This is a genomic window from Pseudomonas sp. GW821-FHT07F05 (assembly GCF_059418765.1).
Map to the genome: position 1 here is coordinate 205,119 of NZ_JBWKQL010000002.1, position 230,686 is coordinate 435,804.

General features: G+C 61.5%; 195 protein-coding genes and 4 pseudogenes (2 of these 199 only partly in view). 115 read left to right on the forward strand and 84 right to left on the reverse strand.

The window, feature by feature from the left end:
• Positions 1–367 carry the start of a molybdate ABC transporter substrate-binding protein gene (modA, locus tag AC07RO_RS05160; RefSeq protein ID WP_495085439.1) on the reverse strand. Its footprint begins 401 nt before the window's first position, so only the first 367 of its 768 coding nucleotides appear in the window; it begins with the start codon at positions 365–367; its stop codon lies off the left edge, out of view.
• A 165-nt stretch (positions 368–532) separates the two neighbouring features.
• Positions 533–1,609: an NAD(P)H-dependent flavin oxidoreductase gene (locus tag AC07RO_RS05165; protein WP_495085440.1), complete on the reverse strand. Its 1,077-nt coding sequence runs from the start codon at positions 1,607–1,609 to the stop codon at positions 533–535.
• A gap of 91 nt (positions 1,610–1,700) precedes the next feature.
• Between AC07RO_RS05165 and acuR the strand changes: the two genes are divergently transcribed.
• Positions 1,701–2,339, forward strand: coding sequence for an acrylate utilization transcriptional regulator AcuR (gene acuR, locus AC07RO_RS05170; protein WP_495085441.1), 639 nt, complete (start codon positions 1,701–1,703; stop codon positions 2,337–2,339).
• Positions 2,340–2,387: 48 nt separating this feature from the next.
• A complete protein-coding gene (acuI, locus tag AC07RO_RS05175; protein ID WP_495085442.1) occupies positions 2,388–3,371 on the forward strand; it encodes an acrylyl-CoA reductase (NADPH) in 984 nt (327 codons plus the stop codon).
• Here acuI and AC07RO_RS05180 read toward each other — a convergent pair whose 3' ends face one another.
• Both AC07RO_RS05180 and AC07RO_RS05185 read right to left on the reverse strand, forming a co-directional pair.
• Positions 3,372–3,815 (reverse strand): RES family NAD+ phosphorylase, encoded by a 444-nt coding sequence (locus AC07RO_RS05180; protein WP_495085443.1) that lies wholly within the window; start codon positions 3,813–3,815, stop codon positions 3,372–3,374. It lies immediately after the preceding gene.
• The gene (locus tag AC07RO_RS05185; protein WP_282372338.1) at positions 3,815–4,264 is read right to left on the reverse strand and encodes an Xre family toxin-antitoxin system antitoxin; all 450 of its coding nucleotides are present in this window, start codon (positions 4,262–4,264) and stop codon (positions 3,815–3,817) included. Before AC07RO_RS05185 ends, AC07RO_RS05180 begins: the two co-directional genes overlap by 1 nt.
• Before the next feature lie 234 nt (positions 4,265–4,498).
• On the opposite strand from AC07RO_RS05185, the gene AC07RO_RS05190 reads away from it, so the two are divergent.
• Together AC07RO_RS05190 and AC07RO_RS05195 are read left to right on the forward strand one after the other, a co-directional pair.
• Positions 4,499–4,771, forward strand: a complete 273-nt coding sequence (locus tag AC07RO_RS05190) for a CopG family ribbon-helix-helix protein (protein ID WP_192173946.1) — start codon at positions 4,499–4,501, stop codon at positions 4,769–4,771.
• Positions 4,771–5,046, forward strand: a complete 276-nt coding sequence (locus tag AC07RO_RS05195; RefSeq protein WP_495085444.1) for a type II toxin-antitoxin system RelE/ParE family toxin — start codon at positions 4,771–4,773, stop codon at positions 5,044–5,046. Before AC07RO_RS05190 ends, AC07RO_RS05195 begins: the two co-directional genes overlap by 1 nt.
• A gap of 56 nt (positions 5,047–5,102) precedes the next feature.
• Here the strand turns inward: AC07RO_RS05195 and ada are convergent, their stop codons facing one another.
• The 5 genes and pseudogenes from ada to AC07RO_RS05220 form a co-directional block, all read right to left on the reverse strand.
• Positions 5,103–6,200: a bifunctional DNA-binding transcriptional regulator/O6-methylguanine-DNA methyltransferase Ada gene (gene ada / locus AC07RO_RS05200; RefSeq protein WP_495085445.1), complete on the reverse strand. Its 1,098-nt coding sequence runs from the start codon at positions 6,198–6,200 to the stop codon at positions 5,103–5,105.
• 96 nt (positions 6,201–6,296) lie between these two features.
• The gene (gene copD / locus AC07RO_RS05205; protein ID WP_495085446.1) at positions 6,297–7,160 is read right to left on the reverse strand and encodes a copper homeostasis membrane protein CopD; all 864 of its coding nucleotides are present in this window, start codon (positions 7,158–7,160) and stop codon (positions 6,297–6,299) included.
• Between the two features lie 4 nt (positions 7,161–7,164).
• The gene (gene copC, locus AC07RO_RS05210) at positions 7,165–7,551 is read right to left on the reverse strand and encodes a copper homeostasis periplasmic binding protein CopC (protein ID WP_192173942.1); all 387 of its coding nucleotides are present in this window, start codon (positions 7,549–7,551) and stop codon (positions 7,165–7,167) included.
• Between the two features lie 222 nt (positions 7,552–7,773).
• On the reverse strand, positions 7,774–8,829 hold the full coding sequence (locus tag AC07RO_RS05215) for a methyl-accepting chemotaxis protein (RefSeq protein ID WP_495085742.1): 1,056 nt from the start codon (positions 8,827–8,829) through the stop codon (positions 7,774–7,776).
• Positions 8,830–8,901: 72 nt separating this feature from the next.
• Positions 8,902–9,411, reverse strand: a pseudogene (locus AC07RO_RS05220) (MCP four helix bundle domain-containing protein); the annotation flags it as partial.
• Between the two features lie 637 nt (positions 9,412–10,048).
• On the opposite strand from AC07RO_RS05220, the gene AC07RO_RS05225 reads away from it, so the two are divergent.
• Positions 10,049–11,371, forward strand: a complete 1,323-nt coding sequence (locus tag AC07RO_RS05225) for an OprD family porin (RefSeq protein ID WP_495085447.1) — start codon at positions 10,049–10,051, stop codon at positions 11,369–11,371.
• Between the two features lie 219 nt (positions 11,372–11,590).
• Here the strand turns inward: AC07RO_RS05225 and AC07RO_RS05230 are convergent, their stop codons facing one another.
• From AC07RO_RS05230 to gcl, 3 genes are all read right to left on the reverse strand, one after another.
• Positions 11,591–12,493, reverse strand: a complete 903-nt coding sequence (locus AC07RO_RS05230; RefSeq protein ID WP_495085448.1) for a 2-hydroxy-3-oxopropionate reductase — start codon at positions 12,491–12,493, stop codon at positions 11,591–11,593.
• A gap of 159 nt (positions 12,494–12,652) precedes the next feature.
• Positions 12,653–13,435, reverse strand: coding sequence for a hydroxypyruvate isomerase (hyi, locus tag AC07RO_RS05235; RefSeq protein ID WP_495085449.1), 783 nt, complete (start codon positions 13,433–13,435; stop codon positions 12,653–12,655).
• A 45-nt stretch (positions 13,436–13,480) separates the two neighbouring features.
• Positions 13,481–15,256 (reverse strand): glyoxylate carboligase, encoded by a 1,776-nt coding sequence (gene gcl / locus AC07RO_RS05240; RefSeq protein ID WP_495085450.1) that lies wholly within the window; start codon positions 15,254–15,256, stop codon positions 13,481–13,483.
• A 108-nt stretch (positions 15,257–15,364) separates the two neighbouring features.
• Here gcl and AC07RO_RS05245 point away from each other — a divergent pair, with 108 nt between their 5' ends.
• Entirely contained in the window at positions 15,365–16,273 is a 909-nt protein-coding gene (locus AC07RO_RS05245) for a LysR family transcriptional regulator (RefSeq protein ID WP_282373192.1), read from the forward strand.
• Positions 16,274–16,502: 229 nt separating this feature from the next.
• Here AC07RO_RS05245 and AC07RO_RS05250 read toward each other — a convergent pair whose 3' ends face one another.
• Both AC07RO_RS05250 and AC07RO_RS05255 read right to left on the reverse strand, forming a co-directional pair.
• Entirely contained in the window at positions 16,503–17,267 is a 765-nt protein-coding gene (locus tag AC07RO_RS05250; protein WP_495085451.1) for a 2-keto-4-pentenoate hydratase, read from the reverse strand.
• A gap of 293 nt (positions 17,268–17,560) precedes the next feature.
• Complete coding sequence (locus tag AC07RO_RS05255; RefSeq protein ID WP_495085452.1) at positions 17,561–18,472, reverse strand: LysR family transcriptional regulator; 912 nt, start codon at positions 18,470–18,472, stop codon at positions 17,561–17,563.
• 223 nt (positions 18,473–18,695) lie between these two features.
• Here AC07RO_RS05255 and AC07RO_RS05260 point away from each other — a divergent pair, with 223 nt between their 5' ends.
• Positions 18,696–19,583, forward strand: a complete 888-nt coding sequence (locus AC07RO_RS05260) for a DMT family transporter (protein ID WP_192173934.1) — start codon at positions 18,696–18,698, stop codon at positions 19,581–19,583.
• 11 nt (positions 19,584–19,594) lie between these two features.
• On the opposite strand, the gene AC07RO_RS05265 is transcribed toward AC07RO_RS05260, so the two are convergent.
• A complete protein-coding gene (locus AC07RO_RS05265; protein ID WP_495085453.1) occupies positions 19,595–20,935 on the reverse strand; it encodes an MFS transporter in 1,341 nt (446 codons plus the stop codon).
• A 202-nt stretch (positions 20,936–21,137) separates the two neighbouring features.
• Here AC07RO_RS05265 and AC07RO_RS05270 point away from each other — a divergent pair, with 202 nt between their 5' ends.
• The 7 genes from AC07RO_RS05270 (at position 21,138) to AC07RO_RS05300 (ending at position 29,144) form a co-directional block, all read left to right on the forward strand.
• On the forward strand, positions 21,138–23,066 hold the full coding sequence (locus AC07RO_RS05270; protein ID WP_495085454.1) for a bifunctional sugar phosphate isomerase/epimerase/4-hydroxyphenylpyruvate dioxygenase family protein: 1,929 nt from the start codon (positions 21,138–21,140) through the stop codon (positions 23,064–23,066).
• Between the two features lie 88 nt (positions 23,067–23,154).
• Complete coding sequence (locus tag AC07RO_RS05275) at positions 23,155–23,826, forward strand: TetR/AcrR family transcriptional regulator (RefSeq protein ID WP_495085455.1); 672 nt, start codon at positions 23,155–23,157, stop codon at positions 23,824–23,826.
• Positions 23,827–23,866: 40 nt separating this feature from the next.
• Complete coding sequence (locus tag AC07RO_RS05280) at positions 23,867–25,261, forward strand: DHA2 family efflux MFS transporter permease subunit (protein WP_346630409.1); 1,395 nt, start codon at positions 23,867–23,869, stop codon at positions 25,259–25,261.
• Positions 25,262–25,392: 131 nt separating this feature from the next.
• Positions 25,393–26,160 (forward strand): 3-hydroxyacyl-CoA dehydrogenase, encoded by a 768-nt coding sequence (locus AC07RO_RS05285; protein ID WP_495010047.1) that lies wholly within the window; start codon positions 25,393–25,395, stop codon positions 26,158–26,160.
• A 37-nt stretch (positions 26,161–26,197) separates the two neighbouring features.
• On the forward strand, positions 26,198–27,388 hold the full coding sequence (locus AC07RO_RS05290) for an acetyl-CoA C-acyltransferase (RefSeq protein ID WP_495085743.1): 1,191 nt from the start codon (positions 26,198–26,200) through the stop codon (positions 27,386–27,388).
• Between the two features lie 85 nt (positions 27,389–27,473).
• Positions 27,474–28,247 carry an enoyl-CoA hydratase gene (locus AC07RO_RS05295; RefSeq protein WP_495085456.1) on the forward strand — a complete coding sequence of 258 codons (774 nt, stop codon included), beginning with the start codon at positions 27,474–27,476 and terminating at the stop codon, positions 28,245–28,247.
• A 192-nt stretch (positions 28,248–28,439) separates the two neighbouring features.
• Entirely contained in the window at positions 28,440–29,144 is a 705-nt protein-coding gene (locus tag AC07RO_RS05300; protein WP_192173927.1) for a YebC/PmpR family DNA-binding transcriptional regulator, read from the forward strand.
• Between the two features lie 155 nt (positions 29,145–29,299).
• Here AC07RO_RS05300 and AC07RO_RS05305 read toward each other — a convergent pair whose 3' ends face one another.
• Entirely contained in the window at positions 29,300–30,589 is a 1,290-nt protein-coding gene (locus AC07RO_RS05305; protein WP_495085457.1) for a leucine-rich repeat-containing protein kinase family protein, read from the reverse strand.
• A gap of 90 nt (positions 30,590–30,679) precedes the next feature.
• A complete protein-coding gene (locus AC07RO_RS05310; RefSeq protein ID WP_192173925.1) occupies positions 30,680–31,228 on the reverse strand; it encodes a TetR/AcrR family transcriptional regulator in 549 nt (182 codons plus the stop codon).
• 105 nt (positions 31,229–31,333) lie between these two features.
• Here AC07RO_RS05310 and AC07RO_RS05315 point away from each other — a divergent pair, with 105 nt between their 5' ends.
• Complete coding sequence (locus AC07RO_RS05315) at positions 31,334–32,539, forward strand: MFS transporter (protein ID WP_495085458.1); 1,206 nt, start codon at positions 31,334–31,336, stop codon at positions 32,537–32,539.
• 6 nt (positions 32,540–32,545) lie between these two features.
• Here AC07RO_RS05315 and tspO read toward each other — a convergent pair whose 3' ends face one another.
• The 5 genes from tspO to AC07RO_RS05340 all read right to left on the reverse strand — a co-directional run bounded on the left by tspO (position 32,546) and on the right by AC07RO_RS05340 (position 36,549).
• Positions 32,546–32,986, reverse strand: coding sequence for a tryptophan-rich sensory protein TspO (tspO, locus tag AC07RO_RS05320; protein WP_495085459.1), 441 nt, complete (start codon positions 32,984–32,986; stop codon positions 32,546–32,548).
• A 273-nt stretch (positions 32,987–33,259) separates the two neighbouring features.
• Positions 33,260–33,508 carry a hypothetical protein gene (locus tag AC07RO_RS05325; RefSeq protein WP_282373476.1) on the reverse strand — a complete coding sequence of 83 codons (249 nt, stop codon included), beginning with the start codon at positions 33,506–33,508 and terminating at the stop codon, positions 33,260–33,262.
• Positions 33,509–33,594: 86 nt separating this feature from the next.
• The gene (locus AC07RO_RS05330) at positions 33,595–34,623 is read right to left on the reverse strand and encodes a sensor histidine kinase (protein WP_495085460.1); all 1,029 of its coding nucleotides are present in this window, start codon (positions 34,621–34,623) and stop codon (positions 33,595–33,597) included.
• A 10-nt stretch (positions 34,624–34,633) separates the two neighbouring features.
• Positions 34,634–36,118 carry a DUF7125 family protein gene (locus AC07RO_RS05335; protein ID WP_495085461.1) on the reverse strand — a complete coding sequence of 495 codons (1,485 nt, stop codon included), beginning with the start codon at positions 36,116–36,118 and terminating at the stop codon, positions 34,634–34,636.
• Complete coding sequence (locus tag AC07RO_RS05340; RefSeq protein ID WP_244656005.1) at positions 36,115–36,549, reverse strand: hypothetical protein; 435 nt, start codon at positions 36,547–36,549, stop codon at positions 36,115–36,117. Before AC07RO_RS05340 ends, AC07RO_RS05335 begins: the two co-directional genes overlap by 4 nt.
• Positions 36,550–37,130: 581 nt before the next feature.
• On the opposite strand from AC07RO_RS05340, the gene AC07RO_RS05345 reads away from it, so the two are divergent.
• From AC07RO_RS05345 to AC07RO_RS05355, 3 genes are all read left to right on the forward strand, one after another.
• Positions 37,131–38,726 carry a lactate dehydrogenase gene (locus AC07RO_RS05345; protein WP_495085462.1) on the forward strand — a complete coding sequence of 532 codons (1,596 nt, stop codon included), beginning with the start codon at positions 37,131–37,133 and terminating at the stop codon, positions 38,724–38,726.
• Positions 38,727–39,028: 302 nt separating this feature from the next.
• Positions 39,029–40,114 carry a catalase family peroxidase gene (locus AC07RO_RS05350; protein WP_192173919.1) on the forward strand — a complete coding sequence of 362 codons (1,086 nt, stop codon included), beginning with the start codon at positions 39,029–39,031 and terminating at the stop codon, positions 40,112–40,114.
• The gene (locus tag AC07RO_RS05355) at positions 40,111–40,656 is read left to right on the forward strand and encodes a cytochrome b (RefSeq protein ID WP_192173918.1); all 546 of its coding nucleotides are present in this window, start codon (positions 40,111–40,113) and stop codon (positions 40,654–40,656) included. The genes AC07RO_RS05350 and AC07RO_RS05355 overlap by 4 nt, the downstream gene beginning before the upstream one ends.
• Before the next feature lie 112 nt (positions 40,657–40,768).
• Here the strand turns inward: AC07RO_RS05355 and AC07RO_RS05360 are convergent, their stop codons facing one another.
• From AC07RO_RS05360 to AC07RO_RS05370, 3 genes are all read right to left on the reverse strand, one after another.
• On the reverse strand, positions 40,769–41,911 hold the full coding sequence (locus AC07RO_RS05360) for a M14 family metallopeptidase (protein WP_495085463.1): 1,143 nt from the start codon (positions 41,909–41,911) through the stop codon (positions 40,769–40,771).
• 156 nt (positions 41,912–42,067) lie between these two features.
• Positions 42,068–42,607, reverse strand: coding sequence for a FecR/PupR family sigma factor regulator (locus tag AC07RO_RS05365; protein WP_495085464.1), 540 nt, complete (start codon positions 42,605–42,607; stop codon positions 42,068–42,070).
• Positions 42,608–43,045: 438 nt separating this feature from the next.
• A complete protein-coding gene (locus AC07RO_RS05370) occupies positions 43,046–43,513 on the reverse strand; it encodes an Lrp/AsnC family transcriptional regulator (protein WP_065990584.1) in 468 nt (155 codons plus the stop codon).
• 211 nt (positions 43,514–43,724) lie between these two features.
• On the opposite strand from AC07RO_RS05370, the gene AC07RO_RS05375 reads away from it, so the two are divergent.
• Positions 43,725–47,210 (forward strand): indolepyruvate ferredoxin oxidoreductase family protein, encoded by a 3,486-nt coding sequence (locus AC07RO_RS05375; protein WP_495085465.1) that lies wholly within the window; start codon positions 43,725–43,727, stop codon positions 47,208–47,210.
• Positions 47,211–47,529: 319 nt separating this feature from the next.
• On the opposite strand, the gene AC07RO_RS05380 is transcribed toward AC07RO_RS05375, so the two are convergent.
• From AC07RO_RS05380 to AC07RO_RS05410, 7 genes are all read right to left on the reverse strand, one after another.
• On the reverse strand, positions 47,530–49,494 hold the full coding sequence (locus AC07RO_RS05380; RefSeq protein ID WP_495085466.1) for an acetyl/propionyl/methylcrotonyl-CoA carboxylase subunit alpha: 1,965 nt from the start codon (positions 49,492–49,494) through the stop codon (positions 47,530–47,532).
• Positions 49,494–50,345, reverse strand: coding sequence for a gamma-carboxygeranoyl-CoA hydratase (locus AC07RO_RS05385; RefSeq protein WP_463581731.1), 852 nt, complete (start codon positions 50,343–50,345; stop codon positions 49,494–49,496). The genes AC07RO_RS05380 and AC07RO_RS05385 overlap by 1 nt, the downstream gene beginning before the upstream one ends.
• A 17-nt stretch (positions 50,346–50,362) precedes the next feature.
• Complete coding sequence (locus AC07RO_RS05390) at positions 50,363–51,970, reverse strand: carboxyl transferase domain-containing protein (protein ID WP_495085467.1); 1,608 nt, start codon at positions 51,968–51,970, stop codon at positions 50,363–50,365.
• A gap of 16 nt (positions 51,971–51,986) precedes the next feature.
• The gene (locus AC07RO_RS05395) at positions 51,987–53,150 is read right to left on the reverse strand and encodes an isovaleryl-CoA dehydrogenase (RefSeq protein WP_065990591.1); all 1,164 of its coding nucleotides are present in this window, start codon (positions 53,148–53,150) and stop codon (positions 51,987–51,989) included.
• Between the two features lie 691 nt (positions 53,151–53,841).
• Positions 53,842–54,741 carry a hydroxymethylglutaryl-CoA lyase gene (locus AC07RO_RS05400; RefSeq protein ID WP_495085468.1) on the reverse strand — a complete coding sequence of 300 codons (900 nt, stop codon included), beginning with the start codon at positions 54,739–54,741 and terminating at the stop codon, positions 53,842–53,844.
• A gap of 54 nt (positions 54,742–54,795) precedes the next feature.
• Positions 54,796–55,176 carry a MerR family transcriptional regulator gene (locus AC07RO_RS05405; RefSeq protein WP_192173909.1) on the reverse strand — a complete coding sequence of 127 codons (381 nt, stop codon included), beginning with the start codon at positions 55,174–55,176 and terminating at the stop codon, positions 54,796–54,798.
• A gap of 203 nt (positions 55,177–55,379) precedes the next feature.
• Positions 55,380–56,327, reverse strand: a complete 948-nt coding sequence (locus AC07RO_RS05410) for a LysR family transcriptional regulator (RefSeq protein WP_133775085.1) — start codon at positions 56,325–56,327, stop codon at positions 55,380–55,382.
• Between the two features lie 157 nt (positions 56,328–56,484).
• Between AC07RO_RS05410 and AC07RO_RS05415 the strand changes: the two genes are divergently transcribed.
• Positions 56,485–57,717: an acyl-CoA dehydrogenase gene (locus AC07RO_RS05415; protein ID WP_495085469.1), complete on the forward strand. Its 1,233-nt coding sequence runs from the start codon at positions 56,485–56,487 to the stop codon at positions 57,715–57,717.
• 254 nt (positions 57,718–57,971) lie between these two features.
• Here the strand turns inward: AC07RO_RS05415 and AC07RO_RS05420 are convergent, their stop codons facing one another.
• Together AC07RO_RS05420 and xthA are read right to left on the reverse strand one after the other, a co-directional pair.
• Positions 57,972–59,324, reverse strand: coding sequence for a substrate-binding domain-containing protein (locus AC07RO_RS05420; protein ID WP_495085470.1), 1,353 nt, complete (start codon positions 59,322–59,324; stop codon positions 57,972–57,974).
• A gap of 140 nt (positions 59,325–59,464) precedes the next feature.
• Positions 59,465–60,277 carry an exodeoxyribonuclease III gene (xthA, locus tag AC07RO_RS05425; protein ID WP_495085471.1) on the reverse strand — a complete coding sequence of 271 codons (813 nt, stop codon included), beginning with the start codon at positions 60,275–60,277 and terminating at the stop codon, positions 59,465–59,467.
• A gap of 221 nt (positions 60,278–60,498) precedes the next feature.
• Here xthA and AC07RO_RS05430 point away from each other — a divergent pair, with 221 nt between their 5' ends.
• The 3 genes from AC07RO_RS05430 to AC07RO_RS05440 all read left to right on the forward strand — a co-directional run bounded on the left by AC07RO_RS05430 (position 60,499) and on the right by AC07RO_RS05440 (position 66,635).
• Positions 60,499–61,149, forward strand: a complete 651-nt coding sequence (locus AC07RO_RS05430) for a GNAT family N-acetyltransferase (protein WP_423571333.1) — start codon at positions 60,499–60,501, stop codon at positions 61,147–61,149.
• Positions 61,150–61,215: 66 nt separating this feature from the next.
• Positions 61,216–62,946, forward strand: a complete 1,731-nt coding sequence (locus AC07RO_RS05435) for an autotransporter assembly complex protein TamA (protein WP_346625989.1) — start codon at positions 61,216–61,218, stop codon at positions 62,944–62,946.
• A 71-nt stretch (positions 62,947–63,017) separates the two neighbouring features.
• Entirely contained in the window at positions 63,018–66,635 is a 3,618-nt protein-coding gene (locus tag AC07RO_RS05440; RefSeq protein ID WP_495085472.1) for a translocation/assembly module TamB domain-containing protein, read from the forward strand.
• Positions 66,636–66,748: 113 nt separating this feature from the next.
• Here AC07RO_RS05440 and AC07RO_RS05445 read toward each other — a convergent pair whose 3' ends face one another.
• Positions 66,749–67,744 carry an aldo/keto reductase gene (locus AC07RO_RS05445; protein WP_495085473.1) on the reverse strand — a complete coding sequence of 332 codons (996 nt, stop codon included), beginning with the start codon at positions 67,742–67,744 and terminating at the stop codon, positions 66,749–66,751.
• Positions 67,745–67,870: 126 nt separating this feature from the next.
• On the opposite strand from AC07RO_RS05445, the gene AC07RO_RS05450 reads away from it, so the two are divergent.
• The 8 genes from AC07RO_RS05450 (at position 67,871) to AC07RO_RS05485 (ending at position 81,730) form a co-directional block, all read left to right on the forward strand.
• On the forward strand, positions 67,871–68,800 hold the full coding sequence (locus tag AC07RO_RS05450; RefSeq protein WP_495085474.1) for a LysR family transcriptional regulator: 930 nt from the start codon (positions 67,871–67,873) through the stop codon (positions 68,798–68,800).
• Positions 68,801–68,887: 87 nt separating this feature from the next.
• On the forward strand, positions 68,888–69,388 hold the full coding sequence (gene tpx / locus AC07RO_RS05455) for a thiol peroxidase (protein WP_192173901.1): 501 nt from the start codon (positions 68,888–68,890) through the stop codon (positions 69,386–69,388).
• A 198-nt stretch (positions 69,389–69,586) separates the two neighbouring features.
• Positions 69,587–70,918, forward strand: a complete 1,332-nt coding sequence (locus tag AC07RO_RS05460; protein WP_495085744.1) for an MdtA/MuxA family multidrug efflux RND transporter periplasmic adaptor subunit — start codon at positions 69,587–69,589, stop codon at positions 70,916–70,918.
• Complete coding sequence (locus AC07RO_RS05465; protein WP_495085475.1) at positions 70,915–74,010, forward strand: MdtB/MuxB family multidrug efflux RND transporter permease subunit; 3,096 nt, start codon at positions 70,915–70,917, stop codon at positions 74,008–74,010. Before AC07RO_RS05460 ends, AC07RO_RS05465 begins: the two co-directional genes overlap by 4 nt.
• Before the next feature lie 112 nt (positions 74,011–74,122).
• Complete coding sequence (locus AC07RO_RS05470; RefSeq protein ID WP_495085476.1) at positions 74,123–77,230, forward strand: efflux RND transporter permease subunit; 3,108 nt, start codon at positions 74,123–74,125, stop codon at positions 77,228–77,230.
• Positions 77,231–77,238: 8 nt separating this feature from the next.
• Complete coding sequence (locus AC07RO_RS05475) at positions 77,239–78,717, forward strand: efflux transporter outer membrane subunit (protein ID WP_495085745.1); 1,479 nt, start codon at positions 77,239–77,241, stop codon at positions 78,715–78,717.
• A 127-nt stretch (positions 78,718–78,844) separates the two neighbouring features.
• Positions 78,845–80,935 carry a putative bifunctional diguanylate cyclase/phosphodiesterase gene (locus tag AC07RO_RS05480; RefSeq protein ID WP_495085477.1) on the forward strand — a complete coding sequence of 697 codons (2,091 nt, stop codon included), beginning with the start codon at positions 78,845–78,847 and terminating at the stop codon, positions 80,933–80,935.
• 48 nt (positions 80,936–80,983) lie between these two features.
• Complete coding sequence (locus AC07RO_RS05485; protein WP_192173896.1) at positions 80,984–81,730, forward strand: SDR family oxidoreductase; 747 nt, start codon at positions 80,984–80,986, stop codon at positions 81,728–81,730.
• Between the two features lie 26 nt (positions 81,731–81,756).
• Here the strand turns inward: AC07RO_RS05485 and mapR are convergent, their stop codons facing one another.
• Positions 81,757–83,193 (reverse strand): GntR family transcriptional regulator MpaR, encoded by a 1,437-nt coding sequence (gene mapR, locus AC07RO_RS05490; protein WP_495085478.1) that lies wholly within the window; start codon positions 83,191–83,193, stop codon positions 81,757–81,759.
• Positions 83,194–83,425: 232 nt separating this feature from the next.
• Here mapR and AC07RO_RS05495 point away from each other — a divergent pair, with 232 nt between their 5' ends.
• A complete protein-coding gene (locus AC07RO_RS05495; protein ID WP_192173894.1) occupies positions 83,426–83,971 on the forward strand; it encodes an MgtC/SapB family protein in 546 nt (181 codons plus the stop codon).
• 161 nt (positions 83,972–84,132) lie between these two features.
• Here the strand turns inward: AC07RO_RS05495 and AC07RO_RS05500 are convergent, their stop codons facing one another.
• Positions 84,133–84,309 (reverse strand): hypothetical protein, encoded by a 177-nt coding sequence (locus AC07RO_RS05500; RefSeq protein WP_163022162.1) that lies wholly within the window; start codon positions 84,307–84,309, stop codon positions 84,133–84,135.
• Positions 84,310–84,648: 339 nt separating this feature from the next.
• On the opposite strand from AC07RO_RS05500, the gene AC07RO_RS05505 reads away from it, so the two are divergent.
• The 6 genes from AC07RO_RS05505 (at position 84,649) to AC07RO_RS05530 (ending at position 96,605) form a co-directional block, all read left to right on the forward strand.
• A complete protein-coding gene (locus AC07RO_RS05505; RefSeq protein ID WP_346630383.1) occupies positions 84,649–86,685 on the forward strand; it encodes an alpha-1,4-glucan--maltose-1-phosphate maltosyltransferase in 2,037 nt (678 codons plus the stop codon).
• 16 nt (positions 86,686–86,701) lie between these two features.
• Complete coding sequence (gene treS / locus AC07RO_RS05510; protein WP_346625997.1) at positions 86,702–90,022, forward strand: maltose alpha-D-glucosyltransferase; 3,321 nt, start codon at positions 86,702–86,704, stop codon at positions 90,020–90,022.
• A 2-nt stretch (positions 90,023–90,024) separates the two neighbouring features.
• Positions 90,025–92,274 carry a 1,4-alpha-glucan branching protein GlgB gene (gene glgB / locus AC07RO_RS05515; protein ID WP_495085479.1) on the forward strand — a complete coding sequence of 750 codons (2,250 nt, stop codon included), beginning with the start codon at positions 90,025–90,027 and terminating at the stop codon, positions 92,272–92,274.
• Positions 92,275–92,655: 381 nt separating this feature from the next.
• Positions 92,656–93,339, forward strand: a complete 684-nt coding sequence (locus tag AC07RO_RS05520; RefSeq protein ID WP_423571351.1) for a TIGR04211 family SH3 domain-containing protein — start codon at positions 92,656–92,658, stop codon at positions 93,337–93,339.
• 160 nt (positions 93,340–93,499) lie between these two features.
• Positions 93,500–95,227, forward strand: a complete 1,728-nt coding sequence (ggt, locus tag AC07RO_RS05525) for a gamma-glutamyltransferase (RefSeq protein ID WP_495085480.1) — start codon at positions 93,500–93,502, stop codon at positions 95,225–95,227.
• 193 nt (positions 95,228–95,420) lie between these two features.
• Positions 95,421–96,605, forward strand: coding sequence for an acetyltransferase domain-containing protein (locus AC07RO_RS05530; RefSeq protein WP_495085481.1), 1,185 nt, complete (start codon positions 95,421–95,423; stop codon positions 96,603–96,605).
• 37 nt (positions 96,606–96,642) lie between these two features.
• Here AC07RO_RS05530 and AC07RO_RS05535 read toward each other — a convergent pair whose 3' ends face one another.
• On the reverse strand, positions 96,643–97,785 hold the full coding sequence (locus AC07RO_RS05535; RefSeq protein WP_495085482.1) for a MalY/PatB family protein: 1,143 nt from the start codon (positions 97,783–97,785) through the stop codon (positions 96,643–96,645).
• A gap of 250 nt (positions 97,786–98,035) precedes the next feature.
• On the opposite strand from AC07RO_RS05535, the pseudogene AC07RO_RS05540 reads away from it, so the two are divergent.
• The 11 genes and pseudogenes from AC07RO_RS05540 to AC07RO_RS05590 all read left to right on the forward strand — a co-directional run.
• Positions 98,036–100,378, forward strand: a pseudogene (locus AC07RO_RS05540) (type VI secretion system Vgr family protein); the annotation flags it as partial.
• Positions 100,379–101,149: 771 nt separating this feature from the next.
• Positions 101,150–101,965, forward strand: a pseudogene (locus AC07RO_RS05545) (phospholipase effector Tle1 domain-containing protein); the annotation flags it as partial.
• Complete coding sequence (locus AC07RO_RS05550) at positions 101,962–102,600, forward strand: DUF2931 family protein (RefSeq protein ID WP_495085483.1); 639 nt, start codon at positions 101,962–101,964, stop codon at positions 102,598–102,600. The pseudogene AC07RO_RS05545 and the gene AC07RO_RS05550, both read left to right, overlap by 4 nt.
• A 97-nt stretch (positions 102,601–102,697) precedes the next feature.
• Complete coding sequence (locus tag AC07RO_RS05555) at positions 102,698–103,333, forward strand: DUF2931 family protein (RefSeq protein WP_495085484.1); 636 nt, start codon at positions 102,698–102,700, stop codon at positions 103,331–103,333.
• 220 nt (positions 103,334–103,553) lie between these two features.
• Positions 103,554–103,817, forward strand: coding sequence for a PAAR domain-containing protein (locus AC07RO_RS05560; protein ID WP_495085485.1), 264 nt, complete (start codon positions 103,554–103,556; stop codon positions 103,815–103,817).
• Positions 103,818–104,168: 351 nt separating this feature from the next.
• A complete protein-coding gene (locus AC07RO_RS05565) occupies positions 104,169–105,053 on the forward strand; it encodes a manganese catalase family protein (RefSeq protein ID WP_346626006.1) in 885 nt (294 codons plus the stop codon).
• Between the two features lie 76 nt (positions 105,054–105,129).
• Entirely contained in the window at positions 105,130–105,336 is a 207-nt protein-coding gene (locus AC07RO_RS05570; protein WP_423571361.1) for a hypothetical protein, read from the forward strand.
• A gap of 272 nt (positions 105,337–105,608) precedes the next feature.
• On the forward strand, positions 105,609–106,997 hold the full coding sequence (locus tag AC07RO_RS05575; protein ID WP_495085486.1) for an ATPase domain-containing protein: 1,389 nt from the start codon (positions 105,609–105,611) through the stop codon (positions 106,995–106,997).
• A 101-nt stretch (positions 106,998–107,098) separates the two neighbouring features.
• On the forward strand, positions 107,099–107,464 hold the full coding sequence (locus AC07RO_RS05580; RefSeq protein ID WP_423571365.1) for a response regulator: 366 nt from the start codon (positions 107,099–107,101) through the stop codon (positions 107,462–107,464).
• A gap of 100 nt (positions 107,465–107,564) precedes the next feature.
• The gene (locus AC07RO_RS05585) at positions 107,565–107,906 is read left to right on the forward strand and encodes a hypothetical protein (RefSeq protein WP_495085487.1); all 342 of its coding nucleotides are present in this window, start codon (positions 107,565–107,567) and stop codon (positions 107,904–107,906) included.
• 99 nt (positions 107,907–108,005) lie between these two features.
• Positions 108,006–108,179 (forward strand): hypothetical protein, encoded by a 174-nt coding sequence (locus tag AC07RO_RS05590; RefSeq protein ID WP_192173879.1) that lies wholly within the window; start codon positions 108,006–108,008, stop codon positions 108,177–108,179.
• Positions 108,180–108,208: 29 nt separating this feature from the next.
• Here the strand turns inward: AC07RO_RS05590 and AC07RO_RS05595 are convergent, their stop codons facing one another.
• From AC07RO_RS05595 to AC07RO_RS05605, 3 genes are all read right to left on the reverse strand, one after another.
• Positions 108,209–109,054, reverse strand: coding sequence for an alpha/beta fold hydrolase (locus AC07RO_RS05595; protein ID WP_423571596.1), 846 nt, complete (start codon positions 109,052–109,054; stop codon positions 108,209–108,211).
• 259 nt (positions 109,055–109,313) lie between these two features.
• Complete coding sequence (locus tag AC07RO_RS05600; RefSeq protein ID WP_192173877.1) at positions 109,314–109,682, reverse strand: histone-like nucleoid-structuring protein, MvaT/MvaU family; 369 nt, start codon at positions 109,680–109,682, stop codon at positions 109,314–109,316.
• A gap of 216 nt (positions 109,683–109,898) precedes the next feature.
• Positions 109,899–110,864, reverse strand: coding sequence for a tyrosine-type recombinase/integrase (locus AC07RO_RS05605; RefSeq protein WP_495085488.1), 966 nt, complete (start codon positions 110,862–110,864; stop codon positions 109,899–109,901).
• A 180-nt stretch (positions 110,865–111,044) separates the two neighbouring features.
• Here AC07RO_RS05605 and AC07RO_RS05610 point away from each other — a divergent pair, with 180 nt between their 5' ends.
• The 4 genes from AC07RO_RS05610 to AC07RO_RS05625 all read left to right on the forward strand — a co-directional run bounded on the left by AC07RO_RS05610 (position 111,045) and on the right by AC07RO_RS05625 (position 116,810).
• Positions 111,045–112,052, forward strand: a complete 1,008-nt coding sequence (locus AC07RO_RS05610; protein WP_495085489.1) for a DNA-binding protein — start codon at positions 111,045–111,047, stop codon at positions 112,050–112,052.
• 32 nt (positions 112,053–112,084) lie between these two features.
• Entirely contained in the window at positions 112,085–114,670 is a 2,586-nt protein-coding gene (locus AC07RO_RS05615; protein WP_495085490.1) for a bifunctional diguanylate cyclase/phosphodiesterase, read from the forward strand.
• Positions 114,671–114,748: 78 nt separating this feature from the next.
• Complete coding sequence (locus AC07RO_RS05620) at positions 114,749–116,104, forward strand: MATE family efflux transporter (protein WP_495085491.1); 1,356 nt, start codon at positions 114,749–114,751, stop codon at positions 116,102–116,104.
• 55 nt (positions 116,105–116,159) lie between these two features.
• Positions 116,160–116,810, forward strand: coding sequence for a TetR/AcrR family transcriptional regulator (locus AC07RO_RS05625; protein WP_495085492.1), 651 nt, complete (start codon positions 116,160–116,162; stop codon positions 116,808–116,810).
• 51 nt (positions 116,811–116,861) lie between these two features.
• Here AC07RO_RS05625 and AC07RO_RS05630 read toward each other — a convergent pair whose 3' ends face one another.
• Positions 116,862–119,555 (reverse strand): beta-glucosidase, encoded by a 2,694-nt coding sequence (locus AC07RO_RS05630; protein WP_346626153.1) that lies wholly within the window; start codon positions 119,553–119,555, stop codon positions 116,862–116,864.
• Between the two features lie 56 nt (positions 119,556–119,611).
• Positions 119,612–119,851, reverse strand: coding sequence for a hypothetical protein (locus AC07RO_RS05635; protein WP_192173871.1), 240 nt, complete (start codon positions 119,849–119,851; stop codon positions 119,612–119,614).
• Positions 119,852–120,449: 598 nt separating this feature from the next.
• Here AC07RO_RS05635 and gspE point away from each other — a divergent pair.
• The 12 genes from gspE (at position 120,450) to AC07RO_RS05695 (ending at position 133,077) form a co-directional block, all read left to right on the forward strand.
• Positions 120,450–122,168, forward strand: a complete 1,719-nt coding sequence (gspE, locus tag AC07RO_RS05640) for a type II secretion system ATPase GspE (protein WP_495085493.1) — start codon at positions 120,450–120,452, stop codon at positions 122,166–122,168.
• A 1-nt stretch (position 122,169) separates the two neighbouring features.
• Positions 122,170–123,384, forward strand: coding sequence for a type II secretion system inner membrane protein GspF (gene gspF / locus AC07RO_RS05645; protein WP_495085494.1), 1,215 nt, complete (start codon positions 122,170–122,172; stop codon positions 123,382–123,384).
• Between the two features lie 33 nt (positions 123,385–123,417).
• Positions 123,418–123,846: a type II secretion system major pseudopilin GspG gene (gene gspG / locus AC07RO_RS05650; RefSeq protein WP_205483376.1), complete on the forward strand. Its 429-nt coding sequence runs from the start codon at positions 123,418–123,420 to the stop codon at positions 123,844–123,846.
• Positions 123,847–123,855: 9 nt separating this feature from the next.
• Complete coding sequence (locus AC07RO_RS05655) at positions 123,856–124,293, forward strand: GspH/FimT family pseudopilin (RefSeq protein WP_495085495.1); 438 nt, start codon at positions 123,856–123,858, stop codon at positions 124,291–124,293.
• The gene (locus AC07RO_RS05660; protein WP_495085496.1) at positions 124,290–124,670 is read left to right on the forward strand and encodes a type II secretion system protein; all 381 of its coding nucleotides are present in this window, start codon (positions 124,290–124,292) and stop codon (positions 124,668–124,670) included. Before AC07RO_RS05655 ends, AC07RO_RS05660 begins: the two co-directional genes overlap by 4 nt.
• Complete coding sequence (locus AC07RO_RS05665; RefSeq protein WP_495085497.1) at positions 124,667–125,311, forward strand: type II secretion system protein GspJ; 645 nt, start codon at positions 124,667–124,669, stop codon at positions 125,309–125,311. Before AC07RO_RS05660 ends, AC07RO_RS05665 begins: the two co-directional genes overlap by 4 nt.
• Positions 125,308–126,030 (forward strand): type II secretion system minor pseudopilin, encoded by a 723-nt coding sequence (locus AC07RO_RS05670; RefSeq protein ID WP_495085498.1) that lies wholly within the window; start codon positions 125,308–125,310, stop codon positions 126,028–126,030. Before AC07RO_RS05665 ends, AC07RO_RS05670 begins: the two co-directional genes overlap by 4 nt.
• The gene (locus AC07RO_RS05675) at positions 126,027–127,082 is read left to right on the forward strand and encodes a PilN domain-containing protein (RefSeq protein ID WP_495085499.1); all 1,056 of its coding nucleotides are present in this window, start codon (positions 126,027–126,029) and stop codon (positions 127,080–127,082) included. Before AC07RO_RS05670 ends, AC07RO_RS05675 begins: the two co-directional genes overlap by 4 nt.
• A complete protein-coding gene (gene gspM, locus AC07RO_RS05680) occupies positions 127,057–127,695 on the forward strand; it encodes a type II secretion system protein GspM (RefSeq protein ID WP_495085500.1) in 639 nt (212 codons plus the stop codon). The genes AC07RO_RS05675 and gspM overlap by 26 nt, the downstream gene beginning before the upstream one ends.
• A complete protein-coding gene (locus AC07RO_RS05685) occupies positions 127,692–128,228 on the forward strand; it encodes a hypothetical protein (protein ID WP_495085501.1) in 537 nt (178 codons plus the stop codon). Before gspM ends, AC07RO_RS05685 begins: the two co-directional genes overlap by 4 nt.
• Positions 128,212–130,554, forward strand: a complete 2,343-nt coding sequence (gspD, locus tag AC07RO_RS05690) for a type II secretion system secretin GspD (protein ID WP_495085502.1) — start codon at positions 128,212–128,214, stop codon at positions 130,552–130,554. The genes AC07RO_RS05685 and gspD overlap by 17 nt, the downstream gene beginning before the upstream one ends.
• A gap of 150 nt (positions 130,555–130,704) precedes the next feature.
• A complete protein-coding gene (locus AC07RO_RS05695) occupies positions 130,705–133,077 on the forward strand; it encodes a membrane-bound PQQ-dependent dehydrogenase, glucose/quinate/shikimate family (RefSeq protein ID WP_495085503.1) in 2,373 nt (790 codons plus the stop codon).
• Between the two features lie 198 nt (positions 133,078–133,275).
• On the opposite strand, the gene AC07RO_RS05700 is transcribed toward AC07RO_RS05695, so the two are convergent.
• Positions 133,276–134,166: a LysR substrate-binding domain-containing protein gene (locus tag AC07RO_RS05700; RefSeq protein WP_495085504.1), complete on the reverse strand. Its 891-nt coding sequence runs from the start codon at positions 134,164–134,166 to the stop codon at positions 133,276–133,278.
• 221 nt (positions 134,167–134,387) lie between these two features.
• Here AC07RO_RS05700 and AC07RO_RS05705 point away from each other — a divergent pair, with 221 nt between their 5' ends.
• The 9 genes from AC07RO_RS05705 to AC07RO_RS05745 all read left to right on the forward strand — a co-directional run bounded on the left by AC07RO_RS05705 (position 134,388) and on the right by AC07RO_RS05745 (position 142,759).
• A complete protein-coding gene (locus AC07RO_RS05705; protein ID WP_495085505.1) occupies positions 134,388–135,464 on the forward strand; it encodes an ABC transporter substrate-binding protein in 1,077 nt (358 codons plus the stop codon).
• A 108-nt stretch (positions 135,465–135,572) separates the two neighbouring features.
• Complete coding sequence (locus tag AC07RO_RS05710) at positions 135,573–136,646, forward strand: ABC transporter ATP-binding protein (RefSeq protein ID WP_495085506.1); 1,074 nt, start codon at positions 135,573–135,575, stop codon at positions 136,644–136,646.
• Positions 136,633–137,505 carry an ABC transporter permease gene (locus tag AC07RO_RS05715; protein WP_065990802.1) on the forward strand — a complete coding sequence of 291 codons (873 nt, stop codon included), beginning with the start codon at positions 136,633–136,635 and terminating at the stop codon, positions 137,503–137,505. Before AC07RO_RS05710 ends, AC07RO_RS05715 begins: the two co-directional genes overlap by 14 nt.
• Positions 137,506–137,511: 6 nt before the next feature.
• Positions 137,512–138,309, forward strand: a complete 798-nt coding sequence (locus AC07RO_RS05720; RefSeq protein ID WP_192173856.1) for an ABC transporter permease — start codon at positions 137,512–137,514, stop codon at positions 138,307–138,309.
• A complete protein-coding gene (locus tag AC07RO_RS05725) occupies positions 138,306–139,448 on the forward strand; it encodes an NAD(P)/FAD-dependent oxidoreductase (RefSeq protein ID WP_495085507.1) in 1,143 nt (380 codons plus the stop codon). The genes AC07RO_RS05720 and AC07RO_RS05725 overlap by 4 nt, the downstream gene beginning before the upstream one ends.
• Positions 139,438–139,806, forward strand: a complete 369-nt coding sequence (locus tag AC07RO_RS05730) for a (2Fe-2S)-binding protein (protein ID WP_495085508.1) — start codon at positions 139,438–139,440, stop codon at positions 139,804–139,806. Before AC07RO_RS05725 ends, AC07RO_RS05730 begins: the two co-directional genes overlap by 11 nt.
• Positions 139,803–141,197, forward strand: coding sequence for an FAD-dependent oxidoreductase (locus AC07RO_RS05735; protein ID WP_495085509.1), 1,395 nt, complete (start codon positions 139,803–139,805; stop codon positions 141,195–141,197). Before AC07RO_RS05730 ends, AC07RO_RS05735 begins: the two co-directional genes overlap by 4 nt.
• A gap of 22 nt (positions 141,198–141,219) precedes the next feature.
• A complete protein-coding gene (locus AC07RO_RS05740) occupies positions 141,220–142,371 on the forward strand; it encodes an NAD(P)/FAD-dependent oxidoreductase (protein WP_495085510.1) in 1,152 nt (383 codons plus the stop codon).
• A gap of 37 nt (positions 142,372–142,408) precedes the next feature.
• The gene (locus AC07RO_RS05745) at positions 142,409–142,759 is read left to right on the forward strand and encodes a RidA family protein (protein WP_407073248.1); all 351 of its coding nucleotides are present in this window, start codon (positions 142,409–142,411) and stop codon (positions 142,757–142,759) included.
• Positions 142,760–142,821: 62 nt separating this feature from the next.
• Here AC07RO_RS05745 and AC07RO_RS05750 read toward each other — a convergent pair whose 3' ends face one another.
• The 3 genes from AC07RO_RS05750 to AC07RO_RS05760 form a co-directional block, all read right to left on the reverse strand.
• Positions 142,822–143,064 (reverse strand): hypothetical protein, encoded by a 243-nt coding sequence (locus AC07RO_RS05750; RefSeq protein ID WP_192173851.1) that lies wholly within the window; start codon positions 143,062–143,064, stop codon positions 142,822–142,824.
• A 245-nt stretch (positions 143,065–143,309) separates the two neighbouring features.
• Complete coding sequence (locus AC07RO_RS05755; RefSeq protein ID WP_495085511.1) at positions 143,310–143,888, reverse strand: nucleotidyltransferase family protein; 579 nt, start codon at positions 143,886–143,888, stop codon at positions 143,310–143,312.
• Positions 143,889–143,944: 56 nt separating this feature from the next.
• Positions 143,945–144,679 (reverse strand): HAD family hydrolase, encoded by a 735-nt coding sequence (locus AC07RO_RS05760; protein WP_495085512.1) that lies wholly within the window; start codon positions 144,677–144,679, stop codon positions 143,945–143,947.
• A 675-nt stretch (positions 144,680–145,354) separates the two neighbouring features.
• On the opposite strand from AC07RO_RS05760, the gene AC07RO_RS05765 reads away from it, so the two are divergent.
• The 9 genes from AC07RO_RS05765 to AC07RO_RS05805 all read left to right on the forward strand — a co-directional run bounded on the left by AC07RO_RS05765 (position 145,355) and on the right by AC07RO_RS05805 (position 153,726).
• Complete coding sequence (locus tag AC07RO_RS05765; protein ID WP_495085746.1) at positions 145,355–146,266, forward strand: methyl-accepting chemotaxis protein; 912 nt, start codon at positions 145,355–145,357, stop codon at positions 146,264–146,266.
• A gap of 9 nt (positions 146,267–146,275) precedes the next feature.
• Positions 146,276–146,644 carry a response regulator gene (locus AC07RO_RS05770; RefSeq protein ID WP_065990830.1) on the forward strand — a complete coding sequence of 123 codons (369 nt, stop codon included), beginning with the start codon at positions 146,276–146,278 and terminating at the stop codon, positions 146,642–146,644.
• A gap of 23 nt (positions 146,645–146,667) precedes the next feature.
• Complete coding sequence (locus AC07RO_RS05775) at positions 146,668–146,955, forward strand: STAS domain-containing protein (protein ID WP_495085513.1); 288 nt, start codon at positions 146,668–146,670, stop codon at positions 146,953–146,955.
• Positions 146,956–147,022: 67 nt separating this feature from the next.
• Positions 147,023–149,068, forward strand: coding sequence for a chemotaxis protein CheA (locus AC07RO_RS05780; RefSeq protein ID WP_495085514.1), 2,046 nt, complete (start codon positions 147,023–147,025; stop codon positions 149,066–149,068).
• A gap of 29 nt (positions 149,069–149,097) precedes the next feature.
• Positions 149,098–150,756, forward strand: coding sequence for a methyl-accepting chemotaxis protein (locus AC07RO_RS05785; RefSeq protein WP_495085515.1), 1,659 nt, complete (start codon positions 149,098–149,100; stop codon positions 150,754–150,756).
• A 36-nt stretch (positions 150,757–150,792) separates the two neighbouring features.
• Positions 150,793–151,332, forward strand: coding sequence for a chemotaxis protein CheW (locus AC07RO_RS05790; protein ID WP_495085516.1), 540 nt, complete (start codon positions 150,793–150,795; stop codon positions 151,330–151,332).
• 9 nt (positions 151,333–151,341) lie between these two features.
• The gene (locus AC07RO_RS05795) at positions 151,342–152,151 is read left to right on the forward strand and encodes a CheR family methyltransferase (protein WP_495085517.1); all 810 of its coding nucleotides are present in this window, start codon (positions 151,342–151,344) and stop codon (positions 152,149–152,151) included.
• Positions 152,148–152,681, forward strand: coding sequence for a chemoreceptor glutamine deamidase CheD (gene cheD / locus AC07RO_RS05800; protein ID WP_192173841.1), 534 nt, complete (start codon positions 152,148–152,150; stop codon positions 152,679–152,681). The genes AC07RO_RS05795 and cheD overlap by 4 nt, the downstream gene beginning before the upstream one ends.
• Positions 152,644–153,726 carry a protein-glutamate methylesterase/protein-glutamine glutaminase gene (locus AC07RO_RS05805; protein WP_495085518.1) on the forward strand — a complete coding sequence of 361 codons (1,083 nt, stop codon included), beginning with the start codon at positions 152,644–152,646 and terminating at the stop codon, positions 153,724–153,726. The genes cheD and AC07RO_RS05805 overlap by 38 nt, the downstream gene beginning before the upstream one ends.
• Positions 153,727–153,767: 41 nt before the next feature.
• Here the strand turns inward: AC07RO_RS05805 and AC07RO_RS05810 are convergent, their stop codons facing one another.
• A complete protein-coding gene (locus AC07RO_RS05810; protein WP_495085519.1) occupies positions 153,768–155,072 on the reverse strand; it encodes a tyrosine-type recombinase/integrase in 1,305 nt (434 codons plus the stop codon).
• Positions 155,073–156,212: 1,140 nt separating this feature from the next.
• On the opposite strand from AC07RO_RS05810, the gene AC07RO_RS05815 reads away from it, so the two are divergent.
• Positions 156,213–156,755 (forward strand): NMCC_0638 family (lipo)protein, encoded by a 543-nt coding sequence (locus AC07RO_RS05815; RefSeq protein WP_495085520.1) that lies wholly within the window; start codon positions 156,213–156,215, stop codon positions 156,753–156,755.
• Positions 156,756–156,963: 208 nt separating this feature from the next.
• On the opposite strand, the gene AC07RO_RS05820 is transcribed toward AC07RO_RS05815, so the two are convergent.
• Positions 156,964–157,749: an NAD(P)H-dependent oxidoreductase gene (locus AC07RO_RS05820; protein ID WP_495085521.1), complete on the reverse strand. Its 786-nt coding sequence runs from the start codon at positions 157,747–157,749 to the stop codon at positions 156,964–156,966.
• Positions 157,750–157,834: 85 nt separating this feature from the next.
• Here AC07RO_RS05820 and AC07RO_RS05825 point away from each other — a divergent pair, with 85 nt between their 5' ends.
• Complete coding sequence (locus AC07RO_RS05825; protein WP_495085522.1) at positions 157,835–158,755, forward strand: LysR family transcriptional regulator; 921 nt, start codon at positions 157,835–157,837, stop codon at positions 158,753–158,755.
• Between the two features lie 572 nt (positions 158,756–159,327).
• Entirely contained in the window at positions 159,328–160,044 is a 717-nt protein-coding gene (locus tag AC07RO_RS05830) for an SDR family oxidoreductase (protein ID WP_495085523.1), read from the forward strand.
• A 281-nt stretch (positions 160,045–160,325) separates the two neighbouring features.
• Here the strand turns inward: AC07RO_RS05830 and AC07RO_RS05835 are convergent, their stop codons facing one another.
• Complete coding sequence (locus AC07RO_RS05835) at positions 160,326–160,574, reverse strand: CsbD family protein (protein WP_495085524.1); 249 nt, start codon at positions 160,572–160,574, stop codon at positions 160,326–160,328.
• 269 nt (positions 160,575–160,843) lie between these two features.
• Between AC07RO_RS05835 and AC07RO_RS05840 the strand changes: the two genes are divergently transcribed.
• Positions 160,844–161,470, forward strand: a complete 627-nt coding sequence (locus AC07RO_RS05840; protein ID WP_192174710.1) for a glutathione S-transferase family protein — start codon at positions 160,844–160,846, stop codon at positions 161,468–161,470.
• Positions 161,471–161,596: 126 nt separating this feature from the next.
• Here AC07RO_RS05840 and AC07RO_RS05845 read toward each other — a convergent pair whose 3' ends face one another.
• Both AC07RO_RS05845 and AC07RO_RS05850 read right to left on the reverse strand, forming a co-directional pair.
• Positions 161,597–161,965: a histone-like nucleoid-structuring protein, MvaT/MvaU family gene (locus AC07RO_RS05845; RefSeq protein ID WP_192174709.1), complete on the reverse strand. Its 369-nt coding sequence runs from the start codon at positions 161,963–161,965 to the stop codon at positions 161,597–161,599.
• 138 nt (positions 161,966–162,103) lie between these two features.
• Entirely contained in the window at positions 162,104–163,201 is a 1,098-nt protein-coding gene (locus tag AC07RO_RS05850; protein WP_495085525.1) for an ankyrin repeat domain-containing protein, read from the reverse strand.
• Positions 163,202–163,575: 374 nt separating this feature from the next.
• Here AC07RO_RS05850 and AC07RO_RS05855 point away from each other — a divergent pair, with 374 nt between their 5' ends.
• The 3 genes from AC07RO_RS05855 (at position 163,576) to AC07RO_RS05865 (ending at position 165,628) form a co-directional block, all read left to right on the forward strand.
• Entirely contained in the window at positions 163,576–164,034 is a 459-nt protein-coding gene (locus AC07RO_RS05855) for a GNAT family N-acetyltransferase (RefSeq protein WP_495085526.1), read from the forward strand.
• Between the two features lie 238 nt (positions 164,035–164,272).
• Positions 164,273–164,608 (forward strand): hypothetical protein, encoded by a 336-nt coding sequence (locus AC07RO_RS05860; protein WP_423571604.1) that lies wholly within the window; start codon positions 164,273–164,275, stop codon positions 164,606–164,608.
• 372 nt (positions 164,609–164,980) lie between these two features.
• A complete protein-coding gene (locus tag AC07RO_RS05865) occupies positions 164,981–165,628 on the forward strand; it encodes a DUF3841 domain-containing protein (RefSeq protein ID WP_244656059.1) in 648 nt (215 codons plus the stop codon).
• Between the two features lie 171 nt (positions 165,629–165,799).
• Here the strand turns inward: AC07RO_RS05865 and AC07RO_RS05870 are convergent, their stop codons facing one another.
• On the reverse strand, positions 165,800–166,240 hold the full coding sequence (locus tag AC07RO_RS05870; RefSeq protein ID WP_192174706.1) for an Lrp/AsnC family transcriptional regulator: 441 nt from the start codon (positions 166,238–166,240) through the stop codon (positions 165,800–165,802).
• 129 nt (positions 166,241–166,369) lie between these two features.
• On the opposite strand from AC07RO_RS05870, the gene AC07RO_RS05875 reads away from it, so the two are divergent.
• Entirely contained in the window at positions 166,370–167,272 is a 903-nt protein-coding gene (locus AC07RO_RS05875; RefSeq protein ID WP_192174705.1) for a DMT family transporter, read from the forward strand.
• Positions 167,273–167,476: 204 nt separating this feature from the next.
• Here the strand turns inward: AC07RO_RS05875 and AC07RO_RS05880 are convergent, their stop codons facing one another.
• Positions 167,477–168,424 (reverse strand): LysR family transcriptional regulator, encoded by a 948-nt coding sequence (locus AC07RO_RS05880; protein ID WP_346626064.1) that lies wholly within the window; start codon positions 168,422–168,424, stop codon positions 167,477–167,479.
• A gap of 103 nt (positions 168,425–168,527) precedes the next feature.
• On the opposite strand from AC07RO_RS05880, the gene araD1 reads away from it, so the two are divergent.
• The 3 genes from araD1 (at position 168,528) to AC07RO_RS05895 (ending at position 172,528) form a co-directional block, all read left to right on the forward strand.
• Positions 168,528–169,526 (forward strand): AraD1 family protein, encoded by a 999-nt coding sequence (gene araD1 / locus AC07RO_RS05885; protein WP_495085527.1) that lies wholly within the window; start codon positions 168,528–168,530, stop codon positions 169,524–169,526.
• Positions 169,527–169,595: 69 nt separating this feature from the next.
• Positions 169,596–170,915 (forward strand): MFS transporter, encoded by a 1,320-nt coding sequence (locus tag AC07RO_RS05890; protein ID WP_192174702.1) that lies wholly within the window; start codon positions 169,596–169,598, stop codon positions 170,913–170,915.
• Between the two features lie 56 nt (positions 170,916–170,971).
• A complete protein-coding gene (locus AC07RO_RS05895) occupies positions 170,972–172,528 on the forward strand; it encodes a UxaA family hydrolase (RefSeq protein WP_495085528.1) in 1,557 nt (518 codons plus the stop codon).
• Positions 172,529–172,722: 194 nt separating this feature from the next.
• Here the strand turns inward: AC07RO_RS05895 and sfnG are convergent, their stop codons facing one another.
• Entirely contained in the window at positions 172,723–173,823 is a 1,101-nt protein-coding gene (gene sfnG / locus AC07RO_RS05900; protein WP_495085529.1) for a dimethylsulfone monooxygenase SfnG, read from the reverse strand.
• A gap of 397 nt (positions 173,824–174,220) precedes the next feature.
• Between sfnG and AC07RO_RS05905 the strand changes: the two genes are divergently transcribed.
• Entirely contained in the window at positions 174,221–175,459 is a 1,239-nt protein-coding gene (locus AC07RO_RS05905; protein WP_495085747.1) for an acyl-CoA dehydrogenase family protein, read from the forward strand.
• Positions 175,460–175,590: 131 nt separating this feature from the next.
• Here AC07RO_RS05905 and AC07RO_RS05910 read toward each other — a convergent pair whose 3' ends face one another.
• From AC07RO_RS05910 to AC07RO_RS05925, 4 genes are all read right to left on the reverse strand, one after another.
• Complete coding sequence (locus AC07RO_RS05910) at positions 175,591–176,292, reverse strand: MlaA family lipoprotein (protein WP_495085530.1); 702 nt, start codon at positions 176,290–176,292, stop codon at positions 175,591–175,593.
• Between the two features lie 104 nt (positions 176,293–176,396).
• Positions 176,397–177,791 carry an efflux transporter outer membrane subunit gene (locus tag AC07RO_RS05915; protein WP_495085531.1) on the reverse strand — a complete coding sequence of 465 codons (1,395 nt, stop codon included), beginning with the start codon at positions 177,789–177,791 and terminating at the stop codon, positions 176,397–176,399.
• Positions 177,788–180,922 carry an efflux RND transporter permease subunit gene (locus AC07RO_RS05920; RefSeq protein ID WP_495085532.1) on the reverse strand — a complete coding sequence of 1,045 codons (3,135 nt, stop codon included), beginning with the start codon at positions 180,920–180,922 and terminating at the stop codon, positions 177,788–177,790. The genes AC07RO_RS05915 and AC07RO_RS05920 overlap by 4 nt, the downstream gene beginning before the upstream one ends.
• Before the next feature lie 2 nt (positions 180,923–180,924).
• The gene (locus tag AC07RO_RS05925) at positions 180,925–182,109 is read right to left on the reverse strand and encodes an efflux RND transporter periplasmic adaptor subunit (protein WP_282367832.1); all 1,185 of its coding nucleotides are present in this window, start codon (positions 182,107–182,109) and stop codon (positions 180,925–180,927) included.
• Positions 182,110–182,252: 143 nt separating this feature from the next.
• On the opposite strand from AC07RO_RS05925, the gene baeS reads away from it, so the two are divergent.
• Positions 182,253–183,638, forward strand: a complete 1,386-nt coding sequence (baeS, locus tag AC07RO_RS05930) for a sensor histidine kinase efflux regulator BaeS (RefSeq protein WP_495085533.1) — start codon at positions 182,253–182,255, stop codon at positions 183,636–183,638.
• A 3-nt stretch (positions 183,639–183,641) separates the two neighbouring features.
• Positions 183,642–184,325, forward strand: a complete 684-nt coding sequence (locus AC07RO_RS05935; RefSeq protein WP_495085534.1) for a response regulator — start codon at positions 183,642–183,644, stop codon at positions 184,323–184,325.
• A gap of 27 nt (positions 184,326–184,352) precedes the next feature.
• Here the strand turns inward: AC07RO_RS05935 and AC07RO_RS05940 are convergent, their stop codons facing one another.
• Positions 184,353–185,843: a chemotaxis protein CheW gene (locus AC07RO_RS05940; protein ID WP_495085535.1), complete on the reverse strand. Its 1,491-nt coding sequence runs from the start codon at positions 185,841–185,843 to the stop codon at positions 184,353–184,355.
• Positions 185,840–187,606, reverse strand: coding sequence for a PAS domain S-box protein (locus AC07RO_RS05945; protein ID WP_495085536.1), 1,767 nt, complete (start codon positions 187,604–187,606; stop codon positions 185,840–185,842). The genes AC07RO_RS05940 and AC07RO_RS05945 overlap by 4 nt, the downstream gene beginning before the upstream one ends.
• Positions 187,607–188,158: 552 nt before the next feature.
• On the opposite strand from AC07RO_RS05945, the gene AC07RO_RS05950 reads away from it, so the two are divergent.
• A complete protein-coding gene (locus AC07RO_RS05950) occupies positions 188,159–189,646 on the forward strand; it encodes a SulP family inorganic anion transporter (protein WP_495085537.1) in 1,488 nt (495 codons plus the stop codon).
• A 271-nt stretch (positions 189,647–189,917) separates the two neighbouring features.
• The gene (locus AC07RO_RS05955; protein WP_495085538.1) at positions 189,918–192,176 is read left to right on the forward strand and encodes a putative bifunctional diguanylate cyclase/phosphodiesterase; all 2,259 of its coding nucleotides are present in this window, start codon (positions 189,918–189,920) and stop codon (positions 192,174–192,176) included.
• A gap of 68 nt (positions 192,177–192,244) precedes the next feature.
• Here the strand turns inward: AC07RO_RS05955 and AC07RO_RS05960 are convergent.
• Positions 192,245–193,038: pseudogene (locus AC07RO_RS05960) on the reverse strand (SDR family NAD(P)-dependent oxidoreductase).
• Between the two features lie 247 nt (positions 193,039–193,285).
• Between AC07RO_RS05960 and AC07RO_RS05965 the strand changes: the two are divergent.
• Positions 193,286–194,425, forward strand: coding sequence for a glutathione-independent formaldehyde dehydrogenase (locus AC07RO_RS05965; protein WP_192174678.1), 1,140 nt, complete (start codon positions 193,286–193,288; stop codon positions 194,423–194,425).
• 157 nt (positions 194,426–194,582) lie between these two features.
• Positions 194,583–196,145 (forward strand): sensor domain-containing diguanylate cyclase, encoded by a 1,563-nt coding sequence (locus AC07RO_RS05970; protein ID WP_495085539.1) that lies wholly within the window; start codon positions 194,583–194,585, stop codon positions 196,143–196,145.
• Positions 196,146–196,238: 93 nt separating this feature from the next.
• Here AC07RO_RS05970 and nac read toward each other — a convergent pair whose 3' ends face one another.
• Positions 196,239–197,153 (reverse strand): nitrogen assimilation transcriptional regulator NAC, encoded by a 915-nt coding sequence (nac, locus tag AC07RO_RS05975; protein ID WP_423571483.1) that lies wholly within the window; start codon positions 197,151–197,153, stop codon positions 196,239–196,241.
• A gap of 316 nt (positions 197,154–197,469) precedes the next feature.
• Between nac and AC07RO_RS05980 the strand changes: the two genes are divergently transcribed.
• From AC07RO_RS05980 to AC07RO_RS05990, 3 genes are read left to right on the forward strand one after another with little or no spacing between them, the layout of a single operon-like run.
• A complete protein-coding gene (locus tag AC07RO_RS05980; RefSeq protein ID WP_495085540.1) occupies positions 197,470–199,008 on the forward strand; it encodes an MFS transporter in 1,539 nt (512 codons plus the stop codon).
• 43 nt (positions 199,009–199,051) lie between these two features.
• Positions 199,052–199,762 (forward strand): 5-oxoprolinase subunit PxpB, encoded by a 711-nt coding sequence (gene pxpB, locus AC07RO_RS05985; RefSeq protein ID WP_495085541.1) that lies wholly within the window; start codon positions 199,052–199,054, stop codon positions 199,760–199,762.
• Positions 199,759–200,736, forward strand: a complete 978-nt coding sequence (locus tag AC07RO_RS05990) for a 5-oxoprolinase subunit C family protein (protein WP_495085542.1) — start codon at positions 199,759–199,761, stop codon at positions 200,734–200,736. The genes pxpB and AC07RO_RS05990 overlap by 4 nt, the downstream gene beginning before the upstream one ends.
• A 72-nt stretch (positions 200,737–200,808) precedes the next feature.
• Here the strand turns inward: AC07RO_RS05990 and AC07RO_RS05995 are convergent, their stop codons facing one another.
• The 11 genes from AC07RO_RS05995 to accB form a co-directional block, all read right to left on the reverse strand.
• On the reverse strand, positions 200,809–202,017 hold the full coding sequence (locus AC07RO_RS05995) for a pyridoxal phosphate-dependent aminotransferase (protein ID WP_495085543.1): 1,209 nt from the start codon (positions 202,015–202,017) through the stop codon (positions 200,809–200,811).
• Between the two features lie 181 nt (positions 202,018–202,198).
• Positions 202,199–202,468 (reverse strand): PA2433 domain-containing protein, encoded by a 270-nt coding sequence (locus AC07RO_RS06000; RefSeq protein ID WP_495085544.1) that lies wholly within the window; start codon positions 202,466–202,468, stop codon positions 202,199–202,201.
• A 49-nt stretch (positions 202,469–202,517) separates the two neighbouring features.
• The gene (locus AC07RO_RS06005; RefSeq protein ID WP_423571488.1) at positions 202,518–203,351 is read right to left on the reverse strand and encodes an ABC transporter substrate-binding protein; all 834 of its coding nucleotides are present in this window, start codon (positions 203,349–203,351) and stop codon (positions 202,518–202,520) included.
• Between the two features lie 90 nt (positions 203,352–203,441).
• On the reverse strand, positions 203,442–204,170 hold the full coding sequence (locus tag AC07RO_RS06010) for an amino acid ABC transporter ATP-binding protein (RefSeq protein WP_495085748.1): 729 nt from the start codon (positions 204,168–204,170) through the stop codon (positions 203,442–203,444).
• Positions 204,171–204,184: 14 nt separating this feature from the next.
• Positions 204,185–204,943, reverse strand: coding sequence for an amino acid ABC transporter permease (locus AC07RO_RS06015; RefSeq protein WP_192174672.1), 759 nt, complete (start codon positions 204,941–204,943; stop codon positions 204,185–204,187).
• Between the two features lie 6 nt (positions 204,944–204,949).
• Positions 204,950–205,651 carry an amino acid ABC transporter permease gene (locus AC07RO_RS06020; RefSeq protein ID WP_192174671.1) on the reverse strand — a complete coding sequence of 234 codons (702 nt, stop codon included), beginning with the start codon at positions 205,649–205,651 and terminating at the stop codon, positions 204,950–204,952.
• Positions 205,652–205,747: 96 nt separating this feature from the next.
• The gene (locus tag AC07RO_RS06025) at positions 205,748–206,494 is read right to left on the reverse strand and encodes an SDR family oxidoreductase (protein ID WP_346630310.1); all 747 of its coding nucleotides are present in this window, start codon (positions 206,492–206,494) and stop codon (positions 205,748–205,750) included.
• Positions 206,495–206,656: 162 nt separating this feature from the next.
• Entirely contained in the window at positions 206,657–207,424 is a 768-nt protein-coding gene (locus tag AC07RO_RS06030) for a LamB/YcsF family protein (RefSeq protein ID WP_346626097.1), read from the reverse strand.
• A 24-nt stretch (positions 207,425–207,448) separates the two neighbouring features.
• The gene (locus tag AC07RO_RS06035) at positions 207,449–207,859 is read right to left on the reverse strand and encodes an acetyl-CoA carboxylase biotin carboxyl carrier protein (protein ID WP_495085545.1); all 411 of its coding nucleotides are present in this window, start codon (positions 207,857–207,859) and stop codon (positions 207,449–207,451) included.
• Between the two features lie 5 nt (positions 207,860–207,864).
• On the reverse strand, positions 207,865–209,220 hold the full coding sequence (gene accC, locus AC07RO_RS06040; protein WP_495085546.1) for an acetyl-CoA carboxylase biotin carboxylase subunit: 1,356 nt from the start codon (positions 209,218–209,220) through the stop codon (positions 207,865–207,867).
• 17 nt (positions 209,221–209,237) lie between these two features.
• Positions 209,238–209,702, reverse strand: coding sequence for an acetyl-CoA carboxylase biotin carboxyl carrier protein (gene accB / locus AC07RO_RS06045; RefSeq protein ID WP_495085547.1), 465 nt, complete (start codon positions 209,700–209,702; stop codon positions 209,238–209,240).
• Positions 209,703–210,143: 441 nt separating this feature from the next.
• On the opposite strand from accB, the gene AC07RO_RS06050 reads away from it, so the two are divergent.
• The gene (locus tag AC07RO_RS06050) at positions 210,144–211,487 is read left to right on the forward strand and encodes an OprD family porin (RefSeq protein WP_495085548.1); all 1,344 of its coding nucleotides are present in this window, start codon (positions 210,144–210,146) and stop codon (positions 211,485–211,487) included.
• A gap of 102 nt (positions 211,488–211,589) precedes the next feature.
• On the opposite strand, the gene AC07RO_RS06055 is transcribed toward AC07RO_RS06050, so the two are convergent.
• A complete protein-coding gene (locus AC07RO_RS06055) occupies positions 211,590–212,234 on the reverse strand; it encodes a dTMP kinase (protein ID WP_495085549.1) in 645 nt (214 codons plus the stop codon).
• A gap of 3 nt (positions 212,235–212,237) precedes the next feature.
• Entirely contained in the window at positions 212,238–212,783 is a 546-nt protein-coding gene (locus AC07RO_RS06060) for a glutathione peroxidase (protein WP_495085550.1), read from the reverse strand.
• 282 nt (positions 212,784–213,065) lie between these two features.
• On the opposite strand from AC07RO_RS06060, the gene AC07RO_RS06065 reads away from it, so the two are divergent.
• From AC07RO_RS06065 to AC07RO_RS06075, 3 genes are all read left to right on the forward strand, one after another.
• On the forward strand, positions 213,066–214,649 hold the full coding sequence (locus AC07RO_RS06065; RefSeq protein ID WP_495085551.1) for a putative bifunctional diguanylate cyclase/phosphodiesterase: 1,584 nt from the start codon (positions 213,066–213,068) through the stop codon (positions 214,647–214,649).
• Positions 214,650–214,846: 197 nt separating this feature from the next.
• Entirely contained in the window at positions 214,847–215,008 is a 162-nt protein-coding gene (locus AC07RO_RS06070; protein WP_192174662.1) for a hypothetical protein, read from the forward strand.
• 253 nt (positions 215,009–215,261) lie between these two features.
• Positions 215,262–215,558 carry a phosphate-starvation-inducible PsiE family protein gene (locus tag AC07RO_RS06075; RefSeq protein WP_495085552.1) on the forward strand — a complete coding sequence of 99 codons (297 nt, stop codon included), beginning with the start codon at positions 215,262–215,264 and terminating at the stop codon, positions 215,556–215,558.
• A gap of 144 nt (positions 215,559–215,702) precedes the next feature.
• On the opposite strand, the gene AC07RO_RS06080 is transcribed toward AC07RO_RS06075, so the two are convergent.
• From AC07RO_RS06080 to AC07RO_RS06090, 3 genes are all read right to left on the reverse strand, one after another.
• Positions 215,703–216,788: a Gfo/Idh/MocA family protein gene (locus AC07RO_RS06080; RefSeq protein WP_495085553.1), complete on the reverse strand. Its 1,086-nt coding sequence runs from the start codon at positions 216,786–216,788 to the stop codon at positions 215,703–215,705.
• Positions 216,789–216,984: 196 nt separating this feature from the next.
• Positions 216,985–217,896 carry a LysR family transcriptional regulator gene (locus tag AC07RO_RS06085; RefSeq protein ID WP_495085554.1) on the reverse strand — a complete coding sequence of 304 codons (912 nt, stop codon included), beginning with the start codon at positions 217,894–217,896 and terminating at the stop codon, positions 216,985–216,987.
• 55 nt (positions 217,897–217,951) lie between these two features.
• The gene (locus AC07RO_RS06090; RefSeq protein ID WP_495085555.1) at positions 217,952–218,881 is read right to left on the reverse strand and encodes a helix-turn-helix domain-containing protein; all 930 of its coding nucleotides are present in this window, start codon (positions 218,879–218,881) and stop codon (positions 217,952–217,954) included.
• Positions 218,882–219,172: 291 nt separating this feature from the next.
• Here AC07RO_RS06090 and AC07RO_RS06095 point away from each other — a divergent pair, with 291 nt between their 5' ends.
• The 3 genes from AC07RO_RS06095 to AC07RO_RS06105 all read left to right on the forward strand — a co-directional run bounded on the left by AC07RO_RS06095 (position 219,173) and on the right by AC07RO_RS06105 (position 222,269).
• Positions 219,173–220,486: an ABC transporter substrate-binding protein gene (locus tag AC07RO_RS06095; RefSeq protein WP_495085556.1), complete on the forward strand. Its 1,314-nt coding sequence runs from the start codon at positions 219,173–219,175 to the stop codon at positions 220,484–220,486.
• Between the two features lie 55 nt (positions 220,487–220,541).
• Positions 220,542–221,315 carry an L-iditol 2-dehydrogenase gene (locus tag AC07RO_RS06100; RefSeq protein ID WP_495085557.1) on the forward strand — a complete coding sequence of 258 codons (774 nt, stop codon included), beginning with the start codon at positions 220,542–220,544 and terminating at the stop codon, positions 221,313–221,315.
• Between the two features lie 171 nt (positions 221,316–221,486).
• Positions 221,487–222,269 (forward strand): YkgJ family cysteine cluster protein, encoded by a 783-nt coding sequence (locus tag AC07RO_RS06105; protein ID WP_495085558.1) that lies wholly within the window; start codon positions 221,487–221,489, stop codon positions 222,267–222,269.
• Between the two features lie 34 nt (positions 222,270–222,303).
• Here AC07RO_RS06105 and AC07RO_RS06110 read toward each other — a convergent pair whose 3' ends face one another.
• Entirely contained in the window at positions 222,304–223,260 is a 957-nt protein-coding gene (locus AC07RO_RS06110; RefSeq protein ID WP_495085559.1) for a threonine dehydratase, read from the reverse strand.
• A 106-nt stretch (positions 223,261–223,366) separates the two neighbouring features.
• On the opposite strand from AC07RO_RS06110, the gene AC07RO_RS06115 reads away from it, so the two are divergent.
• Complete coding sequence (locus AC07RO_RS06115) at positions 223,367–224,176, forward strand: helix-turn-helix transcriptional regulator (RefSeq protein WP_495085560.1); 810 nt, start codon at positions 223,367–223,369, stop codon at positions 224,174–224,176.
• Positions 224,177–224,198: 22 nt separating this feature from the next.
• On the opposite strand, the gene AC07RO_RS06120 is transcribed toward AC07RO_RS06115, so the two are convergent.
• Entirely contained in the window at positions 224,199–224,825 is a 627-nt protein-coding gene (locus AC07RO_RS06120; RefSeq protein WP_495085561.1) for a glutathione S-transferase family protein, read from the reverse strand.
• A gap of 17 nt (positions 224,826–224,842) precedes the next feature.
• Positions 224,843–225,058, reverse strand: coding sequence for a DUF6434 domain-containing protein (locus AC07RO_RS06125; protein ID WP_192174652.1), 216 nt, complete (start codon positions 225,056–225,058; stop codon positions 224,843–224,845).
• Between the two features lie 188 nt (positions 225,059–225,246).
• Here AC07RO_RS06125 and AC07RO_RS06130 point away from each other — a divergent pair, with 188 nt between their 5' ends.
• The 3 genes from AC07RO_RS06130 (at position 225,247) to moaA (ending at position 228,815) form a co-directional block, all read left to right on the forward strand.
• Positions 225,247–226,596, forward strand: coding sequence for a cation:proton antiporter (locus AC07RO_RS06130; protein ID WP_192174651.1), 1,350 nt, complete (start codon positions 225,247–225,249; stop codon positions 226,594–226,596).
• A 318-nt stretch (positions 226,597–226,914) separates the two neighbouring features.
• Positions 226,915–227,742, forward strand: coding sequence for a formate/nitrite transporter family protein (locus tag AC07RO_RS06135; protein WP_192174650.1), 828 nt, complete (start codon positions 226,915–226,917; stop codon positions 227,740–227,742).
• Positions 227,743–227,816: 74 nt separating this feature from the next.
• Positions 227,817–228,815 carry a GTP 3',8-cyclase MoaA gene (gene moaA / locus AC07RO_RS06140; protein WP_192174649.1) on the forward strand — a complete coding sequence of 333 codons (999 nt, stop codon included), beginning with the start codon at positions 227,817–227,819 and terminating at the stop codon, positions 228,813–228,815.
• Between the two features lie 88 nt (positions 228,816–228,903).
• On the opposite strand, the gene AC07RO_RS06145 is transcribed toward moaA, so the two are convergent.
• Together AC07RO_RS06145 and AC07RO_RS06150 are read right to left on the reverse strand one after the other, a co-directional pair.
• Complete coding sequence (locus tag AC07RO_RS06145; protein ID WP_495085562.1) at positions 228,904–229,725, reverse strand: alpha/beta fold hydrolase; 822 nt, start codon at positions 229,723–229,725, stop codon at positions 228,904–228,906.
• An 814-nt stretch (positions 229,726–230,539) separates the two neighbouring features.
• Positions 230,540–230,686: the final stretch of a methyl-accepting chemotaxis protein gene (locus tag AC07RO_RS06150; RefSeq protein WP_495085749.1), read on the reverse strand. The gene runs 993 nt beyond the window's last position; 147 of the gene's 1,140 nt are visible here — the last part of the coding sequence; its start codon lies off the right edge, out of view; it ends in the stop codon at positions 230,540–230,542.

Sequence of the window (230,686 nt, forward strand, 5' to 3'; positions counted from 1 at the left end):
TGTCGTCGACGTAGTCGTCTTTGGCCGACCACAGCGCCAGGGTGCCAACGGCATAGGTGAAGCGCGAGCCTTTCACCGTCTCGTTTTCGCTTTCAAGTTTCGCCGGGGTGGTGTCATCGGCGGCGAGGAAGACTTCGAACGGCGCGCCATTTTTGATCTGGGTGTAGAACTGTCCGGTCGCGCCGAACGAGGCCACGAGTTTATGGCCCGTATCCTTTTCAAAATCCGTGGCGATGGCCTGGATCGGCGCGGTGAAATTGGCCGCGACGGCCACCTGGACTTCATCGGCAAACGCTGTGCCCGAGGACAGCGCGACAAAGGCGACGGCCAGTGAGGTGAGGGTCAAGCGGTGTGAAACTGCGCGCATGGAACGGCTCCGGGGTGGGGAACGGGGTGTGGCAAACGGGGGTGAGGAAGAACGCCAACCGGACGCCGGTCAAACGCTATGCAGCGAAATATATAGCGACTCTTCCCTGCGCGGAAGCCGGATCTTGCCGCGCTGCGTTTTAAATCGGCGGCTTAAGTCACCGGCTCAGCGCCCGGCCAGCCGTTCCAGGGCGCCGATGGCCAGCGTCCGGGTGAGTTCTTCCGCCGACAGCGAGTGCTTGATGCCCACTGCCTGACCCGCCCAGAGGTTCATGAAACCGTCGTCGCCCCGGGCTTCGGCCTTGCTGCGCAGCGGCATCAACGCGCCGCCCGCTGTGGGGAAGGCCGGCGCGGCATCGGCCATGGGTCCGATGTCAGCCATGATGCGGTTGACGATGCCCCGGGCCGGGCGGCCGGTGAAAATGTTGGTGATAGCGGTCTGGCTATCCTGCGCTCGGCTCAGTGCCGACTGATGCAGCGCGGAAGTCTTGGCTTCCGGGGTAAACAGATACGCGGTGCCGATCTGAACCGCTGACGCGCCGAGCATGAACGCAGCGGCAATCCCGCGACTGTCGGCAATGCCACCGGCCGCGATGACCGGAATCCTCACGGCATCGACAATCTGCGGCACCAGCGCCATGGTCCCGACCTGGGTGTGAAGCTGATCGCTGAGGAACATGCCGCGATGCCCACCGGCCTCGTAGCCCATGGCGATGATCGCATCGCAACCCCGTGCTTCGAGCCAAATCGCTTCTTCAACCGTGGTTGCAGAAGACAACACCTTCGCGCCAGTCGCCTTCACCCGCGCCAGCAGCGCAGCCTCGGGGAGACCGAAATGGAAGCTGACCACTTCAGGCTTCAGTTCTTCGATCAAGGCGCAGGCCGCTTCGTCAAACGGTGCGCGGTTGGACGTGGGCGTCGGCGCGTCGAAGTCTGCACCCAGTTCGTCGTAATAGGGCTTGAGCAGGTTTTTCCAATCGGCATCCGCCTGCGGATCGGCGGGCGGAGTCGAGTGGCAGAAGAAATTCAGGTTAAGCGGCGCGTGAGTGCTCGCGCGTATTCGCGCCACTTCTTCGCGAATCTGCGCGCGGGTGAGCATGGCGCAGGGCAGCGAGGGCAGGCCACCGGCTTTGCCGACCGCGACGGCCATTGCCGAGCCGGACGCACCGGCCATGGGTGCTTGCAGAATGGGCAGTTCGATGTCCAGCAGTTTGAGCAGGCGGGTGTCGGGCCAGGCGATCATCGGCAGAGTCTCCATAGCGAAAAGGCTGTTAAAAAGCAGCATTTGAAAGTTGCGGTTGATTTAATAGACGCTCGGTCTAATATGCAACCCCATGAACGACATCATTGCAAAACCACGACGCCCCGGCCGCCCGCCTAAAGTGGCGCGCCCCGATGACTTCGACACCCGCGAGGCGCTGATCCGTTGCGGCGTCGAGGTGCTGACCGAGCAGGGCTTCATGGCCACAGGCATTGACGGCATCCTCAAGCGCGTCGGCGTGCCCAAAGGCTCTTTCTACCATTACTTCGCCAGCAAAGAGGTGTTCGGCCTCGCGGTGCTCGACAGCTACGCCGGCTACTTTGCCCGGCGCCTTGATCGCTGGCTGCTGGATGAAACCCTGTCGCCACTGGAGCGGCTGGCCGCGTTCGTTCAGGAATCAAAGGTCAACATCGCCCGCCATGAGTTCCGCCGCGGCTGTCTGGTCGGCAACATGGGCCAGGAAGTGAGCGTCCTGCCAACGGGTTTCCGCGAGGCCCTGGAGAAGGTTTTCCTCGATTGGCAGGCGCGCCTGACGGTCTGCTTCAAGGCGGCGATTGCCGCAGGGGAACTGCCAGCGCGCACGGATTGTTCAGAACTGGCGGCGTATTTCTGGATCGGCTGGGAGGGCGCCGTGCTGCGGGCTCGACTGGTGCAGAACGAGCAGCCGCTCAACACCTTCATCATCGGATTTCTGCGCGGCTTGCCGCGCTGATGTTTTCAGGTCTGGTTATAGACGAGCGGTCTAAATAGGAGAGGGGCAATGTTCAAAGGCATCCTGATCAACAAAGACGACAACGGCTACCGTGCCGAGCTGGCGGACATCAATGACGGTCAGTTGCCCGAGGGCGACGTCACGGTGCGCGTCAGCCACAGCACGCTGAATTACAAGGACGGCCTGGCGATCACCGGCAAAGGGCCGATCGTGCGGCAGTTCCCAATGGTGCCCGGCGTGGATCTGGCCGGCACCGTCGAGGACAGCCGCGACCCGGACTTCAAACCTGGCGATCAGGTGTTACTGAACGGCTGGGGCGTGGGGGAAGGTCATTGGGGTGGCTTGGCACAGAAGGCGCGGCTGCAAGGCAGATGGCTGATCCCGCTGCCCAGCGCCTTTACACCGGCGCAGGCTATGGCCATCGGCACGGCGGGATACACCGCGATGCTGGCAATCATGGCACTGGAGAGAAACGGCGTGACGCCGGACAAGGGCGAGGTGCTGGTGACCGGGGCCAACGGCGGTGTCGGCAGTTTCGCCATTGCGTTGCTGGCCAAGCTCGGTTATCGCGTCGTGGCCTCCACCGGCCGCGTGAGCGAGAGCGAATACCTGACGTCCCTCGGCGCCGCTGACATCATCGACCGCGCGACCCTTGCCGAGCCCGGCCGCCCGTTGGCCAAAGAGCGCTGGGCCGGGGCGATTGATTCGGTGGGCAGTCACACGCTCGCCAATATCTGCGCCAGCACACGGTACTGGGGCACGGTGGCGACCTGCGGCCTGGCCCAGGGGATGGACTTTCCGGCATCGGTGGCGCCGTTCATTCTGCGAGGTGTAACGCTGGCCGGCATCGACAGCGTCATGCGCCCGCGCCAGGACCGCATCGACGCCTGGGCGCGTCTGGCCCGGGATCTCGATGTCTCGCTGCTGCCATTGATCAGCCGGGAGATCGGCTTGAGTGAGGTGATTGAAACCGCACACCAGCTCATGGACGGGCAGGTGCGCGGCAGAATCGTGGTCGACACCCAGCGCTGATCAGCCGCAGGTCAAAGGGCGCACGTCCAGCACCCTGACCTGCGCCATGGCGGGGTGACGGGGGTTGAGCAGCAGGTTGCGCGTGTGGGTGATGATTGCGGAGGGCACGATCAAACCCAGTTGCTCACGCCGTTCCAGCCAGGCGCTGCCGAAATCCATGCTGGGTCTGTCCGCCGGCGTGACGTCCCAGCCGGGCGGCAGTTGGGCGAGGGCAGGCTGCCAATACAGTGCCGGGTCATCCGGCAACTGCAGGTGAACCAGCTGGAAACCCGGCTGCGGCAGGCTCGCGCACTGGACGAGGGTGTCCAGCGCGCAGCCTGACGCGCTCAGCGCCAGGTAGACCGCAGGCTGGTCGGCATGATTCCAGCGCCCGCCGAACTGCGCGGCGCCGGTGCCGGACAGATCGTTCGCGGCATTTGCCTTGCTGATCCTCCAGGCCTGCATCAGACGACCCCGCCGTGCTGCAAGGCGCTGAGCACCCGACGTGCCTGGCGTGCGCCGATTTCGGTTTCGCACAGGGCAATGGGCGTCTGCCCGTTGAGCGCGCGGTTGGACGCAATCATCCAGCGGCGGGCGGTGTTCTGGTCTTCGAAGAGTTCGGCGGCGTGGGTGGCGAGGGCGGCGACCCGGTCGAGGCGTTCGGAGCCGACGATGTCCAGCGGTCGTTGCTGACGCTGGCGGCGCTCCAGCGTGGAGACCGAAGTTGCCAATAAGGCTTCGAGCTGGCTGTTGCTGAGGCGGAAGGCATTGCGCAGCACCTTGACCCAGCCGGGCGGGAAGCCCGAGCGGATGTAGTCCAGCCGCTCGGTTTCGTTGCGTGCGTTGAGCTGGTCGGCGATCAACCAGAATGAGGGGGCGGTGTCGGTTATCGCTGCTTGAAGAGTCGAAGGCACGTCCATGCTCCTTGTGAGATCCGGTGCAGGGACCTTACGCCGCTGTCAGGGTTTCTCAAGCGCGAAGCTGTTACCGGCGTTTGCATGCTTTGCTTCCCTAGTGGAGCCGGCTTTAGCCGGAAACGCCTAACGGATGGCGTACAGCGCAATCCGACAGCTGACCCTTTTCTTGACGATTTTTAATGACTCACTATGATTAACTTTAAATCACTCTCTAATCAGGACCGTCCTATCATGGCAACTTCCGCAAAGACCCGATCGGTGACGGCTCACGTTCCTGAGGCGTTGGCACAAAAAGTCGATTTGATGGCGGAGCGGCTGGAACGCTCCAAAAACTGGATCGTCAAACAGGCCCTGTCCGCCTGGATAGATCAGGAAGAAGAGCGCAGTCGCCTGACTCGCGAGGCATTGGCTGATGTCGATGCTGGTCACGTAATTGACCACCAGACCGTTCAGGCCTGGGCTGATAGCCTTAGCACCGACACGCCGTTGCCGGTTCCACACTGATGGAACTGAAGTGGACGAGCAAGGCGCTTTCCGACATTGCCCGGCTCTATGAGTTTCTGGCAGCGGCCAATCAGCCTGCCGCCGCACGAACCGTGCAGCAACTCACGGCAGCACCGACTACGCTGCTCGTTAATCCACGCATCGGCGAACGCCTTGAAGAATTTGAACCGAGGGATGTGCGCAGAATCCAGATCGGCCATTACGAGATGCGCTACGAGATAGCCAATTCCATAATCTATCTGCTGCGTCTGTGGCACACCCGCGAGGATCGATAGGATCGTGGAAGCAGCGGAACTGAAGTTTGAGCTGGGCTGAAACCAATCAAAATAGCTCAGCGTGAATGCTGTGGTTCCGTTCCTTGACCTTCACGAGTGAGCAACGCGCGCTTGCGCTCCACCCCCCAACGATAACCCGACAACGCGCCATCGCTGCGCACCACCCGGTGACAGGGAATTGCCACGGCAATCCGGTTTACCCCGCAGGCGAGGGCGACCGCACGACTGGCGGTCGGCGCACCGATTTGCCGGGCGATTTGTGCGTAACTGGCGGTCGTGCCCGGCGGTATCTGCGCCAGGGCCTGCCACACCCGCTGCTGAAACGCCGTGCCCTGCAAATCCAGTGGCAGGTTCAGGCCCAGCTTCGGCGCCTCGATAAACCCGACCACCTCAGCCATGAGCCGCTCGAAGTCGGCATCGCCGCCGATCAGCGTGGCGCTGTGAAACTGATCCTGGAGGTCTTGCACCAATCGATTGGGGTCATCGCCCAGCAGAATGGCGCACACGCCGCGCGGACTCCGGGCCACCAGAATCGCACCGAGAAAGCACTCGCCGACGGCAAACCGAATCTCCAGCGCGGCGCCGCCCTTGCGGTAGTCGGTGGGGCTCATGCCCAGCAATCCGGCACTGGCTTCGTAAAAGCGGCTGTTGGAATTGAAACCGGCGTCGTACAGGGCGTCGGTGATGCGCCCGCTGTCCGTCAGTTTGCTGCGCACCTTGTCGGCGCGGTGGGCATTGGCGTAGCCCTTGGGTGTCAGGCCGGTGACGGCTTTGAACACGCGGTGGAAATGCCAGGGGCTCATGCCGGCGTGGACGGCCAGCTCGGCGAGGGTCGGCAGCAACTCCGCTTCGGCGATCAGTCGACAGGCGCCAGCGACCACGGCAGCACGCTGCTCAGCCAGACCGGTGCGGTCGGCGGCGGCGCGTTTGCTCGGGCGAAACCCGGCGGCTTCGGCCTCGGTGGCACTGTCAAAGAACACCACGTTTTCCGGGCGAGGCAAGCGCGCGCTGCTGCTCGGACGGCAGTAGACGCCGGTGGTGCGTACCCCGTAGACAAACAGCCCGTCGGCGCTGGCGTCCCGGGACAACACGGCGCTCCAGCGCGGGTCGAGCTCGACGCTTTCGGGTGACGGATTACGCGGCTGGCGGCTCATTTGCGGCGGCTCTCTGACGGTTCGGTGGTCTGTACGTTAGCCGCATCGAGGGAGGCCGACACCCCGACTCTTGCGTTCAAACTCTCATGCTCAGATTCAGCCCAGCATCGGCGGCAAGGTGCCGAGCAACGACACCGCGGCCAGCGCACCGGCGCCACACAGGCATTCCAGAAACACGCTCAACTTCAGGCGCTGAACCGGCAGATCAGCCGCCCGCGCCAATTGTCGGTTCAGCGCCGCCAGCGCCAGCATACCCAGCACCATCACGACTTTGACGGCCAGCACCAGGCCAAACCCGGCAAACGCAGGTTCAGGCCAGAACCCGCCGCTGAGCGCACGAACGTTGATCAGGCCCGTGGCGATGATCACCGCCACCAGCCCGTAACCGATGCCACTGAAACGCCGCAATGCCGCCGCGAGATCGACGCCATGATCAGCCCTCAGCAGCCAGGCCAGCATCCATAACCCGCCGAGCCAGGTGCCGACGCCGAGCAGGTGCAGCATCTGATTGAGGATCAACAACTGGCCTTTCAGCCCGTCAAACATCGCGCCGTGACCGACCGGCGCCAGGGTCATCAGCAACAGGGCATTGAGGACCAGCATGACCCTCGGCTTCGCCCGGCGATGGAGGATGACAACCAGCGCGTTCAACAACAGATGGACAATCCACACGTGCCCGAACCAGGTATTGCCGAGTACCCGCCCGACCGTGGACGGATCGATTGCGCTGCTCCAGTCACTGCTCAGGTAAGCAGCCGTCAGCATCAGCCAGGCCACTGCGCTCGCCAAGGCCACAACGGCAAGCCAGCCGAGCAGTCGACTCAGCGGACCTCCCGCGGGGCTGGCCTCAAAAGGGCGCAGGTGCGGGACAAACAACAGGCTGCGGAACGCACCGATCCCGAACAGCGACAGCACTGCGCCGAAGTGGATGAACCGGCACAGGATCAGTCCTTCGTGCATGGGGTTATGGCGTCACCTGAAAGCGATAGGTGCCTTCGCTCTTGTGGGTGTCCACTGACACGGCGTGCCATTCCACCTTGTATTTGCCCGGGACCATCGGCACGGCCGGGGTCACGATCAGGACTTTTTTGTCGTTGGGGTCGGTTTCGACGTTGCGCGTCTGGATGATTTCAGTCGGCGTATCGGGTGCGTCCAGGCTGATCACGACTTTGGTGAAGGTGTCCTCGACGCCTTCGGAGAAGATCAGGCGCAGCTCTTTGGGTGCGCTCACTTCACTGTCGGCAGCCGGCTGCTGGCTTTCAAGATGGGCGTGGGCGAAGGCGGCAGTGGAGGTCAGACAGGCCAGCAGGGACAGGCAGGAGAGGGCGTGCTTGAAACGGTGGGCAGACATCGGCGGGACCTTTGCTAGGGCGGCAGTTGCAGCGAATGGATGATGGAATCGACGGCAGTCGACTCGCGATGATCGGATCGCTACTAGACCAGAAAGTGCAGAAGGACTCCAGCGATTAAGCCGGGGGCAGCGTCGGAATCAAGACGTCTTTAACGAGGAAACTTGGGCGGCGGGGTGATGGCGTAAATGGCTGCGTCGCCTGAACGACGCAGCCTTGCAGGCTCAGACCTTGAAGAAGCTCACGCGGTCGGTGAGCACGTCGGCCAGGGTCGACAGCTCGCGGCTGGAGCGTGCGACCTGATTGGAGCCGACCGCAGTTTCCAGTGCGGAATCGTGGATGCGGTTGATGTTGACGCTGACGTCATCGGCCACCGCCCGTTGCTGCGCGGCGGCGCTGGCGATCTGCGCGTTCATGTCGTTGAGCGCGCCGACTTCGTGGCGAATCTTCACCAGCGCGGTTTGCGCTTCGTGGGTCTGCTCGACGGTGCGCTGGGCCATTTCGCGGCTTTCGCGCATCAGGTCGGCGGTCTTCACCGCACCCGTTTGCAACTGGCCGACCATGTCGCGTATTTCCTGGGTTGATTCCTGAGTGCGATTGGCCAGAGAACGAACCTCGTCGGCCACTACGGCGAAACCGCGGCCCGCTTCACCGGCGCGGGCGGCCTCGATGGCAGCGTTGAGGGCCAACAGGTTGGTGCGTTCGGCGATGGAGTTGATCACCGCCACCACGTTTTCGATGGCGCGGCTGTCGCTGGACACCTGGCCCACCGAGTCAGCGGCGCTTTCCAGCTTGCGCGCCAGTTGGTCCATTGCCTGGGCAGTGCCTTCGACCACGCGCTTGCCGTTTTCGACTTCATGGTCAGCCGTCTGGGTGGCATTGGCGGCCTGGTCGGCGTAGCCCGCGACTTCTTTTACGGTGGTGGCCATCTGATTGATCGCCGTCGCCATCTGCTGGGTTTCACTGGCTTGCAGGCGCATCTGCTCGCTGTTGCTGTCGGAACTGGACAGCAATTGGGCGGAGGAGTGGGTCAACGCTGATGCGGCAGAGCGTACTTCGGTGATGGTGGCCGACAGGTGCAGGTTGGTCGCCTTGAGCGCACCCATGACGCTGTCGGGATAGGACGTTTCAATCTTGTCGGTCAGCTCGCCGGCCGCCAGACGACGGATTGAAGCCGCGACCTGGTGGGGTTCGGCGCCGAGGGTCGACTTGAGGCTGCGGATGATCAGCAGCGAGGCAATGATGCCCAACACCACGGCGATGCCGGTAGCCAGCAGCATCAGCGAAGCGAATTGCGAGGCCGTGGCTCGTACCGAAGTGATGTGCCCGCCAATGGACGCTTCTTCGAGGTCAATCAGTGCGTTGATACGGGCGAGCCAGTCTTTGTAGGCGCCGGACACTTGCTCCATCAGCAATGTCTGGGCCTGGTCGATCTCGCCTTGCTGACGCAGCTTCAGCAGTTTCTCGGTGGCGCTCAGTGCCGTGCGTTCGGCGGTCTTGATGTTGGCCAGCAGCTCCTGCTCACGGGGCGACGCACCCTTGGTCTGGTAGATGCGGTCCATGGGCGCGGCCGAGGCCTGATAAAGGCCGTCCAGGCGCTCAATGTCACGCAAGTGCGTGGCAAGGCCTGCGTCGTTGCGCACCAGCACGGCATCGCGCAGGGCAATGGCGCGGTCATGCACGCTGCCGCGGAAGTTGATCGCGTAGCGCTGTTTGACGGTGGCGTCCTCACTGACGTCGGTCAGGGCGGATTCCATCAGATGAACCCTGTTAACGCCCACCAGGGTGACGAGAATCATCAGCGCGAGGACAAGCCCGAAGCCCAGTCCCAGGCGCTTGGCGATTGAAAGATCTTTGAACATAGGGGCACCTGAAATGATGGCGTTCGTGATATTAGAACGCTATTACTTGGTGCGCTTTATATCGGAGTTTCCAGCGCGGTGTCGAAATATTTTCGCTATTAAAGCAATAGAGTCCGTTGGTCCTTTTACAAGGAATTTTTCCGTCGTTGGGTGTTCGGGGACATGTCGCGAACGTCCGGTAGAACGCGGGCATAAAAAAAGCCACCGCACTGACGTGAGGTGGCTAAAAGTCTTACCAAAGGAATGATGAAGCGGAGCATGATTCGATTGCCTGATGCTGCGGAGTCATCCGGCAATTGAGTCGTGTTCTTCATCGCCGATGACGGTAACACTGGCTTAAAGTTTTCGACTATTACGAAGATTGATAGTGACTATCAAGACTCGTTGGGAATCCCGCCGGTCGGATAGTGCTACAAGATTTTCGGCCTTCAAGTGCGTGGTATAACCTGGCCAGAACGTGCATCAACAATAATCAATGTGCTCCATTGGCTGGAACAGCCGTCCAGTCACTGGCATGTGTGTTTCGCTTCCATCTGCCGCAACGCCCGCTTCAGCGCTGAATCGTCGTGTCAACTTGAAACAGTGCCCCGCATTCGGGGGCGCACGCGCTGGGCCTTAATCGAGACAGGGGATAACAATGACTTTCGTGAAATGGAATCTGATGACGCTGGCGGTATCGCTGGGCGTCAGTCAACTGGCAACGGCAGCAGTTGTCAGTGATCAATCGGAGGCCAAGGGCTTCGTCGACGACAGCAGTCTGACCGTTCACCTGAAGAACTATTATTTCAACCGGGACAACAAAAACGGCAAGGACGACAGCAAGGACTGGACCCAGGGCGTGCTGGGTAACTTCAGCTCCGGCTTCACCCAGGGCACCGTGGGTTTTGGCGTTGATGCCTACGGTTACTGGGGCCTGAAACTGGATGGCGGTGGCGGGACCACCGGCACTGGCAACCTGCCAGTGGACAGCCATGGCAATGCCCAGGATGAATACGGCACAGCCGGCGGGGCGCTGAAGATGCGCATCTCGAAGACTGAATTGCGCTACGGCAATCTGCAGCCCCAGGCGCCAGTGTTTGCCGCGGGCGGCTCACGCCTGTTCCCGCAAACCGCCACTGGCTTTAACCTGCTGAGCAGCGACATCGCCAACCTGGAACTCGACGGCGGCCACTTCACCGGCAGCAACGGCCCGATCACCACCAACAATGATCACGGTATCTGGGCGGCGTATGCCAACGTCGAAGCCAGCAGCATTGACTACGCCGGCGGCAAATATGCGCTCACCGATAATCTGTCGGTCAGCCTTTACGGCTCGGACCTCAAGGATGTCTGGCATCAGTACTACGGCAATGCCAACTACACCTTGCCGATCTCTGATCAGCAGTCGTTGAACTTCGATTTCAATATCTATCGCACCAACGACAGCGGTGCCGCCAAGGCGGGCGATATCAGCAACACGACCTGGTCGCTGGCGGCGGCCTATTCATTCCTGACCGCACATACCGTGACCCTGGCCTACCAGAAAGTGCATGGCGACACGCCGTTCGATTATGTGGCCTTTGGTAATAACGGCGCGGGCGACACCGGCGATTCCATACTGCTGGCCAACTCGGTTCAGTACTCCGACTTCAACGGCCCGGGGGAAAAGTCCTGGCAGGCGCGGTATGACCTGAACATGGCGAGTTACGGCGCGCCGGGGCTAAGTTTCATGGTTCGTTATATCCACGGTGACGACATCGATGGGTCCCATATTCCATCGAACAGCACTTACACCGGTTATGGCGATGACGGCGACCACCACGAAACCAACCTTGAAGCGAAGTATGTCGTGCAGTCCGGCCCGGCGAAGGATTTGTCCCTGCGCATGCGTCAGGCCTGGCACACCGCCAACGGCGATCAGCCTGACGGCGACGTGAAGGAATTTCGTTTGATTGCCGATTATCCGATCAATATTTTCTGATCGGGAGGCGGGGTGATTTGAATCCCCGCTGCCCAAGAAAGCCAGGCTGTCCGAAAGGAGGCCTGGCTTTTTTGCTTCCGTCACTGGCCGGTATATGTATCAGCAGGGCGGGCCTCTTCCCGGCTAAAGCCGGTCCCACACAGTGCACGCCGCTGCTTTTAGTGGGACCGGCTTCAGCCGGGAAGGGGCCGGTATGGACGACACACCTCTCAATGCCAGTCAGTCAGGCCTGTGATCCCCACGAATCGAAAAATTCGCCATGTGTTCCAGCCCCTTGATCAGCCCCGAGTGATCCCAGCCACTCCCGCCCAACGCCGCGCAGGTGCTGAACACTTGCTGGGCGTTGGCCGTATTGGGCAGGTTCAGGCCCAACTCCCGCGCACCTTCAAGGGCCAGGTTCAGATCCTTTTGATGCAGCGCGATCCTGAAGCCCGGGTTGAACGTGCCTTTGATCATCCGTTCGCCATGCACTTCAAGAATCTTCGACGAGGCAAAACCGCCCATCAACGCTTCCCGCACCTTGGCCGGGTCAGCGCCGTTTTTCGAGGCAAACAGCAAGGCTTCGGCCACGGCCTGGATGTTCAGCGCGACGATGATCTGGTTGGCGACCTTGGCGGTCTGGCCGTCACCGTTGCCGCCGACCAGGGTGATGTTCTTGCCCATGGTCTGAAACAGGGGCAGGGCGCGCTCGAATGTCGCCTGCTTGCCGCCGACCATGATGCTCAGCGTGGCCGCCCTGGCGCCGACTTCACCGCCCGACACCGGTGCGTCGAGGTACTGCGCGCCGGTGGCGTTGATTTTCTCGGCGAAGGCTTTCGTCGCCGAGGGGGAAATCGAGCTCATGTCGATGACCACGTTGCGGCTATCGACGCCCTCGCTCAGACCGTTTTCGCCGAACAGCACGTCGTTGACCTGCGGGGTGTCCGGCAGCATGACGATGATGAATTCCGCTTCCTGCGCCACTTCCCGCGGGTTGGCCAGCACCGTCGCGCCGCCCTCCACCAGGGACGCGGGCGGGGCAATGAAGTGCCGGGAGAGAATCAATTGATGACCTGCTTTCTGCAGGTTTTCTGCCATGGGCAGGCCCATGATGCCGGTGCCGATGAATCCGATGTTAGCCATGAGATTTTTTCCCTTGTTTGTAGGAGGCAGACGGGGTGCGTACATGCCTCAATATTTCTCCCTGTAGGAGTGAGCTTGCTCGCGATGCGATTTATCAGCCACCGCATCGTCAACAGCCCACCGCAATCGCGAGCAAGCTCACTCCTACAAGAATCGGTATCAGATCAAATTATGGGTTTTCAGCCACCCAAGCCCGGCTTCGGTGGTGGTCAGCGGCTTGTATTCACAGCCGATCCAGCCGCGATAACCCAGCCGGTCCAGGTGCTTGAACAAAAAGCCGTAGTTGATCTCGCCGGTGCCCGGTTCGTGGCGCCCCGGGTTGTCCGCCAGTTGCACGTGACGGATCGCCGGCAGGTGGTTTTCGAGGGTGCGGGCCAGGTCGCCTTCCATGATTTGCATGTGGTAGATGTCGTATTGCAGCGACAGATTGCGGCTGCCGACCTTCTCGCGAATCGCCAGCGCCTGGGCGGTGGTGTTCAGGTAGAACCCCGGAATGTCCAGGGTGTTGATCATTTCCATCACCAGATCGATGCCTTGGGCTTGCAGGCGGTCGGCGGCGTATTTGAGGTTGTCGACGAAGGTCTTCTCGATCAGCCCGTCGTCGAATCCCTGGGGTTTGATCCCCGCCAGGCAATTGATCTGGGTGTTGCCCAGGACCTTGGCGTACGCAATGGCCAGGTCAACGCCGGCATAGAACTCCTCGACCCGGTCGGGGTGACAGGCGATGCCGCGCTCGCCCTTGGCCCAGTCGCCCGCTGGCAGATTGAACAGCACTTGAGTGAGCCGGTTGCGGTCCAGCTCGGCCTTGATCTGGGCGGAGCTGAAGTCATAGGGGAACAGGTACTCGACGCCGCTGAACCCGGCGTCGGCGGCGGCTTCGAAACGTTGCAGAAATACCAGCTCGGTGAACAACATCGACAGGTTGGCGCATAAACGGGGCATGACGTACTCCTTGTTCGTGTTCGTGTTGAGCGCAACCAGGCGCGATCAGTCCAGCAGGCTGATGGCGGTGGGGGCGTCGGCGCGGCTCTCGGCCAGGGACTCGAATTCATTGATGGCGTTGATCTCGGTGCCCATCGCAATGTTTGTGACGCGTTCGAGAATGATCTCCACCACCACCGGCACGCGGTACTGCTGCATCAGGCTCGACGCTTCGGCGAAGGCGGCCTGCAGGTGCGCCGGGTCAAGGACGCGGATTGCCTTGCAGCCGAGGCCTTCGGCAACCGCGACGTGATCGACGCCATAGCCCTCCAGCTCAGGCGCATTGATGTTGTCGAACGCCAGCTGCACGCAGTAATCGATGTCGAAATTGCGCTGGGCCTGACGGATGAGGCCCAGGTACGAGTTGTTCACCACCACGTGGATGTACGGCAGCTTGAACTGCGCACCGACGGCGAGCTCTTCGATCATGAACTGGAAATCGTAATCCCCTGACAGCGCGACCACCTGGCGGCTCGGGTCGGCCTTGACCACGCCCAGCGCCGCCGGAATAGTCCAGCCCAGCGGCCCGGCCTGTCCGCAGTTGATCCAGTGACGCGGTTTGTAGACGTGGAGGAATTGCGCGCCGGCAATCTGCGACAGGCCGATGGTGCTGATGTAGCAGGTGTCCTTGCCGAAATACTGATTCATCTCCTCGTACACCCGCTGCGGCTTGACCGGGATGTTCTCGTAATGGGTCTTGCGCTGCAGCGTGCGCTTGCGTTCCTGGCAACTGGCGAGCCACTGGCTGCGGTCCTTCAGCTTGCCGGCGGTGTGCCACTCGCGCGCCACTTCGATGAACATCGCCAGGGCTGCGCCGGCGTCGGAAACGATGCCCAGATCCGGCGTCAGCACACGGCCGATCTGCGTCGGTTCGATGTCGACGTGGATGAACGTGCGCCCTTCGCTGTACACCGACACGGTGCCGGTGTGGCGGTTGGCCCAGCGGTTGCCGATGCCGAGGACCAGATCGGACGCCAGCATCGTCGCGTTGCCGTAGCGGTGAGAGGTCTGCAGCCCGACCATGCCGGCCATCTGCGGATGATCGTCGGGGATCGTGCCCCAGCCCATCAGCGTCGGGATCACCGGAATGCCGGTCAGCTCGGCGAACTCCACCAGCGCGTCCGAGGCATCGGCGTTGATGATGCCGCCGCCGGCCACGATCAGCGGACGTTCGGAGGCGTTGAGCATCGCCAGGGCTTTTTCGATCTGCTTGCGGCTGGCCTGGGGCTTGACCACCGGCAGCGGTTCGTAGGCGTCGATGTCAAATTCGATCTCGGCCATCTGCACGTCGAAGGGCAGGTCGATCAACACCGGACCGGGTCGGCCGCTGCGCATCAACTGAAAGGCTTTCTGGAACACATAGGGCACCTGGCCCGGCTCCATGACCGTGGTCGCCCACTTGGCCACCGGCGCGGCGATGCTGGCGATGTCCACGGCCTGGAAGTCTTCCTTGTGCATCCGTGCGCGCGGCGCCTGGCCGGTGATGCACAGAATCGGAATCGAGTCGGCGGAGGCTGAATACAGACCGGTGATCATGTCGGTGCCGGCCGGGCCCGAGGTGCCGATGCACACGCCGATATTGCCGGCGATGGCGCGGGTGTAACCCTCGGCCATGTGCGAAGCGCCTTCGACGTGGCGCGCCAGCACGTGGTCAATGCCGCCGAGTTTCTTGAAGGCGGCGTACAGCGGGTTGATCGCAGCGCCCGGAATACCGAAGGCGGTGTCGACGCCTTCGCGACGCATCACCAGAACGGCGGCTTCGATGGCTCTCATGACGGTCATTTGTTAGTCTCCTGAACTCGATAGTTTTTGTACGTAAACAGCCTGATTTGAATCCGATGTTTTGTGAATGGCTGTTTTTATCCGTTCTATCGGTATCTGGAGTATCGAATGGATCGCTACACGGAATTGCGCAGCTACGTCCTGGTGGCCACCCGTGGCAGTTTTGCCGCCGCGGCGCTGGTGGAGGGGGTGACGCCGGTGATTATGGGCCGGCGACTGAGCGCGCTGGAGGATCGCCTGGGCGTAAAGCTGATTCATCGCTCGACGCGGGGCTTGACCCTGACCGATGCCGGCGAGTCGTATCTTGAGAACGCCAAGCTGGTGTTGCAGTCGTTCGAGGAACTGGACGCCAGCATCAGCGAGAACGAAAGCAGCGTGCGGGGCCATCTGGTGGTCTCGGCGCCCGCCGGGTTTGGTCGTCAGCACGTCGCGCCCCATGCGCCGGAATTCCAGGCGCGGTTTCCGGATTTGCAGCTGTCATTCAACCTCACTGACAACGTGGTGGATCTGGTGCGTGAGGGTTATGACATGAGCATCCGCATCGGCGAGGTGCTGGACCCGAACTACGTCGCCATCAAGCTGTACGCCAATAAACGCGTGGTCTGTGGCTCTCCGGCGTATTTCGCCGAGCATGGGTTTCCCCAGGTGCTTGAGGACCTGGCGCAGCACAATTGCCTGTCGTTCAACCTGCAGGGCGGGCAGCATCGCGGCTGGACGTTTCAGCGCGAGGGCAAGCCGGTGGCGATCAAGGTTGCGGGCAACCTGTACTGCAACGATGGCGAGCTGTTGTATGACTGGGCCAAGCGCGGGCTGGGCCTGAGCTGGCGCTCGACGTGGGAGATTCAGAACGAGGTTGAAAGTGGCGCGCTGGTCACCGTGCTGGACGAATTCGCCCTGCCCAGCTACGACATCCAGGGCGTGTACCCGCAGCAGCATTACCTGCCGGCGAAAGTGCGGTTTTTTATCGCGTTTCTGAAAGAGGTGTACAACCGGCCGGGGTATTGGCGGCAGGGATGAGCCATAACCCCAGTGGCAGTTAATTCAAAAGCTTCCCGGCTAAAGCCGGTCCCACAGGTCGTGCGCGGTCGGCAGGACCAGCTTCAGTCGGGAACAGCCCAGAAAGCGCGCGCTGCTTTTAGTGGGACCGGCTTTAGCCGGGAAGGGGCTGTAACTGGCGCTGAAGATATATTGGATACGCCGACGTCTTCCCGGCTAAAGCCGGTCCCACCAATGGCGACCGAGGAACCTAAATCAACTCCACCGAGACCACCGGCAGCCCGCGAATCTCGCCAACCGCCAGACCCGGTCCGGTGGTCTTGTACATCCCGGTATAGGAACCGGTCGTAATCACCATCTCCGGCGTCACGCTCAACCCATTCTGCGTGTGGTGATTGACCAGCCACGGCAGCAACCGCCGAGGGTCACCGGCCGGATTCGCACCATCGCCCGGCACAATGTCTTCATCGCCATAAGTGAAGCTCAGCGCAGGCTCGACAAACGGAAAGCTGGCGTCGTAGTCGACAAACTCACCGATGACCAACGCCCCATGGTTGAGCAGGTCGCCCAGGGCCAGCAATGGCTCGATCTTCGGCCAGGCCGCGAACCGGCTAGACACCACTTCAATGGTCGCGCCCATCGTCGCGATGCTGCTCAGCACGTCTTCATCCGAATACGCCTCGTCGCGAGGGGTGAATTCGCGGCCAAGACGAAACGCGATCTCCAGCTCCAGAATCGGCGACGGATAGTCGACGCACTCAACCTGACTGCCGCTGGCGAAAATACCGTCGTCCGGCAACAGCGCGCCATTGATTGGCCCGGTCGGCGACTTGGCGCCGACCTTCCAGCCGCCCACGGTGGTGTCGCGCAGACGCAGAATCTCGCGCTGCAGCGCGTAGGCACTGGCCGCATCGGCTGGCACGTATTCAGGACGGATTTCGGTGATTTTCTGACCGTCGCCCATGGCGGCGACGATCAATTCGGCAATGTTCGCTGGGTGAGACGATGGATTCACGCGGGTCTTCCTTCAGGCAATTGATGGAAAGCGCCCCGTTCCTTTTGTTGCTGTGTCGAAGGATGACGGAGCCAGCGCGACCACTCTAACCCTATTTCAGTAGGTAGGGAGAGACTGGGGTGTCCGGTGCGAGTGACCGGGGTGGCGCTCCACCTTGCTCGCGAAGAAGTCGATGCATTCAGCCACTTTTCTGGGGACTGAAAGTAAGCCTTCGCGAGCAAGCTCGACTCCCACGGGGTGGTGTTCGGCTCGGGATTTTCGGTGGGTGCAGGACTTGTGGGAGTGTCCCGCCATCAACCCGGCCCGGCGCTGTAATGCAGGTCCGCGCGCAAACGCTGCACGCAGAAATCAACGAACGAGCGCACCTTGGATGACCCCCGTCGCCCCTCGACGTAGACCACGTAAACCGGCATCGGCGTGACCTCGAAGTCTTCGAGCACGGCGCACAAGGTGCCCGCCTGCAGGTGTCGGCGAATCTGATAGGACGGCACCTGGGTCAGCCCCCAGCCATCAATGGCGGCATGAATGGACGCAGTGAACGATGTCATCGACAGTCGCGACTGCACCTTTACTTCCTGGTGCTGGCCTTCGATGCGGAAGGTCCACGCGGGGCTCCGACCGGTGATCATCACGGACACGGTTTCGCGCTCGATGAGTTCGTGGGGATGCTGAGGCGTGCCGTGGGCAGCGAGATAAGCGGGGGAAGCGCAGACCATCCGCCGGACGGTACCGACCTGAATGGCCGTCATCGACGAGTCGGGCATCTCGCCGATGCGCACCGACACGTCGATGCCTTCTTCCAGTTGACCGGCAATCCGGTCCATCAACAGGCCCCGAACCTGCACCTCCGGGTGCTGACTCAGGTAGTCGGTCATGACCGGCGTGACGTGCAAATCGCCGAACACCTGCGGCGCGGTAATGGTCAGCAACCCGCGGGGCGTGGCATGGATGCCGGCAGCGGCGCTTTCGGCTTCGTGCAGATCGGCCAGCAGGCGCCGGCAGTCGTCGGCGAAGCGCACGCCGGCTTCGGTCAGGCGCAACTGCCGGGTGGTGCGCACGATCAGCAAGGTGCCGAGCCGCGCTTCCAGTTGCGCGACGGCGCGGGTCACGGTGGCCGTGGAGACGTTCAGGTTGCGCGACACCGCCGCGAAGCTGGGGCCTTCGGCGACGGCGGCAAAAAGGGTCATTTCCTGAATGCGGTCCACTGAGCGTCCGTTTTCGAGCCAACGAGAGCGGCAGTCTGCGGCAAATCCGGGTGAGCGGAAAGGTCTGATCCAGACAGTCAGAAAAACGCCCGGGCGGTCATGTTTGCTTGGTGCTCCGGCGACGCCTTCTATATTCTTGCTGACACTGGATTCCTCGACGAAAGGCCGGCGCTCGACACGGCAAGGGACAGACCCGCATTCACGCAAGGCCAAAGGAACGCAGATGAGCACCACCAGCACGCCACTCTCCGGCGTCAACCAGCCATTGAAAGGCATCGCACTGATCCTGTTTGCGACCTTTCTGTTTTCCAGTCATGACACGCTGTCCAAATACCTCTCCGGCATCTACCCGATCATGATGGTGGTCTGGGTGCGCTATGTGGTGCACACCGGGCTGATGGCGTGCATTTTCATGCCGTCGTCGGGCCTGCGCGTATTGCGCACCAAGCGCCCGGGCTTGCAGGCGTTGCGCGCGGTGTGCCTGCTGGGCACCAGTCTGTTGTTCACCAGTGGCCTGATGTTCATCCCGATTGCCGAAGCGACCGCGGTCAACTTCCTCGCGCCGCTGTTGGTCACGGCGCTGTCGGTGCCGCTGCTCAAGGAGACGGTCAGCCGCGGTCAGTGGATCGCCGTGCTGGTGGGCTTCAGCGGGGTACTGGTCATCGTGCATCCCGGTGGCGAGCTGTTTCGGCCGGCGGTATTACTGCCGCTGGGCTCGGCGTTCTGTTTCGCCTGCTATCAGCTGCTGACCCGTCTGGTCGCGGCCCACGACAGCCCGACCACAAGCAACTTTTTTGCCGGGCTGTTCAACAGCCTGTTGATGAGCGCCATCGTGCCGTTCTTCTGGCAGTCGCCGGAGTGGAAACACATCCCCTTCATGCTGGCGCTGGGCACCTGCGGCATGGTCGCGCACCTGATGCTGACCCAAGCCTTCCGCTTCGCCGCCCCGGCCATGCTGGCGCCGTTCGGTTACTGCCAGATCGTCTTCGCCGGGCTGTGGGGCTACATCGTCTTCAACCACTCACCATCCCTTGTCGCCCAGGCCGGCATTGCGATCATCTGCCTCAGCGGCCTGGCGGCGGCGTGGCAACAGCGCAAAAAGGGTGGCTGACGACAGCGGCTTCATGATTTGCGCGGCGCCATGAAATACATCCAGATCAGCGCAACGAAGTACATCACCGGGATCAGGGTGAACAGCACGCTGTAGTTGTTCTGGGTCGCGGTCAGGACGGCGCCGACGATCTGCGTCATGAACATGCCGCCGATGGCCGCGCACATGCCGCCGAAGCCGAACACGGTGCTGATCATGTGCCGGGGCGTGTAATCCATGACCAGGCTCCAGATGTTCGCCGTCCAGGCCTGATGCGCACCCACCGCCAGGGCGATCGCCAGCACGGCCACCCAGAGACCGCTGGCGTTGGCGGCGAACACCACGCCAATGATCGTCACGGCGAATACCAGCATCGACAGCAAGCGGGCGGTCATCGGGCGCATGCCCCGGCCGATCAGCCACGAGGAGAGAATGCCGCCGCCGATGCTGCCGAAATCGGCGGTCAGCCAGATCAGCATCAGCGGGATGCCCATCTGCGTCACGCTGATGCCCAGGTTGTATTGCTGATTCAGAAACGGCGGCAGCCAGTAGAGGTAGAACCAGAACACCGGCGCGGTCACGGCGTAGGCGAGGGCGAAGGCCCAGGTGCCGCGCATCTTCAGGATCCGCGAGAGCGGTACTTTTTCCGCTTCAGCCTCGGTCTCAGGCTCGGCCTCGCTGTTGATGTAGGCCCGCTCACTGGCGCGCACGGTGGGATGTTCCTGCGGATTGAAATAGGTCAGCCGCCAGGTGATGACCCAGACCAGCCCCAGCGCACCCATGCAGATGAACGCCGCCTGCCAGCCCCACACCGTGAGGATCAGCGGCAACAGGGCGGGCGTGACCATCGCACCGACGTTGGTGCCGGCGTTGAATATGCCGGTGGCCACGGCGCGTTCGCCGGCCGGGAACCACACCCGGGTGACCTTGACGCAGGCCGGGTAATTTGCCGCTTCGGTCAGGCCGAGAATGAACCGGCAGACCATGAAGCCCGCTGCCGATGTGGCCAGGCCATGGGCGCCCGTCGCAACACTCCACAGCAGCACCGCCAGAAAGAATGCGCGCTTGACGCCGACCCGATCGATGAAACGCCCCTGCAGCAGAAAACCGATGGCGTAACCGACCTGAAACCAGAAGTTGATGTTGGCGTAATCCATCGCCGTCCAGCTCATTTGCTTCGCCAGGATCGGTTGCATCACGCCGAGTGCGGCGCGGTCGATGTAGTTCAGGGTGGTGGCGAAGAACACCAGTGCCAGCATGCCCCAACGGGTTTTGCCGACGGCCAGGGCGCCGCGAATTTTTTCGCTCACACTGGCGTGGGGAGGCGCAGGGTGGGAGGCGACCGGGGCAGGCGAAGCAGAAGGGGACCGCATAAGCATCAAGCCTGTTTTGAAATTGTTATGGTGGTGTCCGCGCGGCCAGGGCCTTGGCCCCGCATAGCGTCTTAAAACTAACCGTATGGTTCATTTCAGTTGATGTCCCATGCAGCGGCGCGAATAATCCCATGAACGCCCGCCCGGTTCGAGCCCCATCGTCGTGCCGGGCGCCATGTGATTATTCAGGAGCCACCCCCGCATGCAGCGATCGATCGCCACCGTTTCCTTGAGCGGCACCCTGCCGGAAAAGCTGGAAGCCATTGCCGCCGCAGGGTTTGACGGTGTTGAAATCTTCGAAAACGACCTGCTCTGCTACGACGGCAGTCCGCGTCAGGTGCGGCAGTTATGCGCGGATCTGGGCATTGCCATTACCCTGTTTCAGCCTTTCAGCGACTTCGAGGGCTGTCGCCGCGAGCACCTGCAGCGCAACCTCGACCGTGCCGAGCGCAAATTCGACCTGATGCACGAACTTGGCACCGACCTGATGCTGGTGTGCAGCAATACCGCCAGCGATTCCCTGGGCGAGCGAGACATACTTCTCAGTGACCTTGGGTCGATCGCCGAGCGGGCTGGGGCGCGTCAACTGCGCGTGGGTTATGAAGGGCTGGCATGGGGACGTCACGTCAACACCTGGCAGCACGTCTGGGATCTCGTCCGGCAGGTCGACCATCCGGCCCTCGGCGTGCTGCTCGACAGTTTCCACACGCTGTCGCTCAAGGGCGATCCGAGCGGGATTGCGCAGATTCCTGGCGACAAGATCTTCTTCGTGCAGATGGCCGACGCGCCGCTGCTGAACATGGGCGTGCTGGAGTGGAGCCGGCATTTCCGGTGTTTTCCGGGGCAGGGCGAGTTCGATTGCCCCGGCTTTCTCGCGGCAATTTTGCGCAGCGGCTACACCGGCCCGCTGTCGCTGGAGATTTTCAACGACGTGTTTCGCGCCGCGCCCACTCGGGCCAACGCCGCCGACGGCCTGCGTTCGTTGCTGTATCTGGAGGAGCAAACCCGCGCGCTGCTGGAGCAGCCATCTCAACCCGTCGCGCCGTTAGTGTTGTTCCATCCGCCGGCACCCAGCGCCTGCAACGGCGTCGAGTTTCTCGAGTTTGCCGTGGAGGATGCCCAGGGTGCGCGATTGGTCAGCTGGCTGCATGGCCTGGGCTTCGGCACCCTGGGTCAGCACCGCAGCAAAGCCGTGACCATGCTGGGGCAGGGCGATATCAATATCGTGTTGAACGCCGAGCGCTTGTCCTTACCTCAGATGCCTTTCGCTGCCGCTTCCTTCGCTGACTCAGCCCTTGAAGCCCCCGGCCCGTCGCTGCGCGCCATGGGGTTGCGGGTGGACAACAGCGCTGACGCGCTGGAGCGGGCGTGTCAGTTCAATGCCGAAATCTGTAGGGGGCCGGTGGGGCCTGATGATCGGGAGCTCCCGGCGGTGCGTGCGCCGGACGGCAGCCTTATTTACCTGGTCGAGCCTGCCGCGCCAGGACAATCCAGCTGGGACAGCGACTTCATCCTGAGCCCGCAGTCTCCGACGCAAAGCGGTTTGCAGTGCATCGATCATGTGGCCATGGCGTTGCCCGCCGACAGCCTGGACAGCCGGGTGCTGTTCTACAAAAGCGTGCTGGATTTTGTGGCCGATGCCGACCAGCTGCTGCCTGACCCTCACGGTCTGGTGAGGAGCCGGGCGTTACGCAGCCGTTGCGGCACCGTGCGCCTGCCGCTGAACACGCCGGATCGCGGCAACACGGCAGTCTCCCACGCACTGTCGAGCTACGGTGGCTCTGGCGTTCATCACATCGCCTTTGCCTGTGACGACATCTTCGCCCAGGTTGCCCGCGCCAAAGCGGCAGGCGTGCCGTGGCTGGCCATTCCCCAGAACTATTACGATGACCTGGGGGCGCGGTTCGGTTTCGACGACGCATTCCTTGGCGAACTGGCGCGCCACAACGTGCTGTATGACCGCGATGCCGACGGTGGCGAGCTGTTTCACGCCTGCACCGAGGCGTTCGAGGGACGTTTCTGTTTTGAAATCCTCCAGCGCAGGAAGGGTTACGCTGGGTATGGCGAGGCGAATGCGGCGGTGCGCCTGGCGGCAATGGCCAGGGCCCGCAGCGGCTCCGCACGGTTCTGATGACGTGTAGCGCATCGGCACGCACCACTTCCGTAACGCACAGGCGCAGCCCATAATCCCGCGATTCCACCGTGGTCGTGAGCCCCGCATGAAAACCGTTGACGACAGCCTCGCCGAAGCGCCCGTAGACGCCCCGCGCAAGTCCCGCAAGAACAATCCGGAGAAAACCCGCGACGGTATCCTTCAGGCGGCCGTCGCCGAGTTCGTCGCCCAAGGGCTCTCCGGCGCCCGGGTTGATGCGATCGCCGAACGCACGCAAACCTCCAAGCGCATGATCTATTACTACTTCAACAGCAAGGAGCAGCTGTACACCGAAGTGCTGGAGAAGCTCTACGGCGACATTCGCACCACCGAAAGCAGCCTTGACCTCGGCGTGCTCGCGCCGGAAGAAGCGGTCAGGCGGCTGGTGGAATTCACCTTCGATCACCACGACCGCAACGTCGATTTCGTGCGCATCGTGTGCATCGAAAACATTCACAACGGCGCCAACGTCAAACAGTCCCCGACCATCCGCGAGCTGAGCCGGAACGTCTTGCAGGCGCTGGACGACACCTTGCGGCGCGGCGAGCAGGACGGCGTGTTCCGGCCAGGCGTACAGGCCGTTGACCTGCACATGCTGATGAGTTCGTTCTGTTTCTATCGGGTGTCGAACTGCCATACCTTTTCCGAGATTTTCCAGATCGACCTGGAAGACGAAGCGGTCAAGGCGCGGCAAAAAGCGATGATCTGTGATGCGGTGATGCGCTACCTGCTGCCGTGACCCGGCACGTTCAACGCCACGCTCGCCTGAGGACCCGACGATGTCGCAACGCCAATCCACGCTGATCGCCTTGTTGGTGGCCGTCACTTTTTTCATGGAAAACCTCGACGCCACGGTGATCGCCACGGCCATGCCGGAAATGGCCCGGACCTTCGGCGTCGCGGCGGTGGATCTGAATATCGGCATGAGCGCCTACATGCTGGCGATCGCCGCGTTCATTCCCCTCAGCGGCTGGTTGGCCGACCGACTCGGTTCACGCCGGGTGTTCGGCGGCGCCATCGTGCTGTTCACGGTGGCTTCGATGCTGTGCGGCATCAGCGACAGTCTTGAGACGTTCGTCGCCGCCCGGGTCCTGCAAGGCATGAGCGGCGCAATGATGGTCCCGGTCGGGCGCCTCGCTGTCATGCGCGCCACTGAAAAGAAAGACCTGGTGCGGGCCATTTCGCTGATCACCTGGCCCGGGCTGGTGGCGCCGATACTCGGGCCGCCCCTGGGCGGGTTCATCGTTACCCACGCGTCGTGGCCGTGGATTTTCTACCTTAATCTGCCCCTCGGCGTCATGGCGCTGATTGCCACCCTCATCCTCATCCCCAAGCGCAATGAAGTCAGCACTCGGCCGTTCGACCTGAAAGGTTTCCTACTGCTGGGCGTGGCCTGCACGGCGCTGTTGTTCGGGATGGAACGGCTGGGGCAGGGCCATGGCAGTCAGTGGCCGGGCCTTGCGGTAACGGCGCTCGGCGTGGTCTGCGGCGCGCTGGCCTGGCGCCACATGCGTCGGCATCCGCAGCCGCTGATGAACGTCGCGGTGGTGCACATCCGCACCTTCAGCGTCAGTCTGCTGGGCGGTTCGGTGTTCCGGATCGCCATCAGCACGCTGCCGTTCCTGCTGCCGCTGATGTTTCAGCTGGGTTTCGGCCTGTCCGCGTTCGACGCCGGGCTGCTGGTGCTGGGGGTGTTTGCGGGCAACCTGGCGATGAAACCCTTTACCAGCGCAATCATGCAGCGCTGGGGCTTTCGTCAGGTGCTGTTGGTCAATGGCTGCATCGGTGTGGCGGCGATTGCCGCCTGCGCGCTGCTCGATCAGGCCATGGGCTGGCCGATGATCCTGCTGATCCTGTTCATCGGCGGGCTGTCGCGCTCGATGCAGTTCACCGCGTTCAACACGCTGGGTTTCGCCGACGTGCCCAAAACGCAGATGAGCGATGCGTCGACAATGTTCAGCATGTGCTTCCAGTTGAGTATGGGCCTGGGCGTCGCGATCGCTGCACTGTTGTTGCGTGGCGCGATGGCCCTGCATGGCAACGACGGGCAGGCGATGACCGCTGATTTCCAGCTGACGTTTATTGGCGTCGCGGTGATCGCGGCCTTGGCGCTGCTGGATAACCGCCGGGTGTCGGCCCAAGCCGGTGCAGCGCTGCTGCAACCCAAGGCCTGACCTGCTGGCAAACACGAAGCGCCACTGGCCAAAACCACCAGACGTTCTGCGCGCTTTGACCATTGCCCATCGGCGCGGCAGAGCGGAGTATTTCGCCACTCCAACAATAAAAGTGTAAGGACGACACAATCATGCAGATCCAAGGCAAGGTATTTCTGGTCAGTGGCGGCGCGTCCGGGCTGGGTGCGGCCACCGCGCAGATGCTCATCGACGCAGGGGCCAGCGTGATGCTGGTGGACGTCAACGCCGAGGCGCTCGCGGCCCAGGTGGAAAAACTGGGCGACAAGGCCCGCGCCAGCGTCAGCGACATCACCCAGGAGAGCGCTGTTCAGGCCGCGGTGGATGCGGCGCTGAGCGCGTTTGGCCAGATCAACGGCGTCATCAACTGCGCCGGCATCGTCGGCGCAGAGAAAATCCTCGGCAAAGAAGGTCCACACGGCCTCGACAGTTTCAGCCGGGTGATCAACGTCAACCTCATCGGCAGCTTCAACCTGCTACGCCTCGCCGCTGTAGCCATCGCCGAAAGCACGGGCGATGCCGGCGGTGAGCGTGGCGTCATCATCAACACGGCGTCGGTTGCCGCCTACGACGGCCAGATCGGCCAGGCGGCGTACGCGGCCTCGAAGGGTGCCATCGTCAGCCTGACCCTGCCCGCCGCCCGTGAACTGGCCCGCTACGGCATCCGCGTCATGACCATCGCTCCGGGCATTTTCGAAACCCCCATGATGGCCGGCATGACCCCGCAAGTGCGCGAAAGCCTGTCCGCCGGCGTGCCATTCCCGCCACGCCTGGGCAAGCCCGAGGAATACGCGGCACTGGCCCGCCACATCATCGAAAACAGCATGCTCAACGGCGAAGTGATCCGCCTGGACGGCGCCTTGCGCATGGCCGCTCGCTAATCGAGGAAACCCCATCATGTCTTTGAACAAACGCCAGATGTTGAACGACGACCCCGTGGTGATCGTGAGCGCCGTGCGCACGCCCATGGGCGCCTTTCAGGGCGATCTCCAGAGCCTGACCGCGCCGCAACTGGGCGCCGCTGCCATCCACGCCGCCGTCGAGCGCGCGGGCATCGATGGCGCGCAGGTCGACGAGGTGCTGTTCGGTTGTGTATTGCCAGCCGGGCTGGGACAAGCGCCGGCCCGTCAGGCGGCATTGGGCGCCGGGCTCAGCGAGGCCACGACGTGCACCACCCTGAACAAGATGTGCGGGTCGGGGATGCAGGCGGCCATTCTTGGCCACGACATGTTGCTGGCTGGCAGCGCCGACGTGGTGATCGCCGGTGGCATGGAAAGCATGTCCAACGCGCCGTATCTGCTGGAGAAGGCCCGCAGCGGTTACCGCATGGGCCACGGCCGGATCATCGATCACATGTTCCTCGACGGCCTCGAAGACGCCTACGATCGAGGCCGCTTGATGGGCACGTTTGCCGAGACGTGCGCCGGGCTTGAAAATTTCAGTCGGGAAGCCCAGGACGGTTTTGCAGTCGCCTCGCTGACCCGGGCGCAGGAGGCCATGACGCGCGGCTGGTTCGACGCTGAAATCGTCCCGGTGGAGGTCACCGTCGGCAAGGAGCGCAAGACCATTCGCCAGGACGAACAGCCGCCCAAAGCGAAGTTGGATAAGATCCCGTTGCTGAAACCGGCGTTCCGCGAGGGCGGCACCGTGACAGCCGCCAACTCAAGCTCGATCTCCGACGGCGCCGCGGCCTTGACCCTGATGCGCCAGTCCGAAGCACAACGTCGTGGCCTCACGCCGCTGGCGGTCATCCATGGCCACGCCGCTTACGCCAATGAGCCGGGGCTGTTTCCGACCGCACCGGTGGGCGCGATCGATAAGCTGATGAGCAAGACCGGCTGGTCCCTGACCGAGGTCGATCTGTTCGAGATCAACGAAGCCTTCGCCGTCGTCGCGCTGGTGACCATGGCCCGCCTGGAACTGCCCCATCACAAGGTTAACGTGCACGGCGGCGCCTGCGCGTTGGGCCATCCCATTGGCGCATCGGGGGCAAGGATTCTGGTGACCTTGCTGTCAGCGTTGAAGCAGCGCGGACTGAAGCGAGGTGTCGCGGCCATTTGCATCGGCGGCGGCGAGGCGACGGCAATGGCGGTCGAGCTTGTCGTTTGATATCAATGGCTTGCGCCATGTTTCGCAGGTTAGATCTGTGATAACCGCTGACGGGCGTTCTAAATAGTAAAAGGTCTATAAAACAATGAATTACACGACAATCCTCAAAGAGGTCAGAGGTCGCGTTGCACTCCTGACCCTCAATCGTCTAGAGGCGCTTAACGCCCTGAATGCGCAGCTTATTAGCGAACTCAACCATGCCCTCGATGAGCTGGAACGCGATCATGGCATCGGTTGCATCGTGCTGACCGGCTCGGCAAAAGCGTTCGCTGCCGGGGCTGACATCAAGGAAATGGCCGAGCTGAAATACCCGCAGATCTATCTGGACGACCTGTTCAGTGACAGCGATCGGGTGGCCAACCGCCGCAAGCCGATCATTGCTGCCGTCTCGGGCTTTGCCTTGGGCGGGGGCTGCGAGTTGGCGCTGATGTGCGACTTCATCCTGGCGGCCGACAACGCGCGCTTTGGCCAGCCGGAAATCAAGCTGGGCGTGCTGCCGGGCATGGGCGGGACCCAGCGCCTGACCCACGCGGTCGGCAAGGCCAAGGCCATGGAAATGTGCCTGACCGGGCGCCTGATCGACGCCGTCGAAGCGGAGCGTGCCGGGCTGGTCGCGCGCATCGTGCCCCAGGACCAGTTGCTGGAGGAGGCGCTCAACGTCGCGGCCGGCATTGCGGCGAAGTCGTTGCCGGCGGCCATGATGGTCAAGGAAAGCGTGAACCGCGCCTTTGAAGTCAGCCTGGCCGAAGGGATTCGTTTCGAACGCCGGGTGTTTCATGCAGCGTTTGCCAGCGAGGACCAGAAGGAAGGCATGGCGGCGTTCATCGAGAAGCGCGAGCCGGCGTTCAAGCATCGCTGATTCAGGTCAGGGCGGTGGCGCGTCTCAGGGGTGTCTTCTGGCGCCAGCGTGTATAAAATGCGCCGGTCGCCGAGGTTCACCCCCGGCTTGTCATCTTCGATCACCCTATTTTCAGCGTTTATCGCCATCGGCCCGACGCGCAAGACGCGTCGGATCCGAGCGATTTATCGCCACCGGAACAAGAGAGCAATCATGGGCGCACAGTGGAAGGTCAAACACAAAGAAGCGGCAGCCAACGCCAAGGGGCGTATTTTCGGCAAGCTGTCCAAAGAGATCATGATTGCCGCACGCTCCGGCGCTGACCCCGACATGAACGCGCGCCTGCGTCTGGTGGTCGAGCAGGCCAAGAAAGCCTCGATGCCGCGCGAAACGCTGGAGCGTGCCATCAAGAAAGGCGCCGGTTTGCTCGGCGAGCACGTGCACTTCGAGAAACTCACCTACGAAGGCTTCGCGCCGCACAAAGTGCCGGTCATCGTTGAATGCCTGACTGACAACATCAACCGCACCGTCTCGGAAATCCGCGTGCTGTTCCGCAAGGGCCAGCTGGGTGCCGAGGGTTCGATCACCTGGGATTTTGATCACTTGGGGATGATCGATGCGGTTGCTGCATCACCCGAAGCGGACGCCGAGGAAGCCGCCATCGAAGCGGGCGCTCAGGACGTTGAGCAAGGCGAAGAGGGCGTTGCGACGTTTTACACCGACACCACCGACCTCGACGCCGTGTGCAAGGCGCTGCCCGAGTTCGGCTTCACCGTTGAATCCGCCAAGATCGGCTACCGCCCGAAAAACCCGGTTGAAGGCCTGAGCGACGAGCAGATGGCCGAAGTGGAAGCCTTCCTCGAAGCGATCGACAGCCACGATGACGTGCAAAACGTGTACGTCGGCTTGGCGGGGTAAGGCTGACCGGGCCAACTGACTGAATCGGTCGTTGTAGGACCGGCTTCAGCCGGGAAGGCGTCGATGGGCACACTGCGAAATCGAGGGTGTCCACGCTGGCCTCTTCCCGGCTGAAGCCGGTCCCACAGGTTATGCGGCGTGCTGTGGATTGGGGCCTACTGACTAAACTGCTGCTCGATCTCCGCAAACCCGGGCCGCTGCATGACATCCGCCTGCACGGAACGCCGCTCCAGCTCCCGCAACCCGGCAACCTGCGAATCGCTATCCCCGCAGCAGTCCAGCAATTCCCCCAGCAATAGCCCGAACGCGCGCACTTCAACGCGCTCCAGCCTGCGTCCCGTTTCTTCATCCGGGTAAAACGCCGCTGCGCCGAAATCCCCCAGCAGGCTGTCCCCACTTTCGTTCCAGAGGATGTTGTGGCCGTACAGGTCACCGTGGTTGATCCCATGCCCGTGCAAATGTGCGCACGCCCCTGCGATCCCGGCGGCCATACGCTTCACGATCGACAGAGTCAGCCGGGTGTCGACGTAATTGTCCCGCGTGCAGGATTCAAGGGTCGGCGGACGCGCAAGGGTCACGAAAGAAGGCGAAATCAGCTCCATCACCAGACCGCGAGCGCCCTGCGGGTGGTCCTGGATCTGCCCGAGCACCGGAATCAGATGAGCATGACGACCCGCCGCAATGCACGCCTGCATCTCGTTCAACGGCGAGCCGTCGCTGGTGACATCGCCCTTGTACAGCTTCACCGCGACGTCCAGCGCCGCCGCGTCCTTGTCCGCGCGCCACTGGGCCTGTTGAATCACCCCGGACGCGCCTTCGCCCAGCACCTGTTGCAGCGTCAGTTGCGGCCACGGGATCTGCCGGATCGGCGCTTCGGTGTGGATGTCGTTCAACGGATTGCCGGCAAACGCCAGCCAGGCCAGCGCGGGCATCTCCAGCAACCAGCGCGGCAGTTCATGGAAATCGTTGACCGCGATCCGCACCAGTTCCAGGCGCTGACAGCGGGCCAGTGATTCCGGCAATTGCCGCAGCCGGTTGCCTGCGAGCATCAGCTTCTGCAGGTGCGCACAGTCGCCGATGGCTTCAGGCAGGGTTTCGATACGGTTGTCGGTCAGCACCAGAGAGCGCAGCGAAGGCGGCAGCGCGTTAGCGGGGACATCGGCGATCTCGCAGGCCTTGAAGCCGACGAAGAACAGCTGCTCGCACAGGCCCAGGCATTCCGGCAGGCGGGTAAAGGGATTATTAGAACAGAACAGGATTTTCAGGCGCTTGAGCCGGTGCAGGTCGGCGGGCAGGTCAGTCAGCCGATTGCCGCTGAGGTCCAGCACCTCCAGCGAATCGGCGAGGCTGAAAATCTCCTCGGGAAATTCACTGAGGTCGGCACTGAGATTGAGCCGCGTGATGCCTGCCAGTTTGCCGGCACGCAGGTCTGCAAGGGTGTGCATGGGGGGAAGGGCGCCTGTGATCAATGGGCGGCCATGATAACCAGTCAACCCGGTCGTTGCTCGTTTGCTACGAGCGCGACGGGTGAGGGATTAATTCAGGCAGCGGTCCAGCAATTGATGCATGCGCTCAAGGGACGGCGCCGATTCGGCGTACAAGATGCGGTAGACCATGGGTGCGACGACGGCATCGACCAGATCATCCGCCGAAGGACTCTGTTCACCGCGCTCCCGGGCGCGGTCGATGATGATCTGCAGTTGATCGCGAACCATGTTCAGGCACTTGCCCGAGCACAGGGTCGCGCTGCTGGCGACCACGTCGCGCATCATTTCGCGGCCCGGCGCCGAGTTGGTTTCTTCGAGATAGACCTCGACCCACGTGCGCAGGTCATCGCGCAGATTGCCGCAATCCACTGGTTCGTCGGGGCGCAGACGCTCGACGGCGGCGTCGGCCAGCAGTGAAGTCAGGTCGCCCCAGCGCCGGTAAATGGTGGACGGTGTGACACCTGCGCGGGCCGCAATCATGGGTACGCTGAGGGCCGAACGCTCCTGCTCCTGGAGCAGATCGCGGACCGCCGCGTGAATCGATGTCTGCACCCGGGCACTGCGGCCGCCGGTGCGAATGCCTTCTTTGATAGCCATGGTGCGGACCCTAACACAAAGTATTTGCTTTAAGCAGACGCTGCTCGCACACTGCTAAAGCTAACTAATAGCTTTAGTGGCGTGCTTTTTCGGGAGAGTGTACTCGTGTCTGATTCTTTGCAGAACCCGCAAGTCGATGGTCGGGGGCGGAGCCACCTGGTATTTCTGGCCTTCGTGCTGCTGTGTTTCTTCGCCGCGTCCAGTGCGCCGACGCCGCTTTACCACCTCTATCAACAGGCGTGGGGCTTTTCCTCGGCGCTGTTGACGGTGATTTTCGCCGTCTACGCCTTGAGCCTGTTGGCGACGCTGCTGGTGTTCGGCTCGCTGTCGGATTACCTCGGTCGCCGTCCGGTGCTCTTCATCGGGCTGCTGCTGGAGATCGTCTCGATGCTGCTGTTCATCGCTGCCACCGACGTCAGCTGGCTGATCGTTGCCCGGGTGCTGCAAGGCGTGGCGACGGGCATCTCCACCAGCGCGTTGGGTGCCGCGATGCTCGACAGTGACGCGCAGCAGGGTCCGCTGCTCAACAGCATCACGCCGATGTTCGGCATGGCACTGGGCGCCCTTGGCACCAGTGCGCTGGTGGAATACGCGCCGCTGCCCATGGGCCTCGCCTATGGTTTGCTTCTGGCGGCGTTCGTCGGTCAGGCGGTGTATCTGTTGTGGGTCGCTGAAACGGTGATGCCGCAACCGGGCGTGCTGAAAACCCTGCGGCCGCGGCTCGCCGTACCGGCCCAGGCGAGGGGGACGTTGTTGCTGGTGCTGCCCGCGGACATCGCCGCCTGGGCCCTGGGCGGGTTTTTCCTGTCGCTCGCGCCGTCGCTGCTGACTGCCGCGACCGGTTCGACCTCGGTACTCAACGGCGGTTTTGCCGTGGCAGCGCTGACCATCAGTGGCGCGATTTCGATCCATAACCTGCGCCTGCGGGCGCCCAGGCTGGCATTGCTGGTGGGCTGCAGTTTTCTGGCGATCGGGGTTTCAGTGATTCTGGCGGCGGTGAATCTGGGCTGGCTGTGGCTGTTCTTCACCGGCGCCGTGGTAGCGGGGATTGGTTTCGGGGCCAGCTTCCTCGGCGCCCTGCGGCTGTTGCTGCCATTGGCCCACGCCCACGAGCGGGGTGCGTTGATGGCAGCGTTTCTGGCCTTGAGTTATCTGGCGTTTTGCATACCGGCGTTGCTGGCCGGCGTGTCGATCAAAACGGCGGGGCTGGTGACCACCACCAATGTCTACGGCGGGGTGGTGGTCTTGCTGGCGGTGTCGGCGCTGGCCGGTCTGCTGATTCAGCGAGCCGGCCGCGCCAGGGCTGCCTGAGCCGCGTTATCGGTTATGACGCAGAATCGAAAAATTCAGCGCCGACGCCACGGTCAGCCACACCAGATAGGGGAACAGGATCAGCCCGGTGATGAGGTCCAGCTGGATCCCCAGCACAACCATCGCGGTAACCACCAGCCACAGCAGCAAGATAATGATCATGCCCGCCATGATTCGGTGGGCGCCGAAGAACACCGGCGTCCACAGCGTGTTCAAGGCAATCTGCGCGGCCCACAACGCCAGCACGGTCTCACTGCCGGGGATCAGGGTCAGGCGATAACCGGCCCAGGCCAGCAGCAGATAAATGGTCGTCCAGGCCACCGGAAACAGCCAGTTGGGCGGGGTGAAACGTGGTTTTTGCAGCGATTCATACCAGCTGCCGGGTTTGAAAATGATGCCGGTGCTGGCCGCCGCGCAGCAGGCAATGAGGTAAATGTAAAAAGTCATGTGGGGTCCTTTGCTGAAACCATTTGAAGTGCAGGCCGTGGGGCCGTCTCGGCATTGGATGCGTCTGCGCCGGAAAAATCCGTATCTGCTCAGAGAGATTAATCGCGAGCCCGCCCGTGGAGATGATCACCCATCCAGTCCTGGACTGAGCGCGCAACAGGTCGCGCACATCCAGTTGCTCGTCGAACAGGCGGAGGGGTTTACGGCGGCGCGGCGGCGGTATGACACAGCAGCGGTGTGACGTGCCAGCGAGGGAGGCGGCAAGCCGTCCGGTCAGGACTGATCCGCCAGTTGGCTGAGCCGTTCCTGTACTGCGTCGTCGAAGATCATGTACAGCGTTTCTACGTCTGCCGGGCGAAGACGTCTGCTGGTCTCCAGGCTGAGGATGAAACTGATTTCCATGGCGGCCTCGCGTTCGAGGTCTTCCTTGGTGGTGGCGGCGTTCAACGCGCGCACCAGATCGTCGATCGCACCCTGAATGGGTTTGGGAAGCCGAAGTGCAGCGATTCGCTCTTGAGGCATTGCTCAGTCCTGGGGGGTTGGGTTTGGCGGCGAACCGAAAGGCGTGAAGCCCTGGAGCCTGGGATCGGGGGCGTATTGTGGCCGAGTTACAGCGCAGATCCCACCAGTGGAAACAAAATAGTGAAATGACAGCCCTTGCCTTCGCCCTCGCTGTGGGCGGTAACGCTGCCGCCATGGGCTTCCACCAGCTGCCGGACCACCGTCAGCCCGATGCCTAGGCCCGAGCCATTGAAGCCGATGGCCTGGGTGTCCTGCACATAAGGATCGAAGATCACCGGCAATGCCTGGGCGGAAATGCCGATGCCGTTGTCGGAGACGACGATCTTCAAGCCTTCCGGAACGGTCTCGGCACGCAGTTCGATGTTGCCGCCGCACGGCGTGTATTTGGCCGAGTTGGTCAGCACGTTGGTGAAGATCTGCACGATCCTGATGTGATCACCGTTGACCCGTACCGGCGCGTCGGGAAGGCTGACGTCCATGTGCAGGTTTTTCTTGTGCATCAGCGGCGCGCAGGCGTCCACCGCTTCCTTAATGATCTGCACGATGTCGAGGTGGGCGTAGCTCAGGCGCAGCTTTCCGGTGCTTGCGCGGGAGACGTCGAGCAAGTCTTCCACCATGCGCGACAGATGCTGCACCTGACCTTCGATCAGGTTGCGCATTTCCGGCAGTCTGTCGCTGGACGTGCGCACCATGCGTTCGGCAATCATGCTGATGGGCGTCAGCGGGTTGCGCATTTCATGGGCTACCGAGGCCATGGCCGTGCGCTGCTGGGCCAGCGCCTGTTCAGCCTGGGCTTGCAACGTCTGCGCGTGGAGCGCAGAAATCACCAGATGCTCGTTGGCCTCGCGCAGATCCTGATAGACATCAGCGTGCGCACTGGCAGCGGGCGCTTGTGCCTGCGCCTGCGCCGCCAACGCCGCCAGCACCAGTTTCTGATTGGCTTCCACCAGCAATTCGATATGCAGCCCGGCGCCGGCAGAGGCTTCGGCCTCGTGCAGCTCTCGGCGCAGGAACGCCAGGTGCGCCAAGGCCCGTTCCTTTTTGTGCGCGAGTCGCTCGAATTCTCGGCCGGCGTCTGTGCCTCCGGTTGCGTCCTTGTTGTCGAATTCGCTCATGGCAATGCGCTCATCGAATGGTGTCTCCCGCTTCAGCAACCCCTGGCGACAGCCGCGTCGGGCGTCCGCCCAGCAGCCCTTCCTGATTATGCAGCCGGGTGCCGATCTGCAAGCCGTTATCGTCGATGCGGTACAGCCGGAGTTCATCCGAGTGAGCGCTGGCCCGGACCTTGACCACCGCCATGATGCGCTGCAAGCGGCTGTCGATCTCGATGTAGCGCTGGACGATGATGGCATCCGTAAGAAAGGCCGTGCCGTAAGGACTGAAGCGCAGATCCGTGTAGCGGTCTTCCAGTTCCGAGGTCATCAATACACTGACCCCGGTGCTGGTCAACGCATTGACCATGCGCGACAGGGATTCGCGGAAGTCTTCGCGGAAGGCGGGCGCCACGGCCAGCTCGAACCCGGACAGCGAGTCGATGACCACACGCGTTGCGTCCAGCCGGCGGATTTCGCTGAGCAGCTGCTGCACAATCTCGTCGATGCACAGGTCCGGCACCCGTCGGTCGACGACGCCTACTTTGTCCATGTGCACCAGACGCGTGAGTTCGGCGTTATGCAGGTGGTTGGGTCGCTGTTCGAAAACGGCGATCACGCCTGTTTCGCCGTTGCGCGCACCCTCTTCGAGAAAGGCCGCCGCCAGCAGGCTTTTGCCAGAGCCGGAAGGGCCGGCAACCAGCAACGAATAGCCCTTGGGCAGGCCGCCGCCAAGCATATCGTCCAGATGCGGCACGCCCATCTTCAGCCGCTGCTGAGGGCTGCCATGGTTGAGCGCGGCGCGGTCCTGAAGCGTGACCGCGGCCGGTGGAAACACCGTAATGCCCGAATCGGCGATGCGGAAGGTATGCAGCCCGGGCAGCGTCGGCTGGCCGCGCATCTTCATGATCTCCATCTTGCGCACCATGGAGTTGCGCTGAACGCTCTGGCGCAGCCAGATCAGCCCATCGGCAACGGTGAAGATCGGGTTGCTGTCGAGCTCGTTGAAATACTCCCCCAGCAGGAAGGTCGTCGCCTGCCAGGTGGTCATCAGCATGCCCAGCTGCTGCACGAACTGCGGCAGGTTGTTTTTGGGATTGCAGTCGGTTTCGCTGGCCAGCACGACGGAGCGGAACGAGTCCACAAACACCAGGGCAGGGCTGTGGGCCTCGACTTCGGCGACGATGCGCCGCAGCACTTCGTCCAGATCGCCAGCCAGGGTGTCATCCGCCAGATTGACGTAGCGGATCGAGCGGTTCACCGCTTCTTCGTCGAAAAAGCCGAACTGCTGTTGGTAGCGCAGCATTTTCAGCGGCGGCTCTCCGAGCACCGTGAAGAAGATCGCCGGGCGTTCGGGCGTGGCCAGGGCGAACATCATCTGATGGGCCAGCGTGGTCTTGCCACAGCCGGGCGGACCGGCGATCAGGTTGAAGGAAAACTCCGGCAGGCCGCCACCCAGAATCTCGTCGAATCCCGGTACGCCCGTTGCCAGACGGTTGATCGTGACTTTACTACTCATCGTGAAATGTCCTGGGCAGGCGGGCCGCTGAAAGAGTGTTCCCACACGTCAAGGAGCAGCCGTGCAGCGAGTGATGGTCCGATCAGCGTGGCAAGTAATGCGTGAAAAGTGTTCAGAACTTCCTGGCCGAACAAGAGCGCGTCGGCTATCGATTCTTCGGCCAGTAACGCCTTCAATTGTTGAAGATCCATGCCCACGGCCAGCATCTTGTAGTTGTCTCCAGCCAGCGGGTGCTTTGATATGTAGAGATGAAGGCTGCGGCGATGCAGGGCGGCAACACCTTTCGGCCCTATGATTGGGGTCAGGGAGGTATTAATGTCCTCGAACATCGAAGTAATTGCTTCAGCGACCTCGGAAAGTTCCGCGCTGCCATTGACCCGATGGGTCAGGCATGTGGCAATTCGTTGGCCTGCTTCGCTATCGGCAAACATGGGATTAAGTTCTGGTAGGTGTCAGTGGATAGTACACGTTCTTGCCCGAACGGACAGACGCATGAAGCGTGCGGCGCTCTGCCGCGCAGGCCCTCAGGCTTCACCGGGCCCGTTCCGCCGATCAAAGGTGGGGGAGACTCAATTGGAGGCGAGTTCCACGGCGAGCGGTTTGGTCAACGCCCGGCGTCGTCTTAATTCTATCCATCGGGATGAATATAAATGCGTCGGTGGCTCTCGGGGCAGGTTGGATAATGCGGACGGTTATTCATTTGGAGGGCGTGAAGTTTAAGCACGCCATAACTATTCAATCAAACGAGTGATTGCGTAAGTTGCAGGACGGCGAATAAGTGCTCGCTGTTTATTTATGATCGATAACGTAAAAGTGTTCGACTGAATTGTTTGCATGGGTCAGTTGAATGGAAAATCCCCACGCATCATCTTCTCGGCGTACCCCTCATTGGCCGAGCGTGCCGCGTTCACTGTGTAGCGGGAATGCCCCGGGTTTGTATCGCTCAAGTTACAAAGGCGTCCGCCGACACCCTGTTCAGGAAGTCTATTACTCACTTGAACAGGGAAGTGCCATGTCAGCGATTTCTTCGGTCACCTCATCCGCGGCATTGATGCCGGTGGTCAAACCGGCGGCCACCGTCGCGGTGAATGACGGCGCCGTTGCTGGCACCACCAGCGCCTCGCCGTCGTCCGTCGTCATGCTGGGCCAGGACGCCAAGGTCAGCGAGCCGCTGACCTACAACGTCCGCGGGCTGATGGGGGATGGCAACGTCCCGACGGCCTGGGAGTACACCCGCCAGGACAAAGTCTCGCTGGCGATGGCGGGCAACTTCAGCACCTCCGCCACGGCGGGGCGTTTCCAGGGCCTGGGCGCAACGTTGCTCAGTCAGTTGGCCCAGACCGGCCAGAACATTTCCCAATCGGTGCTGCGCTCGACGACCGGCAAAGCGCTGGAGCCGGCGGAACTCGCTGCCGCCCAGGACCGCCTGCACAGTAATCCGGCCAACAGCATCAGCCTGACCCTGAAAACCGCCAGCGGCAAAACCATCGAGCTCAGCCTTGCCAGTCAGGACGATGGCCTCGCGGTGCAGGCCCAGGTGAGCGGCGGCGAACTCAGCGACGACGAGCTGAACGCACTGAACGCCATGGCGGACGGCTTTCAGTCGGCGATCGACGGCCTGACGGCCAAGCCGCCGACCCTGAAACTCGACGCCCTGACCCATTTCGACGCCAAGGCCTTCGCCTCCGTAGAGTTGAAAACCAGCCTCAAGCTGGAAGACGGCAGCGCCCAGACCCTTGATCTGCATGCCGACGCCGACCAGCGTTCGGTGCGCATGAGTGGCGCGCTGGGCAATCTCGACCTTTCGGTTGACCTGAAAAACGCGGCCATTCGTGGTGACAGCGCTCAGCAGGTCAAGGCGCTGGACGGCTATGTCAGCCAGATCGAGGCGGCGCGCAAGCGTGGCGACGGCGATGCACAGTTGCTGTCGATGTTTGAGGACGCCTTCAAAACCCTGCACAGCCAGTACCCGGACACCCGCGTTTCCTCGGCGCCGCAGACCGTCAACTCGATTGAGCTGACCGACACTGACCACGGCCTGTTGACCGGCCTCGGCGACTTCAGCGCGTCGGTCAGCGAGAAGAGCGTCGAGGGCAACCCGGGCCGCCCCGGTGAGCTCGATTCCTTTGCTTACACCTTGTCGCAGACCACCCAGTCCAAGGGACGCGATCAGATGAACCGGACCATCGTTCAGAACCAGCAATCGCAGCTGACCGCCAGTTACCACAAGCCCCTGCCAGGCGGGCAAAAGCTGGCGTTGAGCACCGATCCGACAACACAGAATTACCTGTATTACCAGGTCAGCGACCAGGCCAGCAGCAAGACCAGCATCGGCTATAAAAAAGGTGAGTTGGTCGATGCGACGCTGAGTCAGTCCGCCAGCCAGTCGACGCGCATTGCCAAGTACGTAATGGGCCGCCTGGAGAAAGACACCCACACGCCGACCTCCACCTCCAAAACCCAGAACTTCCTCAGCGTGCTGCAGCAGGCCTTGCAACAGGACAAAGAGGCGAAGCAGGGCCGTGGCGCGTCGACGCTGAAAGGCACCCTGGCCGGGATTCACGCCAAGGTGCTGCTGCAGAGCGATCCGTCGAAGCTGGATGGCTGATAGCGGTATAGCCTTGGTTTTCCGGCGCGCCGTCCGACGCATTCCCGGCCAAAGCCGGTCCCACTAAGTGCGCGTCGTTCCTCATATCGAGACACTGCCAGAACCATTGGCCGCGCACGATGCTTTTTGTGGGACTCGCTTCAGCCGGGAAGGCGCCAGTGGGATCAGCCTCAGATTCCGGCCTTGCTCCAGCCGCCAGGCGCTCGATGTCCTCAACCTGACAAACCTCAAGCATCCGGCTATAAACAAAGCGTGCCAAGCACCTTGATGTCCCCAGAGGCTAAAAGCCCGGAGTGTGATCGATGATTGACCGTGAGCCACCGTATCCCCGCAAACCGCCGCTCAGTAATTCCCAAAAACTCGCACGCCTGGCCGGCATTGGCCTGATCGTTCTGGTCGTCGCGGGCGCCTTCGCCTACGTCAATGGCAGCCTCGCCCCCCAGCGACTGACCCCCGCGCGGGTCGTTGACGTGTTCGAACGCAACAACGGTGTGCATCCCGGTTACCGTCGCAACCACCCGAAAGGCATCTGCGTGGCCGGCTACTTCGAGAGCAACGGGGCCGCGGCCAGCCTGTCCAAGGCCGAAGTCTTCGCCAGCGGGCGCACGCCGGTGATCGGGCGTCTGGCCGTGCCCACCGGCAACCCGTATTCCCCTGACAGCGCCGCGCCCCTGCGCAGTTTCGCCGTGCAGTTCACCCAGCCCAACGGCCAGCAATGGCGCACGGGCATGAACAGCATGCCGGTGTTTCCGGTCGCGACGCCTGAAGCGTTCATTGACCTGCAGATCGCCACCGGGCCTGACCCCAAGACCGGCAAACCCGACCCGGCGAAGCCCCCTGCGTTCTTCGCCGCACACCCGGAAGCCCAGCCTTTTCTGGCGTGGGTCAAGACGGCCAAGCCTTCGGCCAGTTTCGTCACCGAGACCTACAACAGCGTCAACGCCTTCGTGCTGGTGGACGCCAGCGGCAAGCGCCAGCCTGTGCGCTGGAGTCTGGTGCCGGAAGCCACCGATGCAGCGCCGGCGCCTGACGCCAAGGAATATCTGGACAAGGACCTCAGCGACAGACTGGCCAGCGGCCCACAACGCTGGAAGCTGATGCTGACGCTGGCCAACCCCCAAGACCCGACCAACGACGCGTCCAAAGCCTGGACCGGCGAGCACAAGACCGTGGATGCCGGGACCCTGGTGGTCAATTCCGACAGCCCGCAACTGGATGGCGACTGCCGCGACATCAATTACGATCCGCTGATTTTGCCCAGCGGCATCGAAGGCTCGGATGACCCGCTGCTCGCCGCGCGCTCGGCGGCCTACGCTGCGTCCTACATGCGCCGCACCAGTGAAGTCGATCAGCTGAAAGCCGAGCCCGCCCAGGAGAAACAGCCATGAGTACGCCCGTCAAGCATTTCGCCCCACTGGCGCGCCTGCTGCACTGGCTGATGGCGCTGATGGTCATCGCCATGCTGTTCATCGGCGCCGGCATGGTGGCTTCGGTGTCCGAGCGCCACGAGTGGCTGCTGAACCTGCACAAGCCCCTCGGCATCGCGATTCTGTTGCTGGTCATCGTCAGGATTGTCGTCCGGGTCACTACTCAAACGCCGCCGTTGCCAGCTGACTTGCCGGCCGTGCAGGCGCTGGCCGCCAAGCTGTCCCATTACGTGCTGTATGGCTTGATGCTGGCGATGCCGCTGATTGGCTGGGCGATGATTTCAGCCGCCGGGGATCCGGTCATGCTCGGCAGTTCGGTGCGCCTGCCGTCCATCGTCGCGGCAAACCCGGAGACCTTCGCGCTGCTGCGCAAGGCCCACGCCTATCTGGCGTACCTGTTCTTCCTGACAATTCTGGCGCATCTGGCTGCCGCGCTGTTTCACGGCTGGGTGAGGCGGGATGAGGTGCTGGACAGCATGCTGCGGGGTAAATCGCGGGGTTGATGTTGCCGTGATTGACCGCTGCGAATAAGGCAGACGACATCGCCAGTGGGCTTAACCCCGCTGGGGATGTCGTTTATGGACGCCGGTCAATCTGTCGACATCAGGCGGCGGTTCAGCGCAACACGGACACCATCTGCCCCAGGGTCGTCAGCACATCGCGGGCCAGCTGTTTCGAGCGTTGGCCTGACCAGCCGGTGACGACATCGGGGGCGTCGTCGTTGTCCTTGAACGGCATTTCCAGCGTCAGCGACAGGCATTTGTAGCGCTCGCCGACGCTGTTGCACGCCAGGTTCATGTTGGCTTGGCCCGGCGCCGATTTCGGATAGCCGTATTTGCTCTGGAAGTCCCGGGTCAAGCCGCTCAACCGCGCGCGGAAGTCAGCTTCCAGTTGCGCTTGCTGGGCGGTGTACCCTGGATTGCCTTCGCAGGCGGCGGTGAAGACGTAGGGGATTTCCTCATCGCCGTGGACGTCGAGGAACATGTCCACGCCGTATTTTTCCATCTGCTCTTTGACGAAGAACACTTCCGGGCTGAGCTCGGGGGTCGTGTCCTGCCAGGCGCGGTTCAGGTCCTTGCCTTGGGCGTTGGTGCGCAGATGCCCGTGGAACGAACCGTCCGGGTTCATGTGCGGCACCAGATACAGGTCCGCCGAGGCCAGCAAAGCCTCTAACTCAGGGTCGTTTTCCTGGAGCCGCTCGATAATGCCTTCCATGAACCACTCGGCCATGTGCTCGCCGGGGTGCTGTTGCGCGATGATCCAGATGTTGCGCTTGCCCGCCGCGCCGTCGCCCTTTCGCAGCAGCGGAATATCACGGCCTTCGACGCTCTTGCCGGTGGCGATCAACTGGGTGCCGGCCTGGTTCAGCGCCTGACCCACCAGCCAGTCGTGGCGCTCGCGGCTGTAGGGTTCGAAGTAGGCGAACCACACCTGGGATTCGCCGGGCGTCAGCTCGAAGTTCAGCGCTTTGCCGTCGAACTGGCTAGGCACGCGGAACCAGGTGTTCTGATCGTAGGAGGCCACTGCGTTGTAGCCGGTCCAGGCGCGGTTGTAGCTCGACTCGCCGGCGTTGGTCAGGCTGAAGCCGTGGGGCTCACCGATCTGCAGGCCGTCAACCTTGAAATGGAACCATTGGAAATGCGCGCTGCGGGTGTCGGGGCGAATCGCCAGTTGCACGGCTTTGGGATCACTGGCGTCGAGCACGACGATGTTGCCGCTGTCAAAATCGGCGGAAATGGAAAGGGCGGTTTGAGTCACGGGAGCGTCCTGGTTGCATGATCTGCCATTACGAAGCCATCGGGGAGGCAAGCAGGCCAGACCTGATTGCCTCGCTGGGCTGTTATGACAATTACTTTACACGCAACCGACAGGGGGACGGCGACAGAATAGTTCGCCAAAGAGTCAGGGGCGGCTTCAGCTATAGGCTTCGGCGGTGACCAGCAGGCCGCACAGCAACATCGTCACCAGCAACCAGCCGAAATAGACCCGCGGTTTGTGCCGATGCCAGCCACTGGCGCCGAGGACCGCGGCGGGTGCATGCAACGTGCGCCAGAACTGCTCGCTGTTCTGAAACGCCGCCAGGTGCCGGGGATCGGCGTCGAGCCAGTGACGAAACTCGATGCGCTGACTCGCCGTGGCCTGGGGGCTTTGCAGGTGCACGTACCAGCCCAGGGCCTGAAGCAGAATCGCACGGGACGGGTCATGTTCGGCGGGCTCGCTGACGCAATGCTCAAGCGCAACCGTCATGCAGCGTTCGACGGTGCGAGCGTCCACGTCAAGCAGGCGGGCGATATCAGTGTAGGAAAGGGCGTCGAGACGGCTCAGCAGGAAAACCTGCAGCACCCTGCGCGGCAGCCGCTGAAGGCGGCGTCGGTAAAGATCAGTTTCAGCGCTCGCGCCCGGGGAGGGCGACACGGGGGAGGCGGTCATCAACGAGTCGAGGAGCTGAGTCATGGCGTCTTGCTCACTGTTTGAATAGCGGCGGTCGCGGAAAACAACGTCGTGAATGTGGAGGTTTTTACTGAATGTGTCAGTTTTTGACAGCTGCAACGGCCCATCGCTCGATCCATTTGCTATGATGCGCGCCATCGAAAAGGCAGATCACTGTCGAACCCTCTTCATTAGCCTGAAGACGCAACACCCGACCGAACCCAGACCCGAAAAGGGCATAAAAAAAAGACCCGGCCATAAGCCGGGTCAAAAACCGTGATTAGCCTGATGAGGAGATAATCCGGAAGCCGACCTAAGGCTTCTGGGTTACCAACCAGTCTCGCGACCGGTTGCGCTCAATAATAATCATTCCCATTTGAGAGTCAATGCTTTTTTCGCCCGCCGGTGAAAAGAGTTTTTCTGCGTGGGCGATCTTTGCCTGCGCCTCAGTCACTTGGCACCTCAGTCAATCGGCAATTCTGTCGTGCGCTTCACCACACTCATCGCGATGTTCGAATGCGCCTCCTGCACATGGGGGCTTTGCAGCAGGTGGTCGCGCAGAAAACGCTCGTAGCTGGCGATGTCCTGCACGACGACTTTGAGCAAGAAATCCATGTCCCCGGCCATGGTGTAGCACTCCAGCACTTCGCGAAATCCGGTGATCGCCTCCTCGAACTCCGTCAGGTACTTGCGCCCGTGCCCGGACAGCTTGACGTCGACGAACACGGTCATGGTCAGCCCGAGCTTGGCCGGGTTGAGCAAGGCGACCTTGCGCTCGATGATGCCTTCTTCTTCCAGGCGATTGATGCGCCGCCAACAGGGCGATTGCGAGAGTTCGACACGCTCGGCGATCTCGGCGGCGGAGAGATTGGCGTCGTGTTGCAACAGACGGAGGATCTTGCGATCGATGGGGCTGAGCTTGACCTGCATGAATTGACCCTTTTTTATTCTTGAACGGGAACGGGCATGCACGATATGAGCAGATTCGCGCCGATTTAGGAAGAAAAAGCCTGTATCGGGCAGGCAATATTTTGTCTGTGACCGTTGGGCTGAACCGTCCTGACGGCGAGGCGCTCGTAAGGCTGCAAACGCCGCTGGCGCCGCATTCAAAACGCACTAATAAAAATAAAGGAGTGCCTGAATGTCCCTGGCTGATATTCGTCTGGACGATAAGTACCGACTCGCAACCGGCAATCTGTACCTGACCGGAACCCAGGCGCTGACCCGCCTGCCGATGCTGCAGAAGCAGCGCGACGAAGCCCGCGGGCTCAACACCGCCGGGTTCATCTCGGGCTATCGCGGCTCGCCGTTGGGCAACCTCGACAAGAGCCTGTGGGACGCCAAGGAATATCTCCAGCAGAACGCCATTCATTTCCAGCCCGGCGTCAACGAAGAGCTCGCCGCGACGGCGGTCTGGGGCAGTCAGCAAGTCAATCTGTTCCCCCACGGCAAATATGACGGCGTCTTCGCCCTTTGGTACGGTAAAGGCCCGGGCGTTGACCGCTGCGGCGACGTGTTCAAGCACGGTAATTCGGCCGGCGTCGCTGAAAAGGGCGGCGTGCTGATCCTCGCCGGCGACGACCATGGCTGCAAATCCTCGACCATCGCGCACCAGAGCGAACACGCCTTCATCGCTTCGATGATTCCGGTGCTGAACCCCAGCAACGTCCAGGAAATCCTCGATTACGGCATCATCGGCTGGGAGCTTTCGCGCTACAGCGGGTGCTGGGTGGCGATGAAGACCATCGCCGAAAACGTCGATTCCTCGGCCGTGGTCGAAGTCGATCCGCTGCGCATCCAGACGCAGATCCCCGAAGACTTCCAGATCCCCGAAGGCGGCCTGCACATTCGCTGGCCCGACCCGCCCCTCGCTCAAGAGGCGCGTCTTAATACCTACAAGATCTACGCCGCCCGCGCGTTTGCCCGGGCCAACAATCTCAACAAAGTGGTGATCGATTCGCCGCAGCCGCGTCTGGGCATCATCACCACCGGCAAGTCTTACCTCGATGTGCGTCAGGCCCTGGAAGAACTGGGTATCGACGAGGACCTGTGCGCGTCGGTGGGCATTCGCGTGCTCAAGGTCGGCATGAGCTGGCCGCTGGAGCCGGTGTCGGTGCACGGCTTCGCGGAAGGGCTGGATGAAATCCTGGTGGTCGAGGAAAAACGCAGCGTGATCGAGGACCAGCTGACCGGCCAGCTGTACAACTGGCCGGTGGATCAGCGTCCTCGCGTGGTCGGTGAATTCGATGAAGAAGGCCGTTCGCTGCTGCCGAACCTGGCTGAACTGACCCCGGCAATGATCGCCCGGGTCATCGCCAAACGCCTTGCGCCGATTTACAGCAGCCCGAAAATCGACGCGCGCCTGCAATTTCTGGCCGACAAGGAAAAGGCCCTTGCCGCGCCGCTGTTCAACACCCAGCGCACCCCGCATTTCTGCTCGGGCTGCCCCCACAACACCTCGACCCGTGTGCCGGAGGGCAGTCGCGCCCTGGCCGGGATCGGCTGCCATTACATGACCATCTGGATGGACCGGGAAACCGAGACGTTCACCCAGATGGGCGGCGAGGGCGTGACCTGGATCGGACAGGCGCCGTTCACCGAAACCCCCCACGTGTTCCAGAACCTGGGTGACGGCACCTATTTTCACTCCGGGCATCTGGCGCTGCGGGCGGCGGTCGCTTCGAAGGTCAACATCACCTACAAGATCCTCTACAACGACGCCGTCGCGATGACCGGAGGCCAGCCCATCGATGGCGTGCTGCGGGTGGATCAACTGAGCCGCCAGGTGTTCAACGAAGGCGTGCAGCGCATTGCGCTGGTGTCGGATGAACCGGAGAAATACCCGAGCCGCGAGCAGTTCGCGCCGATTACTACCTTCCACCACCGTAGCGACCTCGACGCCGTGCAGCGCGAGTTGCGTGAGTTCAAAGGCGTGTCGGTGATCATCTACGACCAGACCTGCGCCACTGAGAAACGCCGTCGCCGCAAACGCGGGACGATGGTGGATCTGGACAAGCGCGCCATCATCAACCCGGCCGTGTGCGAGGGCTGCGGCGATTGTGGCGTCAAATCGGGCTGTCTGTCGGTGCTGCCGAAGGAAACCCCGGAAGGCCGCAAGCGCGAAATCGACCAGAGCGCGTGCAACAAGGACTTCAGCTGCGTCGAAGGCTTCTGCCCGAGCTTCGTCACGGTGCATGGCGGCAAGCTGCGCAAGCCACAGTTGCCCAAGCAGGCTCAGGCGTTCGCTGAACTGCCGCAACCGACACTGCCGAGCCTTGCTGAGCCGTACAACATTTTGCTGCCGGGTGTGGGTGGCACGGGCGTGACCACCGTTGGCGCGATGCTGGGTTATGCGGCCAATCTGGAAGGCAAGGGCTGCAGCGTGCTAGACCAGGCCGGTCTGGCTCAGAAGTTCGGCCCGGTGGTCAGCCACATCCGTATCGCCGCGCGGCAGGAAGACCTGTTCGCCGTGCGCATCGCCGCCGGTGAGGCGCATCTGCTGCTGGGTTGCGACCTGCTGGTGGCGTCGGGGCCCGATGCGATCGCCAAGCTCAACAGCGCGAAAACCCATGCGGTGATCAACAGTCAGCAGACTCCGACCGCTGAATTCACTCGCAATCCCGACGCCGAGTTCCCGGCTGAAGCGATGATGCAGACCATCCGCGAAGCCGTCGGCGCCGAGAAAACGCACTTTGTGCAGGCGACGGACCTGGCGACCAAATTGATGGGCGACAGCATTGCCAGCAACCTCTTTATGCTGGGTTATGCCTTTCAGCTGGGGCTGATTCCGTTGACCTCTGCCGCCATTGAAAAAGCCATCGAGCTGAATGGCGTGGCGGTCAATCTGAACCAGCAAGCGTTTCTATGGGGGCGTCGTGCGGCGTTTGACCTGACGGCAGTGCAAGCGGCGGCCAATCCGCAGACCCAGCCAACGCCGGACCCAGAGCACTTGACCCTGGAAGAGCGAGTGACCCGCAACGTCCACGGCTTGATCGCCTACCAGAATGGCGCGCTGAGCGAGCGTTACCTGACGCTGGTGAATCGGGTGCGGGATGCCGAAGCGCGGCTGTTCCCCGGCCAGCCGCCTGCGTTGACCGAGGCGGTGGCGTTTAATTACTTCAAGCTCCTGGCCTACAAGGACGAGTACGAAGTGGCGCGGCTGTACAGCAATGGCGACTTCACCCGTCAGCTTGAAGCGCAGTTCGAAGGCGATTACCGCATCGAGTTTCACCTGGCGCCGTCCTGGCTGGCCAAGCGCGACCCGAACAACGGCACCCCGCGCAAACGCAGTTTCGGGCCGTGGATGTTGAAGGCCTTCGACGTCCTGGCACGGTTCAAATTCCTGCGCGGCACAGTGCTCGATCCGTTCGGCCGCAGCGTCGAGCGTCGACAGGAGCGTGAGTTGATTGATGCCTATGTTGGCGACATCGAGCTGATCCTTGGCCACCTCAGTGCGAGCAACCGCCATACCGCGCTGAGTCTGGCGCGGCTTCCGGAACGCATTCGCGGTTATGGTCACGTCAAGGAAAGCGCGATGAAAGCAGCGGCATTGCAGGCGGCGCGTATGCGCCAGAGCCTGGTCAGTGGCGAGGTTGAAGTGCTGAAGTTGTATGAAGTAGCGGCGTAACGAATGGGAGGAGGTCGTTCAGGCCTTCTCTGATCGAACTGGATGCATCGCTTAGTAGGACCGGCTTCAGCCGGGAAGAGGCCAGTGTGCGCACCCTCAATGTTGCGGTGTGCCGACTGCCGCTTTCCCGGCTAAAGCCGGTCCTACATTTGCGTTCGCACACAATCTCATTGGACACACGAATCGTTGTAGGACCGGCTTTAGCCGGGAAGGGGCCATTGTGAACGCCATCGATTTTGCGGTGCGCCACCTGACGTCTTCCCGGCTAAAGCCGGTCCTACATTCGCGTTCACGCCCGATCCCACCGGGGTTTTGACATTTATTCAGCGGCCAACTCCACCAGCACTGTCCCTTCCTTGACCATCTCGCCTTCGGCGCAACAGAGCGCTGCGACGGTCCCCGCCGTGTTCGCGCGGATGCTGTGTTCCATTTTCATCGCTTCCAGGACCACCAGCGGTGTACCGACTTGCACCTGTTCGCCCACGCTGACCAACACCCGAACGATGCTGCCATTCATGGGCGCGGTGAGGCCGCCCTGGTGCCCGTGGCTGGAATCCACTTCGGCAATCGGGTCAACCTGTTGAATGGCGTGTATGTCGCCCTGCCATTGCAGGTAAAGCGTGTCGGCCCGACGAATTGCAATCGTCTGGTGACGCACCCCGTCCCGCTCGATCAACAGGCGCTCGCCGTTCAGCCGAACGCCTTGCTGCGAGTCACCACGCAGCACGATGCTCCGGGTTTCGGCGCCACACGCCAGGTGCAACGTCATTTCGCCAGGACCGCCGAGGCGCAGGCCGTTGGTGGTTGACCAGGGTGAATGGGCGTCGTCGGTTCTGACCGCCACTGGCGCGGTGCTCAGGTAAGCCCGCGCCGCCAGTTGCCAGAACGCCTCCGTCAAACCCTCAGCCGCTGGCAGCAGCTCCTCCTGATAGCGAGGGATAAACCCGGTGTCCAGTTCCGCTTCAGCGAAAGCCGGGTGCGCGATGATCCGGCGCAGAAACGCAAGATTGGTGCGCAGGCCGCCGATGGCGAATTCCTCCAACATCGCCAGCAGCCGCAGACGCGCTTGTTCGCGGGTCTCCCCCCAGGCGATCAGTTTGCCGAGCATCGGGTCGTAGAACGGCGAAACCTCGTCACCTTCCGCCACACCGCTGTCCACGCGACGTCCCGGCCCCTCAGTTGATTCGCGATACAGCGACAGCGTTCCGGTCGCAGGGAGAAAGTCGTTGGCCGGGTCTTCGGCATACAGTCGCACTTCAATCGCGTGGCCGTTGAGGGGGACCTCGGCCTGAGTGATCGGCAGCGGCTCGCCCTGGGCCACTCGAATCTGCCAGGCCACCAGGTCCAGCCCGGTGATCGCCTCGGTCACCGGGTGCTCGACTTGCAGGCGCGTGTTCATTTCCATGAAGAAGAAATCCCCACGGGCGTCCAGCAGAAACTCCACCGTGCCCGCGCCGACGTAGCCGATCGCCTGGGCCGCGCGCACAGCCGCTTCGCCCATGGCCTGACGCATCTGCGGTGTCAAGCCCGGTGCGGGGGCTTCTTCGACGACTTTCTGGTGACGGCGTTGGATCGAGCAGTCGCGCTCGTTGAGGTACAGGCAGTGGCCGTGCTGGTCAGCGAATACTTGAATCTCCACGTGGCGCGGCTTGAGCACGTACTTTTCGACGAGCATGCGCGAATCGCCGAACGACGACTGCGCCTCACGTTGTGCCGAGGCCAGCGCTTCGGCCAGGTCCTCGTCGCGCTCAACCACCTTCATGCCCTTGCCGCCACCGCCAGCCGTGGCTTTGAGCAGCACCGGGTAGCCGATGCGGGCGGACGCTTCGCGGAAGGTTGCGGCGTCTTGCGCATCGCCGTGATAGCCGGGCACCAGCGGCACGCCAGCGGTTTCCATCAGCGATTTGGCCGCCGATTTGCTGCCCATGGCGTCAATGGCCGACGCAGGGGGGCCGAGGAAGATCAGGCCTGCCTGCTCGACCGCGCGGGCAAAGCCTGCGTTTTCCGAGAGAAACCCATAACCGGGGTGGATGGCCTGGGCGCCACTGGCCTTGGCGGCTGCAATCAGCTTGTCGCTCTGCAGATAGCTCTCGCTGGCCTTGCTGCCGCCGAGGTTCACCGCGATGTCAGCCTCACGGACGTGCCGCGCGTTGCTGTCCGTGGCGCTGTGCACGGCAACGGTGGTCAGGCCCATGGCCTTGGCCGTGCGCATGACTCGGCAGGCGATTTCGCCCCGGTTCGCGATCAGCACCGAATTAAGCGGTTGTGTGTGGGGGACGCTCATCAGTGCGACTCTCCTTGTGGGGCTCGCAGGGCTTGTGGTGTTTGAGACAGCGTGCCGGGTTCGCCGCGCCAGGCCGGTTCGCGCTTTTGCAGAAACGCGCGCAGACCCTCCTGGCCTTCGGCGCTGACGCGAATGCGCGCAATGGCGTTCTCGCAATAACGGCGCAGGGCAGGGGTCAGCTCACCGTCGGCAACTTCACGCAGCAGGTCTTTGCTGACGCGCATGGCCTGGGGGCTGTTGAGCAGCAGGTTGGCGATCCAGTGTTCCAGGTGCTGCTCAAGCTCGGCGGCGGGGTAACACTCGGCCAGCAGGCCGATTTCCCGCGCCCGGGTGCCGTCGAAGCGTTCGGCGGTCAGGGCATAGCGTCGCGCGTGACGTTCGCCGATGGCTTGCACCACGAACGGGCTGATCACCGCCGGGGCGAGCCCGATCTTCACTTCCGAGAGGCAGAACTGCGCGTCTTCAGCGCCGATGGCCATGTCGCAACAACTGATCAGGCCCAGTGCGCCGCCATAAGCAGCGCCTTGCACCACGGCGAGGGTCGGCGCCTTGAACTTGGCGAGGTTGTACATCAACTCGCCCAGCTCCCGGGCGTCGCCCAGGTTGGTGTTGTAATCGAGGTTGGCCGACTCCTGCATCCAGGCCAAGTCGGCGCCGGCGCTGAAGTGCCGGCCGCGTCCGCGCAACAGCAGAAAACGCAGGCTGTCGTCCCGCTGCAACTGGTCGAGGGCGATGATCAGCTCGCGAATCATCTGCGCGTTGAAGGCGTTGTTTTTCTCCGGCCGGTTGAGCCAGAGCGTGGCGAACCCTCGTGGGTCGAGGGCGATGTCGAGGGTGGCGAAATCATTCATGGGGCGATTCTCTCGGGTCACATCCGGAACACGCCGAAGCGGGTCGGTTCGATGGCGGCGTTGAGCGAGGCGCTGATGGCCAGGCCGAGAATGTCGCGGGTCTGCGCGGGGTCGATGACACCGTCGTCCCACAGCCGGGCGCTGGAATACCAGGGGTGCCCCTGATGCTCGTACTGATCGAGGATCGGCTGGCGCAACGCGGCTTCCTCCTCGACGCTGAAGGTCTGGCCGCTGCGTTCGGCCTGCTCGCGCTTGACCTGCACCAGCACGCCGGCGGCCTGTTCGCCGCCCATGACGCCGATCCGCGCGTTGGGCCACATCCACAGAAAGCGCGGGTCGTAGGCGCGGCCGCACATGCCGTAGTTCCCCGCGCCAAAGCTGCCGCCGATGATCACCGTGAACTTTGGCACCTTCGCGCAGGCGACGGCGGTGACCAGCTTGGCGCCGTGCTTGGCGATGCCGCCGGCCTCGTACTTCTGGCCAACCATGAAGCCGGTGATGTTCTGCAGAAACAACAGCGGAATGCCGCGCTGGCAGGCCAGTTCGATGAAGTGCGCGCCTTTCTGCGCGGCTTCGGCGAAGAGGATGCCGTTGTTGGCGAGGATGGCGATCGGGTAACCGTGCAGGTGGGCGAAGCCGCAGACCAGCGTGGTCCCGAACAGCGCCTTGAATTCATCGAACACCGAACCGTCCACCAGACGCGCGATGACTTCGCGCACGTCGAACGGCTGCTTGGCGTCTGCCGGGATCACGCCGTACAGCTCGTCATCGGCATACAGCGGCGCCTGGGGTGGGCGGGTCTGCAACTGGCCGAGCTTGCGCCAGTTCAGGTTGGCCACGCAGCGTCGTGCCAGCGCCAACGCATGGTCGTCGCTGTCGGCGTAGTGATCGGCCACCCCCGAAACCTTGCAGTGCACGTCGGCGCCGCCGAGGTCTTCGGCGCTGACCACTTCGCCCGTGGCGGCTTTCACCAGCGGCGGCCCGGCGAGAAAGATCGTCGCCTGCTCGCGGACCATGATGGTTTCGTCGGCCATGGCCGGCACATAGGCGCCGCCGGCAGTGCAGGAGCCCATGACCACCGCGATCTGGGCGATGCCCTCGGCGCTCATGTTGGCCTGGTTGAAAAAGATCCTGCCGAAGTGCTCGCGGTCCGGGAACACCTCGTCCTGGCGCGGCAGGTTGGCGCCGCCGGAGTCCACCAGGTAGATGCACGGCAGGCGGTTCTGCTGGGCGATGGTCTGGGCGCGCAGGTGTTTTTTCACCGTCAGCGGGTAATACGTGCCGCCTTTCACCGTCGCGTCGTTGGCGATGATCATGCATTCGACGCCTTCGACCCGGCCAATGCCGGCGATCAGCCCTGCAGCCGGGACGTCTTCGCCGTACACGTCATGGGCGGCGAGCTGGCTGAGTTCGAGGAAGGGCGAACCGAGGTCGAGCAGGCGATTGATTCGCTCCCGGGGCAACAATTTGCCCCGGGAGGTATGGCGTTCCTGAGCTTTGGCACCGCCGCCGCGCTGAACGTGGTCGAGCAGGCTGTGCAGCGCGTCGAGCTGCGTGCGCATGGCGTCGCTGTTGGCAGCGAATTCCGGCGAACGCGGGTTGATCTGGGTGTGCAGAGTGGTCATGGGGCCTCCGGAGCGGTCAGCGGGTTTCGTTGAACAGCTCACGCCCGATCAGCATGCGGCGGATCTCGCTGGTGCCGGCGCCGATCTCGTAGAGCTTGGCGTCGCGCAGCAGTCGTCCGGCCGGGAATTCGTTGATGTAGCCGTTGCCGCCGAGAATCTGGATGGTGTCGAGGGCAAACTGTGTCGCCCGTTCGGCGGCGTAGAGGATCACCCCGGCGGCGTCCTTGCGCGTGGTCTCGCCGCGCTCGCAGGCCTGGGCCACGGCGTACAGGTAGGCGCGGCTGGCGTTGAGCTGGGTGTACATGTCGGCGACCTTGCCCTGGATCAGCTGGAACTCGCCGATGCTCTGGCCGAACTGTTTGCGGTCGTGAATGTAGGGCAGCACCACGTCCATGCAGGCTTGCATGATCCCGACCGGCCCGCCGGAGAGCACGACACGCTCGTAATCCAGGCCGCTCATCAGCACCTTCACGCCACCGTTCAGCGCACCGAGCAGGTTTTCTTCCGGCACCTCGACGTCATCGAAGAACAGCTCGCAGGTGTTGGAGCCGCGCATGCCGAGCTTGTCGAACTTGTTGCCCCGCGAGAAGCCGTGCCAGTCGCGCTCGACGATGAACGCGCTGATGCCGTGGGCACCTTTCTCCAGGTCGGTCTTGGCGTAGATCACGTAGGTATTGGCGTCAGGGCCGTTGGTGATCCAGGTCTTGCTGCCGTTGAGGACGAAGCGGTCGCCCCGTCGGTCGGCGCGCAGCTTCATCGACACCACGTCGGAACCGGCGTTGGGTTCGCTCATCGCCAAAGCGCCGACGTGCTCGCCGCTGATCAGTTTGGGCAGGTAGCGGGCTTTCTGTTCGGGCGTGCCGTTGCGATTGATCTGGTTGACGCAGAGATTGGAATGGGCGCCGTAGGACAACGCTGCGGAGGCGGAGCCCCGGCTGATTTCTTCCATGGCGATGACATGGGCCAGATAGCCAAGGCCCGCGCCGCCGTATTGCTCATCGACGGTGATGCCCAGCAGACCCATGTCGCCGAATTTGCGCCACATGTCGGCGGGGAAGAGGTTGTCTTTGTCGATCTGTGCAGCGCGCGGGGCGAGCTCGGCAGCGACGAAGGCGCGCACCTGGTCGCGCAGCATGTCGAGGGTTTCGCCGAGGCCGAAGTTGAGCGTGGGGTAATTCATGAACTGCATCCCGTGTTGTTATTGGAGGGCTGTCAGGGGGGGGAAGATGATGTGCACCTTTACGTTAACGTAAGCCTGCGGTCATGCTGATGTCAACGGGAACGAGGCATTGGCCCGGGGGATAACGGAAGGGGGAGAGGTTTACAAATGCCGGATAGCACGAAGGGGAGCCTGGGCTCCCCTTCAAGTTCGATTGCATGCTCGTTTTTATTGTCAGGTGGCCTGTTGTTGTTTTTGTCAGCCAGCCTCTTTTGCTTTTCTGAGCGACCCCCAAACGGGGCCAAGAGCAAACGTATTTTTTTGAGCGCTGATCCGCTTCGATCTTTCGATCCGACTCGTCTGGTAGCTGCCTGAACGCAGTTTTATTGTTCTCAGTCCGGTCATGAGGCCAGGGCCTCAAGTAGAGCGATCCACTCCAAAAAAATCAGTTAGCTGCGTCTCTGTCCGTGTTGTTCTTGTTATGTCAGAGCCGATACGTCTTGTTTTTATTGGGTTATTGCATTTGTTATTTTTGTTGTACGTAAGACATAGCAGAAGCCATGCCAACTTTAGGAAAGTCCCGGTTTTCGGGGTTTTGCGGACTCCACCGGCCTGGATTCACTGTTGAATCTGTCGCCAGGTGTTTCCGTGTTACCCGTTTCCCTGAACGCGATTGCGGGCAGGGTAACACTGTGTGACAACTTGTCGCACATCAGGCCGACAGACGTGCTCTTGCCACCCGCGAGCCGTTCGCCCGTCCGAGGGTCTCGCTGATGCGCTGGCCTGCTGCGATGAGCTTGTCCAGATCGATACCGGTCTCGATGCCGAGGCCGTTCAGCAGGTAAACCACGTCCTCGCTGGCCACGTTGCCGGTTGCGCCTTTGGCGTAAGGGCAGCCGCCGAGGCCGGCCACGGAACTGTCGAACACCTGAATGCCTTCCAGCAGGCTGGCGTAAATATTGGCCAGCGCCTGGCCATAGGTGTCGTGGAAATGCCCGGCCAGTTTGCCGCGGGGGATCTGCCCGGCGACCACGTCGAACAGCGTGCGGGTGGCCCCCGGCGTGCCGGTGCCGATGGTGTCGCCAAGGGACACCTCGTAGCAGCCCATGGCGAACAGCTCGTTGGCGACTGCCGCCACTTGCTTCGGCGCAATGTCCCCTTCATAGGGGCAACCGAGCACGCAGGACACGTAGCCGCGAACGCTGATGCCGTGCAGGCGCGCGGCTTCCATGATCGGCAGGAAGCGGTCCAGGCTTTCGCTGATCGAGCAGTTGATGTTGCGTTGGGAGAACGATTCCGATGCGGCGGCGAATACGGCCACTTCTTTCACGCCAGCAGCAAGGGCGTCTTCGAACCCCCGCAAGTTAGGCGCCAGTGCGGCGTAGGTCACGCCGTCCCTGCGCTGGATGCCGGCGAACAGTTCGGCGGAGCCGGCCATCTGGGGCACCCATTTCGGCGAAACGAAACTGCCCGCTTCGATATAGCTGACACCGGCGTCGGCCAAGTCATGCACCAGCTGCAGTTTGTCGCTGACGCTAACGGGGCGGGATTCGTTCTGCAGACCATCCCGAGGGCCGACTTCGACCAGACGCACACGCTGAGGGAGAGACATATCGGCATCGTTCCTGAGAGGTTTTACTTGAGGTTATTGGGTTATCTGGTTGAATCAGCTGGACATTTCCAGCGCGGCTTTGCAGCGTTCTTCAGCGGTGTCGAGCTCCAGCTGCATTTGCTGAATGTCCAGGAGCTGCTGATCCAGTTGAGCGCGACGCTCGGCGATTTTCTCGAGCATGGTGCTCAACTGTTTGTGATTGCCCCCAGTGGGATCGTACAGACCGATGAGGTCGCGGCACTCGGCCAGGGAAAAACCGATGCGTTTGCCGCGAAGGATGAGTTTGAGGGTGACCTTGTCACGGGGGGAGTAAATACGCTCCTGCCCGCGGCGTTCGGGGCTGAGCATGCCTTGTTCTTCGTAGAAACGGATGGTGCGGGTGGTGATGTCCAGCTCGCGGGCAAGGTCGGAGATGCTGTAGGTGGTAGCGGTCATGGCAGTGCTCGATACGGAAGGCATGGGCGTAACGTAAGTTGGGCTTTACGTTAACGTCAAGCGGCGTCATCAAACACTGGACAGCTTTTGCCAATCGTAGGACCGCGTTTTGAATGTAGGACCGCGTGCACCCGTTGCTACTGGCTGGAACACCAAATTGTAAGACCGCGTGCATCCGTTGCTACTGGCCGGAACCCAAAGGTCTACTTCACCGCTGCTTCAAGGGTTTTGCCCAGCTTGCGCTCCTGCGCGGTCACCAACTGGCAAAGCTCGATAATCTGCTCGCGCATCCAGCGGTTCGCCGGGTCCTGGTCGGTGCTTTCGTGCCAGTACAGGTGCGTCTCCACGGTTGGCACGTCGTTCACCGGCAGATACACAAAATGCAGGTCGTTGCGCCGGGCGAAGCGCTCGGGAACGGTCATGACCATGTCGGTCTGCTGTAGCACTTGCGAGGCCATCAGGTAATGCTGCGAACGCAACGCGACCTTGCGCTGAATGCCCATTTTCCCCAGTGCCAGATCCACGTAACCCAAGCCACTGCGTCGGCTGGAAATATGAATGTGCGCAACGCCAAGGTAGTCATCCAGGCTGATGGCGTCCTTGTTCGCCAGCGGATGGCCGCGGCGCATGGCGCACACATAGTGGTCTTCCATCAGCTTGACGTGGCGCACCTGCGGGTCGGTGTTCAACGGCGCGTCCACCGCGAAATCCAGCCGGCCGGCCGCGAGTTCCTTCGTCGTCTCCCGGCGTTTGGACAGAAAGCTTTCAATGGTCACGGCCGGCGCCAGACGCCGCAGCCGCTGGAACAGCGCGGGCAGGATCACCGCCTCGGTGAGGTCGGTCATGCTGATGCGGTAGTTCTTGTTGGCCTGCAGCGGATTGAAGATCCGGCTCTCCTGCACCGACACCCGCAGCAACGAGAGGGCATTGCGCACCGGGCCGATGATGTTCTGCGCCATGGGCGTGGGCACCATGCCCTGGGCGGTGCGCACGAACAGCGGGTCGTTGAAGGTTTCGCGAAGGCGCGACAGGGCGTTGGACACGGCAGGCTGGGTAATGCCGACGATCTGGCCGGCGCGGGTCAGGTTGGCTTCCGTGTAGATGGCGTCAAACACAATAAAGAGATTGAGATCGACCTTGCTCAGGTTCATTGCTGTGCGCCTCGTGCAGTTCTTGTTGTTTGGAATGCGCCGAATCATATATCGGTTATGAATGTTTATACACGCCGAGAATAGGTTAGATAAATGGGGGGCGCTGTTCTAGCATCGGATCACGACCTGACAACACCTCATAGAAGGCAGCAGCCCCATGGATTTCGCTTATTCCCCCAAGGTTCAGGAACTGCGCGAGCGCGTGACCGCCTTCATGGACACCTACGTGTACCCGGCCGAGCCGGTGTTCGAGCGTCAAGTGGCCGAAGGCGATCGCTGGCAGCCCACGGCGATCATGGAGGAGCTCAAGGTGAAGGCGAAGGCCGAGGGGTTGTGGAACCTGTTCCTGCCGGAATCCGAACTCGGGGCAGGGCTGTCGAACCTCGAGTACGCGCCGCTGGCGGAGATCATGGGCCGCTCGCTGCTGGGCCCGGAGCCGTTCAACTGTTCCGCGCCGGACACCGGCAATATGGAAGTGCTGGTGCGCTATGCCAATGACGCGCAAAAGGAGCGGTGGCTGGAACCCTTGCTGCGCGGCGAGATTCGCTCGGCGTTTGCGATGACCGAACCCGACGTGGCGTCCTCGGATGCCACCAACATGGCTGCGACCGCCGTACGCGATGGCGATGAGTGGGTCATCAACGGACGCAAGTGGTGGACCTCCGGCGCCTGTGACCCGCGCTGCAAGATCATGGTCTTCATGGGCCTGAGCAACCCGGACGGCCCCCGTCACCAGCAGCATTCGATGATTCTGGTACCGACCGACGCGGCGGGGGTGAAGATCGTCCGTCCGCTGCCGGTGTTCGGCTACGACGATGCACCCCACGGTCACGCCGAAGTGCTGTTTGAAAATGTACGCGTGCCGTACGAAAACGTCCTGCTGGGTGAAGGGCGCGGGTTCGAAATCGCCCAGGGTCGTCTGGGCCCGGGCAGGATTCACCACTGCATGCGTTCGGTCGGCATGGCGGAACGCGCGCTGGAATTGATGTGCAAACGCTCGGTTCAGCGCACCGCGTTTGGACGGCCATTGGCGCGACTGGGGGGCAACATCGACAAGATCGCCGACTCGCGCATGGAAATCGACATGGCGCGCCTGCTGACCCTGAAGGCCGCCTACATGATGGACACCGTGGGCAACAAGGTGGCAAAAAGCGAGATCGCGCAAATCAAGGTGGTTGCACCGAACGTTGCGTTGCGGGTAATCGACCGGGCGATCCAGATGCACGGCGGTGCGGGGGTGTCCGGCGATTTCCCGTTGGCCTATATGTACGCCATGCAGCGCACCCTGCGCCTGGCCGATGGTCCGGACGAAGTGCACCGCGCGGCCATTGGGAAGTTTGAGATCGGCAAGTATGTGCCGAAGGAGTTGATGCGCGGCGAGCATCGGTGATCGATGGGCGGAGTCGCCAGCGAGCAGGGTTTTATCCAGCGCGGCGGCACCGCAAATTCTTCTGATGATAAGCAATTTGTGGGAGCGAGCTTGCTCGCGAAGAAGTCGGTGAATCTTTCAAATTTTCAGCGCCTGAAATGCCTTCTTCGTGAGCAAGCTCACTCCCACATAGACCCCGTTCGCAGCGCGATTGCGGAGCTATCCCACGACAGGATAGTGAATGGTTTGCACAGTAGCTGCGTGCCTCAACCGCCTCACTCCACCCAAACCTCGACCCGGCGGTTCTTGATTCGGCCTTCATCGCCATCATTGGCCGCCACCGGCATTTCGTCGCCAAACCCGCGCACGTCACGCAGCACCACCTGATGTTTCAGCAGCTCCCGGCGCACCGCCATGGCGCGCAGTTTTGACAGCAATTGCGCCCGCGCGGGATCGCTCTTGGCATCGCCAAATCCCGCCAGCGTCACCTTCTGATCCAGCTTGTCATGGGCCTTCAGGTACTCGACCACGCGCTTGAGATCGAGCATCGCCTTGGTGTCCAGCGTCGCGCTGCCCTGGGCGAAACGGAAATTCACCGACAGCCGCTCGGCCTCCCGCGCCAGATTCTGATACTCCAGCGGCATCTGTGCCGTCGCCCTCACTTTCACCGCCTGAACCGTCTGCGCCACAAACCCGTTCTGCGCGACGATAGACTGGCCGTGGGGACTCTGGGCGAACCGCACCAGCGCCTTGGCCCAGCGCTGCCTCGAGTCGGGCGGCAGGTAGAAATACAGACGGCGCGACAGCGGATAGTCTTCGGTAGCAATCAGGCTGACCGTGGGCAGCATCGGTTTTGACTCACCGTCGATGATCGCCACGGCGTTTGCCTGGCGAATATAGGGCAGGCCGATGAAGCCGATGCCCTGACGGTCCTGACTGACCTGGTCGGACAGTTCCTCACTGGACTCGAAGCGCCTGACCTCCTTCGACAGTGTCTTGGCGGACTTGGCCAGCACCAACTCGTTGAAGGTGTCGAACGTGCCGGACTGTTGATCCCGTGCGTATAAATGGATAGCCCCGGCCGGGCCACCCAGTTGCTCCCAGTCGCGGATCTCGCCGGAAAAGATTTTCGCCAGTTCCGCCGTACTCAGCTCCCGCAGCGGGTTGCCGGGGTGAAGAATCACTGCCACGCCGTCGATGGCGATCACCTGCTCGGCCTCATGACTGCGCAGATCGCCCAGGGCCGCCAGCTCGATAGCCTCGTTGTTCTTGATCGGTCGTGAGGATGCCGCCACATCGGCCAACCCGTCCTTCAGCGCCGCAAACCCGGTGCTCGATCCATGGGCAGCGATGTCGATGCTAACGTTCTGGCCCGAGGGCAATTGGGCGGTAATGCGCAGTTCGTTGGGGTGCGGGCCCGGTTGTTCCTGTATCGATTGCGCACCTTGCTGCGCGAGCAAGCCTTTGACCAGCGCCGGCCCTAGCTGCGCGCCAATCGTGTTCGAGCCCTGAATGCGCAAGGCGGGCGAGCCGTCAGTCGGCGCCGGAAGCGTAGCCGCGCCTGCGTTTACCGAGAGGGCGGCGGCAAGGAGTGAAGAGAGGACAAGAAAAACGCGAGTGCGCAGCATGTGCGGCATCTTTATATGAGCTGAGGTGGCCGGAGAATAAGACAGGCGGATGACGGCCAGATGACAGATCGCGGGTTCGTGCGCGTTGGAGGAGCAAGCCGCATGCAGGGCGCCATGCGGCTCATCATTCAATGATTCGGTTATTCCAGCTCAAGCCAGATCGGCGCGTGGTCGGACGGCTTGTCCATGGAGCGCAGGTGATAATCCACGCCGGCTCCCTTGATGCGCGGTTGCAGGCCGTGGGACGCGAGGATCAGGTCGATGCGCAGGCCGCGCTTGGGCTCGTCTTCAAAACCGCGACTGCGGTAATCGAACCAGCTGAATTGATCGACCACTTCCGGGTACAGGTGGCGGAAGCTGTCCACCAGGCCCCAGTTCTTGAGTTTGGCGAGCCACTCGCGCTCCTCCGGCAGGAAGCTGCACTTGCCGGTTTTAAGCCAGCGCTTGGCGTTGTCGGCGCCAATGCCGATGTCGCTGTCTTCCGGAGAGATGTTGACGTCGCCCATCACCACCAGCGGCTGGTCATTGCTGAATTTCGTTTCCAGCAGGTTCTGCAGATCTGCATAGAAGCGCAGCTTCGCCGGGAATTTGGTCGGGTGATCACGGCTTTCGCCCTGTGGGAAATAGCCGTTCATGACTGTCACCGGATTACCGTTGCGATCGGCGAATGTGCCCCAGATGAAGCGGCGCTGGGCGTCTCCGTCGTCGTTGTCGAAGCCCTTGTGAATTGACAGCGGCGGCTGACGGGAGAGCAGGGCGACGCCGTAATGACCCTTCTGGCCGTGGAAATGCACGTGGTAGCCCAGCGCTTCGATATCGGCCTGGGGGAATTGCTCGTCGGAGACCTTGGTTTCCTGCAAGCCAATGACGTCGGGCTGATGTTTCTCGATCAACGCCGCCAGTTGGTGCGGTCGGGCGCGAAGGCCGTTGATATTAAAAGACACAAGTTTCATGGGCGGCGCTCCTGGCAGCTCCTTGCAAATACAAACGGCGATGCTAGCCGACCTGCCCGGTGACGGCCAGCGCCCGGTTCGCTCGGCTGCATTGGAACCGGGGGGCGTGCATTTCTGATCGACGGCCAAGTCGTGGGAACTGCGCTTGCGGGCGGCGACTCGAAGCCTTGAAGACAGCCACCCGAGCGACCGCCCCGGGGCTCATCAAAAGGACGAACACCATGCCTGAACTGCCTGGCGAAACGGCGCAGATCCGTCAGCTCGACAGCGGCTATTCCCGCGAAACCCGCACGTTGCTGTACCTCGCCTACCGTCAGGAGCCGAGTTTCGCGTACCTGTTCGAATCCGGCCGCTCCGGCTATGACCACCGGGTCAAGGCGACCATCCGTGCGTTGGTCAAACAGCACTTTCTTCAGGACTTGCCGGCGTTGGGACTGTTCGTGGCGGACCGTCTGGTGGGCGTTGCGCTGATTGCGCCTCCCCAACGGCGGCTGGGCATTACCGAAAGCTGGGCCTGGCGGATTCGCATGTTGATAAGCACCGGCCTGCGCGGGACCCAGCGCTACCTGGAGTATTACCATGACGTGCTGGCCTGTGCGCCGTCGGAAGCGGTTCATGTGCTGCCGCTGCTCGGCGTCCATCCTGATTTTCAGGGCAAGCATTATGGTGAGCAGTTGCTTCTGGCGTTGCATGACTGGTGTGGGCAGGACAAAAACTCGGAAGGCATCGTCCTCGACACGGGAAATGGCCATTATCTGGATTTTTACGATCGACACGGTTATCAAGAAATCGGCGAAGTGGAAGTAGGACCCGTCCGAGAACGCATATTTTTCCGCCCAAATCCCCAGGTTTCATTGGGCTCTGTGGCTTGAGCTACGCAAGCTTCCCCATTTGAGCGGGTTCCAGCAGCCCGCGTCGCTCGTGTAGCATTCGCGCCTATGAAGTTTCCCCATCGATATACCAGTGGCTTTCTCTTGATGTTGTCCAGCTGCGCGGCATTCGCCGATGCGCAGCTGGAGGTCCGGATCAAGCCGTCCAATGCCGCGCTCAAATCCAACATCGAAGGGTATGTAGGCAGCCTCGGCGAGCGCGACGAGCCAGCCCTCGAACGTTTCAGCGTGGGGGCCGTCGAGCAGGCGCAGAAGGCCGCTCAGGCCCTTGGCTATTATCAGGCGCAGATTGACAGCGAAGTCCGCCATGTCGACAACAACCTGCAACTGCTGCTGAAGGTCGAGGCGGGTGAGCCCGTCCACCTGCGCAATGTGTCCATCCGCGTGACCGGGCAGGCCACCCAGCTGAAAAGCTTCCGGGTGCCCAAAGGCGACGCCCTGAAACCCGGCGCTGTGCTCAACCATGGTGTCTACGAGGACGCCAAACACCTGATCGAAACCCAGGCCGCGCGCTATGGCTTCTTCAATGGCCGGTTCGTGACCCAGCGCCTGTCCGTTGACCCCCGTGCCGGTGTCGCTGACATTGAACTGGTCTACGACAGCGGGCCGCGTTTCTCCCTTGGCAAGGTGACCTTCAGCGGCGACGCGCCGTTCGATGAAGACCTGCTGCGGCGCATGGTGCCGTTCAAACAAGACACGCCTTACGACTCCGAACTGATCGCCGAACTCAATCAGGCGATGCAATCGAGCGGCTATTTCGAAGGCGTGCGGGTCAACGCATCGCCCACCGACGCCCAGGCTCAGGTCATTCCGGTGGACGTCCAGCTGCAAACCCGCAAGCCGCGGACCATGGGACTGGGCGTCGGCTATTCGACCGACGTTGGCCCTCGGGTAAAAGCCAACTGGACGCGCCACTGGGTCAATCCCCAGGGTCACAGTTATGGCGCTGAAGCCGAAATCTCTGCGCCACGGCAGAATGTCGGCCTGTTCTACGACATCCCGCTGGACCCGCCCCTGACCGACAAACTGCGTTTCGCCGGCGGCTACCAATATGAAGAAATCGCCGACACCGACAGCCTCAGCAAGCTCCTGACCGTCGGCCCCGAGTGGCATAGCAAATTGCCCAGCGGCTGGGAACGGGTGATCTCGCTGAAATGGCAGCGCGAAGAATACCGGCTGGGCAACGATGAAGGCCTCAGCACCTTGCTCATGCCCGGCGTCAGCTATTCATACCTGCGCAGCGATAACCGCATCGACCCGCACAATGGCTACCGGCTGCAGTTCGATACTCAGGTCGCCAAGGAAGGACTGGGCTCGGACGCCAACCTCTTGCACGGCACGGTCATGCTCAAAGGGCTGACCACCGTGGCGCAGAACCACCGCTTTCTCGGGCGGGTGCAGGTCGGCGGCAGTGCCACCAATGGCTACAAATCGATCCCGCCTTCGCTGCGTTTCTTTGCCGGTGGCGACCAGAGCGTGCGCGGTTATGACTACCAATCGCTGTCCCCGGAAAACTCCGACGGCGACAAGATCGGCGGCCGCTACATGATTGCCGGCAGCGCCGAGTACCAGTACTCCATCGCCGAAAAGTGGCGCGTGGCGGCGTTCGTCGATCAGGGCAACTCGTTTAATACCCTGGACCTGCCGAGCCTCAAGACCGGCGTCGGCATTGGTGTGCGCTGGGTGTCTCCGGTCGGGCCGCTGCGCCTGGACCTCGCCCACGCATTGGATGAAGACGGCGGTATTCGTCTGCACTTCTCGATGGGACCTGAATTGTGACGAATAGGGATTTGTTGAAACGCACCGTTGCGATAACGGCGCTTACGCTGCTTTCGTTGGTCATCCTTGTGATGCTGACATTGACGCTCGTCCTCGGTACGCAGAGCGGCAGTCGTTGGGCGCTCGGTCTGGTGCCGGGCCTGTCGGTCGACGGGTTTTCCGGTCGGCTGGGCGGCGCATGGCAGGCGGATCACCTGATCTGGCAGCAAGGCCAGAGCACAGTCGACATTGACGCGCCGGTGTTCGACTGGTCACCGGCGTGCCTGGCGCGCATGACGCTGTGCATCGACAACCTGCAGACGGGCGACATCAGGCTGCAATTTCCGCCTTCGACCGACGAAGCCAGCAGCGGCCCCATCAAACTGCCGGATCTCAAGCTGCCGCTGGCCCTGCAGCTGGGTAGCGTGCAGATCGGCAGTCTGCACCTGGACGGCACCGAACAGGTTCGCGACGTGCAACTGGCGGCGCACTGGACTGCCGAAGGGTTGAAGATCGATTCGCTGCACGCCGGTCGTGATGACATCGCGCTGGACTTGTCGGGCCTGCTTAAACCCGAGGGCGACTGGCCGCTGACCGCCGAAGGGCAATTGAAGCTGCCGGATGTCAGCGGTCAGCCGTTGTCACTGGCGCTGAACATTCAGGGCGATCTGCTCAAGACGTTGACGCTGAATGCGCAGAGCAAGGGGTATATCGACGCTCATCTGATCGGTGAGCTGCAGCCGTTGGTGGAAAACCTGCCGGCAACCATTGCCATCACCAGCGACACGTTCAAACCCGCTGCCGATTTGCCGGACACGTTGCAGCTCAATCAGTTGGTTCTCAACGCCAAGGGCGACCTTGCCCAGGGCTACGCCATCACCGGCAACGCCAGCCTTCCCGCTGAAAAAGGTCCGGTGGCACTGGCGCTACAAGGGCGTGTCGACGCCAAGGGCGCGGACATTGCGGCGCTGGACCTGACCGCCAGTGACAATCAGCGGCTCAAGGCCAGCGGCACGCTGGATTGGCAACAGGGCCTGCGCGCCGACGCGAAAATCGACTGGCTCGATTTCCCCTGGCATCGCCTGTACCCACTGATCGAAGAGCCGCAGGTCAGCGTTCATACGTTCACCGGCGAAGTGTCCTACACCGACGGCAAATATCTCGGCCATTTCGCTGGGGACTTCAAAGGGCCGGCCGGTCCCTTCACTCTGGAAAGCCCGTTCAGCGGCGATCTGCAGCAGATCTTTCTGCCCCAGCTTGAACTGGCAGCCGGGCAGGGCAAGGCCAGCGGTCACCTGAACCTGCAATTTGCCGACGGCATCGCCTGGGACACGGCGCTGGATCTCAGCGCCATCGATCCCGCTTATTGGGTCGCGGAGTTGCCGGGCTCCCTGGCAGGTCCGCTGCGCAGCAAAGGGTCGCTGCGTAACGAGCAATTGAACCTGAATGCCGACCTGGATCTGAAAGGGCGTCTGCGCGGTCAGCCTGCGGTGCTGCAAGCCAAGGCCGATGGGGCCGACAATAAATGGAATCTCAACGCCCTGGACATCCGCCTGGGCGACAACCGGATTCAGGGCACGGGCAGCCTCCAGCAGAAGATCGCAGCACAGCTGGACATCAACCTCCCGCGGCTGGGTCAACTGTGGCCCGGGCTACAAGGGCAGATGAAAGGCCGCCTTGATGTCGCCGGCACCGTGCAGGCGCCCCAGGGGCAATTGGCGTTGCAGGGCACTCAACTGGCCTTTGAGGCGAACAAGCTGCAAGCCCTTACGTTGGCGGCCAAGCTCGACAACGCCCAGCGCGGGACCCTTGATCTGAAGACCTCCGGCATTCAAGCCGGCGATACCGCATTGGGCGCTTTGACTGTCAACGGTCAGGGCGACATCAAGCGTCAGCAGGTGAAACTCGACCTGCAGGGACCGTTGCTCAAACTGGCCCTCGCGCTGGACGGCAACCTGGACAAAGGCAACTGGCGCGGGCGTCTGGCCAGCGGTGACATCCAGAGCGGCGGGCAGGACTGGAAGCTGCAGCAGCCGGCCAAACTGGAGCGTCTGGCCGACGGCAAGGTCAACTTCGGTGCCCATTGCTGGGTCTCGGGGCCTGCGAGTCTGTGCGGCGAAGATCAGCGTCTGATGCCGGAACCGCGCCTGCGCTATCACCTCAAGCGCTTCCCGCTGGAAAGCCTGGCCCAGTGGCTGCCCAAGGATTTTGCCTGGAAGGGCGCGCTCAATGCCGACATCCAGCTGGACGTTCCCGCTGCCGGCCCCAATGGCCAGGTGGTCATCGACGCCAGCGGCGGGACGCTGCGGGTCGAGGACAAGAACCAATGGCTGGACTTCCCCTACGACACGCTGAAGCTGACCAGCAGCCTGACCCCGAAGAAAGTCGACACTAGCCTCGATTTTCGTGGCGGCAAGCTCGGCGAACTGCTGGCCCGACTGAGCATCGATCCAATCGCCAAAAACAAACCCGTCACCGGCGATTTCACCCTTAGCGGCCTGGATATTTCGGTCGGCCGGCCTTTCGTCCCGATGATTGAGAAGCTCAACGGCAAGCTCAATGGCAGCGGCCGGATTTCGGGCAGCCTGATGGCGCCGCAGATCAACGGCAATGTGGCGCTCACCGACGGTGAGGTGTCGGGTCCGGAAGTGCCCGTGAACTTTGAAAAACTCAACGTTCAAGCCCTGATTGCCGGCGAACGCGTCGATTTGACCGGCAAATGGAGCAGCGGCGCGGCGGGTCAGGGCAGTGTCGGCGGGCATGTGGCCTGGGCCGATGCGCTGGATGTCGACGTTGCGGTGAAAGGCACCCACCTGCCGATTACTGTTGAGCCCTACGCCAAGCTGGAAGCGGCGCCGGACCTGAAGATCACCTTGCAGGGGGACCGGCTGGCGGTGTCGGGCAAAGTCCTCATCCCGAAAGGCGAGATCACGGTGCGTCAGCTACCGCCCTCGACCGTTAAAGTGTCCGATGACACGGTGATCGTCGGCCAGCAGACCAAACAGGGCAAAACCCCGCTGGCCATCGCTATGGACGTGAACGTCGAAGTGGGGCAGGAAACCCTGAGTTTCACCGGCTTCGGCCTGACCGCCAATCTCGTCGGGCACGTGCACATCGGCGACAACATGGACACCCGCGGCGAGTTGAACCTCAACGATGGCCGCTACCGGGCCTACGGCCAGCGCCTGACCATTCGCAAGGCACGCCTGTTGTTCGCAGGGCCGGTGGATCAGCCGTATCTGGACATCGAAGCCATCCGCCAGACCGACGACGTGATTGCCGGCATTCGACTGAGCGGCAGCGCCGAGCAACCGACCACCACCGTGTTCTCCGAACCGGCCATGAGTCAGGAGCAGGCGCTGTCTTATCTGGTGTTGGGCCGTCCGCTGAGCACCAACGGTGAGGACAGCAACATGGTCGCCCAGGCGGCGCTGGCATTGGGCCTGGCCGGCGGTTCCTCGACGGCGGGCAAGCTGGCGTCCGGGCTGGGGATTCAGGATTTCGACCTGGACACCTCCGGCAGCGGCGACAAGACGGCGGTGGTCGCCAGCGGCAAGATCACCGACAAGCTCAGCCTGCGTTATGGCGTGGGGGTGTTTGAACCGGCCAATACGCTGACCTTGCGCTATCTGTTGAGCAAGAAGGTGTATCTGGAGGTCGCGGGTGGCGTTGCGAGTTCGCTGGATATTTTCTATAAGCGAGATTTTTGATCGGACGAGGCGGATGGGGAGGGAACCGGCTTGCCAGCAGCGGAGTGCAGCCGCCAACAAGCCGGTCTAACGCATTACACCGCAAAGGATGAGCGGCCGCCGAACAACCCGCCTCAGCCGTTGACGAGTTTCATCGCCGCGTCCGGATAACGGCCGCCTGCGACCGCGTTCACAGGGAACAGATCCTTCAGCGCCTGTAATTCCGCCGCACTGAGTGTCACGTCCAGCGCAGCGACGTTCTCCTCCAGGTATTTGCGCTGCTTGGTGCCGGGAATCGGAATCACGTCATTGCCCTGGGCGAGCACCCAGGCCAACGCCAGCTGGCCGGCGGTGATGCCTTTTTCTGCCGCCAATTGCTCGACCTTCTGCACCAGCAGCAGGTTTTTGGCGAAGTTTTCGCCCTGAAACCTCGGGCTGCTGCGGCGGTAGTCATCGGCGGCGAAGTCGTCCGGACTTTTCAGGGCGCCGGTCAGAAAGCCTCGGCCCAACGGGCTGTACGGGACAAACGCGATACCCAGACGGCGGCAAGTGTCCAGCACGCCGTTTTCTTCCGGATCGCGGCTCCACAGGGAGTATTCGGTCTGCAAGGCGGCAATGGGGTGAACCTTGTGCGCGCGTTCGAGGGTGCTGGCCGACGCTTCGCTCAAGCCGAGAAAGCGGACCTTGCCGGCTTTGACCAGCTCAGCCATGGCGCCAACGGACTCTTCGATTGCCACGCCCGGATCGATGCGGTGCTGGTAATACAGATCCAGGGTGTCGATTTTCAGCCGCTGCAACGTGCCATCGATCGCGGCGCGGATGTACTCGGGGCTGCCATTGACCCCGCGCGCGCCGGCGTCGCCCGGCGTACGCACAATGCCGAACTTGCTGGCGATGAACGCCTGATCACGCTTGCCGGCCAGCGCCTTGCCCAACAGTTCTTCGTTGGTGTGGGGGCCGCACATGTCAGCGGTGTCGAGCAGGGTGACGCCCAGCTCAAGCGCCCGGTGTAGGGTGGCGATCGCTTCATCGGGATTGCCGCCGGTGGTGTAAAAGTCGGTCATGCCCATGCAGCCCAGGCCCAGGGCCGAGACCTGTGGTCCGTTTTTGCCAAGTTGACGCGTTTGCATGATGAATGCCTTGTCAATCAAGAGGACCGCCATTCTTGCGCCTCGACAGCGTCGGGATAAACCGGCTAAAAGTGCTTTCACTATTGGTTATATCTAAACAATCCCTCAGCGGACCTGTGATGAGCCATGGATAAATTCAATGCGATGCGAGCTTTCACGCGCATCGTCGAGCTGGGCGGTTTCGCCAAAGCCGCCGACAGCCTGCACATGCCGCGCGCCTCGGTGACCATTCTGATCAAGCAACTGGAGGCGGAACTGGGCGTGCAATTGTTGATGCGCACCACGCGGCAGGTGACGCCAACGCCGGACGGTCAGGCCTATTACCACCGCTGCGTGAATGTGCTGAACGAGCTGGAAGCCGCCGAATCGGTGTTCTCCTCGGTGGCCAAAGACCCGGAAGGGGTGCTGCGCGTCGACATGCCGTCTGGCATCGGTCGGCTGATCATCATGCCGCTGTTGCCGGAGCTCACCGAACGTTACCCCCGGCTGGAAATGGAAGTGGGCATGAACGACCGCCCGGTGGACCTGATTCGGGAGGGCTACGATTGCGTGATTCGCGGTGGCCAGCCCCTCGATCATTCACTGGTGGCCCGGCCGCTCGCTCAGATGCGCCAAGTGGTGTGCGCCAGTCCGGGCTATCTGCAGCGAAGGGGCACACCGCAATCACTGGCCGATCTGCAGCATCACCAGATCATCGAATACTTTTCTTCGACCACCAACAAGCGCTACGGGCTGGAGTTCGTCATCGACGGCCGGACCCTGGCTCCGGACCTGCCCAAAGCCCTGGCGACCAACAGCGCCGATGGCTACCTCGCCGCGTGCAGCGCGGGTTACGGTCTGGTGCAGACGCCGTATTACCATGTTGCCGAATTATTGCGTCGTGGCGAGCTGATCGAAGTGCTGGGCGATGTCGAACAACCACTATTGCCTTTGACCGCGCTGTACCCGGCACACCGACAGACCTCACGGCGGGTGAGGGTATTCGTCGACTGGGTGGTGGACGTGTGCTCGCGTCCGGGGCTGATGGACAAACCGGTAATGCACCGCGTTTCCTGACAACAAAATCGTTTCTGGCGGTAGGTTGCCGCGGTTTTTCATGGTTAACTTCCGCCTTCGCATGCCACTCAAACAAGGACTCAGCTCATGCCACAAGTGACTCGTAGAGGCTCCCCGGTACAGATCAGCGGCGAACTGCCGAAAGTCGGCAGCAAGGCGCCGGCCTTCAAACTGGTAGCGGGCGATCTGTCCGACGCCACGCTGGAAACCTTCGCCGGCAAGCGCAAGGTGCTGAACATTTTCCCGAGCGTCGACACCCCGACCTGCGCCACCTCCATCCGCAAATTCAACGCCCAGGCCAACGAGCTGAACAACGCCGTCGTGCTGTGCATCTCCGCCGACCTGCCGTTCGCCCAGGCACGTTTCTGCGGCGCCGAAGGTCTGGAAAACGTGAAGAACCTGTCGACCATGCGCGGCGCGCAGTTCATGCAGGACTACGGCGTTGCCATCGCCGACGGGCCGATGGTGGGGCTGACTACCCGTGCCGTGGTCGTGCTGGACGAAAACGACGTTGTGTTGCACAGCGAGCTGGTACCGGAGATCGGTCAGGAGCCGAACTACGACGCAGCACTGGCGGTATTGAAGTAAGCTCGCAAGCGGCTTATTGCCATCAGCGGGCGCGGTAACATCCCGCAACATACAAGCGGCCTGACTCCATCAGGCCGTTTTTATTGGTACATCAGCACCTTATCCAAAGTAAGCACCAGGTAAATTGCCGGTTAAGGCCCTTTGCCTGTCCGCTGTCTGTGCTTATTGTTCAGCCTCCCGAAGACGCTCACGCGCACACTGGTTGATTTATTCATGCAATCGTCTGCCCCCCGTAATTCCCGTCGCTGGCTGATAAGCCTGCTGGTTCTGTTGATCGTCGCTGGCCTGTGCTGGCGCTTCTGGCCGGGATCCGCGTCGCAACCGAACGCCACGGCGCAGAAAGGCGAGCAGGCCCAGGCCAGCGCAACCCGCGGCGGCAAGGCGGTGGCCAAACGGCCCGGGTTCGGCGGCTCGACCGTTCCGGTACCGGTGCGGGTGGCAGCAGCGACCACCGGTGATTTCCCCATCTATTACAAAGCCCTCGGCACCGTGACGGCGCTGAACACGATCAACGTGCGCAGCCGTGTCGCTGGGGAATTGATGAAGATCAATTTTCAGGAAGGCCAACAGGTCAAGGCAGGTGATCTGCTGGCGGTGATCGACCCGCGCAGCTATCAGATCGCCCTGCAGCAGGCCGAAGGCACGCTGATGCAGAATCAGGCGCTGCTCAAGAATGCTCAGCTCGACGTGCAGCGTTATCGGGGCCTGTACAAAGAAGACAGCATCGCCAAGCAAACCCTGGACACTGCCGAATCCCTGGTGGGCCAGTATCAGGGCACGATCAAGACCAATCAGGCGGCGGTGGGCGACGCCAAACTCAACCTGGAGTTCTCGCAGATTCGTGCGCCGATCTCGGGCCGCATCGGCCTGCGCCAGCTGGACGTCGGCAATCTGGTGGCGGCCAATGACACCAACCCGTTGGTGGTGATCACCCAGACCAAGCCGATCACAGTCAACTTCACGCTGCCGGAAAAAGACCTCGCCGAAGTACTCAGCCGTTATCGCAGCGGGGGCAAGCTGCCGGTGGAAGCGTGGGATCGCGGGGACCTTAAGCTGCAGGCCACGGGCGTGCTCGCCAGCATCGACAACCAGATCGACATCACCACCGGCACACTGAAATTCAAGGCGCGCTTCGATAACGACAACGAAGCGCTGTTTCCCAATCAGTTCGTCAACGCGCGCCTGCTGGCCAACACGCTGAAAAACGTGGTGCTGGTGCCTTCGGCGGCGGTCCAGTTCGGGGTTAACGGCACCTTCGTGTACGTGATGGACGGCGACAAGACCGTGCGCATCCGCTCGCTTAAAACCGGTGCCAGCGACGAGACCTCCACAGTCATCACCGAAGGTCTGGTGGCCGGTGACCGCGTGGTACTTGAGGGCACCGACCGCCTGAAAGACGGCAGCGCCGTGGACGTGGTCAACGACAGCAAGGACGTGCCGGCCACGCCGGGGCAGCAGTTACAGGGCAAGCCGTCCAAGGAGCCCGGTGAGTCTGCGGGTACCGAGCCGGCGAAGAAAGGCGACGTATGAACCTGTCACGGCTGTTCATCCTCCGGCCGGTCGCCACCACGCTGAGCATGCTCGCCATCGTGCTGACCGGTCTGATCGCGTACACGCTGCTGCCGGTGTCGGCATTGCCGCAGGTGGATTACCCGACCATTCGGGTGATGACGCTGTACCCGGGCGCCAGTCCGCAGGTGATGACCAGTGCCGTGACCGCGCCCCTTGAACGGCAGTTCGGGCAGATGCCGGGCCTGACGCAAATGGCCTCGACCAGCTCGGGCGGCGCCTCGGTCATCACCCTGCGTTTCAGCCTCGAGATCAACATGGACGTGGCCGAGCAGGAAGTTCAGGCGGCGATCAACGGTGCGACCAACCTGCTGCCGAACGACCTGCCGGCGCCGCCGACGTACAACAAGGTCAACCCGGCCGACACGCCGGTGCTGACCCTGGCAATCACCTCGAAAACCATGCTGCTGCCCAAACTCAACGATCTGGTCGATACGCGCATGGCGCAGAAGATCGCGCAGATCAGCGGGGTGGGCATGGTCACCATTGCCGGCGGTCAGCGTCAGGCCGTGCGGATCAAGGTCAACGCCGACGCGCTGGCGGCCAACGGCCTGAATCTGGCGGACGTGCGCACGCTGGTCAGCGCCTCCAACGTCAACACGCCCAAGGGTAACTTCGACGGCCCGACGCGGGTGTCGATGCTCGACGCCAATGACCAGCTCAAGTCCCCCGAGGAGTACGCCAACCTGATTCTGGCGTACAACAACGGCGGCCCGTTGCGACTCAAGGACGTCGCCGAGATCGTCGACGGCGCTGAAAACGATCGCCTCGCCGCCTGGGCCAATGAGAACCAGGCCGTGTTGCTGAACATCCAGCGTCAACCGGGCGCCAACGTCATCGACGTGGTCGATCGGATCAAGGCGCTGCTGCCCAGCATCACCGAGAACCTGCCCGCCGGACTGGAAGTCACCGTGCTCACCGACCGCACGCAGACCATCCGTGCCTCGGTCAGCGACGTGCAGCACGAGTTGCTGATTTCCATCGTGCTGGTGGTGCTGGTCACCTTTCTATTCCTGCGGCGGTTCAGCGCGACGATCATTCCCTCGGTGGCCGTGCCGCTGTCGCTGATCGGTACGTTTGGCGTGATGTACCTGGCCGGCTTCTCGGTCAACAACCTCACGCTGATGGCGATGACCATTGCCACCGGTTTCGTGGTGGACGATGCCATCGTCATGCTGGAGAACATTTCCCGGCACCTGGAGGAGGGCGAGACGCCGTTGCAGGCCGCGCTCAAGGGCGCGCGGCAGATCGGTTTCACCCTGATCTCGCTGACCATCTCGCTGATTGCCGTGCTCATTCCGCTGTTGTTCATGGCCGATGTGGTCGGGCGGCTGTTCCGTGAATTCGCCATCACCCTGGCGGTGGCGATCCTGATTTCCCTGGTGGTGTCACTCACCCTGACGCCGATGATGTGCGCGCGCTTGCTCAAGCGTGAGCCGAAGGAAGAAGAGCAGGGCCGTTTTTACCGGGCCAGCGGCGCCTGGATCGACTGGCTGGTCGCCGCCTACGGGCGAAAGTTGCAGTGGGTGCTCAAGCATCAGCCGCTGACCCTGCTGGTTGCCGTCGCTACCCTCGGGATTACGGTGTTGCTGTATCTGGCGGTGCCCAAAGGCTTTTTTCCGGTGCAGGACACCGGCGTCATTCAGGGCATTTCCGAAGCGCCGCAATCGGTGTCGTTCGCTTCCATGAGTCAGCGCCAACAGGCCCTGGCGAAAATCATCCTCAAGGACCCTGCAGTCGCCAGCCTGTCGTCCTACATCGGCGTCGACGGCGACAACGCGACCCTCAACAGCGGCCGCATGCTGATCAACCTCAAGTCCCACGGCGAGCGGGATGTCACCGCGTCCGAGGTGATCCAGCGCTTGCAGCCCGAGGTTGATCAGCTGTCCGACATTCGCCTGTTCATGCAGCCGGTGCAGGACCTGACCATCGAAGACCGGGTCAGTCGCACCCAGTACCAGTTCAGCATGTCCTCGCCGGACGCCGACCTGCTCAATCTGTGGAGCGGCAAACTGGTGGAGGCGCTGGTGCAGCGCCCGGAACTGACAGATGTCGCCAGCGACTTGCAGGACAAGGGTTTGCAGGTCTTCCTCAACATCGATCGCGATGCCGCCAGTCGGCTGGGCGTGACCGTCGCCAACATCACCGACGCGCTGTATGACGCGTTCGGCCAGCGGCAGATTTCCACCATCTACACCCAGGCCAGCCAGTACCGCGTGGTGCTGCAGGCGGACTCGCGCAGTGAACTGGGACCCGAAGCGTTGGAGCAGATTCACGTCAAGACCACCGACGGCGGGCAGGTCAAGCTGTCCAGTCTGGCCCGGGTCGAACAACGGCAGGCGCAGCTGGCGATTGCCCATATCGGCCAGTTTCCGGCGGTGATGATGTCGTTCAACCTGGCGCCCGGTGTCGCGCTGGGCAAGGCCGTGGAAGTCATCGAGCAGGTGCAGAAAGACATCGGTATGCCGATCGGCGTGCAGACGGAATTCCAGGGCGCGGCCGAAGCGTTTCAGGCGTCGCTGTCCAGCACATTGCTGCTGGTGCTGGCGGCGGTGATCACCATGTACATCGTGCTGGGCGTGCTCTATGAGAGCTACATCCACCCGATCACCATTCTGTCGACCCTGCCGTCGGCGGCCATCGGTGCGCTGTTGGCGCTGCTCATCAGCGGCAATGACTTAGGCATGATCGCCATCATCGGCATCATCCTGCTGATCGGCATCGTCAAGAAAAACGCGATCATGATGATCGACTTCGCCCTCGACGCCGAACGCAACCGCGGAATCGACCCGCAGACCGCCATCTACGAAGCGGCACTCCTGCGCTTCCGCCCCATTCTCATGACCACCCTGGCCGCGCTGTTCGGCGCCATCCCGCTGATGTTTGCCTCGGGCTCCGGCGCCGAGCTGCGCCAGCCCCTGGGCCTGGTGATGGTCGGCGGGCTGCTGGTCAGCCAGGTCCTGACGCTGTTTACCACGCCGGTCATCTATTTGTATTTTGATCGGTTGGGGCGCCGGTTCCAGCGCAACGAGAAAACCGAGGTGGCGGTATGACCGGCCAGCTGCAAGCTTCAAGCTTTAAGCCTCAAGCCAGAAGCAGCACCGCGCAGGCCGGGGCTGGTGCGTTCACTTGCCGCTTGAAGCTTGCCGCCTGGAGCTCCCCCCCATGAACCTCTCCGGGCCCTTCATCAAACGCCCCGTAGCGACCATGCTCCTGAGCCTGGCGATCATGCTGCTGGGCGGGATGAGCTTCGGTCTGCTGCCGGTGTCGCCGCTGCCGAACATGGATTTTCCTGTGATCGTGGTCAGCGCCTCGCTGCCCGGCGCCAGTCCGGAAATCATGGCGTCCAGCGTGGCGACGCCGCTGGAGCGCTCCCTCGGGGTGATTGCCGGGGTTAACACCATGAGCAGCCGTTCGAGTCAGGGCTCGACGCGGATCATTCTGCAGTTCGACATGGACCGCGACATCAACGGTGCTGCGCGGGAAGTGCAGGCGGCCATCAACGCCGCACGCAACCTGCTGCCCAGCGGGATGCGCAGCATGCCGACCTACAAGAAGGTCAACCCGTCCCAGGCGCCGATCATGGTGCTGTCGCTGACCTCCGACGTGCTGGAGAAGGGCGAGCTGTACGACATGGCGTCGACGATCCTGTCCCAGAGCCTGTCCCAGGTGAACGGCGTCGGCGAGGTGCAGATCGGCGGCAGTTCGCTGCCTGCCGTGCGCGTTGAGCTGGAGCCAAAATTGCTGTCCCAGTACGGCGTGTCGCTGGATGAAGTGCGCACGACCATCTCCAATTCCAACGTGCGCCGGCCAAAAGGCTCGGTGGAGAGCAGCGAGCACAACTGGCAGGTGCAGGCCAACGACCAGCTGGAGAAGGCCAAGGATTACGAATCGCTGATCATCCATTACGCCAACGGCGCGGCGTTGCGTCTCAAGGATGTGGCCAAGGTCAAGGATTCGGTGGAAGACCGCTACAACAGCGGCTTCTTCAATGACAAAGCCGCGGTGCTGCTGGTGATCAACCGCCAGGCCGGCGCCAACATCATCGAAACCGTGGCGGCGATCAAGGCCCAATTGCCGGCGTTGCAGGCGGTGCTCCCGGCCAGCGTCAAGCTTGACCTGGCCATGGACCGCTCGCCGGTGATCAAGGCCACGCTGCACGAAGCGGAAATGACGCTGCTGATTGCCGTGGTGCTGGTGATTCTGGTGGTGTTCCTGTTCCTGGGGAATTTCCGCGCGTCGCTGATCCCGACTCTCGCGGTGCCGGTGTCGCTGGTCGGCACCTTCGCGATCATGTACCTGTACGGTTTCTCGCTGAACAACCTGTCGCTGATGGCGTTGATTCTCGCCACCGGGCTGGTGGTCGACGATGCCATCGTGGTGCTGGAAAACATCTCCCGGCACATCGACGAAGGTGTGCCGCCCATGGAAGCGGCCTACCTGGGCGCCAAGGAGGTGGGCTTCACCCTGCTGTCGATGAACGTCTCGCTGGTGGCGGTGTTTGTCTCGATCCTGTTTATGGGCGGGCTGGTGGAGAGCCTGTTCCGCGAGTTTTCCATCACGTTGTCGGTGTCCATCGTCGTCTCGCTGGTGGTCTCGCTGACCCTGACGCCGATGCTCTGCGCGCGCTGGCTCAAGCCCCACGTGCCGGGCACGGAAAATCGCTTGCAGCGCTGGAGCCAGCGGGTCAACGACCGCATGGTCGCCAGCTACGACCGCAGCCTGCGCTGGGTGCTGCGTCATCGGCGCCTGACCCTGCTGACGCTGCTGTTGACCATCGTCGGCAACATCGCGTTGTACGTCGTGGTGCCAAAGACCTTTCTGCCGCAGCAGGACACCGGTCAGCTGATGGGTTTTGTGCGCGGCGACGACGGCCTGTCCTTCTCGGTGATGCAGCCGAAGATGGACACGTTCCGCTCGGCGATCCTCAAGGACCCGGCCGTGGAAAGCGTCGCGGGCTTCATCGGCGGCAATGGCGGCACCGGCAACGCGTTCATCATCGTGCGCCTGAAGCCGATCAAGGAGCGCAATATCGGCGCCATGGAAGTGGTCGAGCGACTGCGCAAGGAAATGCCGCTGGTGCCGGGCGGGCGCCTGTTCCTGCAACCCGATCAGGACCTGCAACTGGGCGGCGGCCGCGAGCAGACCACTTCGCAATACCAGTACATCCTGCAAAGCGGCGACCTGGAAACCCTGCGCCTGTGGTACCCGAAGATCGTCGCCGCCCTCAAGTCGCTCAAGGAGCTGACCGCCATCGACGCCAACGACGGCGGCGGCACCCAGCAGGTGACATTGATCGTCGACCGCGATGCGGCCAAGCGTTTGGGCATCGACATGAACATGGTCACCACGGTGCTGAACAACGCCTACAGCCAGCGTCAGGTGTCGACCATCTATGACCCGCTGAACCAGTATCAGGTGGTCATGGAGGTCAACCCGAAATACGCCCTCGACCCGACCACCCTGGAGCAGGTCCAGGTGATCACGGCCAATGGTGCACGGGTGCCGCTGTCGACCATCGCCCGTTACGAGCGCAGTCTGGAAGACGACCGGGTCAGCCACGACAGCCAGTTCGCCTCGGAAAACATCTCCTTCGACCTGGCCGATGGCGTCACCCTCGATCAGGCAAATGCGGCCATCGAGCGCGCCGTCGCCGCGGTGGGCCTGCCCGAGGACGTGATCGCCAAGATGGCCGGGACGTCCGACGCCTTTGCCGCCACCCAGAAGAGCCAGCCGTGGATGATTCTCGGCGCGCTGGTGGCGGTGTACCTGGTGCTGGGCATCCTTTACGAAAGCTATATTCACCCGCTGACCATCCTCTCGACGCTGCCCTCCGCAGGCGTCGGCGCGCTGCTGAGCATCTACCTCACCGGCGGGCAATTCAGCCTGATCTCGTTGTTGGGGCTGTTCCTGCTGATCGGCGTGGTGAAGAAGAACGCGATCCTGATGATCGACCTCGCCTTGCAGCTCGAACGCCAAGGCGGCATGACCCCGGTGGAATCGATTCGCAATGCCTGCCTGCAGCGTCTGCGGCCGATTCTGATGACCACGCTGGCGGCGATCCTCGGCGCCGTGCCGTTATTGCTGAGCAGTGCCGAAGGCGCGGAAATGCGCCGGCCGCTGGGCCTGACCATCATCGGCGGCCTGATCCTCAGTCAGATCCTCACGCTGTACACCACGCCCGTGGTTTACCTTTATCTCGACCGTCTGCGCCATCGTTTCAACACGTGGCGCGGGGTGCAGACGGATGCTGCCCTGGACACTCCGCTATGAACGACTCGATGAAAGCCCCTGGCCCACAGCGGACGTTGCCGTTTCCCAGGACGTTCGGCGTCGCCCTTTGTGCGCTGCTGCTCAGTGCCTGTGCCGTCGGCCCGGATTACAAAACGCCGGACATGCCGACCCCGGCGCACTTCAAGCAGGCCGTAGGCTGGACCCAGGCCAACCCGAGCGATGCGATGGCCCGCGGCGCATGGTGGGAAATCTACGGCGACGCCCAGCTCAACGCGCTGGTGGAAAAACTCAACACGTCCAACCAGACCGTGGCGCAATACGAGGCCCAATACCGGCAGGCCGCCGCTCTGGTGCGCAGTGCGCGGGGCGCGTTCTTCCCGACGCTGGACCTGACCACCAGCAAGAACCGCTCGAGCCAGGGCACCGGCAGCAGCAGTTCGAGCCTGAGCAGTTCCAGCAGTGGCATTCGTGACACCTACAACGCGCAGCTGGGCGTCAGTTGGGAAGCCGACGTGTGGGGCAAACTGCGCCGCGGCCTGGAGGCCGACAAGGCCAGCGCCCAGGCGAGCCTCGCCGATCTGGCGTCGATGCGCCTGAGCCTGCAATCGCAACTGGTGCAGAGCTATCTGCAACTGCGGGTGATCGACGAGCAGAAGCGCTTGCTCGAAGCGACCGTTGACGCCTATCAGCGCTCGCTGACCATGACCCAGAACCAGTACCGCGCCGGGATTTCCGGCCGCGACGCCACCGCCCAGGCACAGACGCAGCTCAAGAGCACCCAGGCCGACCTGATCGACCTGCAATGGCAGCGTGCCCAGTTCGAGAACGCGATCGCCGTGCTGATGGGCCAGGCGCCAGCGGATTTCAGCCTCGCGGCGACCACCTCGATTCCGGCGGTACCGCAGATCCCGGCGCAGCTGCCGTCACAGTTGCTTGAACGCCGCCCTGATATTGCCGCCGCCGAGCGTTCGGTCATGACCGCCAACGCCAATATCGGCGTGGCCAAGGCCGCCTATTACCCGGACCTGACCCTGAGCATGAGCGGCGGTTACAGCAGCAGCACCGTCAGCAACTGGATTTCCCTGCCCAATCGTTTCTGGTCGGTGGGCCCGCAACTGGCGATGACCCTGTTCGACGGCGGTCAGCGCGCTGCCGAAGTAGACCGCACCGAAGCGGTCTACGACCAGACCGTCGCCCAGTACCGCCAGACCGTGCTCGACGGCTTCAAGGAAGTCGAGGACTACATGGCCCAGCTGCGCGTCTATGAGGAGGAAGCCGGGGTGCGCGACGAGGCGCTGCAATCGGCGCGTGATTCTCTGCGTCTGACCAACAACCAGTACAAGGCCGGGCTGATTGGCTACCTGGACGTGGTCAACGTGCAGACCACCGCGCTGAGCAACGAACGCAGCGTGCTGAACGTGCTGGAAAGCCGGTTGGTCGCCAGCGCCCAGTTGATTGCGGCATTGGGTGGCGGCTGGGACGCCGCGAGTGGACTGAGACCGGGCGCGGAAGTTTCCGATCGTTGATTACAGCTAAATAGCGATGTGCCATCTTTGCGACGGAGTGACGGGACTTTTACGGGAATTTCGGTACAATCGCCGCCGAATTGATCAGGGCTGAAAGGCCGCACTCCGTTGAGCTAAGGGCCAGCCCATGTTGATCGGCCATTACACCTATTCGCTGGTTCTGATTTCAGTTCTGGTTGCGATTCTCGCGTCTTATACGACCCTTGATCTGGCCGGGCGCATTGCTTCGGCCAGCGGTCGGGCAAGGATGTTGTGGGTGTGCGGCGGCGCGCTGTCCATGGGTGTCGGCGTTTGGTCCATGCATTTCATCGGCATGCTGGCGTTCATGCTGCCGATCCCGCTGGCGTACGACATCCCGCTGACACTCCTCTCGCTGCTGATCACCATCTTTTCTTCGGGTTTCGCGCTGTGGCTGGTCAGTCACGACCGCGTACCGCTGTCGAACATCGTGCTTGGGGCCTTCGTCATGGGCCTGGGCAGCAGCGCCATGCATTACACCGGCATGGCGGCGATGCGCATGCAGCCGGGCATCGACTACGACCCCGGCTTGTTCGGCCTGTCGTTGGTGATTGCCGTCACTGCATCCGCCGCCGCGCTGAGCATCGCCGTGCGGCTGCGCAAGGAAACCCCCTATGTGCGCCTGGCCCGGGGCGGCGCTGCGGTGGTCATGGGCTTTGCCATCCTCGGTATGCACTACACCGCAATGACCGCCGCCAACTTCCCGGTCGGCAGTTTCTGTGGTGCGCTGCCCACCGGCTTGCACACCGACGGTCTGGACAAGCTGGTATTGATCACCAGTCTGACGGTGCTGGGCATTACCTTGCTGACGTCGGTGCTTGATGCGCGCATGGCGGCGCGCACCGCCCAATTGTCGGCGTCGCTCAAGGAAGCCAACCGCGAGCTGACCCAACTGGCCCTGCACGACAACCTCACCGGACTGCCCAACCGCATCCTGCTGGCGGATCGCATCGATCAGGCCATGCGCAAGGTCGACGCCCAGGGCGGCATGTTCGCCCTGATGTTTCTGGATCTGGACGGCTTCAAACCGGTGAACGACGCGTTCGGTCACCACGTCGGCGATCAACTGTTGCGCGCGGTGGCTGTGCGCATGCGGGAAAACTTCCATCGCCACGACACCCTGGCGCGCATCGGCGGCGACGAGTTCGTGCTGCTGGTCGAGCTCGACGATGGCGAAGAGGCGGTCAGCGTGGCCTCGCGTCAGGTTTCCCTGGTGAGCCAGCCGTTCAGCGTGCAGGAACATGATCTGCAGGTGACGGTGAGCATCGGCATCAGCCTGTACCCTGGCAACGGCCGCACCCAGCAGGAACTGCTGATGAACGCCGACGCCGCCATGTACCACGCCAAGAATGCCGGCAAGAACGGCTACAGCTTTTTCGATGCGTCGATGAACACCAACGCGCGCAATCAGCTGCAGCTGTTGCAGGACCTGCGCCTTGCGCTGCGTAAAGGGCAGTTCTGCCTGCATTACCAGCCGAAATTCTCCGCCGGTACCCAGGAGCCCATCGGCGCCGAAGCGCTGGTGCGCTGGAATCACCCGCAGCTCGGGTTGCTGATGCCGGACAAATTCATTGGCCTTGCCGAAAAAACCGGCCTGATCATCCCCATTGGCGAGTGGGTGCTGCACGAGGCCTGCCGGCAGATGAAGCGCTGGTACGACAGCGGCTTTACCCACTGGCGCATTGCGGTGAACCTGTCGGCGTTGCAGTTCAGCCATGTCGGGCTGGTCGAGACCGTCGCGCACGCGCTGGCCACCCACGGTCTGCCGGCCAACTGCCTGACCCTGGAAATCACCGAAACCACTGCCATGAGCGACGCCGATGCGAGCATGACCGTGCTGCAGAAGCTCTCGGACATGCACGTCGACCTGTCCATCGACGACTTCGGCACCGGCTATTCCAGCCTGATGTACCTCAAACGCCTGCCGGCCAACGAATTGAAGATCGACCGCGGTTTCGTCCGCGATCTGGAGCACGACAGCGACGACGCGGCCATTGTGTCGGCCATCGTCGCGCTGGGCCAGGCGCTGAACCTGCGCATCGTCGCCGAGGGTGTCGAGACCGCCAGCCAGCAGAAATTCCTCACGCGCCTTGGTTGCGACTCGCTGCAGGGTTACCTGCTGGGTTATCCGCTGCCGGCCGAGCGGTTCATGGCAGACATCGAAGCCGCGCGGCGTCGTGTCAGCGAAATCACGGATTGAGTGTTAATGCCCACCCCACCTCCACGCATTGATCGAACGGGAACATTTATGGATAAAAATCTCCTCATCACCGGCGGCTCCCGGGGTATCGGCGCCGCCACGGCGGTTCTGGCAGCAGCGCAGGGTTATCGCGTGTGCATCAACTATCTGTCCGATCACGCCTCCGCCGAGCGGCTGTGCGGGCAGATTCGCGAGACGGGCGGTCATGCCATCGCGGTGCAGGCCGATGTCAGCAACGAAGACGAGATCATTCGTCTGTTTGCGCGGATCGATTCGGAGATGGGGCGCATCACCGCGCTGGTCAACAACGCCGGCACGGTGGGCGAGGCGTCGCGGCTGGACACCATGTCGGAGTTTCGGCTGCTGAAGATCATGATGAGCAACGTGGTCGGGCCGATGCTGTGCAGCAAGCACGCACTGCTGCGCATGTTGCCCCGCCACGGCGGGCGCGGCGGCAGCATCGTCAATGTGTCGTCCGTCGCCGCACGGCTCGGATCACCCGGTGAGTACGTCGACTACGCGGCATCCAAAGGCGCGCTGGACACCTTCACCGTCGGGCTGGCCAAGGAAGTGGCGGGCGAGGGCGTGCGGGTCAATGCCGTGCGCCCCGGTTACATCTTCACCGAATTCCACGCCCTGAGCGGTGACCCCCATCGCGTCAGTAAGCTGGAACCGACCATCCCCATGGGCCGTGGCGGACTGGCCGATGAAGTGGCGGAAGCGATCCTGTGGCTACTGTCCGACAAGGCCTCGTATTCGACGGGCTCGTTCATTGATCTGGGCGGCGGGCGCTGACGGCTCTGCGGCATATCCAAAGCCGGCTAACCCATCATCGAGCGAATGATCTTTCCCAGCGTCTCCATCGCCCTTTCAGCCGTCTCACCCCACGGGCTGCCGTAGTTCAGGCGGATGAAATGCTTGAACCGCCGCGTTGGCGAGAACATCGGGCCGGGGGCGATGCTGATGCCCTGGGCGAGGGCGGCCTGAAACACTTTCAGTGAATCGATCTGTTCCGGCAGCTCAACCCACAGGAAGTACCCGCCGGTGGGCTGGCTGACGCGGGTCTGCGCCGGAAAGTACCGGGCGATGGCGCCGAGCATCGCGCGCTGCTGATCTTCCAGGCTGTGGCGCAGCTTGCGCAGGTGGCGGTCGTAACCGCCATGTTGCAGGTAATCGGCGATGGCGGCCTGGGCCGGCATCGAGGCGCACAGTGAGGTCATGATCTTCAGCCGCTCGACCTTTTGCGCATAACGTCCCGCAGCGACCCAGCCCACCCGATAACCGGGCGCCAGGCTCTTGGCGAAGGAGCCGCAATGCAGCACCAGCCCTTCAGTGTCAAATGCCTTCGCCGGTTTCGGCGCGTGCTGGCCGTAATACAACTCGGCGTAGACGTCATCCTCGATCAGCGGCACTTCATGCGTGCGCAGCAATTCCACCAGTTCCCGTTTGCGCGCTTCAGGCACCGTCGCGCCGGTGGGATTTTGAAAACTGGTCATGCTCCAGCAGGCCCGGATCGGGTAGCGCTCGAGCGCCTGTTCAAGCACCGCCAGGTCAATGCCCTGTTGCGGGTGCACCGGAATTTCCACCGCCTTGAGCTTCAGCCGTTCGAGCACCTGCAGGCAGGCGTAGAACGCCGGCGCCTCGATGGCCACCAGATCGCCGGGCTCGGTCACCGCTTGCAGGCACAGATTCAGCGCTTCGAGGGCGCCGTTGGTGATCAGCAGCTCGTCCATGGGCAGCATTTGCCCGGCGACCATGTACCGCAGCGCGATTTGTCGGCGCAGGGCCGGATTGCCGGGCGACAGGTCGCTGACCACCATGCGCGGGTCCATGTCGCGGGTTGCGCTGGCGAGGGAACGGGCCAGGCGCTGCAACGGGAACAGCCCGGCGCTGGGGAAGGCGGAACCGAAGGGTACGGTGTTCGGGTCCTTGATGGACTCCAGCACCGAGAACACCAGATCGCTGACGTCGACTTCGGTGGACTCGCTTACCTGTGGCGCCGGGCGCGCATCGTGCTCTGAAACCTCACCGCCCAGACCCTGCAGGCGGACACTGTCGTTGACGAAGTAGCCGGAGCGCGGGCGTGCCCGGATCAGGCCTCGACGTTCCAGCAAGTAGTACGCCTGGAACACCGTAGACGGGCTGATGCCGTGGGTCTGGCTGGCGTAGCGCACTGAAGGCACCCGTTGCCCTGCAGCCAGCACCCCGGACCGGATCAGCTCGGCAATGTCGTCGGCAAACTTTTCGTAGCGCTTCATGGCGGGCTCGTGCTGAGTGGCTTCTGAGGTGCAGCCGCCATACACAAGCGACTGGGGCAGGGTGGAGGACCCGGCTGCAGGAGCGCAATATGCCCTCGGCCGGCGGATTAGTACAGATGCAGATCGGCTGACAACCACCGGATCAGGCGCATCTCTTCGGTATCCACCTCCCGCACTCTCGCCCAGCCCTGCGGTCCATACCGCACTGACGTTAACCAAAGGGAATGCGCTGATGAATGCCTGGTGGGAAGAAGTGGTGGACACACTGCAGGCCGAGTTCTCTGATATCACCGATGCCGGGCAGATCACCCGCGTGACCATACGCCTGGTCATCGCGGCGCTGCTGGGCGGGATTCTGGGTTTCGAGCGGGAACACAAGGGCAAGGCGGCCGGGGTTCGAACGCACATGCTGGTGTGCATGGGGGCCGCGCTGTTTGTGCTGGTGCCGCGCATGGCCGGTGCCGACGACGCTGCTTTGAGCCGGGTGGTGCAGGGCATTGTGGCGGGGATCGGCTTTCTCGGCGCCGGGACCATCCTCAAGGGTGATGCGCTCAATGCCACTCAGGTGAAAGGCCTGACCACGGCGGCCGGTTTGTGGATGACCGCGGCCATTGGTATCGCGGCCGGGATGGGCAGGGAGATGACGGCAGTCTTGAGTACGGTGCTGGCACTGGGCATCTTTAGCCTGATGCCCATGATCGTCAGGCGGGTTGAGTCGGCGGAAGAACGTGCACACGACCCTGCCCGCAGGACGGGTGGCGATGCACAGGAGCCTTAGTCCGGCGGTTATTCAGGGGTATTGAAGGTGTGACGCTCGATTAATAGTGGGACCGGCTTTAGCCGGGAAGAGGCCAGTTGGCGCACCCTCAACATAGCGGCTAGCCATCTAGAAGCTTCCCGGCTAGAGCCGGTCCCACAACACCGCGTCGGGTCAAGAAATCACTCAGGAAACGTGTCATCCAGAATCGCCGGTGGCTCGCCGCTTGGCGGGTCACCCACCGGCGGTTCGATCACCGGAGGCATCAGCGGGGAAGGTGGCTCCTCGGGCTTGGGCACCGGCAGCTCGGGGTCGTCGATGTTCGGATCGGGCGTTTCTGCGGGAACGGGAATACTCATGGTCTTCGCTTCCTTGGGTTCGTCGAGAGGACGTGTCAGGTGACGTTGCAGCACACCCGTCAGCACGCACACATGTCGACCGCAGCGCCCTGGCAATGATTCACTCAATCCGCCTGGATACCCCGTTACGCCGGAGCCCATGGCCTGCCATTATCCCTGGGGTGACTTGATCAAACGTCATGCAAGCTGTTTGAACTTTTGCCCGAGGCTGGCGTTCGGAACCTATGCTGCCACGTCCGGATGCGTTGATCCCGTGGCTCTCTCTTATGTTATGGACAAAGACGCTGAAGCAATGGGCGCCCCACGGTGGGCGTCCCTGGGCGTGAGGAGTGATGCTCGATGAATGATACTGCTGATCAGCCGTACGGCCCGGATTCCCTGGCCAACGATGTTCTCCACTCTATCCACCCTATCCCCCTGACCCAAGCCTTGCAGCTGCCGCGGATCGTGATCGAGGACACCCAGCCGGTGATCGATAATGGTCAGCTGGCGGCCAAGGCCGTTGTCGGTCAGCCGGTCACGGTCACCAGCAAAATCTACGCGGACGGCCACGACAAGATGGCCGTACGTATCGTCTACCGGGCCATCGACGATGAAGAATGGCAATCGGTGCCCATGCGCGAGCTGGGCAATGACAGCTGGACCGGCGAATTCACCCCGCCGACCTTCACCCGCTACGTCTATCGCCTTGAAGCCTGGATCGATCAGTTCGGCAGCTACCGCTACGAGCTGGAAAAGAAATACGCCGCTGGGGTGACAATTGATCTGGAGCTGGAAGAAGGACGTCTGCACCTGGTGCACGCCGCCGAGCGCAGCAAGCTGGAAGTACGTGGGCAACTCGACACCTTGATCACGCGCTTCGGCGAAGCGACTGAAAACGAGGCCAAGGTGGCGCTGCTGCTGAGCAGTGACGCCGCCAGCGTCATGGCCAAGGCCGACAACCACGCGTTCTTGAGCCGCAGCCTGGAATTCCCGCTGGACGTCGAACGAGAGCTGGCCCAGTTCGCCAGTTGGTACGAACTGTTTCCACGTTCGATCACCGACGACAAAAAGCGTCACGGCACCTTCAAGGACGTCCACTCGCGCCTGCCGATGATCCGCGACATGGGCTTCGACGTGCTGTACTTCCCGCCGATCCACCCGATCGGTCGCGCTCACCGCAAAGGCCCGAACAACTCCCTCACCGCAGGGCCCGATGATGTGGGCAGCCCGTACGCCATCGGCAGCGAGGACGGAGGCCACGACGCTATCCACCCGCAACTGGGTACCCGCGAGGACTTCCGCGAGCTGGTCGCCGCGGCAGCCGAGCATGGCCTGGAAATCGCCCTCGATTTCGCCATCCAGTGCTCCCAGGACCACTTGTGGCTCAAGGAACACCCGGGCTGGTTCTCGTGGCGTCCGGACGGCACCATTCGTTACGCGGAAAACCCGCCGAAGAAATACCAGGACATCGTCAACGTCGATTTCTATGCGCCGGACGCGATTCCTGGCCTGTGGACCGAGCTGCGTGACGTGATCCTTGGCTGGGTGAAGGAGGGCGTGAAGATCTTCCGCGTCGACAACCCGCACACCAAGCCGCTGCCGTTCTGGCAATGGATGATTGCCGACGTGCGCAGTAAGCACCCTGAAGTCATGTTCCTCGCCGAGGCGTTCACCAAACCGGCGATGATGGCGCGCCTGGGCAAGGTCGGTTATTCCCAGAGCTACACCTATTTCACCTGGCGCAACACCAAGGCCGAGCTGAGCGAGTACTTCACTCAGCTCAACGAGTCGCCATGGCGCGAGTGCTACCGCCCGAATTTCTTCGTCAACACGCCGGACATCAACCCGCCGTTCCTGCATGACTCAGGTCGTCCGGGCTTCCTGATCCGCGCGGCGCTGGCGACCATGGGGTCGGGCCTGTGGGGTATGTATTCAGGCTTCGAGCTGTGTGAATCGGCGCCCGTACCAGGCAAAGAGGAATATCTGGACTCGGAGAAGTACGAGATCCGTCCCCGCGATTTTACCGCGCCCGGCAACATCATTGCCGAGATCGCTCAGCTCAACCGCATCCGTCGCCAGAACCCGGCGCTGCAGACGCACCTCGGCCTGAAGATCTACGCCGCGTACAACGACAATATCCTGTACTTCGGCAAGCGCACGGCGGATGGCAGCAATTTCATTCTGGTCGCCGTGAACCTCGATCCGCGCAACGTGCAGGAAGCGACGTTCGAGCTGCCGCTGTGGGAAATGGGCCTGCCGGACGATGCCGCCACCCTGGGCGAAGACTTGATGACCGGGCATTCCTGGACCTGGTATGGCAAGTACCAGTTCATGCGCCTGGACCCTTCGTACCAGCCGTTCGGTATCTGGCGCATCAAAGCCACAAACCAATAATTCAAAGGATGTGGTCATGGCAAAGAAACCCCGCAACGCTGCCTTTATCGAAGACCCGCTCTGGTACAAGGATGCGGTGATTTACCAGGTCCACGTGAAGTCGTTTTTCGATTCCAACGACGATGGCATCGGTGACTTCCCCGGCCTGATCGCCAAGCTCGACTACATTGCCCAGCTGGGCGTCAACACCATCTGGCTGCTGCCGTTCTACCCGTCGCCACGCCGCGACGATGGCTATGACATTTCCGAGTACCGGGGCGTGCACAGCGACTACGGCACCATGGCCGATGCGAAGAAGTTCATCGCCGAGGCGCACAATCGTGGCTTGCGGGTGATCACCGAGCTGGTCATCAACCACACTTCGGACCAGCACGCATGGTTCCAGCGCGCGCGGCATGCCAAGAAGGGCTCCAAAGCGCGGGATTTCTACGTCTGGTCCGATGACCCGCAGAAGTACGACGGCACCCGGATCATCTTTCTCGACACCGAGAAGTCCAACTGGACCTGGGATCCGGTCGCGGAGCAGTACTTCTGGCACCGTTTCTATTCCCACCAGCCGGACCTGAACTTCGACAACCCGCAGGTCATGAAGGCGGTGATCGAGGTCATGCGCTACTGGCTGGACATGGGCATCGACGGCCTGCGTCTGGACGCGATCCCGTACCTGATCGAGCGTGACGGCACCAACAATGAAAACCTGCCGGAGACCCATCAGGTCCTCAAGCAGATCCGTGCCGAAATCGACGCCAACTACCCCGACCGCATGCTGCTGGCCGAAGCCAACCAGTGGCCGGAAGACACCCAGCTGTACTTCGGTGACCGCAAGGGCAAGGACGGCGACGAATGCCACATGGCGTTTCACTTCCCGCTGATGCCGCGCATGTACATGGCGGTGGCTCAGGAAGACCGTTTCCCGATCACCGACATCCTGCGCCAGACACCGGAAATTCCGGAGAACTGCCAGTGGGCGATCTTTCTGCGCAACCACGATGAACTGACGCTGGAAATGGTCACTGACCGCGAGCGTGACTACCTGTGGAATTACTACGCCTCGGACCGTCGCGCGCGAATCAACCTGGGCATTCGTCGTCGCCTGGCGCCGTTGCTGGAACGTGACCGCCGCCGCGTTGAACTGCTCAACAGCATGCTGCTGTCCATGCCCGGCACGCCGACCCTGTACTACGGCGACGAAATCGGCATGGGCGACAACATTTACCTCGGCGACCGCGACGGTGTGCGCACGCCGATGCAGTGGTCCATCGACCGTAACGGCGGCTTTTCCCGCGCCAACCCGGCGAGCCTGGTGCTGCCGCCGATCATGGACCCGCTATACGGTTATCAGTCGGTCAACGTCGAAGCGCAGGATCACGACCCGCACTCGCTGCTGAACTGGACCCGGCGCATGCTCGCCGTGCGCAGGCAGCAGAAAGCCTTTGGCCGCGGCACCCTGAAAATGCTCTCGCCGAGCAACCGCCGCATCCTGGCCTATACCCGTGAATACACCGGGCCGGACGGCAAGACCGAAATCATCCTCTGCGTCGCCAACGTTTCGGCCGCCTCTCAAGCCGCCGAACTTGAACTGGCGCCATATGCCGGGACTGTTCCGGTCGAGATGCTCGGTGGTAGCGCCTTCCCACCTATTGGCCAGCTCAATTACCTGCTGACGTTGCCGCCGTACGGCTTCTACTGGTTCTTGCTGGCCGCGGAGAATCAAATGCCCAGCTGGCACGTTGAACCGGCTCAAAGCATGCCGGACTTCCCGACCCTGGTGCTCAAGCAGCGCCTGGAAGAATTGCTCGAAGAACCTCTGCGCCAGACCATGGAGCAGCAGTCGCTGTCGGTCTATCTGCCGAAACGCCGCTGGTTCGCCGGCAAAGGCACGGCGATCGACAGCATCCACATCGCCTACGCCGTGCGCTTCGGCTCCACGGTGCGGCCGGCGTTGCTGAGCGAAATCGAAGTCACCTCCGGCGGCGAAACGGTGCGCTACCAGTTGCCGTTCGGCCTGTTGCCCGAAGACGACATCAGCAGCGCCTTGCCGCAACAGTTGGCCCTGTCCCGCGTGCGTCGTGGTCGTCAGGTCGGCTTGATCACCGATGCATTCACCCTCGAGCCGTTCATTCGCAACGTCATCAAAGGCATGCAGGACAACACCGTGCTGGCGACGCCGGACGGTGAGCTGCAGTTCCAGAGCACGTCGCAACTGGCGCCGCTGGGCCTGAACGAAGACGCCGAGGTGCGTTACCTCTCGGCCGAACAGTCCAACAGCTCGGTGGTGGTCGGCAAGAAGCTGGTGCTGAAAATGATTCGCCGTGTCGCGGCCGGTACTCACCCCGAGCTGGAAATGGGCGCCTACCTCACCGAAGCCGGCTACCCGCACATCTCGCCGCTGTTGGGCGCAGTCGTGCGCGTCGACGGGCAGGGCGAGAAAAACCTGCTGATGATCGCTCAGGGTTACCTGAGCAATCAGGGCGATGCGTGGGAATGGACGCAGAACAACCTCGAACGCGCCGTGCGTGATCACATGGCCCACGGTCAGTCGGCGCTGGAGCAGCAAGCCAATGCTCTGATCGAACTGAAAGACTTCGCCGGCTTGTTGGGCCAGCGTCTGGGCGAGATGCACGTGATCCTCGGCGCCCCGACGGATAACCCGGACTTCAAGACCGAAGTCACCAGCGTCAAGGACAGCGAGGCCTCGGCGAAGAGCGTGTCGGCGCAGATCGAGCGCGCCTTGCAGCTGCTTGAACAGCATCGTGACTCCCTGGAGGCCCAGGATCAGCAGCTCATCACTGAACTGCTGGGCAAACGCAAAGCGCTGCTGGCCCAGGTCAAAACCCTGGCGAAGCAGTCAGTCGGCGGCCTGAGAATGCGGGTGCACGGCGACCTGCACCTCGGCCAGATGCTGGTGGTCAAGGGCGATGCCTACCTGATCGACTTCGAAGGCGAGCCGGCGCGTCCGCTGCAGGAACGTCGGGCCAAATACAGCCCGTTCAAAGATGTCAGCGGCGTACTGCGCTCGTTCGACTACGCTGCGGCGATGGCCCTGCGCAACGCGCAAAGTGCCGACACGTCGGTGCAGGCTGAAACCGCCCGCCAGCAAGTGGCCGAGACGTATTTGAGGCAGGCGCGCGAGGCCTTCCTCGACGGCTATCGCAAGGCCACCGTCGAAGTGGGTCACGACTGGAAAGATGCCAAGGGTGAAGCGGCCGCGCTGGCGCTGTTCACCCTGGAAAAAGCCGCTTATGAAGTGGCCTACGAGGCCGAGAATCGGCCGACATGGTTGTCGGTTCCGCTTCAAGGCTTGCGCGGGCTTCTCGACCTGTCTGATGGAGAATGAAAATGAGTGCCTCTGACCAATTCGGTAACGGCAACCACGCAATATTGCCCAGCGCCGTCGACCTGGACGCGCTGATCCGCGCGGAGCACCGCGACCCGTTCTCGATGCTTGGCCCCCACAGCGATGGCGCTGAAGGCCAGGTGATCCGCGCCTATCTGCCCAATGCCCTGGCCGTGCGCGTGCTCTCGCGCGACGGCGAACGTGACCTCGGCGAGCTGAGCATGTCCGACAAACCGGGCTTCTTTGCCGGCCACTTTGCGGTTCGCGAACCCTATCTGCTGAAAATCTCGTGGGCCACCGGCGAGCAAATCACCGAAGACCCTTATAGCTTTGGCGAGCAGTTGGGCGAAATGGACTTGTACCTCTTCGCCGAGGGCAACCACCGCGACCTGAGCAGCGCTCTGGGCGCACAGGTCAAGAATGTCGATGGCGTCGACGGCGTGCGTTTCTCGGTATGGGCACCGAATGCCCGCCGAGTGTCCGTGGTGGGCGATTTCAATAGCTGGGATGGCCGTCGTCACCCGATGCGCCTGCGTCATCCGACCGGCGTGTGGGAAATTTTCATCCCGCGCATCGGCCCGGGCGAAGCGTACAAGTACGAAATCCTCGGCCAGCACGGCGTTCTGCCGCTGAAAGCTGACCCGATGGCCCTGGCCACCCAGCTGCCGCCGGCAACCGCGTCGAAAGTCGCTGCACCGCTGACGTTCGAGTGGCAGGACCAGGACTGGATGCAGTCCCGGGGCGAAAAGCATGACATTCATCAGCCGCTGTCGATCTACGAGCTGCACGCCGGCTCGTGGCAGTGGCACCACGGCGGCGATGACGAGCCGGATCGCCCGTACGACTGGCGCGAGCTGGCTGAAAACCTGATTCCTTACATCAAGGACCTGGGTTTCACCCACATCGAATTGATGCCGATCATGGAGCACCCGTTCGGCGGCTCATGGGGTTATCAGGTGTTGTCGCAGTTCGCACCGAGCGCGCGCTACGGCACACCGGAAGACTTCGCCGCCTTCGTGGATGCCTGCCACCGTAACGACATCGGCGTGATTCTTGATTGGGTGCCGGCACACTTTCCGACAGATGCACACGGTCTGGCCCAATTCGACGGGACTGCACTGTACGAATACGCCAACCCCCATGAAGGTTTCCATCAGGACTGGAACACCCTGATCTACAACCTGGGTCGCACCGAAGTCCACGGTTTCATGATTGCCTCCGGTATCCATTGGCTGAAGAACTTCCACGTCGATGCGCTGCGCGTGGATGCGGTGGCGTCAATGCTGTATCGCGACTATTCCCGCAACGCCGGCGAATGGGTCCCGAACCGTTACGGCGGCCGCGAAAACCTGGAAGCCATCGACTTCCTGCGCCACTTGAACGACGTGGTCGCGATCGAAGCGCCGGGCGCGCTGGTCATTGCCGAGGAATCGACGTCCTGGCCGGGCGTTTCGCAGCCCACCCAACAGGGCGGTCTGGGCTTTTCGTACAAGTGGAACATGGGCTGGATGCACGACACGCTCAAGTACATCGAGCAGGACCCGATCCATCGCCAGCATCACCACTCTCAGTTGAGTTTTGGCCTGGTCTATGCCTGGTCCGAGCGGTTCGTGCTGCCGATTTCCCACGATGAAGTGGTGCACGGCAAGCATTCCTTGATCGACAAGATGCCTGGCGACCGCTGGCAGAAATTCGCCAACCTGCGCGCGTACCTGTCGTTCATGTGGACCCACCCGGGCAAGAAGTTGCTGTTCATGGGCTGCGAGTTTGCCCAGTGGCGCGAGTGGAACCACGACACCGAACTGGACTGGCATTTCCTGCAGTACGCCGAGCACAAGGGCGTGCACTCGCTGGTCAGCGACCTGAACCGCCTGTACCGGACGGAAAAGGCGTTGTACGAGCAGGACTGCCAGCCACAGGGTTTCCAGTGGGTAATCGGTGACGACGCCGGTAACAGCGTCTATGCCTACCTGCGCTGGAGCAAGGAGGGCGAGCCGTTGCTGGTGGTCGCCAACCTGACACCGGTGCCGCGCGAAGGCTATCGTGTCGGCGTGCCGTTCAGCGGCAAGTGGGCCGAGCTGTTCAACAGCGACGCGGGGATCTATGTCGGTTCCAACTTCGGCAACGGCGGTGGCGTGCGCACCGACGACATCAAGAGCCATGGCCAGGCGTTCTCGCTGCCCTTGAACCTGCCACCGCTGGGTGTGGTGATCCTCAAGCCGACCGTGGAGCAGCTGCAGCACGAGGGTTGATTTCCTCCGCCACACTGTTGTGAACCTGTGGGAGCGAGCGTGCTCGCGAATAGCGTTCTATCAGTCGACCTGATCGCCTGATGAAGCATTCGCCAGCGGGCTCGCTCCCACAGTCGTTTCTGCCCTGCCGACAAAGGTTGTGGGACCTTTCCCGGACGAATGTCATCCCTCGTCACTGAACCTGACATCTTTTGAATGGTCTGTTGACCACTGCGCGCGCAGTACGCTGGGGCCACGGCCTTCGCGTCCGGCTGAATTTCGCCCGCGCCAGATGCCTATTCCAGCAGTTGCAGCGCGTTGTTCGTCGCTGTCCGACCAGGCGTGATTCCCTTGCATGCGGCCCGCCCACCGGCCTTCTTTTCAATTTGTCGAAGATTATCCATGCCAATTTCTCCCTCCGATGTTTCCTTTCGCTTTACCCCTGTGCCGGGCGTTCGACGCCGTTTGCTCAACGCCGGCCTGCTGACCTCGCTGTTGTCCGTTGCCGTTGCCAGCCCGTTGGTCCACGCCGAAACGCAGAGCAAGGACCGCTGGGTCAGCGACACCCTCAGCACCTACGTGCGCAGTGGCCCCACCGACGGCTATCGCATCGTCGGCACGCTGAAATCCGGTCAGAAGGTCGAGCTGATCAACACCCAGGGCGACTACAGCCAGGTGCGCGGCAGCGCCGGCGACAACGTCTGGATTCCCACCGCTGACCTGCAGGAAGTGCCGGGGCAGGCGGAGCGCTTGCCGCAACTGACGCAGAAAGCCGCGGATCTCAGCGCGCAACTGAAAACCATCGACGACGACTGGAAGACCAAGGTTCAGGGCATGCAGGAAACCCTCGAGTCGCGCAAGAAACTGGTCGACGAGCTTGAGGCCCGCACCAAGGACCTGAACGCGCAGTTGGCCAGCGCCCAGTCCGACTTGCGCACCACCCAGGCGAAACTGGGTGACGAGAACAATCAGGTGCTGATGCGCTACATGGTCTACGGCGGCAGCATCGCTGGCGCGGGCCTGTTGCTGGGCCTGATCCTCCCGTCCCTGACCAAGGGCCGCAAGCGCAACGATCGCTGGTTCTGAAGCAGACTCAGCGCTGTCCTGCATCTACGCGCACCGCGCCCGGCATTCACCCTGCCGGGTTTTCAACGCTCACTGGCAACTTTCCCCCCATGCGCTAGTTTAGTGCGGGGCACTCTCTGCCCATGCTGTCCCCCCATCACAAGAAAAAGAGAAACCGCCCATGAAGTTCGAACCCTTCGCCCAGTCCCTCGTTGCGACGGCGCTGATCCTAGGTCTGTCCTGCGCTCACGCCGCTTCCGTGGCCCCGGCTGCCGCTGAAAACGGCATGGTCGTCACCGCACAACACCTGGCCACCCACGTGGGCGTTGACGTGCTCAAGTCGGGCGGCAACGCAGTCGATGCGGCCGTTGCCGTGGGCTATGCGCTGGCCGTGGTCTATCCCGCCGCCGGCAACCTGGGCGGGGGCGGTTTCATGACCATCCAGCTGGCAGACGGGCGCAAGACCTTCCTCGACTTCCGCGAAAAAGCGCCGCTGGCGGCCACCGCCAACATGTACCTGGACAAGGACGGCAACGTCGTGCCGGACCTGAGTTCCAAGGGTCACCTGGCCGTCGGCGTGCCCGGCACGGTGTCCGGGATGGAAATGGCGCTGAGCAAATACGGCACCAAAAAACGCGCCGAAGTCATTGCGCCGGCGATCAAGCTCGCTGAAAACGGCTTCGCCTTGGAGCAGGGAGACGTTGACCTGCTTGGCACCGCCACCGACGAGTTCAAGGCCGACGCCAAAGACCTCGGCACGATCTTCCTGAACAAGGGCCAGCCGCTCCAAGTCGGCGATACCCTGGTGCAGAAAGACCTCGCCAAAACCCTCAAGGAAATCTCCGCCAAAGGCAGCGACGCTTTCTACAAGGGCTGGGTGGCCAAGGCCATCGTCGATTCCAGCCAGGCGGGGAAGGGCATCATCACCCAGGCGGATCTCGACAAATACGCGACCCGCGAACTGGCGCCGATCGAGTGTGATTACCGCGGCTACCACGTGGTCTCGGCGCCGCCACCTAGCTCCGGCGGGGTGGTCATCTGCGAGATCATGAACATCCTCGAAGGCTACCCGATGCAGGAATTGGGTTATCACTCCGCCCAGGGCCTGCATTACCAGATCGAAGCCATGCGTCACGCCTACGTCGACCGCAACAGCTACCTGGGCGACCCGGACTTCGTCAAGAACCCGATCAGCCATCTGCTCGACCGCGACTACGCCGCCAAGCTGCGCGCCGCCATCGAACCGCAGAAAGCCGGGATCTCCCAGAACATCAAACCCGGCGTCGCGCCCCACGAAGGCAACAACACCACGCACTATTCCATCGTCGACAAATGGGGCAACGCGGTGTCCGTCACCTACACCCTCAACGACTGGTTCGGCGCAGGGGTGATGGCGAGCAGCACCGGCGTGATCCTCAACGACGAGATGGACGACTTCACCTCCAAGGTCGGCGTGCCGAACATGTACGGCCTGATACAAGGCGAAGCCAACGCCATCGCCCCGGGCAAGTCGCCGCTGTCGTCGATGAGCCCGACCATCGTCACCAAGGACGGCAAAACCGTCATGGTCGTCGGCACCCCAGGGGGCAGCCGTATCATCACCGCCACCTTGCTGACCATGCTCAACGTCATCGACTACGGCATGAACATCCAGGAAGCGGTCGATGCGCCTCGCTTCCACCAGCAGTGGATGCCGGAAACCACCAACCTGGAAACCTTCGCCGTCAGCCCCGACACCCAAAAGATCCTGGAAAGCTGGGGCCACAAATTCGCCGGCCCCCAGGACGCCAATCATCTGGCTGCCATTCTCGTTGGCGCGCCTTCGCTCGGTGGGAAGCCAGTGGGTAATAACCGTTTCTACGGCGCCAACGATCCGCGTCGCAGCACGGGGTTGTCGCTCGGTTATTGATCTGCGCGACAGCCGAGTCACCGGACGGGGCAGGGTGCTCATGGCCGGTGACGAGGCATTGTGGTGGTTTCGGGCCGCACCCTGCGCGTGATTTTGGTTGCACGCAGGACACCTTGAAGTGTTATGTTATAACTCGCTTTTTACAGGCCTGACATGGGCCTGTCGGTTATCGCGCTTCGAGAGTCCACTGCGTATGCAAACCCTGTCTGTCCCTCTGCAATCTCCCGCCACGTCCATCGCCCACCCCGGCCGCCTGCAATCGATCGATGCCCTGCGTGGGCTGATCATCATCTTCATGTTGCTGGACCACGTGCGCGAGACGTTCTTTCTGCACCACCAGGTCAGCGACCCGATGGATGTCGCTCACACCAGCGTCGATCTGTTCATCAGCCGCACCCTCGCGCATTTCTGCGCACCGCTTTTCGTGTTCCTGACCGGGCTTTCCGCCTGGCTGTACGGTGAACGGCATGCGGGCAAGGGCGCGGTGGCGGGCTTTCTGTTCAAGCGGGGGCTGGTGTTGATCGTGCTGGAACTGACGCTGGTGAATTTCGCCTGGACGTTCCAGTTTCCACCGACGGTGATTTACCTGCAGGTCATCTGGGCAATTGGCCTGAGCATGATTGCGCTGTCGGCGATGGTGGTATTGCCGCGCGGTGTGCTGGCGGCGCTGGGGCTGGCGATCATCGCCGGGCATAATCTGCTGGACAACGTGCATTTTGCCGTGGGCTCGGCGATGCACATTCCGTGGGCGATTCTGCATGACCGCGGCTGGATCGAGGTCGGCGACAGTGTGCGCTTGCGCACCTCGTACCCACTGCTGCCGTGGATCGGCGTGATTGCCGTGGGCTACGCCGCGGGGCCGTGGTTTGGCCGCGACGCGAATGCGGAGAAGCGCGAGATCCACCTGATCGCCTGGGGTTTTGGCGCACTGACGCTGTTTCTCGCCCTGCGCGGCATCAACGGCTATGGGGAGAAGCCGTGGGTGGAGGGTGACACCACGGCCCACACGCTGATGAGCGTCCTCAACGTCACCAAATACCCGCCGTCGTTGCTGTTCATCAGCCTGACCCTGGGCGTCGGCTTGCTGGTGCTGGCTTGGCTGGAGCGGCAGCAGGGAAGGCCATGGCTGCGACCGCTGGTGACTTTTGGCGCCGCGCCGATGTTTTTCTATCTGCTGCACTTGTATGTGCTGAAGCTACTGTATGTCGGCGCGGTCGCGATCTGGGGTACGACCCAAGGCCAATACTTCGGCTTCACCTCGGTACTCGGCCTGTGGGGTTGCGCCGCGGTGCTCACTGTCGTGCTGTTGCCGGCAGTGAGCGGGTTCGCGGCGCTCAAGGCGCGACGCCGGGACATCGCCTGGCTGAAATACTTCTAAGCACGGCCATGCAGGACCGGCTTTAGCCGGGAAGGCGTCAGGCGTTGCGCAGGCTGCGTTCCATACGCGCCAGGCCTTCTTCCAGCATCGGCCGCGGGCAGCCAAAGTTCAGACGCACGAACTGGCCACAGTCCTCGCCGAATTCCAGGCCGTCGCTCAGCGCAACCTTGGCGTGCTCAAGGAAGAATTGCTGCGGGCTTTCGAGCCCCAGGCCCGAGCAATCCAGCCACGCCAGATAGGTGCTCTGGGGCAGGTTCATCGTAATACCGGGGAAGCGGGTTTTGATGGCCTCGGCCAGGTAATTGCGGTTGTCCTGCAGGTACGCCATGACCTGTTCCAGCCACGGGCCGCCTTCGCGATAGGCCACTTCGGTGGCTTCCAGGCCCAGGGCGTTGACGCTGTCCACCAGCCCCAGCCGCCCGGCATTGAAACGCTGGCGCAGCTCGGGGTTCTGCACCACGGCGAACGCTGTTTTCAGACCGGCGATGTTCCAGGCCTTGCTCGCCGACATCAGCGTCACGCTGCGCGCCGCGATCTCCGGGCTCAGGGAAGCGATCGGCGTGTGCTGACGGCCGTCGAACAGCAGGTCGGCGTGGATCTCATCGGAAATGATCAGTGCATCGCGCCGCACGCAGGCTTCGCCGATGGCCAGCAATTCGTCGCGTTCGAAGACCTTGCCCAGCGGGTTGTGGGGATTGCTCAGCAGCAGCGCGCCATGGTCAGGCAGCGCGCGTTCCAGTGCCGCGACGTCGGTGGGGTATTCACCCTGGGCGTCAGCATGGAAGGGCAGATCGATGCGCGGCAGTTTCCAGTTGGCCGGCGCGTGCAGCAGCGGTGAGTAGTTGGGCGTCTGCACCAGCACCGCGCTGGATGGCGAAACCAGCGCGTGGAGCGCCATGTTTACCCCAGGCTCGACCCCGGGCAGAAACACCAGATCCTGCGCCTCGATCTGCCAGCCGTAGCGGTTGGCGAGATGCTTGACCAAGGTTTCCCGCAACGCTTGCTGGGGCACGGAATAGCCCAGCAGCGGATGCTCCAGACGGTTCTTCAGCGCCTGCACAATGGGCGCTGCCACCGGAAAATCCATGTCCGCCACCCACATCGGCAGCACGTCTTCGGGGTACTGGCTCCACTTCTTGCTGCCGGTGTTCAAGCGCTGAAAAACGTTATTCAGATCCATGTTCTGGCCTGTCCTGCTCGAAAAAAGAGGGGATTGTGCCAGAGAATGGCGGCCTGGGTTTGCTGTCGATTTGCGGTTTGTAGGATTACTCCGTAAATGCCGCTGGAACCGTCTCCTTCGTGTCTCCCCCTCTGGAGTCACACTTTGAAATGCCTCATCTTCGCCCGCTTCAGCCCTCTCTCATGGACGAGTTGATCCGGTTTTCTGCAGACCGGTCAGGGGCGCTTAATCCTGCCAGGGACGCTCATTCATGATCACCGTATTGCCACCTTTCTTCGATCACAGTCGCCATAAGCTTGTTGTTCATCGCTTTCCTGTAGCGCTCGATGTACTTGCGTTCGAGGGCGAGGAGCAGCTGAGTCAGCCATTTCTCTACCGTGTGGAATTCACCTCCGTCGAGCAGGACATCGGGGCTGAACGTCTGTTGGGGCGGGATGCGCAGTTCAGTCTGCACGCGGCGGCGCATACGTTGCCTGTTCCGATCCGTGGGTTGCCGGTGCCTTCGGTTAAACCGTTGCGCACGTTGCATGGTGTGGTGACGGGTTTTAAACGTCTTTCCGGTTCTGCTGACGAAGCCAGATACGAGATTACTTTGCAGCCGCGCCTGGCGTTGCTGGGTCGAGGGCGGCAGTTCCGGATTTATCAGCATCAGTCGGTGCCGGAGATTGTCGAGAGTATCTTGCGGTCGCGGCATGACTTTGAGGGGCAGGATTTTCTGTTCACGCTGGTGCGGGACTATCCGACGCGTGAGCAGGTGATGCAGTACGGTGAGAGTGATCTGGCGTTTATTTCGCGGCTGTTGGCGGAGGTGGGGATCTGGTATCGCTTCACCAACGATGAGCGATTGGGTATTGCGGTCGTTGAGTTTCATGATGACCAGCGGCATTACGTTCGGCCGCGGGTGAGCTTGCCGTTTCGGCCGCAGTCCGGGTTGGGCAGCAGCGGCCAGGATGGGGTTTGGGGGCTGCAGGTCAGTCATGGGGTTGTGGAGCAGAGCGTTCACTTTCGTGCTTATCACCATCGGGATGCCAGTGCGTGGCTGGATGGGGATGTGGACCAGACGCGTGGTGATGCGACGACTTATGGCGAGGCGTATCACTATGCGGAGCCGTACCGGGTATTGGGCGACAAACTGGATCAGGACGAGGATCTGCTCGGGGAAAGCGGGTTTTTTTATGCCCGGTTGCGGCATGAGCGGTATCTGAATGATCAGACGCGCCTGAGCGGTATAAGCAGCAGTGCTTCGTTGGGATTGGCGCAGGTGCTGGCGATTTCCGGCGGAGCGCCGCAAGCGTTTGAACCGGGAGCAGTCATTACACGATTGAAGCTGCGTGCGGCGCGGGATCGAAGTTTTGAGCTGAGTTTTGAGGCGATTCCGTATTCCGAGAGTGTGTGTTTTCGGCCGCCGTTGCTGGCCAAACCTGAGATAGCGGGCACTGTTCCGGCGCGAGTCACCAGTTCGCTGGCCAACGATCCGTATAGCCACATCGACAGCGAAGGCCGCTACAAGGTCAGCTTTTTGTTTGACCGCGACAGCTGGAAGTTGGGTGAGGAAAGTCTTTGGTTGCGCCTTGCCCGTCCGTACGCAGGCGATACCCACGGCCTGCACCTGCCACTGATCTGCGGGACCGAGGTGGCTGTTGCCTTTGAGCAAGGCGACCCGGACCGACCGTACATCGCCCATGCGCTTCATGACAGCCGACATCCCGACCATGTGACGCTGCTGCGCAGCGATTACAAACGCAACGTCCTGCGCACGCCGGCCAATAACAAGCTGCGCATGGAAGATGATCGCGGCAAAGAGCACATCAAGCTCAGCACCGAGCACAGCGGCAAGAGCCAGCTAAACCTTGGGCATCTGGTCGACAACGAGAAGGATAAGCGCGGCGAAGGGTTTGAATTGCGCTCGGATGGTTGGGGCGCGATTCGGGCGGGGCGCGGGGTGTTTGTCAGTGCGGATGGGCAGACCAAGGCGCAGGGCCAACAGCTCGACATGAGCGCGGCGGTCGGTCGATTGCAGAATGCCGGTGAACAGCTGGAAAAACTCTCGGCAGATGCTGCCATCAGTCACGCCGACCCCGCCGACGTGCAGGCGCAACTCGATCTGCTGAAACAGGACCTGGACGCGCTCAAATCCTCGGTGCTGCTGCTCAGCGCTCCGGACGGCATTGCCCTGACCAGCGGCAAACATCTGCAACTGGCCGCGCAAGACAACCTGATGCTCAACGCGGGCGGCCACGCCGACATCAGCGTGGTCAAGAAACTGTTCATGGGTATAGGCCAGGGCCTGAGCCTGTTCGTTCGCAAGGTCGGCCTCAAGCTGATTTCCAACGAAGGCCCGGTGAGCATCCAAGCGCAGAACGATCGTCTGGAATTGCTCGCTCGCCAGGGAATAAACATCACCAGCACCGAAGACGAAATCCACATCACGGCGAAGAAGCGCATCGTCCTCAATGCTGGCGGCAGCTACGTCGCCATTGAGCAATGCAGCATTGAATCCGGCACCGCCGGCGACTATCTCATCAAAGCCGCGCACTTCGACTTCAGACCGAAAGCCGCGCAGGAGGTTGAACTGCCTGCTTTGCCACCGTTGTTGGATATACCGCCTGAATTGCACGAATTCTGGCCCAGCTTCAGCGGCGGCAACATTCACTACGAGCGGAGCATGATCAAGAATGCTGCGCCGGTTGAACAGCCCGAGACACTTGAGGAGGAAGAAGAGGAAGAGGAAATCACCGAAGGGATCACCCTGCGCATCGGGTTGTTCTTTGATGGAACGGGGAACAACCAGAGCAATGCGGCAGCGACCGCGCAATGTCGACAATCGGATCTGGATAGTTTCAGCCGTGAGGAGCTGGAGAGCATTGCCGCGACGTGCAAGCAGTATGGATTTGGGGAGTTTGACGGCAGCGCGTTTAACAGCGCGCCGAATAACAGTTACGGGAATGCGCCGAGCAATGTGGCGTATTTGTATGACCTTTATCCGGATAACAGCACGACTGCGCTCAAGGTAGACCAAACGATCGCCTACATATCCGCTTACGTAGAAGGGATTGGTACTCGCAGCGGCGGGAAGGATGCCACGCTGGTTGGTCAAGCTCTTGGGCAGGGTGAAACGGGTGTCGTAGCGCGGGTTCTGGAAGCGCCAGCTTTGGCGGCGAAAGAGCTGAAGCGCTTTCGCCAAACAAATCCTGGGGTTTACGTCCAGCAAATCGAGTTCGATATTTTCGGTTTCAGTCGCGGCGCGGCGGCTGCCCGGCATTGTGCCAATGAACTGCTAAAGCCTGAACGTGGAGTATTTGAATATCTGCTCAAAGGCGGCGGCTTCGGGCTGTTGAAGAATTTCGATCCAGCCTACGACGTCAGCATCAATCTAATTGGCCTGTTCGATACCGTTGCAGCCATCGCAGATCCTCTACATGGTGACTTCAGTCCTGGCAACGACCTTAATCGTGGCGTCAATCTATACCTGCCACCCGACTGCGCGCGACAGGTCATTCACCTTCAAGCCCTCGACGAATATCGCGCCGACTTTTCTCTGAATAATGTGCACCACACGCACCTCCAGATAGGGCTGCCGGGAGCGCACTCCGATGTCGGCGGGGGCTATCTGCCACGCGCGCGAGAAAAGTTGTGGATGACGCAACCCTGCAAGGCCAGCGTTCCGACCGGTCAAAGGGTTGAGTCCCACCCCGCGTGGGCTCGTGCAGAGGCGGACGCCAAGGCATTGCGCGAATCAGGCGTGGCCCGGGATGGCTACGTTGCGGTGAAAGCCTGGCCTGCAGCAACTAACCCTCGCGGCAGAGCTGCGTCGGTCACCGAGGACTACTGGGTAACAGTGCTGCTCGAACGCCCGGTGCACGGCGAACTGAGCCTGATTGCATTGCGTGTTATGCGTGAGCTGGGGATACGTCACGGCGTTCCATTCAAAGGTCTGGAGGCGCGGCCTGAACTCGCAGTGCCAGAGGAGCTAATGCCTATCGCCAAGCAAATCTTGCAGCAGGTAATGATGGACCGGCTCGTACGCCTTGAACCTGCGCAAGAGGCGTTGCTACGAGCGAGGTACATCCACCTGTCCGCACACTGGACCCCACGAGGCCCCTTCTTACTAAGCAAGCCAGCACCGCTGAATCGTAGGAATGTGCATCTCAACCGCCCGCAAAAGGGATATCCAGAATGAAGCGTCTGATCTTAGTGGTTGGATTACTGATTAGTCTTAATGCCTGTGCAATGAGCCCCTCAACGTCACCGCCCCCCAAATTGCCCTATCCAGCATGGTATGTCGGTCTGGCGGCTCCCCAACATATGGAGGTGTGGGTGGAGACGGTTGATGTGACCGATCAGCGAGGCCTGAGATTTTTTCGAGTGCATGGAGGAGTCGCGAGTTACACCGGTCAGCCAGAGGGCTGGGGAAATGGTGCGGGCAAGTCGAAGCCCATCAACAACGTCGATCTTCCTGAGCGTATCTTTATGCGCTGGCAATCCTTGGTTGAGCCGCAAGCCTACAAGATTAGTATTCAGATACCGCAGTGGGTGCGCGATCAGATGATCAAGCCAGAGCAAGCATTTTGCTTATGGACAAGCAAATGGGAGGAGGACTATCGCGATGCGCTCACCCTCGGAATGGCGCCGGGGGGGATTGTTAAGGTCTGGGTAGGGGGATCTTGTTTGGGATACAGGGAAGTTGGCCGTTTTCAGGCTGAAGTCGAGCCGCTCGGTCCCTACCGTGGCGCAAGCAAAGGCAAGTACATCCCGCTCGAACCGGAGAACAAAGCTTATGTAGAACAGCACGGCATTCCCTATGGGAGTTGGTAACTCGGCGATGAGCGCTAACAATGAGCATCACGGCACGCGACGGCTAGCGCATTTACGGCGTTGTTCAAGGCTCTCATTTGCAGACTGGGTTTCCTGAATGAGGCATCTGGTCTTTGCGGTCGGATTGCTGATCAGCCTGAGTGCCTGCGCAACGGGAGGCTTATTACCCCCTGTCAAGCTGCCATATCCGGCGTGGTATATCGGCTTCGCCGCGCCCAAACACATGGAAGTGTGGGTGGAAAGCGTCGATGTGCTCGATCAGCGGGGATACGTTTTTTTCAACGTGCATGCCGGCGTCGCCGGTTACACGCGTAAGCCCGAGGGTTGGCATAAGGGCGCATCTGGCGGGAAACCCATAAGTAACGTCGACTTACCAGACCAACTCCTTCTGCGTTGGCAATCACTCGTAGAGCCTCAAGCTTACAAAATCAGTATCCGGATACCGCAGTGGGTCCGTGATGAGATGGTTAGACCGGAGCGTGTTCTCTGCCAGTGGAATCAGCAATGGAAAACAGACTATCGAGAGACGATCACGCTCGGCATGGCACCCGGCGGGATTGTAAAAGTTTGGCTAGGCGGATCTTGCCTGAGCTTCAAAGAAGTGGGCCGCTATCAAGCTAAAGTCGAGCCGCTTGGCCCCAACCAGGACGGAAAAGGGCTGTTTTACCGTGCACCCAATCCAGCGGCACAAACTTGGATAGATCAACACGGCATCCCTTATGGAAGTTGGTAATACTGCATCGACATTCAAAGGCCCGGATGCGTCCTCAGTTGCAGCTCCCGAGCCGGTCACCCCAGTGCAATAACTTCACCCGAAACACTCCCACTCGTCAGTAAGTTATTTCTCTAAACTTAATAGCGACAGGAACACGACGGGTAGAGCCAAACAACTAAACCCAGAATCACCGCAATCAAAGCATCAATCACTAAAACCAACAACGAGCCTCACAACTATGAAAGACATCATCCGCCTAGGCGACCTCACCACTCACGGCGGCGTCGTGCTTCAGGCCTTTCCGCAGACCGAGCTCAACGGCAAGCCCATCGCCGGGGTGGGACACAACGTCAGTTGTCCGTTATGCAAAGGCATTTTCCCCATCGCCGAAGGCAGCAGCACCTACACGGTCGACGGAATTCCGGTCGCATTAGACGGCATGAAAACCGCCTGTGGTGCGGCGCTTATCGCCAGTGGCCCAAAGGGCGCCGTTACCAGCTGAAACAACCTGCGCGGGTCACCAACGGGCCTCGCTAGAACGATTCAGGGAGATCGACGGCGCAATGCCGTCGATCCTCGTGCCGCCCCGCCGATCGACACCTATTGAAGTCGCCTTTCAGTAGTTATCTGAACTCGAATGAAATGAGAAACCGCCCGTCGGCACATTATCAACCGTTATAAACTTTCAGCGCGAAACCATTGGTCGGGTCTATTTCCGCTTTCCTGAATTACATCTTCAGCGATGTCTCTTTATATCTGTGCGGTCTGCTTAGTTGACAGATCGCCGCAATAGAAAGCTGAACTTGTCGTTAAAAACCCTGATACGAAATTAGCCTGAGAAGGGAGTAAGACTATGTTCCTGCACAATAAACGTCTTCAATACACGGTTCGCGTCGCCGAGCCTAATCCGGGTCTGGCCAACTTGCTGCTGGAGCAGTTCGGCGGCGCCCAGGGCGAGTTGGCTGCGGCCACTCGTTATTTCACCCAAGCGTTGGCTGAAGAAGATCCAGGTCGCAAGGATCTGTTGCTGGACATCGCCACCGAGGAACTGAGCCACCTTGAAATCATTGGCTCGATCATCGTGATGCTCAACAAGGGCGCCAAAGGCAAACTCGCCGAAGGCGTGCAAGCGGAAGGCGAGCTGTACCGTGACATCAACGGCGCCGGCAATGACTCGCACATCACCAGCCTGCTGTACGGCGGTGGTGCTCCGCTGGTCAACTCGGCCGGTGTGCCATGGACCGCAGCCTACATCGATACCATTGGTGAACCGACGGCGGACTTCCGTTCGAACATCGCTGCTGAAGCACGCGCGAAGATCGTCTACGAACGCCTGATGAACGTGACCACCGATCCAGGCATCAAGGACGCCTTGGGCTTCCTCATGACCCGGGAAATCGCGCATCAGATCTCCTTCGAGAAAGCGCTGCACTCGATTCAGCCGAACTTCCCGCAAGGCAAGTTGCCAGGCATGCCGGAGTTCTCCCGCACTTACTTCAGCATGTCCAACGGCGAGCCGAACGTACGTGGCCCGTGGAACAGCGACGCAGATTTCGAATACGTCGAAAATCCAAAGCCGGCAGTCGATGGTGGTGACGGTACCGCTTCGGTGACGTTGAGCGAGGACGACTCGGTCACCCTGACGATGATGAAGGAGCGTCTGAAGTCTGATCTGGACGCGGAACCGATGACCGGCGCCGACCTCGGCTCGGGTCTGGCTCAGGGTAAAGCTGAGTAGTGCGATAAGGGGAGGGCCGGTATGTAGCGGCTCTCCCGGCGATGTGATCAAGACCACGTACGACATGGAGATTCTGATGAACAAGTTATTGGAAGATTCGACGTCCAATGAAGCCAGCGAGTTGTTCAACGACAACGCTCAGCTGGACTTCACATCCTGTGTGACCCGCTTCGAAGCAGAAGCTGCAACGCTGGGGCGTGGATTCAGAACCGCGTTGTTTGTTCAGCAATTCAAGGCCGGACTGTTGCCGAAGTCCGTAAAAGGGGTTGAAAGACTCCACTAAACGCCGTGGCTTCTAAGTTAGATTCCATAGAAGTGTCCGCTGGAAGGGCTGTCTGATCCGCTACGACTCCATCGATTTTGCCCGCGAAAGCGGGCTTTTTTTTGTCCCCGATCAGGGGGTAAAGTTGGATCCCGGCGCAGCCCCGGCATGCCCCGCCACCCGCAACGGTGCGACGGGCTGGACTGATCCGCGATTACCCGCCACTGTATTGCCTTTCGCGCGTGGGCAATGCGTATTTTCAGGCCTGATGCACATCAGGAGAGGGAGCAGATTTGAATCAGCTAAAACGCCTTGAGAGCGGGATCAAGGGCTTCGACGCACTGCTCAAAGGAGGCCTTGTGGCGGGCGCGTCATACATCATTCAGGGACGCCCGGGGTCGGGCAAGACGATCCTTGCCAACCAGTTGGGGTTCAATCACGTCCGGCAGAACGGCCGCGTGCTGTTCGCCACACTGCTGGCCGAGCCTCACGACCGGCTGTTTCATTTCCTCTCGACGCTGAGCTTTTTCGATCGCCAGGCGGTGGGCCAGAGCATCCAGTTTGTCAGCGCCTTCGACACGCTGGAGAACGACGGTCTCGACGAGGTCGTCAAGTTGCTGCGCCGCGAGATCAGTCGTCAGCATTCCAGCCTGCTGATTCTGGACGGGCTGCTCAACGCACGCTCCAAGGCAGAGACGCCGCTGGACACCAAGCAATTCATCTCCGAACTGCAGGGCCATGCCGCTTTCGCCGGCTGCACGGTGCTGTTTCTCACCAGCTCGCAACTCGACGATGGCAGTCCCGAGCACACCATGGTTGACGGTGTGATCGAGATGGGCGAAGACATGGTCGGCTCCCGTACGGTGCGCCGGATCAAGATGCGCAAGACCCGAGGCAGCGGCGCGATCCCCGGCGCCCATGAATTCGAGATCAACGACCAGGGCATTTCCATTTACCCGCGTCTTGAATGCATGCTCACCCGAACCGGTGCCATGCCCGAACGCCCTCACACCCTACTGAGCAGCGGCATTGGCGGGCTGGACTCACACATCGGTGGCGGTCTGGTCCGGTCGTCGGTGACGCTGATCATGGGCCCTTCAGGCGCCGGGAAGACGTCTCTGGGCATACAGTTTCTGAGCCAATGCTCTGCACAGGAGCCGGGGCTGTACTTCGGCTTTCATGAATCCCCGCAGCGGGCCATGACCAAAGCGCGTTCTCTGGGCGTGGACTTCACGGCGCTGCAGGCGTCGGGCGCGCTGCACGTCGTCTGGACACCGGCATCGGCAGGGCTTATCGACCGGGTGTGCTACGACCTGCTCGACAGGGTGGAGCGGCTGCAGATCAAGCGCGTCTTCATCGACAGTCTCAATGCCCTGAGTCGAGCGGCCACCGATCAGCGTCGGGTGCCGGACGTTCTCGAAACCGTGCTTGGCGAGCTTCGCGCGCGCGGCGTCACGGTTATGGCTTCCTGGGAAGCGCATCGGTTGTTCGACGATCAAACGAGCATCCCGGCGCCTGACGTCTCCGGCGTGGTCGATAACCTGCTGCTCGTCCAGTTCGTTCAGCATCGGACTGAACTTCAACGCCAGGTTTCTATTCTGAAGATCAGAGACAACGCCTACGATCCCTCGCCACTTGAAGTCGTGATGAGCAACGCTGGAATCACCATGAAGAAGGTCTGAGATATGCGATTCGCAACGTGGGGATGGCCAGAACCATTGAGTTGCCTGACCAGGTGCCTGATCCTCGCGACATCGTGGGCCCGCCGGGAAATGGCCCTCTGATGCCAACCATTCTAATCATCGATGACGAATACCTGATTGCCGATATCCTCAGCTTCGCGCTGGAGGACGAGGGCTTTCAGACTGTGGTGGCCGGAAGCGGGCGCAAGGCACTGGAGATTCTTGATCGCGAGCGCCCCGACTTGATCATCACCGATTTCATGATGCCCGGCATGACCGGTCTGGAACTTGCCGAGACGATCAAGTCTCGGGATGTGCACATGTCGACGCCTATTATGCTCATGAGTGGCGCCCAGGCTTACATGGGTGCCGAGCGGCCAGACCTGTTTGATGAGGTGATCGAAAAGCCCTTTGATATCGACCAGGTCATCGGCAAGATTCACGCCCTGTTTCAAGCCCGCCGCTAAGCCCGCCTGTAAGGTTCTCGCAGTCCATCGTTATTGCCGTTGAACGAATCGATTCAGCCCAGGGTCGATACTGATAACGCTTATTGAGATGGGCAGTGCAATGAATACCTGGTACAGCAAATCGTTGGGTGAAGGCACCGTCGTCTACCGCCGCTTACGTGTGTTGAACGAACTTCGTCATCAAGTTTGTCCCGACGCTTCCTGCCCCTATTCGCTATACATGGACGCCGTCAGCGCGGAAACCATCGTGTTGTTTGATCCCGAGCAGATTGTGCTGGCCACCGCTTTTGGCGCACTGCCGTGTGGGCAACCCCATATCAATGGGGTTCGGTTGATCGATCTTGAATACCGTCCGCTTCCTGTCACATCCCAAAGTGCACAACTGTTCAGCTCTTCACGCATCCACCCGCAACCGCGGTTCTACGCTGAATACCGCGCGTGACGAGTTGTGCCCTTGAATATTCAAGCTGATAACCGACGCAAGCCAGTTCCAGCGTGAGCGGCTGCGTTTGCTGTCAGTGCTGACCGCAGGAGAATCATCATGGCCGTGGCCGTTGTCAGACTGGAAGGTGAAGACATCCCCCTCGAACACAGGCAGTCGGGCGCAACCGCCGTCTTCCGTGTCAAAGATGACGAGGGCGCCGTACTGTATTTCGAAGATGAAGTGGAAGCGGCAAAGTCGGCTGTTGAACTAAGCAATGCCGAGCAATCCTGAATTGGCAGCGGTCTGACAGAAACTTGTGCTCAGTGATTTCTCAACAGGCTTAATATCGCATCGGTGAATTCTTGCGGTGCTTCTTGCGGCACATTGTGGCCCACTCTCGCTATCACCTGCCGCCGGACTGGGCCTGCAAAGCCCCGTACCGCAGCACTGTCCTCGCGTTTCGATGAGACGCCATCGTCTGCTCCCGCCAGAATCACCGTGGGCACTGTGATCAGGGGCTTCTGCGCGAGCTTCTCCTGAATCGCCGCGCAGGCAGGATCGCCCGCCGCCAGTTCATAGCGGTGTCGATAGGAATGCACGACCACGTCGACAAAGTCCGGGTTATCAAATGACTGCGCACTTTCAGTGAACGTGGATTCCGCAAATAGCCACGTTGGTGACCATAATTTCCAGAGCAAGTGGCAGAACTCATTTCGATTGGCCGCAAGGCCGGCACGTCCGCGCTCACTGTGCAGGTAGTATTGATACCAGAGCCGTAGCTCTGCTTCGGGTGACGCAGGTGTATTGGCTGCAGCGATGTCCTGAATGTTGTAGCCCGGGTCGCAACTGACCAGCCCGGTCACCCGTTCCGGCCACAGCGCAGCCACCACACACGCCGCGCGTCCGCCCCAGTCATAGCCAGCGAGAATGGCTTTCGGGATATTCAACGCATCCAGCAGTGCCAGCAGGTCAGCGCCCAATGCGGCCTGTTCGCCCGAGCGGGGCGTGGCTGAATCTATAAAACGGGTAGGGCCGTATCCCCTCAGATAAGGCACGATGCAGCGGCAGCCGGCCTGGACAAGCTGCGTCGACACGTCGTCGTACGCGTGAATGTCATAGGGAAATCCGTGGAGCAATACCACAACCGGCCCATCGCCTGGGCCCATGTCGCGATATGAAACATTCAGCACGCCAGCAACTATATTCTTCACGGGAGTACTCCGGCAGACAGCAGTGAGGGAGCCCTGACGAATGCCGGGCTGACGTGTGAGGCGAAGAGGTTAAAACGATTCAATTGCGCGATTGGCAATTGCAGACTAACAAGAGAACAATGATCGAATCACCGATGCCGCGCGACGGGCACGGGCATCGGGAGATCGGCAACGGAGCGAAGGTTAATCACCTGTCCCCCCGTTCACAGATCCATCAGGAAACCCAGGATTCGACGGTGTCGGAACCGTGTTCGGCTTTCCATTCTTTCAAGGTCTTGTGATTGCCGCCTTTGGTTTCGACGACTTCACCGGTGTGCGGGTTTTTGTAGACTTTAACGGCGCGGGCTTTGCGAGTGGTCTTCTCGGGGGCAGTAGCGTTCTTGCCCTGTTTGGATCCGGTAGGGTGATCCAGAATCGAAATAATATCTTTCAGGCTCTTATTGTATTCGCCGAGCAGCGTACGCAATTTGCCTTCGAATTCGATTTCCTGTTCCAGGCCTTTATCGCCTTTCATGGCCTCAAGGGCCGCGAGCTGATCGGCAAGGTGACGTTCGAGTTGGCGGTATTCAGCAAGTTTAGACATTGGAACTCCATGTTTCGGTTTGTTGATACTGACGTGCGGCGTTAGCACTGGCGAACATTGGAGCGCACGGTGGTGACTGGTGTGACCGTGGACACTGTAGTGCGAGTGGGTGCATGGATGCCAGTACTAACAGCAAACTTTTCTGCCTTCTTTCCTGCCTTGACTGCAAAGCTGGCAGTTCATATGGCGCAGGCCGCTTTACAACATCAACGGCCGTCAGGTTTCGGCCAGGGCTGCAGGCTGCAAAGCGGTATTCAAAGCAGGCTTCAATGCCAGGCCGCCAAACGAGGTGGTCGGGTCTACATAACGCAGCGCCGATTTAATGTCTTTCCAGCCGACGTAATTCATCAGGCTTTTAATATCCCAGCCGTTAGCGGACGCCCAAGTTGCAAACCCTCGGCGCATTGAGTGACTGCTGTAGAGGTCAGCAGGCAACCCGGCGTCTTTAAAGATGCGCCGCAACATCGGCACAAGGCTGTGGGAATTGATGGCTTCCATGGACAGGTTGCCCCAACGATCAATCCGGCGGAACACCGGACCGTGGGACAGGCCGGCCACCGTAATCCAGTTGATATAGGCATTGACCGGGCAGAGCGTCTTCAGCGCGGGGGTGCGAAACGTGGTGCCCTCATGCTGGCGGTCGCCTTTGGTGTAAGGCAGATAAAAGGTGATGCCTTCACCCGCCTGCGCCTGGGTGTTGCCGACGTCCAGCCTGGCCAGCTCATCGCCGCGGAACCCTCGCCAGAAACCGATCAGCACCAGAGCGATAGAGCGTCGGTGACGCATCAATGACTTGTGGTCGCCACGTGCCCAGGCAGCATCTGCCTCGTTCTCCAGCCACGTCACCGCTTGCTCGAGGTGACGCAGCAGCAGCGGCGCCGCCTGCTTGGCTTGCGCCGGGTGGACGACGCGGATGCCTTTGAGCAGCTGCCGTACCGTGGGCGTTTTGGTCGGGTCCGGAAACCCCTGGGTGACGTGCCACTGGGCCAGCGCGGCCAGACGCTGCTTCAGCGTACTGATGGCGTGCTGATCCGCGTACTCCGCGAGGTAGCGCACGATACCGTCGCCCGTGGTGGGCAGGTAACCGCCCCAGACCACTTCGAAGTGTTCGATCGCCGCCCGGTAGCTGCGGCGCGTGTTGGCGCGGGTGCCTGCTGACAGGTATCGATCTGCCTTTTCCATACATCCCTCGATCGGCGTGACACGGGCGCTTTGCTGGCTTAAATCGCTACCTGAGCGTTTGAAAAGCGATAAAGCACTATTATCGGCTCCTGGCAGAAACATTTCCACACAACGTTTTAACTGGTATCGTGACCTGTAATAGCGTGTTACGTAACACGGTACGAAATTGTAGGAGATGGCATGGCACGCGGTGGCATTAACAAGGCGGTAGTGGAGCGGGCCCGACAGGCATTGCTGAGCAAGGGCGCTTACCCCAGCATCGACGCGGTGCGCGTGGAACTGGGCAACACCGGTTCGAAAACCACCATTGCCCGCTATCTCAAAGAGCTGGACACCCGAGCGCCGGCCGAAGCGTCGTCCCGAGAGCGCATGGGCGAAGAGCTCAAATCATTGCTTGAAACCTTGCTTGATCGGCTGACGGAGGAGGGCGAGGAGGTCGTCGCCCAGGCCCAGGCGGACTTCGATCGTCAGCGGATAGCCTGGGAGGTCCGACTGGAAGCCCTTGAGCTGGAGCTGAAATCAGCCCGGCACCAGTGCGAATCCCAGCACGCCGCGTTGACCGAGCAGGGCGCCCAGCTGCAAACCACCCATTCTTCCTGGCAGTCGGAACTGACGCGCAATGCCGGTCTGAGCCAGCAGTGCCAGGACCTTGAACGGCGGGTGCAGGACAAAGACCTGCAGATCCAGTCCCTCGAAGAAAAGCATGTGCACGCCCGCGCGGCGCTGGAGCATTACCGCGAGGCCATCAAGGAACAACGCGAGCAGGATCAGCGTCGCCACGAAGCCCAGCTTCAGCAGATTCAGCTTGAACAGCGAAAACTTCAGGAGACGCTGGTCATCAAGCAGGATGAATCCACACGCCTGAATCGCGATAACGAGCGCTTGCTCGGCGAAATGCGTCAGCAGGCCCGGGCGCTGGCCGATCAGCAAGACCAGACCCAGCGCCTCGCCACAGAACTCCGCGAAGCGCAGATGGCCACCGCGAAAGCCGACGGCGCCCGTGAGCAGCTGCAGGAGCAATTGGCGGCGATAAAAGTGGACAGTAAATCTCTGGCGACAGCAGTGGCACTGGCCAATGAGCAATTGGCGCACGCCAACCAGCAGATAGCTGCCTTGACCGAAGACAACGACAGTCTGCGTGCTCAGGTGCAGCTCATCATTGCCACACCGCCGCCGATACAGACGTAAGCGACCTGCCGGTCTTCAGCTTGCGGAAAACCATGCCAAACCAGCCCACCCCCGATGTCATCAAATCCGCCAGCCCCTCGACCGTTGCTTTGGCGCGGGGCTCGTTGTTCAAGTTCGTGTTTCTGCTGGCAGGCGTGTTTCTGCTGGCCGCTTACCTGTTGGCCTTCCTCGCCCATGAGCTCGATCACACCGAGGAGATCGAGAGCGCTTTCTACACCGATAAGGCGGTGCGCTCGCTTCAAAAAACGCTGACCGTCACGACCAAGGATTATGCGTTCTGGGGCGATGCCTACCGTTACCTGCACCTGAGTGTCGACCCCGACTGGGCTTTTGTCCGTCAGAACATCGGGCCGACGCTATTCAGCGATTTCGGATTCCAAGGCGTGTTCGTCATCGATGACACCGGCCGCACGGTGTATGCCGTGGTGGAAGGGCAACTGGAAAAGGTCGATGCCGAGCCGTGGCTGGGCCCTGCCAAGGACGCGTTGCTGGCCAAGGCCCGGGATGGCGCCGAGACAGAAACCCCGGTTACCGCTTTCATTGACTTGAACGGCACACCCGCGCTGGTCGCTGCAGCCGCCATCACCCCCGGCACCGATCCAAGCGTCGTGCCTGATGGCCGGACGCCCTCGGTGTTGATCTTCGTCGATGTACTGGACGACGCCAAGCTGGCCGTTCTGGGCAAGGAATACGGCGTAGAGGGGTTGCACGTTGCAACGGCCGACGAGCGCGATCAGGTCTCGATCTTTCCGCTGGGCGAGGGCGGCGTCGCCGGCGCCTTGCACTGGACACCACCCAAGCCTGGCCAGCGTTTGCTGGCCCTCGGTTTGCCGCTGATTGGCCTGGCCGCCGCGCTGGTGTGCCTGATGACCTGGGCGATCTTGCGTCGCACCACCGCCGCAGCGCGCTCCCTTGATGACAGTTACGCGTCCCTGCAAAAAAGCGAAAGCGCCCTCGCCACCAGCGAAGCGCGCTTTCGTGACGTGGTCGAAGCCAGCTCGGACTGGGTCTGGGAAATCGACAGCCAAGGGCGGTTCACCTACCTCTCTGACCGTTTCGAAAGCGTCACCGGCCTGCACCGCTCGCAGTGGATCGGGGCACTGATGGACGACCTGCTGCAAACCGAGCTCGGCCAGGTGTCCCAGTGGCTGGCGATCCCCAATCGTCGCCCTGACATCACCATTCAGTGCCGCTACCTGGAGACCTGCGGCCGCGAGCGCATCAGTCGTCTGTCGGCGCGTTCGATGGCGGCGGGGGGATTCCGTGGCACGGCCACCGATGTCACCGAAGAAGTGGAAGCCCGTCGACGCATCGAATTTCTCTCCCAGCACGACGCCCTGACCGGGCTGCCCAATCGGGTCCGCTTGCAGGAGTTTCTGGACGGGAAACTGAAAGCGTTGCCGACCCTTGACCAGCCACTGGTGATGCTGAGCATCGACCTGGACCGCTTCAAACCGGTGAACGACCTGCTCGGCCACGCCGCCGGCGACCGCGTGCTCAATGACGTGTCCAGTCGGCTGTCCGATTGCGTGCGCCATGGCGATCTGGTCGCGCGGGTGGGCGGCGACGAATTCGTGCTGATCCTCAGCGACGCCCAGACCCAGGACGAAGTCGAATCGCTGTGCCGGCGACTGATCGAGTCCATCGAACGCCCGGTGCAGATCGACGACCAGGAAATATTCGTCAGCGCCAGCATCGGCATCGCCATGGCACCCTCCGACGCACGCGATGCGGCCGAGCTGCTGCGCTACGCCGATATCGCGCTGTATGAGGCCAAGGCCAGCGGTCGCGGCACCTGGCGGTTTTATGCCGGCGACATGAACGCCAAAATCATCGAGCGCAGGCGTCTTGAGAGCGACCTGCGCTATGCGATCAAACACAACGAACTGCGTCTGCATTTCCAGCCACGCTTTCGCATTTCCGATGGCAAGATGGTCGGCGCCGAAGCGCTGGTGCGTTGGCAGCATCCGCAGCGCGGTCTGATTCCGCCGGACACCTTCATTCCCATCGCCGAAGAAAGCGGGCTGATCATCCCCCTGAGCGACTGGGTCATGACCCAGGCATGCAGTGAAGCAGCGCGCTGGCCGAAACACCTGTTCATTTCCATCAACCTGTCGCCTGCCGAATTCAAGCGCGGCAACCTGCCGGCGCGCATTCAGTTCGCCCTCAAGGCCACCGGTATAGAGCCGTCGCGGGTCGAACTGGAGATCACCGAAGGGGTGATGATCGAGGACGCCGTAGGCGCGCTGGACGTCATGCAGACGCTGAAGCAGTTGGGCGTGCGCATCGCCATGGATGACTTCGGCACCGGTTATTCGTCGTTGAGTTACCTGCGCACGTTCCCCTTCGACGGGCTGAAGATCGACCGCAGCTTCCTGACCCGCCTCAGTGAAAGCGAAGGCGACCGCTCCATCGTGCAGGCCATTGTCGGACTGGGCCGGGCGCTTTCACTCACGGTCACGGCCGAGGGCATTGAAACCGCCGAGCATCTGGCATTGCTGAAGGCAGTGCAGTGCGAGGAAGGTCAGGGGTATTTTCTGAGTCATCCCCTGACCACGTCGGACTTCCACGCGCTGCTGGACGCGAGAAGTGCGGCAGCGGCGGATACAAACGTATAAAGTGCCCGCGCTAGCCCGGCAGCACCTCTTCCATCACACCGCTGCCGCACCCGGCCACTGTTCATTTCTGGAGGGTTCATGACTCACCCGCGCGCTGTTTTCACCGAAGGCTCGGTGGCCCGGCACGTCATGGTGATGTCGAGCACCAGCGCGTTGAGCCTGCTCGCGGTGTTTCTGGTGGACATTTTCACGCTGCTCTACGTGTCGATGCTCCACGATCCGATGCTGCTCGCCGCGACCGGGGTGGCGAAGGTGCTGATCTTCCTCAACAGCGCCGTCTCCAGCGGCCTGATCATCGCCGCCGCCACGGTGCTGTCCGAGCGGATCGGTCATCGCGCATCGAAGGCGTCTTCGCGGCTGGTCACTCACTTGATGCTGATGGTGGTGATCGCGTCGGGCGCGGCGGCGGCGTTGCAACTGGCGCTACTGGTGCCGCTCACTCGCTGGCTCGGCGCGGACGCAAGCACCTACGAAGCCGCGCGGATTTTCATCTGGCTGACCCTGCCGTTCAGCGTGCTGCAATCGGCCATGCAAATGGCGGCGCAGATCCTGCGAACCGCCGGCGACAGCCGCCGCGCCCTGTGCGTTGTGCTTTCGGGCGCGGCGACACTGGCCCTGGCCGATCCACTGTTCATTTTCGGTTTTGGCCTCGGGCTTGAAGGCGCGGGGATTTCCTACTCGCTGTCGGCGCTGGTGTCCCTGGGCCTGGGCATTTACTGGCTGCGGGCGCGGCTGGCGATGCCGTTTTCCATCCGCTGGCGACTGCTGCGCCTGCACACGCGCAAGGTCATGCAGGTCGGTTTGCCAGCGATGGTCGGCAATCTGGCGACGCCCGTGGGCTTGACCTATCTGGTTTCGTCGATCGGCGCCTATGGCACATCGGCGCTGGCGGCCATGTCGGTGATGGACCGGGTCATGCAGTTCGCCTACTGCGTGTTCTTTTCCCTGCCCAGCGCCCTCGCGCCGGTGCTGGGGCAGAACATCGGCGCCCATCGACACGCTCGTGTGGCCAGGGCCATTGGCTTCAGCCGCAAGCTGGTGATCGTCTACGGTCTGTTGGTCTGGGCCGTGCTCTTGCTGGCGGCGAATCCGCTGGCGGACACCTATCAGCTGGAAGGCACCGGTCGGGCGATCTTTCTTGCGTTCTGCCACGTCGGCGGCGGGCTGTGGGCGCTGATCGGGCTGGATTTCGTCGCCATCGCGATGTTCGTCACCCTGGGCCGGCCGTGGCTGGTGGCACTGTTCGCCTGGCTGCGGGCGACGCTGGGGACGGTGCCGTTCGTGCTCGGCGGGACTCACCTGTTCGGCGCGGCCGGTGCGTTCCCGGCCATGCTGACCGGTAACGCATTGATCGCCGTGACTTCGATTACAATCGCGTCCCTGACCGCCAGACGGTTTTTTCAGCGCCGGGGCGCCGCCCAGGCCGTGGCGTGAGCAGGCCAATGCCGGGCTCTGTCAGGCTTTATCCGAATCAACGAGACAAGGTGTTATGACAGACGACGAATCAGGGAATGACTCGCCCGAGGTGGCCTCGCCGAAACGCCGCCGTGCGCCCAAGGGTGAAATGCGTCGCGCCGCCTTGCTCGATGCGGCGACGCTGATCTTCGCCCGCAATGGTTACTCCAGTGCGTCGATGAAGGACGTCGCGCAGCTCGCCGGTATCACCACCGTCGGCCTGCTGCATCACTTTCCAAACAAGGAAGCGCTGCTTAATGCGCTACTGGAGCGTCGGGATCAGCGGGTGGTGTCGCGGTTCAGTGAACTGACCATGGAGATGACGCTGGAGGGGTTCATCAAATTCGTGCGGATGAGCATGAGCTTCAGCGTCCAGGACGCGGCCGAATGCCAGGCGGCGATGGTCCTCAACACGGAAAGCCTGTCAGAGGCCCATCCGGCCTTCGACTGGTACAAGACGCGCTTTCACATCACCCACGAACATGCGCGGGGGCATCTGCAGGCGTTGATCGAGGCGGGAGAGGTGCGGCCGGACATCGACGTGAAGGCGCTCGCTCAGGAGATCTTTTCGGTCATGGACGGTGTGCAGATCCAGTGGCTGAGGGCCCCGGAAGATGTCGACGTGATGGCCGTGTTCGAGGGCTATCTGCGCCGCTTGAAAGCCGACATTCAAGCTCGTCCCTGAGCTTGAAGTGACTGTTTGAACCCCGACCGGAAACCCGACCGGGTTACCCACTCAGTAGGTTTGCGAAGCGCTGACCTGCACTGCCTTGCGCAGTGGCAGCGGCAGCGGGTTGCTGTCGCGGGTGGTCAGGTGTTCCGGGAACAGCGTGATCAAGGTGCGATCCAGCGGCAGGTCTTCGGAGTCCGGCCCTACGAGGATCTTGAACTTGCCGGCGTCCACATCCCAGCTGTCGGTCTTCTCGACGTAGTACGCCAAGGAGCGCGAGTCGATCGGGATGCTTACCGTCTTGCTTTCACCCGGTTGCAGGTAAACCTTGGTGAAGCCCTTCAGCTCCTTCTCGGGACGGTCGACCGCCGGGTTGTTCGGGTGGACGTACAGCTGGGCCACTTCGAACCCGGCCTTGTCACCGGTGTTGGTCACTTTGAAAGTGACATCGACGGTGCTGCCCGGCGCCATGACGTTGGTCGACAGCTTCAGGTCGCTGTAACCGAACGTGGTGTAGGACAGGCCGTAACCGAACGGGTACAGCGGCTTGGCGTGCTTCTTGTCATAACCGCGATAACCCATGTACAGGCCTTCGCTGTAGGTCATTTCGGTCAGCGCATTGTCGCCACGGTAGGCAGCCGGATCCGGGTACGACGCGTAGCTCGGGTTGTCCTCGATCTTCTTGTCGATGGTGATCGGCAGCTTGCCCGAGGGGTTGACCTTGCCGAACAGAATCTCGGCCAGGGCCTGGCCGCCTTGCTGACCCGGGAACCAGGCTTGCAGCGATGCGCCGACCTTGTTGGCCCACGGCTGCATGTCCATCGAACCGCCGCCGTGCATGACCACGATGGTGTTGGGGTTGGCTTTGGTGACGAAGCTGATCAGCTCTGCTTGCTGGTCAGGCAGCTCGAAACCGTGGTCGGAACCTTCGCCTTCGTGCTCGTAGTTGGAACCTGTTGCGATGACGACCGCGTCGTACTTCGACAGGTCCTTCGGTGGACGCAGCGCGGCCCAGCTCATCTGCACGCCAGTCACGCCACCCAGTGCCGGGATGAAGTTGCCCTGAATGCGTTGGTACTCAAGCTTCACCGAGTACGACTTGCCAGCCACCAGTGCGGCGGTTTTGCCCGATGTCGTCAGCGCGTTGACCACGTCGGCAGAGTACGGCGCACCGTCGCTCTGCAGGACCAGCTCATCATTGACCCAGAGTTTGTACGGGCCGTCCGCACGGACCTTGAATACCTGGGCGCCGGAAACGGTCGGCTTGATGGTGGCCGTGTAACGCGCCGAAAACGCGCCCGGGGTCGGGCTGAAACCGGACACCGCGGTGGTGCCGGCGTTGGTTTCGTTGGTGCCGGTGGTCCAGTTGAGGTTCACGCCAGGCTCGACGCGGGTCACCGCCGGACTGCCGGAGAAGCTGGTGTTGGCGAAGTATTCCGCCTTCACGCCGGCATTGTTGACGTTATTGCTGCCAACCGCAGGCTGAAACCAGGCCGAGGCTTTAGGGTTCAGGCTCAGCTCGGACAGGTAGGTGACGTTGGTGCTGCTGGACGCCAGTTGCTGCAGACCGCTCAGCTCGGTGACGTAGCTGTTGGGCGGCGAGTTGGCGGTGCCGAACGGCGACGCAGGCGCCTGATAGGCCCAGTCACCGATGACCGCGATCTTCGCGTCGCGCGCCAGCGGCAGCAGCGGTTTGCCGGCCGCCGTGTTCTCGTTGCGCAGCAGCACGATCGACTCACGCGCCGTGTTCAGCGATGCGCGCTGGCCGTACTCGGGGTGGTCCAGAGTCTTGGCGGTGTTGAGGTTTTCCTGGAAGTCGTAGCTGACGATGGCGCGCAGGTTGCGTTTGACCTTGTCGTCGATGACGTTCTGGCTCAGCTGGCCGCTCCACACATACGGCATCAGGTTGGCTTCAGTGAATTGCAGGCCCGACGGCATGTCGATATCGGTGCCGGCCCAGGCGCCCTTGAACGCGTCATGGATTGCGTTGAAGTCACTGATCACGGTGCCCTGATAACCCCATTCACCCTTGAGCACGTCAGTGATCAGGTGATGGTTTTCACAGGCGTAATCGCCGTTGATCTTGTTGAAGCCACACATGATCGACGCGACGTTGGCGTTCTTCACCATCGACTCGAAGCCCGGCAGGTATAGCTCGCGCAGAGTACGCTCGTCGACCATCACGTTGACGGCCTGACGGTTGGCTTCCTGCTCGTTGGCCAGGTAGTGCTTGCCGCTCGCCTGAATGCCCTGAGCCTGAATGCCGTTGACCACGGCCGGCGCCAGTACGGCGCCGATGAACGGGTCTTCACCGCTGGCGTATTCCGCCGAGCGCCCGTTGTACGGCGTGCGGTACAGGTTGACGCCGGGGGAGAGCATTTGCTGACCGCCGGAGATCCGCGTCTCGTAGGCAATCGCCAGACCGAACTCCTTGGCGCGGTTGATGCTCCAGGTCGCCGCAAGGGCGGACTGCGACGGGTACTGCGCGCCAAAGGTGGCGTTGTTGACGTGTACGCCCATGGAGGAGTCATAGGCGACGGTGCCTTTGATGCCCCATTTGAGCAAAGACGGGATCATGTGGCCGTCGTTGACGCGGGTGAAGTTGATCTTCTCGGACTGATTCATGTTGTCGAGGATCGAACTGACCCGGGCTTCGACGGCGTTGCCGGTGGCAGGCGTGACCGCCGCCAGTGCCAGGTTGGCTTGCAGCACGCCAAGGGACAGCAGGCTCAAGGCCAGGGTGTGTTTGAAGGCTGACATCGGGAATGCGCTCACTGGTCGCTGACGGTGGCCGGACGGCGGGGTGCGTGGGTCGGTCATGGCTTCTGTACCAGAACCGGCGCGTCACCGGTGTCGACCGGCGCATCGAGCATGGCGGAAGAGGTCTGGGTGGTCGGCACGGCAACCTTGTCGACGCCGGACAACTGGTCGCGCTGTTTCTCAACATTTACGCGAAGTGTTTCTGCCGAGTTCGTCGTTTGAGTGGTCGTGGAGTCCGCCGCAACAGCAGCAAAACTGCAGGCGCCGAAAAGCACGACGCTGCAAACAGACAGCATGGGTCTATTCATCGATTGTTTCTCGATTGATGGGGTATGGAAAATATATGAACGCGCAAACCCGCCCCGTGAGAACAGGACGAACGTTAAGTCTGCGGAATCTACTGATTAGTTCAGGGTTTGCAAGATTATTTTTAAATTAGACGGGCGGTGATCGAAAAGGCGCGTTCAGGAGGGTTTCCGAGCAAGGCAGAGTGCTGGGTAGCAAACTATGAATCACAATTTACCGCAATAAATCACCCGGTTAATCGATTTAAGTGGCGACTATTTGCTCATAATAACGGATAAGCGTGATTTATATTGCTATGTTGAAAACCTAATTGCTATTAGGTTTAGCTTGCTGATAAGCTCTCTCCGCGCTGAGTAATCCTCGACCATTCAGACGACTGCATAGCCGCCTTAGTTGCCGATACACAGTCGCCAGCTATGGCGGTTAATAGCATTCAGTCGTTTATTTATATTCAACTAAAAAGTACGCAAGTTATACGCAAGCCGATTGAAGGCCGTTGGATGAATCATCCACGGCTTATAACGCGTGGGCGTTATTTAATAGTCGCCGTATTCATTAGTTAATCCATCATCCAGACCCATAACCGCCATGCGCCTAAACCCGCTCGACGCCAGACAGTTGCAGATTCCGGACGCCGAGCAGGTCTGCGCATGGCTGTCGGCGAACGCCGGGCTGAAGGCTGCTGATCTGGAGCGGGCGCGGCGCTTGATGGTCGAATCCGAAGGGACCGGGCTGCTGGCTTTACTGACCCGCCTGGGGCTGGTTTCGGAAACCGAGATGGCCCGGGCCTGGGCGGCGCTGCTGCAAACGCCGCTCTTGGCCCTCGACGCCGCAGCCGACATGCTTGATCCCTTGCCGGCCCTGACCGAGCGCTTCATGCGGCATTTCCAGGTGGTGCCCCTGGCGTGGCGCGAAGACGGTCTGCACGTCGCCTCCGCAAACCCATGCGAGCAATACGCCTTCGAAGCCATCGCCTATTGCTGTCAGGTGCCGGTGTGGCTGTCGATCGGTTCGCGCAATGACGTCGACACCCTGATCGAGCGCTATTACGGCCAGGGCCGCAGCGCCATCGGCACGCTGATCGAATCCCTCGACGACCACAACGGCTCGCCCGAAGACATCGAACACCTCAAGGACCTTGCCTCCGAAGCGCCGGTGATCCGGCTGGTCAACCTGATCCTGCAGCGGGCCGTCGAGCAACGGGCCTCGGACATTCACATCGAGCCGTTCGAGAGCCAGCTGAAAGTGCGTTATCGCATCGACGGCGTGCTCCACGAAGCCGAAGCACCGCCGTCCAGTTCTTCGGCAGCGGTGATCTCCCGGCTGAAAATCATGGCGCGCCTCGACATCGCCGAACGGCGCTTGCCCCAGGATGGCCGGATCATGCTGCGGATTCAGGGCAAGGAGCTGGACCTGCGGGTGAGCACCGTCCCCACCAGCTTTGGCGAGTCGGTGGTGATGCGTTTGCTTGACCGGCAGACCATCAACTTCGATTTTCCCAGCCTCGGGTTCGACGGCGAGCGCCTCGATGCTTTTCTGGCGGTGCTCGAGCGGCCCCACGGCATTCTGCTGGTGACCGGGCCGACTGGCTCCGGCAAAACCACCACGCTGTACACCGCGCTGTCGCGGCTCAACACGGCCGAACGCAAGATCATCACCGTCGAAGACCCGGTGGAATACCAGCTCGAAGGGATCAATCAGATTCAGGTCAAACCGGCCATCGGTCTGGACTTCGCCGGGGCGCTGCGCTCCATCGTCCGCCAGGACCCGGACGTGATCATGATCGGTGAAATGCGCGATCTGGAAACCTGCCGCATCGCCATTCAGTCTTCGCTGACCGGGCACCTGGTGCTGTCGACGTTGCACACCAACAGCGCGGCGGCAAGTATCACGCGCTTGCTGGACATGGGCGTCGAGAGCTACCTCATCGCCTCCACGGTCAACGGTATTCTCGCCCAGCGCCTGGTGCGCCGCCTTGATCCGCTGACCCGCGAAGCCTTCGAAGCCCCCCAGGCGCTGATCGACGAACACGAACTGGAGCGCTTCACCGACGAGCGTCCGATAATTCTGTACCGCCCGCGCACCGATGCGCCCGGCGGCGGTTATCGCGGCCGCAGTGCAATCACTGAACTGCTGGTAATGAACGAAGAACTGCGCAGCCTGCTGATGAGCCGCGCCGATGCCTCGACCCTGGAGCAGGCCGCGCGGCGCGCCGGGTTGCGTACGCTGCATGAGGAGGGCTTGCGTCAGGCGGTGGCGGGAATTACCTCGCTGGAAGAAGTCCTGCGCGTGACCCGAGGCGAATGACATGACGCCGTTCAAATACCGCGCGCTGGACGGTCAGGGCGCTGAACACAATGGCCTGCTGGACGCCGCCGACCGTGACGCCGCCATCGCCTTGCTGCACAAGCGCGGCTTGATGGTCCTGCAGGTCGACCCGTCGAGTCTGGGCGGCCTGCGTCAGGCCCTCGGCCGCGGCGCATTGAGCGGCGCCGCGCTGATGAGCTTCACCCAGCAACTGGCGACCCTGCTCGGCGCCGGCCAGCCCCTGGAACGCTCGCTGACCATTCTGCTGCGACAACCCGGCCAGTCCCGGAATCAGATTCAGACCCGCGCGCTGATCGAGCGCATTCGCGAGCAGGTCAAGGCTGGTAAGCCGCTGTCCGTGGCGCTGGAAGAAGAGGGCCGGCAGTTCTCCCCGCTGTACATCAGCATGATCCGCGCGGGCGAAGCCGGCGGCGCGCTGGAAAACACCCTGCGTCAGCTCAGCGAGTACCTGGAGCGCAGCCAGATGCTGCGCGGCGAGGTGATCAACGCGCTGATCTACCCGGCGTTTCTGGTGGTCGGCGTGCTCGGTTCCCTGGCGCTGCTGCTCGCGTACGTCGTGCCGCAATTCGTGCCGATCTTTCGCGACCTCGGCGTGCCGATTCCCTTCATCACCCAGGCGATTCTCTGGCTCGGGCAGTTCCTCAGTGAATACGGGCTGATGCTGCTCGCCGGCAGCATCGCGTTGATCTGGATCATCGCCCTGCGCGCCCGCGATCCCCAACGCCGCTTGCGACGTGACCGGCGTCTGTTGCGCATGCGTGTGATCGGCCCGTTGCTGCAGCGCATCGAAGCGGCCCGGCTGGCGCGCACCCTCGGCACCTTGCTGAACAACGGCGTGGCGCTGTTGCAGGCGCTGGTCATTGCCCGGCAAGTCTGCAGCAACCGCGCGCTGCAGCAGCAGGTCGAGCAGGCCAGTGAGTCGGTGAAAGGCGGCGGCACGCTGGCCAGTGCGTTCGGCGAGCAACCGCTGCTGCCGGACCTGGCCCTGCAAATGATCGAAGTCGGCGAACAGGCCGGCGAACTGGACACCATGTTGCTGAAGGTGGCCGACGTGTTCGATGTCGAGGCCAAACGCGGCATCGACCGCATGCTCGCCGCGCTGGTGCCGACCCTGACCGTGGTCATGGCGGTGCTGGTGGCGGTGATCATGCTGGCCATCATGCTGCCGCTGATGAGCCTGACCAGCAATATTTGAAGCCCACCCCCTTTCAATCAGAGAACCAGACCGATGCGCCGCACGCCGTTCACCGCTGTCACCCGCCGCCAGCGCGGCTTCACCCTGCTGGAGATGCTCGCGGTCATCGTGCTGCTGGGCATCGTTGCGACCATCGTCGTGCGCCAGGTCGGCGGCAACGTCGACAAGGGCAAGTACGGCGCCGGCAAGGCGCAGTTGGCGAGCCTGAGCATGAAGATCGAAAGCTACGGCCTGGACCTGGGTTCGCCGCCGAAAACCCTGCAGCAACTGGTCGAAAAACCGGCCAACGCTTCAGGCTGGGCCGGGCCGTACGCCAAGCCTTCAGACCTCAAAGACCCGTTCGGTCACGCCTTCGGCTATCGCTTTCCGGGTCAGCATGGCCCGTTCGACCTGATTTTCTTCGGTCAGGACGGCCAGCCCGGCGGCGAAGGCTACAACGCCGACCTGGGCAACTGGGAGTAATCGGCGAGCATGAAAGCGCCTGGGGCAAGCCGCGGTTTTACCCTGCTGGAGATGCTGGTGGTCATCGTCTTGATGAGCATCGGTATCGGTGTGGTCGGCCTTGGCTTGCACAAGGGGTTGCAGCAGGCCGCGGACCGCCAGTTGCTCGGGCAAATGGTTCAGGCACTGCGCACGACCCGCAGCGCGGCGATCATCAGCGGCCAGCCTCGGGAGACTTCATTTGATCTCGACCGCCGCACCTTTAAGGTCCCTGGCAAACGGCCCCAGCAATGGCCCGCCGAGGTGGGCGTGCAGTTGAACACGGCGGCGGATCTGAATGCAGCTGTCGCGTTCTACCCGGATGGCAGTTCCAGCGGCGGCAATCTGCTGGTGTTCCAGGGTGAGCGGCGCTGGCGCATTGACGTCGGCTGGCTGACCGGCAGCGTCAAGAGCCGTGCTTTGCCATGAAGGCTCGCGACGGTCAGGCCGGTTTCACCCTGCTGGAAATGCTCGCCGCGCTGGTGGTCATGGCCCTGTGCAGTGGCGTGCTGCTGATGGCGTTCGGCCAGAGCGCTCGCTCGTTACAGCAGGTTGATCGCGCGGACCGGCTCAGCCAGGTGGCGCGTTCGGTGCTGGATGATCAGGCGGTCGGCGTGTTGCAGCCGGGCCAGAGCAGCGGTGTCATGGATAACAGCATTCAGTGGGCGATGAGCGTTTCTGCGTTGCCCACTGCCGCTGGGCAGCCACGCCTGTTGCGGGTGGAGTTGACCGTCAGTGAAGACCGGCGTGAGGCGCGGTTCAGCACGCTGCGGCTGGTCAGTCCTTCCAGGGCGGGCGCCCAGTGAGCAGACGACAAGCGGGTTTTACCCTGCTGGAAATCATGATCGTGCTGAGCCTGCTGGCGGTGCTGCTGACCCTGGTCGGCGGCGCGCTGGTGGGTGCCAATCGCGCGATGGTCAAGGCCGATCGCTATACCTCACGGCTGGATGAGCGGCGGGCGGCCCAGGGCTTTTTGCGTCAGGCCATCAGCCAGGCGCTGCCGCTGGATCTCGCCGAAAACGACTCTTCCGGCGCGGGGCTGTTCGTGGGTTCGGCACAGCGCATGCAGTTCGCCGCGACCTTGCCGGGCAACCTGGGCGGCGGCATTCAGCTGCACACCCTGGAGATGTCCGGGCCGGCAGCGGACCGTCGCTTGCAGATCGCCTTCGCCCAGGTCCAGGACAACGTATTGCGCGCGTGGGGTGAGCCCCAGGTGTTGCTTCACGGGATGAACAGTTTGTCGTTGAGCTATCGCGGCGTGACCCCAAAAGGTGAGGCGACCGGCTGGCTGGCTGAGTGGCCGTGGCCCAACCGTTTGCCCCGCGCCGTGCGCGTCGACGTGCAGATGGATGGCCCGGTGAACTGGCCCAGCGAAGTCATCGCCCTGCGGCTGGACCTGTCCGGCGGGGCGTCCGGCGCTGTGGCATCTGCAGGAGCCACGCAATGAATCGGCAGCGCGGCGTGGCCTTGTTGCTGGTGCTTTGGGCAGTGGCGACGCTGAGCCTGTTGCTCGGCGGTCTGGCCAGCTGGGTGCAGCTGGAAACCCGGCAGGCGTTATGGCAGCGGCAGCACACCCAGGCGCTGCTGGCGGCCCAGGCCGGGATGAACCTGGCGTTGCAGTCGTTGCTGGACCTGAATCACCGACCGCGCTGGATTGCCGACGGCCGCGCCGTGCCGCTGGCCTTCGACGACGCGCGGATGGTGGTCAGCGTCAGCAGCGAGCGCGGCAAGCTCGATCTGAATGCGGCCAGCAATGAGGACATCACGCGGGTCGCCCAGGCCTGCGGCGCGGATCGCGATCAGGCGACCCGTCTGGGCCGTGCTTTACAGGCGCGTCGAGACGGCCGTGCTGCGCCGTTGCGGGTTATCGAAGAACTGCGCCAGGTCCCGGGGATGACCCAACGCCTATACCAGCGCATTGCCCCGGAAGTGACGCTGTGGAGCGGGCTATCGCGGCCGGACGCCGCATTCGCCTCGCCGTTGCTGCGCAGCGCCTTGAATCTGCCGCAAGAGACAGCCACGGGCACCGACCCTGGCAGCGTGCTGAGCATCGACAGTCAGGCGCAACTGCCGGATGGCGTTGTCGCCCGGCTTCAGACCACCGTTCTACTGTCCCCATCGGAGGGTAACGCTCAACCGTATCGGGTGCTGCGTTGGGAAGAATGAATTCACTCCTTTCAGTCCCTGCGCCGCTTCGGGCGTACCTGGCCAATTTTGAACGGCGCTGGCAGGGCAGCGTGGCGCAACGTGTCTGGCAGCTCTGGCTCGCGGAATTGCGAAGCTGCGTGCCGGCGCGTTTGCGTCATCGCTTCAGCGCCCAGGTACCCGTGCAGACCCATCGCTGGCCGATCACGATGCCCGGCCCCAACGTGCAGGCCGGCGCCCGGCAAGTGTTGATGCTGCCGACCCCCTTGGTGATGATCCATCGCCTGCAATTGCCGACGGCGGCGTCGCGGGATCTCAACGCCGTGGTCGGCTATGAGCTGGACAAATACACGCCGTATCCCCGCGACCAGTTGCTTTATGTGGTGCGCCAGGACGGCCGCAGCGCCGGGTGGTTGCAAGTCACCCTGATCGCCATCCTCCGCGAGCGCCTGAACGCGATTCTGGCGGACTGCACCGCCCTCGGCTTGACGCCGCAACGGGTGGACGCCTGCGCAGAGGACGGCACGCCGCAGGGCATCGACCTGCTGCCCGACGCCGCGCGTCCGGTGAACCCGCGCGCAGGCATCGACCGGCGTCGTGTGCTTGCCGGGTCATGCGCCGTGCTGCTCATCACGCTGATGGGCCTGTGGCTGCACGATCGTCAGCAACGGCTGCAAGGCATGCGCGCCACGGTGCAAGCCCAGAAAGCCGAGGTGGCGCAGGTCCAGCAGCTGCGTCAGCAACTGACCAACACCCTCGGCGCCGCCGATTACCTGACCCGGCACAAGGCCGCGCGCCCGACCATGGCGGCGCTGATGAGTGAACTGACCGCCTGCCTGCCCGATGACACCTGGCTGGAGCATCTCGAAATCGACGCTGACGACGTGTCGTTTTCCGGCCAGAGCGTGCGTGCCAGTGCGCTGATCGGCCGCTTGAAAGACTGCCGCAGCCTGGAAAATCCGCAGTTTCAGGGCGTGATTCTGCCCGACGCCGGCAGCGGCAAAGAACGCTTTGCCCTGCACTCACGCTTGCATCAGGAGGCCGCCGATGGGCCGAGCGCTGACACCCCGTGAACGTCGCGGCGCTGCATTGATCGTCCTCGCGCTGGTGATCGGCGCAGGCTACTGGCTGCTGATCGACAGTTGGTTCGCCGGCCCGCTGCGGGACATGGGCGAAGAGACCGAGCAACTCAAGTCCCAACAGCAGCGCTACGCCGGCGTGCTGCAGCAGCGCGAAAGCCTGACCGCAGCGCTGGAAACGGCCGCGCAGGACCCGGCCAGCAGCACGAGCCTGTTGACCGGCGAAGACCCCAGCGCCGTGGCCGCCGATCTCATGCAGCGCGTCGCTGACGTCATCACTGCCCAAGGCGCGAACGGCGCCGGCTGCACGCTCACTCAACGGATGCCGATCACCCCGGAGCAGGACGGCAGCGAGCCGTTTCGCCAGGTCAAGGTCAGCGTCACCCTGGAATGCGCCATCGAGCCGTTGATGGCGGTGTTGCACGGGCTGGAGTATCAGCGGCCGTTGCTGTTCATCGATCACATGAGCGTGCGCCGCGCGAGCAGTGCGCCAGGAAAAGGCGGGGCAGGGCGGTTGACGGTGCAACTGCTGATTCGCGGCTATTTGCAGCCGGTGGCGGCCAAGGCAACTGCCGATCAACCCGACGCCGCGCAGGCCGCCCCATGATGCGATTCCCGATAACGGCCGAGCGCGCGCTGATGGCCGTCGCCCTTGTCCTGCTGGTGCTGATCGCTCTGGTGCTCAACGGCACCTGGCAGTCGGCGGACTGGCTGCCTGCCGAATCGGCTCATCGCCCGGCCGTCGCAGCAAAAACGCCGGTGTTGTCGCCCGTGGCATTGCCCAGTCTGGCCAACGCCTGGCAGACCCCGCTGTTCAGCGTCGACCGCCGACCGGACCTGCAACAGCCGGCCAATCAGGCAGCGTCCAGCCTGAGCGGGCTGACCCTGACCGGCGTGCTGCTCGACGGCACGGTGCAGCTGGCATTCATCAAACCGGCCACCGGCCCGGCGCTGAAAGTCCGCCTCAACGGGCCGTTGCCCAACGGCTGGACCCTACGCGCCATCAGCCCGACGAGTGCCACGTTTGGCCTCGGCGAGCGCAACGAAACCCTCACTGTCCGGCGCCTGCGATTGCCTGCGCCGTCGACCTCACCACCGCTTTCCCTTTCCCGTGAAGACCTCCATGAACCTCCCCCGTAATCCTTCCCTGCGCCGTGCCCGCAGCACCAAACCCGTCGCGACGCTGCGCTCGCCCTTGCTGTGCCTGGCGGCGGCCGTCGCCTTGAGCGGCTGCACCACCGCGCCGACGACCCTTGAGCCGGACAACGGCATGCTGCGCGAGGCGCTGGACGGAACCGGAAGCCAGCGTCGGCCGGTCGACCCGCGCAGCGAGCCAATGCCGGTTCAGGCACAAGCCAGTCCCGCGGACAGCTCGACGGCGACTACCGGCACACGGCAGATCATCAGGGGCACCCAGCGCTTCGTGAAAACACCGGCGCCGACAGCCGCAACGCCACGCGCGGCGGAAGGTGACATCGTCTTCAATTTCGCCAACCAGCCCATCGAAGCGGTGGTCAACAGCATCCTCGGCGACATGCTTCACGAGAGCTACACCATTGCCCAAGGGGTAAAGGGCGAAGTGAGTTTTTCCACGTCGCGGCCGGTCAACCCGCAGCAGGCGCTGTCGATTCTGGAGACCCTGCTGTCGTGGACCGACAACGCGATGATTCGCCAGGGCAATCGCTACGTCATCCTTCCGGCCAGCCAGGCGATTGCCGGCAAACTGGTGCCGGAAATGGCCGTGGCCCAGCCCTCTGCCGGGTTGTCGGCGCGGCTGTTCCCGCTGCGCTACATCTCCGCCACCGAGATGCAGAAGCTGCTCAAGCCGTTCGCCCGGGAGAACGCGTTCCTGCTGGTGGACCCTGCGCGCAATGTGCTGAGCCTGGCGGGAACCACTGAAGAGCTGGCGAACTATCAGCAGACCATCGACACCTTCGACGTCGACTGGCTCAAGGGCATGTCGGTCGGCGTGTTCGGCCTGCAACGGGCCTCGGTCAGCGAGCTGATGCCGGAGCTGCAGAAGCTGTTCGGGCCGGACAGCGGCATGCCGTTGGCGGGGATGGTGCGTTTTCTGCCGATCGAGCGGACCAACTCGGTCGTGGCGTTTTCGTCCCAGCCCGAGTACCTGAACGAAGTGGGCACCTGGATTCGCACCATCGATGAGGGCGGCGGCAACGAGCCGCAGCTGTACGTGTACGACGTGCGCAACATGAAGGCCACTGACCTGGCGAAATACCTCAAGCAGATCTACGGCACGGGCGCGGTACAAGAGGAGAGCGCGGCGAAGGTCGCGCCGGGTTTGCGCACGCGCTCGATGTCATCGTTGACGGGGGGCACGTCTGGCGGTCTGGGTTCAGGTAGCGGATTGAATGGCAGCGCCGGTTTGAACAGCAATGGCCAAGGCGGCATGTCCCAGAACGGGACTCAGAACACGGCGACCTCGGACGACGAGCAGGAGCAAGACGCGGACACCAGCAGCGACAGCGGTTCCGACGACAGCACGTCATCGGCCACTGCCACCTCGGGCAACGGGCAGAAAGGCTTGGACTCGACCACCCGCATCTCGGCGCAGAAGAGCAGCAACCAGCTGCTGGTGCGCACGCGGCCAGCGCAGTGGAAAGAGATCGAAGCGGCGATCAAACGTCTGGACAATGCGCCGCTGCAAGTGCAGATCGAAACGCGGATCCTCGAGGTCAAGCTGACCGGCGAGCTGGATCAGGGGGTTCAGTGGTACCTCGGTCGCCTGGCCGGCAATTCCACCAGCACAACCGTCGCCAACACTGCCGGCAGTCAGGGTGCGCTGGGGGGAGGAGGGGCCGGGCTGGGCTCGACGGACTCGCTGTTCTACTCCTTCGTCAGCACCAACCTGCAAGTGGCGATTCACGCGCTGGAAACCAACGGCCGCACCCAGGTGCTGTCGGCGCCGTCGCTGGTGGTGATGAACAACGAAAGCGCGCAGATTCAGGTCGGTGACAACATCCCCATCAGCCAGACCACCGTGAACACCGGCACCTCGGACACCACCCTCAGCAGCGTCGAGTATTTGCAGACCGGCGTGATTCTCAACGTCGTCCCGCGCATCAACCCGGGCGGTCTGGTGTACATGGACATTCAGCAGCAGGTCAGCGATGCCGACGACACCGTGACGGTGAACGGCAACCCGCGCATCTCCACGCGCTCGGTGTCGACCCAGGTCGCTGCGCAAAGCGGGCAGACCGTGTTGCTTGGCGGGCTGATCAAGCAGGACAACAGCGAGAGTGTCAGCGCCGTGCCGTACCTGGGCCGGGTGCCCGGGCTGGGCTGGCTGTTCGGCAATCGCAGCAAGTCCAGGGACCGCACCGAATTGCTGGTGCTGATCACGCCGCGGGTCATCAGCAGCAGCAGCCAGGCACGCCAGGTCACCGACGATTATCGTCAGCAGATGCAGTTGTTGAACGGCTCAGGCGCGCCACAAGCCCTGCGCTAGACGCTCGCGCAGGGGGAACAAAGTTTTCCGGGGTGCGCAGTGTGGGCGCTAATATGCGCAGGAACGCTTGCGAACGGGCGGCTCGGACGTCCCGCTTTCGCCCACTTCCCACACGGGAGCCATCACCGGCCCCAACACGGAAAACCAACAATGATCTTGAGAGTGACTGGGGTGGTGATGGCGATTTTCGCCATTGCCCTGTTGTACATGGGTGCGCAACTGGTGGCCGCCGGCGGCTCGGCGGCGTACTCGATTATTGCCCTCGCGGTATTGGTCTCGGCGGTGCTGCTGATCCTGAAAAGGAAAGCGGCGCTGACGGTGTATGCGCTGCTGATGTGGGGGATTCTGATCTGGATCGGCTACGAGGTCGGCTTCGACAAATGGCAGTGGATTCCGCGCGGCGATCTGTTCGCGCTGCTGGGTCTGTGGCTGGCGCTGCCGTGGGTGGTGCGTCCGCTGTACAAGGCGCAGAACCCGGGCGACACGCGCCGCTTCCATCCGTTTCTGGGTGGCACCGTGGGCGTGATGATGCTGATCGTGCTGGCGTTGATGTTCTACGACCCGTACCCGGTGGCGGGCAAGATCGACACCCCGCAGGCAACCCGCAGCACGGGCGAAGCCGGCAATGACTGGGTCGCTTACGGCGGCACCAACAACGGTCAGCGTTTCTCCAGCCTCGATCAGATCAATGCGGGCAACGTGAAGAAGCTGTCCGTGGCGTGGGAATACCACACCGGCGATTTGCGCGATGCCGCCAAAGACGCCGGCGAGTACACCTTCGAAGCCACGCCGCTGAAGGTCAACAACCGGGTCTATGTCTGCACCGCACACAACGAAGTGCACGCGTTGAACCCTGAAACCGGCAAACTGGACTGGAAGTGGGAACCGGAAAAAAACCGCTCCTACCTGCAGCAGCATCAGACCTGCCGTGGCGTCAGCTACTACGCGCCGGCCGCAACGGCTGCGGCCAAGGCCTCGCCGAGCCAGTGCGCCAAACGCATCCTCACCGCCACGACTGACGCGAAGCTGGTAGCCCTCGACGCCGACAGCGGCAAACTGTGCAGCGATTTCGGCAACAACGGCGTGGTCGATCTCAGCGCCAATATGGGCGAGATCCGCCCCCACGCGCTGATGCAGACCGCCGCGCCGCTGATCGCCGGTGATCTGATCATCGTCGGCGGTTCAGTGATGGACAACGGCTACAACGACGGCAACCCGTCGGGTGTGATCCGCGCCTACAACGCCGTGACCGGCACGCTGGTGTGGAATTTCGATCCGGCCAACCCGGCCATGACCCAGCCCATCGCCGTCGATCAGACCTACCCGCAGGACACACCCGTGGCGTGGGGTACTTTGAGCGCCGACATGAAAAACGGCCTGGTGTTTGTGCCGTTCGGCAACGCTTCGCCGGACGAGCTCGGCATCAACCGCGACCCGAACAGCAACACGGAAAAATTCCGCGACACGCTGGTGGCCCTGGACCTGAACACCGGTGCGTTCAAGTGGAAATTCCAGTCCTCGAACAACGATCTCTGGGACCGCGATAACCCGTCGCAGCCGACGCTGATGGACGTGGGCAAAGAGGGCAGCAAGCAACCAGCGCTGATCCTGCCGACCAAAGTGGGCAACATCTTTATGCTGAACCGGCTGACCGGCGAACCGATTTTTCCGGTCGATCAGGTCAAGGTGTCGACCCAGGGCGGCGTGCCGGGCGAGCATTTCGCGCCGACCCAGCCGGTGTCGAAGATCAACTTCATCCCGGAACCGCTGAGCGAAAAATCGATGTGGGGCCTGACGCCGTTCGATCAGATGTCCTGCCGCACCACCTACAACAGGCTGCGCTACGACGGCAATCCATGGACGCCGAGTACCGAGCAGGGGTCGCTGATCTTCCCGGGCAACATCGGGGCGTTCAACTGGGGCTCGGTGGCGGTTGACCCGGATCGGCAGATTCTGATCGCCGCGCCGGTGCGTCTGGCCTACACCTATCACCTGATCAAGCGCACCCCGGAGACCGCCGAGAAACGGCTGTTCACCCAGGACGGCACGCCGTACTGGAACGAGAACTTCAACGGTGACTACGCGATTCGCATCAAGCAGTTCGCTTCGGCGCTGGGCGTGCCGTGCATTGCGCCACCGTGGGGCCGCATGGTCGGGGTTGACCTGACCACCGGCAAAACCGAGTGGATGCGCCGCACCGGCACCACCCAAAACCTCAAGACCTCGTTCCTGCCGGGCCGCTTCCCGATCGGCTTCCCGATGGGCATGGTCGCCCACGGCGGTCCGCTGGTGACGGCGGGCGGCGTGGTGTTCCATGGCGCCACGGCGGACAACTTCATCCGCGCCTACGACATCAACAGCGGTGACGTGCTCTGGGAGAAGGAACTGCCAGCGGGCGGTCAGGCGACGCCTTCGACGTACATGGGCAGCGACGGCAAGCAGTACGTCGTCATCTCGGCCGGCGGGCACGGCTCGCTCGGCACCACGTTGGGTGACAGCGTGATTGCGTTTCGTCTGGATTGATTTGACTGATGTGTGAGAAAGGCCGTGACGCCGTTGTGCGTCACGGCCTTTTTTGTGATGGCATCCCGCACATTCTTGGGTGCTCACACCGGCCTGTTCCCGGCTGAAGCCGGTCCTACCAGAGATATTCGGTCCTACCATGCCGCATATGTCGCATCACCAAGCAGCGGCGCTCCCGCAAAGCAACCGCATTCAGCCCTAAAAAACGATGTCCCGGTAGAACGCTTTCAGCGTATCAACGAACTCTTCGGACAATTTTGTCCGCGTCTGGGCCGGGGCCCACATGACGTAGGTGGGGAAGAGTATCTGCGGCACGAACGGGCGGATGACGATATCGCGATGGCGATAATCCCGGGCCACCAGCGGGTGGGCGAGGGTGATGCCCATGCCCAGTGCCACCATCTCGCAATTGATCGCGCTGTACTGCGCCTCCACGGTCATGACCCGTTCCACGCCCGCCTGCTCGAACAGGCCATCGACCAGCGCGCGGGTGCCGTCACCGTGGCAGAGCGAGACAAAGGTCTCTCCCTCCAGATCGGTGAAGGTGATCTCTTCCTGGCTCGCCAATGGATGAGCCGCCGGCAGCACGCACACCGCCGCCACTTCACTGAGCAACTCGATCTGCTGACTGTCGACATCGCCGGGGTGCACCACAATCCCCACGTCGCAGAACTGGGACTTCACCCATTGCTCGACGGTGGGCGAAGAGTTCACGTGCAGGGAAACCGTCAGCTCCGGTCGCGACTCGGTAAACGCCTTCAGCACCCGGGGAATCATGCTCAGCCCGGTCGAAGGCACCGCCGCCACCCGCAAGCGCCCCGTGCCCAAGTTACGGATGTTTTTGGCCGACAGCTTGAGGCTGTCCAGCCCGACATAGGCGCGCTCGACCTCCTGAAAAAACGCCTGACCCTCCTGAGTCGGAATCAGCCTGACGCCCGCCCGCTTGAACAGGGTCAGCCCGGTGCTGAGTTCCAGTTGGGCAATCAGCCGGCTGATGTTGGGTTGCGAGGTAAACAGCACCTCCGCCGCAGCGGTCATGGAACCCAGGCGCATGACGCTGCGGAAAGCTTCGATCTGTCTCAGGTTCATGGCGCGCTCCATATCAAATATGAATAACTAAGGCGGATATCCGTATTTGACCATATGGAGGGGCCGTCGCAATACTCGAACCAGCCACCCATAGCGCACATCAAGATGCGCCACCCCGCGATGGATTCGCCGGGAGCATGCACGCTGCATGCACGGCCTCGGTTCACGCCGAAGCAACTGACGCATTGTTCGATCTGCCCCACGCACTTCGGAGATAGTCTGTGAATAGCCTTGACCTTCCCTCAGCAGCACGACCGTTTCGTCCCTTCCATCGCAATGCCGTGGCTATTGCCCTGACGCTCGCAGCGATCAGCAGCACGCCGGCCTTCGCCGAGACCACGCTGTACGTGGCCGGGGTGGGCGGTTCCACTGAGCAGATGTACAAAAACCGCGTCATTCCGGCCTTCGAAAAACAGCACAACGTCAAGGTCGTCTACGTCGCCGGCAACTCCACGGAGACCCTGGCCAAGCTGCAGGCGCAGAAAGGCCGTCAGCAGATCAACGTCGCGATGATGGACGACGGCCCGATGTACCAGGCGTTGCAGATGGGCCTGTGCGAAAAGCTCAGCGACGCGCCTATCTACAAGGACCTTTATCCGCTGGCCCGGCTGAGCCCTGAAGCCACGGGGATTGGCGTGGTGGCGACCGGCATCGGCTACAACGAAGACGCGTTCAAGAAACGCGGCTGGGCGGCACCGGATTCCTGGGAAAACCTCACCGACCCGCGCTTCAAGCAACTGCTCGGCATGCCGCCGGTGACCAATACCTACGGCTTGCACACGCTGGTGGAAATGGCCCGGCTGAGGGGCGGCGGCGAGAAAAACATCGACCCCGGCTTCAAGGCGCTGAAAGACGAAATCGGCCCCAACGTGCTGGCGTGGGTGTCGGCGCCGGGCGAGATGGACGGCATGATGCAGAACGGCGACATCGTCATGGCGGTGTACGGCAGCGGTCGGGCCGTGGCGTTGCAAGGCACCGGCTTCCCGCTGAAATTCATCTACCCGAAGGAAGGCGGCATCGCACTGCAGGTCGCCGCGTGCAGCGTGACCCCCAACGCGCAATCCGAACTGGCCCAGGCGTTCATTCAGTACGTGCTGTCACCTGAAGTGCAGGAAATCCAGGCGCGGGAGAATGGTTTTGCGCCGGTGAACCAGACCGTCAAGCTGCCGGATGACGTCGCCGCGCGCATGCCGTACGGGCCGGAGAAGGTCAACGCGCTGATCAAGGTCGATTGGGAAACCATCAACCAGCAGCGCAGCGAGTGGACCACGCGCTGGAACCGCACCGTCGAGCGATAGCGGTCGATCTACCGATCCCGTTTGCTGATCGACAGTCGCTGATCGACGTAAGCGCCGATCTTCCCGAGCATCCTTCTGGAGACGCAGGTTCGCCTGCGTGGCACGCCCATGGCATTTCTCACCCTTGAAGGCATCGTCAAGACCTACGGCACGTTCAGGGCCATTGACGGTTTGAACCTGGAAGTCCGGCATGGCGAGTTCATCGCCTTGCTCGGCCCGTCCGGGTGCGGCAAGACCACCACGCTGCAATCCATCGCAGGCTTCGTGCAGCCCACCGAAGGCCGCATCGTTCTCGATGGCCGCGACATCACCCACGTGCGCCCCGAGCAGCGCGGCCTGGGCATCGTCTTTCAGAGCTATGCGCTGTTTCCGCACATGACCGTGGCGCAGAACATCAGCTTCGGCCTGGAAATGCGCGGCGTGCCCAGGGCCGAGCGCGGCAAGCGCGTCGAAGAAGCGCTGGATCTGGTGCGCCTCGCCGGCCTCGGTGAGCGTTACCCGAAAGCCTTGTCGGGCGGTCAGCGCCAGCGTGTGGCGATTGCCCGCGCACTGGCGATCCGTCCGAACCTGCTGCTGCTCGACGAGCCGATGTCCAACCTCGACGCCAAGCTGCGCGAAGAGATGCACATCGAACTGCGGGCGATTCAGCGCGAGCTGGGCATCACCACCATTCTGGTGACCCACGATCAGGTCGAAGCCATGACCATGAGCGACCGCATCGCGGTGATGCAGAAGGGCCGCATCGTGCAGATCGACACGCCCTTCGAAGCCTACGAGCGGCCGCATTCGCCCTTCGCGTCGGCATTCCTCGGCAAGACCAATGCCTTCGCCGGCGCGGTGCAATTGCGCAACGACCGATGCTGCCACGTGCAGGTCCATGACACGCTGATGCACGTGCCCCACGAAGACCGCGCGCTGGGCAATGACGTCAATGTCTACATTCGCCCGGAGAAAATCCGTCTGGTGGCGCTGGGCAGCGGGCGGTTTTCCGGGCGCGTCCGGCTGCGGGTGTTCCTCGGCAATCTGTGGCTGATGGCGGTGGAAAGTCGCCTGGGCCTGGTACACATGACCCTGCCAAACCTCGGCACGCCGCCGCCGGAGGAGGGCAGTGAGGTCGGGCTGGACTGGTCGGATGACGACCTGCGCCTGCTGGACCGGGAGGTCACCCATGGCCAGGTATGACGCCGAACGGGTGGGCGTGGCACCGTGGCTGCTGAGCGGGCCGGCATTGCTGGTGTTCATCGCGCTGTTGCTGGCGCCCTTGCTGCTGACCGCCGTGTTGTCGTTGAACCTGTTCAGCGACACGGACGGCGTGGTGCCGAGCTACAGCCTTGGCAATTACCTGGAAGTGTTCAAGGACGATTACTTCCACGAGATCTTCCTGCGCACCGGCGGCATGGCCCTGGCGGTCACGGTGTTGTGCGTGCTGCTGGGCATTCCGGAAACCATCATCATTGCGCGCATGGCGCCGCGCTGGCGGTCGCTGTTCCTGCTGGTGGTGTTGGGCCCGCTGCTGATCTCCGTGGTGGTGCGGACCCTGGGCTGGGCGATTCTGCTGGGCAACAACGGCCTGATCAACGATGCCCTGCAAGCCCTGGGCATCACTGACCAACCAGTGAAGATGCTGTTTACTCAGGTCGGCGTGGTCATCGCACTGACCCACGTGCTGGTGCCGTTCATGGTCATTGCGGTCTGGGCCACCCTGCAACGGCTGGACCTTCAAGTGGAGTGGGCGGGTCTGTCCCTCGGCGCGTCGCGGCTGACGGTGTTCCGCCGGATCATCCTGCCGCAGATCATGCCCGGCGTGCTGTCCGGCTCGATCATCGTCTTCGCCCTGGCCGCGTCGGCCTTCGCCACCCCGGCGATCATCGGCGGCCGACGCCTGAAAGTGGTGGCGACAGCAGCGTATGACGAGTTCCTCGGCACCCTCAACTGGCCCCTCGGTGCGGCCATCGCGATGCTTCTGCTGCTGGCGAATCTGATCATCATTCTGGGTTGCAGCAAACTGGCCGAGCGCCGGTTCAAGCAAGTCTTCGAGTAGCCGACCATGCACAAGAACGGATTTTTCTCGCTGCTGTTCCATGCCCTGTTCGTCACGTTCATCGTCGCGCCGCTGGTGGTGGTGATGGCCATGGCGTTCACCAGCAAGGGCTACCTGTCGCTGCCCACCGAAGGCTTGTCGCTGCGCTGGTTCCGGGCGCTGGCGGACAACCAGGACATGCTCGACGCCTTCGCGCTGTCGATCAAACTCGGCCTGGCGTCAGCGACCATTGCCGCGCTGCTGGCGATTCCTGCGGCACTGGCCATCAGCCGTTATGACTTTCCCGGCCGGGGCGCAGTGACCGGGTTTCTGCTGTCGCCGCTGATGATTCCGTCGGTGGTCCTCGGCATCGCGTTCCTGCGCTTCTTTTCCCTGGCGCAGATCGGCGGCTCGTTCTGGGCGCTGACCCTGACCCACGTGATTGTCGTGCTGCCCTATGCGTTGCGCCTGACGCTGGCCTCGACCATCGGCCTTGAGCGGGACATCGAGCACGCCGCGCTGTCACTCGGTGCCAGTCGCTGGACGGCGTTTTACCGGGTGGTGCTGCCGCGGATTCGCACCGGTGTGGTCGGCGGCTGGATGCTCGCGTTCATCCAGAGCTTCGACGAACTGACCATGACCGTGTTCGTCGCCACCCCCGGTACTACGACGCTGCCGGTGGCGATGTACAACCAGATTTCCCAGACCATCGACCCGTTGATCACGGCGGTGTCGACGGTGCTGATCGTCGGCACCTTGCTGCTGATGCTGATATTGGACCGAATGGTCGGATTGGACCGGGTCTTGATTGGAGAAGGCAAATGAGTCAGGGCACACAGAGCGTCATTCACTCGGACGTGATCGTCATCGGCGGCGGGCTGGTGGGGACGGCAGTCGCTTACGGCCTGGCCCGCAGCGGCGCCGACACCGTGGTGCTGGACCAGGGTGACGATGCGTTTCGCGCCTCGCGGGGCAATTTCGGTTTGGTCTGGGTTCAGGGCAAGGGCCACGATTTGCCGGACTATTCGCGCTGGACGCGTTCTTCGGCGAGCCGCTGGCCGGACTTGGCCCGGGCGCTGATGGCCGACAGCGGGGTGGACGTGCAGCTCCGTCAGCCCGGCGGCTTCCACATGTGCTTCAGCGATGAGGAGCTGATCGAGCGGCAATCGCGTCTGCAAACCCTGCAGGACGCCCTCGGCGACTACCCCTTTCAGATGCTCGACGCCGCTGACCTCAAGGCGCGCTTGCCCTTGATTGGCCCGTCCGTGGTGGGCGCCAGTTACACGCCCCAGGACGGTCACGTCAATCCGCTGAAACTGCTGCGCGCATTGCACACGTCGGCCCAGGCCAAAGGCGCGCGGTTTTACGGCGGCATTCAGGTGGATCGCATCGACGGTGCAACCGGTGAGTTTTGCGTCACCGCCGGCACTCAACGCTTCATCGCGCCTCGGGTGGTGCTGGCGGCCGGGCTGGGCAATCCGGGGCTGGCCCGCCAAGTGGGCCTGCATGCGCCAGTGGCGCCGAACCGCGGCCAGGTGCTGGTCAGCGAGCGGGTCCGGCCGTTTCTTGATCACCCGACGGTCCATGTTCGGCAGACCGACGAAGGCACCGTGCAGCTGGGCGACTCAATGGAAGAGGTGGGGTTCGACGACAGCACCTCCACCCAGGTGCTTGAAGCCATCGCCCGGCGCGGTGTCGCGACCTTTCCATTGCTGCGTGAGGTGCGGCTGATTCGGGCCTGGGCGGCGCTGCGCGTCATGAGCCCCGACGGTTTTCCCATTTATCAGCAATCGGCCAGCCATCCGGGCGCCTTCGTGGTGACCTGCCACAGCGGCGTGACCCTGGCCGCTGCCCATGCCCTGCGCATCGCGCCGTGGGTGATGGGCGGTGCCATGCCTGACGAGCTCGGCGCATTCGCCGGCGAGCGATTCCTGACTGACAAGGTGTTTTCCCATGCGCACTGATCCGCTGTTTCAACCGGTCATGAGTGAAGTCAGGTCGACGCGGACTGTCAGCCTCAGCTTCAACGATCAAACCCTCGAGGTGCCGGCGGGCATCAGCGTCGCGGCGGCACTGCTGATGTCCGGCATCAACCGTTTTCGCGCGACACCAGTGAGCGAATCGCCCCGGGCGCCGTATTGCATGATGGGCGTGTGCTTCGAGTGCCTGGTGGACATCGACGGCGTGCCCAACCGCCAGAGCTGCCTGATCGAAGTGGCGGACGGCATGCGCATCCGCTCCCAGGAAGGCGCGCGGGATCTGATTTTCCAGCCCGGCGATGTGCAGACAGCCGATGTGCAGACCGTCGAGGTGCAGTCATGAATGATCTTTTTGGCGGTGTCGTCGACGCTGTGGACGTGGTCGTCGTCGGCGCAGGTGCCGCCGGCATGGCAGGCGCCGTGGCCCTGGCCGGGTTCGGTTTGCAGGTGGTGTTGCTGGACGAGCAGGGCAGTCCGGGCGGTCAGATTTATCGCGGCATCACCCTCGCGCCGCTGTCGCGAAGGGATCTCCTCGGCCCGGATTACGCCCATGGCAACGTGTTGGCCCAGGCCCTGGCGTCGTCATCGGTGCGTTATGAAAAAGGCGCGGCGGTCTGGCAGGTGACTCGGGATCATCAGGTCAGCTACCTGCGCGACGGACGCTTGCACACGCTTCAGGCCAAGGCCGTGTTGCTCGCCACCGGCGCCATGGAGCGGCCGTTTCCCATTCCGGGCTGGACCTTGCCCGGTGTCATGAGCGCAGGCGCCGCGCAGATTTTACTGAAGAGTGCCGGTCTCGCGCCGACCGAGCCGGTGCTGCTGGCCGGCTGTGGCCCGCTGCTGTACCTGCTCGGCTGGCAATACCTGCGCGCGGGCGTCCCGATCAAGGCCTTGGTCGACACCACGCGGCCGGAAGATTACTGGCGGGCGCGGCGTCATCTGTTCGCGGCGCTGCGCGCCTGGCCGTACCTGCGCAAGGGCCTGGAGTTGATGCGCAGCCTGCGCAGCGCCCGCATCCCGCACCACACCGGCGCCGAGCAATTGGCGATTGAGGGTGACGAAGCCGCCACGGCGTTGACCTTCACCGTGGCCGGCAAGACTCAGCGGATCGACGCGCGTTGCGTGCTGTTGCATCAGGGCGTGGTGCCGAACATCCAATTCAGTCAGTCGTTGCGCGCGCGCCATGTCTGGGACGTCGATCAGTTGTGCTTCAGCCCGGTGGTCGATCCCTGGGGTGAGCTGGATGTGCCGGGGATGTTTGTCGCCGGTGACGGCGCCGGCATTGGCGGTGCCCAGGCCGCGGCCCTGCAGGGTGAGTTGGCGGCGCTGGGCATTGCGCAGCGGCTGGGCAGGTTCGATACAGGTCAGCGTGATGAACGGGCAGGGCCGCTGCGTGAAAAGCTCGCGTTAAACCTGCGCATTCGGCCGTTTCTCGATGCGCTCTATCAGCCGAAGGAAGCGAACCGCATCCCCGCCGATGAGGTCATCGTCTGCCGCTGCGAGGAAGTCACGGCGGGGGACCTGCGCAAATTCGTCGCCCTGGGCTGCGCCGGCCCCAATCAGGCCAAATCCTTCGGCCGCTGTGGCATGGGGCCTTGTCAGGGCCGGATGTGCGGGCTGACCGTCACGGAGGTGATCGCCAAGGCGCGGGGCGTGTCGGCGGCAGAAGTCGGTTACTACCGCATTCGCCCGCCGATCAAGCCCATCACCCTGGGAGAGCTGGCCGGTGAGTGAGGCACGGGCAAGGCACAGCGACGTGCTGGTGATAGGCGGCGGCATTCACGGTCTGAGCACTGCGTTGCACCTGGCTCAGCGCGGCGTCGAGGTCACAGTGCTGGAGGCTGATTACTGCGGCCGCCATGCGTCCGGGGTCAACGCGGGCGGGGTGCGCACCCTCGGCCGTCACGATGCGGAAATTCCCCTGGCGCTGTCGTCGCGCGCTCTGTGGCATGACCTGGCGCGGACACTGGGGGATGAAGGCGGCTTCGTGCCCAGCGGCCAGCTCAAACTCGCAGAAACCGCCGCCGAACTCGACGAATGCCGACGGCGGGTCGAACACTTGCAGCGCCTGGGTTTCACCCATGAAGTGCTGATCGACGCTCAACAGGTGTTCGAGATCATTCCTACGGTTGCCCGGCATGTGATGGGCGGCATCTGGGTCAAGGATGACGGCTACGCCATTCCCTACAGAACGGTGACGAGCTTTCGGCTGGCGGCGGAAAAGCTCGGGGTGGAGGTGCTTGAAAGGACACCGGCCCAACGCATCGAGCAACGCGGCACTGAGTGGCAGGTCAGCACGCCCGCCGGGGTGTTCAGCGCCGGGCATCTGGTGATCACCGCCGGGGCCTGGGCGCGGGAGCTGGCCGAACAAGTCGGCGAGACGGTGCCGGCCCACCCCGAAGGCCTGATGCTGATGGTCACCCACCGCGTCGCGCCGTTTTGCGCGCCGGTGCTGGGGGCAACCGGTCGCTCGCTGTCATTTAAGCAGTTCGCCAATGGCACGGTGGTGATCGGCGGCAAACTGATTGGCAGCGTGGATTTCCCGGCGCGCCACGGCGAAGTGGACCTGGCACGCCTTGGCATCAGCGCGAGGACCGTCACCGACCTGTTTCCCCATCTCAAGCACCTGGGCGTCAATCGCGTCTGGGCCGGCGTCGAAGCGTTTACCGCGGATGATTTGCCGGTGATCGGCGCGAGCCGCAAGGCCAGCCATCTCAGTTATTCCTTCGGCTTCTGCGGCAGCGGTTTCCAGATGGGCCCCGGCACCGGCAAGCGCCTGGCGCAGCAGATCCTCGGCGAGCATTCGGACATTTCGCTGGAGGCGTTCGACATCGGCCGGTTTGATGACGCCCGTTCTAAAACGCCACAGTTCGATATTCCGAGCGGTGCCTCTTTAGTCGTTCGATAAACCCTTAACACCCACCATCCCCTCAGGAGTTCACATGCTGGAAATCAATCGCATCGAAACCAACCAACGCATGAGCCGCGTCGTGCAGTGCAACGGCTTTACCTTCCTCGGCGGCCAGACCGCGACGGATCGCACCCTCGACATCAAAGGGCAGACCGCGCAAGTGCTGGAGAAGATTGACAACTACTTGGCCAAGGCCGGCCTGGACAAGACGCGGATTCTTACCGCGCAGGTCTGGCTGTCGGACATCGCGGCGAATTTCGCCGGCATGAATGAAGTGTGGGACGCTTGGGCGCCGGAAGGGCACGCACCCGCGCGGGCTACCGTGGAATCACGCCTGGCAGCGCCGGATTTGCTGGTGGAAATCACAGTGGTGGCGGCGGGCTGAATCAGCTGGCGGTCTAAATCAACTGCGCCGGTCCGGGTTTATTCCCGGCCCGGCGTTGTCGCTCAAGGGCGGACAGACGCTTCGGCGGAGTTGGTCACCAGGTGATTCTGGGTCGCGCGACGCTGTTGAGTGATCAGCACTTGGGGCACCGATGAACAGCGGTATTTGATGCCCTTTCTGGTCGGCATCACGGCAACGCTCTCCATGCATTCTGCGCGGGTCGAATACGCCGTCGGCTGGCTCTCGTCCAGGCATCCTTCCCCACCGGAACACATAGTCATTACAACCACAAAGATGCTCTTCATTGCTCTCATTCCTTTTTGGCAAATCACGGCGCGGGACAGCGGGTGTGCGGCGATTTTGAGGGGAGGTGATGGCTTGTGGCAATGCGGCGGAGATGCATTTCGTCGGGAATATGACGCTTTTAGGCGTCGTGTTGATTTAGGTGTCGTTTGGCAGTCGGTAATTTGACGCCATCCTTTTTAAAGGGGTTTGCTTTACTCAAGTCTGGCGTCAATTCAATGCGCTGGCGTGGGTCTCCAGAACCGTTTTAGAGACCGGAATCTGGCTCGGACTCAATAACGCGCAACCAGTCCCAGCGTGCCTGATAGTCCTGCGCCTTTTTGCGGAACTGCGCCGGTTGCGGGAAGTTCGGGTTCATACGCAAAACCCCCGGTTCGAGCTCATCCAGGCCATGGGGCGCGTAGAGCTCGCCCGTGTCGATGTGCAGTCCGACGCAGGTCGAGCAGATGAGGAAGCGGTCAATGCCTTCTTTCGCGGACTGGAGCGGCGGGTAGTCATAGCCAAACCGGTCTGCGAACCACAGGTGCACGCGCGCCTGATTGCGCAGCTCCACTTTGACGTCCAAGTCCTCAAAGAGCGCCTGCGCCGCGACAATGACGCGGTTCTCTGCCTCCCATGAGAGGTCCTCGTCGAAATAGAACACGTCGTAATCATTCACGCCCCACGCCGCAGGACGACCGGATATCCGATTCCAGACCGCCTGAAACAGGCAGCCTGCGGTGAGCAGGGTCTGGTTGAGCCCCAGAGATGGGAGTCGCTCGACAAGTTGAGCGTTAACCGGGTTGGACAAGGCCAGATCGATGAGGGTGGAGGCGGTCAGTGTCATGTGGAGTTCCTGGGTGGGCCAGCTTTGGCAGCGAGCTCTGTTTGAAAAAAAACCGATCAGGACGGGTCTGCGCGGGTGAATCTACCGCCGCTGTTTGCCTGCTCAAGCAGCGGCAGAACATCCACCAATGCATCCACGGTAGTGACGGGCGCCGCTTCCGACTGCGGCCAGGGGTGAAACCCGCTTAACCACACTGCCTTCATGCCAGCGGATTCAGCGCCTTTGACGTCGTTGATCGGATGATCGCCCACGTACATGCATTCGCCTGCATCGAGCCCCAGCAATTGAGCCGCCTGCAGAAAAATCCTCGGATCGGGTTTTCGACAGCCTGCTGCCTCGGAGCTCACCAGATGCGTGACGTGCCGTGCAAAGGGGAGGCGAGCGACTGTGCGCTCGCGTGATCGCTGGGTGCCGTTGGAAATGATACCGACGGTGATGCCGTGTCCCAGCAGCGTGTCGATCAGCGTCCGAGCGCCCGGCATCTCGACGGTTTGCGCCGGGAACAGCTCGACCCAATGCGCTGCCAGCTCTGCCACGTCCACCGGTAGCTGCCATTGCAGGCGTTCAACCAGCGCTGATGCGACAGCCATTCTGATAGTGGGGTGAGGACTGTCCGCTGATAGATAACCGCCGTTGTCCTGAGCTGCAATCAGGTCGGCGATCAGCGCAAGATCATGGCTGCCAAGGTGCGATGCATACTCGCGCACAAACACTTCCGCGTAGGCATCGATGCTTTGCCGGCGATGGACCAGCGTGTTGTCGAGGTCGAACAAAACGGCGCGGATGTGCATGGGTGGTTCAACTCAAAATGTTGGACTCAAAGCGTCTGATTTATCGATCTTGCCCCCGCCTTGCGGCGCTGAGATACCTCGTATGACTAAATCCGCCTCCTTTGAACAGCACATTCTCTGGGGAGTATCAGATGCTCATTGTCTTGGCTGGTCTTCCCGGTGTCGATAAGACGACCTTCGCCAAGTGTCTGGCCGCAACGCCGGGGAGCTTCTATGCGAGGCCCGGCGTTGTCGCGAAAGGCAAGCATCCTGCGCCGTAACGCGATAGTCATAAACCAGACGGAAGGCAGGGCGGGTAACTCAAGTTGTGACGCGCTGGGCAGATAACCGTGATGTCAGTTACATCCGCAGCATTGTTCAAGGATCGAACCCATGACCCAGCGTCAATCCAGCCCCATTTCCGTTCTCCGCTCTCGGCGCTTTCTCGGGTTCACCCTCATTCCGGTCGTGCCCGCCGTCGCCTGGATACTGTTCCAGTCGACCTCTCTCCCTAACCTCATCGCGTGCGCGGCGCTGGTTCTGGTCGGCCTCGGCGCGGGGGTGTGGAGTGCTGTTTCCCAACGTGACGTGGTGTTGCGAGCCACTGCCCGGGCACAAGCGGATCAGTCAGAGGCAGACGCGGCGAGCAACGGCATGACCTCGCGGGTACAACTCGATGAGGTATTGCTGGGCGCCATGCCGATCTGGGCCCGGCAAGTGGAAAGCTCTCGGCATCAGACCGAAGAAGCGATTGTGAATCTGACCAACCGGTTCATCGGGATCGCCGCGCGATTGCAGGAAACGGTTCAGGCTTCCCAGCGCGCGGCCGGCGAACTCGACGGGCAAACCGCGGACGGGGCGCTCGAAGTGCTGTCCCTCAGCGAAAGCGATTTGAGCCAGGTGATCAACTCGCTCAAGGCCGCTCAAACCAGCCGTGACCAGACCCTGGCCCAGGTGCGCGGCCTCACCGCGTATACCGGCGAACTGCGCACCATGGCCGCCGATGTGGCGGCGATTGCCGCGCAGACCAACCTGCTGGCACTCAACGCGGCCATTGAAGCGGCCCGTGCGGGTGAAGCCGGGCGCGGCTTTGCCGTGGTGGCCGACGCGGTGCGCAGCCTGTCGAGCAAATCCAGCGAGACCGGCCAGCAGATGTCGGCCAAGGTCGACATCATCAATAACGGCATCACCCAATTGGTGCACGCCGCCTCCAGCAGCGCCGATCAAGACAGCCAATCGGTGGCCGCGTCAGAGAACAGTATTCAAGTCGTGCTCGAGCGTTTTCATAACATCACCGGCCGCCTGGCCGAATCCGCGGACCTGCTCAAGCAGGAAAGCCGGGGCATTGGTGACGAGATGACCGAGGTGCTGGTCGACCTGCAATTCCAGGACCGTGTGAGCCAGATCCTCAGCCATGTGCGCGACAACATGGACGACTTGCATGGCCACCTGCTCCAGGCCAGCGAAGCCCCGGATCAGGCGACGTCCATTGATGCCCGCCAGTGGCTGGCACGCATGGACGCTACCTACGCCACTGACGAGCAGCGGCGCACCCATCGTGGAGAGACGCCTGTGCAGCAGAACTCTCAAGACATCACCTTCTTTTAGGAGCCCCTCATGGCGAAGAATGTATTAGTGGTCGACGACTCCAGCAGCGTGCGGCAAGTGGTAGGCATTGCCCTGAAAAGCGCCGGTTACGACGTGATCGAAGCGTGCGACGGCAAGGATGCGCTGGGCAAGCTCACCGGGCAGAAAGTGCACCTGATCATCAGTGACGTGAACATGCCCAACATGGATGGCATCACCTTCGTCAAGGAGGTCAAGAAGCTGGCCAGCTACAAGTTCACCCCGATCATCATGCTGACCACCGAATCCCAGGAGTCGAAGAAGGCCGAGGGCCAGGCGGCGGGTGCCAAGGCGTGGGTGGTCAAACCGTTCCAGCCCGCGCAGATGCTGGCAGCGGTGTCGAAACTCATCCTGCCCTGAATCCTTGCGCGAGGGAGGCTGCGATGCCGATCACCATCGAAACACTCGACGACAGCACCTGCGTCAGCATTGACGGCGAGCTCACGATCTACTCCGTCGCCGAGCTGGCGGGCGCGCTATTGCCGCAGATGGGTGGGGCGCCACGCCTGAAGCTGGACCTCTCGCAGGTCACAGAAATGGATGGAGCGGGGCTGCAGTTGCTCGCGGTCATCCAGCGTGAAGCCGACAACGCCGGCACCGCGTTAAGCGTCACCGGCCAGAGCGTGGCGGTCACGCAGGCCCTTGAGCTGTGTCGCAAAGCGGCCTCATAGCCAGCGCCCGCCACGCCAGTCCCAGCCACGTTCATTGCACGTTCATTGATAGACAAGGAAGGTCCAGGTGAGCATCAATCTCGACCAGGCATTGCAGACATTCATTGTAGAGGCGCACGAACTGCTGCAGGTGATGGAGCAATCCCTGCTGCAGTTGGAAACCGAGCCTGCTGACCAGGATGCCATCGGCGCGATTTTTCGTGCCGCGCACACCATCAAGGGTTCCGCCGGTCTGTTCGGCCTGAACCCCGTCGTCAGCTTCACGCACATCGTCGAGGACGTACTCGACCGTCTGCGCGACGGCAGTGTGGCAGTCGACACCGGGCTGATCGCGGTGCTGCTCAAGTGTGGCGATCATATGCTGGAGCTGATCAACGTCGTCGCCAGCCGTGGCGAAACGCTCCAGCCTGCGGCCCTGGAGCGTGAAGCGGCATTGCGCGAGGCGTTGAGCACCTATCAGGCCCCGCACAGTACCCCCGACACCGGCGTTCAAAACACCGAAACCGGCTCTGCCGACACGTCAGCCGAGGTGCTCTGGCATATTTCCCTGCGCTTCGGTGTGGACGTGTTTCGCAATGGCATGGACCCGCTGTCGTTCCTGCGCTACCTGGAAACCCTGGGGCAGATCACGCAGGTCACGACCCTCACCGACACTATTCCGGCACTGGACAGCTGGGACCCGGAAAGCTGCTATTTGGGTTTCGAGATCGACCTGCGCTCGACGGCCAGCCACGCCACCCTCAACGAAGTCTTCGACTTTGTGCGTGACGACTGTGAAGTGAGCATCGAGGCCGTCGACCAAACTTCCCACAATGCTGTGTCCATCGGCAGCGAACTGGTTGCCCAGGCAGAGCAGGGCCCATTGACGGCTTCGGTGCAGCGGCTACCGGCGGCCAGTGAGCCGAAAGCCCGGGACGGCAACTACGTGCGCGTCAATGCGGACAAGCTTGACGAGCTGATTAACCTGGTCGGCGAACTCGTGATAGCAAGCGCCGGCGCAAGTTTGTTGGCACGTTCCTGTCAGAACGACCCGCTGCAAGAGGCGACCTCGACGGTATCAGGACTGGTGGAGGAGATTCTTGATGGCGCACTGCACCTGCGCATGATCCCTATCGGCGACACGTTCAACCGCTTCCGCCGCGTGGTGCGCGACATCAGCCAAGAGCTGGGCAAGGACATCGAGCTGACCATCAGCGGTGCAGAAACCGAACTGGACAAGACCGTTGTCGAGAAAATCGGCGACCCATTGATGCACCTGCTGCGCAACGCCATGGACCACGGTATCGAAAGCGCTGATGCCCGGCGCGCTGCCGGCAAGGCGGGGAAGGGCCATCTGAGCCTCAACGCCTACCACGACTCGGGCAGCATCGTCATCGAAATCGCCGACGACGGCAACGGACTCAACCGCGAACGGATCCTGGAGAAAGCTCAAGAGCGCGGCCTGGTGGCCAGCGGTGCGGTGCTCTCTGATCAGGAGATCTACAACCTGATCTTCGAACCGGGTTTCTCTACCGCCGAGGCGGTGACCAATCTGTCGGGCCGTGGCGTGGGCATGGACGTGGTCAAGCGCAACATCACTTTGCTGCGCGGCACTGTCGATCTGGACAGTCGCCCGGGCCAGGGCACCGTGGTGCGTATTCGCTTGCCGCTGACTCTGGCGATCATCAACGGTTTTCTGGTCGGCATCGATACATCCACCTACGTGATTCCGCTGGACATGGTTCAGGAATGCATCGAACTGGACGAACACCAGCGCCAGTCGAGCCGCGACCAGGGTTACCTGGATTTGCGAGGCGAGGTGTTGCCGCTGGTGGACCTGCGCGAGCACTTCAGCCACGAAGGCAGCGCTGGCCGACGCCAGAATGTGGTGGTAGTCCGCTACGCCGAGCACAAGGCCGGGCTGGTCGTGGACGACCTGCTCGGTGAGTTCCAGACCGTGATCAAACCGTTGGGCAAGTTGTTTGGCGCACTGCGCGGCATCAGCGGCTCCACCATATTGGGCAGTGGCGCGGTGGCGCTGATCCTCGACATACCGGCCTTGCTCAACCAAATCGTACAACTGGAGGCCCGCTCGACCCAGGCGGCTTATTCGCCAACCGTCGTCGCTCGCTGACGTATTCGCAACACCCTGGAGGTTCCACGATGAAATGGTTTTACGATCTCAAAATATCCACCAAGTTGATCAGCTCATTCCTGGTGGTCCTGGCACTCACCGCGGCGATGGGCGTCTTTGCCATTCATCAGCTGGGGGCCGTGAACCAGGCGGCCCAGGACATCCGGGGTAACTGGATGCCTTCCATGCGTGCAGCGGCAGGCATGCGTTTTTTTGCCGCCAACTATCGCTTGAAAGAGTACCGCTCCATAACGACCGACGTCGCTGAAGAGAAGGCCCAGGCTGAGCGGGAAGCCGCCGAGTCCCGCCAGCAGTTCGAAACCCGCGTGGGCACCTATGAGCAGTTGCTGTCGAACGACGAAGATCGTCAGCTTCTGGCCGCTGCGAAAAGCGCATGGGCCGCCTACCTGGCAACCAGCAATCAGGTGCTTGAACTGTCCCGGCAGAATCAGGAAGACCGAGCACGCGTCTTGCTGAGGGGCGAGTCCAAAACGCGCTTTGATGATGTGACCAACCGTCTGCAAAAAATGGTCGAGCTCAATGACGGCGGCGCAACGGCTGCCGGTGACAAGGGCTCGGCGCTGTATGAAATCGCCCGCCTGGCTATCATCGTGGCGCTGGTGGCTGCGTTATTGATCGGCCTGGGTCTGGCCGTGTTCATCGCGCGGATCATTTCGCGTCCGCTGAGACAAGCCGCCACCGCCGCCGAGCAGTTGGCCGAAGGCAATCTCAGTGCACCTATCGCACCGGGGACGAAGGATGAAACCGGCATGGTGCTCAACGCCATGCGCAACATGGTCGGCAAGCTGGGACACATCATCGGTGAAGTGCGTAACGCTGCCGATAACCTGGCCAGCGCCTCCGAGCAGGTCAGCGCCACCGCGCAATCGATGAGCCAGGCGACCAGTGAACAGGCGGCCAGTGTCGAGGAAACCAGTGCCTCGATCGAGCAGATGAGCGCCAGCATCAACCAGAACACTGAAAACGCCAAAGTGACCGATGGCATGGCCAGCAAAGCCGCCAAGGAAGCCACCGAGGGCGGCGATTCGGTGCAGCAGACCGTGGTGGCGATGAAAAAAATCGCCCAACGCATCAGCATCATCGATGACATCGCCTACCAGACCAACCTGCTGGCCCTCAACGCCGCCATCGAGGCCGCTCGGGCCGGTGAGCATGGAAAAGGTTTCGCGGTAGTCGCGGCCGAAGTGCGCAAGCTGGCCGAACGCAGTCAGGTGGCTGCCCAGGAAATCGGCGAGCTGTCTTCCAGCAGCGTGGACATGGCCGAGAAGGCCGGCAAGTTGCTCGGTGAGATGGTGCCGTCCATCAACAAGACCAGCGACCTGGTGCAGGAAATCAGCGCGGCCTCCGAAGAGCAGGCCGCGGGCGTCGCGCAGATCAACACGGCGATGACCCAGCTCAACCAGGTGACCCAGCAGAACGCGTCGAGCAGCGAGGAGCTGGCCGCCACCGCCGAAGAAATGAGCAGTCAGGCCGAACAGCTGCAACAGGCCATGAGTTTCTTCGTGCTGGATTCAACGCCACGGCCCGCCGTTCAAAGCAACAGCGCAGACAATTCCGGCAGCAAGCCGGGCCATCAGCCGCCTCGGGTCAAACCGCAGCCGCCGCGCAAAGCGTTTGCGTACAGCATGGCCAGTGCCCCGGACGAATCGGAATTCACCCGCTTCTGATCACACCAATCGATGCGGGCCTACAGGGAGAACGATATGGGCGCAGTGACGACCACTCGGCAAACCGCAGTTGCGGTGGATGAGGACGCGCAGTACCTGACCTTCATGCTCGGCGGCGAAATGTTTGCCATCGGCATTCTGGGGATCAAGGAAATTATCGAATACGGCAGCCTGACCGTGGTGCCCATGATGCCCGCCTTCGTGCGCGGGGTGATCAACCTGCGCGGTGCGGTGGTGCCGGTGGTCGATCTGTCGGCGCGCTTCGGGCGAGCCAACTCCGCGATCACTCGGCGCTCCTGCGTCATCATCATTGAGGCGAGCACCGAGGAGGGGCAGGCGCAGGACATCGGCTTGCTGGTCGACACCGTGTCTGCGGTGCAAGAGATTCCGTCCACACAGATCGAGCCGCCGCCCAGCTTCGGCGCACGGATTCGATCGGATTTTATTGACGGCATGGCCAAGGTCGATGGCAAGTTCGTGATTGTGCTGGACGTGGACAACGTGCTGTCCATCGATGAAATGTCCAGCCTTGCCGAAGCCGGTCAGGCACCGTCCCTTGATCCCGACCCGCGTTGAGGCCCGAACATGACAGACACCGCTACCATCGATGATCGTGAGTTCGGTCAGTTCCAGAGCTGGCTGTACCGTGCGGCCGGCATCAACCTGTCGCCCGCCAAGAAAGCGCTGGTGGCAGGGCGCCTGTTCAAGCGCCTCAAGCATTACGAGCTGCAGAGTTATGGCGAGTATTTCAAGCTGATCATGAATGACCAGCGCAAGGGAGAGCTGCAAGTTGCCCTGGATTTACTGACCACCAACGAAACCTATTTTTTTCGCGAGCCCAAGCACTTCGACTTTTTGCGTCAGCAGGTGCTGCCCAAGGCTGCGCCGGGCAAGGTGTTTCGGGTATGGAGCGCGGCCAGTTCGTCGGGCGAGGAGCCTTACAGCCTGGCGATGACGCTGGCGGAAGGTCTGGGTACCACGCCTTGGGAAGTGGTGGGTTCGGACATCAGTACTCAAGTGCTGGCCAAGGCGCGCAGCGGCCATTACGCCATGGGGCGTGCCGAGACGTTGCCTCACCCGCTGCTGGTCAAGTACTGCCTGAAGGGCATCGGCCGCCAGGAGGGCACCTTCCTGATCGACAAAACCCTGCGCAGCCGCGTCAACTTTGTCCAGGTCAACCTCAACGAAGCGCTGCCCGCACTCGGTGAATTCGAGGTGATCTTCCTGCGCAATGTGATGATTTACTTCGACCAGCCGACCAAGGCCCAAGTCATCGCACGCATGCTGCCGCTACTCAAGCCCGGTGGCTACTTGATCATCAGTCACTCGGAAAGCCTCCACGGTGTGAATGACACCCTGAAGCTGGTGGCGCCATCGATTTACCGCAAGCCATGAAAATGCCCGTCGGCGCCGCCGAAGTGGTATTGGTCCCGGGTCAGGTCAGTTTCGCGACGCGCCCGACGCGCTTGCGCACACTGCTCGGTTCCTGCGTGGCGATCACGTTCTGGCACCCGCAACGGCTGATCGGCGGCATGTGTCACTTCATGCTGCCAGGGCGCCTGCGTCACGATCAGCCGCTGGACGGCCGATATGGCGACGAGGCGCTGGAGTTGCTGCTTCAACATGCCCTCGCCAATGGGACTCACGTCCAGGACTACCAGATCAAGCTGTTCGGCGGCGGCAGAATGTTTCCCGATCAGCCGCGCGACCCGCGCACGCAGGACGTCGCCAGTATGAATATTCGCGCGGCGCTGGCCCTGGCCGAGCGTTACCACCTGCACCTGACTGCTCAGGACATGGGCAGCACCGGTCACCGCACGATCATGTTCGACGTGTGGAACGGCAACGTCTGGGTTCGGCACCAACCAATGGGAACACTTCAACAAGATGCCTACCAAAAAAATCAGCGTACTGCTGGTCGATGACTCGGCCGTGGTGCGTCAGGTGCTGATGGCGATTCTCAGCGACACGCCGGATATCCACGTCATGGGTGCCGCGTCCGACCCTATTTTTGCCATGGACAAGCTCGCCCGGGAATGGCCCGACGTGATCGTGCTGGACGTGGAAATGCCACGGATGGACGGGATCACCTTTCTCAGGAAAATCATGAGCGAGCGGCCGACGCCGGTGGTCATCTGTTCCTCGCTGACCCAAAAAGGCGCGGAAACCTCCCTGCAGGCGTTGTCGGCAGGCGCAGTGGAAATCATCACCAAACCCACGACCGGGTTGAAAAATTTCCTGATCGAATCGGCGGCCGAGCTGGTGGCCGCGATACGCGCTGCCGCCAACTCCAACGTCAGGAACCTGGGAAAACGCAGCGCCAGCCCGGCACCGTTGCCAGTTCCGGCCGGCAAGTTGACCGCGGATGCGATCCTGCCTGCCGCCAGTGGCCACGCCATGGCACAGACCACTGAACGCATCGTCGCCATCGGCACCTCCACGGGCGGAACCCAGGCGCTGGAAGCGGTGCTCAAGGCGCTGCCGAGGGTGTGTCCAGGCATCGTGATCGTGCAGCACATGCCGGAGAAGTTCACCGCCTCGTTTGCCGAGCGCCTCAACAGCATCTGTGCGATCGAGGTGCGCGAAGCGCGGAACAACGATCGAATCCTCCCAGGACTGGCCTTGATCGCCCCCGGTGGCAAGCACCTGATGGTCACCCGCAGCGGCGCTTATTATCACGCCCAGGTGATTGACGGGCCGCAGGTTAACCGGCATCGACCTTCAGTGGATGTGCTGTTTCGGTCGGTGGCCAAGTTCGCCGGCAAGAACGCCACCGGGATCATCATGACCGGCATGGGCGATGACGGCGCGCGCGGTCTCAAGGAGATGCTCGACGCCGGCGCCGCCACCGTGGCCCAGGATGAAGCGAGCTGCGTGGTGTTCGGCATGCCCAAGGAGGCCATCAAGCTCAACGCTGCCCAGCGGATCATGCCGCTGGAGCATATTCATCAGGCAATCCTCAACAGTTAGCCTGACCGCTGACCTTCAGCATCTGCCCAGGGAATGACCGATCACGATCGCTCTTTCATGGGCAGACGCTTGACCGAATACGCCCGCTTTTCATCCTCGGAGTTGTAGTAGACGTTCTGTGTCGTGCTGAGGCTGTTATGGCGCAGATCGACCTGCAGATCCTTCATGTCCCGGTGCGGTGCATCGAAGGTCGCCGAGGTGTGGCGCAGCCAGTGCAAGGACGCCGCGCGCAGGCGACCGACGTCTTCATCCGGCCAGTGCTCGGCCTGCATGCGCTGCAGCGCGCGATCAAATACCTCTTGCAGCAGCACGCGGATATGCCGGTCGGATAACCCGGCGCGTCCCCGTTGAGTGGCAATCAGCGGCGTGCTTTCACGGAAGCCGGGCAGGGGTGACAGGCCTTGGTGCAGGCGCCAACGCTTGAGGTAATTCTCGACATAATCGTCACGCACGCTGATCTTGCCGGCTTTATTGCCTTTGCCCACCACGTGATACCACCAGTTCCCGGCGCCGTCCTTGCGCAGATCGCCCATGGTCGGCTTCCAGTTATCGCGGCCCACCAGATCGGAAACGCGGAGGTACATGGAGAAAATCGTTGCCACGATAAACAGCGTGCGCTCGTACTTGGCGTCCTCGGCCGCCAGCAACTCGGCGGTCTCCAACACGAAATCCCACTGCAGCGAGGTCAGGATGCGCGTGTCCTGGTTATCGGTGTTGCGCTCTTTGTATTTGCTCTTTTGCTTCACCGCGCGAAACGGGTTTTGCTCGCAGAAACCCTCATCAATCGCGTGCTGGAAAAAGCTGCCACACACCGCGAAGATCTGCGCGATAGAGCCTTGGGCCAGCCGATACGTGTCCTGAAGGGCAGGCCGGTTTTCTTCCTGTGCGCGCTTGCGTTCTTCCTTGGCGACGGTTTGGCTGAAGGGTCGCCAGTCGGGGTTGAGCACGTAGGTGTCCGTTGCGTTTTTTTTGCGCGCACCGAGGCGGGTGAAGCGGGATTTGACCACCGGACCGACCCATGCCGGATCGGGCGCCAGGCAGAATTCCATGAAACTCTCGGCCTGGGTGCGGCGCATGGCGAGGAGGGGCGTTCTGGATTTGAGCATCGTCCACAGCAGCAGCCGCTCGACGTGGGTGCGGTATGAATTGAACGTGGATTCGTTGCCGGCGTAGGACTTGAGAAAGCTGCGCACGGCGCGGTAGCCTTCGATCGCCTGAGTCTCGGCGGGGAATTGCTCCAGATAATCCCGGATCGCCGGAAGCTCTTCCTTTAAGGAACTGAAGTTCAGCTCACCGAACTTCGCGTAGGTTTCGAACAGCGGATGGGGTGACGAAGGCGCGGGCATGGAATTCGCTGGCTGTGAGTGCGGAAGGTGCCGGCATGATCGTGCAGGTGACGTGCATATGCAATATCCGGGTCTGACAGTTATCGGATATTGCATTTGTGGGTTGGGGTGTGTTAGTCGGGGTGCCTGGATCTCTCTGGCTTTTGTGGCCTGATTTGGGCATCTCAGGTCATTGGGCTGGCTGTTTCTGAATCGGGCTGCGGTTTTGCGAGGTTTTGGCGAGTTTTGGCAAGTTTGGGCGTGTGAATGCGGCGGTTTTGCTGACTGTACGGGCGTAGTCAGTTTCGCGTATATGGGCTGCAGGGCCTGTATTACGGGGCTTTCAGGGAATACTCGGCCGTAATCGAGGCTGTATGTTCGGCTTAAGACTGTCTTAGGTTGAGTGGTTTGGTTGGCTTACCGTGCGGGCTGTCCTGGGTTTTGGCTGGGGACGGCTGGGCCTGTTAAGACTGGGTATCGAGGGTTCGCTGTTTAAATCAGGGTGATCAGGCACGTGTTGTTGGACCGCGTTGTGATAGGTCCTAGGGGCTGAGCCTGTGATGTGATCTGCGGTGCGAGTCATCGGCGCCGGTTAGACATCGGCGCATCACTTGATGCGAGCACCGGCGGTCATCCGGGTGCCAGGCAGTTGCAATGCTTAACAGGTGCCGGTGTGAATTCAAACTCAGACTTTGCAGGGTGGGCAGCTGCAGCGAACATTAGATCGTGATCGATACGGCCGGGAGGCTTGCGATCAAAGAAACGCCGGAATCGAGGGTAAGCGTTGACGTCGCCAGTCAGGCCGGACGCTGAAAGACCAGGGACAGTGGATTCATGAGGCGGCACATTCGATTCTCCGTCATACCGCCCCAGCACCGTAATATCCCGTTACGCATAATGTATATTATGTTAAATTATGAAACACTTTACGTTGTACATCCGCCCAGCCGCTTCTTGACAGCTGGCCTTTACCAGCATGTGTGATGCCGAACCTTACGCTCTCCAGGTCTTGGCGATCTGAGCGCACGCATCCTCCACCTTGTCATGCCAAATTGTGGCTAACTGAAGTGTTTGGAGATATCCATACCGGCGACATGCCCGATAGTATCCGCGCCTTCTGGAACCCGACGACCTTTCAAACATTTCTCACGGATAACTGTGATGCTTAAATTCCTGGCGCTGGTCGCTGCCATCGGCGGTATAAACACCTGTATTGCAGCTGAGACAGATGACCCGGCGAACGCCTTTGCGAAGATTTATTCATCGCTCTGCCTGCGGAACCTGCCAAACCTCGAAGCCCTTCGGGTGAAACTCGCACCGATGCCAAAGCTTCCCCCCGAAAAGGCAGCGCTATTTCTGGCAAACGCCCCAGGCGACGCATGGCCTGTTCCAGATAAACAAGGGACGTTCGTACTGACCTTACCCACTGGAAAAAATCTGTGCGCCCTGCATGCTCGCAGGGCTGATGCGAATATCACCACCCGCCTTTTCAAAGCACTGGTGGCCAACGCGCCGGCTCCGTTCAGCGCGGAGCTGGTCAGGGACGACCAAAAGCAAACCGGCGCAAACGGGATGACGCACACCCTCTCCAACCAATGGTCTGTTCCGAACGGCGCACGAAAAATGCTGTTCACACTAACGACTGCAACGTCTGACACTGCAAATATTCAAGCGCTTGGAACGGCCGCAGTCATCAGTCAGTGAAGGCGTCGAATCAGTGTTCAAGTTACGACAGCAGCCAGTACAGCGTCGTTGGCCATAGTTAGAGGGTGAAGCGAAAGTGCCTCGAGCCAGCTTTCGCCTTCCCTTGCGAGCAGCGGCAGGTCATCCGCCGCCGTGCGTGTCTGGTTTGGAATCGACCACGTGTTAATGAGGTTTCGCGTGCACCGCGCGTCTACAGGTCCGACTACCTTTATTCCTCACCAAGGAGGTGGATTCCTAAATCATGCCGACCAGGCGCAAGGTGTGGCTTGAGCGTCAGTGCCGGAATTTCATAGTCGCCGGCATTTTGCCTGCGAAACGGCAGAGGCTGGTCATGGAACAGGTTATCCAGCCGAGTGGCATAGGCTGCGCATATCTGCTCGAACCGATCGGCGTCGGTTTTGCTGGTTTTATAGATCGGGAACGGCGGCATCACAGTGAATCCCGGGTAGAAAAGCACACCGTGCTGGATAGGGAACAGCACGTCATTCAAGGCACCATTGACGCCCCGGCCACTGTAGTGGGATTCCCAACCTCCCATCGTGACCACCAGCATCGCACGCTTGCCCGCCATGCTTCCCTCGCCGTAGCGATCCCCCCAGTGGCTTTCGCTGTGTTCGCCGACGCCGTAGGCAAAACCATGGGCGTACACGCGATCAATCCAGCCCTTCAGAATCGCGGGCATGGAAAACCACCACAAGGGAAACTGGAAGATCACGGCATCGGCCCACAGCAACTTGGCCTGCTCGGTCTCGATGTCCGCCGGCTGGGTACCGGCGACAAGTACGCGATGGGACTCTGTCGCCGGGTTGAAGGGCTTATCGCTGGCGTAGCCGGGTGCGTCGTCCGGGTCCAGGGCGGCCTTCCAGCGCATCTGGTAGAGATCCGAGACTCGGACGTCATGCCCTGCGGCTGTCAGATGGGCAACCGCAAAATCTCTCAATGCGCCATTGAGAGAGCGAGGTTCGGGGTGGGCATAGATTAGAAGTAGCTTCATTACGGGCTCCGAGTGGGTTGATGGCCTCACCGTAGCGTCGGGGCTACTATGTTAGAAATGAATTCCCGAAACACTTGGTATTTACATGAGCAATAGCTTGCATCGGCTGGATCTCAATCTGTTGGTCACGCTGGACGCGCTGTTGGCCGAGCAAAACGTCACCCGAGCGGCGCGATTGCTGAACCTTGCTCAGCCAACTGTCAGCCTGCAGCTAGGCCGTCTCAGAGAGATGCTGAACGATCCGTTGTTGCTGCCGGGCCCTCGAGGGATGTTGCCCACAGAGCGGGGTCGCGAATTGCGTGGACCGCTGCGTGAAGCACTCGCGGCTTTAGAAGGCGCGCTCAGCCCCACTGTGGCCTTTGAGCCCTTACTGTCGACTCAAACCTGGAAGGTGGCCGCCAGTGATTACGCCACTGCCGCTCTGGTATGGCCGTCACTAGGGCCGATGCGGCGCCTTGCGCCAAACACTCGATTGGCGCTGCTCAGCAAATACCCGACCGACCTGGCTCATGATCTGGAGAACGGTCGGCTCGACCTGGCTTTGCACATCCGCGATGAAGCGCCGCCGAAGTTACGCCAGCGCTCATTGGTTCACGAGCGCTACGTGCTGGCCGGGCGGTGTGATCACCCGGCGTTGGCGTCCAGGCTAAGCCTCAAAGCGTTCTGCAAGCTTGAGCATGCGGTCATGTCTCCAAACGGAGCGGGTTTCGTAGGCAGCACTGACCAGGCACTTGCTGCCAAAGGTCTGGAGCGGCGCGTCGTCTTGTCGGTGCCCAACTTCAACTCGCTGCTATCCGCATTGGCGCACAGTGATCTTGTTGCAGTTGTGCCTGAAAGGCTGGTACGTGATGAGCCGGCCCTCCTTGTCCAAGAGCCGCCGCTCAGCATTCCGGGGTTTGAAATGCTCATGCTATGGCCGGAGCGAGTGCACCGAGACCCCGCCCATATGTGGCTACGCGAACTCATCGCTTCGAATGTGATTGGGACGCCCAACCCCCAGGTCTGAGTAGTCAATGCGACGACTCAATTCTGCCGGTTGATCAGTCGCAGTCGATCCGACGCTGAACACATGTCAGCGCTGCGACATGGCAACTTATCCCGGAAGCGCGGTCGCCTTTCATTACTCTTTGCAGTGGCCGCGCTTTTTCTGATGCTTGGTGCAGTATTTTTTGTCTTCCCCATGCAGCCATTTGTCTTGCTGCGCTTTTTCCCAAGGCGACAGACACGAATTGAAACCGCGTCCCCATCCTTGCCAGTAGCGCCCTTGGAGATGAGCCCGGGCGTCAGCATCCCGCGCCTCATAGCCCGACCCCTGCTCCCGAGCTTCGCATCCACGATGAAAACCTTCCCCGTAAGCTACGGTTAGAGGAACTGTCTGAAACCAGGCGCACCCAGTCAGACACAACATCACAGACATGACAAGCCAGGTACTGAGGAACCGTTTGGCCACAAAGCCCTTCCCGGGGAGCGCAAGACGTAGAAGTTGAGATCTACGAATGAGATCACAATGGCATCACTTTGTTCGCCGAGAGGTCTGTGCTATCAGGATATTTGGCGTCGAATGAAGAGAAGGTAAGCATGAGCAACACACGAACTGCATTGGTGACAGGTGCTACCAAAGGGATAGGTTTAGCGCTCAGCTCCCATTTGACAGAGTCAGGATGGGATGTGGTTGGCATCGCCAGGCGAGCAATTGACAGTTTTCCCGGCACGCTAGTCCTGTGTGATTTAGCTAACGCCCAGAAAACGGGTGAGATGCTTCGGAAACTGTTAGAGCGGACTTCCATTGACGCCGTCGTCAACAATGCAGGTATTGCGACCCCGCAGAGCCTTGAAAAGCTTGACCTTGAGACACTCCACAGCGTCCTTGACCTGAATGTGAGGGCGTCGGTACAGGTCACTCAGGCTTGCCTGCCATCCCTCAAGCAGTCCTCGGCAGGACGCATAGTGAATGTTTGCAGCCGAGCCATTTATGGAGCACGAGATCGAACAGCATACTCTGCCGCCAAAAGCGCTTTGGTGGGCATTACCCGTACTTGGGCGCTTGAATTGGCGCCGATCGGAATCACAGTAAATGCAGTCGCGCCTGGCCCTATAGAAACAGAGCTTTTCCGAGCCACCAGACCAGTGGGGAGTGATGCTGAGCGTCAAATACTATCCACGATTCCGATGCAAAGGCTGGGAACGCCATCAGAAGTTGCCTCTCTGATCACCTTCCTGCTTGGTGAAAATGCATCCTTTGTGACGGGCCAGGTGATCAGCGTCGATGGTGGCGGAAGTCTGGGAGGCAGATAGCGACTTAAGAAGTATAGATAGTCAGCCACCCTCTCATCGCCTTTAGCTCCAAGCGCACCTCCTCCAGCCAAGCAAACCGGCCAGGAGGTTATGTGAAGATGAATTAAATGAGTTCCTCACTGCTTCCGGGGGACTTGCATCGTAAGCAAATAAACTGGGAGCCTCAGGAGATTCCTGTCCACGCCTTCCTCCCCCCGAAGCTGCTAGCGGGCAGTCATCGGGGGGCAGGCATATCTAAACTTAACGAGAAGCCACCTGTAGGAGCGTCCCTCACTCTTAACTCAGCGGCGAAAGAGACGGTCCAGAATCAGCAAAGCAATTCCACCAATGGCAACTGCAGCGACTGGTTTCTCTTTAACAAACGCAGAGATGCTGTCCATCGCATCGCCATAGGCTTGGGTCAGCTGACCAGAAGCCTGGCGACCGGTACCTTCCACCTCCAGCTTCGAATCACCAAACAGTTTCCCTACTGCGCTCTGTGCTTTGCCGGCAACCTGCTCTACAACGCCTTCTACCTGTTCGCTCTTCATGATTCACCAAACCTTCGTGTGTGAGTGACCCAGGATCAGCCTGGGATTGGCGCAACGTGCGCAGAATTAGGGGACGGGCGCAGTGATTAGTTCAGCGAGGATGAGCCTCTGGATTCCTCCGCATGACACCCACCACCCCTACCCGTCGCCATCCTGACCGAGACACGGCCTTCGAGAAGGCTACTGACTACTGATTTCGCAACCTTTTAGAACCACAGTGCGACACAACAGTCTGTCCCTACACACCTTTCCATCTCATAGGGATCTTCATGATCATCGTTCACCATCTCAATAATTCCCGCTCGCAGCGCATCCTTTGGCTACTCGAGGAGCTCGCCCTGCCCTATGAAATCAAGCACTACCAAAGAGACGCCAAGACCAACCTGGCGCCCCCTGAACTGAAAGCCATAAACCCGCTGGGCAAATCACCGGTTATTCAGGATGGTCCTCATGTGCTGATCGAATCCGGGGCTATCGTCGATTATCTGATCCGCCGCCACGGCGACGGCCGCTTGCAACCTGACCCGGCCACCGCAACCTATGACGAATATGTGCAATGGCTACATTTCGCAGAAGGGTCGGCCATGCTGCCGCTGATGCTGAGTCTTTATGTCGGGCGCCTTGGGGAAGCTGGCAAGCCGCTGCAGCCGCGAATCGAATCTGAACTGGCCAACTATCTAGGTTACCTGGAGACCGCCTTGAAACTTACTCCCTACTTGTTGGGTGAAGAAATCAGCGGCGCGGATATCCAGATGAGCTTTATTGGCGAGTTTGCAAAGTCCCAAGGCATGCTGCACGACTACCCTGGCCTCTCCGCGTGGATCGACCGGTTCCAGGCGCGGCCGGCCTATATCAGTGCGGTAAAAAAAGGCGGTGATTACAAGTTCGCAAGCTGAGTACTAAACACGCCGGCTTGGTAGGTCCTGCCCAGGAAGCGTCTCCAAACGCTTCACAGCTCTCGTCAGAGCGCAATCGCAGCCATAAAAAAGCCGTCTTACGACGGCTATTTCAACTCCAACGGGTCATTTAACCAACCAGTTCTCAACCTCGTCGCCGAACTGGCCTTTCCAGGCTTTCAGCAGCTTGTGGTTGCCGCCCTTGGTTTCTACGACCTCACCTGTCAGGGGGTTTTTATAAACCTTCATCTCTCGGGCCTTGCGTGTCTTTTTCTCGGCAGCCACTGGAGCAGACGGCCGACCGCTGGTTCCCTGAGGATCGAGAATGCCGACTATCTCTCTCAAGCTGAAGCCGTACTCACCGAGCAGGCCACGCAGTTTGGTTTCAAATTCGATTTCTTTCTTCAAACCGCTATCATTTTTCAGGGTTTCAAGTTCGGCGAGCTGGGCTGCGAGCTGTTGTTCAAGTTTGCGGAATTCAGCAAGGCGGGACATTTAAATCTCCAAGGTCGTTTTGATACGACCGATGTTAGCCGAACGCCGGTAATCAGTCATTCGCCTGGTTTTCCTAAACACTCCGCCGAACGGCTGGGCCAGTTCAATAACCGGATGCCGAGAACTCCAAGAGCTACATCAGCGATTATAGGAAGGCGTATTCATCGGCATTGGCTGCGGATTGGCGATGACCCAGCATACGGCCAGTTCACACAGGCGATCGCTGTACTCGGCAGGGTCGGTACCGTTTTTTAGTGCAGCAGCGAGCGTGCGGGCTTCGGACAGCTCCAGGTCCCTTAAGGGCACGGCACTGCCTAGATGCTCCACAAGCGCTTTTAGCATTTTCTTGAAATCCGCGTCCCAGTTGGCCGAGCCATTGTCGTTGATCTCTATCGAGATACGGCCACTGATGCGGATCACTTCACCTTGCACCGTAGTTGCTGCACCAGAGGATGGCACCAGCAGTTTCCACAATTGCTGATGCTGGGCAGGCCAGTCAGCTGGTGTCACGACTATCGTAGCTTGACCGTCATGGATGTCGCGCGCGGCAACTGGAGTTACATTGAAAAGGCGATAGAGAGTGATAAGGGCTGCATCCGTTGCATGCAGGTAATCAGGGTTGAAGCCGGCTCGGTGAAATTCGAATCCACGGCCGATACGCTCCACCTCCGAACGCATAGCGGCTTCGACTTGCGAACCTGCCTCCAACAAGATCTGAGCGATTTTCGCAGTGGCAGTAATGTCGGCGTTGGACGTGGTCAGCAGTGCGAGGTGCAACAGGCTGTATCCCTGGCGGCTTCTAACCTCTTTATTGGCGCCTCGGCGGATCAGGGCAGCGATTGCGTCGGCCTTGTGACTCTTGATCGCCGCTTGCAGCGGTGTCTCGCTCTGATAATCCCGAGCCTCGATATCGGCCCCTAGATCCAGCAGCAGATCGACACCTCCTTTCCAGCGCGAACCACGATGGTGCAAAGCTGTCCGCTGATACTGGTCACGAGCATCAACGTCTGCGCCCTGCTCCACCAGCCAGCGAACCAGATCATCGGGGCAATTATAAAAACCAAGCGCGGCGCTTTTGCTGTAGCCACCGGTGGCTTCGAGGTCGCACACATCGAACACTGCGATCAACTCGGCAAACGGAGCGTGCTCCAGCAGTTGATCGAAATCCTTCGGGAGTTTCTTTCTTTTACGCGTACTCATTAAGGCAGTCATCATCCTGATAAAGAGGTTTTTCATTATAGATTCACTAGGTTTTTGGTCACAGCTAGGTAAGTTCGCCGGACGCTTACGGCACACTCAACCAAGGTATTACTCAAGGATAAGTCAAGCCGCCCTAAGCCCCGCGTTTTCCCAAGTGTTTGCTTAAACTGAAGCACCGGCCAGGCATCAGTAACCAGCCCCATCAGCTTTTTGACAGGCTAGGCTTGTTGCACCTAAAACCTGTGATATGACCCATCTGGCTCGCACGACTGTTGTGTCAGTTCGGCATCGCTAAACCGCTGGGTGATGGCTTGAATGCCAACAATTACGTTGCGGCAGCCGTGAATGCCGACGCAGCGCGCGTACCTGAATCAGACGCTACAAACCGGCTCATCTCAAGGATTAATCACATGTTCCAGACGGTCTTGCTTCGCGATCATATGGGCTATAGCGACACATTTGCATCGTGGCTGCATGAACAGTTCGCGTATGAATTCGCTACTCAGGCGCTCCCTGATTGGCAGCGCGAATTTAAAGATGGCCAGAATGACGGGAACTGGCGAACCGTGATCGCTCTGGAAAATGGTCAGCTCCTTGGAGGGGCCGCCCTGGCCAAAAACGACTCGCCCGATTACTCAGAAGTGGGGCCGTGGCTTGCGTATGTGCTTGTTGCACCGTCAGCAAGGAAGCGTGGCTTGGCCGAACAGCTAATTGCAGAGGTCTGCTCCACAGCAAAAGAAATCGGACATCCGAAGCTGTATTTGCACACGCATGACCGACGTGAGTATTACGCAAAGCGAGGATGGGAGTATCTAGAGTCATTTCGTGCCTGGGGCAAAGAGCATTCGCTAATGCAGCGCAGGCTTTAGGCTTACTCTGTACCGCACAGATGACAGCGCTCAGCTTGAAGGCTGCTGCTGCCCAACCCGGCCCCCCCCTTCCAGGCTGCGGTCTACACGCATCGGTTCTTGAGGGAGTCGGGGCGATCTGAATCGCCCGGATTAAAGACTCCTCCACTGAGAGTGTCGGTGCGCACACGTGTTATCCCTTCGGGTAAAGTGTCGCCGCCCAATAATTGGATTCGGGCTCTTTTCAATGGAGTTTTACGTGAAGTCTTTCAGCAAAATCATCGCTTCTGCAGCATGTGGTCTGGTTCTAGCGGGTTGCACCGGCACCGCCATGAAGACCCAGCAATACGACAGCAGCCAGTACACTGTCGTTGGCCACAGTGAGGCAAGCGCCACTGGCCTGATGCTCTTCGGTCTGATCCCGATTCGTCAAAACGACCGTTTCGTCCGCGCTCAGAGTTACGCCATCCAAGCCAAAGGTGGCGATGCGCTGATCAATACTCAAGTGCAGGAAAAGTGGTTTTGGGCATGGGTTCTGAACGGCTACACCACCACCGTATCCGGTGACGTGATCAAACTTAAAGCCGCTCGATAAGCAGCGTTCGGTTCAAGAGAGCCCGGTTCGCCGGGCTTTTCTGTTTCTGAAGGTTGGAATGTTTGGTGTCGGATAGGTGCAGCGGGCGCGTTGGGCTACTTTAAACTGACCTCTAGCCTTCACAAGCCGACTCGCGCCGGATCAAACCCATGGCAGCGTTGCGCAGCTATTTTGCTAGCTGGTAAGTTCTATGATTAATCCAGAGCGCACGCAGGCACAAATTAAAAAACTTTGAGTTCGAGCAAGCTGATCGAATTCCAAAGGGGCCTGGAGCATACACACCGTTCGTTGAACCAGACGGATTGTATCGCTCACGTCTTGCGGTCACTACCAGCATGACCGCTCCTCATCGGTTCTTGAGCTAAATAGATAATGTATTCGTCACTGACGTCCGTGATTCAAAAATGGCAAATGGAGTTTTCCAAAAACGGTCGCCTAACGTGCTGGACGGTAATGGAGCGCTCGACTTGGCAACGGCTGAAGGCTGAGGGGGAGCTTACGTGCCCCATCAGCAACACCGATGATGACCCCATCTTTCAGAACGCTTATGCCTGGATGAAGGACTCGATGGCCAGCGCTGGGATACTCGCCCCCGCGCAGGGCTTATCTCCTTGGTGGTGCTGGGTAAAGCGTGACGAGAGCCATCCTGAGCCCTTCATTGAAGACGCGGAAGGTCTTAGAGATCCTGTGGTGCTTCAACTCGCCGTTCCCTCCGAACAGGTTGTCCTGTCCTGCTTTGACCTTTGGCATTTTGTACTCAACAACTGGTATGTCTGGTCGTCGGAGCTTGATGAGCAAGATTTTGATCGGGCTAAGGAAGATGTTGAGGAAGGATCCGATGCTGCGCAGCAGCTCCGGCAACGGATGCAGAAATCATGGTCAGCAGTATTTGAGCTGGATCAGAGTGCCGTTGACATGGGCCCATTTGAAGCCAAAAGCATCCAGGGATGTTTTTGGACTCTGAGATTGACGGACGTGACAGCTGTGATCGAGCCGGTTGCTTTGACCTCTCACCACTAACCTTAAATTTCCTGATCAATTAGGGGTGGTCAACTTCTGCATCCATCCGAACAAGTCATCTACCCTGCCCCGCATTTGCGCATCTTTCGACACCTTACTGATCTGCACAAGAGGCCTACCCGTTTGCTAACGCAGGACGAAGTGCCTGCGAGCAGCCACAAGCATTCCAATTCATTCAGTCAACGGCGGCAACCTGCGCTTTACAGGCGTCTTTTTGACAATTGCTGTATTAGTCTCGGCATAGGCATTCAGGCGATCAAGCAATGCGTCTAGCTGATCCATCGTCCGTACATGCAGCTTGGCGATGAAGCAGTCCTCGCCGGTAACCTTGTCGCATTCCGTAAACTCCGGAATAGATTGAATCTGCCGCTCGACCTCCTGCAACTGTCCGGGAAGCGGACGTATGCGCACAATGGCCTGAAGCATGTAACCAAATTGTTTTGGGTCAATTTCCACGGTGTAAGCGTTAAGCACTCCGCGCTCTTCAAGGCGGCGCAGCCGCTCGGCAACGCTGGGGGAAGAAAGGCCGCTGACGTTGGCGAGAGCCTTCAGAGACAGGCGCGAGTCTTTCATCAGTGCAGCGATGAGTAAATGATCTATAGCGTCAGTCATTATTCGCTCGAAGGCTTAAATACTATTTATCCTACAAAAGAAAGGCCAAAACGACGTTTGGCCTTTTCTGTTGCATGGAAGCGGTTGCACTCAGCTTGCCATAATTTATCCTCAATCGAGGAGCACATCATGGACAATTCTGTACGTCGCGGCACATGGGAAATGGTCTTCGCGATGTTGATTTCCGGGACGATCGGCTGGTTTGTGCTTGCATCCCAAGTACCGCTTGTCGAAGTCGTCTTTTGGCGCTGTGTCATTGGAGGAGTGACCTTAGCCGCCGTCTGCAAGACGATGGGTTACCTGAGCATTCGCCTCCTTACCCTGCGAACACTCGGGTTGGCAGTGCTCAGCGGCGTGGCGATCGTCGGTAACTGGCTGCTGCTGTTTGGGTCGTACAGCAAAGCGTCGATCGCCATCGGGACAGCGGTCTATAACGTCCAGCCCTTTATTTTGGTCGTGTTGGCCGCTGTGTTCCTCGGGGAAAAGGTGACGTTGAAGAAGCTTGCCTGGCTGTCGGTTGCATTCTTGGGAATGCTAGCCATTGCCAGTGCACACGGTGACCAGCAAACCAGTGGCAGCGATTACCTCGTTGGTGTGGCGCTGGCAGCAGCCGCCGCGTTTCTCTACGCCGTCGCGGCCTTGCTCATCAAGCGCTTACAAGGCGTGCCACCGCATTTGATTGCGCTCATTCAGGTCATCACCGGCGCCGCACTACTGGCTCCCACAGTTAATTGGCAGAGTGTGCCTTCGGCACCAGTATCTTGGGCAGCGCTGGGTATCTTGGGTGTGGTACACACCGGTTTGATGTACATCTTGCTGTACGGGGCTATTCAAAAGTTGCCGACGACGCTGACGGGCGCACTGTCTTTCATCTACCCGGTGGCTGCCATCCTGGTGGACTGGATTGCGTTCGGTCACCGGCTGGGAACGATGCAATGGATTGGTGTAAGTGCGATCTTGATCGCGGCAGCGGGCATGCAGCGTGGCTGGGGATTACGTTCGGTGATCCGAGTCAAGGCTGAGTCGATTTGATTGCGCATGCAGATGCTCCAGACGCTGCGATGCAACGCAGTTTCAATTGATGATGAATGTGCCTCAGGCCAGGCTCAGCCGGGGCCGTCATCCGTGGCGGTTAACCGCGCCACCATGATTCAAGCAGGTTATGCCGCCAGGAGGCATCAGAGGTTGGTTGAACACCGAAATGCAGAGAGTTCTTCGGCGAATCAGGAACTCGATCTATTGAACGTCCGATGACAAGTCCAACCCCACCCCCGTCATCTCCTCAATCAGCAACACCATCGACGCCGTGTACTCGACATTCGATCGCGTCACAATCTCATAAGGCTCGCTCGTGGACTGAATCGTCAGCGCCAGTTTCACCAACATACCGTGCTCCACCGCCATCTGAGCGACATCGTTCGGCATGACGGCTACCAGATTCGGATCCTTGAGCAGCAACGACAACGTCGTGAAGGTCGACGAGGTTTCGATCGCGTAAAGCGGAAAGCTCAGCCCCACCTGGCGGAACTCGCGCTCCAAGGTCAGGCGCATGGGCATGTTGACCGGGAAGACTACCCAGCGGCTGTCCATCAAGTCGTCCAACTGCAGCTTCGGCGCATGTGCGAGGCGATGCGCCGGATTCGCCACCACCACCAGCGGTTCCTGTGCGCGGAAGCGGGTTTGATAAGCGCCCGGACGCGGGCTCACGCTGGTTCGGCAGATCGCAACGTCCAACCTCCCCTGATCCAGCAAGCTCAACAACCGCGAACTGGTGTCTTCGACGATGGAAATTGACAACTCCGGCTGTTTGTCACGCAGTCGCGCCAGGCTGTCCACCAGCGTCGGCACGGCCCCCATGATCGTGCCGATGGCCAGGCGCCCGCCTTGTCCTTTGAGGATGCCGACCATTTCTTCGCGAAGGTGCTCAAGGTCGGTTTGAATCAAACGGGCATAACGAATCACGCAGCGGCCAAGATCGTTGGCCTCCAGACCCTTGCTCGTGCGCTCGAAGAGGCTGGAACCGAAAACCGTCTCGATTTCCTGCAACGCCTTGGTGGCGCCCGGTTGCGACAACGCCATGATCTCGGACGCCTTGCGCACCGAGCCATGCTCGTCGAGGGCAATCAACAGGCGCAGCTGCTTGAGTCGCAGGCGAGACACCATGGATGAGAAGGACGGCAGCATGGGTATACCTAAAGGTTATCGCTTGGGTCGTAACTCTCATTAGGCAGCAGCAGGCTGGAAATTTAAAGTGGCCTCAACCATAACAACAAGCCGAGGCCTCACCATGCGTTTAATCCAGTTTGAAGATTCCACGGGCCAGCGTCGTGTTGGCGTGGTCGAGGGCGACTCGATTCAGGTGGTCAACGGCATATCCAGCACGCGCACCCTTGCCCTCGCCGCCATTGCCAATGGCCACAGCCTGCAGCAAGAAGTCCAGAGCGCAGGCACCTCACTGAGTGCCGAAAGTTATACCCATCTATTGGACACAGGCCGCGTCCTGCCGCCACTGGACCATGAAGACCCGGCGCACTGCCTGATCAGCGGCACTGGTCTTACCCACCTGGGAAGCGCTTCGACTCGCGACAAGATGCACCAGGAAAAAGCCGACAATCAGGCTGAGATGACGGACACCGCGCGGATGTTCCAGTGGGGCATCGACGGCGGCCGCCCGGCAGCCGGTGCTGTGGGCGTTCAGCCAGAATGGTTCTACAAGGGCGACGGTTCGATTGTGGTACGGCCGAATCAGGCCTTCCAGTCGCCGGGCTTCGCCGAGGATGCGGGCGAAGAGCCCGAGCTGACCGGCCTCTACGTGATCGGCCATGACGGCAAGCCTCACCGCCTGGGCTTCGCCTTGGGCAACGAGTTCTCCGACCATGTCATGGAGCGCCGCAATTACCTGTACCTGGCCCACTCCAAGCTGCGCAACTGCGCCTACGGGCCAGAGCTGCGCGTCGGTGAGTTGCCCCGGCACCTGGCGGGCACCAGCCGGATCTGGCGCGACGGCAAGGTGCTCTGGGAAAAAGAGTTTCTCAGCGGCGAGGACAACATGTGTCACAGCCTGGAGAATCTGGAATACCACCACTTCAAGTACACCCAGTTCCTGCGCCCGGGTGATGTGCATGTGCACTTCTTCGGCACGGCCACCCTTTCAGTCGCGGACAACGTCAAAACTCAGCCGGGTGATCGGTTCGAGATCAGCATGAACGAGTTCGGAAAGCCGCTGTGCAACAGCATCGAAGTCGCGCCTTCTGCGTTCAATATTGGAGACGTGAGGTCGCTGTGACAGGTCAGGCCCTGCATCGGGCCTTTAGCAAGGGATGCATTTCATAATAAACATAAGAGTGAGATGAACATGACCACTGGCAATGTACAGGCCGTTACGCCTGCTGCTTCGACGAGTGCCGCGAGCGCCCGTCCCACCACGGTGCGGTGGAGGATATTCCTGCTTCTGCTGCTCCTGTCGGCCATCAACTACATCGACCGGGCGTCGCTGTCCGTTGCGCTGCCGTTGATCTCCGCTGATTTCAACATGACGCCGGCGCTGGAAGGTTTGATGCTCAGCGCGTTTTTCTGGTCGTATGCGCTGATGCAGATCCCTGGCGGCATGCTGCTCGACCGTTTTCAGACCCGCAACATTGTCGGCATTGCAACCATTGGCTGGGGCCTCTTTCAGGCCTTGGCGGGCGGCGCGCACAACTGGATCACGCTGCTCATCACCCGCATCGGTCTGGGCGTCGCAGAGTCACCGATCATGCCGGCCGGGGCCAAGCTCAACGGCGCCTGGCTTACGCCGAACGAGCGCGGTCGCGGTGCAACCCTCGTCGATGGCGGCGCACCGCTGGGCACTGCATTGGGCGCCATCCTCATCGCGGGATTGATCACCTGGTTTGGCTCCTGGCGGATCGCATTCGTCATCGCCGGCGTCGGCACCATGGTCGTAGGCGTCTGGGCGTGGTGGTACATCAGAAACCACCCCAGTGAGCACCCCAAGGTCAATGCTGCAGAACTGGCGTACATCACTGACGCCAATGAGGCGGCCAGGAAAGCAACGGGCGGGCGCAAGGCGATCCTCAAAGAATTGCTCAAGAGCCGTTCCGTGCTGGCCATGTTCGCGGGCTTCGCTTGCTACAACAGCGTGTTTTACGGCCTGCTGACCTGGATGCCGAGCTACTTGCACCAAGCCCATAATCTGGACATCAAGGCCATGGGCGGCGCGACCTTTCTGATCTTCATGTGCGGGTTCATCGGCGAACTGTTTGGCGGCTGGGTGGCGGACAAATGGAAAGCGGCCGGCGGGCAACCCAACACCGTCATGCGCAGCATGTTCGCAGGCTCCGCAGCCATTGCCGCCCTATGCATTCTCGCCGTGGCTTATACCAGCGACGCCATCGCTGTCATCTCGCTGCTGTGCGTCGCGCTGTTTTTCATTCGCTGGTGCGGCATGTACTGGTGCCTGCCCGCGATCCTCGGCGGCCAGTCCAAAGCGGGCGTGTTGGGCGGCAGCATGAACTTCTGCGGGAACATGGTCGGCGTGATTGTACCCATCCTGATTGGCCTGATCGTGCAGTACACCGGTTCGTACTTCCTGGCGCTGATCTTCTTCGTCGTCATGGCGTCCGGGCTGATGCTGTTCTCCAGCCTGATCGATTACCGCGAGCGTGGACTGGCCTGACCTGCCCTTCACGCTCCACTCCCATTGCGCTCACTGAATAAACCGAGGCAATCGTCATGCAGCTCATAACTACAACAGGCAGCGACACCGCTGCCAATGCCGTGATCAGACTCAACGTGCTGGACGATGTGTTGATCGCGCGGCAACCACTGGTCAAAGGTCTGGTGCTTCAAGCCGAAGGTATCGAGGTGCTTGAGCCTGTGCCTTCCGGTCACAAAGTCGCGGCGCGCCATATCGACGTGGGCCAACCCGTGCGCCGCTACGGCCAGGTTATCGGCTTCGCGAGCCAGCCCATCGAAGCGGGACAACACGTTCATGTCCACAACGTCGCCATGGGGGATTTCTCTCGGGACTACGCGTTCGGTGTCGACGCCAAAGGCAGCCCTGCCCCGACCGCAGAGACGTTCATGGGTATCGTGCGCGCCGATGGCCGTGTGGCCACTCGCAATTACATCGGCATTCTGACGTCGGTCAATTGTTCCGCGACTGTGGCGCGGGCGATTGCCGATTACTTTCGCCGCGACATTCACCCTGAGGCGCTGATTGAATACCCCAACGTCGACGGCGTCGTCGCGCTCACCCACGGCGTGGGCTGCGCTGTCGACCCGGGTGGCGAGGCACTGGCCATGTTGCGCAGGACGTTGGGGGGCTATGCCGTTCACCCGAATTTTGCCTCGGTGCTGATGATCGGTCTGGGTTGCGAGACCAACCAGATTCCCGATCTGCTGGCCGCCCAGGGCCTGACCAGCAGCCATTCGCTGCGCACGTTCACCATTCAGGGCACCGGCGGCACGTCGAAAACCATTGGCAGTGGCATCGCGCAAGTCAAGTCACTGCTGGCAGAAGCCAACAACGTCAAACGCGAACCCGTCAGCGCCAGGCACCTGATCATCGGCCTGCAGTGTGGTGGATCGGACGGCTACTCGGGCATCACGGCCAACCCGGCCTTGGGCAATGCCGTCGATCGCCTGGTGGCGGCTGGCGGCACCGCGATTCTGTCGGAGACGCCGGAGGTCTACGGCGCCGAACACTTGCTGACCCGTCGCGCCGTCAGCCAGACGGTCGGTGAAAAGCTCATCGCCCGTATCCACTGGTGGGAGGCCTATTGCAAGCGAATGGACGCCGAGCTGAACAACAACCCTTCTGCGGGCAACAAAGCCGGAGGCTTGACCACCATTCTGGAGAAGTCGCTGGGTGCCGTCGCCAAGGCGGGCTCTACCGATCTGGTGGATGTCTACGAATACGCTGAAACCGTCAGGGCGCACGGCCTGGTGTTCATGGACACCCCCGGCTACGACCCGATCTCCGCCACTGGCCAGGTCGCCGGGGGCGCCAACCTGATTGCCTTCACCACGGGGCGCGGTTCGGCGTATGGCTGTGCGCCCTCGCCGTCCATCAAGCTCGCCACCAACAACCGTCTCTGGGAAACTCAGGAAGAAGACATGGACGTCAACTGCGGCGGGATCGCCGACGGCTCCATGACCATCGAAGAACGCGGCGAGTACATCTTCCGCATGATGCTGCGCATCGCCTCGGGTGACAAAAGCAAAAGCGAACAGCATGGCTATGGCCAGAACGAGTTCGTGCCGTGGCAGATCGGCGCCATCACCTAAGACTTTGCATCCCCCTTTTGCATCCCCTTCGACACGCCGGCTCCCGTCGTCCGGCACGACGCGGAGCCGCTTCATTCAGCGGGTCTCCCGTCTCGCAGATTCATTACTCATCCAAACAGGAAACCTGACATGACTCAGATTCTCGGTCTGAACTACATCGGTGGGGACAGTGGCCATGGTTTGTAACCCGTACCTCAGGCGCTTTGAGCAGCAGGAACAGTATGATGTGAGGCTTCCAGTTCGCGTACGAGCGGCAGTACGTGTTCACCGAAATACGCCACTTCCTCCTGAAAGTGCAGAAAGGCAGAGAGCACCAGATCCACGCCCACGGCTTTCAACGCCACAATGCGCTCCGCAATCTGTTTTGGCGTTCCAATCAGATTCGTTTTAAACCCGTCGTTGTATTGAACCAGGTCTTCAAACGTGGATTTGGCCCAATTACCCTCACCTTCAGGACTGGCCTTACCGGCCTGTTTTGCCGCATCGCCGAAGGCATTCACGGCTTCCGGGTCAGCCTGATCGATGATGTCCTGAAGCACCGCGCGCGCTTGCTCTTCGGTTTCGCGAGCGATGATGAAGGCATTGACCCCGATCTTCACTGAATGCCCGTTGGCCGCTGCCTTCGCGCGAATATCATCCACCTGCGCCTTGATACCTTCTACCGTGTTGCCATTGGTGAAGTACCAGTCGGAGACGCGTGCAGCCATGTCCCGGGCCGCGCGGGAACTGCCGCCCTGAAAGATTTCAGGATGGGGCTGCTGAATCGGTTTCGGACGCAGTGTGTAATTGTGGAAGCGATAGAAATCGCCCTTGAAGGTGAAATTGTCTGTGGTCCAGATGCCTTTCAACGCCTGGATGAACTCTTCCGAACGACGGTACCGCTCGTCATGCTCCAGCCATGGTTCGCCAATGGCCTGGAATTCACCTTTGAACCAGCCACTGACGATGTTGATCGCCACACGGCCGGCCGTGAGTTGATCGATTGTCGCCAGTTGCTTGGCAACCACGGCGGGCGTCCAGGGACCGGGAAGGATGGCGGCAATCACCTTGAGTTTCTCGGTCGCCGCCAGCAATGCATGGCTGAACGCAACAGACTCATGCTGGTTATCGGCGCCGTATCCGGCGGTGAAACGGATTTGCGTGAGCCCGTATTCAAAGCCCGACTTCTCGGCAATTTGCGCCAGCTTGCGGTTGTACTCGATGCCCCAGTCGGTGCGCTGCTCGATCTTACTGACGACCAAACCGCCGCTGACGTTGGGTACCCAGTATGCGAATTTAATTGCGTTCTGACTCATCTACCGATCTCCAAATAGAGCAAGGGAGCCGCCCGGCGTGGTCGCCAAGTACGGTGTGCCCACCTTCCTGCCATGGAAATAGCAGCAACTGTGCCAGTTGTTTATTTACTGCAATTTCAACAGGTTAACGACCGGGTCAGGGGTTTGGATTTGTCGGCAAACACCGTTTTGCTGAACAGGTGTTTCCAGGCAAACAGTTGTGTTTCCCGCACGCCGCGAAACCCTGTCGCAGGGCAGCCAGCGAAACGGCACAACTGTTGATGCATCAACAGTTGTGCCCGCTCATTCAACGGATTCACCGAGAATAATCGGCCCGATATCGTTCGGCATGGAGCATGCAAAGCGGGTGTATCAAAGCCGCCAGCACCGGACAGCTTTCATCATCAAGGGATTTCCCATGCCTGACACGCCGAACAATCCGCTTTCTCTGGGTACCGACTACGAAGCACTGGCTAATCGTTTTCGGCCGCTGTTCCAGCACATTGCAGCGGGCACCGTTGAGCGAGAAAACGCTCGTACTCTCCCATACGAACCCATCAAGTGGCTCAAACAGGCCGGGTTCGGCGCTGTCCGAGTGCCCACAGAATATGGCGGCGCCGGCGCTTCTGTTGAGCAACTGTTCGAGTTGCTAATCGAATTGGCCGAAGCCGACTCCAATATTCCGCAATCCCTGCGCGGCCATTTTGCCTTCGTGGAAGATCAACTGAATTCGCCCCCGACGGCCGAACGCGAGACATGGTTTCGGCGCTTCGTTGAAGGCGATCTGGTGGGTAACGCCTGGACAGAAACAGGGACTGTGAAGCTCGGTGAAGTCATCACCAAAGCGATTCCGGACGGAGCGCAGTTTCTGTTGAGCGGGAGAAAGTACTACAGCACAGGCAGTCTGTTTTCAGACTGGATCGATGTGTACGCGCAGCGCTCGGACAATGGTGCCGACGTTATTGCAGTGGTGGATGCCCATCACGCCGGCGTACAACTAAGCGATGACTGGGACGGTTTCGGCCAACGCACTACAGGCAGTGGGACCTCGGGGTTCAATAACGTTCCGGTTCCCGCTACACACATCATCCCCTTCGAAAACCGTTTTAAATATCAAACCGCGTTCTATCAACTGGTATTGCTTGCCGTATTGGCGGGCACAGGTCGGGCGATAGAACGCGACATTACCCAGCAGATCCGCGAGCGCACACGCGTTTACAGCCACGGTAATGCCAGCCGCGTCAGCGCCGATGTCCAGATCCAGCAGGTGGTGGGCCAAATTTCCGCTCAGGTTTACGCTGCACAGGCCACCACTCTTCGCTCTGCAAGACCGTTGCAGCAAGCCTATGAAGCTCGCTTTTCGGGGAACCCCGAGGCAGAGCGAACGGCAAACATTGCAGCAGAAATCGAAACGGCGAAAGCACAGGTCGTCGTCTCTGACCTCATTCTGCGAGCCGCTACCGACCTGTTCAATGCGCTCGGCGCCTCAGGCATCAGCGTCAATAAAGCCCTGGATCGACACTGGCGTAACGCGCGTACCGTTGCGTCCCATAACCCGCTCATCTACAAGGCGAAGATCGTCGGTGACTGGAGTATCAACGGCACCGAGCCACCCTATGTCTGGCAAATCGGGCAGGGAGAGCCGAAAGCCAGTTGAAAGCACTGTTTCCAGCCAGGGATTTCGATCCCTGGCAGACGACAGACAGCGCGGGCCTGCGGCATGAGAGCGGGCAAGCCCGTCACGGTGCCTCATCTTGGCACCGGCCATTATGCGGGTCGTCCCACTGATCAAAAGTCATCCTGCACCTCTCCACCGTTGGTCTTGAACGCTCGGGTTTGCAGATAGACACTTCGGATGAAGTTGTACTTGTCGCCCGTGATGAGTTTTTCAGACTTCAGGTATTGAGCACGTCCGTCGATGATGCTCGCGCCATACAGGCTATTACGCGTAGGGACGTCGCCGATGTAGCGAATCGGGTTGGCGTAGGCATCGGGCAGGATTGCCGGTGCATCGCGCAGTGTGCTCGGGCCCAGAAACGGCAGTACCAGGTACGGGCCGCTACCGACCCCCCAGTAACCGAGGGTTTGACCAAAGTCCTCATCACTGCGCTGTAACCCCATCGGCGTGGCGACGTCGATCAAACCCGCCAGGCCAATCGTGCTGTTGAACAGAAATCGACTCGTATCGACGCCGGCGCTATGAAACTTGGCTTGAAGTAGATTGTTAGCCAGATTCTTCACCTCCCCCAGATTGTTCAACACGTTGTGAATCCCATCCTGGACAAGGTGGGGGGTGACGAATTGATAACCTTGAGCCAAGGGTTTGAGCGCATACGTGTCCAAGGTGTCGTTGAACGAAAACACCGGCCGGTTAAAACCTTCCCATGGGTCCGTGTCCGGATCCGCATGGCAAAGCGGTGAAGCGGTGATCAAGCAGGCGCAGGTGAGCCCTTGAAGGCGACGGCTGAGTGCGGAACGAAAAGCGCACATGTTTATTCCCTAGTGAGTGAAGTAACCCGATTTGATCCGCGCAGGCCGTTCCATCGCTGCAGTTGCGTGTGTGTGCACGTGGCGGCGTCATTTCGACTGAGCCCTCAGTACCAGCCGCCTCCCAGCACTTTGTATAAGGTGATGCGGTTGCTCTGCTCGGTCAGGCGCAGCGTGATCAGGTCTTGCTGGGCGCTGTAGAGCGAGCGTTGTGCATCCAGGGCTTCGAGGTAACTTTTCGAGCCGCCTCGATACAAGGCATCCGAGAGTTCGAAGCTTTTACTGCTGGCGTCGGTCAGCGCCTGTTGCGCGGCGATACGGCGATCCAGCGTGCTGCGCACGGCCAATGCGTCAGCCACTTCACGGAACGCGGTCTGCAGGGTTTGCTGATAGGTCTGCACCTGGATGTCACGTTCGACGTTGGCCGAATCCAAGGTCGCGCGGTTACTTCCCCCGTTGAAAATGGGCACGCTGATACTCGGCGCGAAGGTCCAGGCGCCGCTGCCGGCTTTGAACAGGCCCGCCAGCGCAGAGCTGGATGAGCCGGCGCTGGCGGTCAGGGTGATGCTGGGGTAGAACGCCGCACGGGCCGCGCCAATGTCAATATTGGCGGACCTGAGCGTGTGCTCCGCCGACAATACATCCGGACGCTGTTGCAACAGGCTGGAGGGCAAGCCCGGTGGAATGTCCACCAGCACCGCCGCCGATTCCAGGTGCGTGCCCGGCAAAAGCGCTTCGGGCAGATCACTGCCCACCAGCAGGCGCAAGGCGTTACGGTCCTGCAGAATCTCGCTCTCATAGAAAGCCACATCGCCCCGTGCCGTTTCGACCGTGGTCTGTGCCTGGGCCACGGCCAACTCCGCAGAGCCGCCCAAGGCATAGCTGCGCTGGGTCAGGTCGTAGGTGGCCAACTGGCTGGTCAGGGTTTGCTGGGCCAACGACAACCGTTCGTTGTCGGCGGCCAACGTCAGCCAGGCCGTGGCGACCTCGGCCACCAGGCTGATTTGCGTGCTGCGCCGGGTTTCCGTCAGCGCCAGGTAGTCTTCCAGCGCTTCGTCACGGAGGTTGCGTACCCGGCCAAATACGTCCAGTTCATAACTGCTCAGCCCCAGTTCGGCGCTGTAATCGTGGGTGGTGACCGCGGTGCCAGTGTTGGACAGTCCTCCCGGCGTGCGGCTGTGGGTCCCGCTGACGCTTGCGTCAATGGCAGGAAACAGGTCCGCGCGCTTGATGCGGTATTGCGCCCGGGCTTTTTCGACGTTCAGGCTGGCCAGGCGCAAGTCGCGATTATTGGCCAGCGCCAGGCTCTGCACCTGCGCCAGGCGACGGTCAGTGAAAAACTGCCGCCATTTGATGTCGGCGCTCACCTGACCTTTTGGCAGGCTGGCCGCCGGCAACCATTGCTCGGAGACGGGCGCTTCAGGGCGCTCATACTGCGGCGCCAGATTGACGCAGCCCCCCACGGCCAATGCGGCCAGCAAGGACCAGTGTGACTTGATCATGCATCACCTGTCGGGGCAGATTGGATAGCATTGCGTACGCGGCCAAAGCGGCGGCGGATCAGCAAAAAGAACAGCGGTACGAAGAAGATGCCCAGCACCGTGGCGCTGAACATGCCGCCCAGCACGCCAGTACCGATGGCCTGACGCCCGGCCGAGCCTGCGCCAGTACTCAAGGCCAGCGGCAATACGCCGAACATGAACGCCAGGGACGTCATCAGGATCGGCCGCAGGCGTTGGCGCACCGCGATCAGCGTGGCATCAATCACGCTGTTGCCCTGCTCTTGCAGGTGCTTGGCGAACTCGACGATGAGGATCGCGTTTTTCGCGGCCAGACCCACGGTGGTCAACAGCCCGACCTGGAAGTACACGTCGTTGCTCAACCCGGCGACACGGGTCGCGAGCACTGCACCGATCACCCCCAGGGGCACCACCAGAATCACTGAGAACGGCACCGACCAACTCTCGTAGAGTGCGGCCAGGCACAGGAACACAAACAACACCGAGATCGCGTAGAGCAGCGGTGCCTGAGACCCGGACAGCCGTAGCTGATAGGACTGCCCTGTCCACTCGTAGCCGATGCCCTGAGGCAATTGCCCGACGATGGCTTGTACCGCGTTCATCGCGTCCCCGGAACTGACGCCTGGCGCGGGATCGCCGACGATTTCCAGGGACGCATTACCGTTGTAGCGCTCCAGTAACGGCGAGCCATAACTCCACGCGCTGCTGGCAAAGGACGAGAACGGCACCATGTCACCGTTGCTGTTGCGCACAAACCAATGATCAAGGTCCGCCGCCTGCATGCGCGAGGAGGCTTGCCCCTGCACATAGACTTTCTTCACCCGGCCCTGGTTGAGAAAGTCGTTCACGTACGTACCGCCCAACGCCGTCGACAGGGTGGCGTTGATGTCGCTGGTGCTCAGGCTCAGGGCGCCGGCCTTGCGGTCGTCAATGCTGATCTTTAGCTGCGGCGCATCGTCCAGGCCATTGCTGCGAACCCCCTGCAAGCGTGGGTCTTTTCTGGCCAGCTCAAGCAACTTTTCGCGAGCCGCCACCAACGCGTCATGGCCGAGGCCACCGAGGTCCTTGAGTTGAAGGTCGAAGCCCGAGCTCTGGCCCAGGCCGCGCACCGTCGGAGGCTGCATGACGAACGCGTCGGCATCACCGATGCTGGACAGCGCCATGGTCGCCCGCTGGGCAATCGAGGCCGCATCCTGGCCGGAGCTACCACGCTCGGCCCAGTCCTTGAGGCGTATAAAGGCCCGCGCGGTATTCTGGCTGTTGCCGCCCATGCCTAGCCCGCTGATACTGATCATCGATTCGACTTCGGGCTGTTTGAGAATGTAGTCCTCGAACTGCTTGATCACGCTTTGCGTACGGCTGTCCGTCGCGCCTACCGGCAACTGGATCTGTGCCAGCAGAATCCCCTGGTCTTCGTCCGGCAGAAACGAGGTGGCCAGATTCATGTAGCCCACCGCCATGACCACCAGCACCAGCCCATAAAGCAGCAGGCTCCGTCCCCAGCGCCGCAACACCACACCCACCCACCGTTCATAACCGGCGCTGGCCCGTTCAAAGGTGCGGTTGAACCAGCCGAAGAACCCGCGCTGAACACCCGGCGCCTTGTCGTGATGCGCTTTGAGCAGCGAAGCACACAGCGCGGGTGTCAGGGTCATGGCCACCAATACCGAGAGGACCATGGCCGAGACAATGGTCACGGAAAACTGCCGATAGATAATCCCGGTGGAGCCGCCGAAAAACGCCATGGGGATGAACACCGCACTCAGTACCAAGGTGATGCCGACCAGTGCACTGCTGATTTCACTCATCGATTGTCGCGTGGCAGCCATGGGCGACAGCCCCTCGCCCATCAACCGCTCGACGTTTTCCACCACCACGATGGCGTCATCCACCAGCAAGCCGATCGCCAGGACCATGGCGAACATGGTCAGGGTGTTGATCGAGTAGCCGAACAGCGTCAACACGCCGAACGTGCCCAACAGCACCACCGGCACGGTAATCGCCGGGATCAGCGTCGCGCGCAGGTTCTGCAGGAACAGAAACATGATCAACACCACCAGCACGATCGCCTCGCCCAGGGCCTTGACCACCTCCTCGATGGACAGGCTCACAAACGGCGTGGTGTCGTAGGCGATCACGTTCTTAAGCTGCATTTCTGACGGGTAGAACGGTTCCATCTCCTGGAGCTTGGCCTTGACCGCATCGCCGACGTTCAGCGCATTGGCGCCTGCCGCCAGTTGCACGCCCATGGCCGCAGCGGGCTTGCCGTTGAGCGCCGTACTGATGTCGTAGCTTTCACTGCCCAACTCCAGGGTCGCGACGTCGCCCAGCAGGACCACAGCCCCATCACTGTCGGACTTGACCACCACATTACGAAACTCTTCGACGGTTTGCAGTTTGCTGCGGGCGCTGATCGTGGCGTTCAACTGCTGCCCCTTGACGGCCGGCAAGGCACCGAGCTGGCCGGCGGAGACTTCGGTGTTCTGCGCCTCCAGGGCACTGCTGATTTCCGAAGGCATCAGCGCGTATTTTTCCAACAGCGCGGGGTCCAGCCAGATACGCATGGCGTAGCCTGATCCCAACGTCTGCACATCGCCGACGCCGTCTATTCGGCTGATCGAGTCCAGCAAGGTGGTGGAGATGTAGTCACCGATCTGGGTGCCGGTGACACTGGGATCAGCCGACGCCAGCGCGACAATCATCAAAAAGTCCGAGCCGCCCTTGGTGACCGTCAGGCCCTCGCTTTGTACCGTTTGCGGCAGTCTTGATTCGGCTTGTTGCAGCTTGTTCTGCACCTGCATCTGGGCGACATCAGGGTCGGTGCCGGCGGTAAAGGTCAAACTGATGCTGGCGCTGCCCGCCGAACTGCTGGTGGCCGACATGTAGGTCAGGTTATCCAGACCCTTCATCTGCTGCTCGATGACCTGAGTCACCGAGTCTTCCACGGTCTTGGCCGAGGCCCCGGTGTACGTGGCGGAAATCTTGACGGTGGGCGGTGCGATGTCCGGGTATTGCTCAAGGGGCAACTGGCTGATGGACAGACCGCCGCCGAGCATGATCACGATGGCGATGACCCAAGCGAAAATCGGTCGATTAATGAAAAAGTGCGCCACGTTCAACCCTCCTTCACGGGGGTAGACGGTGCGGCTGCCTGATCACTCGCGTCCTGCACCTGCACGGCGGCCCCGGCACGGACTTTTTGTCCGCCCTCGACGATCAACTGATCACCCGTCTTCAAGCCGCCCGTGACCCACCACTGATTACCCACGGCGCGGTCGATGGTCAGTTCACGCTGTTCGACCTTGCCGTCGACCACCAACAACGCCGTGGTCACGCCGCTGGCGCTGCGATTTACGGCTTTTTGCGGCACCAGAATGGCCTGGTCATTGCGCGCCTGTTCCAGCACCCCGCGGACATACATTCCCGACAGCAGCAGGTGATCCGGGTTGGCGAACTCAGCGCGCAGCGTGACGGTGCCCGTGCCCTCGTTGACACTGACACCGCTGACCTTGAGCCGTCCCTCGTGGTTGTAGGTGCTGCCATCGTCGAGTTTCAGGCTGATGCGTGCCTCGCCCTCGCCGCTGGACTGCAAGACGCCGCTGGCCAGGTCACGCTTGAGCCGCAGCAGTTCGGTGGTCGACTGGGTAACGTCCACATAGATCGGGTCGAGTTGCTGCACCGTCGTCAACGCGCTGTCCTGATTGGCCACCACCAACGCCCCCGGGGTCACGGTGGAGGTTTCAATCCGTCCGCTGACCGGCGAGGTGATACGGGTGTAAGCCAGATTGATCCGGGCGGTCTGGACTTCGGCCTCGGCGACTTTTACGTCGGCGGCGGCCGTCAGCAAGGTCGCCTGAGCGTCTTCGTTGTCTTGCTGGCTGATGGCATTGATTTTCACCAGTCCGGCGTTGCGCCTGGCCGTGGCCTGCGCCGAATTGAGCGTGGCGCGGTACTTGGCCAGACTTGCCTGAGCCTGCGCCAAAGCGGCGGTATAAGACGCCGCATCCAGCTGGTACAGCGCTTGTCCGACATTGACATCCGCACCCTCGACAAACAGACGCCGCTGGACGAGGCCACCGACCTGCGGACGAATCTGCGCCACCATGAACGCCTGGGTGCGCCCCGCCAGCTCAGTGGTCAGCACCTGGCTCTGGGGTTTGATGCTGATGACCGAGACTTTCGGGATCACCGCTTGCGGTGCAGGCTCGCCGCCGGAGCAACCGCCCAGCAGAACCAGAATGATCAGGGACAGGAGAACCGCGGCGGTTACCAGGAATTTGGCGAGTATTTTCGTCGACATAGCTGCCTCTGCATAACGGAATGGCTTGAGTCGGCGCCATCGTGCAAGGCAAATGTGCAGGAAAATTGAAGATTGCCCGCCCGGCTTGAATCTTTCTTTGGTCAGGGCCTAAATGCCCCATCCCTTCTTACCGGCCCGCCTCCATGAAGTTGAGTATCTCCACCAAGCTGTTTATTGCCGTACTGGCCGGCGCGCTGCTGGTCATCCTGAGCATGGGCCTGGCGACGGGCTGGAGTTTCGGAAGGGGCTTTCTGGGCTATCTCAATGAGCAGGCGCTGGACCGCATGGCGCCGGTGTTACCGCGCCTGGAAAGTGCCTACGCGCGTGAGGGAAGCTGGGAGTTCCTGCGCAACCAGCCGGATCGCTGGTTTGACATCATGCGGCCCGAACTCGGCGAGGATCCGGCGAAGAACGACTTGCGCACCCCCCTGGCCTCGGACCTGACGGGGGCCCTGTTTCGCATCGCGTTGCTGGATAAACACAAAAAGCGCGTGAACGGCTACCCCGACATCGGCAACGACGCGCTGTTACGCCCGATCGTGGTGGCGGATGAAACCGTCGGCTGGCTGGCTGTTACCCCGTTCCAGAGCGTGACGGAAGCGGGCGGTGAACGGTTCCAGCAATACCAGTTGCGGACAAGCTTGGTCATGGGGGCCTTTTCGCTGCTGCTGGCGATGCTGATTGCCTGGTGGATCGCCCGCACATTGCTGGAGCCGGTCAAACGGGTGGCCGCCGCAACGCATCGCCTGGCCAGCGGCGACTACAGCGGGCGGGTGGTGGTGGCCTCCAATGACGAAGTGGGTCAACTGGCCCGTGACTTCAATCAGCTCGCCTACACCCTGGAACGCAATGAACAGATGCGTCGCGAGTTCATGGCGGATGTGTCCCACGAGTTGCGCACCCCGCTGTCAGTATTGCGCGGTGAGCTGGAGGCCATTGAAGATGGCGTACGCACCCTCAACCAAGATTCGATGAAGTCATTGCAAGGTGAGGTCAGCATGCTCAGCAAACTGGTGGATGACCTGTATGAGCTGTCCCTGGCGGATGTAGGCGCACTGACCTACCGAAAACAGCCGTGCGCAGTGGATCAACTGCTGGAGGCCAGCGTGTCGATGTTTCAGGAGCGCTTGAACGCCCGGCAGCTGCGCGTTGAACTGGACCTGCCGTCCCAGCCCCTGGAACTGTCGGCCGATACCAATCGCCTGCAGCAATTGTTTTGCAACCTGCTGGAAAACACTGTGCGCTACACCGACCCGAACGGGCTGATCCACATCAGGGCCGTCCTTGATCGCGACAACGTATGCATCGAATTCCTGAACTCCGGTCCTGGGGTGTCGGACGAGCAGCTGCCGCGCCTGTTCGAACGTTTCTATCGGGGCGAATCGTCGCGCGCCCGGGCCAGCGGCGGGGCCGGCCTGGGGCTGGCCATCTGTCGCAGCATCGCCCTCGCCCACGGCGGCAGCCTCAGCGCCGCTCACTCGCCTCTCGGCGGGCTTTGGCTGACGCTGCATCTGCCACGGAATATCTGAACCATGACCGAAGACTCCCCGATCCTGATCGTTGAAGACGAACCGAAGCTGGCCGCATTGCTGCAGGATTATCTGATCGCGGCGGGCTACCCAACCCGATGCCTGGACAACGGCTTGCAAGTGGTGCCGACCGTGCGCGCCCAGACACCGCGTTTGATTCTGCTCGACCTGATGCTGCCCGGGCGCGACGGTCTGCAGGTCTGCCAGGACCTGCGCGGTTTCAGCGCCGTGCCGATCATCATGATCACCGCCCGCGTTGAAGAAGTGGACCGCCTTCGGGGCCTTGACCTGGGCGCGGACGACTATATCTGCAAGCCTTTCAGCCCCCGCGAGGTGGTCGCCCGGGTCAAGGCCATCCTGCGCCGCGGCCCCCAAATGCTGACCAGCGTCCCACCGCGACTGCTGATTGATGAAGTACAACACCGTGCGTCACTCAATGGTGTCGAACTGGACCTGACACGCATTGAACTGCGGCTGCTCGCCACCTTTGCACGTTCAGCTGGGCGGGTATTTTCCCGTGATCAGCTGCTCGACAAGCTCTACTCCGACCACCGCGTGGTCACTGACCGCACGGTGGACAGCCATATACGCAACCTGCGGCGTAAGCTGGAACAGGCCTGCCCGGGTGAGACGCCCATTGAATCGTGGTATGGCGTGGGCTATCGATTTCTGCTCACTGATGCGTGAAGCGTCAGCGAGGCAAATGCCCCTGGCTCAACCTGCGAGGCGCTGGGTCTGCCCTTCAATCGCCGCCATCTCCAATCCTTTGACGACGTTGCTCAGATTGATCAGCGTCATCCAGCGCACCTGATCACCCTTGCCGATGCTCACCAGGCTGCGCAGGCGGTCGTTGACCGAACCCCTGACTCTGACGCTCTGCTCCCAACCCTCGGGATGCTCGGAGGCCGGGTGGGTGAAGGTTTCAATGGAGTCGGTCCGGTTGACCACCAGCCCGAAGCTATTAAGCTCGCCCTTGACCAGCAGTACCCGCTCCAGCGTATTGTCGGGAGGCGTTGCGCCTTCTATCAGACTGCTCAGGCAGACCAGCGGAATCTGTTCGCCACGTAAATTGAAACTGCCCAGCAAATGGGTTTCCTGTTGCGGGAAGCGGACAAAGTGCTCAGGCATATCCAGGATTTCCAGCACTTGGTCCAGCGGCACCACGAACGGCTGAGAGGCCTGGAACACCAGGCACGTCTGGTTCATCTGCGCGAGGCGAGAGCCCAGCGCGTCCTGGATCGGCGGACTGGTCTGGTAGATCCGGGCGAAACTGAGCGTCTCCTGTCGCTCCACCAGCGCGCGATGTTCAAGCAACAGCGCCTGTTCTCCGTTTGCCAGGCCGACGACACCGGCAAAGAGCGCGGGCTCTCGTAGCCCATAACGAGGCAACGGCAGGATTTCATGGGCACGCTTGCGCACGATCGAGATCATTCGGTCATAGGTCAGACCGATGCGATAGCCTTCCCGCGAGGTCAACACCAGCAATTGGGTCTGGTTGCGCGCCTGCTCAGTCGCCGGGCATTCAATGCCCAGTATCCGGTTCAGGTTCAAGGCAGGCACATCCACGCCACGCCGGTTCACCACGCCCAGGCAATAGTCGCCCCCCAGCTTGCTGGGCAGCATCTCCGGTCGGTCCACCAGCTCGGTGATCGCCTTCGCGTCCACGGCGTAGCGCTTTCCTTCGCACTCGAACAACAGCAAGTGATGCAGCTCCCGGGCGGGGTCCTGAACCTGCTTCTCCTGGTTTACATCCCCGGAGTGCGCAGTCAAGACCTGGGGCAAGCCGCACAGTGCTTGCAGATCGAGCCGGTAGATCATTCGCTCACTGTCCAGCAGCGCGAGTTCGGGCAGCAGCGCAACCGCGGTGCCCTCCCCGCTGAGCCGGCACAGGTTTCGCGGCTCGACCTTCATCACATCACTGACGCCGCTGACCGCAATGCCAAGGCGTCGGCCTTGATGATTGACGATGGCGACCATCTCCAGTGGATCGTGAGAGGAGGCGTCATGCTCACCGAGCAACGACCGCAGTTCGATCAGCGGCAGCGCCCTCCCGCGCAGGCTGAACATGCCGAGCAGCGCGCCGCCTTGCTGCGGGTGAGGCTGCAGCCGGGCGGGCCAGTTGATCACCTGTTCCAGTGCGTGGGCGTCGATCGCGACTTCCATCCCGGCGATTTTGACGACCCCAAAAGCCAGGGCGTCGCTCACAGGCTTTCAACCTGGCCTGGAGCGCTCAGGCCTTTGCCCAACCCGGTCGCCAGCTTGATACGGTTGAGCTCGCCGATCAGTTCGGCTACCCGCTCAGCCAGATGATGCTGTTCCTGAGTGGCCGCGCCGATGGTCGTCATCGCGCCATTGGTTTTTTCGACACCGGCCACGATCCGCTCGAACGCACTGCCCGCGCTGCGGGAGATCTCGCTGCCGGAATTGATGCGGCGGACCGTCTCCTGAATCAGTTTGTTGATTTTGGTAGTGGCCTGGGAGGATTTTTCAGCCAGCTTGCGCACTTCATCCGCCACCACTGAAAAGCCCAGTCCATGTTCACCGGCCCGTGCCGCTTCGATCGCTGCGTTGAACGCGAGCATGTTGGTCTGGCCGGCGATCGTACTGATCACCTCAATGATTTCCTGGATGTCCTCTGCCGATTTGCCAATGGTGTCCATCGCCGCCGACGCCTCGTTGAGGGTCTGGGAACCGCGCTGGGCTTCATCCTGGGTAATGCGTGCCTGATCGTTGGCGTCGCCGGTGGTTTTGACCACTTCGGCAATGGCCTGCATCAGGCGGGTGACTGACTCATCCATGGCCTGGGTCTTGGCTTCAATGGCTTCTTCCAGCTCGACCTGGGCGGTAATGTCGGTGGCGAACTTGACCACCTTGTAGGGTTGCCCCACCGCGTTGAACACAGGATTGTAGGTGGCCTGAATCCATATTTTCTGCCCGTATTTGCTGATGCGCATGAAGCGACCTGTGAAGAACTTGCCGCTGCTCAGGGCGCCCCAGAACTCACGATAAGGCGTGGTCTTGACGTACTCGGGTTCACAGAACAGCGAGTGATGGCGGTCCTTCAATTCCTCCATCCGGTAACCCACCAGATCCAGAAAGTTAGCGTTGGCCGAGAGAATATTGCCGCTCAGGTCGAATTCGATCACGCCCTGGGCGCGGTTGATGGCGTTGACCTTGCCCTCATGCTCCATCGTCCGAAGTTTGGTCTCGGTGACGTCGGTGGCGAACTTCACGATCTTGTAGGTTTGCCCCTGGGCATCAAGAATCGGGTTGTAGGACGCTTGAATCCACACATCCCGACCGTCCTTGCTCAGGCGCTTGTACTCGTTGGAGTCGTATTCCCCCTTGCCGAGTTTCTCCCAGAACTCGCGGTAAGCCAGAGAAGCCGCGTATTCGGGTTCACAGAACATGCGGTGATGTTGGCCCACGACTTCTTCCAGGCTGTAACCCATGGCCGCGAGAAACTTGCTGTTGGCGTTCAACACATAACCTTCAGGCGTGAACTCGATCAACGCCTGGGAGCGCTCGATTGCAGCGATTTTGCTTTCCCATTCGGCATTGCGATTGCGCACTTCCGTGACGTCGCTGGCAAATTTGACGATTTTGAAAGGCTTGCCGTTGTTGTCCATCACCGGGTTGTAGGTAGCCTGCAGCCAGATCTGGCGCCCGTCCTTGGCCTGACGCTGGTACTGACCGGCGTCAAACTTACCGGTGCCCAGCTTCTCCCAGAACATCAGGTATTCCTTGCTGGTCGCATAGTCGGGCATGCAAAACAGCCGGTGATGGCGCCCACGAATTTCCTCGATTTCGTAACCCATGCAATCGAGGAAGTTCTGGTTGGCGTACAGCACGTTGCCCTGCAGGTCGAATTCGATGACGGCCTGGGAGCGGTCGATGGCGCTCAGGAGGGAGTTCAAGTCAGCGCCGGCCTGGGCAAGTTCGGCAGCAGGGTTTGATCGGTTGTTCATGGGGCAGGTCCGCTAATTGGAGTTGGATGGGCGGGGTTCCTTCCCTGAAAGTAACAAGCAGCAGCTATTCACTTTCCAGCGTTCGAGAGCGTCGCCTGAGATGAAGCTCGGGGAAACTCGGCTTGCGTTGTTCGCTGGCCAGGCAACAATCGGCGGGCCTGGCCAGTACAAAACGTGCGTGCTGGCCTATTCGCATCGGCTGCGGATGGGATGAACTTGAGCCCGGGTTGTACATTTATTTATGCATGTACAACGTTGTACCTCGGCAAGTCGACCGGCGGGGGTTGTAGGGTGCCTCGGCAGGCCTTTAACATTTACTGGCTTTTTGAAGCACATTGAAGGAGATACCGTGTCTTTGTCCCTCTGGTTGCCTACGCCGCCTTAGCGCTACGCCCCCCTCGCAACACGCTTACCGCCCCCTGATTGCGGTTTAATTCTGCCGTGCCTGATTGATCGTCGCGGCGACCCCAAAAACTCTATTGACTACAGACGCACCTGCATGCCTCAGCGTTTGGCGCTGGGCCTCATGCCGTGCCTGCTATGGGTAAATACATGCGCGAACCTATCAAAACCGCCTGGTTATCAAACATCAGGGCGGATGTCCTTGCCGGCCTGGTGGTGGCGCTGGCCCTCATCCCCGAGGCCATTGCGTTTTCCATTATTGCCGGCGTCGACCCCAAGGTCGGTCTTTACGCCTCATTCTGTATTTGTACGGTCATCGCCTTCGTTGGCGGTCGTCCCGCGATGATTTCCGCCGCCACGGGCGCCATGGCGTTGTTGATGGTGAACCTGGTCAAGGACCATGGCCTTCAGTACCTGCTGGTGGCGTCCCTGGTGTGTGGCGTTCTGCAGATAATGGCTGGCTACCTGCGGCTGGGCGAACTGATGCGATTCGTGTCTCGCTCGGTCGTCACCGGCTTTGTGAATGCCCTGGCAATCCTGATCTTCATGGCGCAGCTCCCCGAGCTCACCGGGGTTACCTGGCCGGTTTATGCCATGACCGCGGGAGGCCTGGCGATTATCTACCTCTTCCCCCGCCTGCCCGTGCTGGGGAAACTGCTTCCTTCGCCGCTGGTGTGCATCGTTGTACTCACAGCTATTTCAATCAACATGGGCCTGAGCATCCACACAGTGGGAGACATGGGATCGTTGCCCGACAGCTTGCCGGCTTTCATGTGGCCGGATGTCCCGCTGACGCTGGAAACACTGTTGATCGTGCTGCCCTACTCTGCCGCGCTGGCCGTGGTGGGGCTGCTCGAATCGATGATGACAGCGACCATCGTCGACGACCTCAGCGACACGGGGAGCGATAAAAACCGTGAGTGCAAAGGCCAGGGTGTCGCCAACATCGCGGCCAGTCTCATCGGTGGCATGGCGGGTTGCGCCATGATCGGGCAATCGATGATTAACGTGAAATCGGGTGGCCGAACCCGCTTGTCGACCCTGAGCGCAGGGGTGTCCCTGCTGATCATGATGGTTTTCCTGGGTGACTGGCTGGCCCGCATTCCCATGGCAGCATTGGTCGCGGTCATGATCATGGTGTCCATCAGCACCTTTAGCTGGGATTCCATCCGCAACCTCAAGGCGCACCCCCTTCCAACCAACATCGTAATGATCTTCACGGTGGTGGTCGTCGTTGCCACAGACAACCTGGCGTTCGGCGTCATCGCCGGCACCTTGCTCGCGGCGATGTTCTTCGCCAACAAGATCGGGCATGACCTGGAGGTCACGTCAAGCCGCGATCCTGAACATCGTCACCGCACCTACTACGTATCAGGCCAGGTGTTCTTCGCCTCATCGGACCGGTTCTCCAAGGCCTTTGATCTCAAGGAGCCATTGGAAACGCTGGCCATTGACCTGCGCGAGGCCCACTTGTGGGACATTACGGCAGTCGCGGCTCTGGACAAAGTGGTGTTGAAGCTTCGCCGTGAAGGCGTGCAGGTGGACGTGATCGGGATGAACCGGGCGACTGCCACCCTGGTGGACCGCTTCGGCATCCATGACAAACCGGGCAGCGTTCATACACTGACGGGGCATTGACGGCCCGCGATGCGAGCTGTGGCTGTGGCTGCGGAGCGCCCGTCAAGCACCCGTCCATGCTCCGTTGTCCGGAAAGCCCCGGGGCGATGCGGCGGTACGCGCGTTCGTCCGTTCGAAGGACCTGTTGAACTTCATCGCCGCGCCGATACCGAAGATGCTGAACGATCTGCCCGTGGGCGGCCGCTCTCCCGCACAGCCGTACACGCCCTTGCTCGACCCGATGCGGGTCGAACGATGGCCTGACACTTCGCCTCCTTTTCAGGTAATGCACATGGCAGCAAAGGCTCACCTCGGTTTAAAAAATCATGAAGTTCTGGGGCATTTTCTAGACGCAGCTTCGCACCTGACCGGGGCAGCGGGCGCCATACTGATCCTGCAAGACGAAGACCAATGGCACACGGTAGCGACCCACGGCGCCGCACCGCTGGTGCGTCCGGACGAAATCACCGGCGGTTGGCTGAAGATGATGTTGTCCTACGGTGACGTCGTCGACGTAGGCGCAGCGATGCCCGCTGACACCGTACTGCCTGCCGGGCTCGATCAGATTGTCAACGCATCGCTGGTGTGCGTTGCGATCAGGGATTGCAACGCGATGCTGGCCGGAGCGGTACTGATGACAATCCCGCTGCCACATACACGACTCAGCGCCGCACACATCTACGGCCTGCAAACCCATGCCGCCGATCTTTACGACGCGCTCAAGATGGACCCGGCCAACGGGGCCGGCGCGTCTGCGGTGATCGAACGTCTGCGCTTGCTGGAGTCGGTGGTGGTCAACGCCAAGGACGCCATCCTGATTACCGAGGCGGAACCCATCGATTTGCCGGGGCCACGCATTGTTTACTGCAATCCAGCGTTCCTGACCACCACCGGTTTCAGCCTCGACGAGGTCATGGGAAAGACGCCGCGGATTCTGCAATGCCCGGAGACCGATCGCCAGACGCTGCAAAAAATCAGGGATGCGCTGCAACGGTGGGACCCTGTTGAAGTCGAGCTCATCAACACCCGGCGTGACGGCACTCAGTTCTGGGTGCAGCTCAGCATCGTGCCGGTTGCAAACGAGAAAGGCTGGTTCACCCATTGGGTTTCCGTTCAGCGCGACATCACCGAGCGCAAAGACGCAGAGCAGCATTTTCGGCAGGCTCAGCTTGATCGTGAGGAACGCGTGGCGCTCGAGTCGAGGTTGATCGAGCGAGAGCGTATTCAGGACGAGTTGTCCTACGCGGCGTTTCATGACGAGTTGACGCGGCTCAAAAACCGGGGCTATTTCATGGCCCGCATCCATTCGGCCCTAAGCAAAGGGACCACGCAGAAGCCCGGCGCGGCGACGGTGTTGTACCTGGATCTGGATCGATTCAAATACGTCAACGACGGCATGGGCCACCACGCCGGGGACAGCCTGCTGAAAAGCGTTGCCCTCCGCCTGAGCGAATGCATCGATCCCACTGCGGTGATTGCCCGCATCGGAGGCGACGAGTTCGCGATCCTGTTGACTGACGAAGGCCATCAGGAACAGGCCATCGAGACGGCCGAGCGCGTGACCCACGCCTTAAGCCTGCCGACCGCCATCGACGGGCAACAACTCTTTATCTCCTGCAGCATCGGCATTGCGACGCTGGACGTTCAGCACACCACCGCCGAAGACCTGATCCGTGACGCGGACGTGGCCATGTACGCCGCCAAGAAGAAAGGCCGTGGCAGCTGGGCCGTTTTCGACCTCTCGATGCGTCAGGCGTCGATCGACATGCTGCTGATGCAGAACGCGCTCAAGCACGCGATTACCCGCAATGAGTTCTATCTGGTGTACCAGCCGATCTTTTCCATTGCGACTGAGATGATCGTAGGCGTTGAAGCCCTGGTCAGGTGGCGCCACTCGACTCTCGGCATCATCGCGCCGGATGTGTTCATCAGCGTCGCAGAGGACATTGGCGTCATCTGCGACCTTGGGCAGTGGGTCATGCGCAGCGCGTGTCGCGAAGTCAAGAAATGGAGTGACGCCGCCGGAGCAGTCACCCTCAAGCTGAACGTCAACGTGTCCGGCGTTGAACTGAACCGCAGCGACTTCGTCACGCAGGTCGCCGAGATTATCGCCGAGACCGGATTCGATGCCCGCGCCCTGCAGATCGAGATCACCGAGTCAGTGTTCCTCCATGAGCCGGAGATTGTGGCCAAAACCCTTGAAGACCTTCGCGCTCAAGGCATCCGCATTGCGCTGGACGATTTCGGCACCGGGTACAGCTCCCTTGGTTACATCGACCGCTACCCCATTGACGCGATCAAGATCGACCGTTCTTTTGTCACGCGCATGATGAAACATGAACGCAGCGTTGCCATCGTCAACAGTATTTTGTCGCTGGGGCAGGCACTGGACCTGGCGATTGTCGCCGAGGGCGTCGAGACCCTTGGCCAGCTGGATCAGCTCAGGGAATTGGGCTGCCCTTACGCCCAGGGTTTCCTGCTCAGCCCGCCGGTGCTGGCTGAAGATGTGCTGGCGATGCTGATGACGAGCAAACGCCAGCCCCTCCCTTGATGCGTTAGCCACTTGAAGCTGCCGTTGCCAGGGCCACGTGCTGTATGAGTTGGGAGCGCTTACGCGGCTTAAACGATGTCGTCAACCACACCGCCATCAACCCGCAGCGCTGCGCCGGTAGTGGCCGATGCCTGGGGCGAGCACACGTAGACGATCATATTGGCGACCTCTTCGACGGTGGCGGCACGCTGAATAATCGAGCTGGGACGGTGCTCGGTTACGAAGGCCTTGGTCACTTCCTCCAGGGATTTGCCCGTGCGCGCCACTTCACTTTGCATCATGGCGGCAACGCCATCGGACAAGGTCGGCCCCGGCAGCACGCTGTTGACCGTCACCCCGCTGCCCGCAACCCGTTTCGCCAAGCCCCGGGCCGAGGCCAACTGCGCGGTCTTGGAGACGCCGTAGTGAATCATGTCAGCGGGGATGTTGCGTGCGGACTCGGACGACACGAACACCACCCTGCCCCATTTCCTGGCCACCATTGCCGGGAGCAGTGCGCGACTCAGGCGTACCCCTGACATCACGTTGGTCTGCCAGTAGCTGTCCCACACCTCATCTTCGGTTTCAAAAAAATCCTGGGGACCATAGATCCCGGCGTTGTTGACCAAGACGTCGATAGGCCCGGCCCCTGCAGCAGCGTTTCAACACCGCCTGCATCACTTAGATCTGCGGCGACGCCGGTAATCGTGGCACCGGCCACAGCGCTCACCAGTCGGGCAATTGCTTGCTTGACCGAGCTTTCACTGGGGCCATTGATCACCACCTCGGCACCCGCCTCGGCCAGACCTTTGGCAATCGCGAAACCGATGCCGCCGGTTGACGCGGTGACCAGCGCACGTTTGCTATTCAGCTGAATGTTCATTTCGACTCCGTCACATTTGGGTTGGGGGGCAGGGAGTACAGAACTCACCCTATTTGAGCTGCCACGGCTTGCATAGACGCAACCGCGTCTTTCGCCATCGAGTGGCCACAAGCCGCGTCTCAGAGCCTTTTGCCAGTATTTACCGTTCGTCACTCCCGGCCAATCTCTTTGAACGACAGGCCGGTACGGTCGTACTAAATCTGGCGCATATATGTCCATATCTGCACCTCATTCTTCTGGAGAACCCATGAAAGCCATTATTTACAACGGTCCTTACGACGTCAGCGTTCAGAACGTTCCCGATGCCAAAATCGAAAAGGCGACCGACGTGCTGGTCCGCATTACCACGACCAACATCTGCGGCTCCGATTTGCACATGTATGAAGGCCGCACCAGCTTCGAAACGGGCCGGATTCTGGGTCACGAGAACCTGGGCGAAGTCATCGAAGTGGGCGCCGCAGTTGATCGCGTGAAAGTGGGCGATATGGTCTGCCTGCCGTTCAATATCGGTTGCGGCTTCTGCGAAAACTGCGAGCGCGGCCTGACCGGCTACTGCCTGACCGTTAACCCTGGCAGTGCCGGTGGTGCCTACGGTTTTGCCGAGATGGGGCCTTACGAGGGTGGTCAGGCTGAACTGCTGCGCGTGCCGTATGGCGACTTCAATTGCCTGGTGCTGCCTGAGGATGCCAAGGAGAAAGAAGACGACTACGTCATGCTGTCTGACATCCTCCCAACCGGCTGGCACGCGACTGAGTTGTCCGGCTTGCTGCCGGGTGAAAGCATCGCGATCTACGGCGCAGGCCCGGTCGGACTGATGGCCGCCCATGCCGCAATGATCAAAGGTGCCTCGCAAGTCTTTGTAGTCGACAACCATCCAGACCGTCTGGCACTCGCTGCCAAGCTGGGCGCCACGCCGATCAACACGGCACAGACCCAGGCCGTGGAGCAGATCATGAATCTCACCAATGGCAAGGGCACTGACCGTGGCTGCGAATGCGTGGGCTATCAGTGCTGCGACAAGCATGGCCATGAAGCCAATCACGAAACCATGAACAACCTGGTCGCCTCCACCAAGCCCACCGGCGGTATCGGCGTCGTGGGTGTCTTCGTGCCCCAGGATCCCAACGCTGCAAGTGATCTGGCGAAGGAAGGCAAGATGGCTTTCGACTTCGGTTCCTTCTGGTTCAAGGGTCAGCAGATCCGTACCGGCCAGGCCAATGTCAAGGCGTACAACCGTCGCCTCGCCGAGCTGATCCATCATGACCGCGCCAAGCCGTCGCAGATCATTTCCCACAGCCTGAAGTTGTCCGAAGGTCCGGACGCCTACAAGCACTTTGATCAGCGGGACGACGGCTGGACCAAAGTCGTGCTCAAGCCTTCGGCATAACCCTTCTGCACCCTCCGTTGAGGCGCTGTGACACTGGCGCCTCGACGACCCTTCCCTGGCGATCCAGTTCTCCTTGATCCAGAGGCGCAAAGGCACATCCCTGCGCGGTACGAAAACTGCATTTGCTCATCCAATCGCCAATTAGATGACGCCTGACATGACGCTGGTTCGATTTTTTTCCACAAGATTGACACCCAAAGCGCTGTCCAACTCGCTAATAGGTTTCATCGCATTAGTCTGTGTACTTTTAGTGCTCGCCACCGCCTGGCAGATGCAGCAATCGGCCAATGAGCGAGTGGACGCGGCGAAAGTGTCTGTCTCGAACATAGTCCTCGCCGCCGAACAGTTGGCGCGTGACACGATGCTGCAGGCCGATAACACCTTACAGGACATCGCAGAGCGCGTAGCCCATGACGGGATCATTGCTGATCAGCAAACTCGCCTGACGACCTTGTTGGCTCGACAGGTCGAACGTATTGATGGAATTCAAGGGCTGTTCATCTTCGATGCAAAGGGGAATTGGGTTGCAAACTCTTTTTCTCAGGGCATACAGACCAAAAACAACAGTGATCGCGCTTACTTCATTTACCACCGGGACAACACCAGCCAGGCAATCCATATTGGTTCTATCGTTGAGAGCAGAACCACCGGAGAACTGATCATCCCCATCAGCCGCCGCATTGAATCCTCTGACGGAACATTTGCGGGCGTCGCGCTCGCCACGATTCCTGTTGCCTATTTTCAAAGCTTTTTCAAACGGGTTGACATCGATAACGACGGGGTCATCTTCCTCGCTCTCGACAAAGGCGAATTGCTTGCACGGCGTCCAACGGTGGATGCGCTGATGACAACCAATATTTCAAAGGGAGATATTTTCAGTCGCTATCTTCCCCATAGTGATAGCGGCACTGCGATTATCAAGTCGGTGGTGGATGGTGTAGAGAGGATATATGCCTATCGTCGTCTATCGGGACTGCCCATCGTCGCAGCGGCAGGCATCTCATATCAGCAAGTGTTCGCGCCGTGGTGGTCTTATGTTTTCCACTCCATGACCGTTATGGCGGTGATCATTTTAGCGCTGGCGTTGCTGGGCGGGTTGCTGTACCGCCAGATCCAGCAGCTGCTGGTTGCAGAAAGCGAACTTAATGCGGCGCAGGACAAACTGGAAATCATTGCAATGACGGACAGTTTGACGTCATTGGCCAACAGGCGAAGTTTCGATGTTGCCCTTAAGAAAGAATGGGGCCGCGCGCTCAGAAACCAGTCAAGTCTTGCCGTGATCCTGTTGGACATAGACTGGTTCAAACAATACAACGATCACTACGGCCACCTGCCGGGCGATGACTGCCTCGTTGAAGTGGCTGCACTCATTGCGCAAAGTGCCAGCCGGCCTTTCGATATAGCCGCTCGTTACGGCGGCGAAGAATTTGTGATTTTGCTTCCTGAAACGGAGCTGGCGGGTGCCATTGTGGTGGCTGAAAAAGTGAGACGCTCGATAGAACAGGCGCAGATTCAACATTCAACAAGCGCCCTGGGCATCATTACGATCAGCGCTGGCGTCGTCGCGGTATCCCCGACTGACAAAAATAGCCACAGAGACAGCATGGCCGAGGCTGACCGTCTGCTGTACTGCGCAAAGATTAACGGGCGCAATTGTATAGAAGCCGCTTCATACCAGCGCGTCCCATCGGTGGTTTGCTGTGAATCGAATGGTGGATGATCGCGCTCAGGGTTGATGCGCGGCTGAATCCCCAGGCGCTCAGGGCTATGTCAAAGGCGACGGTCATCCGCGCATCAACCGGTCATGCCCCTGTCAACGGGAGGCCCCCAGGCTTCCGCGCATTTCGGCAATCATGTCCAGCAAGATGATTTTGACCGCCTGGGCCGGCACCGACAGCGGCAGATGCCCGGACAGGCACAGCGCCAGAGGCGCCTCGATCTCGGGTTCGACGATGCGGGTCAGGTGCACGTCCTGGTGCTGCTGCATCGCCCGCGCGGCGGACTCGGGCAGCACGGTCGATCCGAAGCGTTCGGCAACGGCGGTTGCAAGGGTCGAGGCCGATTCGACTTCCGCGATCACCTTCGCGCTGAGGTTGAGTTTCATCAGTGCATCGTCCACCAGCCGCCGCATGATGTTGTAGGTGCGTGGCAGCAGCAGGTCGAGCCCGGCCAGTTCGGTCAGCGGAATGCTCGGCCGGGCAGCAAACTGCGGATCGGCGCTGACCAGGTACAACTGCTCGCGCAGCAGGGGTGTGAAGCTCAGGCCGTGGATTTCGCGACCGCCGTACAGCACCGCCATGTCCATGCGCCCGTTCATGATCAGCTCACTGAGGGTGGTGCCGAAGTTTTCGTTGAGGTAGAGAAGGATCCCCGGATGCTGCTCACGCACGCGGCGCAGCAGCGGCACCGACAGCGCCGAGGCCGCCGTGCCGGGCGCCAGCCCCACCGACACCTGGCCTGACAACGCGTGGCCGGTGGCGTTGACATCGCTTTGCGCCTGTTCGCATTGACGCAGGATCAACTGCGCATGCCCGTAGAGGACCTTGCCGGCTTCGGTCGGGGTCACGCCGCGCTTGGTGCGGATCAGCAACTGCTGCTGCACCTCGGTCTCGAGCGTCACCAGCTGTTGGCTGAGTGCCGGTTGTGCGATGTGCAGGACGTTGGCCGCCTGGGTCATGCTGCCGATGTCGACAATCTTGACGAAGTACTTCAAACGGCGAAAATTCACGCGGTCACACCTTTGTTTAAGATCATTGCCTTGCCAGAGCAAGAGCCGCGCCAGCCGGTGAAATCCAGGCCCACGCGCAGGTCATCGCCTTTACCTATGGCCCGCGCCGGGCGCTCCAGCATCGAACCCGCACGCGGCACCCTCCTCCCTCCCACCAAATTGGTGCAGCCCGGCCCCCTGGGTGCGTCATAAGGAGGCCTTATCCGTCCAGAACAAAGACGTCTTTCTGCCTGCGCGCCTCAGCTCTTAAATTAGCCTACCGACACCCGAGGAGCGGCCGCATGCCTGCCTGTCATCCGTATCGTAGCACCCGCCCATGACCCGCGCTGAAACCCGACCTTTGACGTTTCGCCAGGCACTGCTGGCCATGCTCGGGGTCTCGCTGGTGCTGATGTTGTCGGCCCTCGACCAGACCGTCATCGGCAACGCGCTGCCCACTATCGTCAGCGAGCTGAACGGTTTTGATCTGTACGCCTGGGTGGCAACCGGCTACCTGCTGACCTCGATCGTGACCATTCCGATCTTCGGCCGCCTCGGTGATTACTACGGGCGCAAGCCTTTCGTCATCGCCGCCACGCTGATCTTTATCTTCGCCTCCGTGCTGTGCGCGCTGGCCAACGGGATGGTTGCGCTGGTGGCCGGACGCGCGCTGCAGGGCATCGGCGGCGGCATGCTGGTCGGTACGGCATTCGCGTGCGTCCCTGAACTGTTTCCCGACACCCGCCAGCGCCTGCGCTGGCAGATCATGCTCAGCGCGCTGTTCAGCGTGGTCAACGCCATCGGGCCGGGGCTGGGTGGTTTCATGACCGCGCATTTTGGCTGGCGCTCGGTGTTCTGGCTGAACCTGCCGCTGGGGGCGCTGGCGTTGTATTTCGCCTGGCGCCATCTGCCGTGGTACCGGCCGGCCGCCACCGGGACGATTCGCATGGACTGGACCGGGGCGGCACTGATCGCGCTGGGCCTGGGCGCTCTGCAACTGTTCGTCGAATGGCTGGGGCATTCCAGCGCGGCGGTGTGCACGGCGCTGGGCGCTATCAGCCTGGCGGCGTTCACGGCGCTGTGGTTTCAGGAACGACGCAGTGCGGCGCCCCTGCTGCCCGGTCCGCTGTTTGCCGATCAGAGCATGCGGGTGCTGTTCATCCTCGCGCTGGTGGCCGGCGCGGTGATGTTCACCCTCTTGTTTTACCTGCCGCTGTTGCTGCAAGGGGGCTATGGCTATTCACCGCAACAGGCCGGGGTGCTGATTACGCCCCTGGCGTTGAGCATCACGCTGGGGGCGATCGTCAACAGCCGGATCATGACGCGACTGCGCAACCCCAATCGCCTGCCCCAGGCCGGTTTTGCCACCCTGGGAGGCGCCTGCCTCGGCCTGGCGCTGGTCGGCCCGAGCGCGGGATTCAACACTTTGCTGGTGTTGATCCTGCTGGCGGGCCTGGGCCTGGGGTTCATCTTTCTCAACCTGTCGGTGTTCACCCAGACCCTGGTGCAGCGACAGTATCTGGGCATCGCGACCGCGCTGCAGCAATCCCTGCGACTGGTTGGCGGTCTGCTGGGCACGGCGTGCATGGGTGCGCTGGTGAACGTGCTGTATGCCTGGCACCTCGGCCGCTTGCTGACCCAGGCCGGTCAGACTCAGGCACTGTCGTTGCTGAGTGATCCGCAAGTGCTGTCCCAGGGTGCGAACGCGCCAGGTCCTGCACTGCTGACGCTCGGACGCACGGCATTGGTCGAGGCCATGTCCATGGGGCTGGCGACCTGCGCCGTGCTGACCGTCGTCGCGCTGTGGATATTGCGGCGGCTGCCCACGGTGCAACTGATGCCCGCTCCAGGTCAGGCGGCAGGCGCCACGTCATGAACCCGACCCTTTTCTCATCCCCCTGCGCTACAGGAATTTCCCCATGAACAGCAGTCCGCAGCCGCTCGGTGCCTCCCCTGCCCCCGCGCTGCTTTTGACCGACGGGCCCGCCAAGGTCTCGATGATCGGCAGTCGTGCGTTTCTCATCGATGCTCCGGGCGATTTCGATCTGGCCGCGCAACGGCGCATCTGGGCCTTGAGCAACGCGCTGCAGCGCGAAGACGATATCGAGGAGCTGGTGCCGGGCATGACCAATCTGCTGGTGGTGCTCAAGCAAACGCCTCCCGCGCCGGACCTGATTATCGAACGACTCCGCGAAGCCTGGCGCCTGGCGCGAGAGCTCGACCGACCGGGCCGGCTGATCGAGATTCCGACCTGCTACGGGGGCGAACACGCCATCGACCTGGCGGCCATCTGCGACTTTTCCGGGCTGCCCGCCGCCGAGGTGATTCGTCGTCATCATCAGGCGACTTACACCGTGTTCGCGGTCGCCAGCGCGCCGGGCTTCGGCTATCTGGCAGGCCTCGATCCGGCCATCTACATGCCACGCAAGAAGGTCCCTTCGCTGAACATGCGCAAAGGCATGGTCACCATCGGCGGCATGCAATCAGGGCTTTCGGTACTCGACGGCCCCAATGGCTGGAACGCCCTGGGCAGCGCCGATCTGGCGATGTTCGACCCCTATGCCAGCGTTCCCGCCACCCTTGCACCGGGTGACACCGTACGTTTTTTGCCTGAAAGGATCGAACTGTGATCGAGATTATCGCCAGCGGCCCCCTCAACACGGTGCAGGACCTCGGGCGCCGCGGTTATCGCAACATCGGCGTCGCAACCGCCGGTGCCATGGACCCGGTCGCCCTGCGGGTCGGCAACCTGATGCTCGGCAACGCCGACAACTGTGCCGCCATCGAAATCCAGACCTTTCCCTTCAAGGTGCGCTTTACCCGCACCTTGGCAATCGCGCTGACCGGTGCTGACTGCAAGGCGCGTCTTGATGGCCAACCCATGCTGCCCTGGTGGGCTTGTACCGTGCAGGCCGGTCAGGAACTGGAGCTCAGTTTCCCCAAGGGTGGCGCCCGTGGCTACTTGTGTGTCAGCGGCGGTATCGACGTGCCGGTGCTGATGGGCTCGCGCAGCACGTCGCTGCGGGGCAACTTCGGCGGTCACGAAGGCCGGACTCTGACTGCCGGTGACACGCTGGCGGTGCTCGACGGACCTCTGCCAGCGTTGCCAGCCGGAGGGTTTGGGGTGACACCGCCAGGCCAGGCCTTGCGCGAGCACTTCCCGGTGGACGACGATGGGACGCTGCTGCTACGGGCGATTCCGGCGGGTGAGTACGCGTTGTTCCAGGCCGATGCCGAGCGCTTCTGGGCGCAGAGCTGGAAGATCTCGGCGCAGAGCAATCGCACCGGCTATCGCCTGTCAGGGCTGGCGATCCAGCCGGAAACCGTGGTCGAAATGCGTTCCTATGGACTGGTGCCCGGTATCGTCCAGGTCCCGCCTGCGGGGGAGCCGATCATTCAGATGAGCGACGCCAACACCGCTGGCGGTTATCCGAAGATCGCCGGGATTATCGAGGTGGACCTGTGGCGGTTGGGGCAGGCAGCGATCGGCAGCAAGATTCGTCTGGTCAAGGCAGACACCCAGGATGCAATCGCTGCCGAACAGGCGCTTGGAGGGTATTTGCAGGGGGTGGGCCGGATGCTGCAGGCGCTGGCCCTGCGCTGATAGAAGGCGGGCTTGCCGGCAACAGGGCATTGGCGGGCCCGTCGCCGACAAGCCAGATCAAATCAACTCAAATCACTTCAGCCCCGCACAGAACTCGGCGATGCGGTCACAGCCTTCGCCGAGCACGTCGAGGCTGGTGGCATAGGACAGCCGGAAGTACGGACTCATGCCGTAGGCAGCGCCCTGCACCGTGGTCACATGGTGCTCCTCCATCAAGGCCATGACGAAATCCGTGTCGTTGCCGATTCGGCGGCCACCGCGGGAGGTCCGGCCAATCAGCGCCGAGATGTTCGGGAACAGATAGAACGCGCCTTCCGGCTTGTGGCACTGCAACCCGGGAATATCCGCCAGCCGCCCGAGGACGAAATCGCGGCGCTGCTGGTAGATCGCCGCGCGCTCCTTGAGCAATTGCTGAGGGCCATCGAGCACGGCAATCGCCGCCGCCTGGGTCAGGGTGCAGATCCCGCCGCTGTTCTGGGTGTTGACATTGCTCATCGCTTTGACCAGATCCGCCGGGCCACCGCAGAAGCCCATGCGCCAGCCGGTCATGGCATACGCCTTGGACACACCGTTGACGGTCAACACGCGGTCGAGCAGACGCGGTTCGACGTCCCCGATGGTGCAGAACTCGAAATCGTCGTAGATCAGGTGCTCGTACATGTCGTCAGTCATGATCCACACGTGCTCATGACGCAGCATCACCGACGCAATGGCGGCCATCTCGGCCCGCGAGCACGCCGAACCCGTCGGGTTGCTCGGGTAGTTGAGCAGAAGCCATTTGGTCTTCGGCGTGACGGCCGCTTCGAGGTCTTCGGGGCGCAGTTTGAAGGCATTGGCCTGGGTGCAATTGACCGGCACCGGCACCCCCCCGGCGAACTTGACGATGTCGGCGTAGCTGATCCACGCCGGGGTGGGAATCAACACCTCATCGCCCGGGTTGATGGTCGCCAGCATGGCATTGAAGATGATCTGCTTGCCGCCGCCCGCAGTGAGGATCTGGGTAACGTCGTAGTCGAGATCGTTATCGCGCTTGAACTTGCGCTGAATCGCCGCGCGCAAGGCCGGCGTGCCGTCGGTGGGCGGGTATTTGGTGTCACCGGCACGGGCCGCCGCATAGGCGGCCTCGATGGCGTGCTCGGGCGTGGGGAAGTCGGGCTCGCCGGTCGACAAGCCAATGACCTTGATGCCTTGGGCGGCCAGGTCACGGGCTTTCTGGGTCATGGCCACGGACGCGGAAACGGAAACGTTTTTCAAGCGATCAGCGATAGCAGGCATTGTCATCAGTCTTCGTGGTTGCGGGATCGGGGGGGCAAACCAAGCATAAAAGCAAACGTCCGACGGGCTCCAATAGCGCTTTACTGTGGTGACATAACCTAAATGGATGGCCCCCTTCACCGTGCCGCAGATACACCAAGGCCCGGCATGATTGCCGGGCCTTGGTGGCGCGAGTCAGCCTGGGCGCTTATTGCGTGGCCGAGCCGCCCGAGGTCTGCTTGATCAGCGTCAGGGCCTTCTGACCGCTGCGCGCGCAGTTGTCCAGATCACCCTTGGCCTTGTAAGCCTTGGCCTCGGCGATCAACTGATTGACCTCGGACGAAGGCCCTGTCACGGACGCAGGCTTGGTGATCGCCGCTTGATCAGTGAGTTTCTGCAATTGCAGAGAGCACAGGTCCTCAGCGGCCATCGCACTGCCTGTAGCCATCAGCGCAGCAACAGCGATCAATCGTTTCATTGCGCAATCTCCCTGGACTTATTGATAAAACCGGCCCGCCATCGGGTGGTCATTCAAGCGGTTCGAACTTCAGCGCGCTGAGCTTCTGCACCTTCTCTTCGCGCACCATCTTGTATTCGGTGTTTGGCCCGATCCACTTGGCCCAGATCTGGTCGATCTCGCCAGCGGTCTCCATGGCCATCAGCGCGTCGTTGACCTTCGCCAACAGGGCGGGCTCTTCCAGGCGCATGCCGACGCTCACCGGTTCAAGCGCCATCGGCTCTTTGACGATGCCCAGCTCGACACCGCCGGCCCCGGCCTGAGCGACCAGCTTGGCCGCCGACATGGCATTGGTCACCACGCCCAGCACCTTGTTCTGCTGCACCGCCAGGTACGCCGAACCAGTGTCCTGGAACGTCACCGGGGTGGCCTTGGCCATGCGAATCGACTGCTCGGAGGTCGAGCCCTTGGTGGCGCTGATGCGCTTGCCTTCGAAGTACGAACGCGGTTGGTCCGCCAGCGGCTTCTTGACCACGAGCATTTCCTTGGCCACGTAGTAAGGGTCGCTGAACTGGATCTGCTGGGCGCGGGTCTTGGTGTACGCCAGGTTGGCGATGACCACATCGACGCGGCCCATCTTCACTTCCGGCACCCGTGCTTCCCCCGACAGCGGTTTGAGTTCCACCTTCACGCCCAGATGCTTGGCCAGCGTGGTGCACAAGTCCACGTCCATGCCTTCGAGCACGCGGGTTTGTGGATTGGGCGAAGAGAACGGCGGCACATCGGAGTAAACGCCGCAGCTCAGGGTTTGTTTCGCCTGGATATCCGCCCATTGATCGGCGTGAGCCGCCATGGCGATTACCGGGGTGACGATCAGGGCCAGACAGGCCGATTTGATACGCATGTATCCATCCTCAAAAAATGGTGTTGTGTGGGCGGCAGCCTGAGCGCGCGGGTATGCCGCGCAAGGGTCGTGGGCGGCTCTGACGGCGCCTCAATGAGAACGTAGATCGCTGATGAAACGTTGCGCGCGAGGGTGCGCGGGCTGGCTGAAAAACACCTCGGGCGTGGTTTTCTCGAGGATCTGCCCGGCGTCCATGAACCAGATGGTGTCCGCCACTTCGCGAGCGAAGTGCATCTCGTGGGTCACGCACATCATGGTCATGCCCTCCTTCGCCAGCCCGCGCATCACGCTCAGCACTTCCCCGACCATTTCCGGATCGAGGGCACTGGTGGGTTCGTCGAACAGCATCACCGGCGGCTCAATGGCCAGCGCCCGGGCGATGGCCACGCGCTGCTGCTGCCCGCCCGACAACTGCCCGGGATAGGCACCCGCCTTGTGGGCCATGCCGACACGATCCAGCAGCTCCATCGCCTGCTTCTTCGCGGCCGAGCCCTTGATGCCTCTGACCTTGGTCGGCGACAGCACGACGTTGTCGAGCACCGAGAGATGCGGGAACAGGTTGAAGCTCTGGAACACGAAGCCGATGCGGCTGCGCAGGCGATTGACGTTGGCATCGGTGCCGTGGATGTCGTGGCCTTCGAACAGAATCTGTCCGCCCTGGATGGCCTCCAGGCGATTGACTGTACGGATCAGGGTCGATTTGCCCGAGCCCGAAGGGCCGCAGACCACCACCACTTCACCTTTGGAGATCTCCGCGTTGATGGTGGTAAGGGCACGGTACTCGCCGTACCACTTGTCGATGTTGGAAAACGTGATCATGGGTTTCATGGCGATTACCTGGGCAGATCGGTGGAAGCGAGTTCGGGAATGGCCTTGGCGGCAGATGCTCTGCCGTTATCGCCCTGGCGCTTGCGCTCGATGCGATGTTCCACGGCACCGGCCAGCCGGGTCAGGCTGTAGCAGATGCAGAAGTAGCTGATTGCCAGAATGAAATAGACCTGGAACGGTTTGGTCAGCAGCTGGTTGTTGACCTGATTGGCCGAGAAGGTCAGCTCCTGCAGGTTGATGATGTAGCCCAGCGTGGTTTCCTTGATGATCGAGACGAACTGGCTGATCAGGCTCGGCAAGGCGTTGTAGAGCGCCTGCGGCAGGATCACGTAACTCATCGCCCGCCAGTAACCCATGCCCAGCGCCCGGGAGGCCTCGTACTGACCCGTGGGCAGCGCTTGGATCCCGCCCCGCACGATCTCGCTGAGGTAAGCGCTCTGGTAAATCACCAGCGTGCACAGCATGGTGGTGAAGGCGCTGATGTTATGGCCGATCAGCACCGGCACCAGAAAGTAGGTCCAGAAGATCACCAGCAACAGCGGGATGCCGCGCAGCACATACACCCAGACGAATGCCGGGTAGCGCAGCGCGCGGAACGGCGAGATGCGCGCCATGGCCAGCAGAATGCTCAGCGGAAAGGCGATCACCAGCGCCAGTGCCGACAGCACGAGGGTGTTGACCAGGCCGCCCATCGGCCCGCTTGGGTACTGGCCGATCAACAGCAGTTCCCAGTTGCCCCGCAGGATAGTAAAGACATCGAACATGTGGGATTACCTCGCCCGCGCCAGATCGAAACGACGAGCGATCAACGCCCCGATACCCATCAGCACCAGCGAGACCGCCAGGTAGCCGACTGTGGCAACCAGGTACGACTCGAAGGTGCGAAAGGTGTAGTTCTCGACTTCACGGGTGGCGTAGGTCAACTCGACCACGCCGATGGCCATGGCCAGGCTGGTGTTCTTGAACAGCAAGACGGTGTGGTTGATCAACGACGGCAGCGAGTTGCGCACGCCCTGGGGCAGGATCACGTAACGCATCGAACGCACGTAACCCAGGCCCAGCGCCCGCGAGGCTTCGGTCTGGCCCTCGGGAATCGCCCGCAAGCCGGCGCGCAGGTCCTCGGCGAAATACGCCGCCTGGCACAGCCCCAGGGCGATCACCGCAAAGATGAATTCAGTGCTGAAATCGGCCAGCCACAGCTGCACGCTTTCCGGCAGGAGCGTCGGCACACCGAAGTACCAGAGCATCAACTGCACCAGGGTCGGGACATTACGGTGGTACGCCACATACGCGGCGACCAGGTGTTCGGCCAGTTTGTTGTGGGTCAGGCGCACTACCACCAGCAAAAACGCCAGACTCATGGCCAGCAGCCAGGCGAAGAGCATCAACTTGAGGGTCAACAGCGCACCCTGAAGCATCAGTGCGGCGTATTCGCCGGTAAGAATCGGCCCCAGATCGAAACCTTTAATCATGGGAGTCACCTATGGAAGTCTGTAGCGGCAGCGTCAATCGAAAGCCGGAGCCCGCAAGGGCATGACGGATGCATCCGTTCTTGTCCGGCAGCCGCCTCAACTCCCCTGGGGGCGCGTGGTTTGCAGACCGCCGGGCACCTGCAGCGTCGGGGTGATTTCCATATGACCGACGTTCATCGACACCGGCGCCGCAATGGCAAAGGCGATGGCGTCGGCAATGTCGGCAGCCACCGGCAACTCGAAGCCTTCGATGTACTTCTTGTGGCTTTCTTCCGGGTTGCCGTGGACGTGGGCAAAGATGTCCGTGGCCACGCGGCCGGGGCAGATTTCAGTCACCCGCACGCGCTTGCCGAACACGTCGATGCGCAGGTTGCGCGAGAGCATGCTGACAGCCGCCTTTGTGGCGTGGTACGTCGAGTTGCCACCGAAGTTGTAAGCGGCGGCGATCGAACTGATGTTGATCACATGGCCCCGGTCGCGGCTGACCATGCCGGGCACCAGCAAGCGGGTCAGGTGCAGCACTGCGCGCAGGTTGACGTCGATCAGTGCGTCGATGCCCTCGGCGTCGGCATTGAGAATCGAGCCAGGGCGATCGACGCCGGCGTTGTTGACCAGAATGTCGATGTCCAGTCCTTCGGTCAGCGCTGTAATGCCCGCCAGGTCAGCCACGTCCACGGCGTGGGGAATGCAGCCGGTACGGGCAGCGAGGGCGGCGAGGTTATCGGCATTGCGGGCCACCGCGTGCACGGTGATGCCTTCGCGACACAGGCGCTCGACCGTGGCAGCACCGATGCCCGAAGAAGCGCCGGTCACCAGTGCGGTCTTGTAGTCTGAAAATGGCATCTCTCATTCCTCATCAATTCGTTCGGCGACCCCGTGTTGCCGGTGTCGGAAAATAGGGGCCGGGCCTGTGTCACGACTCTACTGGGCCACGATTGCGGGCGCCAAGACGTAATCACTGTGTGGCGATAAGCGCTGCTTATGGCCCGCCGCAGCCCAATGAATTCAGGGGATCAGCCGCGAGATCGGGACAATTTCACCGCCGCCCTGCTGGATTTCTTCACGGATGTCCCGTGCCAGTTGCACCGCCCCGGCGGTATCGCCATGGAGCAGAATCGAACAGGCGTCGATGTTGATGCGCTCGCCGCTGTAGCAGGTCACAGTGCCGTCGTCGAGAAACTGCCGGACCCGCTCGCGGACCTTGCCCGGCTCCTTGATCACCGAATCGGGCAGTTTGCGGGGCACCAGCAGGCCGTTCTTGTCGTAGGCGCGGTCGGCCAGAAAGGTCGTCGCCACGCGCAAGCCGTGACGTTCGGCGGCGCCCTCGATGGCGCGGCTGGTGGACGAACTGACAATGATGTTGGGATCGAAGGCGGCCACGGCGGCGATCAGCGGCGCCGCCAGCTCGGCATCGGCCGCGGCCATGTTGCCCAGCGCCCCGTGAAAACTCATGTGGGTCAGCCGATGCCCCGCCACGGCGGCGAACCCGGCCAGTGCGCCGAGCTGGTAGATCACGTAAGTGGCCAGTTCCCGCGGCTCGATCTGCATCGGCCGGCGACCGAAACCGAGCAGATCGGGAAAGCCCACGTGGGCGCCCAGGTCGATGCCTCCGGCAAGCGCCAGACGCACTGTGGTGTCCATGATCAGCGGATCCCCGGCATGGAAGCCGCAGGCGACGTTGGCCGACGAAATGATCTGCATCAACGCCTCGTCCTCGCCCATCCGGTAGGCCGCGAAGCCCTCGCCGAGGTCGGCGTTCAAATCGATTTTCATGACGTGCTCCTTATGCCCTGCTTGTCATGCGTGGACCAGCGACAGCAGCGCCGTGCCGTACTCGACCCGTTGCTGTTCGTCGACCATGAACGCTTTCACGGTGCCCGCTGCGGTGGCGGTCACCGGCAGCAAAACGTCGCCGACCTGAATCAAGCCGATCAATGCACCCACGGCGATCACATCGCCGGGCTGCACTTCAGGCGTGTCGCGGCCGGGATGGCGGGACAGGAAGCGTCCGCAGACCGTGGCCATGGCGCCGATTCGGGTCGCGGGCGCAGTGGGTTCCGCTGCCTGGGCCGTCACCGCAGCCCCGGACGCGACGCGATTGAGCGGACGGGTCAGGCGCAGGCTGAAGTCGCCGCTGTGCAACTCGAACTGGGCCAGGTTGGCGCTGCTGATCCATTCCACGATCTGTCGAATCTTGCTGATGTGCATCGCGCTTACTCCGCTTGCCGTCGGGCCTTGAGCCAACGTTCCAGATGATGGATGTCCACCGAGCCCGCGCAGAAATCCGGGTCTTGAAGGATGTCGCGATGGAGCGCGACGTTACTGCTGATGCCTTCGATGCGCAGCTGCGAGAGCGCCGTGCGCATACGCGCCAGCGCTTCGTCGCGGGTCGCGCCGTGGGTGATGACCTTGGCAATCATGGAGTCGTAGTACGGCGGCACCTGGTAGCCGGCGGTTACATGGGAATCGACGCGCACGCCCATGCCGCCGGGGACTTCCCAACGCGTTACGCGCCCTGGGGTGGGAATGAAGGTTTGCGGGTCCTCGGCGTTGATGCGGCACTCCAGCGCATGACCCAGCGTGTGGATGTCGCGCTGTTCGAAGGTCAGCGGTTCCCCCATCGCCATGCGCAGTTGCTGTTGAACGATGTCGATACCCGTGGTCAGTTCGGTCACCGGGTGCTCGACCTGCAAGCGGGTATTCATCTCGATGAAATAGAACTCGTCGTCTTCGAACAGGAATTCGAAGGTGCCCACCCCGCGGTAGCCGATCTGTTGGCAGGCCCGCACGCAACGCTCGCCGACGGCAGCCAGCAGCGCTGCATCGATACCCGGCGCCGGCGCCTCCTCGAGTACTTTCTGATGGCGGCGCTGTTGCGAACAATCGCGGCTGCCCAGCCACACGCCCCGGCCGTGGTTGTCGCACAGCACCTGGATCTCGACATGGCGCGGATGGCCGAGGAATTTCTCGATATACAGCTCCGGATTGCCGAAGGCCCGTCGGGCTTCCTCACGGGTGACGCTGACGGCAGGCAGCAGGTCTTCACTGCGCTCGACCTTGCGCATGCCGCGCCCGCCGCCCCCGCCTGCGGCCTTGACGATCACCGGATAACCGATTTCGTCGCCGGTGCGCTGGATCAGCAACGGGTCGTCCGGCAACGCGCCTTCAGGTCCCGGCACACAGGGCACGCCAGCCTTGCGCATGGCACGCTTGGCCGCGACCTTGTCGCCCATTTGCCGAATGCACGTGGCGGTCGGCCCGATAAAGGTCATGCCGGCGGCTTCGACCCGCTCACTGAAGTCCGCGTTCTCGGACAGGAAACCATAGCCGGGGTGGATGGCCTGGGCGCCGGAGGCCTGTGCCGCATAGATGATCGCTTGCTGATTCAGATAGCTCTGTCCGGGCGCGGCCGGGCCGATGCACAAGGCTTCGTCGGCATACTGCAGGTAAGACGCCTGGGCATCGGCCTGGGAATAGACCATGACGGTTTTCAAGCCGAGGCCGTGGCACGCGCGCTGAATGCGCAGGGCAATTTCACCGCGGTTGGCGATCAGTACTGTGTCGAACATGGGAAACCTGCCTGGGGCTAAATGAGGTCGAACAGCGGCTGACCGGATTCCACTTCGGTGCCGCCCTCTGCGAGGATCGCGTTGACCTGCCCGGCCCGGGTGGCCGTGACCTGATGAAACATCTTCATCGCCTCGACGATGCACAGGGTCTGCCCTGCGGTCACGGCATCACCGATTGCCACGAACGGCGGCTCATCCGGCGAAGGGGTCAGGTGCAGGACGCCGTACAGCGGCGAACACACCGGTTGGCGGGCCGGCTCCGAATGGCTCACGCCGGCCGGGGCGTTTGCCGGTGCATTTGCGGGCGTCGCAGCAGGCTCGACGGTTGGTTGAACAGCGGTGGTTTCGACGACGGGCGTTGCGACAGGCGCGTCGGCATGGCGGCTCAGCGTGACCGTCGCGCCGCCTTCGCTAAGCGTCAGTGCGCTCAGATCGGACTCGGCAAGCAGGTCGATCACCTGTTTGATGCGCTGTTGATCCATCTCTTTTTTCTGCCTCTTGCTCGCTCGGCCGAGCGGTCATGACTCGGGTCTGCCGCCAATGTACCGAGGCCGCCGGGTGACACGCCAAGAGCCTTTATAACTGGAGCAATAAGCCCGACTTATGACCGCTTTTGCACCGGCCATCGCGGCGTTGCACTTATTAAATGCACAACGCACATCCATAAGTGTTTGTTATCCAGCCAGAGCGAAGTTGTCTTAACCCGCCGATTAAAACTTTGCGTAGTTTTGCGCTGTGCCGAGAACAGCAAGACGTGACACAGATCACGCAAAGGAAACGCTGCCTGCAACGGCGGACAATTAATAACAGGGCCTAACTCAGCGCGGCAATCGGTTATTACTGCGCACTCGCACGACTGCGCACGCTCAACACTGCCAATCGCACGGTATTCCACACTTCATGCAACGGCATTAGGTAGCATCATGACCTTGATTAAATACTCCACGGGGATTCTCGGCTTGCTGGCCGTTCACAATGCGATGGCAGCAGGTTTAATCGATGACAGCCACGCGACGTTATTGGCTCGTAACTTCTACAGTAACGCCGATAACCGCGATGGCGCCGCAGCGCCTAATTACACTCAAGAGTGGGGCCAGGGCTTTATTCTGAACTTCGCCTCCGGCTTCACCCAGGGTCCCGTCGGTTTTGGCGTCGACGCCGTGGGCATGCTGGGGATCAAGCTGGACTCTGGCAAGGGCGTGCACTACAACCCCACCGGCAGCGCTCGTCAGGGCAACATCTTCCCTACCGACGGCGATGGCCGTGCGGTCGACGACTTCAGCAGCGTCGGCATGACCCTCAAGGCTCTGGTGTCGAAAACCGAGTTCCGTTACGGCACGCTGCAACCGAAGCTGCCGATCCTGATCGCCAGTGATCGTCTGGTCTGGCAGACCTTTCAGGGTGCCCAGGTAGAGTCGCGGGAGATCGATAACCTGACCCTCACCGCCGGCCGTATCGACAAGGTCAAAGAGCGCGGTTCAACCGATGAAGAAGGTCTTTCGATCGCGGGGTCGAATGCCAAGTTTGACCCGGTCAATCCAGGCGTCAATACCACGCGCAGCACTTATTCCCATGAATTCTGGTATGGCGGCGGTTCATACAAAGCCACCCCTGATTTGACTCTGCAATACTATTACGCCAACTTGACCAACTTTTACAAACAGCACTTTCTGGGTGCCTTATATGGTCTTCAGTTGGGGCCGGGACGTTTAACGTCGGATATTCGTCATTGGGACAACAGCTCCGATGGCCGTAACGGTAATGACCCTGATTACTTCAGTACCGGCTATTACGGCAACGGTGTGACCCGCGGCAAAGTCGACAGCCGTTTGACCAGTGGGCTGTTTACTTACACCTTGGGCGCGCACGCTGTTTCTGCCGGTTATCAACAAGTCAACGGCAGCAGCGATGCCGTCTGGCTCAACGAAGGCGCAGGCACGACCAGCTACTTCATGACGGAAACCATGTCCGGTAAATTCCAGCGCGCCGGCGAGCGCGCCTGGCAGTTGCGCTACGCCTATGACTTCGCCGGAATGGGCTTCCCGGGCTGGTCGCTGAAGACGGTCTATACCAATGGCGATCACATCAAGACCGCTGCCGCCGACGGCAAGGAATGGACCCGCGACACGACGCTGGCCTACGTGGTGCAATCCGGCCCCGCCAAAGGCCTGAGCACCGCCGTTCGCCAGGGCGTGTTCCGCACCGACATGCAGCGCGACACCGACGAATACCGGGTCATTATCGACTACCCGATCTCGTTGTTTTGAGACGACTCCGCGCACTTCAGGGGTGCGCCTTGCTAACCCCGAGCTATCCGGGTCAAGGCGACAGTGCAAAGCTGTCGCCCTGTCACCTCCACGCATTCCGGATTACGCTGAAACGGGCACGCTCCACGGCGCAAACCCTCGAAGCACGTTGTCAATCTCCGAGACCACCTGCTTCGCTGCCTCCTCGATCAGCCCTTCATTGCGACACAACACCCAGCCGTTCTCTGAAACCGCTCGCTCGAACGCCTGGGTGCACGCAGCGTGTTCGTCCAGTGAGTGAATCACCGTACTGCTCAACCCACGGCGTCGAGCGGCGGCCCTCCCCCATGAAATCTCCGCCGCAGTGACCACCCCGACGTGCAAGTCCGGCACGCGCACGTTCCTGTCAATGTTCAACTGCAGGATCTCGGCAAACGGGACTAGCCGGCGAAAGGCGGCATCGGACGGGTACCAGCGATCCATGAGGATGATGCTGTCGGCGGGCTGCTTCGTCAGGACGTTTCGGGAAATCCAGCCACGGCTGTCAGCAAGACGCTTACACACCTCCCACTCCAGATCCCGGTCGGGGTGTCTGACGAGTTGGTTGACGAGGGCCATTGTTTCACCCCGGTGGGGGTCACTTTTGCTCTCGCACAGCCGAATCACTTTCTTGTGGTCAGCCCTCAGAGATTTCGTCACTGCTTCCAGGAGGGAGGTTTTACCCACCCCCTTTGGCCCATCCAGAGAAACAAACAGCGGATGGTTCATGCTTTAAACAGCGAGGGCGTCATCAATGGCCGCTGTCAGGCGAGGATCGTCCGCCGTCACGTCTGGGGCAAAGCGCCCGATCACCTTGCCGTCTCGCCCGATCAGAAACTTCTCGAAATTCCACAGCACGTCGGTGCCTGCGCCGCTTTCAATGCCGTAGCCCCTGAGGCGTTCACGGAACGGCCCGTCGCCGGTGGCAGCGGGCTGGGCGGCGGTGAGTTCGCGGTAGAGCGGGTGCGTATCATCGCCGGCAACCGAGATCTTCGAGAACAGCGGGAAGTGCACGTCATAAGTGGTCGAGCAAAACGACTGGATGTCGCTGTCACTGCCCGGCTCCTGTTCCTTGAAGTTGTTGGCCGGAAAGCCCAGCACTTCAAGCCCGGCGTCTTTCTTGCCTTGGTAAAGGCTTTCAAGCCCTTCGTATTGTGGCGTCAGTCCGCATTTGGAAGCCACGTTCACCACCAGCAGCACTTTGCCCTTGTACTGGCCCAGAGTGGCCGGCGTGCCATCGATTTGCTTGAGGGGAATGTCGTACAGAGAATCCGTCATGGGTGGCTCCTGCTTGCTGGGTCGGGATGTCTGGACCAACCTCATCGGTCAGCCTTTAGGGACACCTTAAAGCATGCGGCCGATGATTCGTTGATGTTTTTCGCCCTCCTCCCAAGGCTTTGTCAGAGAGGCAGAACATGGTTCGGCCCTTTCCTCGTTTCCGGTCGAGCGGAGATACCGTTCAGCGTCCCGGGCGTAATTCTTCGATCAACGGTCAGAACCTATGTGACAGTATGGCAGTCTGACATCACATATTATTTTCTCGGCCCTGCGAGGCCTGACATGAATGATCTGCACCGCCGCAACCCGTGTCGCCTGCCTGTACTGCTGTTGATCACGCTGTCCACGGTGATCGGACTTTCCATCGTGTGGGAATTCGAGCTCGAAGCCTGGGTGATGCGCTGGCTCGCCTTGCCCTATGACGCTGACTTTGAAGACGCCGAAAGATGGCGATTCGTCCTCACTGTCACAGGGTTTTCCCTGATCTCGTTGATCATCCCGACGATCCTGCTCAAACGCCTGATCGCCAACGCCCAGTCCAGCTTCCGCGGACTGAAACAGGCACAGGCGCAGACTGAAACCCTGGCCACCTATGACTCGCTCAGTGGGCTGATCAACCGGCGCATCTTCATGGACATGGTTCGCAATCAGCTCGGTTTGAAGCGGCCTGCGGCAGTCATGCTTATCGATCTGGACCACTTCAAGGCGGTCAATGATCAGCACGGTCACGCCGCCGGCGATACGGTGCTCGTGGAAATAGCGCGCAGGCTCGAAGCCATCGCCGACGATAACGGGGGCGTGGCGGTGCGCCTGGGCGGTGATGAGTTCTGCCTGCTGTTTCTCACGTTCAAACACCAGGCCGAGCTCTGCCAGATCGCCGAGGCGGCTGTGTCCGGGCTTGGCGCGCCATTGTCCGGCGCCGTCGAACCTTCAGCGTTGGGCGCCACCATTGGCATTGCACGTTCGTGGACCGACGCACAGGAGGCTTCGGCGTTGTTGCACTGCGCCGACACGGCGATGTACCGAGGCAAGAAGGACGGGCGTTCGACCTACAACTTCTACGACAGCGAATACGAAAAGCAGCGCCGGGCCCAGGCCGACCTTGAACTGGCACTGAGACGGGCGGTTGAAGCAGACGAAATCGTGCCCTACTTCCAGCCCATCGTGGCGCTCCCTTCTCAGGAGGTTGTGGGGTTTGAAGTCCTCGCACGCTGGCTCAAGCCCGACGGCAGCGCCGCCACACCGGCCGAGTTTATTCCGGTGCTGGAGCGCCTGGGATTGATCCCGGCCATGACCCGCTCGCTGATCAGCCAAGCCTGTCGCGCCGCGAATCGTTGGGACGATCACCTGCGCTTGTCCATGAACGTCAGCGCCGCCATGGTGACCGACGCGCTGTTTCCCGATCAGTTGCTGGAGCAACTGCGGCGAGAGCAGTTTGCGTTTCACCGCTTCGAAGTCGAAATCACCGAGGAAGCCCTGGTCGGCAATCTGGACGTGGCGCGGCAGAACCTGAGCAAATTGCACGACCACGGCATTACGGTGGCGCTGGATGACTTCGGTATCGGTTATTCCAGCCTGTATCACCTGACCCGCCTGTCCATCGACAAGATCAAAATAGACCGGTCGTTCTTTGAACCCGGGCAAACCGATCACCTGCCCATGGTCGAAGCCATCCTGGGCATGGCGCGCAGCCTGAAAATGCAGGTCACGGCCGAAGGCGTCGAGGAGTTCCACCTGCCCCATCTGCCTTCCTGGCTGGCAAACAGCGGATGTGATTATGCCCAGGGCTACCTCTACGGCCGCCCGAAGCCTGCTTCGAGTCTGTTCTGCTACAACCACTCATCGTTTGCCCAGCTGGCAGGCTGAGGCATCGTCGGCATGTGCGCGGGTCATAGCGTCTGCGCTTCCGGGTCTTCGCGGGCCAGTCGGCGCGGCTCAGTCAGTGCGGTTTGAAATGCACTGAACGCTGGCGCCGGCCTTGACTCCAAATCTTGCCCCGACGCTCACGGCCAACGTGTCGCGTCGGCGAGCATTCGAATCATCTGCCAGATCAAGGAATTCCCATGACCGATCCACGCAACGTCGCCCACGACAAAAAAGTCCAGCAAGAAAAGAAGAACCACGGCGAAGAAGTCGCACCGGATGCCGTGCACGCGCCACAGCCAGGCATGAAGCCCGCGCTCAAGCACGATGATGATGCTGCAGAGCAAGACGAACAGGCGTGAATCAGGCGTTGAACCGAGCTTGATATCAGCGTTTGGCGGCGCTGACTGACGTCAGTCGCCGCTGCCCTCGTCATTATTCGTAAGTTCCCCCGCACAGCCCCTGCACTTGGCCATCATCTGCCTGAAAGCATGACAGGGTACCAGCTGCCCTTGAAAGCATTGGCGCGGTCCCTATCTTGGGCTTCTGTCTTCAGTTTGAACCGGGCAGGAGCCAGTCTCCTGTTGCCTGCGAGAGAGAGAAGGAGGCCAGATCATGCGCGGCAATGCCGTCAACCACCCAAAATCCGACCCATCTTCCGTCAAGCACCCGGGCGCCCAGTGGCGGTTGATGAGTGCCTACGAGCGCTTCGAGCAACTGGTGGTCATCGCCCTCAGCCTGATCATCGCCGTGGTGATTCTCATCGCGCTACTGGCGCTGAGCCGGAAGTTCGTCATCCTCGACACCCTGACCACGCCGACGTCGACCATTGCCGCGCTGGGCTTCGCGACCCTGGTGCTTGGCGTGGTCTGCTGGTTGCTGGGCAAACGAGACCTGTCGGCGCAGGATTAGCGGCCTGGCATCCCGGCAGGACTGCCCTCCCATGCCTTTGCCGATGGGTTGCGTGAACACTTCCCCGCGTTGCACCCCAGGTGGTTCAAAGCTGACTGACACAACCGACTGGCCGGAAGGCGCCGATGAGTAGCGGCCTTGGGTTCACCCGTTGAAGAACGTCCGGTACGCTTCGGTGATCCGGTCGATCAGGCGATGCTGGCGGAGGGCGTCTTCAAAGCGGGTCGCGTTGCTGGAACCCGTGGCTTTGTCCTCGGCATAGGCGGCGTAGAGGTAGGCCACGTCCTGCGCACTGGCATCGAGGTGCGTCACGTCAAGGGTCTGGTACCGCGCAGGGATCGGCAATTCCACGAACCTTTCGCTGCCGACGGTCATCGACGCAATAGCATTGTCGTGAGTGTTCTGGAAACCGCGCGGATTGGTGATCCGCAGCGCGCCCTCCGTGCCGGTGATGTCGATCTGCAGGCCGGTTTTGTGGTCCTGGCCTCCCTCAAGCTGAACCGAGAACAAGCCGTCCCCAGGCAGCGTGCCGATGATCATGACTTCGTTCGGGGCGTCATAGGGAATCTGCTCGCCGGTTTCCTCAATCGTGGTGACCGGGAATTGAGTCTGCGCAACCGCCGCGAGCATTTGTGGGAAGCCAACGCCATGAAACAGCATGTCGTGAAAGTGCCCGCCGTAGATCGACAACAGGTGGGTGAAGTTTTCGGTGTTGACTGCCCACTTGGCAAATGCCGGCATGACCGCACCGAATGCGTCCACGCCCACCGACATTCGCACCGCCCTGATGCTGCCGATGTGACCCTGCCGGATCAGGTCGTGCCAATACCGCGAGCTCGGCGAGAAGCGGCGCTGCAGGCCGATGATATGGCTGATGCCCCTGGCGTTGGCCATTTCCAGGATCTGCTCCGATTGCGCGGTGGTAGTGGACAGCGGCCATTCGCAGTACACGTCTTTGCCCGCCTCGATCACCTTTTGGGTAAGCCGACCGTGTTCGGGCGTGGGCGCCAGCACCACCACAAGGTCAACTTCGGGGTGGCTGACCAGTTCATCGGCGCTGTCGAACGCGTGGCGGATCTTGAAATCATCGGCATAGCCGCGCACCTTTTGCAGGTCACGACCGGAAAGCGCCACCACCTCGAATGCGTCAAGGGATTGCAGGGCGGGAATGTGTCCGTAGCGCGCCCACCCGCCGGTGCCGATGATGCCGACGCGGATTTTATGAGTCATTGAGCCTTCCTCTGTTCATGAAAGTGATGAGCGAGGCACCTCGCGAGTCCTGCATTGCCGGAGCGAGCGGGACACCGCGCAGAGGTACACCGCGCTGGTGAAACAGAGTAGGCGTTCTCAGGTAGACGATTAAGAGGGTCAAGCGTCCATGCATAGGTGACGAATGTGTCCGCAATGGGTAAAGAAACGGCCGGGCTTAGCCAGCCTTTTCAATCACCAGGCCGCGGGCAAAATGAGCGACGACGAAGTCCACGAAAACCCTGACCCTGGGCGCCATTTGCCGGCTGCTCGGCCAGACAATATGAAAGGTGCTCGCGCCTGTCAGGTGCGTCGGGAGCAACGTCTGAAGCTGCCCGTTTGCCACCGCATCCCGGACCGCGAAATCGGGCAGACACGCAATCCCGCGACCCGCTTTGGCCATGTACAGCAAGGCAGCGACATCGCTGCAGATCATGGCGACGGGCAGTTGACCGACGGCTGACCGGGCGGCGGTCTGTTTGAAAGGCCATTGATACAGCTTTCCCGAATTCTGCCAGCGGTAGTGAAGGCACGCATGGTCCAGCAGGTCTGCGGGGCTGGACGGCACACCGTGAGCGTTGAGGTACCCAGGCGCGGCGACGATGCAGGCGCGGTATGGGCCCAAAGGCCGGGACTTGAGCCGGGAGTCGGTTAGATCGGTGCCCCGGATGACGACGTCGAACCCCTCCTCGATCACATCCACCAGCCGGTCAGTAAAGTCCAGGTCCAGCTCGATCTCAGGGTAGGCCTGCATGAAATCGGCGATAACCGGCAGCGGCAGCCCTCCCGCCAGGGCCAGCCCGACACGCAACCGACCTCGCGGGCGCCCGGTCATCGCGGACATGTGGTCTTCGGCGGCCTGGACTTCGTCGAGGATGCGCCGGCACCGCTGCAGAAACTCCTCGCCTTCCGAGGTGAGGCGAACGGTGCGAGTGCTCCGCTGAAACAGCCGCACTCCCATCCGCGCCTCCAACCGGGAGATGCTTTTACTCACCGCAGAAGCAGAAATGCCCAAACTGCGTCCGGTGGCAACAAAGCTCTGGCTTTGTGCTGTCTGGACAAAAATTTCCAGCCCGCCCAGTGCGTTCAATCTGTCCAACAGTGCCTCGCTTGCGACATTCGATAGAAGCTGTGATGAAGAATAACTAAGACGCCTTCGACGTGTTCAAGTTGAACAGCGTCGCCGCCGTGCCTCTTCGGTAGTCGGTCGGCGTCTGGTTCATCTCGTAGCGGAAGTGTCGATTGAAGTTCGACAGGTTGATGTAACCCACTTCAAAGCAGACATCGGCGATGGACATCTGCGTCTGCAGCAGCAACCGGCAGGCCTTCTGGATGCGCAGCTTGCGCATCAGGTCGATAAACCCGTGGCCCGTCGCGCGCTTGAAGAACCGCGAGAACCCCGGCTCACTCATGTGCAGGCGCTCGGCGATCACTGACAGCCTGATATCCCCCGTCAGCTCCCGTTGCAGGTAGTCGAACGCCCGATGAACCCGCTCGGCGCTTTTGGCATCCAGGGCAGGCGCGTAGCACGAACTCGCCAGCGTGCGAGCTTCACGGGTAGGCGCTGTGCTCAGGATGTTGAGCAGCTCGAGAAACAGCAGCAAGCGTTGCAAGCCGTTCGCCGTGCCGATGCGTTCAAGCAGCTCGGCCGCCTGAATTGCTGTACCGCCGGTAAATTCCAGCCCGCGGCGGGCGCGGTCAAACAACCCCTGCAGTTCACCCAGTTCAGGCAGCGTTTCGCGCAGCGCCAGCAACGTAGCGCCGTCGAATTGCAGCACGACGTCCCGGCCTTGCAGGTGCTCCCCCGGCGCCAGATCGCCCATCCAGTCATGGGGCAGATCAGGGCCGATCAGCGCCACATGGCCGGGGCCGAAGGCGCCGATGTAATCGCCCGCCACCAGTTTGCCGCTGCCTTTGCGGATCAGATGAATTTCGTACTCAGGGTGATGATTCCAGCGCGCGAGCGGATAGGGATAGTCGTGCTCGTACCAGCGAAAACTCTGCTGGGGCGCCGGCAGGATGATCTCCAGTTCGGCAGGCAACTGCTCGAATAAAGCGGTTCGGCTTTCAGGCATGTCTGCCCCTTTTTTGTCGTTGTTGGCGCGAGCGTCCACACACCATACCCCTCTTGCTTCCCCCTGCTCCACCTCGCCTGTCACTGCGCGCTGATACTTTTTTAGCCGGACGCAGGGCTGGGCTGCACGGTTAAAAAAGCATCAGTGGGACATCCTCAGCGTGTTTGTTGCAGGGCGTGCGAGCTGCTGTAATCGGCACGCCACTGCCCCTAAGTGAGACGTCAGAGGGACCGGCAGTGCTCAAAAACAACAATAACGATTCCGCGCCACCGGCGTGGAATGGAGATCACCATGAAGATCACCCATCACGCGCTGCTGCTGTCTGCCGGTCTGTCCCTGGCGGGCGTCAGTCAGGCTGCCGAGACGATCACCATCGCCACCGTCAACAACAACGACATGATCCGCATGCAGCGGCTCTCCAGGGTATTCGAAGAGCAGCACCCGGACATCAAGCTCAATTGGGTGGTGCTCGAAGAAAACGTCCTGCGCCAGCGGCTGACCACCGACATCGCCACCCAGGGCGGCCAGTTCGATGTGCTGACCATCGGCACCTATGAGACGCCGTTGTGGGGCGCAAAAGGCTGGCTGGAACCGATGAAGGATTTGCCGGCCAGCTACGACCTGGCCGACATCATCCCGTCCGTGCGCCAGGGCCTGTCGGTCAACGACACCCTCTATGCATTGCCCTTCTATGGCGAGAGCACGGTGACCTATTACCGCACCGACCTGTTCAAACAGGCCGGGCTGAGCATGCCCGAGCGCCCGACCTGGACCCAGCTCGGCGAGTTCGCCGCCAAACTGCATCACCCGGATCAAGGTCAGTACGGCATGTGCCTGAGGGGCAAGGCCGGCTGGGGCGAGAACATGGCCTTGCTGACCACCATGGCCAACGCATTTGGCGCCCGCTGGTTCGACGAACAATGGCAACCTCAGCTGACCAGCCCCGAGTGGACGGCCGCTGCCAACTTCTACGTCAATACGCTGAAAAACTACGGCCCGCCCGGCGTCTCCAGCAACGGATTCAATGAAACCCTTGCGCTGTTCAACAGCGGCAAATGCGCAATCTGGGTCGATGCCAGCGTGGCAGGCTCGTTCACCACCGACAAAGAACAGAGCCGGGTCGTGGACAGCGTGGGTTTCGCCCCGGCGCCCGTCGAAGTGACCGACAAGGGTTCGTCCTGGCTGTACGCCTGGTCCCTGGCGATCCCCGCGACCTCCAAACACAAAGATGCCGCCAAGACCTTCACCACCTGGGCCACCTCCAAGGAATACATCCAGCTGGTCGCGCAGAAGGATGGCATCACCAACGTGCCGCCAGGCACCCGCACCTCCACCTACAGCGACGCCTATCTCAAGGCCGCGCCGTTCGCCAAAGTGACACTGGAAATGATGAAGCACGCCGACCCGACGCACCCGTCGGCCCAGCCTGTGCCCTACGTCGGCATCCAGTACGTGACCATCGCGGAATTCCAGGCGATCGGCACGTCCGTGGGCAAACTCTTCTCGGCCGCGCTCACCGGCCAGACCACTGTCGAGCAAGCCCTGGCGGCCGCGCAGTCGACGACGGAGCGGGAAATGAAACGCGCCGGTTACCCGAAAAAATAAATGCCCTGTCGGCAGCCAGCTGCCGCCTCTTTCTGCATGACGGATGACTCTTTCAATGAAACGACTCGAAGGTAAAAGCGCACTGATCACAGGTTCAGCCCGGGGTATCGGGCGGGCCTACGCCGAAGCCTACATTCGCGAAGGCGCGACGGTGGCCATCGCCGACGTCAATCTGGAGCGCGCGACCCAGACGGCCAGCGAACTGGGCGCCAGTGCCTACGCGGTGAGGATGGATGTCACCGATCAATCGTCCATCGACGCGGCCATTGCGGCCGTCGTCGCCACCACCGGCAAGCTGGATATCCTGATCAACAACGCTGCATTGTTTGATCTGGCACCGATAACCGAGATCACTCGCGAGAGTTACGAGCGCTTGTTCTCGATCAATGTGGCCGGCACGTTGTTCACCCTTCAGGCGGCGGCCAGGCAGATGATCGCCCAGGGTCATGGCGGCAAGATCATCAATATGGCGAGCCAGGCCGGCCGGCGTGGCGAGGCACTGGTGGGCGTTTACTGCGCGACCAAGGCCGCGGTCATCAGCCTGACCCAGTCAGCGGGACTGAACCTCATCAAGCACCGGATCAACGTCAATGCGATCGCCCCGGGGGTCGTCGACGGCGAGCACTGGGATGGTGTGGACGCGCTGTTTGCCAAACACGAGAACCGGCCGCTGGGCGAGAAGAAACGGCTCGTCGGCGCCGAAGTGCCGTACGGCCGCATGGGTACTGCCCAAGACCTGACCGGCATGGCGATCTTTCTGGCGTCGGCTGAGAGCGATTACGTCGTCGCCCAGACCTACAACGTTGATGGCGGTAACTGGATGAGTTGAGCCCAAGGAGTGACCTCCAGGATATCGGGCATTGCTTTGCATCGGGCCTTACGCGACCCGGTGGAATTGAATATACCGAGACCGGCCTCTTCCCGGCTGAAGCCGACTCCACTGACTGATCGCGCACATCCCGTTATGATTGACCGCTCAATGAAAAGGAACGCAGGTCACATGGACATCAGAGGATCAGGCGTCATCGCCACAGCCAAAGGCCTCGCGATAGACGCCGACGTCCGTTTCGAATGCGTCGGCTGTGGCGCGTGCTGTCGCGGCCGCTTCGTGCCCTTGACCCTTGGCGAAGCCGTGATCTGGCTGAAACGCGGCGATCCTGTGGGGGTATTGCTTGAGGCATTCGACGATTCACTCTGGCCGGTCGACTCACCCGAACATGCCTACAACGCCGGGCGATCCGCGCCGGTCACCGGCGGTTCGGGTACGCTGCGGGTGACGGTGATTTTGGCGGCCAATGCGATTCCTGAATGCCCGAACCTTCAAAAAGACGGGCTCTGCTCGGTGTATCTCGAGCGGCCGCTGGTGTGCCGGATCTACCCGATGGAGATCAGTCCTTTCATTGAGCTAAAACCTGAAGCCAAGGACTGCCCGCCGGAAAGCTGGCAACAGGGCAGCCTGCTGGCCTCGGATCAGGGGTTGGCGATGCTGGTCCAGCAATCCCGCCAGACCGACCGCGAGGATGCGCGGCGCAAAGTGGCAGTGTGCGAAAGCCTGGGCCTGACCGTCGCCGGCTGGAAAGGCAACGGTCTGGTGATTCACCAGCCCTCGGTCGAAACACTGCTCGCCGCCTGCGAAAGCGCTGAGGTCAATGCCGGCCCCGCTGCTCAAGCCTGGCAGATCAAGGCAGAAGACCCGGCGTTGAGGGGTTATCTCCACGCTCAGTCCGTGCCCCTGGCTGACTCACCCAGCGACGATTACATCTTCCACCCACTGCCCCGCTGAACGGCCGCCGCTGAACCGCTTGCAGCTTGCCGCTTCAGCCTATCACCCGGGCATACACGGCTCGGTCCACATTCCCCCCGGACAGAATGACACCGACCTTCTTCCCTGCCATGGCCCGGCGTTCTTGGATGAGCGCCGCCAGTGCAGCGGCCCCTGCGCCCTCCGCGAGGTTATGGGTGTCGGTGTAATAGACGCGCATGGCCTCGGCGATTTCTTCCTCGCTGACGGCGACAATGCGCTCCGCCCCGGTTCGATAGATCGCGAAGGCCGCAGGAATGGGCCGGCGTACGGCGAGGCCATCGGCGAAGGTGTTCGCCGACGGGGTCTGCAAAATAGTGCCTTCCTCGAACGACCATTTGGCGGCCGCTGCCTCGGTGGAGACCACACCGACCACCCGGGTCTGCAGGCCCAGCGCGTCACGGGCGGCAATGACGCCGCAAATGCCCGAGCCACAGCCGATCGGCACGTAAACCGTGTCCAGATCCGGCGCGGCCATGAACAACTCCAGCCCATAGGTGGCCACGCCCTTGAGCAACTCGATGTGGAATGGCGGGACCAGGTAGTGCCCATGCAGGTCCGCCAGCCGCGCGGCCTCTTCCCGGGCTTCGTCGAAATCCCGGCCGCATTCGATGACGGTGCCGCCAAGTGCACGCATGGCGTTGTTCTTCTCCGGCGAGTTGCCTTCTGGCACCACGATCGACGCACTCAAGCCCAGCGCTGTGGCGGCCAGCGCCAGGCTCTGACCGTGGTTGCCCCGCGTCGCCGTGACGATGCCTCTGACGGTCGGGTACGTGCGCTTGAGCCAGTGCATGAACGTAATTCCGCCGCGCACCTTGAACGCTCCGGTGGGCGTGTGGTTTTCGTGCTTGACCCACACCGTGCTGTTCAGCCGCTCGGCCAGTAACGGCCACGGGTATTGGGCGGTGGGCGGCATGACCTCGTACACCTGGCGAGCGGCCTGTTCGATATCGTCCCGTGTCAGTCCGTGCATGGCCTGTCTCCTCGAAAATGTGGCCCAGTCTAGGCAGACGCTCCCCCCGCCGGCTTTCAAAAAACTGACCTGACTTTTGCTCAATCACTTGATTACTATGAGGGCCATGACACCGACAAAACGCCCGCCTCACCCGCTCCCGTCTGAACCGGTTCGCCGTGTCGAAGCAGGCCCGTGGATGATCGAATTGCTGCCTGCCGCCGGTTATGCCACGCGCTACGTGGCGACCCAGGCGGCGATCGGCTTTGCCTTCGAAAGCCAGCGTGGTCTTCACGCCATCGGCAGCGACCGGGTGCAGCCCTTCGACGCAGTGCCCAACGGCCTGGCGTTCGTGCCCGCCGGGTGCGACGTGTTATCGGAGTCGCCCGCGGGCGGTGAATACCTGCGGCTGCTGCGCACCGACGGGCTTGCTCTGAAGGGGGATCACGCTTTCAACAACCGTATTGATGCTCAATCGATCACCCTGGCCATGAGGATGCGCGCGGCATTGTTGCAGCGCTCGGCGGCGGATGACTGGGAGGGCTGGGCGCTGGCCCTTGCTGAACGGGCCGATAACAAGAGCGCTTTCGACGCGCCGCTGCAAGGCTCGATCAACGGCAGCCGGATGCGCAGACTCGATGAGTTCATCGACGCCGGCATCGACGGCCCGCTGGGGGTGCAGGCCATGGCGCAGATGCTGGGGTTGTCCGAGGGTTATTTCATTCGGGCGTTCAAGCACACCACGGGCAGGAGCCCGCACAGTTACCTGATCGACCGGCGTATGGCGAAGGCCCGGGCCCTGATGCGCGATTCAAACGCGCGACTGGCAGAGATCGCCCACGCCTGCGGCTTCAGCTCCCAGGCGCATATGGCAACGGCGTTTCGGCTGCGCATGGGCATCAGCCCGGCGAAGCTGCGCAACCAGTCGTCGTTGTGATTCATCAACCGCTGATCTCACCTCACCAGCCGTGCCGCTGCAGCACCGCCTTGATGACGGGGTGATGATCGACGACTTCCAGGGACCCATAAAACTCGGGGCGGGATGCCCGGAGGTGTTCCCGCGCCCCACTCCACTGGCTGACCACGCAGGCGAGAATTTCGACGGCGCCTGGGGCATGGGGATGCCAAGCCACCGGGTTGTAAAACACATCGGCGAACACCTCCCACTGACTGTGCAGCTTGCTCCGTGCGCCTGCGACCAATCGGTCTAATTGGCCAGGCTCGGCGTCAGGCAGCCACCGCTCCGGATAATCGATCAGGCCGATGGACGCATAACAATTGGTGGTGAGGTACGCCAGGGCCCGGAGTTGCTGGGCACGCTCAAGGGTCTCTGAAGACAGCAGGCCGGACAGCGGAAAGGCCAGGCCCAGGTGCGTGAGGATGGCCGCGCTCTCCGTCATCACTCCGCCGCCGGGGATGACCAGCGTCGGCACCTGCATCAACGGGTTCAGACGCTTCAGCTCGTCCTGCCCTGCACCGGCTTCCCATGAACTTGCGCCCATCAAGCGGTAATCGGCGCCGCACAGCGTGAGCGCGATCTCAATAGCGGCCGAGCCGGATCTGTCGGCCCCGAATAATCTGAACATGCTGTCTCCCGCTCTCATCAGGCTTTATAGCCGTGGCGCCGTTGCCATTCATCCGCAACATCGCCCAGGGTCTTGGCGCTGTCGTTGCGTATCCAGGCCATGAAGTCGCGGTCGAACTTGAAGGCCGGCCCGCACTGCGCGGTCATGAACCGGCGCACGTTCTGGGTGTTGCGGTAATCCTGGGTGACAGGGGTGTCTCGGGAAAGGGATTCGCTGTGCCAATCGAAGGCCATGGGGACTTGATCCAAGTAAGGGGGGGCGCCGCACAGTCTAGTCGGGAAATACGTACGGGTCAGACCGAGCGACAGGCGCCAGGCAAGGCAGTGCGCCGGTCGCGGGATCCATTCCACATTTATTTCAACTATCCCCCCCTCTTACAGTCACACAGTCATTCCCGCCCATTGACTGATGATGTATCCGCATGAGTTTCATTCTTTGCATGACCGTCTTCGGTGTCCTCCTGATGCTGCTGGCGCTGACTTCTTCTTACCTGCGCTGGCTGCCGGTCACGACGTCGGCGGTGTGCCTGGCGTTTGGCGCCGCGATCGGGCCCTGGGGCCTGGACATCGCGCAGCTCGACGTTCGCGACGCACGCCACTGGCTTGAACGCCTGACTGAAATCGCCGTGCTGTTTTCCCTGTTCAACACCGGCATCAAGCTGCGCCTGCCGCTGCACCGTGGCGCCTGGCATTCGGCGTATTTGCTGGCCGGGCCGGTGATGCTGGCGACCATTGCCGGCGTCAGCCTGACCGCCCATTACCTGTTCGGCCTGTCATGGCCGATCGCGCTGTTGCTCGGCGCCATGCTCTCGCCCACCGACCCGGTGCTGGCGGGGCTGGTCCAGGTCAACAGCGCCCAGGACCTGGACCGGGTGCGCTTCGGCCTGTCCGGTGAGGCCGGGCTCAACGACGGCACCGCGTTCCCCTTCGTGATTTTCGCGCTGATGTTCATCACCCACGGTTTTTCGGATTTCGACTGGACCCAGGGCTGGCTGCTGAAAAACATCATCTGGGGCGTGCCCGTCGGGCTGATGCTGGGTTACGGCTTGGGCCGTGGCGTCGGCCATTTGATGATCTACCTGCGCATCAAGAACGCTGACAGCACCCTGTCGCCGAATGACTTCCTCGCCCTGGCGCTGATTGCGATTGCCTACGTCACCGCCGAAGGCCTGGGCGCCTACGGATTCCTGGCGGTGTTCGCGGCGGGCATTGGGGTGCGTCACGCCGAGTCCAACACCACCCAGTCGGAGGTGCCGTCGGAACACGTGGCCATTCCGGTGGTGGGACACACCCACAGCGATCCGGAGTCGGCGATCATGGGTGACCGTGATTCGCTGTCCGACAGTCAACTCGCCGCCGGCGTGATGATGGGCGACATGATGGTGTTCGGCAGCTTGGTGGAGCGCGCCATGGAGGTGCTGCTGATCACCCTTCTCGGCGCGGCCCTCGCCAGTTACTGGGACTGGCGCGCCGTCGGTCTGGGCCTGGCGTTGTTCTGCGTGATCCGGCCCTTGAGCGTGTGGCTGCTGATCAGTGGCAAATTACTGACTCGGCCGCAGAAAGCGCTGGTGGGTTGGTTCGGCATTCGCGGCATCGGCACGCTGTATTACCTGTGCTATGCGCTGACCCATGGCCTGCCGACCGAGGCGGTCCACACCACCATCAGCCTGACGCTGTCGGTGGTTGCGCTGAGCATTCTTTTGCACGGGATCAGCATTCAGCCGCTGCTGGAGCGCTACGAGCGCAGCATCACCAAAGACAGCAAAGACTAGCGCAGGGATCGCGACCGCATTGATTTGCAGAGCTGGCCTTGTGACTAAAACTCTCGTGATAGACAGCGTCGATGACCCTATCGGAACAAGCGATTGGACGCTCAAGAGCCCGATCGGTAGCGTGCTCACTAATTGATCAGGCCTTTTGGGCGCCCTCTGCCATGCGGTTTAACGTCGCAGCGGCGCGCCCATCAGAGATCGGCGCCGTGTCGGCTGACACTCCCGCGCACCAAGACTGGATGCTTGACCCCTCCTTCGTTTTCGCGTCACGGCTCATTCCGTCGTGGCGCGGTTCATTGCTTGCGAGCCTGAAAGCCTATGTCCATCAATACACCGCAGCAGATCGCCGAGATCACCATCGAGGCCGGCGTCAAGAAGACCCATCTGCCGACCCCGGCGATCCTGGTGCTGGGCTTTCTCGCCGGGGCGTTCATCGCCCTGGGCTTTTTGCTGGATATCCATGTCAGCACGATGATCCCGCCGCAGTGGGCCTCATTGGGCAACCTGCTGGGCGCGGCGGTGTTTCCGCTGGGTCTGATTCTGGTAATCCTCGCAGGCGGCGAGCTGCTCACGGGCAACATGATGAGCCTGCCGACGGCAATGTTCGCCGGCCGGGTGCCGCTGTCGGCGGTGGCGCGCAACTGGGCGCTGGTCACCTTCGCCAACCTGCTGGGCGCGCTGTTCGTCGCCTACTTCTTCGGCCATGTGCTGGGCCTCACAGAAGGTGCATACCTGGCCAAGACCCTGGCCATCGCCAAGGCCAAGGCCAGCGCTGATTTCAGCCAGGCGTTTATTTCCGGCATTGGTTGCAACTGGCTGGTGTGTCTGGCGGTCTGGTTGTCATACGCCAGCAAAGATGTGACCGGAAAGGTCGTTGCCATGTGGTTCCCGATCATGGCCTTCGTCGCCATCGGCTTCCAGCACGTCGTCGCCAACATGTTCGTGATCCCGGCGGCGATCTTTGCCGACGCCCTGAGCTGGACCGATTTCGTTGAAAACTTCGTCGCGGTGTTCCTGGGCAACGCCGTGGGGGGTGCAATTTTCGTCGGGCTCGCGTATTACGTGTCCTATTCGAAAGCCATTCAGGCTTCGGCCACCGGCGTCGCTGCAGCGAGTATCGAGCAGCAGACCGGTCGCCAGATTTAACGCTGCAGCCGCGCGCCTCGTTGCTGCAGGCGCGCACCCTGTTTCTGCCACGCGTCACGTTGTGAGAGTAATCAATGTCAGATCGAGTCCTGATGGACAGCTATTCACGCAAGGTCGATTACGTCCGCATGTCGGTCACGGATCGCTGCGATTTTCGCTGCGTGTATTGCATGGCCGAGGACATGACGTTCCTGCCGCGTCAGCAGATTCTCTCCCTCGAAGAAATCCATCAGTTGGCCGAGCGCTTCGTGGCGCTGGGCACCAAAAAGATTCGTCTGACCGGCGGTGAGCCACTGGTGCGCTCCGGCATCGTCGGGCTGGTTCGCAGCATCGCCGCCCTGCCCGGCCTGCGCGAACTGTGCATGACCACCAACGGCTCGCAGCTGGACAAACTCGCCGTGCCGCTGTTCGAAGCCGGCCTTAAGCGCCTCAACATCAGCCTCGACAGCCTGGACCCGGCGCGCTTCAAGGAATTGACCCGCACCGGTGATCTGAGCAAGGTCATCGCCGGCATCGACGCTGCCAATGCGGCGGGCTTCGAGCGCACCAAACTCAATTGCGTGGTGATGCAGGGCCGCAACGACCACGAGATCAATGATCTGGTGGCCTTCGCCATCGATCGCGGGGTCGACATCACCTTTATCGAAGAAATGCCGCTGGGCACGATCAGCGAGCACAGCCGTGCCGAATCGTTTTACTCCAGCGAGCAGGTCCGCGAGCGCATCGCCGAGCGCTACACCCTGGTGCATTCGACGGAAACCACCTCCGGGCCTTCGCGCTACTGGCGCGTGGCTGAAGCGCCGCACATCCGCATCGGCTTCATCTCGCCCCACAGCCACAACTTCTGCGCAACCTGCAACCGTGTGCGGGTTACGGTGGAAGGTCGTTTGCTGTTGTGTCTGGGCAACGAGCATTCGGCTGATCTGAAAGCCGTGCTGCGGGCCAATCCGGGTCAGCCGGACAAGCTCGAGAAAGCCATCGTCAACGCCATGCAATTGAAGCCGTGGAAGCACAACTTCGAGCTCAACGATGACGTGCAGGTGGTGCGCTTCATGAACATGACCGGCGGCTGAATACGCCCTGGGGCTGAGCTGTCAGCGCCTCATGAAACGCCTGGCAGCCTCCAGCCCCGAGACCGCCAGTCCTTGCCGGACAGGCTGATCAGCCCTTGATGAAGCCCAGCAGAATCCCGTTGATCTCTTCCGCCTGAACCGTGCACATGCCGTGGGACCCGCCCTTGATCACGTGCAATGTCGAGCCTTCTACCAACTCGTGACTCTTGTAGCCAGACGCGACGATCGGGACGATCTGGTCGTCATCGCCGTGGAGGATCAGGGTTGGCACGTCGATCTTTTTCAGGTCTTCGGTGAAGTCGGTTTCCGAGAACGCCTTGATGCAATCGAATTCGCCCTTGACGCTGCCGAGCATGCCGATGGACCAGAACGAGTCGATGGCGCCCTGGGAGGTTTTCACGCCGTCGCGGTTGAAGCCGAAGAACGGCACGGCCAGATCCTTGAAGAATTGCGAGCGGTCGGCGGTGAAGCCGGCGCGGATGCCATCAAACACGTCGATCGGCAGGCCTTCGGGGTTTGCGTCGGTTTTGAGCATGAGGGGTGGCACGGCGCCGATGAGGACGGCTTTGGCAACGCGGGCGGTGCCGTGGCGGCCGATGTAGCGGGCGACTTCACCGCCGCCGGTGGAGTGGCCGATCATGATGGCGTCTTTGAGGTCGAGGGCGTCGAACAGTTGGGCGAGGTCGTCGGCGTAGGTGTCCATGTCGTTGCCGTCCCAGGTCTGGCCGGAGCGGCCGTGGCCACGGCGGTCGTGGGCGATGACGCGGTAGCCGTGCTGGCCGAGGAAGAGCATTTGTGCATCCCATGCGTCGCCGTCGAGGGGCCAGCCATGGGAGAAGACGATCGGCTGGCCGGTGCCCCAGTCTTTGTAGAAGAATTCGGTGCCGTCTTTCAGGGTCAGGGTGGTCATGGGATGCGGTCCTCGGGATAGGGTGCGGGGGGAAGGTTGAGCGTAGTCCCGGATCGCGGATGTGCATTGTCGATATGTGCTGGTTTGAGGCGAGATCAAGATCTTTAAGATCAAGTGAGTCTGCCTGGGGGCAGACTGTTTCGCCTTCGGCGAGTTACTTGATAAAGCCCCAAGTAACCAAGGGCTTGTGCTCCTGGTTGGGCCCTTCCTTCGTCAGGGTTCCTTCACTCCGGTCTCGCTCCGTGGGCCCGCGCCGAACGGACATCCATGTCCTGACGGCGCTCTCGCCGCATCCATGCGGCTCGGCCCACTCCACGAGACCTGCGTTCAGCCTGCACCCAAGTCGCGACTGGCGGTGACTGGGCCTTTTGCGTACGAAGATCAAAAGCGCTGCACAGATCAAGAGCTTCCCGGCTGAAGCCGGTCCCACAGGATGGCTGACCGCACGCGGTGTGTTAGTGGGACCGGCTTTTGCCGGGAAGAGGCCGGTGTGGACGCCATCAATTTCCTGGCAACCACCATCCATGTAGGAGTGAGCTTGCTCACGAAGACGGCGTTTGTCTGATCGTGCCCACGCTCCGCGTGGGCATGCATCCCGGGACGCTCCGCGTCCATCCCAGGCTGAAGCCGGTCCTAATGACCGCAAGCGGTGTTTTAGTGGGACCGGCTTTAGCCGGGAAGAGGCCGGTGTGGACGCCATCAATCTCTTGGCAAACACAATCCCTGTGGGAGTGAGCTTGCTCACGAAGACGGCGTGTCGGACGCTGAAGATTTGATCGTGCTCACGCCCGGCCTAACCAGCGCGCAAGATGCCTCAGCCCTGGCTGCCTCCGCGGCTCAACGCACCCAGACGACCGGAGATCGACTGCATGCCTTTGCCCAGTTCGCGCAAGGTGCCGGCATCCCGGGCGCCTTGTTCGCTGGAGGCGTGGATGCGCACCGCCAGCTCATTGATTTCGTG

What these genes read in the sequence shown, in the direction of transcription:
- AC07RO_RS05165 (WP_495085440.1), bottom strand. Translation starts at nt 1,609, where the DNA reads ATGATCGCCTGGCCCGACACCCGCCTGCTCAAACTGCTGGACATCGAA.
- acuR (WP_495085441.1), top strand. Translation starts at nt 1,701, where the DNA reads ATGAACGACATCATTGCAAAACCACGACGCCCCGGCCGCCCGCCTAAA.
- acuI (WP_495085442.1), top strand. Translation starts at nt 2,388, where the DNA reads ATGTTCAAAGGCATCCTGATCAACAAAGACGACAACGGCTACCGTGCC.
- AC07RO_RS05180 (WP_495085443.1), bottom strand. Translation starts at nt 3,815, where the DNA reads ATGCAGGCCTGGAGGATCAGCAAGGCAAATGCCGCGAACGATCTGTCC.
- AC07RO_RS05190 (WP_192173946.1), top strand. Translation starts at nt 4,499, where the DNA reads ATGGCAACTTCCGCAAAGACCCGATCGGTGACGGCTCACGTTCCTGAG.
- AC07RO_RS05195 (WP_495085444.1), top strand. Translation starts at nt 4,771, where the DNA reads ATGGAACTGAAGTGGACGAGCAAGGCGCTTTCCGACATTGCCCGGCTC.
- ada (WP_495085445.1), bottom strand. Translation starts at nt 6,200, where the DNA reads ATGAGCCGCCAGCCGCGTAATCCGTCACCCGAAAGCGTCGAGCTCGAC.
- copD (WP_495085446.1), bottom strand. Translation starts at nt 7,160, where the DNA reads ATGCACGAAGGACTGATCCTGTGCCGGTTCATCCACTTCGGCGCAGTG.
- copC (WP_192173942.1), bottom strand. Translation starts at nt 7,551, where the DNA reads ATGTCTGCCCACCGTTTCAAGCACGCCCTCTCCTGCCTGTCCCTGCTG.
- AC07RO_RS05215 (WP_495085742.1), bottom strand. Translation starts at nt 8,829, where the DNA reads ATGCTGCTGGCTACCGGCATCGCCGTGGTGTTGGGCATCATTGCCTCG.
- AC07RO_RS05225 (WP_495085447.1), top strand. Translation starts at nt 10,049, where the DNA reads ATGACTTTCGTGAAATGGAATCTGATGACGCTGGCGGTATCGCTGGGC.
- AC07RO_RS05230 (WP_495085448.1), bottom strand. Translation starts at nt 12,493, where the DNA reads ATGGCTAACATCGGATTCATCGGCACCGGCATCATGGGCCTGCCCATG.
- hyi (WP_495085449.1), bottom strand. Translation starts at nt 13,435, where the DNA reads ATGCCCCGTTTATGCGCCAACCTGTCGATGTTGTTCACCGAGCTGGTA.
- gcl (WP_495085450.1), bottom strand. Translation starts at nt 15,256, where the DNA reads ATGACCGTCATGAGAGCCATCGAAGCCGCCGTTCTGGTGATGCGTCGC.
- AC07RO_RS05245 (WP_282373192.1), top strand. Translation starts at nt 15,365, where the DNA reads ATGGATCGCTACACGGAATTGCGCAGCTACGTCCTGGTGGCCACCCGT.
- AC07RO_RS05260 (WP_192173934.1), top strand. Translation starts at nt 18,696, where the DNA reads ATGAGCACCACCAGCACGCCACTCTCCGGCGTCAACCAGCCATTGAAA.
- AC07RO_RS05265 (WP_495085453.1), bottom strand. Translation starts at nt 20,935, where the DNA reads ATGCGGTCCCCTTCTGCTTCGCCTGCCCCGGTCGCCTCCCACCCTGCG.
- AC07RO_RS05270 (WP_495085454.1), top strand. Translation starts at nt 21,138, where the DNA reads ATGCAGCGATCGATCGCCACCGTTTCCTTGAGCGGCACCCTGCCGGAA.
- AC07RO_RS05275 (WP_495085455.1), top strand. Translation starts at nt 23,155, where the DNA reads ATGAAAACCGTTGACGACAGCCTCGCCGAAGCGCCCGTAGACGCCCCG.
- AC07RO_RS05280 (WP_346630409.1), top strand. Translation starts at nt 23,867, where the DNA reads ATGTCGCAACGCCAATCCACGCTGATCGCCTTGTTGGTGGCCGTCACT.
- AC07RO_RS05285 (WP_495010047.1), top strand. Translation starts at nt 25,393, where the DNA reads ATGCAGATCCAAGGCAAGGTATTTCTGGTCAGTGGCGGCGCGTCCGGG.
- AC07RO_RS05290 (WP_495085743.1), top strand. Translation starts at nt 26,198, where the DNA reads ATGTTGAACGACGACCCCGTGGTGATCGTGAGCGCCGTGCGCACGCCC.
- AC07RO_RS05295 (WP_495085456.1), top strand. Translation starts at nt 27,474, where the DNA reads ATGAATTACACGACAATCCTCAAAGAGGTCAGAGGTCGCGTTGCACTC.
- AC07RO_RS05300 (WP_192173927.1), top strand. Translation starts at nt 28,440, where the DNA reads ATGGGCGCACAGTGGAAGGTCAAACACAAAGAAGCGGCAGCCAACGCC.
- AC07RO_RS05305 (WP_495085457.1), bottom strand. Translation starts at nt 30,589, where the DNA reads ATGCACACCCTTGCAGACCTGCGTGCCGGCAAACTGGCAGGCATCACG.
- AC07RO_RS05310 (WP_192173925.1), bottom strand. Translation starts at nt 31,228, where the DNA reads ATGGCTATCAAAGAAGGCATTCGCACCGGCGGCCGCAGTGCCCGGGTG.
- tspO (WP_495085459.1), bottom strand. Translation starts at nt 32,986, where the DNA reads ATGACTTTTTACATTTACCTCATTGCCTGCTGCGCGGCGGCCAGCACC.
- AC07RO_RS05325 (WP_282373476.1), bottom strand. Translation starts at nt 33,508, where the DNA reads ATGCCTCAAGAGCGAATCGCTGCACTTCGGCTTCCCAAACCCATTCAG.
- AC07RO_RS05330 (WP_495085460.1), bottom strand. Translation starts at nt 34,623, where the DNA reads ATGAGCGAATTCGACAACAAGGACGCAACCGGAGGCACAGACGCCGGC.
- AC07RO_RS05335 (WP_495085461.1), bottom strand. Translation starts at nt 36,118, where the DNA reads ATGAGTAGTAAAGTCACGATCAACCGTCTGGCAACGGGCGTACCGGGA.
- AC07RO_RS05340 (WP_244656005.1), bottom strand. Translation starts at nt 36,549, where the DNA reads ATGTTTGCCGATAGCGAAGCAGGCCAACGAATTGCCACATGCCTGACC.
- AC07RO_RS05345 (WP_495085462.1), top strand. Translation starts at nt 37,131, where the DNA reads ATGTCAGCGATTTCTTCGGTCACCTCATCCGCGGCATTGATGCCGGTG.
- AC07RO_RS05350 (WP_192173919.1), top strand. Translation starts at nt 39,029, where the DNA reads ATGATTGACCGTGAGCCACCGTATCCCCGCAAACCGCCGCTCAGTAAT.
- AC07RO_RS05355 (WP_192173918.1), top strand. Translation starts at nt 40,111, where the DNA reads ATGAGTACGCCCGTCAAGCATTTCGCCCCACTGGCGCGCCTGCTGCAC.
- AC07RO_RS05365 (WP_495085464.1), bottom strand. Translation starts at nt 42,607, where the DNA reads ATGACTCAGCTCCTCGACTCGTTGATGACCGCCTCCCCCGTGTCGCCC.
- AC07RO_RS05370 (WP_065990584.1), bottom strand. Translation starts at nt 43,513, where the DNA reads ATGCAGGTCAAGCTCAGCCCCATCGATCGCAAGATCCTCCGTCTGTTG.
- AC07RO_RS05375 (WP_495085465.1), top strand. Translation starts at nt 43,725, where the DNA reads ATGTCCCTGGCTGATATTCGTCTGGACGATAAGTACCGACTCGCAACC.
- AC07RO_RS05380 (WP_495085466.1), bottom strand. Translation starts at nt 49,494, where the DNA reads ATGAGCGTCCCCCACACACAACCGCTTAATTCGGTGCTGATCGCGAAC.
- AC07RO_RS05385 (WP_463581731.1), bottom strand. Translation starts at nt 50,345, where the DNA reads ATGAATGATTTCGCCACCCTCGACATCGCCCTCGACCCACGAGGGTTC.
- AC07RO_RS05390 (WP_495085467.1), bottom strand. Translation starts at nt 51,970, where the DNA reads ATGACCACTCTGCACACCCAGATCAACCCGCGTTCGCCGGAATTCGCT.
- AC07RO_RS05395 (WP_065990591.1), bottom strand. Translation starts at nt 53,150, where the DNA reads ATGAATTACCCCACGCTCAACTTCGGCCTCGGCGAAACCCTCGACATG.
- AC07RO_RS05400 (WP_495085468.1), bottom strand. Translation starts at nt 54,741, where the DNA reads ATGTCTCTCCCTCAGCGTGTGCGTCTGGTCGAAGTCGGCCCTCGGGAT.
- AC07RO_RS05405 (WP_192173909.1), bottom strand. Translation starts at nt 55,176, where the DNA reads ATGACCGCTACCACCTACAGCATCTCCGACCTTGCCCGCGAGCTGGAC.
- AC07RO_RS05410 (WP_133775085.1), bottom strand. Translation starts at nt 56,327, where the DNA reads ATGAACCTGAGCAAGGTCGATCTCAATCTCTTTATTGTGTTTGACGCC.
- AC07RO_RS05415 (WP_495085469.1), top strand. Translation starts at nt 56,485, where the DNA reads ATGGATTTCGCTTATTCCCCCAAGGTTCAGGAACTGCGCGAGCGCGTG.
- AC07RO_RS05420 (WP_495085470.1), bottom strand. Translation starts at nt 59,324, where the DNA reads ATGCTGCGCACTCGCGTTTTTCTTGTCCTCTCTTCACTCCTTGCCGCC.
- xthA (WP_495085471.1), bottom strand. Translation starts at nt 60,277, where the DNA reads ATGAAACTTGTGTCTTTTAATATCAACGGCCTTCGCGCCCGACCGCAC.
- AC07RO_RS05430 (WP_423571333.1), top strand. Translation starts at nt 60,499, where the DNA reads ATGCCTGAACTGCCTGGCGAAACGGCGCAGATCCGTCAGCTCGACAGC.
- AC07RO_RS05435 (WP_346625989.1), top strand. Translation starts at nt 61,216, where the DNA reads ATGAAGTTTCCCCATCGATATACCAGTGGCTTTCTCTTGATGTTGTCC.
- AC07RO_RS05440 (WP_495085472.1), top strand. Translation starts at nt 63,018, where the DNA reads ATGCTGACATTGACGCTCGTCCTCGGTACGCAGAGCGGCAGTCGTTGG.
- AC07RO_RS05445 (WP_495085473.1), bottom strand. Translation starts at nt 67,744, where the DNA reads ATGCAAACGCGTCAACTTGGCAAAAACGGACCACAGGTCTCGGCCCTG.
- AC07RO_RS05450 (WP_495085474.1), top strand. Translation starts at nt 67,871, where the DNA reads ATGGATAAATTCAATGCGATGCGAGCTTTCACGCGCATCGTCGAGCTG.
- tpx (WP_192173901.1), top strand. Translation starts at nt 68,888, where the DNA reads ATGCCACAAGTGACTCGTAGAGGCTCCCCGGTACAGATCAGCGGCGAA.
- AC07RO_RS05465 (WP_495085475.1), top strand. Translation starts at nt 70,915, where the DNA reads ATGAACCTGTCACGGCTGTTCATCCTCCGGCCGGTCGCCACCACGCTG.
- AC07RO_RS05470 (WP_495085476.1), top strand. Translation starts at nt 74,123, where the DNA reads ATGAACCTCTCCGGGCCCTTCATCAAACGCCCCGTAGCGACCATGCTC.
- AC07RO_RS05475 (WP_495085745.1), top strand. Translation starts at nt 77,239, where the DNA reads ATGAAAGCCCCTGGCCCACAGCGGACGTTGCCGTTTCCCAGGACGTTC.
- AC07RO_RS05480 (WP_495085477.1), top strand. Translation starts at nt 78,845, where the DNA reads ATGTTGATCGGCCATTACACCTATTCGCTGGTTCTGATTTCAGTTCTG.
- AC07RO_RS05485 (WP_192173896.1), top strand. Translation starts at nt 80,984, where the DNA reads ATGGATAAAAATCTCCTCATCACCGGCGGCTCCCGGGGTATCGGCGCC.
- mapR (WP_495085478.1), bottom strand. Translation starts at nt 83,193, where the DNA reads ATGAAGCGCTACGAAAAGTTTGCCGACGACATTGCCGAGCTGATCCGG.
- AC07RO_RS05495 (WP_192173894.1), top strand. Translation starts at nt 83,426, where the DNA reads ATGAATGCCTGGTGGGAAGAAGTGGTGGACACACTGCAGGCCGAGTTC.
- AC07RO_RS05500 (WP_163022162.1), bottom strand. Translation starts at nt 84,309, where the DNA reads ATGAGTATTCCCGTTCCCGCAGAAACGCCCGATCCGAACATCGACGAC.
- AC07RO_RS05505 (WP_346630383.1), top strand. Translation starts at nt 84,649, where the DNA reads ATGAATGATACTGCTGATCAGCCGTACGGCCCGGATTCCCTGGCCAAC.
- treS (WP_346625997.1), top strand. Translation starts at nt 86,702, where the DNA reads ATGGCAAAGAAACCCCGCAACGCTGCCTTTATCGAAGACCCGCTCTGG.
- glgB (WP_495085479.1), top strand. Translation starts at nt 90,025, where the DNA reads ATGAGTGCCTCTGACCAATTCGGTAACGGCAACCACGCAATATTGCCC.
- AC07RO_RS05520 (WP_423571351.1), top strand. Translation starts at nt 92,656, where the DNA reads ATGCCAATTTCTCCCTCCGATGTTTCCTTTCGCTTTACCCCTGTGCCG.
- ggt (WP_495085480.1), top strand. Translation starts at nt 93,500, where the DNA reads ATGAAGTTCGAACCCTTCGCCCAGTCCCTCGTTGCGACGGCGCTGATC.
- AC07RO_RS05530 (WP_495085481.1), top strand. Translation starts at nt 95,421, where the DNA reads ATGCAAACCCTGTCTGTCCCTCTGCAATCTCCCGCCACGTCCATCGCC.
- AC07RO_RS05535 (WP_495085482.1), bottom strand. Translation starts at nt 97,785, where the DNA reads ATGGATCTGAATAACGTTTTTCAGCGCTTGAACACCGGCAGCAAGAAG.
- AC07RO_RS05550 (WP_495085483.1), top strand. Translation starts at nt 101,962, where the DNA reads ATGAAGCGTCTGATCTTAGTGGTTGGATTACTGATTAGTCTTAATGCC.
- AC07RO_RS05555 (WP_495085484.1), top strand. Translation starts at nt 102,698, where the DNA reads ATGAGGCATCTGGTCTTTGCGGTCGGATTGCTGATCAGCCTGAGTGCC.
- AC07RO_RS05560 (WP_495085485.1), top strand. Translation starts at nt 103,554, where the DNA reads ATGAAAGACATCATCCGCCTAGGCGACCTCACCACTCACGGCGGCGTC.
- AC07RO_RS05565 (WP_346626006.1), top strand. Translation starts at nt 104,169, where the DNA reads ATGTTCCTGCACAATAAACGTCTTCAATACACGGTTCGCGTCGCCGAG.
- AC07RO_RS05570 (WP_423571361.1), top strand. Translation starts at nt 105,130, where the DNA reads ATGAACAAGTTATTGGAAGATTCGACGTCCAATGAAGCCAGCGAGTTG.
- AC07RO_RS05580 (WP_423571365.1), top strand. Translation starts at nt 107,099, where the DNA reads ATGCCAACCATTCTAATCATCGATGACGAATACCTGATTGCCGATATC.
- AC07RO_RS05585 (WP_495085487.1), top strand. Translation starts at nt 107,565, where the DNA reads ATGAATACCTGGTACAGCAAATCGTTGGGTGAAGGCACCGTCGTCTAC.
- AC07RO_RS05590 (WP_192173879.1), top strand. Translation starts at nt 108,006, where the DNA reads ATGGCCGTGGCCGTTGTCAGACTGGAAGGTGAAGACATCCCCCTCGAA.
- AC07RO_RS05595 (WP_423571596.1), bottom strand. Translation starts at nt 109,054, where the DNA reads ATGGGCCCAGGCGATGGGCCGGTTGTGGTATTGCTCCACGGATTTCCC.
- AC07RO_RS05600 (WP_192173877.1), bottom strand. Translation starts at nt 109,682, where the DNA reads ATGTCTAAACTTGCTGAATACCGCCAACTCGAACGTCACCTTGCCGAT.
- AC07RO_RS05605 (WP_495085488.1), bottom strand. Translation starts at nt 110,864, where the DNA reads ATGGAAAAGGCAGATCGATACCTGTCAGCAGGCACCCGCGCCAACACG.
- AC07RO_RS05610 (WP_495085489.1), top strand. Translation starts at nt 111,045, where the DNA reads ATGGCACGCGGTGGCATTAACAAGGCGGTAGTGGAGCGGGCCCGACAG.
- AC07RO_RS05615 (WP_495085490.1), top strand. Translation starts at nt 112,085, where the DNA reads ATGCCAAACCAGCCCACCCCCGATGTCATCAAATCCGCCAGCCCCTCG.
- AC07RO_RS05620 (WP_495085491.1), top strand. Translation starts at nt 114,749, where the DNA reads ATGACTCACCCGCGCGCTGTTTTCACCGAAGGCTCGGTGGCCCGGCAC.
- AC07RO_RS05625 (WP_495085492.1), top strand. Translation starts at nt 116,160, where the DNA reads ATGACAGACGACGAATCAGGGAATGACTCGCCCGAGGTGGCCTCGCCG.
- AC07RO_RS05630 (WP_346626153.1), bottom strand. Translation starts at nt 119,555, where the DNA reads ATGTCAGCCTTCAAACACACCCTGGCCTTGAGCCTGCTGTCCCTTGGC.
- AC07RO_RS05635 (WP_192173871.1), bottom strand. Translation starts at nt 119,851, where the DNA reads ATGCTGTCTGTTTGCAGCGTCGTGCTTTTCGGCGCCTGCAGTTTTGCT.
- gspE (WP_495085493.1), top strand. Translation starts at nt 120,450, where the DNA reads ATGCGCCTAAACCCGCTCGACGCCAGACAGTTGCAGATTCCGGACGCC.
- gspF (WP_495085494.1), top strand. Translation starts at nt 122,170, where the DNA reads ATGACGCCGTTCAAATACCGCGCGCTGGACGGTCAGGGCGCTGAACAC.
- gspG (WP_205483376.1), top strand. Translation starts at nt 123,418, where the DNA reads ATGCGCCGCACGCCGTTCACCGCTGTCACCCGCCGCCAGCGCGGCTTC.
- AC07RO_RS05655 (WP_495085495.1), top strand. Translation starts at nt 123,856, where the DNA reads ATGAAAGCGCCTGGGGCAAGCCGCGGTTTTACCCTGCTGGAGATGCTG.
- AC07RO_RS05660 (WP_495085496.1), top strand. Translation starts at nt 124,290, where the DNA reads ATGAAGGCTCGCGACGGTCAGGCCGGTTTCACCCTGCTGGAAATGCTC.
- AC07RO_RS05670 (WP_495085498.1), top strand. Translation starts at nt 125,308, where the DNA reads ATGAATCGGCAGCGCGGCGTGGCCTTGTTGCTGGTGCTTTGGGCAGTG.
- AC07RO_RS05675 (WP_495085499.1), top strand. Translation starts at nt 126,027, where the DNA reads ATGAATTCACTCCTTTCAGTCCCTGCGCCGCTTCGGGCGTACCTGGCC.
- gspM (WP_495085500.1), top strand. Translation starts at nt 127,057, where the DNA reads ATGGGCCGAGCGCTGACACCCCGTGAACGTCGCGGCGCTGCATTGATC.
- AC07RO_RS05685 (WP_495085501.1), top strand. Translation starts at nt 127,692, where the DNA reads ATGATGCGATTCCCGATAACGGCCGAGCGCGCGCTGATGGCCGTCGCC.
- gspD (WP_495085502.1), top strand. Translation starts at nt 128,212, where the DNA reads ATGAACCTCCCCCGTAATCCTTCCCTGCGCCGTGCCCGCAGCACCAAA.
- AC07RO_RS05695 (WP_495085503.1), top strand. Translation starts at nt 130,705, where the DNA reads ATGATCTTGAGAGTGACTGGGGTGGTGATGGCGATTTTCGCCATTGCC.
- AC07RO_RS05700 (WP_495085504.1), bottom strand. Translation starts at nt 134,166, where the DNA reads ATGAACCTGAGACAGATCGAAGCTTTCCGCAGCGTCATGCGCCTGGGT.
- AC07RO_RS05710 (WP_495085506.1), top strand. Translation starts at nt 135,573, where the DNA reads ATGGCATTTCTCACCCTTGAAGGCATCGTCAAGACCTACGGCACGTTC.
- AC07RO_RS05715 (WP_065990802.1), top strand. Translation starts at nt 136,633, where the DNA reads ATGGCCAGGTATGACGCCGAACGGGTGGGCGTGGCACCGTGGCTGCTG.
- AC07RO_RS05720 (WP_192173856.1), top strand. Translation starts at nt 137,512, where the DNA reads ATGCACAAGAACGGATTTTTCTCGCTGCTGTTCCATGCCCTGTTCGTC.
- AC07RO_RS05725 (WP_495085507.1), top strand. Translation starts at nt 138,306, where the DNA reads ATGAGTCAGGGCACACAGAGCGTCATTCACTCGGACGTGATCGTCATC.
- AC07RO_RS05730 (WP_495085508.1), top strand. Translation starts at nt 139,438, where the DNA reads ATGCGCACTGATCCGCTGTTTCAACCGGTCATGAGTGAAGTCAGGTCG.
- AC07RO_RS05735 (WP_495085509.1), top strand. Translation starts at nt 139,803, where the DNA reads ATGAATGATCTTTTTGGCGGTGTCGTCGACGCTGTGGACGTGGTCGTC.
- AC07RO_RS05750 (WP_192173851.1), bottom strand. Translation starts at nt 143,064, where the DNA reads ATGAAGAGCATCTTTGTGGTTGTAATGACTATGTGTTCCGGTGGGGAA.
- AC07RO_RS05755 (WP_495085511.1), bottom strand. Translation starts at nt 143,888, where the DNA reads ATGACACTGACCGCCTCCACCCTCATCGATCTGGCCTTGTCCAACCCG.
- AC07RO_RS05760 (WP_495085512.1), bottom strand. Translation starts at nt 144,679, where the DNA reads ATGCACATCCGCGCCGTTTTGTTCGACCTCGACAACACGCTGGTCCAT.
- AC07RO_RS05765 (WP_495085746.1), top strand. Translation starts at nt 145,355, where the DNA reads ATGCCGATCTGGGCCCGGCAAGTGGAAAGCTCTCGGCATCAGACCGAA.
- AC07RO_RS05770 (WP_065990830.1), top strand. Translation starts at nt 146,276, where the DNA reads ATGGCGAAGAATGTATTAGTGGTCGACGACTCCAGCAGCGTGCGGCAA.
- AC07RO_RS05775 (WP_495085513.1), top strand. Translation starts at nt 146,668, where the DNA reads ATGCCGATCACCATCGAAACACTCGACGACAGCACCTGCGTCAGCATT.
- AC07RO_RS05785 (WP_495085515.1), top strand. Translation starts at nt 149,098, where the DNA reads ATGAAATGGTTTTACGATCTCAAAATATCCACCAAGTTGATCAGCTCA.
- AC07RO_RS05790 (WP_495085516.1), top strand. Translation starts at nt 150,793, where the DNA reads ATGGGCGCAGTGACGACCACTCGGCAAACCGCAGTTGCGGTGGATGAG.
- AC07RO_RS05795 (WP_495085517.1), top strand. Translation starts at nt 151,342, where the DNA reads ATGACAGACACCGCTACCATCGATGATCGTGAGTTCGGTCAGTTCCAG.
- cheD (WP_192173841.1), top strand. Translation starts at nt 152,148, where the DNA reads ATGAAAATGCCCGTCGGCGCCGCCGAAGTGGTATTGGTCCCGGGTCAG.
- AC07RO_RS05805 (WP_495085518.1), top strand. Translation starts at nt 152,644, where the DNA reads ATGCCTACCAAAAAAATCAGCGTACTGCTGGTCGATGACTCGGCCGTG.
- AC07RO_RS05810 (WP_495085519.1), bottom strand. Translation starts at nt 155,072, where the DNA reads ATGCCCGCGCCTTCGTCACCCCATCCGCTGTTCGAAACCTACGCGAAG.
- AC07RO_RS05815 (WP_495085520.1), top strand. Translation starts at nt 156,213, where the DNA reads ATGCTTAAATTCCTGGCGCTGGTCGCTGCCATCGGCGGTATAAACACC.
- AC07RO_RS05820 (WP_495085521.1), bottom strand. Translation starts at nt 157,749, where the DNA reads ATGAAGCTACTTCTAATCTATGCCCACCCCGAACCTCGCTCTCTCAAT.
- AC07RO_RS05825 (WP_495085522.1), top strand. Translation starts at nt 157,835, where the DNA reads ATGAGCAATAGCTTGCATCGGCTGGATCTCAATCTGTTGGTCACGCTG.
- AC07RO_RS05830 (WP_495085523.1), top strand. Translation starts at nt 159,328, where the DNA reads ATGAGCAACACACGAACTGCATTGGTGACAGGTGCTACCAAAGGGATA.
- AC07RO_RS05835 (WP_495085524.1), bottom strand. Translation starts at nt 160,574, where the DNA reads ATGAAGAGCGAACAGGTAGAAGGCGTTGTAGAGCAGGTTGCCGGCAAA.
- AC07RO_RS05840 (WP_192174710.1), top strand. Translation starts at nt 160,844, where the DNA reads ATGATCATCGTTCACCATCTCAATAATTCCCGCTCGCAGCGCATCCTT.
- AC07RO_RS05845 (WP_192174709.1), bottom strand. Translation starts at nt 161,965, where the DNA reads ATGTCCCGCCTTGCTGAATTCCGCAAACTTGAACAACAGCTCGCAGCC.
- AC07RO_RS05850 (WP_495085525.1), bottom strand. Translation starts at nt 163,201, where the DNA reads ATGAAAAACCTCTTTATCAGGATGATGACTGCCTTAATGAGTACGCGT.
- AC07RO_RS05855 (WP_495085526.1), top strand. Translation starts at nt 163,576, where the DNA reads ATGTTCCAGACGGTCTTGCTTCGCGATCATATGGGCTATAGCGACACA.
- AC07RO_RS05865 (WP_244656059.1), top strand. Translation starts at nt 164,981, where the DNA reads ATGTATTCGTCACTGACGTCCGTGATTCAAAAATGGCAAATGGAGTTT.
- AC07RO_RS05870 (WP_192174706.1), bottom strand. Translation starts at nt 166,240, where the DNA reads ATGACTGACGCTATAGATCATTTACTCATCGCTGCACTGATGAAAGAC.
- AC07RO_RS05875 (WP_192174705.1), top strand. Translation starts at nt 166,370, where the DNA reads ATGGACAATTCTGTACGTCGCGGCACATGGGAAATGGTCTTCGCGATG.
- AC07RO_RS05880 (WP_346626064.1), bottom strand. Translation starts at nt 168,424, where the DNA reads ATGCTGCCGTCCTTCTCATCCATGGTGTCTCGCCTGCGACTCAAGCAG.
- araD1 (WP_495085527.1), top strand. Translation starts at nt 168,528, where the DNA reads ATGCGTTTAATCCAGTTTGAAGATTCCACGGGCCAGCGTCGTGTTGGC.
- AC07RO_RS05890 (WP_192174702.1), top strand. Translation starts at nt 169,596, where the DNA reads ATGACCACTGGCAATGTACAGGCCGTTACGCCTGCTGCTTCGACGAGT.
- AC07RO_RS05895 (WP_495085528.1), top strand. Translation starts at nt 170,972, where the DNA reads ATGCAGCTCATAACTACAACAGGCAGCGACACCGCTGCCAATGCCGTG.
- sfnG (WP_495085529.1), bottom strand. Translation starts at nt 173,823, where the DNA reads ATGAGTCAGAACGCAATTAAATTCGCATACTGGGTACCCAACGTCAGC.
- AC07RO_RS05905 (WP_495085747.1), top strand. Translation starts at nt 174,221, where the DNA reads ATGCCTGACACGCCGAACAATCCGCTTTCTCTGGGTACCGACTACGAA.
- AC07RO_RS05910 (WP_495085530.1), bottom strand. Translation starts at nt 176,292, where the DNA reads ATGTGCGCTTTTCGTTCCGCACTCAGCCGTCGCCTTCAAGGGCTCACC.
- AC07RO_RS05915 (WP_495085531.1), bottom strand. Translation starts at nt 177,791, where the DNA reads ATGATCAAGTCACACTGGTCCTTGCTGGCCGCATTGGCCGTGGGGGGC.
- AC07RO_RS05925 (WP_282367832.1), bottom strand. Translation starts at nt 182,109, where the DNA reads ATGTCGACGAAAATACTCGCCAAATTCCTGGTAACCGCCGCGGTTCTC.
- baeS (WP_495085533.1), top strand. Translation starts at nt 182,253, where the DNA reads ATGAAGTTGAGTATCTCCACCAAGCTGTTTATTGCCGTACTGGCCGGC.
- AC07RO_RS05935 (WP_495085534.1), top strand. Translation starts at nt 183,642, where the DNA reads ATGACCGAAGACTCCCCGATCCTGATCGTTGAAGACGAACCGAAGCTG.
- AC07RO_RS05945 (WP_495085536.1), bottom strand. Translation starts at nt 187,606, where the DNA reads ATGAACAACCGATCAAACCCTGCTGCCGAACTTGCCCAGGCCGGCGCT.
- AC07RO_RS05950 (WP_495085537.1), top strand. Translation starts at nt 188,159, where the DNA reads ATGCGCGAACCTATCAAAACCGCCTGGTTATCAAACATCAGGGCGGAT.
- AC07RO_RS05955 (WP_495085538.1), top strand. Translation starts at nt 189,918, where the DNA reads ATGGCAGCAAAGGCTCACCTCGGTTTAAAAAATCATGAAGTTCTGGGG.
- AC07RO_RS05965 (WP_192174678.1), top strand. Translation starts at nt 193,286, where the DNA reads ATGAAAGCCATTATTTACAACGGTCCTTACGACGTCAGCGTTCAGAAC.
- AC07RO_RS05970 (WP_495085539.1), top strand. Translation starts at nt 194,583, where the DNA reads ATGACGCTGGTTCGATTTTTTTCCACAAGATTGACACCCAAAGCGCTG.
- AC07RO_RS05980 (WP_495085540.1), top strand. Translation starts at nt 197,470, where the DNA reads ATGACCCGCGCTGAAACCCGACCTTTGACGTTTCGCCAGGCACTGCTG.
- pxpB (WP_495085541.1), top strand. Translation starts at nt 199,052, where the DNA reads ATGAACAGCAGTCCGCAGCCGCTCGGTGCCTCCCCTGCCCCCGCGCTG.
- AC07RO_RS05995 (WP_495085543.1), bottom strand. Translation starts at nt 202,017, where the DNA reads ATGACAATGCCTGCTATCGCTGATCGCTTGAAAAACGTTTCCGTTTCC.
- AC07RO_RS06000 (WP_495085544.1), bottom strand. Translation starts at nt 202,468, where the DNA reads ATGAAACGATTGATCGCTGTTGCTGCGCTGATGGCTACAGGCAGTGCG.
- AC07RO_RS06005 (WP_423571488.1), bottom strand. Translation starts at nt 203,351, where the DNA reads ATGCGTATCAAATCGGCCTGTCTGGCCCTGATCGTCACCCCGGTAATC.
- AC07RO_RS06010 (WP_495085748.1), bottom strand. Translation starts at nt 204,170, where the DNA reads ATGATCACGTTTTCCAACATCGACAAGTGGTACGGCGAGTACCGTGCC.
- AC07RO_RS06015 (WP_192174672.1), bottom strand. Translation starts at nt 204,943, where the DNA reads ATGTTCGATGTCTTTACTATCCTGCGGGGCAACTGGGAACTGCTGTTG.
- AC07RO_RS06020 (WP_192174671.1), bottom strand. Translation starts at nt 205,651, where the DNA reads ATGATTAAAGGTTTCGATCTGGGGCCGATTCTTACCGGCGAATACGCC.
- AC07RO_RS06025 (WP_346630310.1), bottom strand. Translation starts at nt 206,494, where the DNA reads ATGCCATTTTCAGACTACAAGACCGCACTGGTGACCGGCGCTTCTTCG.
- AC07RO_RS06030 (WP_346626097.1), bottom strand. Translation starts at nt 207,424, where the DNA reads ATGAAAATCGATTTGAACGCCGACCTCGGCGAGGGCTTCGCGGCCTAC.
- AC07RO_RS06035 (WP_495085545.1), bottom strand. Translation starts at nt 207,859, where the DNA reads ATGCACATCAGCAAGATTCGACAGATCGTGGAATGGATCAGCAGCGCC.
- accC (WP_495085546.1), bottom strand. Translation starts at nt 209,220, where the DNA reads ATGTTCGACACAGTACTGATCGCCAACCGCGGTGAAATTGCCCTGCGC.
- accB (WP_495085547.1), bottom strand. Translation starts at nt 209,702, where the DNA reads ATGGATCAACAGCGCATCAAACAGGTGATCGACCTGCTTGCCGAGTCC.
- AC07RO_RS06050 (WP_495085548.1), top strand. Translation starts at nt 210,144, where the DNA reads ATGACCTTGATTAAATACTCCACGGGGATTCTCGGCTTGCTGGCCGTT.
- AC07RO_RS06055 (WP_495085549.1), bottom strand. Translation starts at nt 212,234, where the DNA reads ATGAACCATCCGCTGTTTGTTTCTCTGGATGGGCCAAAGGGGGTGGGT.
- AC07RO_RS06060 (WP_495085550.1), bottom strand. Translation starts at nt 212,783, where the DNA reads ATGACGGATTCTCTGTACGACATTCCCCTCAAGCAAATCGATGGCACG.
- AC07RO_RS06065 (WP_495085551.1), top strand. Translation starts at nt 213,066, where the DNA reads ATGAATGATCTGCACCGCCGCAACCCGTGTCGCCTGCCTGTACTGCTG.
- AC07RO_RS06070 (WP_192174662.1), top strand. Translation starts at nt 214,847, where the DNA reads ATGACCGATCCACGCAACGTCGCCCACGACAAAAAAGTCCAGCAAGAA.
- AC07RO_RS06075 (WP_495085552.1), top strand. Translation starts at nt 215,262, where the DNA reads ATGCGCGGCAATGCCGTCAACCACCCAAAATCCGACCCATCTTCCGTC.
- AC07RO_RS06080 (WP_495085553.1), bottom strand. Translation starts at nt 216,788, where the DNA reads ATGACTCATAAAATCCGCGTCGGCATCATCGGCACCGGCGGGTGGGCG.
- AC07RO_RS06090 (WP_495085555.1), bottom strand. Translation starts at nt 218,881, where the DNA reads ATGCCTGAAAGCCGAACCGCTTTATTCGAGCAGTTGCCTGCCGAACTG.
- AC07RO_RS06095 (WP_495085556.1), top strand. Translation starts at nt 219,173, where the DNA reads ATGAAGATCACCCATCACGCGCTGCTGCTGTCTGCCGGTCTGTCCCTG.
- AC07RO_RS06100 (WP_495085557.1), top strand. Translation starts at nt 220,542, where the DNA reads ATGAAACGACTCGAAGGTAAAAGCGCACTGATCACAGGTTCAGCCCGG.
- AC07RO_RS06105 (WP_495085558.1), top strand. Translation starts at nt 221,487, where the DNA reads ATGGACATCAGAGGATCAGGCGTCATCGCCACAGCCAAAGGCCTCGCG.
- AC07RO_RS06110 (WP_495085559.1), bottom strand. Translation starts at nt 223,260, where the DNA reads ATGCACGGACTGACACGGGACGATATCGAACAGGCCGCTCGCCAGGTG.
- AC07RO_RS06115 (WP_495085560.1), top strand. Translation starts at nt 223,367, where the DNA reads ATGACACCGACAAAACGCCCGCCTCACCCGCTCCCGTCTGAACCGGTT.
- AC07RO_RS06120 (WP_495085561.1), bottom strand. Translation starts at nt 224,825, where the DNA reads ATGTTCAGATTATTCGGGGCCGACAGATCCGGCTCGGCCGCTATTGAG.
- AC07RO_RS06125 (WP_192174652.1), bottom strand. Translation starts at nt 225,058, where the DNA reads ATGGCCTTCGATTGGCACAGCGAATCCCTTTCCCGAGACACCCCTGTC.
- AC07RO_RS06130 (WP_192174651.1), top strand. Translation starts at nt 225,247, where the DNA reads ATGAGTTTCATTCTTTGCATGACCGTCTTCGGTGTCCTCCTGATGCTG.
- AC07RO_RS06135 (WP_192174650.1), top strand. Translation starts at nt 226,915, where the DNA reads ATGTCCATCAATACACCGCAGCAGATCGCCGAGATCACCATCGAGGCC.
- moaA (WP_192174649.1), top strand. Translation starts at nt 227,817, where the DNA reads ATGTCAGATCGAGTCCTGATGGACAGCTATTCACGCAAGGTCGATTAC.
- AC07RO_RS06145 (WP_495085562.1), bottom strand. Translation starts at nt 229,725, where the DNA reads ATGACCACCCTGACCCTGAAAGACGGCACCGAATTCTTCTACAAAGAC.